The organism is Xanthobacter luteus (genome assembly GCF_040049235.1).
In the GTDB taxonomy this organism is placed as follows: domain Bacteria; phylum Pseudomonadota; class Alphaproteobacteria; order Rhizobiales; family Xanthobacteraceae; genus Xanthobacter.
Map to the genome: position 1 here is coordinate 1 of NZ_JBDZDO010000007.1, position 225,004 is coordinate 225,004.

209 protein-coding genes, 1 tRNA gene and 1 riboswitch are annotated in these 225,004 nt (G+C 70.3%); of the genes, 75 read left to right on the plus strand and 135 right to left on the minus strand.

What is annotated here, in order from left to right; all coding sequences use genetic code 11:
- The 35 genes from ABLE88_RS19420 to ABLE88_RS19590 form a co-directional block, all read right to left on the minus strand.
- Positions 1–127 (minus strand): GTP-binding protein (locus ABLE88_RS19420; RefSeq protein WP_250152467.1); only part of this gene is annotated, 127 nt, incomplete at its 3' end.
- Positions 128–207: 80 nt separating this feature from the next.
- On the minus strand, positions 208–2,283 hold the full coding sequence (gene fusA, locus ABLE88_RS19425; RefSeq protein ID WP_348833380.1) for an elongation factor G: 2,076 nt from the start codon (positions 2,281–2,283) through the stop codon (positions 208–210).
- Between the two features lie 20 nt (positions 2,284–2,303).
- Positions 2,304–2,774 carry a 30S ribosomal protein S7 gene (gene rpsG / locus ABLE88_RS19430; protein WP_348833382.1) on the minus strand — a complete coding sequence of 157 codons (471 nt, stop codon included), beginning with the start codon at positions 2,772–2,774 and terminating at the stop codon, positions 2,304–2,306.
- An 11-nt stretch (positions 2,775–2,785) separates the two neighbouring features.
- Positions 2,786–3,157, minus strand: coding sequence for a 30S ribosomal protein S12 (gene rpsL, locus ABLE88_RS19435; RefSeq protein WP_012113697.1), 372 nt, complete (start codon positions 3,155–3,157; stop codon positions 2,786–2,788).
- A 513-nt stretch (positions 3,158–3,670) separates the two neighbouring features.
- Positions 3,671–3,988: a quaternary ammonium compound efflux SMR transporter SugE gene (sugE, locus tag ABLE88_RS19440; protein WP_348833383.1), complete on the minus strand. Its 318-nt coding sequence runs from the start codon at positions 3,986–3,988 to the stop codon at positions 3,671–3,673.
- A 117-nt stretch (positions 3,989–4,105) separates the two neighbouring features.
- Positions 4,106–4,975, minus strand: a complete 870-nt coding sequence (locus ABLE88_RS19445; protein ID WP_348833384.1) for a VOC family protein — start codon at positions 4,973–4,975, stop codon at positions 4,106–4,108.
- A gap of 358 nt (positions 4,976–5,333) precedes the next feature.
- Positions 5,334–6,962 carry a CTP synthase gene (pyrG, locus tag ABLE88_RS19450; RefSeq protein ID WP_348833385.1) on the minus strand — a complete coding sequence of 543 codons (1,629 nt, stop codon included), beginning with the start codon at positions 6,960–6,962 and terminating at the stop codon, positions 5,334–5,336.
- A gap of 111 nt (positions 6,963–7,073) precedes the next feature.
- The gene (gene secG, locus ABLE88_RS19455) at positions 7,074–7,511 is read right to left on the minus strand and encodes a preprotein translocase subunit SecG (RefSeq protein WP_348833386.1); all 438 of its coding nucleotides are present in this window, start codon (positions 7,509–7,511) and stop codon (positions 7,074–7,076) included.
- A gap of 124 nt (positions 7,512–7,635) precedes the next feature.
- Positions 7,636–8,403 (minus strand): hypothetical protein, encoded by a 768-nt coding sequence (locus ABLE88_RS19460; RefSeq protein WP_348833387.1) that lies wholly within the window; start codon positions 8,401–8,403, stop codon positions 7,636–7,638.
- Between the two features lie 256 nt (positions 8,404–8,659).
- A complete protein-coding gene (locus ABLE88_RS19465; RefSeq protein WP_348833388.1) occupies positions 8,660–10,807 on the minus strand; it encodes a sodium-translocating pyrophosphatase in 2,148 nt (715 codons plus the stop codon).
- A gap of 155 nt (positions 10,808–10,962) precedes the next feature.
- Entirely contained in the window at positions 10,963–11,715 is a 753-nt protein-coding gene (locus ABLE88_RS19470; RefSeq protein ID WP_348833389.1) for an ABC transporter ATP-binding protein, read from the minus strand.
- Positions 11,715–13,013 (minus strand): lipoprotein-releasing ABC transporter permease subunit, encoded by a 1,299-nt coding sequence (locus ABLE88_RS19475; RefSeq protein WP_348833390.1) that lies wholly within the window; start codon positions 13,011–13,013, stop codon positions 11,715–11,717. The genes ABLE88_RS19470 and ABLE88_RS19475 overlap by 1 nt, the downstream gene beginning before the upstream one ends.
- A complete protein-coding gene (gene proS, locus ABLE88_RS19480; protein ID WP_348833391.1) occupies positions 13,010–14,332 on the minus strand; it encodes a proline--tRNA ligase in 1,323 nt (440 codons plus the stop codon). Before proS ends, ABLE88_RS19475 begins: the two co-directional genes overlap by 4 nt.
- Before the next feature lie 531 nt (positions 14,333–14,863).
- A complete protein-coding gene (locus ABLE88_RS19485) occupies positions 14,864–15,136 on the minus strand; it encodes a DUF1467 family protein (protein WP_348833392.1) in 273 nt (90 codons plus the stop codon).
- A gap of 4 nt (positions 15,137–15,140) precedes the next feature.
- Entirely contained in the window at positions 15,141–15,545 is a 405-nt protein-coding gene (gene mce, locus ABLE88_RS19490; RefSeq protein WP_348833393.1) for a methylmalonyl-CoA epimerase, read from the minus strand.
- A 45-nt stretch (positions 15,546–15,590) separates the two neighbouring features.
- Positions 15,591–17,261, minus strand: coding sequence for a ribonuclease J (locus ABLE88_RS19495; protein WP_348833394.1), 1,671 nt, complete (start codon positions 17,259–17,261; stop codon positions 15,591–15,593).
- A 54-nt stretch (positions 17,262–17,315) separates the two neighbouring features.
- The gene (locus tag ABLE88_RS19500) at positions 17,316–18,083 is read right to left on the minus strand and encodes a biotin--[acetyl-CoA-carboxylase] ligase (RefSeq protein WP_348833395.1); all 768 of its coding nucleotides are present in this window, start codon (positions 18,081–18,083) and stop codon (positions 17,316–17,318) included.
- 4 nt (positions 18,084–18,087) lie between these two features.
- On the minus strand, positions 18,088–19,527 hold the full coding sequence (nuoN, locus tag ABLE88_RS19505; protein ID WP_348833396.1) for an NADH-quinone oxidoreductase subunit NuoN: 1,440 nt from the start codon (positions 19,525–19,527) through the stop codon (positions 18,088–18,090).
- A gap of 6 nt (positions 19,528–19,533) precedes the next feature.
- The gene (locus tag ABLE88_RS19510) at positions 19,534–21,045 is read right to left on the minus strand and encodes an NADH-quinone oxidoreductase subunit M (protein WP_348833397.1); all 1,512 of its coding nucleotides are present in this window, start codon (positions 21,043–21,045) and stop codon (positions 19,534–19,536) included.
- A gap of 4 nt (positions 21,046–21,049) precedes the next feature.
- Positions 21,050–22,975, minus strand: coding sequence for an NADH-quinone oxidoreductase subunit L (gene nuoL / locus ABLE88_RS19515; protein ID WP_348833398.1), 1,926 nt, complete (start codon positions 22,973–22,975; stop codon positions 21,050–21,052).
- Between the two features lie 4 nt (positions 22,976–22,979).
- Positions 22,980–23,288 (minus strand): NADH-quinone oxidoreductase subunit NuoK, encoded by a 309-nt coding sequence (nuoK, locus tag ABLE88_RS19520; protein ID WP_348833399.1) that lies wholly within the window; start codon positions 23,286–23,288, stop codon positions 22,980–22,982.
- Positions 23,289–23,298: 10 nt separating this feature from the next.
- Positions 23,299–23,925, minus strand: coding sequence for an NADH-quinone oxidoreductase subunit J (locus ABLE88_RS19525; protein WP_348833400.1), 627 nt, complete (start codon positions 23,923–23,925; stop codon positions 23,299–23,301).
- 175 nt (positions 23,926–24,100) lie between these two features.
- The gene (nuoI, locus tag ABLE88_RS19530; RefSeq protein ID WP_348833401.1) at positions 24,101–24,589 is read right to left on the minus strand and encodes an NADH-quinone oxidoreductase subunit NuoI; all 489 of its coding nucleotides are present in this window, start codon (positions 24,587–24,589) and stop codon (positions 24,101–24,103) included.
- A gap of 43 nt (positions 24,590–24,632) precedes the next feature.
- Positions 24,633–25,652 (minus strand): NADH-quinone oxidoreductase subunit NuoH, encoded by a 1,020-nt coding sequence (gene nuoH / locus ABLE88_RS19535; protein WP_348833402.1) that lies wholly within the window; start codon positions 25,650–25,652, stop codon positions 24,633–24,635.
- A gap of 93 nt (positions 25,653–25,745) precedes the next feature.
- A complete protein-coding gene (gene nuoG, locus ABLE88_RS19540) occupies positions 25,746–27,824 on the minus strand; it encodes an NADH-quinone oxidoreductase subunit NuoG (protein ID WP_348833403.1) in 2,079 nt (692 codons plus the stop codon).
- A gap of 4 nt (positions 27,825–27,828) precedes the next feature.
- On the minus strand, positions 27,829–28,122 hold the full coding sequence (locus tag ABLE88_RS19545) for a hypothetical protein (RefSeq protein ID WP_348833404.1): 294 nt from the start codon (positions 28,120–28,122) through the stop codon (positions 27,829–27,831).
- Positions 28,122–28,499, minus strand: a complete 378-nt coding sequence (locus ABLE88_RS19550) for a bleomycin resistance protein (RefSeq protein WP_348833405.1) — start codon at positions 28,497–28,499, stop codon at positions 28,122–28,124. The genes ABLE88_RS19545 and ABLE88_RS19550 overlap by 1 nt, the downstream gene beginning before the upstream one ends.
- A 9-nt stretch (positions 28,500–28,508) precedes the next feature.
- Complete coding sequence (nuoF, locus tag ABLE88_RS19555) at positions 28,509–29,810, minus strand: NADH-quinone oxidoreductase subunit NuoF (RefSeq protein WP_348833406.1); 1,302 nt, start codon at positions 29,808–29,810, stop codon at positions 28,509–28,511.
- Between the two features lie 5 nt (positions 29,811–29,815).
- Complete coding sequence (nuoE, locus tag ABLE88_RS19560) at positions 29,816–30,688, minus strand: NADH-quinone oxidoreductase subunit NuoE (protein WP_348833407.1); 873 nt, start codon at positions 30,686–30,688, stop codon at positions 29,816–29,818.
- A gap of 78 nt (positions 30,689–30,766) precedes the next feature.
- A complete protein-coding gene (locus tag ABLE88_RS19565) occupies positions 30,767–31,954 on the minus strand; it encodes an NADH-quinone oxidoreductase subunit D (protein ID WP_348833689.1) in 1,188 nt (395 codons plus the stop codon).
- Positions 31,955–31,986: 32 nt separating this feature from the next.
- Positions 31,987–32,610, minus strand: a complete 624-nt coding sequence (locus tag ABLE88_RS19570; protein WP_348833408.1) for an NADH-quinone oxidoreductase subunit C — start codon at positions 32,608–32,610, stop codon at positions 31,987–31,989.
- Between the two features lie 33 nt (positions 32,611–32,643).
- Complete coding sequence (locus ABLE88_RS19575; protein ID WP_348833409.1) at positions 32,644–33,228, minus strand: NuoB/complex I 20 kDa subunit family protein; 585 nt, start codon at positions 33,226–33,228, stop codon at positions 32,644–32,646.
- Positions 33,219–33,584 carry an NADH-quinone oxidoreductase subunit A gene (locus tag ABLE88_RS19580; protein ID WP_348833410.1) on the minus strand — a complete coding sequence of 122 codons (366 nt, stop codon included), beginning with the start codon at positions 33,582–33,584 and terminating at the stop codon, positions 33,219–33,221. The genes ABLE88_RS19575 and ABLE88_RS19580 overlap by 10 nt, the downstream gene beginning before the upstream one ends.
- A gap of 446 nt (positions 33,585–34,030) precedes the next feature.
- On the minus strand, positions 34,031–35,668 hold the full coding sequence (locus ABLE88_RS19585) for a DUF3300 domain-containing protein (protein ID WP_348833411.1): 1,638 nt from the start codon (positions 35,666–35,668) through the stop codon (positions 34,031–34,033).
- Between the two features lie 197 nt (positions 35,669–35,865).
- Positions 35,866–38,526: an ATP-binding protein gene (locus ABLE88_RS19590; RefSeq protein WP_348833412.1), complete on the minus strand. Its 2,661-nt coding sequence runs from the start codon at positions 38,524–38,526 to the stop codon at positions 35,866–35,868.
- Positions 38,527–38,708: 182 nt separating this feature from the next.
- On the opposite strand from ABLE88_RS19590, the gene ABLE88_RS19595 reads away from it, so the two are divergent.
- A complete protein-coding gene (locus ABLE88_RS19595; RefSeq protein WP_348833413.1) occupies positions 38,709–40,463 on the plus strand; it encodes a flagellar biosynthetic protein FliO in 1,755 nt (584 codons plus the stop codon).
- Between the two features lie 147 nt (positions 40,464–40,610).
- Here ABLE88_RS19595 and dksA read toward each other — a convergent pair whose 3' ends face one another.
- Positions 40,611–41,027 carry an RNA polymerase-binding protein DksA gene (gene dksA, locus ABLE88_RS19600; RefSeq protein WP_121625455.1) on the minus strand — a complete coding sequence of 139 codons (417 nt, stop codon included), beginning with the start codon at positions 41,025–41,027 and terminating at the stop codon, positions 40,611–40,613.
- A gap of 305 nt (positions 41,028–41,332) precedes the next feature.
- Here dksA and ABLE88_RS19605 point away from each other — a divergent pair, with 305 nt between their 5' ends.
- The 4 genes from ABLE88_RS19605 (at position 41,333) to ABLE88_RS19620 (ending at position 43,907) form a co-directional block, all read left to right on the plus strand.
- Positions 41,333–42,178 (plus strand): AAA family ATPase, encoded by an 846-nt coding sequence (locus ABLE88_RS19605; RefSeq protein WP_348833414.1) that lies wholly within the window; start codon positions 41,333–41,335, stop codon positions 42,176–42,178.
- A gap of 4 nt (positions 42,179–42,182) precedes the next feature.
- Entirely contained in the window at positions 42,183–42,593 is a 411-nt protein-coding gene (locus ABLE88_RS19610; protein WP_348833416.1) for a hypothetical protein, read from the plus strand.
- 85 nt (positions 42,594–42,678) lie between these two features.
- Positions 42,679–43,020 (plus strand): ArsR/SmtB family transcription factor, encoded by a 342-nt coding sequence (locus ABLE88_RS19615; RefSeq protein WP_348833417.1) that lies wholly within the window; start codon positions 42,679–42,681, stop codon positions 43,018–43,020.
- A complete protein-coding gene (locus ABLE88_RS19620) occupies positions 43,017–43,907 on the plus strand; it encodes an SRPBCC family protein (RefSeq protein ID WP_348833418.1) in 891 nt (296 codons plus the stop codon). The genes ABLE88_RS19615 and ABLE88_RS19620 overlap by 4 nt, the downstream gene beginning before the upstream one ends.
- An 11-nt stretch (positions 43,908–43,918) precedes the next feature.
- Here the strand turns inward: ABLE88_RS19620 and ABLE88_RS19625 are convergent, their stop codons facing one another.
- Together ABLE88_RS19625 and ABLE88_RS19630 are read right to left on the minus strand one after the other, a co-directional pair.
- Positions 43,919–44,773: a MipA/OmpV family protein gene (locus ABLE88_RS19625; protein ID WP_348833419.1), complete on the minus strand. Its 855-nt coding sequence runs from the start codon at positions 44,771–44,773 to the stop codon at positions 43,919–43,921.
- Between the two features lie 258 nt (positions 44,774–45,031).
- Positions 45,032–46,435 carry a hypothetical protein gene (locus tag ABLE88_RS19630; RefSeq protein ID WP_348833421.1) on the minus strand — a complete coding sequence of 468 codons (1,404 nt, stop codon included), beginning with the start codon at positions 46,433–46,435 and terminating at the stop codon, positions 45,032–45,034.
- Positions 46,436–46,616: 181 nt separating this feature from the next.
- Between ABLE88_RS19630 and ABLE88_RS19635 the strand changes: the two genes are divergently transcribed.
- Genes ABLE88_RS19635 through ABLE88_RS19645 form a run of 3 tightly spaced genes read left to right on the plus strand, consistent with a single transcriptional unit; the run spans position 46,617 to position 49,714 of the window.
- On the plus strand, positions 46,617–47,138 hold the full coding sequence (locus ABLE88_RS19635) for a SixA phosphatase family protein (RefSeq protein WP_348833422.1): 522 nt from the start codon (positions 46,617–46,619) through the stop codon (positions 47,136–47,138).
- A gap of 1 nt (position 47,139) precedes the next feature.
- Complete coding sequence (locus tag ABLE88_RS19640) at positions 47,140–48,591, plus strand: YcjX family GTP-binding protein (protein ID WP_348833423.1); 1,452 nt, start codon at positions 47,140–47,142, stop codon at positions 48,589–48,591.
- A gap of 58 nt (positions 48,592–48,649) precedes the next feature.
- The gene (locus tag ABLE88_RS19645) at positions 48,650–49,714 is read left to right on the plus strand and encodes a YcjF family protein (protein WP_348833424.1); all 1,065 of its coding nucleotides are present in this window, start codon (positions 48,650–48,652) and stop codon (positions 49,712–49,714) included.
- Here ABLE88_RS19645 and ABLE88_RS19650 read toward each other — a convergent pair.
- From ABLE88_RS19650 to ABLE88_RS19665, 4 genes are all read right to left on the minus strand, one after another.
- Positions 49,703–50,356 (minus strand): hypothetical protein, encoded by a 654-nt coding sequence (locus ABLE88_RS19650; protein ID WP_348833426.1) that lies wholly within the window; start codon positions 50,354–50,356, stop codon positions 49,703–49,705. The two genes, ABLE88_RS19645 and ABLE88_RS19650, sit on opposite strands and share 12 nt — an antisense overlap.
- A complete protein-coding gene (locus tag ABLE88_RS19655; RefSeq protein ID WP_348833427.1) occupies positions 50,353–51,525 on the minus strand; it encodes a vWA domain-containing protein in 1,173 nt (390 codons plus the stop codon). The genes ABLE88_RS19650 and ABLE88_RS19655 overlap by 4 nt, the downstream gene beginning before the upstream one ends.
- 331 nt (positions 51,526–51,856) lie before the next feature.
- Complete coding sequence (locus ABLE88_RS19660; protein WP_348833428.1) at positions 51,857–52,990, minus strand: polysaccharide biosynthesis/export family protein; 1,134 nt, start codon at positions 52,988–52,990, stop codon at positions 51,857–51,859.
- A 394-nt stretch (positions 52,991–53,384) separates the two neighbouring features.
- On the minus strand, positions 53,385–54,083 hold the full coding sequence (locus ABLE88_RS19665) for a metallophosphoesterase family protein (RefSeq protein ID WP_348833429.1): 699 nt from the start codon (positions 54,081–54,083) through the stop codon (positions 53,385–53,387).
- A 264-nt stretch (positions 54,084–54,347) separates the two neighbouring features.
- On the opposite strand from ABLE88_RS19665, the gene cbiB reads away from it, so the two are divergent.
- Complete coding sequence (cbiB, locus tag ABLE88_RS19670; protein ID WP_348833431.1) at positions 54,348–55,334, plus strand: adenosylcobinamide-phosphate synthase CbiB; 987 nt, start codon at positions 54,348–54,350, stop codon at positions 55,332–55,334.
- Between the two features lie 34 nt (positions 55,335–55,368).
- On the opposite strand, the gene ABLE88_RS19675 is transcribed toward cbiB, so the two are convergent.
- Genes ABLE88_RS19675 through ABLE88_RS19690 form a run of 4 tightly spaced genes read right to left on the minus strand, consistent with a single transcriptional unit; the run spans position 55,369 to position 58,662 of the window.
- Positions 55,369–56,808 (minus strand): cobyric acid synthase, encoded by a 1,440-nt coding sequence (locus tag ABLE88_RS19675; RefSeq protein WP_348833690.1) that lies wholly within the window; start codon positions 56,806–56,808, stop codon positions 55,369–55,371.
- Between the two features lie 21 nt (positions 56,809–56,829).
- Positions 56,830–57,468, minus strand: coding sequence for a cob(I)yrinic acid a,c-diamide adenosyltransferase (gene cobO, locus ABLE88_RS19680; protein WP_348833432.1), 639 nt, complete (start codon positions 57,466–57,468; stop codon positions 56,830–56,832).
- On the minus strand, positions 57,465–58,037 hold the full coding sequence (gene cobU / locus ABLE88_RS19685) for a bifunctional adenosylcobinamide kinase/adenosylcobinamide-phosphate guanylyltransferase (protein WP_510182921.1): 573 nt from the start codon (positions 58,035–58,037) through the stop codon (positions 57,465–57,467). The genes cobO and cobU overlap by 4 nt, the downstream gene beginning before the upstream one ends.
- A 1-nt stretch (position 58,038) precedes the next feature.
- Complete coding sequence (locus ABLE88_RS19690; protein WP_348833433.1) at positions 58,039–58,662, minus strand: HupE/UreJ family protein; 624 nt, start codon at positions 58,660–58,662, stop codon at positions 58,039–58,041.
- 50 nt (positions 58,663–58,712) lie between these two features.
- Positions 58,713–58,912, minus strand: a riboswitch (cobalamin riboswitch).
- Positions 58,913–59,038: 126 nt separating this feature from the next.
- Here ABLE88_RS19690 and argE point away from each other — a divergent pair.
- Positions 59,039–60,196 (plus strand): acetylornithine deacetylase, encoded by a 1,158-nt coding sequence (gene argE / locus ABLE88_RS19695; protein ID WP_348833435.1) that lies wholly within the window; start codon positions 59,039–59,041, stop codon positions 60,194–60,196.
- Positions 60,197–60,286: 90 nt separating this feature from the next.
- On the opposite strand, the gene rfaE1 is transcribed toward argE, so the two are convergent.
- The 6 genes from rfaE1 to ABLE88_RS19725 all read right to left on the minus strand — a co-directional run bounded on the left by rfaE1 (position 60,287) and on the right by ABLE88_RS19725 (position 66,672).
- A complete protein-coding gene (gene rfaE1, locus ABLE88_RS19700; protein WP_348833437.1) occupies positions 60,287–61,726 on the minus strand; it encodes a D-glycero-beta-D-manno-heptose-7-phosphate kinase in 1,440 nt (479 codons plus the stop codon).
- Positions 61,727–61,756: 30 nt separating this feature from the next.
- On the minus strand, positions 61,757–62,740 hold the full coding sequence (rfaD, locus tag ABLE88_RS19705) for an ADP-glyceromanno-heptose 6-epimerase (protein ID WP_348833692.1): 984 nt from the start codon (positions 62,738–62,740) through the stop codon (positions 61,757–61,759).
- Positions 62,741–63,116: 376 nt separating this feature from the next.
- Positions 63,117–64,136 carry a lipopolysaccharide heptosyltransferase I gene (waaC, locus tag ABLE88_RS19710; RefSeq protein ID WP_348833439.1) on the minus strand — a complete coding sequence of 340 codons (1,020 nt, stop codon included), beginning with the start codon at positions 64,134–64,136 and terminating at the stop codon, positions 63,117–63,119.
- Positions 64,133–65,155 carry a lipopolysaccharide heptosyltransferase II gene (waaF, locus tag ABLE88_RS19715; protein WP_348833441.1) on the minus strand — a complete coding sequence of 341 codons (1,023 nt, stop codon included), beginning with the start codon at positions 65,153–65,155 and terminating at the stop codon, positions 64,133–64,135. Before waaF ends, waaC begins: the two co-directional genes overlap by 4 nt.
- Positions 65,156–65,451: 296 nt before the next feature.
- Positions 65,452–65,925, minus strand: a complete 474-nt coding sequence (locus tag ABLE88_RS19720) for a phasin (protein ID WP_348833442.1) — start codon at positions 65,923–65,925, stop codon at positions 65,452–65,454.
- Positions 65,926–66,132: 207 nt separating this feature from the next.
- Complete coding sequence (locus ABLE88_RS19725; RefSeq protein WP_348833443.1) at positions 66,133–66,672, minus strand: phasin family protein; 540 nt, start codon at positions 66,670–66,672, stop codon at positions 66,133–66,135.
- 200 nt (positions 66,673–66,872) lie between these two features.
- Here ABLE88_RS19725 and ABLE88_RS19730 point away from each other — a divergent pair, with 200 nt between their 5' ends.
- From ABLE88_RS19730 to ABLE88_RS19755, 6 genes are all read left to right on the plus strand, one after another.
- Positions 66,873–69,332, plus strand: a complete 2,460-nt coding sequence (locus tag ABLE88_RS19730) for a PAS domain-containing protein (protein WP_348833444.1) — start codon at positions 66,873–66,875, stop codon at positions 69,330–69,332.
- Between the two features lie 284 nt (positions 69,333–69,616).
- Entirely contained in the window at positions 69,617–69,853 is a 237-nt protein-coding gene (locus ABLE88_RS19735) for a (2Fe-2S)-binding protein (RefSeq protein WP_348833445.1), read from the plus strand.
- A 106-nt stretch (positions 69,854–69,959) separates the two neighbouring features.
- Positions 69,960–70,442, plus strand: coding sequence for a bacterioferritin (gene bfr, locus ABLE88_RS19740; RefSeq protein WP_348833446.1), 483 nt, complete (start codon positions 69,960–69,962; stop codon positions 70,440–70,442).
- A gap of 266 nt (positions 70,443–70,708) precedes the next feature.
- The gene (locus ABLE88_RS19745; protein ID WP_348833447.1) at positions 70,709–71,770 is read left to right on the plus strand and encodes an extracellular solute-binding protein; all 1,062 of its coding nucleotides are present in this window, start codon (positions 70,709–70,711) and stop codon (positions 71,768–71,770) included.
- 11 nt (positions 71,771–71,781) lie between these two features.
- Positions 71,782–73,539, plus strand: coding sequence for an ABC transporter permease (locus tag ABLE88_RS19750; RefSeq protein ID WP_510182922.1), 1,758 nt, complete (start codon positions 71,782–71,784; stop codon positions 73,537–73,539).
- Positions 73,540–73,696: 157 nt separating this feature from the next.
- Positions 73,697–75,625, plus strand: coding sequence for an AsmA family protein (locus tag ABLE88_RS19755; protein ID WP_348833448.1), 1,929 nt, complete (start codon positions 73,697–73,699; stop codon positions 75,623–75,625).
- A 56-nt stretch (positions 75,626–75,681) separates the two neighbouring features.
- Here the strand turns inward: ABLE88_RS19755 and ABLE88_RS19760 are convergent, their stop codons facing one another.
- The 3 genes from ABLE88_RS19760 to thrC form a co-directional block, all read right to left on the minus strand.
- Entirely contained in the window at positions 75,682–76,308 is a 627-nt protein-coding gene (locus ABLE88_RS19760) for a GNAT family N-acetyltransferase (RefSeq protein WP_348833449.1), read from the minus strand.
- 413 nt (positions 76,309–76,721) lie between these two features.
- Entirely contained in the window at positions 76,722–77,984 is a 1,263-nt protein-coding gene (locus tag ABLE88_RS19765; RefSeq protein ID WP_348833450.1) for a M16 family metallopeptidase, read from the minus strand.
- Positions 77,981–79,393, minus strand: a complete 1,413-nt coding sequence (gene thrC, locus ABLE88_RS19770) for a threonine synthase (RefSeq protein WP_348833451.1) — start codon at positions 79,391–79,393, stop codon at positions 77,981–77,983. The genes ABLE88_RS19765 and thrC overlap by 4 nt, the downstream gene beginning before the upstream one ends.
- A 276-nt stretch (positions 79,394–79,669) precedes the next feature.
- Here thrC and purB point away from each other — a divergent pair, with 276 nt between their 5' ends.
- Positions 79,670–80,977 carry an adenylosuccinate lyase gene (gene purB / locus ABLE88_RS19775; RefSeq protein ID WP_348833453.1) on the plus strand — a complete coding sequence of 436 codons (1,308 nt, stop codon included), beginning with the start codon at positions 79,670–79,672 and terminating at the stop codon, positions 80,975–80,977.
- 66 nt (positions 80,978–81,043) lie between these two features.
- Here the strand turns inward: purB and ABLE88_RS19780 are convergent, their stop codons facing one another.
- The 11 genes from ABLE88_RS19780 to purC form a co-directional block, all read right to left on the minus strand.
- Positions 81,044–81,343 (minus strand): hypothetical protein, encoded by a 300-nt coding sequence (locus ABLE88_RS19780; protein ID WP_348833454.1) that lies wholly within the window; start codon positions 81,341–81,343, stop codon positions 81,044–81,046.
- Positions 81,336–81,674 (minus strand): Grx4 family monothiol glutaredoxin, encoded by a 339-nt coding sequence (grxD, locus tag ABLE88_RS19785; RefSeq protein ID WP_510182923.1) that lies wholly within the window; start codon positions 81,672–81,674, stop codon positions 81,336–81,338. Before grxD ends, ABLE88_RS19780 begins: the two co-directional genes overlap by 8 nt.
- 153 nt (positions 81,675–81,827) lie before the next feature.
- A complete protein-coding gene (locus ABLE88_RS19790; protein WP_348833455.1) occupies positions 81,828–82,298 on the minus strand; it encodes a RidA family protein in 471 nt (156 codons plus the stop codon).
- A 111-nt stretch (positions 82,299–82,409) separates the two neighbouring features.
- Positions 82,410–82,649 carry a BolA family protein gene (locus tag ABLE88_RS19795; RefSeq protein WP_121625167.1) on the minus strand — a complete coding sequence of 80 codons (240 nt, stop codon included), beginning with the start codon at positions 82,647–82,649 and terminating at the stop codon, positions 82,410–82,412.
- Between the two features lie 25 nt (positions 82,650–82,674).
- On the minus strand, positions 82,675–84,882 hold the full coding sequence (gene purL / locus ABLE88_RS19800; protein WP_348833696.1) for a phosphoribosylformylglycinamidine synthase subunit PurL: 2,208 nt from the start codon (positions 84,880–84,882) through the stop codon (positions 82,675–82,677).
- Positions 84,883–84,935: 53 nt separating this feature from the next.
- Positions 84,936–85,169 carry a BrnA antitoxin family protein gene (locus tag ABLE88_RS19805; RefSeq protein WP_348833457.1) on the minus strand — a complete coding sequence of 78 codons (234 nt, stop codon included), beginning with the start codon at positions 85,167–85,169 and terminating at the stop codon, positions 84,936–84,938.
- Between the two features lie 10 nt (positions 85,170–85,179).
- Complete coding sequence (locus tag ABLE88_RS19810) at positions 85,180–85,455, minus strand: BrnT family toxin (RefSeq protein ID WP_348833458.1); 276 nt, start codon at positions 85,453–85,455, stop codon at positions 85,180–85,182.
- Positions 85,456–85,492: 37 nt separating this feature from the next.
- Positions 85,493–86,191, minus strand: coding sequence for a phosphoribosylformylglycinamidine synthase subunit PurQ (gene purQ / locus ABLE88_RS19815; protein WP_348833459.1), 699 nt, complete (start codon positions 86,189–86,191; stop codon positions 85,493–85,495).
- Between the two features lie 6 nt (positions 86,192–86,197).
- The gene (locus ABLE88_RS19820; protein ID WP_348833461.1) at positions 86,198–86,326 is read right to left on the minus strand and encodes a hypothetical protein; all 129 of its coding nucleotides are present in this window, start codon (positions 86,324–86,326) and stop codon (positions 86,198–86,200) included.
- A 148-nt stretch (positions 86,327–86,474) separates the two neighbouring features.
- Complete coding sequence (gene purS / locus ABLE88_RS19825; protein ID WP_348833463.1) at positions 86,475–86,717, minus strand: phosphoribosylformylglycinamidine synthase subunit PurS; 243 nt, start codon at positions 86,715–86,717, stop codon at positions 86,475–86,477.
- Positions 86,718–86,876: 159 nt separating this feature from the next.
- A complete protein-coding gene (gene purC, locus ABLE88_RS19830; RefSeq protein WP_348833465.1) occupies positions 86,877–87,671 on the minus strand; it encodes a phosphoribosylaminoimidazolesuccinocarboxamide synthase in 795 nt (264 codons plus the stop codon).
- Between the two features lie 312 nt (positions 87,672–87,983).
- On the opposite strand from purC, the gene ABLE88_RS19835 reads away from it, so the two are divergent.
- A complete protein-coding gene (locus ABLE88_RS19835; protein WP_348833466.1) occupies positions 87,984–88,307 on the plus strand; it encodes a DUF1476 domain-containing protein in 324 nt (107 codons plus the stop codon).
- A gap of 130 nt (positions 88,308–88,437) precedes the next feature.
- Here the strand turns inward: ABLE88_RS19835 and rpsD are convergent, their stop codons facing one another.
- Entirely contained in the window at positions 88,438–89,055 is a 618-nt protein-coding gene (rpsD, locus tag ABLE88_RS19840) for a 30S ribosomal protein S4 (RefSeq protein ID WP_348833467.1), read from the minus strand.
- Positions 89,056–89,445: 390 nt separating this feature from the next.
- On the opposite strand from rpsD, the gene ABLE88_RS19845 reads away from it, so the two are divergent.
- Positions 89,446–90,156 carry a type 1 glutamine amidotransferase gene (locus ABLE88_RS19845; protein ID WP_348833468.1) on the plus strand — a complete coding sequence of 237 codons (711 nt, stop codon included), beginning with the start codon at positions 89,446–89,448 and terminating at the stop codon, positions 90,154–90,156.
- A gap of 93 nt (positions 90,157–90,249) precedes the next feature.
- Here ABLE88_RS19845 and ABLE88_RS19850 read toward each other — a convergent pair whose 3' ends face one another.
- The 3 genes from ABLE88_RS19850 to ABLE88_RS19860 all read right to left on the minus strand — a co-directional run bounded on the left by ABLE88_RS19850 (position 90,250) and on the right by ABLE88_RS19860 (position 92,841).
- Positions 90,250–91,545, minus strand: a complete 1,296-nt coding sequence (locus ABLE88_RS19850) for a lytic murein transglycosylase (protein ID WP_510182924.1) — start codon at positions 91,543–91,545, stop codon at positions 90,250–90,252.
- A 12-nt stretch (positions 91,546–91,557) separates the two neighbouring features.
- Positions 91,558–92,388, minus strand: a complete 831-nt coding sequence (gene murI / locus ABLE88_RS19855; RefSeq protein WP_348833698.1) for a glutamate racemase — start codon at positions 92,386–92,388, stop codon at positions 91,558–91,560.
- A 132-nt stretch (positions 92,389–92,520) separates the two neighbouring features.
- Positions 92,521–92,841, minus strand: coding sequence for a 2Fe-2S iron-sulfur cluster-binding protein (locus ABLE88_RS19860; RefSeq protein ID WP_348833469.1), 321 nt, complete (start codon positions 92,839–92,841; stop codon positions 92,521–92,523).
- A 300-nt stretch (positions 92,842–93,141) separates the two neighbouring features.
- Here ABLE88_RS19860 and ABLE88_RS19865 point away from each other — a divergent pair, with 300 nt between their 5' ends.
- Positions 93,142–97,404 carry an apolipoprotein A-IV repeat region-like domain-containing protein gene (locus tag ABLE88_RS19865; protein ID WP_348833470.1) on the plus strand — a complete coding sequence of 1,421 codons (4,263 nt, stop codon included), beginning with the start codon at positions 93,142–93,144 and terminating at the stop codon, positions 97,402–97,404.
- Between the two features lie 216 nt (positions 97,405–97,620).
- On the plus strand, positions 97,621–98,394 hold the full coding sequence (locus ABLE88_RS19870) for a hypothetical protein (RefSeq protein ID WP_348833471.1): 774 nt from the start codon (positions 97,621–97,623) through the stop codon (positions 98,392–98,394).
- Positions 98,395–98,746: 352 nt separating this feature from the next.
- Here ABLE88_RS19870 and ABLE88_RS19875 read toward each other — a convergent pair whose 3' ends face one another.
- The 4 genes from ABLE88_RS19875 to ABLE88_RS19890 are packed head-to-tail and all read right to left on the minus strand — an operon-like array spanning position 98,747 to position 102,274.
- Positions 98,747–99,367, minus strand: coding sequence for an ABC-type transport auxiliary lipoprotein family protein (locus ABLE88_RS19875; RefSeq protein ID WP_348833472.1), 621 nt, complete (start codon positions 99,365–99,367; stop codon positions 98,747–98,749).
- 7 nt (positions 99,368–99,374) lie between these two features.
- Positions 99,375–100,301 carry an MlaD family protein gene (locus ABLE88_RS19880; RefSeq protein ID WP_348833473.1) on the minus strand — a complete coding sequence of 309 codons (927 nt, stop codon included), beginning with the start codon at positions 100,299–100,301 and terminating at the stop codon, positions 99,375–99,377.
- A gap of 32 nt (positions 100,302–100,333) precedes the next feature.
- Positions 100,334–101,125: an ABC transporter ATP-binding protein gene (locus ABLE88_RS19885; RefSeq protein ID WP_348833474.1), complete on the minus strand. Its 792-nt coding sequence runs from the start codon at positions 101,123–101,125 to the stop codon at positions 100,334–100,336.
- An 18-nt stretch (positions 101,126–101,143) separates the two neighbouring features.
- A complete protein-coding gene (locus ABLE88_RS19890; RefSeq protein WP_348833475.1) occupies positions 101,144–102,274 on the minus strand; it encodes an ABC transporter permease in 1,131 nt (376 codons plus the stop codon).
- Positions 102,275–102,409: 135 nt separating this feature from the next.
- On the opposite strand from ABLE88_RS19890, the gene dgcA reads away from it, so the two are divergent.
- Positions 102,410–103,399 (plus strand): N-acetyl-D-Glu racemase DgcA, encoded by a 990-nt coding sequence (gene dgcA / locus ABLE88_RS19895; RefSeq protein ID WP_348833477.1) that lies wholly within the window; start codon positions 102,410–102,412, stop codon positions 103,397–103,399.
- Here the strand turns inward: dgcA and ABLE88_RS19900 are convergent.
- From ABLE88_RS19900 to ABLE88_RS19915, 4 genes are all read right to left on the minus strand, one after another.
- Positions 103,351–104,535, minus strand: a complete 1,185-nt coding sequence (locus tag ABLE88_RS19900; protein WP_348833478.1) for an MFS transporter — start codon at positions 104,533–104,535, stop codon at positions 103,351–103,353. The two genes, dgcA and ABLE88_RS19900, sit on opposite strands and share 49 nt — an antisense overlap.
- A 79-nt stretch (positions 104,536–104,614) precedes the next feature.
- Entirely contained in the window at positions 104,615–105,604 is a 990-nt protein-coding gene (locus tag ABLE88_RS19905) for a threonine ammonia-lyase (RefSeq protein WP_348833479.1), read from the minus strand.
- Positions 105,601–106,668 carry a glycosyltransferase family 4 protein gene (locus tag ABLE88_RS19910; protein ID WP_348833480.1) on the minus strand — a complete coding sequence of 356 codons (1,068 nt, stop codon included), beginning with the start codon at positions 106,666–106,668 and terminating at the stop codon, positions 105,601–105,603. The genes ABLE88_RS19905 and ABLE88_RS19910 overlap by 4 nt, the downstream gene beginning before the upstream one ends.
- Positions 106,668–107,477: a UDP-2,3-diacylglucosamine diphosphatase gene (locus tag ABLE88_RS19915; RefSeq protein WP_348833481.1), complete on the minus strand. Its 810-nt coding sequence runs from the start codon at positions 107,475–107,477 to the stop codon at positions 106,668–106,670. Before ABLE88_RS19915 ends, ABLE88_RS19910 begins: the two co-directional genes overlap by 1 nt.
- A gap of 481 nt (positions 107,478–107,958) precedes the next feature.
- Between ABLE88_RS19915 and ABLE88_RS19920 the strand changes: the two genes are divergently transcribed.
- Positions 107,959–108,807 (plus strand): fumarylacetoacetate hydrolase family protein, encoded by an 849-nt coding sequence (locus tag ABLE88_RS19920; protein ID WP_348833482.1) that lies wholly within the window; start codon positions 107,959–107,961, stop codon positions 108,805–108,807.
- Positions 108,808–108,839: 32 nt separating this feature from the next.
- Here the strand turns inward: ABLE88_RS19920 and ABLE88_RS19925 are convergent, their stop codons facing one another.
- The 3 genes from ABLE88_RS19925 to ABLE88_RS19935 form a co-directional block, all read right to left on the minus strand.
- Positions 108,840–109,958 carry a carboxylate-amine ligase gene (locus tag ABLE88_RS19925; protein ID WP_348833483.1) on the minus strand — a complete coding sequence of 373 codons (1,119 nt, stop codon included), beginning with the start codon at positions 109,956–109,958 and terminating at the stop codon, positions 108,840–108,842.
- 418 nt (positions 109,959–110,376) lie between these two features.
- Positions 110,377–111,123 carry a 16S rRNA (uracil(1498)-N(3))-methyltransferase gene (locus ABLE88_RS19930; protein WP_348833484.1) on the minus strand — a complete coding sequence of 249 codons (747 nt, stop codon included), beginning with the start codon at positions 111,121–111,123 and terminating at the stop codon, positions 110,377–110,379.
- A 245-nt stretch (positions 111,124–111,368) separates the two neighbouring features.
- Positions 111,369–111,824: a c-type cytochrome gene (locus tag ABLE88_RS19935; protein WP_348833485.1), complete on the minus strand. Its 456-nt coding sequence runs from the start codon at positions 111,822–111,824 to the stop codon at positions 111,369–111,371.
- Positions 111,825–112,001: 177 nt separating this feature from the next.
- On the opposite strand from ABLE88_RS19935, the gene ABLE88_RS19940 reads away from it, so the two are divergent.
- Genes ABLE88_RS19940 through ABLE88_RS19960 form a run of 5 tightly spaced genes read left to right on the plus strand, consistent with a single transcriptional unit; the run spans position 112,002 to position 115,891 of the window.
- On the plus strand, positions 112,002–112,613 hold the full coding sequence (locus tag ABLE88_RS19940) for an amino acid kinase family protein (RefSeq protein ID WP_348833699.1): 612 nt from the start codon (positions 112,002–112,004) through the stop codon (positions 112,611–112,613).
- Positions 112,613–113,164, plus strand: coding sequence for a flavoprotein (locus ABLE88_RS19945; RefSeq protein ID WP_348833486.1), 552 nt, complete (start codon positions 112,613–112,615; stop codon positions 113,162–113,164). Before ABLE88_RS19940 ends, ABLE88_RS19945 begins: the two co-directional genes overlap by 1 nt.
- A 5-nt stretch (positions 113,165–113,169) precedes the next feature.
- Positions 113,170–114,597 (plus strand): DUF6513 domain-containing protein, encoded by a 1,428-nt coding sequence (locus ABLE88_RS19950; RefSeq protein WP_348833487.1) that lies wholly within the window; start codon positions 113,170–113,172, stop codon positions 114,595–114,597.
- A complete protein-coding gene (locus ABLE88_RS19955) occupies positions 114,594–115,160 on the plus strand; it encodes a DUF447 domain-containing protein (RefSeq protein WP_348833488.1) in 567 nt (188 codons plus the stop codon). Before ABLE88_RS19950 ends, ABLE88_RS19955 begins: the two co-directional genes overlap by 4 nt.
- Complete coding sequence (locus ABLE88_RS19960; RefSeq protein WP_348833489.1) at positions 115,157–115,891, plus strand: (5-formylfuran-3-yl)methyl phosphate synthase; 735 nt, start codon at positions 115,157–115,159, stop codon at positions 115,889–115,891. Before ABLE88_RS19955 ends, ABLE88_RS19960 begins: the two co-directional genes overlap by 4 nt.
- Before the next feature lie 45 nt (positions 115,892–115,936).
- Here the strand turns inward: ABLE88_RS19960 and ABLE88_RS19965 are convergent, their stop codons facing one another.
- From ABLE88_RS19965 to mgtE, 5 genes are all read right to left on the minus strand, one after another.
- Complete coding sequence (locus ABLE88_RS19965) at positions 115,937–116,551, minus strand: DUF938 domain-containing protein (RefSeq protein ID WP_348833490.1); 615 nt, start codon at positions 116,549–116,551, stop codon at positions 115,937–115,939.
- A 238-nt stretch (positions 116,552–116,789) separates the two neighbouring features.
- Positions 116,790–117,170 (minus strand): 4a-hydroxytetrahydrobiopterin dehydratase, encoded by a 381-nt coding sequence (locus ABLE88_RS19970; protein ID WP_348833491.1) that lies wholly within the window; start codon positions 117,168–117,170, stop codon positions 116,790–116,792.
- 65 nt (positions 117,171–117,235) lie between these two features.
- Entirely contained in the window at positions 117,236–118,117 is an 882-nt protein-coding gene (gene folD, locus ABLE88_RS19975; protein ID WP_348833492.1) for a bifunctional methylenetetrahydrofolate dehydrogenase/methenyltetrahydrofolate cyclohydrolase FolD, read from the minus strand.
- A 197-nt stretch (positions 118,118–118,314) separates the two neighbouring features.
- Positions 118,315–120,369: a putative bifunctional diguanylate cyclase/phosphodiesterase gene (locus tag ABLE88_RS19980; protein ID WP_348833493.1), complete on the minus strand. Its 2,055-nt coding sequence runs from the start codon at positions 120,367–120,369 to the stop codon at positions 118,315–118,317.
- Between the two features lie 253 nt (positions 120,370–120,622).
- Entirely contained in the window at positions 120,623–122,035 is a 1,413-nt protein-coding gene (gene mgtE / locus ABLE88_RS19985; RefSeq protein WP_348833494.1) for a magnesium transporter, read from the minus strand.
- Positions 122,036–122,337: 302 nt separating this feature from the next.
- On the opposite strand from mgtE, the gene ABLE88_RS19990 reads away from it, so the two are divergent.
- Positions 122,338–123,162 (plus strand): polysaccharide deacetylase family protein, encoded by an 825-nt coding sequence (locus tag ABLE88_RS19990; RefSeq protein WP_348833495.1) that lies wholly within the window; start codon positions 122,338–122,340, stop codon positions 123,160–123,162.
- Positions 123,163–123,313: 151 nt separating this feature from the next.
- Here the strand turns inward: ABLE88_RS19990 and ABLE88_RS19995 are convergent.
- A tRNA-Leu gene (locus ABLE88_RS19995) sits at positions 123,314–123,398 on the minus strand.
- A gap of 197 nt (positions 123,399–123,595) precedes the next feature.
- Here ABLE88_RS19995 and lipB point away from each other — a divergent pair.
- Positions 123,596–124,363 (plus strand): lipoyl(octanoyl) transferase LipB, encoded by a 768-nt coding sequence (gene lipB, locus ABLE88_RS20000; RefSeq protein ID WP_348833496.1) that lies wholly within the window; start codon positions 123,596–123,598, stop codon positions 124,361–124,363.
- A gap of 95 nt (positions 124,364–124,458) precedes the next feature.
- On the opposite strand, the gene ABLE88_RS20005 is transcribed toward lipB, so the two are convergent.
- The 9 genes from ABLE88_RS20005 to ABLE88_RS20045 form a co-directional block, all read right to left on the minus strand.
- Entirely contained in the window at positions 124,459–125,685 is a 1,227-nt protein-coding gene (locus ABLE88_RS20005) for an ABC transporter substrate-binding protein (RefSeq protein WP_348833497.1), read from the minus strand.
- Between the two features lie 503 nt (positions 125,686–126,188).
- Complete coding sequence (gatB, locus tag ABLE88_RS20010) at positions 126,189–127,685, minus strand: Asp-tRNA(Asn)/Glu-tRNA(Gln) amidotransferase subunit GatB (protein WP_348833498.1); 1,497 nt, start codon at positions 127,683–127,685, stop codon at positions 126,189–126,191.
- Positions 127,686–127,804: 119 nt separating this feature from the next.
- Entirely contained in the window at positions 127,805–128,128 is a 324-nt protein-coding gene (locus ABLE88_RS20015) for a chorismate mutase (RefSeq protein WP_348833500.1), read from the minus strand.
- Entirely contained in the window at positions 128,116–129,600 is a 1,485-nt protein-coding gene (gene gatA / locus ABLE88_RS20020; protein ID WP_348833501.1) for an Asp-tRNA(Asn)/Glu-tRNA(Gln) amidotransferase subunit GatA, read from the minus strand. Before gatA ends, ABLE88_RS20015 begins: the two co-directional genes overlap by 13 nt.
- A complete protein-coding gene (gatC, locus tag ABLE88_RS20025) occupies positions 129,597–129,884 on the minus strand; it encodes an Asp-tRNA(Asn)/Glu-tRNA(Gln) amidotransferase subunit GatC (RefSeq protein ID WP_348833502.1) in 288 nt (95 codons plus the stop codon). Before gatC ends, gatA begins: the two co-directional genes overlap by 4 nt.
- Before the next feature lie 109 nt (positions 129,885–129,993).
- Positions 129,994–131,148 carry a tRNA guanosine(34) transglycosylase Tgt gene (tgt, locus tag ABLE88_RS20030; RefSeq protein ID WP_348833503.1) on the minus strand — a complete coding sequence of 385 codons (1,155 nt, stop codon included), beginning with the start codon at positions 131,146–131,148 and terminating at the stop codon, positions 129,994–129,996.
- On the minus strand, positions 131,145–132,236 hold the full coding sequence (gene queA, locus ABLE88_RS20035; RefSeq protein ID WP_348833504.1) for a tRNA preQ1(34) S-adenosylmethionine ribosyltransferase-isomerase QueA: 1,092 nt from the start codon (positions 132,234–132,236) through the stop codon (positions 131,145–131,147). The genes tgt and queA overlap by 4 nt, the downstream gene beginning before the upstream one ends.
- A gap of 13 nt (positions 132,237–132,249) precedes the next feature.
- Positions 132,250–132,852, minus strand: coding sequence for an exopolysaccharide biosynthesis protein (locus ABLE88_RS20040; protein ID WP_348833505.1), 603 nt, complete (start codon positions 132,850–132,852; stop codon positions 132,250–132,252).
- 356 nt (positions 132,853–133,208) lie between these two features.
- Positions 133,209–133,487 (minus strand): usg protein, encoded by a 279-nt coding sequence (locus ABLE88_RS20045; RefSeq protein WP_348833506.1) that lies wholly within the window; start codon positions 133,485–133,487, stop codon positions 133,209–133,211.
- Positions 133,488–133,860: 373 nt separating this feature from the next.
- Here ABLE88_RS20045 and groES point away from each other — a divergent pair, with 373 nt between their 5' ends.
- On the plus strand, positions 133,861–134,175 hold the full coding sequence (gene groES, locus ABLE88_RS20050; protein ID WP_348833507.1) for a co-chaperone GroES: 315 nt from the start codon (positions 133,861–133,863) through the stop codon (positions 134,173–134,175).
- Positions 134,176–134,309: 134 nt separating this feature from the next.
- The gene (groL, locus tag ABLE88_RS20055; RefSeq protein ID WP_348833508.1) at positions 134,310–135,941 is read left to right on the plus strand and encodes a chaperonin GroEL; all 1,632 of its coding nucleotides are present in this window, start codon (positions 134,310–134,312) and stop codon (positions 135,939–135,941) included.
- 419 nt (positions 135,942–136,360) lie between these two features.
- Here groL and tyrS read toward each other — a convergent pair whose 3' ends face one another.
- A complete protein-coding gene (gene tyrS / locus ABLE88_RS20060; RefSeq protein WP_348833509.1) occupies positions 136,361–137,611 on the minus strand; it encodes a tyrosine--tRNA ligase in 1,251 nt (416 codons plus the stop codon).
- Positions 137,612–137,723: 112 nt separating this feature from the next.
- Between tyrS and ABLE88_RS20065 the strand changes: the two genes are divergently transcribed.
- A complete protein-coding gene (locus ABLE88_RS20065; RefSeq protein ID WP_348833510.1) occupies positions 137,724–138,833 on the plus strand; it encodes an anhydro-N-acetylmuramic acid kinase in 1,110 nt (369 codons plus the stop codon).
- Positions 138,834–138,839: 6 nt separating this feature from the next.
- Here ABLE88_RS20065 and ABLE88_RS20070 read toward each other — a convergent pair whose 3' ends face one another.
- A complete protein-coding gene (locus tag ABLE88_RS20070; protein ID WP_348833511.1) occupies positions 138,840–139,208 on the minus strand; it encodes a DoxX family protein in 369 nt (122 codons plus the stop codon).
- Between the two features lie 251 nt (positions 139,209–139,459).
- On the opposite strand from ABLE88_RS20070, the gene ABLE88_RS20075 reads away from it, so the two are divergent.
- On the plus strand, positions 139,460–141,082 hold the full coding sequence (locus tag ABLE88_RS20075) for an APC family permease (protein ID WP_348833513.1): 1,623 nt from the start codon (positions 139,460–139,462) through the stop codon (positions 141,080–141,082).
- Positions 141,083–141,121: 39 nt separating this feature from the next.
- Here ABLE88_RS20075 and ABLE88_RS20080 read toward each other — a convergent pair whose 3' ends face one another.
- The 3 genes from ABLE88_RS20080 to ABLE88_RS20090 are packed head-to-tail and all read right to left on the minus strand — an operon-like array spanning position 141,122 to position 143,580.
- Positions 141,122–143,083, minus strand: a complete 1,962-nt coding sequence (locus tag ABLE88_RS20080) for an ABCB family ABC transporter ATP-binding protein/permease (protein WP_348833514.1) — start codon at positions 143,081–143,083, stop codon at positions 141,122–141,124.
- Between the two features lie 7 nt (positions 143,084–143,090).
- Positions 143,091–143,453, minus strand: coding sequence for an ArsR/SmtB family transcription factor (locus ABLE88_RS20085; protein ID WP_348833515.1), 363 nt, complete (start codon positions 143,451–143,453; stop codon positions 143,091–143,093).
- Positions 143,446–143,580, minus strand: coding sequence for a hypothetical protein (locus ABLE88_RS20090; protein WP_348833516.1), 135 nt, complete (start codon positions 143,578–143,580; stop codon positions 143,446–143,448). Before ABLE88_RS20090 ends, ABLE88_RS20085 begins: the two co-directional genes overlap by 8 nt.
- Between ABLE88_RS20090 and ABLE88_RS20095 the strand changes: the two genes are divergently transcribed.
- Entirely contained in the window at positions 143,579–144,187 is a 609-nt protein-coding gene (locus ABLE88_RS20095) for an LOG family protein (RefSeq protein ID WP_348833517.1), read from the plus strand. The genes ABLE88_RS20090 and ABLE88_RS20095 overlap by 2 nt on opposite strands.
- Positions 144,188–144,211: 24 nt before the next feature.
- On the opposite strand, the gene cimA is transcribed toward ABLE88_RS20095, so the two are convergent.
- The 3 genes from cimA to cysS form a co-directional block, all read right to left on the minus strand.
- A complete protein-coding gene (gene cimA, locus ABLE88_RS20100) occupies positions 144,212–145,807 on the minus strand; it encodes a citramalate synthase (RefSeq protein WP_348833700.1) in 1,596 nt (531 codons plus the stop codon).
- Between the two features lie 71 nt (positions 145,808–145,878).
- Entirely contained in the window at positions 145,879–146,385 is a 507-nt protein-coding gene (locus ABLE88_RS20105) for a GNAT family N-acetyltransferase (RefSeq protein WP_348833519.1), read from the minus strand.
- Positions 146,382–147,761, minus strand: coding sequence for a cysteine--tRNA ligase (gene cysS / locus ABLE88_RS20110; protein ID WP_348833520.1), 1,380 nt, complete (start codon positions 147,759–147,761; stop codon positions 146,382–146,384). Before cysS ends, ABLE88_RS20105 begins: the two co-directional genes overlap by 4 nt.
- 548 nt (positions 147,762–148,309) lie before the next feature.
- Between cysS and ABLE88_RS20115 the strand changes: the two genes are divergently transcribed.
- Positions 148,310–148,624 carry a hypothetical protein gene (locus ABLE88_RS20115; RefSeq protein WP_348833521.1) on the plus strand — a complete coding sequence of 105 codons (315 nt, stop codon included), beginning with the start codon at positions 148,310–148,312 and terminating at the stop codon, positions 148,622–148,624.
- A gap of 6 nt (positions 148,625–148,630) precedes the next feature.
- Here ABLE88_RS20115 and ABLE88_RS20120 read toward each other — a convergent pair whose 3' ends face one another.
- On the minus strand, positions 148,631–149,164 hold the full coding sequence (locus ABLE88_RS20120; protein WP_348833522.1) for a CreA family protein: 534 nt from the start codon (positions 149,162–149,164) through the stop codon (positions 148,631–148,633).
- Positions 149,165–149,362: 198 nt separating this feature from the next.
- Here ABLE88_RS20120 and ABLE88_RS20125 point away from each other — a divergent pair, with 198 nt between their 5' ends.
- The 6 genes from ABLE88_RS20125 to dprA all read left to right on the plus strand — a co-directional run bounded on the left by ABLE88_RS20125 (position 149,363) and on the right by dprA (position 156,158).
- Positions 149,363–150,457 (plus strand): TRAP transporter substrate-binding protein, encoded by a 1,095-nt coding sequence (locus ABLE88_RS20125; RefSeq protein WP_348833523.1) that lies wholly within the window; start codon positions 149,363–149,365, stop codon positions 150,455–150,457.
- 173 nt (positions 150,458–150,630) lie between these two features.
- Positions 150,631–151,800 carry a DUF2865 domain-containing protein gene (locus tag ABLE88_RS20130; RefSeq protein ID WP_348833524.1) on the plus strand — a complete coding sequence of 390 codons (1,170 nt, stop codon included), beginning with the start codon at positions 150,631–150,633 and terminating at the stop codon, positions 151,798–151,800.
- A 292-nt stretch (positions 151,801–152,092) separates the two neighbouring features.
- Positions 152,093–153,049 (plus strand): aspartate carbamoyltransferase catalytic subunit, encoded by a 957-nt coding sequence (locus ABLE88_RS20135; RefSeq protein WP_348833525.1) that lies wholly within the window; start codon positions 152,093–152,095, stop codon positions 153,047–153,049.
- The gene (locus ABLE88_RS20140) at positions 153,042–154,361 is read left to right on the plus strand and encodes a dihydroorotase (RefSeq protein WP_348833527.1); all 1,320 of its coding nucleotides are present in this window, start codon (positions 153,042–153,044) and stop codon (positions 154,359–154,361) included. Before ABLE88_RS20135 ends, ABLE88_RS20140 begins: the two co-directional genes overlap by 8 nt.
- A gap of 24 nt (positions 154,362–154,385) precedes the next feature.
- Positions 154,386–155,006 (plus strand): glycerol-3-phosphate 1-O-acyltransferase PlsY, encoded by a 621-nt coding sequence (gene plsY / locus ABLE88_RS20145; RefSeq protein WP_348833528.1) that lies wholly within the window; start codon positions 154,386–154,388, stop codon positions 155,004–155,006.
- 3 nt (positions 155,007–155,009) lie between these two features.
- Positions 155,010–156,158 (plus strand): DNA-processing protein DprA, encoded by a 1,149-nt coding sequence (dprA, locus tag ABLE88_RS20150; protein ID WP_348833529.1) that lies wholly within the window; start codon positions 155,010–155,012, stop codon positions 156,156–156,158.
- A 40-nt stretch (positions 156,159–156,198) separates the two neighbouring features.
- Here the strand turns inward: dprA and ABLE88_RS20155 are convergent, their stop codons facing one another.
- Positions 156,199–156,411, minus strand: coding sequence for a hypothetical protein (locus ABLE88_RS20155; protein ID WP_348833530.1), 213 nt, complete (start codon positions 156,409–156,411; stop codon positions 156,199–156,201).
- Between the two features lie 331 nt (positions 156,412–156,742).
- Between ABLE88_RS20155 and topA the strand changes: the two genes are divergently transcribed.
- Positions 156,743–159,424 (plus strand): type I DNA topoisomerase, encoded by a 2,682-nt coding sequence (topA, locus tag ABLE88_RS20160; protein WP_348833531.1) that lies wholly within the window; start codon positions 156,743–156,745, stop codon positions 159,422–159,424.
- Positions 159,425–159,492: 68 nt separating this feature from the next.
- Here topA and ABLE88_RS20165 read toward each other — a convergent pair whose 3' ends face one another.
- The 8 genes from ABLE88_RS20165 to ssb form a co-directional block, all read right to left on the minus strand.
- Complete coding sequence (locus ABLE88_RS20165) at positions 159,493–160,974, minus strand: MDR family MFS transporter (RefSeq protein ID WP_348833532.1); 1,482 nt, start codon at positions 160,972–160,974, stop codon at positions 159,493–159,495.
- Between the two features lie 275 nt (positions 160,975–161,249).
- On the minus strand, positions 161,250–161,705 hold the full coding sequence (locus tag ABLE88_RS20170) for a peptidylprolyl isomerase (RefSeq protein ID WP_348833533.1): 456 nt from the start codon (positions 161,703–161,705) through the stop codon (positions 161,250–161,252).
- Positions 161,706–161,827: 122 nt separating this feature from the next.
- Positions 161,828–162,400 carry a peptidylprolyl isomerase gene (locus tag ABLE88_RS20175; protein WP_348833534.1) on the minus strand — a complete coding sequence of 191 codons (573 nt, stop codon included), beginning with the start codon at positions 162,398–162,400 and terminating at the stop codon, positions 161,828–161,830.
- Between the two features lie 57 nt (positions 162,401–162,457).
- On the minus strand, positions 162,458–162,973 hold the full coding sequence (gene coaD, locus ABLE88_RS20180; RefSeq protein WP_348833536.1) for a pantetheine-phosphate adenylyltransferase: 516 nt from the start codon (positions 162,971–162,973) through the stop codon (positions 162,458–162,460).
- A 67-nt stretch (positions 162,974–163,040) separates the two neighbouring features.
- A complete protein-coding gene (locus ABLE88_RS20185) occupies positions 163,041–163,556 on the minus strand; it encodes a DUF1353 domain-containing protein (RefSeq protein WP_348833537.1) in 516 nt (171 codons plus the stop codon).
- A gap of 73 nt (positions 163,557–163,629) precedes the next feature.
- On the minus strand, positions 163,630–164,244 hold the full coding sequence (locus ABLE88_RS20190; RefSeq protein ID WP_348833538.1) for a LysE family translocator: 615 nt from the start codon (positions 164,242–164,244) through the stop codon (positions 163,630–163,632).
- Positions 164,241–166,988, minus strand: coding sequence for a DNA gyrase subunit A (gene gyrA / locus ABLE88_RS20195; protein WP_348833539.1), 2,748 nt, complete (start codon positions 166,986–166,988; stop codon positions 164,241–164,243). Before gyrA ends, ABLE88_RS20190 begins: the two co-directional genes overlap by 4 nt.
- A gap of 272 nt (positions 166,989–167,260) precedes the next feature.
- Positions 167,261–167,812, minus strand: a complete 552-nt coding sequence (gene ssb / locus ABLE88_RS20200; protein WP_348833540.1) for a single-stranded DNA-binding protein — start codon at positions 167,810–167,812, stop codon at positions 167,261–167,263.
- Positions 167,813–167,964: 152 nt separating this feature from the next.
- On the opposite strand from ssb, the gene ABLE88_RS20205 reads away from it, so the two are divergent.
- The gene (locus tag ABLE88_RS20205) at positions 167,965–168,216 is read left to right on the plus strand and encodes a hypothetical protein (RefSeq protein WP_348833541.1); all 252 of its coding nucleotides are present in this window, start codon (positions 167,965–167,967) and stop codon (positions 168,214–168,216) included.
- Between the two features lie 42 nt (positions 168,217–168,258).
- Positions 168,259–171,237 (plus strand): excinuclease ABC subunit UvrA, encoded by a 2,979-nt coding sequence (gene uvrA, locus ABLE88_RS20210; RefSeq protein WP_348833543.1) that lies wholly within the window; start codon positions 168,259–168,261, stop codon positions 171,235–171,237.
- Between the two features lie 69 nt (positions 171,238–171,306).
- Here uvrA and ABLE88_RS20215 read toward each other — a convergent pair whose 3' ends face one another.
- On the minus strand, positions 171,307–172,017 hold the full coding sequence (locus ABLE88_RS20215) for an FkbM family methyltransferase (RefSeq protein ID WP_348833544.1): 711 nt from the start codon (positions 172,015–172,017) through the stop codon (positions 171,307–171,309).
- 281 nt (positions 172,018–172,298) lie between these two features.
- On the opposite strand from ABLE88_RS20215, the gene ABLE88_RS20220 reads away from it, so the two are divergent.
- The 3 genes from ABLE88_RS20220 (at position 172,299) to ABLE88_RS20230 (ending at position 175,212) form a co-directional block, all read left to right on the plus strand.
- Positions 172,299–172,460, plus strand: a complete 162-nt coding sequence (locus ABLE88_RS20220; RefSeq protein ID WP_348833545.1) for a DUF1127 domain-containing protein — start codon at positions 172,299–172,301, stop codon at positions 172,458–172,460.
- 187 nt (positions 172,461–172,647) lie between these two features.
- On the plus strand, positions 172,648–174,093 hold the full coding sequence (gene trmFO / locus ABLE88_RS20225) for a methylenetetrahydrofolate--tRNA-(uracil(54)-C(5))-methyltransferase (FADH(2)-oxidizing) TrmFO (RefSeq protein WP_348833546.1): 1,446 nt from the start codon (positions 172,648–172,650) through the stop codon (positions 174,091–174,093).
- A 9-nt stretch (positions 174,094–174,102) separates the two neighbouring features.
- Complete coding sequence (locus ABLE88_RS20230; RefSeq protein ID WP_348833547.1) at positions 174,103–175,212, plus strand: serine/threonine protein kinase; 1,110 nt, start codon at positions 174,103–174,105, stop codon at positions 175,210–175,212.
- Between the two features lie 64 nt (positions 175,213–175,276).
- Here the strand turns inward: ABLE88_RS20230 and ABLE88_RS20235 are convergent, their stop codons facing one another.
- Positions 175,277–175,756, minus strand: a complete 480-nt coding sequence (locus ABLE88_RS20235) for a hypothetical protein (protein WP_348833548.1) — start codon at positions 175,754–175,756, stop codon at positions 175,277–175,279.
- A 370-nt stretch (positions 175,757–176,126) separates the two neighbouring features.
- Between ABLE88_RS20235 and ABLE88_RS20240 the strand changes: the two genes are divergently transcribed.
- The 3 genes from ABLE88_RS20240 to ABLE88_RS20250 all read left to right on the plus strand — a co-directional run bounded on the left by ABLE88_RS20240 (position 176,127) and on the right by ABLE88_RS20250 (position 181,050).
- Positions 176,127–177,380: an MgtC/SapB family protein gene (locus ABLE88_RS20240; RefSeq protein WP_348833549.1), complete on the plus strand. Its 1,254-nt coding sequence runs from the start codon at positions 176,127–176,129 to the stop codon at positions 177,378–177,380.
- 50 nt (positions 177,381–177,430) lie between these two features.
- Positions 177,431–179,239 (plus strand): single-stranded-DNA-specific exonuclease RecJ, encoded by a 1,809-nt coding sequence (gene recJ, locus ABLE88_RS20245; RefSeq protein ID WP_348833550.1) that lies wholly within the window; start codon positions 177,431–177,433, stop codon positions 179,237–179,239.
- A gap of 134 nt (positions 179,240–179,373) precedes the next feature.
- A complete protein-coding gene (locus ABLE88_RS20250; protein WP_348833551.1) occupies positions 179,374–181,050 on the plus strand; it encodes an OmpA family protein in 1,677 nt (558 codons plus the stop codon).
- 21 nt (positions 181,051–181,071) lie between these two features.
- Here ABLE88_RS20250 and ABLE88_RS20255 read toward each other — a convergent pair whose 3' ends face one another.
- The 9 genes from ABLE88_RS20255 to ABLE88_RS20295 form a co-directional block, all read right to left on the minus strand.
- Positions 181,072–181,584 (minus strand): hypothetical protein, encoded by a 513-nt coding sequence (locus ABLE88_RS20255; RefSeq protein ID WP_348833553.1) that lies wholly within the window; start codon positions 181,582–181,584, stop codon positions 181,072–181,074.
- On the minus strand, positions 181,568–182,497 hold the full coding sequence (locus ABLE88_RS20260) for a ParA family protein (protein WP_348833554.1): 930 nt from the start codon (positions 182,495–182,497) through the stop codon (positions 181,568–181,570). The genes ABLE88_RS20255 and ABLE88_RS20260 overlap by 17 nt, the downstream gene beginning before the upstream one ends.
- Complete coding sequence (locus ABLE88_RS20265) at positions 182,497–183,303, minus strand: hypothetical protein (protein ID WP_348833555.1); 807 nt, start codon at positions 183,301–183,303, stop codon at positions 182,497–182,499. Before ABLE88_RS20265 ends, ABLE88_RS20260 begins: the two co-directional genes overlap by 1 nt.
- Positions 183,304–183,416: 113 nt before the next feature.
- A complete protein-coding gene (locus tag ABLE88_RS20270; RefSeq protein WP_348833556.1) occupies positions 183,417–184,808 on the minus strand; it encodes a GntP family permease in 1,392 nt (463 codons plus the stop codon).
- Positions 184,809–185,120: 312 nt separating this feature from the next.
- Positions 185,121–185,984 carry a TPM domain-containing protein gene (locus ABLE88_RS20275; protein WP_510182925.1) on the minus strand — a complete coding sequence of 288 codons (864 nt, stop codon included), beginning with the start codon at positions 185,982–185,984 and terminating at the stop codon, positions 185,121–185,123.
- A 12-nt stretch (positions 185,985–185,996) separates the two neighbouring features.
- A complete protein-coding gene (locus tag ABLE88_RS20280; protein WP_348833557.1) occupies positions 185,997–186,611 on the minus strand; it encodes a LemA family protein in 615 nt (204 codons plus the stop codon).
- Between the two features lie 505 nt (positions 186,612–187,116).
- Positions 187,117–187,284, minus strand: coding sequence for a hypothetical protein (locus tag ABLE88_RS20285; RefSeq protein ID WP_348833558.1), 168 nt, complete (start codon positions 187,282–187,284; stop codon positions 187,117–187,119).
- A gap of 392 nt (positions 187,285–187,676) precedes the next feature.
- Positions 187,677–189,806: a DUF294 nucleotidyltransferase-like domain-containing protein gene (locus ABLE88_RS20290; RefSeq protein ID WP_348833559.1), complete on the minus strand. Its 2,130-nt coding sequence runs from the start codon at positions 189,804–189,806 to the stop codon at positions 187,677–187,679.
- 9 nt (positions 189,807–189,815) lie between these two features.
- Positions 189,816–190,442 carry a hypothetical protein gene (locus ABLE88_RS20295; RefSeq protein ID WP_348833560.1) on the minus strand — a complete coding sequence of 209 codons (627 nt, stop codon included), beginning with the start codon at positions 190,440–190,442 and terminating at the stop codon, positions 189,816–189,818.
- A gap of 276 nt (positions 190,443–190,718) precedes the next feature.
- Here ABLE88_RS20295 and ABLE88_RS20300 point away from each other — a divergent pair, with 276 nt between their 5' ends.
- The 5 genes from ABLE88_RS20300 (at position 190,719) to ABLE88_RS20320 (ending at position 194,404) form a co-directional block, all read left to right on the plus strand.
- Entirely contained in the window at positions 190,719–190,973 is a 255-nt protein-coding gene (locus ABLE88_RS20300; RefSeq protein ID WP_348833561.1) for a DUF4212 domain-containing protein, read from the plus strand.
- A gap of 10 nt (positions 190,974–190,983) precedes the next feature.
- Complete coding sequence (locus ABLE88_RS20305; RefSeq protein ID WP_348833562.1) at positions 190,984–192,948, plus strand: sodium:solute symporter family protein; 1,965 nt, start codon at positions 190,984–190,986, stop codon at positions 192,946–192,948.
- Positions 192,949–193,263: 315 nt separating this feature from the next.
- Positions 193,264–193,566 carry a hypothetical protein gene (locus ABLE88_RS20310; RefSeq protein ID WP_348833563.1) on the plus strand — a complete coding sequence of 101 codons (303 nt, stop codon included), beginning with the start codon at positions 193,264–193,266 and terminating at the stop codon, positions 193,564–193,566.
- Positions 193,563–193,889, plus strand: a complete 327-nt coding sequence (locus ABLE88_RS20315) for a hypothetical protein (RefSeq protein WP_348833564.1) — start codon at positions 193,563–193,565, stop codon at positions 193,887–193,889. The genes ABLE88_RS20310 and ABLE88_RS20315 overlap by 4 nt, the downstream gene beginning before the upstream one ends.
- Before the next feature lie 146 nt (positions 193,890–194,035).
- On the plus strand, positions 194,036–194,404 hold the full coding sequence (locus tag ABLE88_RS20320; RefSeq protein WP_348833565.1) for a hypothetical protein: 369 nt from the start codon (positions 194,036–194,038) through the stop codon (positions 194,402–194,404).
- A 5-nt stretch (positions 194,405–194,409) separates the two neighbouring features.
- Here the strand turns inward: ABLE88_RS20320 and ABLE88_RS20325 are convergent, their stop codons facing one another.
- Complete coding sequence (locus ABLE88_RS20325; RefSeq protein ID WP_348833566.1) at positions 194,410–195,021, minus strand: ParB-like protein; 612 nt, start codon at positions 195,019–195,021, stop codon at positions 194,410–194,412.
- Positions 195,022–195,089: 68 nt separating this feature from the next.
- Positions 195,090–196,532, minus strand: a complete 1,443-nt coding sequence (gene fumC / locus ABLE88_RS20330; protein ID WP_510182928.1) for a class II fumarate hydratase — start codon at positions 196,530–196,532, stop codon at positions 195,090–195,092.
- A 267-nt stretch (positions 196,533–196,799) separates the two neighbouring features.
- Between fumC and ABLE88_RS20335 the strand changes: the two genes are divergently transcribed.
- The 6 genes from ABLE88_RS20335 to ABLE88_RS20360 all read left to right on the plus strand — a co-directional run bounded on the left by ABLE88_RS20335 (position 196,800) and on the right by ABLE88_RS20360 (position 201,492).
- A complete protein-coding gene (locus ABLE88_RS20335) occupies positions 196,800–197,051 on the plus strand; it encodes a DUF4169 family protein (RefSeq protein WP_348833569.1) in 252 nt (83 codons plus the stop codon).
- Positions 197,032–197,310 carry a ribbon-helix-helix domain-containing protein gene (locus ABLE88_RS20340; RefSeq protein ID WP_348833570.1) on the plus strand — a complete coding sequence of 93 codons (279 nt, stop codon included), beginning with the start codon at positions 197,032–197,034 and terminating at the stop codon, positions 197,308–197,310. The genes ABLE88_RS20335 and ABLE88_RS20340 overlap by 20 nt, the downstream gene beginning before the upstream one ends.
- Before the next feature lie 208 nt (positions 197,311–197,518).
- Positions 197,519–198,652: an FtsH protease activity modulator HflK gene (gene hflK / locus ABLE88_RS20345; RefSeq protein ID WP_348833571.1), complete on the plus strand. Its 1,134-nt coding sequence runs from the start codon at positions 197,519–197,521 to the stop codon at positions 198,650–198,652.
- A complete protein-coding gene (gene hflC / locus ABLE88_RS20350; RefSeq protein ID WP_348833572.1) occupies positions 198,649–199,581 on the plus strand; it encodes a protease modulator HflC in 933 nt (310 codons plus the stop codon). Before hflK ends, hflC begins: the two co-directional genes overlap by 4 nt.
- 22 nt (positions 199,582–199,603) lie before the next feature.
- Positions 199,604–199,789 (plus strand): DUF2065 domain-containing protein, encoded by a 186-nt coding sequence (locus ABLE88_RS20355; RefSeq protein WP_348833573.1) that lies wholly within the window; start codon positions 199,604–199,606, stop codon positions 199,787–199,789.
- 230 nt (positions 199,790–200,019) lie between these two features.
- Positions 200,020–201,492, plus strand: coding sequence for a DegQ family serine endoprotease (locus ABLE88_RS20360; protein ID WP_348833574.1), 1,473 nt, complete (start codon positions 200,020–200,022; stop codon positions 201,490–201,492).
- Positions 201,493–201,538: 46 nt separating this feature from the next.
- Here the strand turns inward: ABLE88_RS20360 and ABLE88_RS20365 are convergent, their stop codons facing one another.
- A complete protein-coding gene (locus ABLE88_RS20365) occupies positions 201,539–202,669 on the minus strand; it encodes an acyl-CoA dehydrogenase family protein (RefSeq protein WP_348833575.1) in 1,131 nt (376 codons plus the stop codon).
- A 654-nt stretch (positions 202,670–203,323) separates the two neighbouring features.
- Here ABLE88_RS20365 and rnk point away from each other — a divergent pair.
- Positions 203,324–203,770, plus strand: a complete 447-nt coding sequence (gene rnk / locus ABLE88_RS20370; RefSeq protein WP_348833576.1) for a nucleoside diphosphate kinase regulator — start codon at positions 203,324–203,326, stop codon at positions 203,768–203,770.
- 48 nt (positions 203,771–203,818) lie between these two features.
- Here rnk and ABLE88_RS20375 read toward each other — a convergent pair whose 3' ends face one another.
- Complete coding sequence (locus ABLE88_RS20375; RefSeq protein WP_348833577.1) at positions 203,819–204,061, minus strand: hypothetical protein; 243 nt, start codon at positions 204,059–204,061, stop codon at positions 203,819–203,821.
- A gap of 354 nt (positions 204,062–204,415) precedes the next feature.
- The gene (locus ABLE88_RS20380) at positions 204,416–205,396 is read right to left on the minus strand and encodes a hydrogen peroxide-inducible genes activator (RefSeq protein WP_348833578.1); all 981 of its coding nucleotides are present in this window, start codon (positions 205,394–205,396) and stop codon (positions 204,416–204,418) included.
- 190 nt (positions 205,397–205,586) lie between these two features.
- Between ABLE88_RS20380 and katG the strand changes: the two genes are divergently transcribed.
- A complete protein-coding gene (gene katG, locus ABLE88_RS20385; RefSeq protein WP_348833579.1) occupies positions 205,587–207,764 on the plus strand; it encodes a catalase/peroxidase HPI in 2,178 nt (725 codons plus the stop codon).
- 88 nt (positions 207,765–207,852) lie between these two features.
- Here the strand turns inward: katG and ABLE88_RS20390 are convergent, their stop codons facing one another.
- The 3 genes from ABLE88_RS20390 to ABLE88_RS20400 all read right to left on the minus strand — a co-directional run bounded on the left by ABLE88_RS20390 (position 207,853) and on the right by ABLE88_RS20400 (position 210,982).
- A complete protein-coding gene (locus ABLE88_RS20390) occupies positions 207,853–209,718 on the minus strand; it encodes a DUF6044 family protein (protein ID WP_348833580.1) in 1,866 nt (621 codons plus the stop codon).
- Between the two features lie 80 nt (positions 209,719–209,798).
- Positions 209,799–210,266, minus strand: coding sequence for a GtrA family protein (locus ABLE88_RS20395; protein ID WP_348833581.1), 468 nt, complete (start codon positions 210,264–210,266; stop codon positions 209,799–209,801).
- Entirely contained in the window at positions 210,263–210,982 is a 720-nt protein-coding gene (locus tag ABLE88_RS20400) for a class I SAM-dependent methyltransferase (protein WP_348833582.1), read from the minus strand. The genes ABLE88_RS20395 and ABLE88_RS20400 overlap by 4 nt, the downstream gene beginning before the upstream one ends.
- 294 nt (positions 210,983–211,276) lie before the next feature.
- Here ABLE88_RS20400 and rfbG point away from each other — a divergent pair, with 294 nt between their 5' ends.
- The 9 genes from rfbG to rpmG all read left to right on the plus strand — a co-directional run bounded on the left by rfbG (position 211,277) and on the right by rpmG (position 220,782).
- On the plus strand, positions 211,277–212,377 hold the full coding sequence (gene rfbG / locus ABLE88_RS20405) for a CDP-glucose 4,6-dehydratase (protein ID WP_348833583.1): 1,101 nt from the start codon (positions 211,277–211,279) through the stop codon (positions 212,375–212,377).
- The gene (locus ABLE88_RS20410) at positions 212,370–213,287 is read left to right on the plus strand and encodes an NAD-dependent epimerase/dehydratase family protein (RefSeq protein WP_348833584.1); all 918 of its coding nucleotides are present in this window, start codon (positions 212,370–212,372) and stop codon (positions 213,285–213,287) included. Before rfbG ends, ABLE88_RS20410 begins: the two co-directional genes overlap by 8 nt.
- 18 nt (positions 213,288–213,305) lie before the next feature.
- Positions 213,306–214,310 (plus strand): glycosyltransferase family 2 protein, encoded by a 1,005-nt coding sequence (locus ABLE88_RS20415; RefSeq protein ID WP_348833585.1) that lies wholly within the window; start codon positions 213,306–213,308, stop codon positions 214,308–214,310.
- Positions 214,310–215,089: a glucose-1-phosphate cytidylyltransferase gene (gene rfbF / locus ABLE88_RS20420; RefSeq protein ID WP_348833702.1), complete on the plus strand. Its 780-nt coding sequence runs from the start codon at positions 214,310–214,312 to the stop codon at positions 215,087–215,089. The genes ABLE88_RS20415 and rfbF overlap by 1 nt, the downstream gene beginning before the upstream one ends.
- A 435-nt stretch (positions 215,090–215,524) precedes the next feature.
- Positions 215,525–217,906, plus strand: coding sequence for a ribonuclease R (gene rnr, locus ABLE88_RS20425; protein WP_348833704.1), 2,382 nt, complete (start codon positions 215,525–215,527; stop codon positions 217,904–217,906).
- Positions 217,907–217,923: 17 nt separating this feature from the next.
- On the plus strand, positions 217,924–218,436 hold the full coding sequence (locus tag ABLE88_RS20430; protein ID WP_348833586.1) for a DUF983 domain-containing protein: 513 nt from the start codon (positions 217,924–217,926) through the stop codon (positions 218,434–218,436).
- A complete protein-coding gene (locus ABLE88_RS20435; RefSeq protein ID WP_348833587.1) occupies positions 218,433–219,263 on the plus strand; it encodes an NUDIX hydrolase in 831 nt (276 codons plus the stop codon). The genes ABLE88_RS20430 and ABLE88_RS20435 overlap by 4 nt, the downstream gene beginning before the upstream one ends.
- A 43-nt stretch (positions 219,264–219,306) precedes the next feature.
- Complete coding sequence (locus tag ABLE88_RS20440) at positions 219,307–220,494, plus strand: MFS transporter (protein ID WP_510182926.1); 1,188 nt, start codon at positions 219,307–219,309, stop codon at positions 220,492–220,494.
- A 120-nt stretch (positions 220,495–220,614) separates the two neighbouring features.
- Positions 220,615–220,782: a 50S ribosomal protein L33 gene (rpmG, locus tag ABLE88_RS20445; protein WP_203192095.1), complete on the plus strand. Its 168-nt coding sequence runs from the start codon at positions 220,615–220,617 to the stop codon at positions 220,780–220,782.
- 751 nt (positions 220,783–221,533) lie between these two features.
- On the opposite strand, the gene ABLE88_RS20450 is transcribed toward rpmG, so the two are convergent.
- A complete protein-coding gene (locus ABLE88_RS20450; RefSeq protein ID WP_348833589.1) occupies positions 221,534–221,902 on the minus strand; it encodes a response regulator in 369 nt (122 codons plus the stop codon).
- 119 nt (positions 221,903–222,021) lie between these two features.
- Here ABLE88_RS20450 and ABLE88_RS20455 point away from each other — a divergent pair, with 119 nt between their 5' ends.
- Together ABLE88_RS20455 and ABLE88_RS20460 are read left to right on the plus strand one after the other, a co-directional pair.
- Entirely contained in the window at positions 222,022–222,357 is a 336-nt protein-coding gene (locus ABLE88_RS20455) for a DUF3572 domain-containing protein (RefSeq protein WP_348833590.1), read from the plus strand.
- Between the two features lie 7 nt (positions 222,358–222,364).
- Positions 222,365–223,657, plus strand: coding sequence for a DNA polymerase IV (locus ABLE88_RS20460; RefSeq protein WP_348833591.1), 1,293 nt, complete (start codon positions 222,365–222,367; stop codon positions 223,655–223,657).
- Between the two features lie 60 nt (positions 223,658–223,717).
- Here ABLE88_RS20460 and zigA read toward each other — a convergent pair whose 3' ends face one another.
- Positions 223,718–224,932, minus strand: coding sequence for a zinc metallochaperone GTPase ZigA (gene zigA / locus ABLE88_RS20465; protein WP_348833592.1), 1,215 nt, complete (start codon positions 224,930–224,932; stop codon positions 223,718–223,720).
- Positions 224,933–225,004 lie beyond the last annotated feature (72 nt).

Genomic DNA, 225,004 nt, shown 5'->3' on the forward strand with positions numbered 1-225,004 from the left:
TCGCCCCGCCGCTCTCCGCCAGCACCTTCGTGATCGCAGCCGTCAGCGAGGTCTTGCCATGGTCAACGTGACCAATGGTGCCGATGTTGCAGTGCGGCTTCGAACGGTTGAACTTCTCTTTGGCCATGGGACTCTCCGTTGGGTCTCTCTGGCGTGATCGGAAAGGGTGAAACGAGGTTCAGGCTAGGCGCCCGGCGACCGATGCCGTCAGGCGTACTTGGCCTGGACCTCCTGGGCGACGTTCGACGGCACCTGCTCGTAGTGGTCGAACTGCATGGTGAAGGTGGCGCGCCCCTGGCTGAAGGAGCGCAGCGTGTTGACGTAGCCGAACATGTTGGCGAGCGGCACCATCGCGTTGATGACGTTGGCGTTGCCGCGCATGTCCTGGCCCTGGATCTGGCCCCGGCGGGAGTTGAGGTCGCCGATCACCGAGCCGGTATAGTCCTCGGGGGTCACCACCTCGACCTTCATGATCGGCTCGAGCAGCACCGCATTGCCCTTCTGGAGGGCCTCACGGAACGCCGCGCGGGAGGCGATCTCGAAGGCGAGGGCGGACGAATCCACCTCGTGATAGGCGCCGTCGATGAGCTGCACCTTGACGTCCACCACCGGGAAGCCCGCCAGCACGCCGGCGCCGAGCACGCTCTCGAGGCCCTTCTGGACGCCCGGAATGTACTCCTTCGGCACCGCGCCGCCGACGATGGCGCTCTCGAACAGGAAGCCCTTGCCGGCCTCGTTGGGCTCGACGATGAACTTCACCCGCGCGAACTGGCCGGTGCCGCCGGTCTGCTTCTTGTGGGTGTAGTCCACTTCGGTCTTCTTGGTGATGGTCTCGCGATAGGCCACCTGGGGGGCGCCGATATTGGCGTCCACCTTGTAGGTGCGCTTCAGGATGTCGACCTTGATGTCGAGGTGCAGCTCGCCCATCCCCTTGAGGATGGTCTGGCCGCTCTCGAAGTCGGTCGACACGCGGAACGAGGGGTCCTCGGCCGCGAGCTTGGACAAAGCGATGCCGAGCTTCTCCTGGTCCGCCTTGGACTTGGGCTCGATGGCGATCTCGATGACCGGCTCGGGGAACTCCATCTTCTCGAGGATCACCGGCTTGTCGGTGGCGCACAGCGTGTCGCCGGTGCGCACATCCTTGAGGCCCGCCAGGGCGACGATGTCGCCGGCATAGGCTTCCTTGATGTCCTCGCGGTTGTTGGCGTGCATGAGCAGCATGCGGCCCACGCGCTCGCGCTTGTCGCGGGTGGAGTTCAGGAGACCCATGCCGGTCTCCATCACGCCCGAATAGACGCGGCAGAAGGTGATGGTGCCGACGAAGGGATCGTCCATGATCTTGAACGCGAGGACCGACAGGGGATCGGTGTCGGTCGGCTTGCGGTCGGTCTCTTCCTCGGTCTTGAAGTCGATGCCCTTGATGGCGCCGCGATCGACCGGCGACGGCAGATAGTCCACCACGGCGTCGAGCAGCGGCTGCACGCCCTTGTTCTTGAACGCGGAACCGCAGAACACGGGGTTGAACTTGCGGCCGATCACCGCCTTGCGGATCAGCGACTTCAGGGTCGCCTCGTCGGGCTCGGTGCCGTCCAGATACGCCGCCATGGCGTCGTCGTCGAGCTCGACGGCGGCTTCCACCAGCTTGTTGCGATACTCGGCGGCCTTGTCGGCGAGATCTGCGGGGATCTCCTCGTCATGGTACTTCGCGCCGAGGGCCTCATCCTCCCACACCACCGCCTTCATGCGGACGAGGTCGATGATGCCCTTGAAGTTGTTCTCGGAGCCGATCGGCAGCTGGCAGCACACGGGGTTGCCGGCCACGCGGTCGATGATCATCTCGACGCAGCGGTAAAAGTCGGCGCCGATCTTGTCCATCTTGTTGACGAACACGATGCGCGGCACGTTGTACTTGTCGGCCTGGCGCCACACGGTCTCGGTCTGCGGCTCCACGCCCTGGTTGCCGTCGAGCACGCACACGGCGCCGTCGAGCACGCGCAGCGAGCGCTCCACTTCGATGGTGAAGTCCACATGCCCGGGGGTGTCGATGATGTTCAGGCGCTTGCCGTGCCAGAACGCAGTCGTCGCGGCCGACGTGATGGTGATGCCGCGCTCCTGTTCCTGGGTCATCCAGTCCATGGTGGCGGCGCCATCATGCACTTCGCCGATCTTGTGGCTCTTGCCGGTGTAATAGAGGATCCGCTCCGTGGTCGTCGTCTTGCCCGCATCGATGTGGGCCATGATGCCGAAATTACGGTAGTCCTCGATCGGATGGCTGCGCGGCATGGCTCAGTCCTCGGTTCCGGTCACCAGCGATAATGCGAGAAGGCACGGTTGGCTTCCGCCATCCGGTGCGTGTCCTCGCGCTTCTTCACGGCGTTGCCGCGATTGTTGGCAGCGTCGAGCAGCTCGGCGGAAAGGCGCTCCACCATGGTCTTCTCGTTGCGCGCCCGAGCCGAGGCGATCAGCCAGCGGATCGCCAGGGTCTGGCGGCGCTCGGTGCGCACCTCGACCGGCACCTGGTAGGTGGCGCCACCCACGCGGCGGGAACGAACCTCCACCGCCGGCGCCACGTTCTCGAGCGCCTGGATGAACACGTCCACCGGATCGTGCTTGGCCTTGGTCTCGACCACGTCGAGGGCGCCGTAGACGATGCCTTCGGCGACCGACTTCTTGCCGTCGCGCATGACGGAATTCATGAAGCGCGACAGGATGGTGGAGCCATACTTGGCGTCCGGGATGACTTCGCGGCGCTCGGCCTTGTGACGACGGGACATCGCTCAGATCCTCACTTCGGCCGCTTCGCGCCGTACTTCGAACGGCGCTGCTTGCGGTTCTTGACGCCTTGCGTGTCGAGCACGCCGCGCAGGATGTGGTAGCGCACGCCGGGAAGGTCCTTCACGCGGCCGCCGCGGATCATCACCACGGAGTGCTCCTGAAGGTTGTGGCCCTCGCCGGGGATGTAGCCGATCACTTCGTAGCTGTTGGTGAGCCGCACCTTGGCGACCTTGCGAAGCGCCGAGTTCGGCTTCTTCGGGGTCGTGGTGTAGACACGCGTGCAGACGCCGCGCTTCTGGGGGCTCGCCTGCAGCGCCGGCGCCTTGTCGCGGGCCTTCTGCGCCTCGCGCGGCTTGCGGATCAGCTGGTTGATCGTCGGCATGTACGCCTTCGCCTCGTCCTGCTTGCGGCCTGAGCCGCTTCTTCTTCGGTTCGACGCCCCTTTCGGGCCGCCACGACGGCCGCCCGGAGGCGGCACTGAAAACGCTTCGGCACGGCGGAAGGCCGCCAGCCGCACCACGACGCAAAAGGCGCGGTCCGCCGCCGTAGAACGGGCGGACGCGCCTTGTCGCGACAGAGGATCACGGAGCGCTCACCCGGGGGTGGGCCGGCGCCGCGATCGTGCACCTGATGTTATCGCAGTGCTGTTCCTGGCAGCGTTTCGGCTCCCCTGGTCGGAGCCGTCCGTGCTTCGGGTCGAAGCAGGGAATAAGGAACCGACCGCTCAGACGCCGACCGCCTGCCGCGAAAGTGGGCTGCTTCTAACCGCAGAGTCGCTCTGCGTCAACCCTGCGATGGGCGCAACCCCAAAGAAAGCGCCATTTGGCGCCGCTTTCGGCCGCCGCGACCCCGCCGGCATGGGCGAACCGGCCCAAAGGACCGTTCCGGCCGGCGATCAGGGGGTCACCAGCTTCAGCCCCACGAGGCCCGCCGCGATCATGCCGATGGCGGCGAGCCGGGCGAGATCCGCCGATTCGGAGAAGAAGGCGATGCCCACCAGGGCCGTGCCCACGGTGCCGATCCCGGCCCACACCGCATAGGCGGTGCCGATCGGGATCGCTTTCAGCGAGAGGCTCAGCAGGAACAGGCTCACGGCGATGCTCGCGATCGTGATCGCGCTCGGCCAGAGCCGCGTGAAGCCGTCGGAATATTTCATGCCGATGGCCCAGCCCACTTCCAGGAGGCCGGCGATGAACAGATAGACCCAAGCCATGGGCATGGCGCTCCGCGGCAGGCCGTCCCGCCGGGTTCGAACGGACGGGCGCGGTCGTCCGCCCCCATCTCGCGTAAATAGTGTTGCCTGGGAGGAATGAAAACCCCTCCCCCGCCCTCACACGTCGCGCTCAAACACCAGGGCCGCCCCCAAGGCGGCGCGCGGCGGCACCACCACCATGCCCTCGATCGCCTCCTCCATCATGCGGCGGGCGGCGAGCGCGCGGCGCAGCTCCGGCGCGCCCGAGGTGGCGAAGCGCACGGCGGCGAGGCGCAGGCCCTCCCCGGCCGGCGCGGGCACGCCGTAGCGGTCGGTGTAGAGCGTGCGCGTCATGAGGTCGATCTGGCCGCGCGGGGTCTGGCCGACGAACCAGCCGTCCGAGGCGCGGTTCATCGACACCCCGCTCACGGTGTCGAGGAACGAGATGTGGTCGACCGGGCTGTCGGCCACCAGCACGATGCCGGCGAGCCCCGTCACCCCATTGGCGTGGCGCTGCAGGTCGTTGGACCAGAAGTTCTCGGGCTTGCGCTGGAGGCAGGTGAAGGCGCCGAAATCCGGCGCCGCGGGCGAGGCGGCGAAGGCGAGCGAGAAGGCGACCTCCACATCCTGCCCGTCGAAGCGGCGGGCCTTGCGGGAGAAGTCCACGAGGTCGAAGCCGCCGAAGCCGGCGGCGTCGAACTCGGCCTTGTCGGCGACCGGGTCGCGGCCCTCGAACACCGCCATGGTGAGCCCCTCCCCGTGGCGCTCGAGGAACGCCTTGTTGAAGGCGCCGAACGAGAAGCTCGACGGGGTCGCGGCCGGGATCTTCTCCGGCTCCACCACCTGGAGCAGCTCGATGAAGAAGCCCTCGGTCTGGACGATGCGGTTCTCGGTGCCGAAGGGGTGGCGATTGCGCCCGCCCACCGTGAATCCGAGCAGATCGTAGATCTCCCCCGCTGCATCGAGGTCACGGACGAGATGGACGACATGGTCGAGGCCACGACGCATGGGCAGGTCTCCCTCAGGGTGGGCCGGGCAGGCCGAATCCATCGGAAGACGGAGGGCCGGCGCGGGCTTTCACGGGTGGGACGGCCGAGGAAATCCCCTTGAGGGAAGCCCTCGCCCGGCCCCGGAAGTGCGCGTCGGCGCGAGCGGCACCTTAAGGGGTGCAGGCCCGGATTGGGACAAGAAAATGCGCCGGTTTCGCCGTCATTGGCGGCAATCCCCCGCCCGCGAGCGGAACCGGCTGCATTCTCAAAAGCCTAGGAAGATGATGCCGGCCCGCCCCGCGGCCTCCGGCGTGCCCGGCGCGGGGCGGTCGGCCGCAGCCGGGCACCGTTGCGCGCGGCACCGTCCGGCCGGCGGCTCACACCAGCCGGCTCTGCTCCATGGCCGCGCCGACGAAAGAGGCGAACAGCGGGTGCGGCTCGAACGGGCGCGACTTCAGCTCCGGATGGAACTGCACGCCGATGAACCAGGGGTGGTTGGAATATTCCACGATCTCCGGCAGCAGCCCGTCCGGCGACATGCCCGAAAATTTCAGGCCGTGCTGCTCCAGCCGCTCACGATAGGCGGTGTTCACCTCGTAGCGGTGGCGGTGGCGCTCGAAGATGTCGCGCCGGCCATAGACGCTCTCCACCCGGCTGCCGGGCTCAAGGTGCGCCGGATAGGCGCCGAGCCGCATGGTGCCGCCGAGGTCGCCGGCCGCGTTGCGTCGCTCCAGCTCGTTGCCGCGCATCCATTCGGTGAGCAGGCCCACCACCGGCTCGTTGGTGGCGCCGAACTCGGTGGAGTTCGCCGCCTCGATGCCGGCGAGGTTCCGCGCCGCCTCGATCACCGCCATCTGCATGCCGAAGCAGATGCCGAAATAGGGCACCGCCCGCTCGCGCGCGAACTGCGCCGCGCGGATCTTGCCCTCGGCGCCGCGCTGGCCGAAGCCGCCGGGCACCAGGATGCCGTGGACGTGCTCCAGGAACGGCGCCGGGTCCTCGCGCTCGAAGGTCTCGCTCTCGATCCAGTCGAGATTGACCTTCACCTTGTTGGCGATGCCGCCATGGGCCAAGGCCTCGATCAGCGACTTGTAGGCGTCCTTCAGGCCGGTGTACTTGCCGACGATGGCGATGGTGACCTCGCCCTCGGAATTGCGCACCCGGTCCTCGATGGTGTGCCAGCGCGACAGGTTCGGCGCCGGCGCCGGCTCGATGTGGAAGGCGGCCAGCACCTCCTTGTCAAGCCCCTCGGCATGGTAGGCGGAGGGCACGGCGTAGATGTTGTCCACGTCCCGCGCCTCGATCACCGCGCTCTCGCGCACATTGCAGAACAGCGAGAGCTTGCGGCGCTCCTCGCGCGGGATCTCCCGGTCGGTGCGGCAGAGCAGGATGTCGGGCTGGATGCCGATGGAGCGCAGCTCCTTCACCGAATGCTGGGTCGGCTTGGTCTTCAGCTCGCCGGCGGAGGGGATGTAGGGCAGGAGCGTCAGGTGGATGAAGATCGCGTGGCCGCGCGGCAGCTCGTTCTTGAGCTGGCGGGTGGCCTCGAAGAAGGGCAGGCCCTCGATGTCGCCCACCGTGCCGCCCACCTCGATCAGCACGAAGTCGAACCCCTCATTGCCCTCCAGGACGAAGTCCTTGATGGCGTTGGTGACGTGGGGGATCACCTGGATGGTGGCGCCGAGATAGTCGCCGCGCCGCTCCTTGGTCAGGATGTCCTGATAGATGCGGCCGGTGGTGATGTTGTCCTGCCGGGTCGCCGGATGGCCGGTGAACCGCTCGTAATGCCCGAGGTCGAGGTCGGTCTCCGCCCCGTCGTCGGTGACGAACACCTCGCCGTGCTGATACGGGCTCATGGTGCCCGGATCCACGTTGAGATAGGGGTCGAGCTTGCGCAGGCGGACCGTGTATCCGCGCGCCTGGAGCAGTGCCCCCAGCGCCGCGGAGGCGAGGCCCTTGCCGAGGGAGGACACGACGCCGCCGGTTATGAAGATGTAGCGCGCCATGGGCCCCGACCTTACCTCGTGCAAACGCGATTCGGCGAGGGCGAAGCCGCGACGGCCCCGCCTCGCCTGTGGAGAATGACGACCGCGCCCCTTCTCAGGGGCGCGACGAGGTCACTGGGACTGAGGGACCTGCGGACCCGAGGGCGCCGCCGGGGCCGCCGGAGCGGGCGCAGCTGGAGCCGGCGCCGAAGGCGCGCCGGGCGCCGCGGGCGCGCCGCCCTGCGGGCGAATCTGGTCGAGGATCGAGCCGCCGCTCTGCGGCACCTGCGGCCCCGTGGGCGCCGCCGAAGGCAGGATCGAGCGCGGCGCGCGATGCCAGCCGGCCGATATGGTCAGCGCCAGCGAGGTGATGAAGAACAGCACCGCAAGAATCGAGGTGGCCCGGGTGAGCACGTTGGCGGTGCCGCGGGCGGTGAAGAAGCCGCCGCCACCGCCGCCGCCCCCACCGCCGCCGATGCCCAGCCCGCCGCCCTCGGAACGCTGGATCAGCACCACGCCGATGAGCGCGAGCACCACCATCAGGTGAATGACAATCAGAACCGTCTGCATGGAATCCATCATGTTCGCGCCCGGCACGCCGGGTGCGTCGTCGGAGGGCGTGTTACACGATCCGGCTGCGGGATGGAAGGGTATCGGCGCCCGCACCCGCCCCGGCATCGGCGAACCCGGTCCCCTATTCGAGCACGACCGGCTCGATCGAATGCATGAGACGGGTCTTCAGATGCGGCGCGAAGGCCGGCAGCTCTTCCCGGGCATAGGCCTGCGCCGCGGCGCTGTGATCGAGCACGAGGATGGATTTGGGCGGGGGCTTGCGTTCGCTGAAGGCGTGCACCTCGGTCCCGAGATAGATCACCTCTCCGGCCTCCACCCGCACCGCCTGCTCGGGGGCGACCCTGGCGCCGCCATAGGGCAGCCGGACCCGGTGCGCCAACGTGCCGTCGTGGACCAGAATGATGTTGAGCTTGGCGGGTGAGCCGGCCGAGGCATAGCGGCCGGGCGGCACCACCGCGACCCCCCATCCCCGCTGGTCGAAACTGCCCGACTTGCGCAGGAGCACCACGCGCAGGCGGCCGGTATTGACCTCGCGCAGGGCATAGAAATAGGGGAAGGGGATGTCCTGCCCTTCGGGCAACTTGGCGTAGGCGCGCAGGATCACGAGCGCGCCGCCTTCGGCCTTGAGCCGCTCGGGCGTGACGCCGGTCAGCAGAGCGGGCCAGACTTCGTGCCAGAATTCAGGCTTTCGCTCGGCGATCGTCTTGAGCGCCGCGGCATAAGCGCGCTTTTGGATTTCGGGCGAGGTGTGATCCAGTTTCTCTCCGCCCGGCGGGCGGTCGAGCAGATCGTCCTCCTGCGCCTGTCCGGCGCTGGCCGCGAGGATGAGAACGAGGAGCGCGGCGACGAGGCGGCGCGCCATGGCGCTGAGCGGGCGGCGAATCTCCATGCGATCCATCATGTCCCCTCGCGGTTGAACCACGGCGGCGCGAGCGGACCCATATGACGCCGGGCGCGGCCATCGCCGCCGCCGCGACGATCTCGTCTCAGGGTCTTTGGCCAGCGACGCGCTGCGCCCCAGCGCCGCCGACGTGGCGGGCGCCGGCGGCGCGCGCCCCTCCCCCGCCCAAAAACGCGCTCGGGCGGCTCTGGAGCCGCCCGAGGGTAAAAGATGGAGGGGACGGCGCACGCCGCCCCGCCTCGCCTCAGCCGCCGTGCCCCAGCACCGCGAGGAGCAGAAGGGCGACGATGTTGGTGATCTTGATCATCGGGTTCACGGCGGGGCCCGCCGTGTCCTTGTAGGGATCGCCCACGGTGTCGCCGGTCACCGAGGCCTTGTGCGCCTCCGAGCCCTTCATGTGGCGCACGCCGTCCTTGTCCACGAAGCCGTCCTCGAACGACTTCTTGGCATTGTCCCAGGCGCCGCCGCCCGAGGTCATGGAGATGGCGACGAACAGGCCGGTGACGATCACGCCCAGCAGCATGGCCCCGAGCGCCGAGAAGGCGGCCGACTTGCCCGCCGCCCCGCCGCCCGCCACGAAATAGATGACGAAGTAGCAGACGATGGGCGAGAGCACCGGCAGCAGCGAGGGGACGATCATCTCCTTGATCGCCGCCTTGGTGAGCATGTCCACCGCGCGGGAATAGTCCGGCTTCTCGGTGCCGGCCATGATGCCCGGCTTCTCGCGGAACTGCCGGCGCACTTCCTCGACGATGGCGCCGGCCGCCCGGCCCACCGCCGTCATGCCCATGGCGCCGAACAGGTAGGGCAGAAGGCCGCCGAACAGCAGGCCCACCACCACATAGGGGTTCTCCAGCGAGAAGTTCGGCGCGACCCCGGCGAAATAGCTGCCGGGCGCCGCCTGGGCGACGAAGTATTTGAGGTCCTGGCTGTAGGCCGCGAACAGCACCAGGGCGCCGAGGCCGGCCGAACCGATGGCGTAGCCCTTGGTGACCGCCTTGGTGGTGTTGCCCACCGCGTCGAGCGCGTCGGTGGACTGGCGCACCTCCTTGGGCAGGCCGGCCATCTCGGCGATGCCGCCGGCATTGTCGGTCACCGGCCCGAAGGCGTCGAGCGCGACGATCATGCCGGCGACGCCGAGCATGGTGGTGGCGGCGATGGCGATGCCGAACAGGCCCGCCAGCCCGTAGGCCACGAGGATGCCGGCGATGATGACGATGGTGGGCATCGCGGTCGATTCGAGCGACACCGCGAGGCCCTGGATGATGTTGGTGCCGTGGCCGGTGACCGAGGCCTGGGCGATCGACACCACCGGACGATAGCCGGTGCCGGTATAGTATTCGGTGATCACGACGATGGCGCCCGTCACCACCAGGCCGACGAGGCCGCACAGGAACAGGCTGGTGCCCGTATAGGGCACGCCGGGGATGGTGCCGAAGCCCGGCAGCAGCCAGGTCACCAGCGCCAGCGCCACGACCGAGAAGCCCGCCGTCGCGATGAGGCCCTTATAGAGCGCGCCCATGATCGAGGAGGTCGGCCCCAGCCGCACGAAGAAGGTGCCGGCGATGGAGGTGAGGATGCACGCCCCGCCGATCGCCAGCGGATAGAGGATCATGGTCTCAAGCGCCATCGGCGTCGCCGCGAAGAAGATCGCCGCGAGCACCATGGTGGCGACCACCGTCACCGCATAGGTCTCGAACAGGTCGGCCGCCATGCCGGCGCAGTCGCCGACATTGTCGCCCACATTGTCGGCGATGGTGGCCGGGTTGCGTGGATCGTCCTCCGGGATCCCCGCCTCCACCTTGCCGACCAGGTCGCCGCCCACGTCGGCGCCCTTGGTGAAGATGCCGCCGCCGAGCCGGGCGAAGATGGAGATCAGCGAGGCGCCGAATCCGAGCGCCACCAGCGCGTCCACCACGGTGCGGGAATTGGGGGCGAAGCCGAGGCCCTTGGTGAGCACCGCGTAATAGACCGTGACGCCGAGCAGCGCGAGGCCGGCCACCAGCAGGCCGGTCACCGCGCCCGCCTTGAAGGCGAGGTCGAGGCCGCCGGCGAGCGATTTGGTCGCCGCCTGGGCGGTGCGCACGTTGGCGCGGACCGACACGTTCATGCCGATGAAGCCGGCGAGCGCCGAGAGCACGGCGCCGACCGCGAAGCCGACCGCCACCAGCCAGCCGAGGAAGATGCCGACCAGGATGAAGATGACCACGCCGACGACGCCGATGGTCGTGTATTGGCGCTTGAGATAGGCCTGCGCGCCCTCGGCGATGGCGGCGGCGATCTCCTGCATGCGCGCGGTGCCCGCATCGGCCGCCATGAGGGCCCGCACGGCCCATACGCCGTAGCCGACGGCCAGCAGGCCGCAGACGATAATCAATAGCAAAGCCAGCATTTTCCCACCTTTTGTTTCCAGCCTGTTCTTGTTGGGGCGGGAGTGTGATGGGTGGCGCGCGCGCGCGCAACGGCCTCGATCACTTTTCGACCAGATTGGAGCGATTGGACGCACGCCGCCCCTTGAAGGGCGGGGGCGCCCGCCCCCGCGGGGCTTCAGGCGAGCTCGACCACCCGGCCCTCGCGCAGGGTGACGCGGCGGTCCATGCGCGAGGCGAGCTCGAGATTGTGGGTGGCGATCAGCGCCGCCACCCCGGTGGCGCGCACCAGCTCGGTGAGCGCGCCGAAGACGTGGTCGGAGGTGCGCGGGTCGAGATTGCCGGTGGGCTCGTCCGCCAGCAGCAAACGCGGGGCGTTGGCGAGCGCGCGGGCGATGGCGACGCGCTGCTGCTCGCCGCCCGACAGTTCCGAGGGCCGGTGCGTGAGGCGCGGCCCGAGGCCCAGATAGGACAGAAGCTCGGTTGCCCGGGCGTCCGCCTTCGCCCGGGAGAAGCCGCGGATCATCTGCGGCATGGCGACGTTCTCGAGCGCCGTGAACTCGCTGAGCAGATGGTGGAACTGGTAGATGAAGCCGATGTTGAGGCGCCGCAGGCGGGTGCGCTCGCGGTCGGGAAGGCGCGCCGTGGAGGTGCCGGCGACGAACACCTCGCCCTCGTCGGAATGCTCCAGCAGGCCGGCGATGTGCAGCAACGTGGACTTGCCCGAGCCCGACGGCGCCACCAGCGCCACCGACTGGCCGTGCGCCACCTTCAGGTCCACCCCGCGCAGGATCTCCAGCGACTGGGCGCCCTGGACATAGCGCCGCTTGACGCCGGCGAGCACCAGCGCCGGCTCGCGCTTGGCGCCCCCGCCGGCCGCGCCGCCGGGCGCGGCGGGCTCCGGCCCGCTCGTGTCCACCGGCTTGTCCATCACTCGTACCTCAGGGCTTCCACCGGATCGAGCCGGGCGGCCCGCCAGGAGGGATAGAGCGTGGCGAGCAGCGACAGCACCAGCGCCATGACCACCACCGAGGTCGTCTCCCCAGGGTTCATCTGCGCCGGCAGGCGGCTCAGATAATAGAGCTCGGGCGAGAACAGCTCGGTGGCGGTGAGCCAGGAGATGAACTGGCGGATGCTCTCGATGTTGAGGCACACCACGACGCCGATGACGAAGCCGACGAGGGTGCCGACCACGCCGATGGCCGCCCCGGTGATCAGGAACACCCGCATCACCGCCCCCTGGGTCGCGCCCATGGTGCGCAGAATGGCGATGTCATGGCCCTTGTCCTTCACCAGCATGATGAGGCCGGAGACGATGTTGAGCGCCGCCACCAGCACGATCAGCGTCAGGATCAGGAACATCACGTTGCGCTCCACCTGGAGCGCGTTGAAGAAGGTGGCGTTGCGCCGCCGCCAGTCGACGAGATAGGCCGGGCGCTGCGCCGCCGCCTGGATGGCGCCGCGCAGCTCCTCCACGTCGTCGGGATCGTCGACATAGATCTCCACCGCGCTGACGTCGCCGTTGCGGTTGAAATAGGCCTGGGCCTCCGGCAGCGGCATGAACACGAACGCCGAATCGTATTCCGACATGCCGATCTCGAAGATCGCCGCCACCTTGTAGACCTTGATGCGCGGCGAGGTGCCCATGGGCGTCACCGCCCCGCGCGGCGCCACCAGCGTGATGTTGTCGCCGACCCGCAGGGACAGCTGGTCGGCGAGGCGCTTGCCGATGGCGAGGCCCTGGCCGCGGTCGAAGCCCTCCAGCGTGCCGCCGACGATGTGGCGCGACACCGAGGGCAGCCCGCGCAGGCTCTGCTCGGTCAGCCCGCGCACCAGCACGCCGGAGGCGCCGAACGGCGAGGAGGCGAGCGCCTGGCCCTCCACCAGCGGCACGGCGAGCCGCACGCCGTTGAGCTTGGCGATGCGCTCGGCGACGCCCTGATAGTCGGTGAGCGGGGATTCGAGCGGCTGCAGCAGCACGTGCCCGTTGAGGCCGAGGATCTTGGACAAAAGCTCCTGGCGGAAGCCGTTCATCACCGCCATGACGATGATCAGCGTCGCCACCCCGAGCACGATGCCGAGGAAGGAGAAGCCGGCGATGACCGAGATGAAGCCCTCCTTGCGCCGCGCCCGGAGATAGCGCAGCGAGAGCATCCATTCGAAGGGCGCGAACGGCCGCGTGCCGGTCGGCTCGTCCAGCCCAAGCGTCCCGGCCCGGCTCTCGCTCATGCCTTCAGCCTCTCCACCACGTCGGCCGGCGACAGCAGCTCGCGCGATCCGTCCACCCGGCGCTTCAGCTCGACCTTGCCTTCGGCGAGGCCCTTGGGTCCCACCAGCACCTGCCAGGGCAGGCCGATGAGGTCGGCGGTCGCGAACTTGGCGCCGGCGCGCTCGTCCGTGTCGTCGTAGAGAACCTCGTACCCCTTGCCGGTAAGCGTCGCGTAAAGCGCGGCGCAGGCGGCGTCGGTGGCGCTGTCCCCGGTCTTCAAATTGAGGATGCCCACGTCGAACGGGGCGACGGCGTCGGGCCACACGATGCCCGCCTCGTCATGGGAGGCCTCGATCATGGCCGCCACGAGGCGCGAGGGGCCGATGCCGTAGGAGCCCATGTGCAGCGTGTGCTCGGCGCCGTCCGGCCCCTGCACCTTGGCGCCGAACGGCGCGGAATATTTGGTGCCGAAATAGAAGATGTGACCCACCTCGATGCCGCGCGCCGCCATGCGCCGCGCCTCGGGAACCGCCGCGAACGCTGCCTCGTCGTGCTTCTCCGATGTGGCGGCATAAAGGCTGGTCCAGCGGTCGAAGATCGCCTGCAGGCCCGCCGCGTCGTCGAAGTCGAGGCTGGCGGGCGGCGGCGCCATGTCGAGATAGTCGCCGTGGCAGAACACCTCGCTCTCGCCGGTGGCGGCGAGGATGATGAATTCGTGGGAGAGGTTGCCGCCGATGGGGCCGGTGTCGGCCACCATGGGGATGGCCTTCAGCCCCATGCGCGCGAAGGTGCGCAGATAGGCGACGAACATCTTGTTGTAGGAGTGCCGCGCCCCCGCCTGGTCGAGGTCGAAGGAATAGGCGTCCTTCATCAGGAACTCGCGCGAGCGGTAGACGCCGAAGCGCGGGCGCACCTCGTCGCGGAACTTCCACTGGATGTGGTAGAGGTTCAGCGGCAGCGCCTTGTACGACTTCACATAAGCGCGCACGATCTCGGTGATCATCTCCTCGTTGGTCGGGCCGAAGAGCATGTCGCGCTCGTGGCGGTCCTTGATGCGCAGCATCTCCTTGCCGTAGTCGTCGTAGCGCCCGCTCTCGCGCCACAGGTCCGCCGACTGGATGGTGGGCATCAGCATCTCGATGGCGCCGGCCCGATTCTGCTCCTCGCGGATGATGTTGCACACCTTGTTCAGCACCCGATGGCCGAGCGGCAGCCAGGCATAGATCCCCGCCGCCTCCTGGCGGATCATGCCGGCGCGCAGCATCAGGCGGTGGGAGACGATCTCCGCCTCCTTGGGCACCTCGCGCAGGATGGGCAGGAAATAGCGGGAGAGGCGCATCGGTCGTCCCTGGCGTGCGAGGGGAAGGTGGGGCGGAGAGAAAGCGGAACCGGCTGCGAAACACAAGAGCGATGGCCGCTCCGCGTCACACCTTTCACGGCGTCCGTGCGGCACGGCGCCCCCGCGCGGCGTGCTCCGGGGGGCCGCACGGGCGCCATCCGCGCCCTCGGGACGCCTGCTGGGCGTGTCGTCGGTATCATTCTGTTGTATTGCAGCGCAGCGAACACTTATTGCGTTGCAAGGATGACAAGCGACAGATTCTTGTTCTAACGTGTCGCCGCACAAGAAAGGGGATCGTCACCGCTGCCTTTGGCCGGTGAAATTGGTCCAGGTCTCGGGAGGAATCGACAAAAATCGCCGACCGATGGCCACCTTGCGGGGGCGTAATACGGAATCGGCATCACGGATGGCCGCGGGCGCATCAAGAAGGCTGAAGTCTTTCGGACGTCATCAGGAGCCGTGGACGAAAAAAGGCGAGACCCTGGGGGTCTCGCCTTTGTTTTTTTGCGGTGCGGCTTATTCCGGCGCCGCTCAATAGCCCCTGGTGTCGAACGGCATGGGCAGGTCGTCGAGCGAGACCACGCCGCTGGTGAGCAGATAGATCAGCCCGCCGGTGATCAGCGCCGCCACGAGCGTGGTGGCGATCACCTTCTTCACCAGCAGCGGGCGCACCGGAGCGCCCGGGTCGGTGCCCGGCGTCACCTCCGCGCTCTCCGCCTGCGAGCGCACGCCCCAGGGCAGCACCGCGAACAGCGTCACCCACCAGACGATGAAATAGATGGCGAGGATGGTGAGGATGCTCACGGCCTCACGCCTGCTCCAGCTCGACCAGCGTGCCGTTGAAATCCTTGGGATGCAGGAACAGCACCGGCTTGCCGTGGGCGCCGATCTTCGGCTCGCCGGAGCCGAGCACGCGGGCGCCGTTGGCCTTCAGCTGGTCGCGCGCCTTGAGGATGTCGTCCACCTCGTAGCAGATGTGATGCACGCCGCCTTCGGGATTGCGCTCCAGGAACTTGGCGATGGGCGAATCCGCGCCGAGCGGCTCCAGGAACTCGATCTTGGTGTTGGGCAGGTGGACGAACACGGTGGTGACGCCGTGCTCGTGCTGGGCCACCGCCTCCGACACCTCGGCGCCCAGCGTGTCGCGATACAGGGCCGCGGCGGCGCCGAGATCGCGCACCGCGATGGCCACGTGGTTCAGCCGTCCGATCATTGGTCCCCTCCTCGCGCCCGCGCGGCGCCGCTCGTCAAGACGCCATCACACTTCCAGAACGTGGACGTGGCAAACCGGCTTTTTGCCCCACACCGCGTTCACCGCCGAGCGCACCGCCCGCTCCAGCGTCTCGGCGAGCGCCTCGGGATCGCGCCGGCGCGCCCGCGGCAGGCCGTCGAGGGTGGCGCTCACGGTGTCGAGCACGTGGTCGAGCATGTCGATGCCCCCCTCCCCGCGCTCGGGAATGCCGGTGATCTCCACCGAGGGGTCGCCGGCGATGCCGCCCTGGCGGTCCACCGCCACCGCCACCGAGACCGCGCCGGCGAAGGAGAGCTTGCGCCGCTCGGGAATGGAGCGCGCCGCCTCGGCCACCAGCAGGCGGCCGTCCTTGTAGAGCCGCCCGAACGGCACGTCGTCCACCCGCTCGGCTGGTCCGGGCGCGAGGCGCACCACGTGGCCGTCAAAGCAGGTGACCACCTCCGGCACGCCGAGGCGCTTGGCGAGCTTGGCATGCTCGTGCAGATGCAGCGCCTCGCCGTGCACCGGGATCGCCACCTGCGGGCGCACGAAGGCGTACATCTGCTCGAGCTCGCCGCGCCGCGGATGGCCCGAGACATGGACCAGGCCGTCGCGGTCGGTCATCACCTCGACACCCCGGCGCACCAGAGCGTTGATGATGTGGTTCACCACCTTCTCGTTGCCGGGTATGGTGCGCGACGAGAACACCACCAGGTCGCCGGGCGAGAGCGCGATCTCGGGATGGTCGTCGTCGGCGATGCGGCGCAGCGCGGCGCGCTGCTCGCCCTGGCTGCCGGTGAGGATCGCCACCACGTTGCTGCGCGGCAAATAGCCGAAGGCGTCGGCGCCGCGGAAGGCGGGCACGCCGTCGAGCAGGCCCTCCTCGCGCGCCACGCCGATGACGCGCTCCAGCGCGCGGCCCACCACCACCACCTCGCGCCCATTGGCGCGCGCCGCCTGGGCGATGGCGCGCACCCGCGCCACGTTGGAGGAGAAGGTGGTGAAGGCGACGCGGTGCTTCGCCTTGCCGACGATCTCGGTCAGCGAGGCCGCGACGTCCGCCTCGGAGGGCGAGACGCCGTCGCGGATGGCGTTGGTGGAATCGCAGATCAGCGCGCGCACGCCCTCGTCGCCCAGCGCCTTGAGGCGCGCGGTGTCGGTGGGCGGGCCCACCAGCGGGGTCGGGTCGAGCTTCCAGTCGCCGGTATGGACCACGAGGCCCACGCCGGTGCGGATCGCCAAAGCGTGGCTGTCGGGGATGGAGTGCGCCACCGGCACGAACTCCACCTGGAACGGCCCGATATCGACGGAGGCGCCCGAGCGCACCACCGTCACCGGCAGTGCCGACGGCGCGCCCGGCTCGCCTGAGCGCTTGGCCTCCAGCAGGCCGGCGGTGAAGCGGGTGGTGAAGATCGGGCATTTCAGGCGCGGCCACAGGTCGAGCACCGCGCCCACATGGTCCTCGTGGCCGTGGGTGAGGACGAGGCCGGCGATGTTCTTCTTCTCCGCCTCCAGGAAGCGGATGTCGGGCAGCACCAGGTCAACGCCCGGCGCCTCCGGCCCGGCGAAGCTCATGCCGAGGTCCACGATCAGCCAGGTGCGGGCGCGCCGCGGCCCGTAGCCGTAGAGGGCGAGATTCATGCCGATCTCGCCCACGCCGCCCAAAGGCGCGAATACCAACTCGTCGGGTTGTGCCATGTCGTCCGCCGTTTCCATCCCGCGGCGCCACCGACGCCGCCTTTCCGGCCACTGTCAGTCCGGCTTGATGAGGGAGACGTCGCCCGCCGTGATGATTTCCGCGACGCCGTCCTTGCGCCTCAGCATCAGGGCGCCGCGCGCGTCGATGTTCTCAAAACGGCCCACCACCTCGCGCTCGCCCACCTTGACGCTCACCTGGTCGCCCATGCCGAGGGCGTGCCGCATCCATTCGGCGCGGATCTCGGGGAAGCCCGCGCCCGCATTCCACTGGCTGATGCGGGCCGCCATGGCAATGTCGAGCGCCTCCAGCACCCGGTCGGGCGCCGCCGGCGCGCCGGCGGCCTGGAGGCTGGTGGCCGCATAAGCGAGCCCGTCGGGATGATGCAGGCAGTTGACGCCGAAGCCGATCACCGCCGCCGGGCGGCCATAGGCGTCCGCCCCGCCCTCCACCAGGATGCCGGCGAGCTTGGCGCGGTCGATCAGAAGGTCGTTGGGCCACTTCAGCTTGAGCCGCTCGGGGGCGATGTCGGGGGCGGCGCGCATCACCGCATCCCGCAGCCCGAGGCCGGCGACGAAGCAGAGCTGGGCGAGGTGCGCCGCCGGCGCCGGGTTCGGCAGCACCAGGGTCGCGAACAGGTTGCCGAGCTCCGAGGTCCAGGGCCGGCCGCGCCGGCCGCGCCCCTGGGTCTGCACGTCCGCCACCAGCCACACCGGCATGGTCTCGCCGCGCGCAAGGCGCGCGAGCCCCTCGGCGTTGGTGGAGCCGATCTCGGTGTAGCGGACGATGGGAACCGTGGAACCCTGGAATTCGTATGCGGCCATTCGATCAGAAGAGCGAGCGGGCGGCGGCCCCCGCCGCCTCGATGAGGGGAGCGGGATAGACGAAATAGAAGATGGTGAAAAGCCCGCTCGCCGCCAGCACCGCCTTCAGCTCCGACGGCATGGGGTCGAAGGCGTCCGCCGGCTCGTCGAAATACATCACCTTGACGATGCGCAGATAATAGAAGGCGCCCACCACCGAGGCGAGCACGCCGATCACCGCGAGGCCGTAGAGCCCGGCCTGGATCGCCGCCAGGAACACGTAGTATTTGGCGAGGAAGCCGGCGAGCGGCGGGATCCCGGCGAGCGAGAACATGAGCGCCGCCAGCATCAGCGCCATCAGCGGGTTGCGCGACGCGAGCCCGGCGAGGTCCTCCACCTGCTCCACCGCCTGCCCCTTGCGGCGCATGGCGAGCACGCAGGCGAACGAGCCGAGCGTCATGGCCACATAGATGGCCATGTAGACCAGCACGCCGCGCACCCCCTGCTCGGTGCCGGCGGCGAGGCCCACCAGCGCGAACCCCATGTGGCCGATGGAGGAATAAGCGAGCAGCCGCTTGATGTTGCGCTGGCCGATGGCGGCGAAGGCGCCGAGCACCATGGAGGCGATCGAGACGAAGGCGACGATCTGCTGCCACTGGTGGGTGACGTGCGGGAACGCCTCGATCACCACGCGCACGAAGATCGCCATGGCCGCCGCCTTCGGGGCGGTGGCGAAGAAGGCGGTGACCGGGGTGGGCGCGCCCTCATAGACGTCCGGAGTCCACATGTGGAACGGCACCGCCGAGACCTTGAAGCACAGGCCCGCCAGCAGGAAGACGAGGCCGAACACGAGGCCGATGGAGGGCTCCTTCACCACCGTGGCGATGACCGAGAAGTTCACCGATCCGGTGAAGCCGTAGATCAGCGAGGCGCCGTAGAGCAGCATGCCCGAGGACAGCGCGCCGAGGACGAAATATTTCAGGCCCGCCTCGGTGGAGCGCACCGAATCCCGGTTGATGGCGGCCACCACATAAAGCGAGAGGCTCATCAGCTCGAGGCCGAGATAAAGCGCGATCAGGTCGCCGGCGGACACCAGGATGCACATGCCGAGGGTGGCGAGCAGCACCAGCACCGCATATTCGAACTTCTGCTGCTTCTCCCGGTTCAGCCAGTCCACCGCCATGACCAGCGAGACCGCAGCGCCGGACAAGGCGAGGAACTTCATGAAGCGCGAATAGGTGTCGATCACCATCGCGCCGTTGAAGGCGACCACCTTGCCGCCGGGCGCCAGCAGCACCAGCAGCGCCGCCGCGGCGAGCACCGCGATGGCGAGGCCGGTGACGAGATTGGCCGCGCGCTCCCCGCGGAACGCGCCGATGAGGATCAGCGCGATGGCCGACACGGCGAGCACCAGTTCCGGCAGGACCGCGGCGAGGGGGGGCAGGAGCTGCGACATGAAGGTCATCCGGGCTCAGAAGGGAAGGAGCAGCGCGGTCTTCACCGCATCCGCCACCTGATCGGTGCGCGCGATCACCGTGTTCACGGCGCTCGCCGTCATGTCGAGGATCGGCGCCGGCCACACCCCGAACAGGATGGTGAGGACCACCAGCGGCGCCATGATCGTGATCTCGCGCGGCGAGAGGTCGAGCATGGATTTGAGCTGATCCTTCTCCAGCGGCCCGAAGATCACGCGCAGATAGAGCCACAGCGCATAGGCCGCCGAGAGGATCACGCCGGTGGCGGCGAAGAAGGCGATCCAGGTGTTGCGCTCGAACGCGGCGAGCAGGGTCAGGAACTCGCCGACGAAGCCCGAGGTGCCCGGCAGGCCCACATTGGCCATGGTGAACACCATGAAGGCGGTGGCGTAGAGCGGCATGCGGTGCACCAGGCCGCCATAGGCGGCGATCTGGCGGGTGTGCAGGCGGTCGTAGATCACCCCCACGCACAGGAACAGCGCGCCCGAGACGAAGCCGTGGGAGATCATCAGGAACATCGCGCCCTGAAGCCCGGCCTCGTTCATCGAGAAGATGCCCATGGTCACGAAGCCCATATGGGCGATGGACGAATAGGCGATCAGCTTCTTGATGTCCTCCTGAACCAGGGCCACCAGCGAGGTGTAGATGATCGCCACCACCGAGAGGGTGAACACCAGAGGCGCGAAAGTGTGGCTCGCCTCCGGGAACATGGGCAGCGAGAAGCGGATGAAGCCGTAGCCGCCCATCTTCAGGAGGATGCCGGCGAGGATCACCGAGCCGGCGGTGGGCGCCTCCACATGGGCGTCGGGCAGCCAGGTGTGCACCGGCCACATGGGCATCTTCACCGCGAACGAGGCGAAGAAGGCGAGCCAGAGCCAGATCTGCATGCCGGCCGGGAAGCCGTGCTTCATCAAAGTGGGCACGTCGGTGGTGCCGGCCTGCCAGAACATGGCCATGATGGCGAGCATCATCAGCACCGAGCCGGCGAGCGTGTAGAGGAAGAACTTGAACGCCGCATAGATGCGCCGCTGCCCGCCCCAGACGCCGATGATGAGGAACATCGGGATCAGGCCGCCCTCGAAGAAGAAGTAGAAGAGCACCAAATCGAGGGCGCAGAAGGTGCCGACCATCAGGGTCTCGAGCACCAGGAAGGCGATCATGTATTCCTTCACCCGCTTGTGCACGCTCTCCCACGAGGCGAGGATGCAGAACGGCATCAGGAAGGTGGTGAGGATCACGAACGGCAGCGAGATGCCGTCGACGCCCATGTGGTAGGCGGCGACCTCGCCGAGCCAGGCCTTCTTCTCCACGAACTGGAAGCCGGACGCCGCGGGGTCGAAGCCCGGCAGCAGCAGCAGCGAGACCACGAAGGTGACGAGCGTCGTCCACAGCGCCACCCAGCGGGCGTTGCGCGCGGTGACCTCGCTGTCGCCCCGGACCGCCAGGATGAACAGCGCCCCCACCAGCGGCAGGAAGGTGACGACGGAGAGGATGGGCCAACCGGTCATCGCGTCACACTCCGGCGAACATGAACCAGGTGATGAAGGCCGCGACGCCGATGAGCATCACGAAGGCGTAGTGGTAGAGGTAGCCCGACTGCAGGCGGACCACCCGGCCCGTCACGTCGATGACGCGCGCGGAGATGCCGTCCGGACCGAAGCCGTCGATGATGGTGCCGTCGCCCTGCTTCCACAAAAGCCGGCCGATCCAGAGCGCCGGCCGGACAAACAGGAAGTTGTACGCCTCGTCGAAGTACCACTTGTTGAGCAGAAAGCGATAGAGCGCATCTTGCGATTGGGCGAGCTGCACCGGCACCCGCGGGTCGAGGATGTAGAACCAGTAGGCGATCAGCGTGCCGATCACCATCATGAGCGTCGGCGCCCACACCGCCCAGGCGGGAATCTCGTGCATGGCGTGGAGGATGTGGTTCTCCGCCCCCATGAAGATGGAGCTGCGGAAGAAGTGCTCCACCCCATGGCCGACGAACACGCCGTAGAAGGCGTAGCCCGCGAAGATCGCGCCGAGCGACAGCACCGCCAGCGGGATGGTCATGCTCAGCGGGCTCTCGTGGGCGTGCTCGTAATGGTGGTGGTCGTGCGGCTTGCCGTGGAAGGTCAGGAAGATCAGGCGCCAGGAATAGAAGGCCGTGAGCGCCGCGGCGATCACCGTCATCCAGTAGCCATAGGTCCGGAAGGCGTTGTGGCTGGCATAGGAGGCCTCGATGATGGCGTCCTTGGAATAGTAGCCGGACAGGAACGGGAAGCCGGTGATGGCGAGCGTGCCGATGATCATCACCGCATAGGTGTAGGGGATCTTCTTCCGCAGGCCCCCCATGTGGCGCATGTCCTGCTCGTGGTGCATGGCGTGGATCACCGAGCCGGCGCCGAGGAACAACAGCGCCTTGAAGAAGGCGTGGGTGAGCAAATGGAACATGCCAATGGAATAGGCCCCCGCCCCCATGGCCACGAACATGTAGCCGAGCTGCGAGCAGGTGGAATAGGCGATCACCTTCTTGATGTCGTTCTGCACCAGGCCGACGGTGGCGGCGAAGAAGGCGGTGGTGGCGCCGATCAGCATCACCACGTCGAGCGCGGTGGGCGACAATTCGAAGATCGGCGACATGCGCGCCACCATGAACACGCCGGCGGTCACCATGGTGGCGGCGTGGATGAGGGCGGACACCGGGGTCGGGCCCTCCATGGCGTCGGGCAGCCAGGTGTGCAGCAGGAACTGGGCCGACTTGCCCATGGCGCCGACGAACAGCAGCAGCGCGATCACGGTGGGCGCGTCCCAGGCGTGGCCGAGGAAGGAGATGGTCTTGCCGGCGAGCGCGGGCGCCTGGGCGAAGATGGTCTCGAACGCCACCGAGCCGGTCATCACGAACAGCGCGAAGATGCCGAGCACGAAGCCGAAGTCGCCGATGCGGTTGACCACGAAGGCCTTCATGGCGGCGGCGTTGGCGGACGGCTTCTCGTACCAGAAGCCGATGAGCAGATAGGAGGCGAGGCCCACGCCCTCCCAGCCGAAGAACAGCTGCACCAGATTGTCCGCCGTCACCAGCATCAGCATGGCGAAGGTGAACAGCGAGAGATAGGCGAAGAAGCGCGGCCGGCTCGGGTCCTCGTGCATGTAGCCGATGGAATAAAGGTGCACCAGCGAGGACACGGTGGTGACCACGATCAGCATGATCGCCGTCATGGTGTCGATGCGCAGCGCCCAGTCGACCTTCAGGTCGCCCACATAGATCCAGCGCATCACCTGCACGCGCGCGTCGTGGCCGGAGAAGCCCACGTCGACGAAGGCGATCCAGGCCAGAAGGCAGGCGACGAACAAGAGCGCGGTGGTGACGATCTCGCTGGCGCGGGCGCCGATGGAGCGCCCGAACAGGCCGGCGATGAGGAAGCCGATGAGGGGGAGAAAGACGATCGCCTGATACATGGCCTCAGCCCTTCATGGCGTTGATGTCCTCGACGGCGATCGAACCGCGGTTGCGGTAGAACACCACGAGGATGGCGAGGCCGATGGCCGCCTCGGCCGCGGCGACCGTGAGCACCAGCAGCGCGAACACCTGGCCCGTCAGGTTGCCGAGGAAGGCGGAGAACGCGACCAGGTTGATGTTCACCGCAAGCAGGATGAGCTCGACCGACATCAGGATGACGATCACGTTCTTCCGATTGAGGAAGATGCCGAGCGTGCCCAGCGTGAACAGGATCGCCGCGACGGTGAGGTAGTGCGAGAGACCGATCTCCATTGCCGCCCCCTCAAAGGCCCTGGCCGGGGCGCACCTTGACCACCTCGATGGTGGTCTTGGCGGTGCGCTCCACCTGGGCGGAGATGCTCTGGCGCTTCACGCCCGCCTTGTGGCGCAGCGTCAGCACGATGGCGCCGATCATGGCGACGAGGAGCACGAAGCCCGCCGCCTGGAAGAAGTAGATGTAGTCCGTGTAGAGCACCTGGCCGAGGGCGCGCACGTTGCTCACCGCGGCGGCGCCCGGGGGCGGCACGTTCGCCGCCGCGCTCACCGCCTTGGCGACCCCGGGGCCAGTCACCCAGGCGCCCACCACCAGGATCAGCTCGGCGAGGAAGATGACGCCGACCACCAGGCCGACCGGCAGATATTGCAGGAAACCCTGGCGCAGCTCCACGAAGTCCACGTCGAGCATCATCACGACGAACAGGAACAGCACCGCCACCGCGCCCACATAGACCACCACCAGGATCAGCGCCAGGAATTCCGCCCCGATCAGGATGAACAGGCCCGCCGCATTGACGAAGGCGAGGATCAGGAACAGCACCGAGTGCACGGGATTGCGCGAGGAGATCACCATGAAGGCGGACGCAATCAGCACGAAGGCGAAGAGATAGAAGAACGCTGCCGCGACACTCATGCGCCGAGCCCCCCTGCCCGCGGCGCGCCCGCGCCGGTCATTGCCGGCGCCTTGCGGCGTCCGGTGGATCGATTGCCTTCACGCATCCCAAATGTCCACTGTCGCGATGCCGCGCGGACGCCCGGCACCAATCCCACCCCAAAGGCCGGCCTGCGGCCGGCCCGTCCTCGCGCGCTCAGCGGTACGGCGCATCGAGCGCGATGGCGCGCGCGATCTCGCGCTCCCACCGGTCGCCGTTCGCGAGCAGCTTTTCCTTGTCGTAATAGAGTTCCTCGCGGGTCTCGGTGGCGAACTCGAAGTTCGGCCCCTCGACGATGGCATCCACCGGGCACGCCTCCTGGCAGAAGCCGCAATAGATGCACTTCACCATGTCGATGTCGTAACGGGTGGTGCGGCGCGTGCCGTCGTTGCGGCGCGGGCCGGCCTCGATGGTGATGGCCTGGGCCGGGCAGATCGCCTCGCACAATTTGCACGCGATGCAGCGCTCCTCCCCGTTGGGATAGCGGCGCAGAGCGTGCTCGCCGCGGAAGCGCGGCGAGAGCGGCCCCTTCTCGAACGGGTAGTTCAGCGTCGCCTTCGGCTTGAAGAAATAGCGCATGGCGAGGAAGAAGCCCGAGACGATCTCGGTGAGGAAGATGGCGCGCGCGGCCTGATCGAGCTTCATGGGCGCTCTCCGGTACGGCGGTGCGGTTGGCGGTAAGGGCGGATCATCGCGGCGCCATCCCGGTAAAGTGCAGGACGCCGGCCACCACCACCACGGCGGCGAGCGAGATCGGCAGGAACACCTTCCAGCCGAGCCGCATCAGCTGGTCGTAGCGATAGCGCGGCACCATGGCCTTGGCCATGGCGAACAGGAAGAACATGAAGCACACCTTGAGCACGAACCACACCAGGCCCGGCACCCAGGTGAAGGGGGCGAACGGCAGCGGCGAGAGCCAGCCGCCGAGGAACAGGATGGTGGCCACCGCGCACATGGTCAGGATCGCCACGTACTCGCCCAGCATGAACAGCAGATAGGGCGTCGAGCCATATTCGGTCATGAAGCCGGCCACCAGCTCGCTCTCCGCCTCGACCAGGTCGAAGGGCGGCCGGTTGGTCTCCGCCAGCGCCGAGATGTAGAAGATCACGAACATGGGGAAGAGCGGCAGGAAATACCAGTTCAGCAGCCCCAGCTTGCCGTTCTGCGCTTCCACGATCGCCGACAGGTTCAGCGAGCCGGCGCACATCAGCACGGTGATGATGACGAAGCCGATGGAGACCTCGTAGGACACCATCTGCGCCGCCGAGCGCAGCGCGGCGAGGAACGGATACTTCGAGTTCGACGCCCAGCCGGCCATGATGATGCCGTACACGCCCAGCGACGAGATGGCGAAGATATAGAGCACGCCCACGTTCAAATCGGCGATCACCCAGCCGTCGGCGATCGGCACCACCGCCCAGGCGGCGAGCGCCAGCACGCAGGTCACCAAAGGGGCCAGCAGGAAGATGGTCTTGCTGGCGCCCGCCGGGATGGTGGGCTCCTTCAGCACGAACTTCAGAAGGTCGGCGAAGGATTGCAGCAGGCCGAACGGGCCCACCACGTTGGGTCCGCGCCGCAGCTGCACCGCCGCCCAGATCTTGCGGTCGGCCAACAGGATGTAGGCGATGAAGATCAGCAGCGCGACGAGCAGCGCAAGGCTCTGCCCGAGGATGATGAGCACCTGGATAAGGGTGTCCTGCCAGTTCATGTCCTTGATCCCGTGCTGCTATTCACCCCGGCATCGATCCCCCTCGCCCCGCCGGGGAAAGGGAATTGCGCATTCGCCATCGCGCCCATCGCCTTACTCCGCCGCCTCCGCGGCGGCCTCCAGCCTGAGGGCCGAGCATTCGGCCATGATGGCCGAGGCGCGGGCGATCGGGTTGGTGAGGTAGAAGTCCTCGATCGGCGAGGCGAACGCCGCTTTGTCCGTGGCGCCGCCCTTCTGCGCCAGGGCGGCGATTGCCGCCGGGTCCGCCGCCAGCGCCTCGTCCACATGGCCGAGATGGGGAAAAGCGCCCACCAGAAGCGCGCGCAGCGCCGTCAGGTTGTCGAACGGCAAGGTCTGCTTCAGCACCTCGGAGAGCGCGCGCAGGATCGCCCAGTCCTCGCGCGCCTCGCCGGGCGGGAAGGCGGCGCGGTTGGCGAACTGCACCCGGCCCTCGGTGTTCACATAGAGGCCGCTCTTTTCGGGATAGGCGGCGCCGGGCAGGATCACGTCCGCCCGGTGGGCACCGCGGTCGCCATGGGTGCCGAGATAGACCACGAACGCGCCGGGGGCGACCTCCACCTCGTCCGCGCCCATCAGGAACAGCACGTCGAGCGCGCCCGGCGCGCACATGGCCGCCGCGTCGAGACCGCCCTCCCCCGGCACCGCGCCGAGATCGAGCGCGCCGACCCGGGCGGCGGCGGTGTGGAGCACCGCGAAGCCGTTCCAGCCCTCCTTCACCGCGCCCACGGCGAGCGCCACCTTGGCGGCGAGCGAGAGAACGGCGGCGCCGTCCGGACGGGCGAGCGCGCCCTGGCCGACGATCACCATCGGCCGCTCGGCGGCGCGCAGCGTCTCGGCGAAGGTGCCCGCGCCGGCGAGGTCGGCGAGGCTGTCGGGGCCGGCGCCGAGATATTCATAGGAGTAGGTCAGCTCGGCCTGCGGGCCGACCACGCCCACCTTGAGCCCGCCCATGCGCCAGCGCTTGCGGATGCGGGCATTGATGACGCTCGCCTCGTGGCGCGGGTCGGTGCCCACCAGCAGGATCGCGTCGGCCGCCTCGATGCCGGCGATGCCGGGATTGAACACGTAGCTCGCCCGGCCCGCCGCCGGATCGAGCGCGGCGCCGTCCTGGCGGCAGTCGATGTTCTTCGAGCCGAGCTTGTCCAGGAGCGCCTTGAGGGCGAACACCTCCTCGACGCTGGCGAGGTCGCCGACGATGGCGCCCACCTTGGCCGGGGCCGCCGGCCTCACCTTGGCGGCGATGGCGGCGAAGGCCTCGCTCCAGGAGGCGGGGACCAGCCGGCCGTCCCGGCGCACATAGGGCCGGTCGAGGCGCTGCATCTTCAGGCCGTCCCACACGTAGCGGGTCTTGTCCGAGATCCACTCCTCGTTCACCCATTCGTTGGTGCGCGGCAGGATGCGCATCACCTCGCGGCCGCGGGTGTCGATGCGGATGTTGGAGCCGACCGCGTCCATCACGTCGATGGATTCGGTCTTCACCAGTTCCCACGGGCGGGCGTGGAAGGCGTAGGGCTTGTGGGTCAAGGCGCCGACCGGGCACAGGTCCGCCACGTTGCCCTGCAGCTCCGAGCGCATGGCGTGCTCGAGATAGGTGGTGATCTCCATGTCCTCGCCGCGGCCGATGGCGCCGAGATCGGAGACGCCCGCCACCTCGGTGGTGAAGCGCACGCAGCGGGTGCAGTGGATGCACCGGTTCATGGAGGTGCGCACCAGCGGGCCGATATATTTGTCCTCGACCGCGCGCTTGTTCTCGGCGAAGCGCGAGCTGTCGGCGCCGTAGGCCATGGCCTGGTCCTGGAGGTCGCACTCGCCGCCCTGGTCGCAGATCGGGCAGTCGAGCGGATGGTTGACCAGCAGGAACTCCATCACCCCTTCGCGCGCCTTCTTCACCATCGGGCTCTTGGTGAGCACCACCGGCGGCTCGCCGTTGGGGCCGGGGCGCAGGTCCTTCACCGCCATGGCGCAGGAGGCGGTGGGCTTGGGCGGGCCACCCTTCACTTCCACGAGGCACATGCGGCAATTGCCGGCGATCGACAGGCGCTCATGGAAGCAGAAGCGCGGAATCTCGACGCCCGCCGCCTCGCACGCCTGGAGCAGCGTGAACTCGGCGGGCACATCGACCTCGGTGCCGTCGACGATGATCTTGGCCATCCGCTCACTTCCCCGAACAACTTTCAACCAAAGCGACGGTCAAAACGACCACGCCCCAGATCGTCCCAATCAAGACCGGCGCGCGGCTCTTCTTGGTGTGGAATATCCACCCGAAGGCCGCGGCCAGCAGCGCGAAGGGCGGCATGACCAGCACCGCGGTGCGCCACGCCATCCTGTCATGAACCAGCCACCCGATCGCCCCGACGGTGAATGCGATGCCGCCGAAGGTCACCCCGATCCCCATGCGCTCCCAACGTTCCAGGCTCGGGCCCGGAGGCGGCGGCACATAGGGCTTCATCACGCCGCCCCGGGCTGCCAGCCGGGGATCGGAATGCCGAACCGCAGCAGGTTGCCTTCCGGGTCCCACACATAGAACTCGCGCATGCCCCACGCGCGGTCCTGGACCGCGGAAATCCGCCCGCCCTCCGCCGCGCCCGCCATGGTCGCGTGCAGGGCCTCGATGTCGTCCGCCCGGACATAGACCGAGGTCGCCTCGGCGATGGCCCGGTCGGCGCAGCGCCAGAAATGGATCTCGAACTGCCCGTCGCGGCCGATGATGGCGTAATCGTCCATCGTCCGCTTCACGACGAAGCCCAGCTTGTCCCGGTACCAGGCCGCGGCAGCCGAAGGATCGGCCGCCGGCAAAGTGGGGCAGAGCTGGGTGATGCGGGCCATGGCCACCCCCTACTCCGCCGCCACCGGCACCGGGTCCGGATGCGGGTTGGCCGCATACTGGTCGATGCGCGCTTCGATCACGGGGCGGAAGTGCCGGATCAGCCCCTGCACCGGCCACGCCGCAGCGTCGCCCAGGGCGCAGATGGTGTGGCCCTCGATCTGGGTGGTGACCTCCAGCAGCATGTCGATCTCGCGCTTCTGCGCGCGCCCCTCGGCCATGCGGCTGACCACGCGCCACATCCACCCCGTGCCCTCGCGGCAGGGGGTGCACTGGCCGCAGCTCTCATGCTTGAAGAAGGCGGAGATGCGGGCGATCGCCTTGATGATGTCGGTGGACTTGTCCATCACCAGCACGCCCGCCGTGCCGAAGGACGACTTGGCGGCGCGCGTGCCGTCGAAGTCCATGATCAGATCGGCGCACTGGTCCGCCGGGATCACCGGGCAGGAGGCGCCGCCGGGGATGATGCCGAGCAGATTGTCCCAGCCGCCGCGCACCCCGCCGCCATGCTTGTCCAGAAGCTCGCGGAACGGGATGCTCATGGCCTCCTCGATCACGCACGGCGTGTTCACGTGGCCGGCGAGGGAGAACAGCTTGGTGCCCACATTGTTGGGCCGGCCGATGGCGGCGAACCAGGCCGCGCCGCGGCGCAGGATGGTGGGCGCAACGGCGATGCTCTCCACGTTGTTGACCGTGGTCGGGCAGCCATAAAGACCCATATTGGCCGGGAACGGCGGCTTCAGGCGCGGCATGCCCTTCTTGCCCTCGAGGCTCTCCAGCAGCGCCGTCTCCTCGCCGCAGATATAGGCGCCGGCGCCGTGGTGGAGATAAAGGTCGAAGGGATAATCGTGGACGTTGTCCTTGCCGATCAGGCGCGCCGCATAGGCCTGGTCGATGGCCGCCTGCAGGCGCTTGCGCTCGAAGATGTATTCGCCGCGGATATAGATGTAGGCGGCGTGCGCGCCCATGGCGAAGGAGGCGATCAGGCAGCCCTCGATCAGCGTGTGCGGATCGTTGCGCATGATCTCCCGGTCCTTGCAGGTGCCGGGCTCGGATTCGTCCGCGTTGACCACGAGATAATGCGGCCGCCCGTCGGACTGCTTGGGCATGAAGGACCACTTCATGCCGGTGGAGAAGCCGGCGCCGCCGCGGCCGCGCAGGCCGGACGCCTTCATCTCGTTGATGATCCAGTCGCGCCCCTTCTCCAGGATCGCCTTGGTGCCGTCCCAGTTGCCGCGCGCCAGCGCGCCCTTCAGGCCGAAGTCGTGCAGGCCGTAGATGTTGGTGAAGATGCGGTCCTTGTCGGCGAGCATGGGCCTCACTCCTCCGGATCGCGCACGCCGGTGCCGGTCTTCACCGGCTCACGGTCGGAACCTGTGACGGACGGGCTGGACGCCTGGGCCTCGGCCGCCACCGCCTCGCGCTTGTCGCGGGTGTCGGCGCCGTCGGCCGCCTTCTCCTGCGCCGCCGCGGTGGCGCCGAGAGGATCCGCCGGGCTCGCTTCGGCCGCGCGCGCACGGCCGGCGGAGAGCAGGTCGGGCGTCTCTGTGCCGGTCGCATCGGCGCCGGGAACGGTGGTCGCGAAGGCGTAGAGCGCGGCGTCGGTGAGCACCCGCGCGCCGCCCTCGGGCTCGGCGCCGTGGCGGGAATTCTGCGGCCCCACCTTCACCGGACGGCCCGCGGCGAGATCGTCGAGGAGCTTCTCGAAGGTCTCCGGCGTCAGGTCCTCGTAATAATCGTCGTTGATCTGAACCATGGGCGCGTTGGTGCAGGCGCCGAGGCATTCCACCTCGAGCCAGGAAAAGGTGCCGTCGGCGGTGACCTGGCGCTCGTGGCCGATCTTCTTCTCGCAGACGCGCTTGATGTCTTCCGCGCCGCGCAGCATGCAGGGCGTGGTGCCGCACAGCTGGACGAAATACTTTCCCACCGGCGCGAGGTTGAACATGGTGTAGAAGGTGACGATCTCCAGCACGCGGATATGCCCCATGCCGAGCCGGTCCGCGACCGCGCGGATCGCCGGCTCGGGCAGCCAGCCGCCGGCCGCCTTCTGGGTCTCCCAGAGCAGCGGCACCACGGCGCTCGCCTGGCGCCCCTCGGGGTATTTGGCGATCAGCTGCGCGGCAATCTCCTCCAGCTCCGGCGTGAAGACGAAGCTGTCGGGCTGCTCGGCGGCGAGGCGGCGGACGGACATGTCAGGATCCCAGGCCGGCGATACGGGCATCGGCGCCGCGAAGGCGCCGGAGCGAAGGGCGGAGGCGGGCGGCGCCGGTCACCGGTCCACCTCTCCGAACACGATGTCGAGCGAGCCGAGGATCGCCGAGACGTCGGCCAGCATGTGGCCGCGGCACAGGAAATCCATGGCCTGCAGATGGGCGAAGCCGGGCGCGCGGATCTTGCAGCGATAGGGCTTGTTGGTGCCGTCGGAGACCAGATAGACGCCGAACTCGCCCTTGGGCGCCTCCACCGCGGCGTAGACATCGCCTTCCGGCACGTGGAAGCCCTCGGTGTAGAGCTTGAAGTGGTGGATCAGCGCCTCCATGGAGCGCTTCATCTCGGCGCGCTTGGGCGGCGTGATCTTGTGGTCGGTGGAGTGCACCGGACCGCCTTCCTTCAGCAGGCGCTCGACACACTGCTTCATGATCCTGGTGGACTGGCGCATCTCCTCCATGCGCACCAGGTAGCGGTCGTAGCAGTCGCCGTGGCGGCCCACCGGGATGTCGAAGTCGAGCTCGGAATAGCACTCATAGGGCTGCGCGCGCCTCAGGTCCCAGGCGGCGCCGGAGCCGCGCAGCACCGGCCCGGAAAAGCCCCAGGACAGGGCGTCATCGAGCGAGACGACGCCGATATCCACCGTGCGCTGCTTGAAGATGCGGTTGCCGGAGACGAGGCGGTCCAGATCGTCGACGAATGCCAGGAACGGGTCGCAGAAGGCGCCGATGTCCTCCACCAGCTGGCGCGGCAGGTCCTGGTGCACGCCGCCGGGGCGGAAATAGGCCGCATGCATGCGGCTGCCCGAGGCGCGCTCGTAGAAGATCATCAGCTTCTCGCGCTCCTCGAAGCCCCACAAAGGCGGGGTGAGCGCGCCCACGTCGAGGGCGAAGGTGGTGACGTTGAGCAGGTGCGAGAGCAGGCGGCCGATCTCGCAATACAGCACGCGGACGAGCTGCCCGCGCCGCGGCACCTCGAGCCCCAGGAGCTTCTCGGCCGCGAGGCAGAAGGCGTGCTCCTGGTTCATCGGCGCGCAATAATCGAGCCGGTCGAAATACGGCACCGCCTGGAGGTAGGTCTTGGTCTCGATCAGCTTCTCGGTGCCGCGGTGGAGCAGGCCGATATGCGGGTCGACGCGCTCGACCACCTCGCCGTCGAGCTCCAGCACGAGGCGCAGCACGCCGTGCGCCGCCGGGTGCTGCGGGCCGAAATTGATCTGGAAGTTGCGGACCTTGTCGGCCGGCTTCATGTCGTCGAGGGTCTGTGCCATGGCGTGCTCCCTCACCCGGCCTTAGGCGGCGTGGGCTGGGTCGCCTTCTCGTCGCCCGGCAGGACGTATTCGACGCCCTCCCACGGCGAGAGGAAGTCGAAGTTGCGGAACTCCTGCGGCAGGCGCACCGGCTCGTAAACCACGCGCTTCAGCTCGTCGTCGTAGCGCACCTCCACGAAGCCGGTGGTCGGGAAGTCCTTGCGCAGCGGGTGGCCGTCGAAGCCGTAGTCGGTGAGCAGGCGCCGCAACTCCGGATGGCCGGTGAACAGGATGCCGTAGAGGTCGTAAGCCTCGCGCTCGAACCAGTTGGCGCCCGGGAACACGCCGGTGATGGAGGGCACCGGCGTGTCCTCGTCGGTGGTGACCTTGAGGCGGATGCGCAGGTTCTGCTTCAGCGACAGCAGGTGGTAGACCACGTCGAAGCGCTTCTCGCGCGCCGGATAGTCCACGCCGCACACGTCGATGACGCACTGGAACAGGCAGGCGGTGTCGTCGCGCAGGAAGGTCGCGAGCGCCACGATCCGCCCCGGCTCCACCGCAAGGGTGAGCTCGCCGTGGGCGACCGTCGACGCGATCACCGCGCCCGGAACGGCGCCGGCGACGTGGGCCGCGAGGTCATTCAACGTCTCGTCCATCTCGACACGTCCCGTCCTGGACCGCATGGCGGCTCAGCGTTCGATGGTTCCGATGCGGCGGATCTTCTTCTGCAGCAGCAGGATGCCGTAGACCAGCGCCTCCGCCGTGGGCGGGCAGCCGGGCACGTAGATGTCCACCGGCACGACGCGGTCGCAGCCGCGCACCACCGCGTAGGAGAAGTGGTAGTAGCCGCCGCCATTGGCGCACGAGCCCATGGAGATGACGTAGCGCGGCTCCGGCATCTGGTCGTAGACCTTGCGCAGCGCGGGGGCCATCTTGTTGGTCAGCGTGCCGGCGACGATCATCACGTCCGACTGGCGCGGCGAGGCGCGCGGCGCGAAGCCGAAGCGCTCCACGTCGTAGCGCGGCATGGAGGCCTGCATCATCTCCACCGCGCAGCAGGCGAGGCCGAAAGTCATCCACATCAGCGAACCGGTGCGCGCCCAGGTGATGAGGTCATCCACCGTGGTGACGAGGAAGCCCTTGTCGGCGAGCTCGGCGCTGATCTCCCTGAAGAACGGATCGTCCGCGCCCACCGGGCGGCCGGTGGAGGGGTCGACGATGCCCTGATGGTCGGTCTCGACGTCGGGCACGGTGGCCGAAGGGGTCAGTCCCATTCCAGAGCTCCCTTGCGCCATTCATAGATGAAGCCGACGGTGAGCACGCCGAGGAACATCATCATCGACCAGAAGCCGAGGTCGCCCAGCCCGCCGAACGTCACCGCCCAGGGGAACAGGAAGGCGACCTCGAGGTCGAAGATGATGAACAAGATCGCCACCAGGTAGAACCGCACGTCGAAGGTCATGCGCGCGTCGTCGAAGGCGGGAAAGCCGCATTCGTAGGCGGAGAGCTTCTCGGGGTCCGGATTCTGATAGGCGACGATGAAGGGCGATACCAGCAAGGCAAGCCCAATCACCAGCGCGACGCCGATGAAGATGACCACCGGAAGGTAGTCCATGAGCAATGCGTTCATGTGCCCGCACCTCGGGGCGCGTGGGCGATCCGCTTGAAGCGTTACCGCGCCGGCCTCGGTTGGAGGAATTCGAAACGACGTGGGCAGGCTTATCGCAGCGCCAGATGGGAGGCAAGAGCGCGGTTCGGCCTAGAACCGGAAGCGGCCTCCGGGCCCTCGGCGCCGGCGGCGCCAGGCTTGCGACCCGGCTCCACCACCATCGTGCTGCGGCGCCGCAATCGCCGTGCACGGCACCCCGCTGCCGTCACCCGCGGGCGTCGGGGGCGGCCCGCGCCGAAGGCCCGGGGCGGCACTTGGGCCGCCCACAGGAAAATGGAGGGCGCCGCGTCACGCCCGGCGTCGGGGCGGTGCCGCGCAGCGCGCGCACCGTGCGACACAATGACAGCCGCCGGGCGCCGCGCCGCCGGGAAGGCGCGCCACGCCCGCCACCGACGCGGCCCGCCGCTTCAGCGCCGGCCGCGGACGCCACCGCCGCCGCGCATCACGGCCCCACCGCCGCCCCGGAATTGCGGCGTGGCGCGGAACTGCGCCCCACCCGCGCCGAACGATCGTCCCCGAAACTGCTGGCTCCGGAACTGCTGGTTCCGGAACTGCTGGGTCCGCAACTGCTGTCCCCGAAACTGCTGGTTCCGGAACTGCTGGTTCCGGAACTGCTGGCTCCGGAATTGCTGCGAGCGCAGCTGTTGGGAGCGGAACGGCTGCGTGCGCGATTGCTGCGAGCGGAACTGCTGGCTCCGCAGCTGCTGGGCGCGCAATTGAGTCGGCCCGCGCTTCAGCGCCGGATTGACCACCCCACCGGGCCGCAGGGCGCCGCCGGGAACCCGTCCGGGAAGCGCCGGCCTCACCCCGGGGGCCAGTGGGCCGCCGGGTCGCAGGCCGGGCGCGAAACCGGGCCGGCCTGGACCCCAGACGCCGCCGGGTCCGCCCGGACGGCCGGGGAGCGGCTTGCCCGGCAAAGGCTGCCAGGGCTTCAGGCCGCCACCGGGCCAGGGTCCGGGACGGGGCCCGGGCCAGGGTCCGGGGCCCGGCCACGGACCGGGGCCAGGCCAAGGCGGGCGCGGTCCGATCCACGGGCGCCAGCCGGGATAGCCCGGCCACACCGGCGGATAGACCCAGCCGTTCCACCAGTTCCATGAGCCCCACCAGGCATTGCCCACCACCACGGCGGTGCCGAAGGTCAGCAGCCCCAGCCCGGCGATCGTATAGATGTCGGTGTCATAATACGGCACGTACACCACGTTGGGATCGGCCGAGGTGATGTAGATGGTGTTGCGCCCGTTCTCGCTGCGGGTGGTGACGTTCTGGTGCTTGTTGGTCTTCAGGGCGCCGTTGGCCTCCGCCTTGGCGCGCAGCACCTGGATGGCGACGCTCACGTCCTCCGGCTGGTAGACGAAGGCGCTGCCGATGGCGGTCGTGGCGTCGAGATCCTCGTTGAGCTTGGCGATCACGGTGGGGAAGCGCGCCAGCGCCTTCACCGTCGGGTCCCAGCTCTGGCTGTCCACGCCGGAGAAGTTGCCCTTCTTCACCGCGGCCTTGTTGCGCTCCAGCCAGCGCTGCGCCTGCACCAGCTCGATCGGATAGACGGTGGCCGGCAGCATCTGCGCCAGCAGCGTGTCGGGATAGAGCGCATAGGGCGCCAGCAGCTGCTGAAGCTCGGTCTCCGAATAGGTCTGCTGCTGGCCGGCCGCGGCGGCGCCGGCCGCTGCCGGAGCCGCCCCGGGCGGCGCCTGGGTTGAACCCGCCGGCGCGGCCGGCGCTTGGGCAGCATCGGCCGGTGCGGGCGGCTGCGGAACCTGTGCCGGGACAGGCGGGGCCACCGGCGCGGCGTCGGCACCGGCCGGCGACGGCACGCCCGATGCGGCCGGGTTCGTCTGGGCAGGGGTCTGGTTGGCGGCGTCAGGCGCCGGAGCGGGCGGCGTCGGCGCCGTGGAGGCCGTCCCGGCGGGGACCGAATTGCCGGCCGCCGAGGCGGTGCCGGCGGGCGTCTGCGCCACCGCGGGATACACGCTGGAGGTCCACCCCAGAGCCAGCGCGACCGCAAGCCGGGACCAGGCCGCTGCCCCCCACCGCCCTTGCTGCTTCATGTTCGTCTCCATCGGGAGCGGCGCGAGCGCCTCGTGCCGTCCATGCGCTGCCCAAAGGAAGGCGCATGGAATATCGGCCATTTTCAGACTTGCGCCGGTCGCGCCGGCATAAAATGACATGCCTCAATCGCGCGCCGGCCTTGTGCCGCGGGACCGGCCTTGGTCGAGGGCGGCCGATGGGCCCGGCCGCCGCCCTCCTATGCCTTCAGGGCCTCGCCCACCGCCGCCACCAGCTGCTTCAGGGAGAACGGCTTGGGCAGGAAGGCGAAATGCTCCGACGGCGGCAGGTTGCGCGCGAACGCCTCCTCGGCATAGCCGGAGATGAAGATGATCTTCAGCCGCGGATCGCGCGCGCGCAGCTCCTTCAGCAAGGTCGGCCCGTCCATCTCGGGCATCACCACGTCGGAGACCACGAGGTCGAGCTTGCGCCCGCAGGTGTCCATCACCTCGAGCGCCTCCACCCCGCTCGCGGCGGTGAGGACGTCGTAGCCGCGGCCGATCAGAGCGCGGCTCGCGAAGGCGCGCACCGCGTCCTCATCCTCCACCAGCAGCACCGTGCCCTGGCCGGTGAGGTCGGCCGGCCGCGGCTCGGCGGCGGGCGCCGTCTCGTCCTCGGGGCCGCCCTCGTGGCGCGGCAGCAGCACCCGGAACGTGGTGCCCTGCCCCTCCACGCTGGAGGCGAGGATGGTGCCGCCGGTCTGCTGGACGATGCCGTAGACCGTGGCGAGCCCGAGCCCGGTGCCCTTGCCCACCTCCTTGGTGGAGAAGAACGGCTCGAAGATCTTGTCCATGATGTGCGGCGGGATGCCGGTGCCGGTGTCCTCCACCTCCACCAGCACGTAATCCCCGGCCGGCAGGTCACTGGCGCCGAAGGCGGCGACCGCCTCGGCCGGCACGTTGGCGGTGCGCAGCTTCAGGGTCCCGCCCTCGGGCATGGCGTCGCGCGCGTTCACGGCGAGGTTCACGATCACCTGCTCGAACTGGTTCACGTCCGCCTTCACCGGCCACAGGCCGCGCCCGTGCTCCACCTCGAGCGTGATGCGTCCGCCGAGCAGCCGGCGCAGCAGCTCGGAAATGTCGGCGATCACGTCGGTGAGCTCGATCACCTGCGGGCGCAGGGTCTGGCGCCGCGAGAAGGCGAGCAGCTGGCGCACCAGGCCCGCCGCCCGGTTGGCGTTCTGCTTGATCTGCATGATGTCCGGGAAGGACGGGTCGCTCGGACGGTGCTTGGCCAGCAGCAGGTCGCAATAGCCGATGATGGCGGTGAGCAGGTTGTTGAAGTCGTGCGCCACCCCGCCGGCGAGGTGGCCCACCGCCTGGAGCCGGTGGGACTGGGCGAACTGCGCCTCCAGCGCCTTCTGCTCGGTGGTGTCGATGGCGCACAGCGCGATCTCGCCGCCGCCGAGCGGGGCGGCATAGAGCCGGGCGCTGCGCCCGCTCTCGCCGCGGCGGACCACGTCGCACGGGGTGGTGCGGCCCGCTTGGGCGCCCTCCAGAAGGCCGGCCACGGCCGCGCCGTCGCTTTCCGCCACGAGGTCGGCAAGGCGCGCCTCCGGCGCCGCGCCGGAGCGGCCGAACAGCCGGTCGAAGGCAGCGTTGGCGGAGCGGATGCGCCCCGCTTGGTCCAGCAGCGCCATGGCCAGGGGCGCGTTGAGGAAGAAGCGGTCCTCGCCCCTGGCGCCGCTCTGCTCCTGGGCCGGCGCGCCCACCGCCGGGACCGGCGCCAGGCGGGCGACGCCGGGCAGGATCACCACCGTCGCCTCGCCCGCGGCGTCGGTGGGGCCGAGCGCGACCAGGCCCGGCAGCCGGCCCCCGTTCCGGGTGACCAGGGTCACGGGCAGGACCTCGGGCTCGGCCTCCTTGCGCGCGAGGCGCCCGCGCAGGGCCGCCACGTCGGCCGGCGCGAACACCTCCTCGATCGCCTTGCCGGCGGGCTCCCAGGCGGTGAGCCCGTAGCCCAGCATGCGGCAGAAGGCGGCGCTCGGCGTGCGCACCAGGCGCTGGGACAGCCGCGCGACGCCGGCCGGGGCCTGCTCCCAGGCCTCCACCAGGGCGTCGGCCCGTATCTCTTCGCGCACCGGCACCCGCGCCGAAACGGCCGGCAAGGCCGGCACCAGGGTCGCGGCCGAGGTGGCGGCCGAGGTGGCGGCCGAGGCCGCCGCGGCGCGCGGCGCGGCGGGAACCCTGGCCGGTGCCGCGGCCGGCGCCGCGGGCGCGGCCGGGGCCCCGGTGCGCGCCGGCCAGGACGGCGCCGGTGCGGGCGCCGCCGACGGCGCCGGCTCGGGCGGTAGGCGCAGGGTCCACAGCACGCGCCGATGGCCCTCCAGCGGATGGACCGAAACCTGGAGCCGGCGCGAGGGATCGGCCGCGTCGTAGGGGGTGGACTGCTGGTGCGTCCGCCCGTCGGCCACCGCGTTCAGCAGCTCGCTCGCCAGCGCCTGCGCGCCGGGGATGCGGCCGAGCAGGGCCTCCGGCAGCGGCAGTTCGCCCGCCCCGCTGTGGCTGAGGCGCCGATAGGCGGCGTTGGCCTCCACCACCGTGGAACCGCCGTCCACCACCGCCATGGCGTCGCCGGAAGCGGCGAGCGCCGCGGCGCCCAGGCGGTCGGCCCCGCGCGCCCGGCGCCCGAGCACCCGGCCGATGCCCGCCAGCGCCGCCAGGGCGCCCAGCACGGCGAACATGCCGGCCACCACCGGGGCGAGGCCGCCGCCGCGCATGTCGGAAAACGCCATGGTGGCGAGCAGGCCGCCCACCAGCGCCGCCAGCGCGAGGACGGCGAAGCCGCCCGGCCCCTGCGGCAGCAGTTGGCTGCCCGCGCGTGCCCTCGGGCGGATCGCCCGCCGCGTTCCATCAGCCATCACGGCCCCCTCCCGGCGCCCGGCGCAAGCTGGCTTTGCGCCTAGAGATTCGCGTCCGGTTTAAATCCTGCCATGATTATCAAGAAAACCTTAGGGCATGGGCGCGCAAGATCGCGCATTCCGGACCCACGGTCATCCGTCCGCCCTGACTCCCGTTCCCGCATGCAGCCAGCGGAGGCATGATGTTTCAGCAGATTTTCGGCACCCAGCTCGACTTTCCGGTCCGGCTCGGCGTAGCCCTCCTCGTGATCGCCGTGCTGCTCGGAGCGACGGTCATGCTCATGCGCGCCATCGGCGGGCGCCGCCTTGCGGTGGCCAGGGGCCGTTCCGGCCCGCGTCTGACGGTGGTCGACACGCTGGCTCTCGACGCCCGGCGCCGGCTGATGCTGGTGCGCCGCGACGAGGTCGAGCATCTGATCCTGGTGGGCGGCACCGCCGATCTGGTGGTGGAGGCCGACATCGACAAGCCGGCGGCGGGCCGCCAGCCGGCCCAGATCCGCGAGGCGGCCGCCGCCCAGGTCCAGGCCCAGCCCGGCCACCCGTTGCCGCGCGCCGCGCCGGCGCCCCGGCTCGCCGCGGCGCCCTCCCTCGACGGCCTGCCGCCGGCCGAGGAGCCCCGCGCGGTGCCGGAGCTCGCCGCCCGCGACGCCGACGCGGCGCCCGCCGCAGAGATCCGGCGCCCCATGCCGGCGCGCCGGCCGCTGCTGCGGCCCGACGGCACGCTGTCCGGTCGCCCTGCCGCGCCGGCCCCCGCCGCCCGTCCCAGCCTGCCGCGCGGCGCCCCGCCGGCCATCGGCCGCGGTCCGTCCGGTCCCGTGCCGGCCGAGCCCGCAGGCGATCGCGCCGCGCCGACGGAACGGCGTGCGGCGCTGGAGCGCCCGGTGATCGCGGGCGCCGCCGCCCCCGGCGAGGCGGACGCCGGCATCGCCGACGCGGCCGCGGCCGAGGCGCCGCACCCGGCCCGCGCGCCGGAGCCGGCGCAGCGGGGCGCGCCCGACATCGACGCGATCGCGCAGAATCTCGACCTCGCCCTCGCCGAAACCACGGACGAGACGGCGCCCCATCTCAGCCTCGCCGACCTGCTGGAGGAGGAGCCCGCGTCCGAAGCCGGGCCCGCCCCCGCCATCGGCGAGATCGACCTCGTCTCCGAGCTCGCGGCGGAGCTCGCCCTCGAGGTTCCGCAGACCAGGATCGCGTTCGGCGAGGCCGAGGCCGCCTCGCTTGCGGACGCCCCGGCGGAGGCCAACGACGCCAACGAGGCCGCCGCTGCCGCCGAGGCGCCCAAGGCCGCGCCCGCGGCGCCGGACGTCGAGCCGCGGGGGGCCGAGGCCCCCTCCCCGGCCGCCGTTCCGCCCGTCGCCCCCGCCGAGCGCCCGCGCGAGCGGCTGCGGGACATCCGCCCGGTCCTCGCGCCGGCGGGCGAGCGCCCCGAGCGGCCCCGGATCGAGCCGGCGGCGGCGCGGCTTGAGCCCTCGGCCCGTCCTGAGTTCGCGCCGCGCGCCCCCGCGGGGGCACCGGAGCCGGGCCTGCGCCCGCGCGAGTTCGCCTTGCGCCCCGGCGACGGTTCGGCGCGCCCGTCCCGCGAGGCGCCCCGCCTCGACGCCCCGCGCCGCGCCGCGCCCGAGCCGTCCGAGCGACCGCCGGCGCTCACCCGCCTGCGCGACCAGCCGCGGCGGGAGGGCGAGCTGCGCCGCGATCCCGAGCGCCGGCCCGACGATCTCGGCGCCCGGCCGGCCCCGCCGGCGATCGCGCCGCGCCGTTGGGAGGCTCCGGCCACCCCGCAGGCACCGCGCGCCGAGCTGGAGCCGCAGGTTGTGCCCCACGCCGCGCCGCGCGGCGAGAAGCCGGTGGAGCCGGTGCAGAGCCCCGCCAACGATCCGTTCAACGATCTCGACGCCGAGATGGCGAACCTGCTCGGCCGCAGCTCCGGCCGCTAGATCGGAACGACGCCCTGTCCCAGGGCTTGGACCCAGCGCCCCGGCCCGGGGCCGGGGCCGGGCGCGAAAAGACAAAGGCCGGCGTGGATGGCTCCACGCCGGCCTTTTCCCATTCTGCCGCACGCCGCGGGCCCGGGCGCCGCGGCGTCAGTCGTCGCGGTAGACGCGCTCGCGGCGCTCGTGGCGCTCCTGCGCTTCCACCGAAAGGGTGGCGATCGGACGCGCCTCGAGCCGCTTCAGGGCGATCGGCTCGCCGGTGTCCTCGCAATAGCCGTAGGTGCCGTCCTCGATGCGCAGGAGGGCGGCGTCGATCTTGGCGATGAGCTTGCGCTGGCGGTCGCGGGCGCGCAGCTCGATGGAGCGGTCGGTCTCCGAGGAGGCCCGATCCGCGAGGTCGGGATGGTTCTGGTTCTCGTCCTGAAGGTGCTGCAGGGTCTCGCGCGCCTCCTTGAGGATGTCGTCCTTCCAGCGCAACAGCTTCTGGCGGAAATATTCCCGCTGCCTGTCGTTCATGAAGGGCTCGTCCTCTCGGGGGCGATAGTCCTCGTCGATTTGGATCGACATCAGCCAAGTCCTCGATACAACGTCGCTGATCCCCGTGGCGCAGGCGCTCCCGGCGCCCCCACCCGAAGATGAGCGGCGCACGCAAGACCCCTACCCCATCAACGATCCGGAGCCGTCCGCCCCCTGCGGCGCACGCCGCGCGGGAACATCCGGGAACTCCAAGGTCGCCGCGCTTATATCGACGCCCGCCCGTCGCGACAACCGGTCTTCGAGCGCCATGCCGGCACAGCCGGGACTTGACGCCGCGCCGAAGGGTGCCGACCTTGCCGCAGCCGGAACGGCCGACGACGACGGGGATGAAGCACATGCGGTTCGAGGGAACGGGAAGCTACGTCGCCACCGACGACCTGAAGGTGGCGGTCAACGCGGCCATCGTCCTCGAACGGCCGCTGCTGGTGAAGGGCGAGCCGGGCACCGGCAAGACCGTGCTGGCGCAGGAGGTGGCGAAGGCGCTCGGCGCCGATCTCATCGAGTGGCACATCAAGTCCACCACCAAGGCGCAGCAGGGGCTCTACGAATACGATGCGGTGGCGCGCCTGCGCGACAGCCAGCTCGGCGACCCCAAGGTTCACGACATCGCCAACTACATCCGCAAGGGCAAGCTGTGGACCGCCTTCGCCGCCGACACCCGGCCGGTGCTGCTGATCGACGAGGTCGACAAGGCGGACATCGAGTTCCCCAACGACCTGCTGCAGGAGCTCGACCGCATGGAGTTCCACGTCTACGAGACCGGCGAGCAGGTCAAGGCGCGCCAGCGCCCCGTGGTGCTCATCACCTCCAACAACGAGAAGGAGCTGCCGGACGCGTTCCTGCGCCGCTGCTTCTTCCACTACATCCGCTTTCCCGACGCCGACACCATGCGCGCCATCGTCGACGTGCACTTCCCAGGCATCAAGCCGCGCCTGGTCTCGGAGGCGCTGCGCCTGTTCTACGATTTGCGCGAGGTGCCGGGGCTGAAGAAAAAGCCCTCCACCTCCGAGCTCATCGACTGGCTGAAGCTGCTGGTGGCGGAGGACGTGGACGCGCAGACGCTGCGCGAGAAGGACGTGCGCAAGGCAATCCCCCCGCTCGCCGGCGCCCTGCTCAAGAACGAGCAGGACGTGCACCTGTTCGAGCGCCTCGCTTTCCTCTCGCGGCGCGAGCAGCGCTGAGACCATGGACGCGACACAGATCCTGATCGCTCTGCTCGTGGTCGGCGTGCCGCTGGCGCTGTTCCTCAGCCTGCGCGGCGCGGGCAGGACCGCGCCCGGCGCCCAGGCCAAGCCGGAGGGCGGCAGGCCGGATCGCGCCACCCAGGATCGCGCCATCGACTACGGGCTCGGTCGGGAGGGATCACCGGCCCCCGCCGCATCCGCCGCGAACAGCGCGCCGGACACCGCCGACGCGGCGCGGGCGGCGGGCGCCGCGGCGGCGGCCGGCGGCGCCCTGATCCTCGCCACGGGTTATGCCGCCCACCGCCATTCCGGCGAGGCGGGCGGCGAGTCGCCCGACGTGGGCCACAGCGGCAGCGGCCCCGATTCCGGCGACGCCGGCGGCTCGGGCGACGGGGACGGCGGCGGCGAATAGCTCCCTGCGCCGCGCCGGAGACAAAACTTAGCGAACCAGCGAAGTATCCCTTGCAATGCCGCACGGCGCGCGTATCGTTAGCCACATGGCTAAGCATTATGCCGATCTGTCCCTGCTCTTCCACGCGCTGGCGGATCCGACCCGCCGGTCGATCCTGACGCGCCTCGCCGAAGGACCGGCGGCGGTGACGGATCTTGCCGGCCCCACGGGCCTGCGCCTGCCCACCGTGATGCGGCACCTGTCCGTTCTGGAGGAGGCCGGGCTGATCGCCACCGCCAAGGACGGGCGCGTGCGCACCTGCGCCATCCGCCCCGAGGCGCTGGAGCCGGCGCGCACATGGCTCGACGATCAGCGGGCGATCTGGGAGGCGCGGCTCGACCGGCTGGACGCCTTCGTGACGAACGTGATGAAGGGAGAAACAGGATGACCCCACAGCAGCAGCCCGGCCGCTTCGCCACGCTGACCTTCGCGCGCGACGTCGCCGCGCCGCTTTCGACCCTGTGGCAGGCCTGGACCGCTCCGGCCGCGCGGGCGGTGTGGGCCGCGCCCACCCCCTCGGTCACGGTGGCGTTCCTGGAGGCCGACACACGCGTGGGGGGCCGCGAGGTCTCGCTCTGCAAGGTGGCGGGCCAGCCGGACATGAGGTGCGAATGCGGCTGGCTCGCGCTTGAGCCCGCCGCGCGCAGCGTGAATTACGAGGTGGTCTCGGCCGCGGGCGTCACGCAATCGGCCGCGCTGGTGACAGCGGCTTTTTCAGGCGCCGGCGCAGGCAGCAGGCTGGTCGTGACCGTTCAGCTGTCCGCGCTGGCCGCCGAGATGGAGGACGGATACCGGCAAGGCTTCGACGCCGGACTGAGCAATCTCGCCGGCGCGGCCGAGCGGACCATGGTGCTGGAACGGGTGATAAAGGCCCCCCGATCCGCGGTCTGGGGCGCCTGGATGAACCCCCAGTCGCTGCCGCAATGGTGGGGGCCGGACGGCTTTTCCTGCCGCACGCAGCGGATCGACCTGCGGCAGGGCGGCGAATGGGTCTTCGACATGATCGCGCCCGACGGCACGGTCTTCCCGAACCATCATGTCTATGTGGAGGTCCGGCCCGAGGAGCGGATCGCTTACGGCCTGCTCTGGGGCGAGAACGGGCCGAAGCATGCCGACGCCTGGGCGGCGTTTGACGAGCAAGATGGGGGCACGAAGGTGACGCTGGGCATGGTGTTCAGCACCGCGGCCGAGTATCAGGCGGCAAAAGGCTTCGGCGCCGAGGAACTGGGCCAGCAGACCCTGGGCAAGCTGGAGCGCCGCGTCACGTCCGGCTGAACGTCACGCTCTCACCACCAAGACTTGCCGATGTTGAAGGTGTAGCTGACCGAGAGGCCGGCCATGAACTGGTTGGCGTCGCTGGTGAGCGGCGAGGAGGCCGCATCGCCCAGAAGCCGGCCGTAGCTGGCAAAGACGCCGGTCTCGAAGCCGTTGCGGAAATTGTAGGTGAGCTGCGCGGTCGCCCCGACGAGGTCGAAGCCGGAGCCGGGCGTGTAGACCGGCAGCGGGTTGCCGAGCGCGGTGGCCACCGCCGACTGGGCCGCCGAGACGCCGAAATAGGTCTCCATATAGCCCGAGCCGCCATAGGTGAGGCGCGGGCCGACGGCGAAGCGCCACTGGCCGTAGGGCAGGATCACGTCGGCGCCGAGCAGGCCGCGGATGCCCTCGAAGCCGCCGACGCCGTAGCGCAGCTCGGCGCGGGTGCGCAGCCAGTCGGTGACGTACCACTCGGCGAAGCCGCCCGCCTCGAGCGCCGGATCGACGTCGCCGAGGCCCAAAAGGCGCGAGGAATCGCTCGCGTCCCGCCCCCAGTCGATGCGCCCCACCGCGCCGACGCGGAAATTTCCGGTGTCGAACACCGCCAGCGAGGGATTGTCGTCGATGCTGCGGAAGACGTTCAGCTGGCTCGCCTTGCGGATGGAAAAGATGAGGCCGGGGCGGAAGGCGTAATTGTCGGCCCCGGGATAGCTCGGCTCCGCCGCGCCGGACACGCCGACGGTCATGTACCAGTCCTCGTTGACCGAGGGCGCCACCGGGGTCGGCGGCGGCGGCGAGAACAGGTCGGCCGCGGCCGCGCCGCCGCATGCCCCCGCGCCGAGCAGGGTGGCAAGCAAAAGCGGACGCAGCTTCAAGAACACGGCCATCGGGGAACCTCTGAAACAACCAGCGGCCATCCTGCAGCCGGGCGGATTTAAGAAATGCCAAGCGCGCGGCACACGCGCGCCGCGATCGCCCCGGCGCGGGCGCCGATGCAAGGAGAGGGTTAACCAACGGTTGGGTCAAGGCCGCCTGGCGGATAGCGCCGGGCATGTGGCAGATCGGCCACGCGCGGGCGACGGCGCGGCCGGCCAAGACTCACGCGCCGGGCTCTGCCGATGCGCGCGCGGCGCCGGCCGCTTGGGTCACGGACCGCGCCGGGGCGCGCCACGCCCGCCAGGACGGGGTGCCCCCGAGGGTTGGGGACGCCCCATGACCGCCGGCCGGTCGGCCTCGGCCCGGCGCCCCGGCCTCGGCTTCAGCGGGCGCGGTCCGCGGCCCTGCGCGCCCGCGCCTCTGCCCTCCGCCGGCGCCGCCGCGCGGGCGACGAGGCGCGCGCGCCAGAACGCCACGAAGTCCCGCAGCGGCGCCCAAGCGCGGCGCGGCTCCACGGCCAGGAACGGCTCCAGCAGCGCCAGCCGGTCGTCGCGCCCGGCCATCGCCTCCGCCACCAGCGCCGCGCAGAGCAGGTGCGCGGAGAGCGGCTGCAAACCCAGGCCGGCGATGGCGTAGACGCCCTTCTCGACGCGCCCCGCGAGCGGCATGCCGTGGGGCGCGGCGAGGATGCGCCAGCCGCGGCCCTCGGGCCGGCCGCCCAGCCGGTCGGGCAGAAGGCCGCGCGCATGGCGCGACAGGATGCGCGCCGCGCCCGAGGCGGTGCGCACCGGCAGCGCGGTCGGCACGGCGAGCACGAGGCCGGCCTCATCCACGTGATAGTCGATGCCGAAGCCGCCATATTCGCGCACCCGGCCGCCGAAGGCCGGCGGCGCGCCGGCGAGCGGCACCCGACCGGCGGCGAAATGGGTCGCCTTCAGCCCCGCCGCGAGGTGCGGGACCGCGGACCGCAGGATCTCGGTGCCGCACAGGATCACCTCGAACGCGCGGATGCGCACGCCCGGCGTGTCCACATATTTGCGCAGGCCCTTGAGATCGCAGGCGACCGGGCCGTCGGCGGCGATCTCCTGGATGCCCATGGAGCCGGCCGCCCGCGCCAGCGCCGCGGCCAGCGCGCCGGCCGGGATGCGCACCGCCGGAACGAGGCCGAGGGCGGCGACGAAATCGTCCGTGCCGAGCAGGCCGGCGAGGTCGCCCGCGCCCACCAGCCGCGCGGTGCCGGGGGCGATGCGCGCGAGCAGCGCCTGCTCCTCGGCGAGCCGCCCGGCGGCGGACGCGCGGGCCGCCAGCAGCGCCCCCTTGGGGCCGAATGGAACGCCCAACGCCGCGGCCAGATCGCGGCCCTGGACCGCCGCCTCCCGCGAGAGCGCCCACAGCGCCCCGGCATCGTCCTCGCCGACGCGGTCCACCAGCGCGCGCGCCGACATGGCGAAGCCGGGCGCCAGCACGTCGTCGAGCGGCAGAGCGGGGTCGGCGGCGGCGCCGAGGCGCACCACGTCGCGGCCTGCGCCGGCGAGCCGATGGGCGAGCGCCAGCGCGGCGAGGTCGGAGCCGACGACGCAGACCTCGCAGTCGATCACCCGGCGCCGATCCGCGCCGCGCGCGGCTGCGCCCGACGCTTGCGGGCCCTTGGGGCGTGGCAGAATGCTCGTCATGGGTCCCGTTTCCGGCTGGGAATATGGCCCGATTCGCTACCGGCTTGCCTCCCCATTGCGCATCTTGTGGGGCGCAGCTGTGGCGTTGCCATGACGGGCCGGGCCCGGGCGCGCGGCTTGCGCGGCGCCGCCCGCCGCCATAAGGGAGTGCAGCCGCCCTCCCCTGCCCCGGGAAAGCACCATGCGCCGCCTCATGCTGTTGCGCCACGCCAAGTCCGACTGGCCCGAGGGCGTCGCCGACCCGGAGCGCCCGCTGGGGCCGCGCGGGCGCGCCGACGCCCCCCGCATGGGCGCCTACATGGCGGCGGAGAACCTCATCGCCGACCGCGTCCTGGTCTCCCCCGCCCGGCGCACGCGCGAGACCTGGGAGCTGGTGGGCGCCGCCTTGCCGCAGGTGGTGGAGACGGCGAGCGAGCCGCGGCTCTACGAGGCGAGCGCCGCCCGCCTCGTGGCGGTGCTGCGCGAGCAGCCGCGCACGGCGCACGTGCTGATGCTGGTGGGGCACAATCCCGGCCTGCAGGACCTTGCGGACCTGCTGGTGGCGTCCGGGCCGCTGCGGCCGATCGAGCGCATGGCGGAGAAGTTCCCCACCGGGGCGCTCGCCGTCATCGATCTGCCGGTGGACGACTGGGCGCAGCTGGCGCCCGCCTCGGGGCGGCTCGACCGCTTCGTCAGCCCGCGCGCGCTCGCGCCGGACAAATAAGATGGCCGGCTGGAGCGAGGCCGTCGAAGACGCGCGCATCGCCTTGATGTCGCTCGCCGACCGCATGGAGGGGCTGACCAACCCCACTTTGCGGCTCGGCGTCACCGGCCTGTCGCGGGCGGGCAAGACCATCTTCACCACGGCGCTGATCCACGCCCTCACCAAAGGCGGGCGCCTGCCGGTGTTCGAGGCCTCCGGCCGCATCGCCCGCGCGGCGCTGGAGCCGCAGCCGGACGATGCGGTGGCGCGCTTTGCCTATGAGGATCATCTTGCCACCCTCGCTAAGGCGCGGGCCTGGCCCTCCTCCACCACGCGGGTGAGCGAGCTGCGCCTGCTGGTGCGCTATGCCAGCCCGCGCGGCGCCATGCGCACGCTCACCCTCGACCTCGTCGACTATCCCGGCGAGTGGCTGCTCGATCTGCCCCTGCTCGACATGGGCTTTTCCGATTTCGCGCGGCAGAGCCTGGAGCTCGCCCGCGCGCCCGCCCGCGCCGCGCTCGCCGGCCCGTTCCTCGCCGCGCTCGCCGCCACCGATCCCGCGCGGCCGGCGGACGAGGCCAAGGCGCGCGAGCTCGCCGGCCACTTCACCGCCTATCTCGCCGCCTGCCGCGCCGAGACCGTCGCCATGAGCCTGCTGCCGCCGGGGCGCTTCTTGATGCCGGGCGAGCTCGAGGGCTCGCCCGCCCTCACCTTCGCGCCGCTCGACCCGCGGCCCAAAGGGTTCCCCTCCGGCTCGCTCGGGGCGATGATGGAACGCCGCTTCGAGGCCTATAAGAGCGCCGTGGTGCGGCCCTTCTTCCGCAACCATTTCGCCAGGCTCGACCGGCAGATCGTGCTGGTGGACGCGCTCGCGGCGCTGAATGCCGGCCCGGCGGCGCTCGCCGACCTCGAGCGCGCGCTCGACGGCATCCTCGCCGCCTTTCGCACCGGGCGGAACAGCCTCGTCAGCGCCCTGTTCCGGCCGCGCATCGAGAAGGTGCTGTTCGCCGCCACCAAGGCCGATCACCTGCACCGCACCAGCCATGACCGGCTGGAGGCCATCCTCGCCCGCCTGGTGGAGCGCGCCCGCGGCCGGGCGAAGCAAGGCGGCGCCGCGCTCGACGTGGTGGCGCTCGCCGCCATCCGCGCCACGCGCGAGGCGCGGGTGACGCGCGGCGGCCACGAGCTGAGCGCCATCGTCGGCACCCCCGAGGCAGGCCAGGAGGCGGGCGGACACGTATTCGACGGCGAAGAGGAGGTGGCGGTGTTCCCCGGCGAGCTGCCGACCGATCCGGACGCGCTGTTCGATCCCTCGGGCGCCGGCTTCCGCGGGCTCGCCTCGGCCCATGCGGACGAAGCGGACTTCCGCTTCCTGCGCTTCCGCCCGCCGGCCGGCATTGGCGCCGACAAGCCCATTCCCCATATTCGCCTCGACCGGGCGCTCCAGTTTCTGCTGGGCGACCGGCTGGCGTGAGCCCGGCCAAACGATCGGCGCGGTCGGGCGCCGCGCCGCGGCAAGGATGAGGAAGCCCATGAGCGAGGACCACGGCGCCCGCGCCGGCACGGCGCCCAAGGCGTCCCACGGGGGACAGGCGGGGGGACAGAAACCGCACCGGCGCCACCGCCCGCAGGTGTTCCGGCTTGACGAGGCCGAGGTCACCCTCGCCCCCGAGCCGCTGGAGGCGGAGATCGCCGCGCTCGACGTGCCGCCGGAGGCGCGGCCGCGCCGGCGCAGCATCTCCTGGGCCGGCCTGTTCTGGTCGGCGGTCGGCGGGCTGGCGAGCCTCGGTCTCTATCTGGCGGTGAGCCGGCTGATCGAGGACCTGTTCGCCCGCGCCTCCTGGCTCGGCTATGCCGGCCTCGCTTTGGCCGCGCTGCTGGTGGTCGCGAGCCTCATCATCGTCGCCCGCGAGCTCGCCGGGCTGTCGCGCCTCGCCCGGCTCGACGACATCCGCGCCCGCGCCGCCGCCGCGACGCAGGCGGACGACCTGCCCATGGCCGAGCGGGTGGCCCGCGACATGCTGCGCCTCGCGGCCGAGAAGCCCACTTTGGCCCGCGCCCGCGCCGAATTGGAGGGCCATCTCGGCGGCATCATCGACGGCGCGGACCTGGTGCGGCTCACCGAGCGCTCGCTGCTGCCCGGGCTCGATTCGCGCGCGCGGCAGATGGTGTCGGACGCGGCCCGCAACGTCTCGGTGGTCACCGCGGTCTCGCCGCGGGCGCTGGTGGACCTCGCCTTCGTGCTGTTCACCGCGGTGCGCCTGGTGCGCGCGCTGGCGCTGCTCTATGGCGGGCGGCCCGGCGCCCTCGGCATGGTCCGGCTCGCCGGGCACGTGGTCGGCCATCTCGCCATCACCGGCGGCATGGCGGCGGGCGACACGCTGGTGCAGCAGATCGTCGGCCAGGGGCTGGCCGCGCGGCTGTCCGCCCGGCTCGGCGAAGGGGTGGTGAACGGCCTGCTCACCGCCCGGCTCGGCCTTGCCGCCATCGCCGTGACCCGGCCCATGCCGTTCGTGGCGCTGCCCGCCCCGCGCCTCGCCGATGTCGCCACCGGGCTGGTGCGCAAGGCCGAGGAGGAGGCTGCCTCAGCCCGGTAGCAGGCGCTCGGGCACCGCGCGCGGGCGATAGCGCACCGGGCGGTTGCGGACGATCATCTCCACCGTCGGCCAGGCGACGAAGGCCGAGAGCACGGCGAGGAACGCCGCGAAGCTCCATTGCCGGTCGACCAGCGCGATGCCGAAGATGGCCACCAGCCCGGCGAGCGTCGCAAAGCCCAGCACCGCCACCAGCCACCAGCGCAGCGTCGCGAACCCGCCGCGATAGGTGACGCCCGGCTGGCCGCGGAAGCCGCCCGCGGTCTCGAGATCGGCCAGACGCTCATGGAGCGCGCGCACGAAGGCGGCGTATTCCGGCCCCTGGTCGCGCACGCCGGTGAGCGAGACGCGGGAGACCGAGCCGAGCTTGAGCTTCTCCCCGCCCCAGGTGCGCAGCTCGGTCTCGAAGCTCGAATGGGCGAATTTCGCCGGATGGAAGCGCAGCCGCACCCCCGCCACGTCGCGCAGCGAGAGCCGGCCCTCCCGCGCCCCGACGGCGTACGAGATCGCGTCGCCCGAAAGCGTCGCCCGCGTGCCGGCGCCGCCGAGGCGCGGCTGGTAGGCGTAGCTCGCGTCCTTGCCCCACCAGACACGTTCGGCGGCCTGCGCCGGGGTCGGGCGATCGGTGCGGATGTCCGCGCTCACGTCAGCTCCCGCATGGCGGCGTCGAGGCCCGCGACGGTGAGGGGATACATGCGGCTCTCCATGATGTGGCGCACGAGGCGGATGGATTCGGTGTAGCCCCAATGGGCCTCGGGAACGGGATTGAGCCACACCGCCTTGGGATAGGTGGAGAGCAGCCGGCCGAGCCAGGCCTTGCCGGGCTCGGCGTTGGCATGCTCCACCGAGCCGTTGGCCATGGTGATCTCGTAGGGGCTCATGGAGGCGTCGCCGACGAAGATCAGCTTGTAGTCGGCGCCATAGGTGTGGAGCACCTCGTGCAGCGGCGTGCGCTCGGAGGCGCGGCGGCGATTGTCGCGCCACACCGATTCGTAGACGCAATTGTGGAAGTAATAGTGCTCGAGGTGCTTGAATTCGGTGCGCGCGGCCGAGAACAGTTCCTCGCACTGGGCGATGTGCCAGTCCATGGAGCCGCCCACGTCGAGGAACAGCAGCACCTTCACCGCGTTGCGCCGCTCGGGGCGCAGGCGCACGTCGAGATAGCCCTGGCGCGCGGTCTCGCGGATGGTGCCGTCGAGGTCCAGTTCCTCGGCGGCGCCGATGCGGGCGAATTTGCGCAGGCGGCGCAGCGCGACCTTGATGTTGCGGGTGCCGAGCTCCACCTCGCCGTCGAGGTCGCGGAACTCGCGCTTGTCCCAGACCTTCACGGCGCGGAAGTTGCGGTTGCCGTCCTGGCCGATGCGCACGCCCTCGGGATTGTAGCCATAGGCGCCGAACGGCGAGGTGCCGGCGGTGCCGATCCATTTCGAGCCGCCCTGGTGGCGCCCCTTCTGCTCCTCCAGGCGCTTCTTGAGGGTCTCCAGCAGCTTGTCGAGCCCGCCCAGGGCCTCGATCTGGCGCTTCTCCTCCTCGGTCAAATGCTTCTCGGCGAGCTTCCTCAGCCAGTCCTCGGGGATCGCCTGGCCCTCCTCGCCGAGCGCCGCCTCGAGGCCCTTGAAGCATTGGCCGAACACGCGGTCGAAGCGGTCGAGGTGGCGCTCGTCCTTCACCAGACAGGCGCGGGCGAGGAAATAGAAGGCCTCCACCTGGCGCTCGGCGAGGTCGGCGTCCATCGCTTCCATGAGGGTGAGATATTCACGCACCGAGACCGGCACGCCGGCGGACTTCAGGGCCTCGAAGAAGGCGATGAACATGAGCGGGCGTCCTCGGCGCGCAGGTCCGGCCCAAGGGCGGGGACGAAATACCGCTCATCTTGCCACGGGCGGGCGCGCCGGCTCAATGCCCCGCGGCGAGAGGGCCGATCACGAGGCGGGCGCCGGCGGACCACCGATCGGGCCTCGCCCGGCGCCGGAGCACGCGCAGCACCGTGGCCGGGCAGCACCGTGGGAGCAGCACCGTGGCCGAGCAGCACGGCGCGGTGCGAGACCGCGCCCAGGAGCCCCGCGTCCCGGCCATCCGCGCCGGGCGCCGTGACCCGGCCCGGAGCGGGCGCGCGTTGCGCGACCCCAGAACCGGGACCGGGCGTCAATCCTCGAACAGGATCTGGTGGCTGTTCGTGACTTCGGTGACCGTCGCCGCGGTGAGCGCCACGATGTTGAGGAACTTGGCGAAATCGACGGCACCCGCATTGGCGACGTAGAGAATGTCCTTGTCGCGCATGTAGACCTTCGAGGACAGCAGGAAGCCGGACGGATCGCCGAGATTCACCGTGTAGATGGTGGGGACCTTGCTGTTGTTGGGGGGCACGTCCCGCAAGTCGACGCCCATGCGCCCCAGCGTGTCGCGGGCCTCCATGCGGAACAGGAACACCGACTGGGGATCGGCCTGCTGGTCCACGAGGCCGCCGGCCTTGGCGATCGCCGCACTGAGGGTGACGGTGTCGTCGCCGAACGCGAATTCGCCCTGGGTGCCCGAGGCGCCGAACGCCAGGAACTTGCGCGAGCGGGAATAGACGTAGATCACGTCGCCCGGCTGGAGGTAGACGTTGTTGGCCGGCTCGCGGATCAGCCGGTTGAAGCTGATGGAGCCCTCGCGCCCGTTGCGCTGCAGCGTCACGAAGGTGTCGTAGCCCTTGTTCAACAGCGAACCGGCCTGACCGACGGCGTCCAGAACCCGCTCGCCGGTGGAGCGCAGGGGGAATTTGAGCGAGCCGCTGGTCTCGCCGATCACCGTCACCCACGACGAGCGCTGCTCGTACACGGTGACCACGGCCTGGGGCTCGATGGCGCGGTTGCGCAGCCGCTCGACGATCTCGGCCTCGATCTGCGCCGGCTCGCGCCCGACCGCCCGGATGAGCCCGGCATAGGGCACCGAGATGTTGCCGTTGTTGTCCACCGTCTGCCGGGGGATGTCGACGAAGTTACCGGCGCGGGACGCCGCCTCGGCGGGGATGAACAGGCCGCCCGAGGAGGCTTCGAAGATGCTGATCGCGATCACGTCGCCCATGCCGACCTTCACCCGGGGCGCGGGCTTCTGGTCGTTGCGGAAGGTGCCGATCAGCCCTTCGCGATCGAGCGAGGCGAGCACGCGCACCGCGTCGACGTTCATCGGCACGAGCTTGTACTTGAAGCCGTCCGTGTCTTTCTGGTTGCCGTGGATCTCGGCGGTATAGGGACCCGAGGCCGGAAGAAAGTTGCATGCGGCGAGCATGCCGAGCATAGCCGCGCTCGCCGCCGCGCCGGCACATGCTCGCAATACATCCCGAATGTCGGCCACGGGTCACCCCCTCTGTCGCACGCCAAAGCTAGTATCACGGGTGCCCGAAACTGAACATCTACCGAGGGTTTTCAGGCATCGCCGACCCGCGATTGGCGGCTAGCTGTGCCTGGAATGCCACAGACCGACGCAATTGGGAGTGCCATGGTGCCTCCCCTCTTCCGCGCCGGGCGCCGCTCGGCGGAAAATCTGCCCGCACGGATCGAGAATCGGCCGGAATCAGTCGATCAGCGGCGATTCTTTGCCGCAGAACCATCCCGCCGCCCAAGCGACGCGGGTCCGCGAGTCGCGGATAGGTTGCGCGGCGCGCGAGCCACCAGCCGTGCGCGCGGCCGGTTCAGGTGGAGATGAGGAACCGGTCGACCCCTTCCAGCACCAGGCAGGTCAGGTGCCCGGTGGCATAGGCGCCGGTGTCGATGTTGATCCGGTTGCTGAGCACTTCGGGGCTGGAGATCGGCGTGTGGCCGTGCACCACCAGGTGACCGAAGGAATGGGGATAGTCGAGGAACTCCCTGCGGATCCACAGCAGGTCGTTGCGCTCCTGCGCCGCGAGGCTCAGTCCGGGCCGCAGGCCGGCATGGACGAACAGATAGTCGCCGCACACGTAGGAGGTCTCGAGCTGGGTCAGGAACGCGACGTGGTCGGCCCGCATGCCGGTGCGCCATTCGTTCCAGAGCTGGGACTGGTCGAGGGTGCCGGAGGGCCGCACGTAGGAGAACACGGTCTCCAGGCCGCCGACGCGCAGCCAGTCCGCGAACGCCTCCTGCGAGGTGAGCGCCTGGAGCATGATGTCCTCATGGTTGCCCGTGAGGCATACGGCGTTGCGGGTGCGCATGCGTTCCATCAGCGCATCGATCACGCTGGCGGACTGCGGCCCGCGGTCCACGTAGTCGCCCAGATAGACCTCGATGCACTGGGGTCCGGGATGGAGCTCGGCATCCTCGTCGATGGCTTCGTGCAGCGTCGTCAGCAGATCGAGGCGGCCATGGATGTCGCCTACGGCATAGACCCGCAGATTGTCAGGAATCGTGGGCACGGTCGGATCTCGAAACGGCTCGGCCAGATGGCCGTTGCGGGCTTTCAAGAGAGACATTACCGCCATGCCGCGCTCCCCGGGCCACGAAAATTCATGGGCCGCCTAGAGCAATGGTAACATTGAATCCACGCGCGGCGTCAATGAATTGTTGCATCGCACCATACATAAGCGGCGTTAGGCGGTATTTCCCTCGGGGTCTCACGGCTGTGTGATGCCGACCGCCTGTTTCGCCGCAATCGGTGGTGCTGTCCAGGGGGGAAGGGCATGGCATTCGAGATCGCGGCGCTCGCCATGGTGATCGAGGCGCTGGTGGGATATCCGGCCGGCCTGGTGCGGCGCATCGGTCATCCGGTGGTGTGGATCGGGCGCCTCATCGCTCTGCTCGACCGCGGCCTCAACCGCGAAAGCCTGCCGGCCGAGCGGCGGCGCACCCGGGGCATCCTCGCCATCGGCCTCGTCATCGCGGCGGCGGCGCTGCCGGCGCTGCTGCTGGAGCTGACCTTCGCCGATTCCGCCCTCGGCCTGCTGATCCTCGCGCTCCTGGGCAGCACGCTGATCGCCCAGCGCTCGCTGCACTGGCACGTGGAGCAGGTGGCCGAGGCGCTGGAGCGCGGCGACAGCGCGGGCGCAGGCCTGGAGCAGGCGCGCCAGGCGGTCGGCCAGATCGTCGGACGCGATCCCAACACGCTGGACGCCCACGGCGTGGCCCGCGCCGCCATCGAGAGCCTCGCCGAGAACTTCTCCGACGGCGTGGTCGCCCCGGTGATCTGGATGGCCGTGGGCGGACTGCCCGGCGCGGCCGCCTACAAGGCGGTGAACACCGCCGACAGCATGATCGGCCACCTGACGCCGCGCCATTCCGACTTCGGCCGTGCGGCGGCGCGGCTGGACGATTTCGTCAACCTGCCGGCCTCGCGCCTCGCCGGCTGGCTGCTGATCGCCGCCGCCGCGCTGATGCCCGGCGCCTCGGCGGGCGGGGCTCTCAAAGCCATGCGGCGCGACGCGGCGCGCCACCGCTCGCCCAATGCCGGCTGGCCGGAGGCCGCCATGGCCGGCGCCCTGGGGCTGAAGCTGAACGGCCCGAAGGTCTATGGCGGCGTGCCGACCCAGGACGCCTTCATGGGCGACGGCCGCCGCGAGGCCACCAGCGCGGACCTGCGGCGCGCGCTCTCGCTCTATCGGCGTGCCGACGGGCTGCTCATCGGCCTGATCCTGCTCGGCGCCATCGTCCAGACGCTGCTGTTCAGCTGAGGGCCGGCGCGGCGGCGCAGGCGCGACCGGCGCCCTAGCGGGCGGCAGCAAGCAGCGCGTCGAGGTCGAGATGGGCGCCAAGGTGGGCGGCGAGCGCATCCAGCGTCGCGTCCACGCGCGCCTCGAAGCCCTCCCCGCCCGCGCTCGCGCCGAGCCCCTCGAGGAAAGCGGCGCGGAAGGCATCGGCGGCGAACAGGCCGTGCACATAGGTGCCGGCGATGCGCCCGTCCGGCGAGACCGCCCCCTCCGCCGCCCCGTCGGCGAGCCGGGCGAAGGGACGTTCCGCGTCGGCGCCGGTGGTCACGCCCATGTGCATCTCATAGCCGTGGAACGGCCCGCCCAAAGCCTCGCCGTTCACCTCCACGAGGCGCTTTTCACCCGAGAGCACCGTGTGGACGTCCAGCAGGCCGAGGCCGCGGGCGATGCGCGCCTCGCCCTCCACGCCCTCGGGATCGGCGATGGTGCGCCCCAGCATCTGGTAGCCGCCGCACAGGCCCAGCACCCGCCCGCCGCGCCGGGCGAAGGCGAGGATGTCGTGATGGAGCCCGCCCGCCTTCAGCGCCGCGAGATCGGCGAGGGTGGATTTCGAGCCCAGCAGCACCACGAGATCCGCCTCCGGAGGCAGGCTCTCGTGCGGGCGCAGGCGGCGCACGGCGATGTCGGGCTCGGCATCGAGCGGATCGAGGTCGTCGAAATTGGACACGTTCGGCAGGATCGGCACGCACACGAGCCGCCGCGCGGCGGCCTTGCGCGGCGGCGGCGCGGCGAGCGCCAGCGCGTCCTCGGCCGGCAGCCGCACGGCGTCGGCAAAGTGCGGCACGAGGCCGAAGGCGGGCCAGCCGGTGAGCTGCGCGATGCGCGCCATGCCGTCGGCGAACAGCGCAGGATCGCCGCGGAACTTGTTGACGATGAAGCCGCAGACCAATGCCGCGTCGGCCGCATCGATCACCGCTTTGGTGCCGACGAGGCTGGCGATCACCCCGCCCCGGTCGATGTCGCCGATCAGCACCACCGGCACGTCCGCCGCCCGGGCGAAGCCCATATTGGCGATGTCGTTGGCGCGCAGGTTCACCTCGGAGGCGCTGCCCGCGCCCTCCACCAGGACCAGGTCCGCCTCGGCCTTCAGCCGCGCGAAGCTCGCCAGCACCGCGGGCAGAAGCTGCGCCTTCAGCCCCTGATAAGCGGCGGCCTTGGCGGTGGCGCGCACCCGGCCCTGCACCACGATCTGGGCGCCGGTCTCGCCTTGCGGCTTCAACAGCACCGGGTTCATGTGCACCGAGGGCGGAACCCGCGCCGCGCGCGCCTGCAGCGCCTGGGCGCGGCCGATCTCGCCGCCGTCGGCGGTGACGGCGGCGTTGTTGGACATGTTCTGCGGCTTGAACGGGCGCACGCTCAGGCCCCGGTGCGCGAACGCGCGCGCCAGCCCCGCCACCAGCAGCGACTTGCCGACGTCCGAGCCGGTGCCCTGGAACATGAGCGCGCGCGCGGCCACGGGCTAGAACTCGATGCCGGGCTGCGCCTTCACCCCGGCGGCGAAATGGTGCTTCACGAGGCCCATCTCGGTGACGAGGTCGGCCGCCGCGATCATCTCCGGCTTGGCGTTGCGCCCGGTGACCACCACGTGGAGGCCGCTCCGGCGCGCGGCGAGCGCGGCGAGCACCTCGCCAAGGTCGAGATAGTCGTAGCGCAGCGCGATGTTGAGCTCGTCGAGGATGACGAGCCCGATGCCCGGGTCCGCCATCAGCTCCTTCGCCTTGGCGAAGGCGCGGGCGGCGGCGGCCTTGTCGCGGGCGAGATCCTGGGTCTCCCAGGTGAAGCCCTCGCCCATGGTGTGCCAGGCGACACGGTCGCCGAAGGCGGCGAACGCCGTTTGCTCGCCCGTGGACCAGGCGCCCTTGATGAACTGCACCACCCCCACGCGCCCGCCGCGCCCGAGCGTGCGCAAAGCGAGGCCGAAGGCGGCCGTGCTCTTGCCCTTTCCGGGGCCGGTATGCACCAGGAGCAGCCCCTTCTCCACGGTCTTGCCGGCCACCTCGGCGTCCTGCACGGCCTTGCGTTTTTCCATCTTGGCGCGGTGGCGCGCCGCCTCGGCGTCGGTAAGCGGGCCGGCGGGATCGGGGATGAGATCGCTCATGGGGCGCCTCCCGGCGTCTTGAGGTCGAGCGGCAGGCCGGCCACCACCAGCGTCACCCGGCCGGCGATGCCGGCGATGCGCTGGTTGAGCCGCCCGGCGGCGTCGCGGAAGCGGCGCGCGAGCGCGTTGTCCGGCACGATGCCGAAGCCCACCTCGTTGGCGACGCAGACCGTCAGCCCGGCCCGCCCGGCGAGGGCGGCAAGCAGCCGGTCCGCCTGCGCCTCAAGGTCGTGGTCCGCCAGCAGATGATTGGTGAGCCAGAGCGTGAGGCAGTCCACCAGCGCCGGCCGGCCCGGCGGCAGGCCGGCGAGCGCGCCGGCAAGCTCCAGCGGCGCGTCGACGGTCTGCCACCCCGCGTCCCGGCGGTCGCGATGGAGCGCGATGCGCGCCGCCATCTCGCCGTCGCGCGCCTGGGCGGTGGCGACATAGGTCCAGGGACCCGGTTCGGCCTCCACCAGCGCCTCGGCGAACCGGCTCTTGCCGGAGCGCGCCCCGCCGAGGACCAGGACGAGGCCGCCGGCGGCCGCGGCCGCCGGCGCGTCTTGGCGCAAGCCCGAGGGGGCGGCCACGTCAGCCCGGGATGATCTGTCCGGCGAGCGCGGCGATGCCGACGCCGGCCACGGCGGCACCGGCGAGGCGCGCATTGAGCGACACCGGCGCCTGCTTCACCGAACGGGTGGCGTAGGCGACGCCGACGGCGATCACGCTCTGAATGATCACCAGGCCGGCCAGATAGGCGAGGAGCGGGGTCTGCTCGGCACCGAAGATCGATTCGCCGTAGGCATAGCCGTGGAACAGGCCGGCGATGGCGAACAGAGCGGCCCAGGCGCCGACGGGCACGGCGGCGGCGCGCGCCAGCAGCACGCCCAGAAGCAGCACCGAGGCCGCCACCACCAGTTCGGAGCCCGGCACCGACACGCCCATCACATGGATGGCGACGCCCAGCGCCGAGGCGGCGACGAACAGCACCGGCAGCGCGAGGTTCAGCCCGAACGCGCCCACCACCACGCCGATGCCGACGATGAAGGCGAGGTGATCAATCCCGATCACCGGATGGCCGAGGCCGGAGAGCAGGCCCTGCATGACATTGGACGGCATCTCGCCACCCATCATGTGGTGGGCGTGGGCCGGCGCCGCGGCGAGCAGCGCGAGGCCTGTGGACGCAACGGCGGAAACGGTACGGCGCTTCGACATTTGACCTCCTTGGCCCTCCCACCGAGGGCGCCTTGGACGAGCCCGCGCGCGGGCGATTTGAGGTGGCGGCAGGTCTCCTGGCTCGCGGATCGCCGCCCGCCCCGCGCCTTCCCGGATCGCTCCAGTGGCTCTTGCGGGGGGACTATCCGCCGACAGTTGCGGGGGCAGCTGCGGCATTGGGCTCGACGCCCGCACCGCATTCCCTCTCTCGGCCCGCCGCGAAGCGGGCACCGACACCGCCGCGACTATAGGGACCGCAGCAGGGGCGCGGCAACCGGAGGGTTCGGAAATCGCGCGCGATTTTTGTGCGCCGCCGCACGCGCGGCCGGCCCGTGCCGGCTATAGTCACCGGCCAGAGGCATTCCCGGAGGACGCGATGCCGGCCCCCCTCACCCGCCATTGGCTCGCCCGCCTGGTGGCCTTCGACACCACGAGCCGCAACCCGAACCTGGCGCTGGTGGCCGACGTGGAGGCGTTCCTCGCGGCCAACGGCGTCGCGTTCGTGCGGGTGGAGGATCAGGCCCAGGGCAAAGCGAGCCTGATCGCCACGCTCGGCCCGCGGCAGGAGGCGGGCATCATCCTCTCCGGCCACACCGACACCGTGCCCGTGGACGGCCAGGACTGGACCTCCGACCCGTTCGTCCTCGCCGCGCGCGACGGCCGGCTCTATGGCCGCGGCGCCTGCGACATGAAGGGCTTCCTCGCGGTCTGCCTCGGCCTGCTGCCGGAGATGGCGGCCCGGCCGCTCAAGAAGCCGATCCACCTCGCCTTCTCCTATGACGAGGAGCTCGGCTGCCTCGGCGTGCGCCCGCTCATCGCCCGGTTCCTGGCCGAGGGGCTGAAGGCCGAGGGCTGCATCGTCGGCGAGCCGACTTCGATGGCGGTGGTGACCGCCCACAAGGCCAAGCGCTCCCTGCGTACCATCGTGCGCGGGCGCTCGGGCCATTCCTCCCGCGCGCCGGAGCTGGCGAACGCGGTGGAGGCGGCGGCGCTGATCGCGGCGGCGGTGCACCGGCTCGGCGCCCGGCTCGCCAAGGACGGCCCGCGCGATGGGCTCTACGACGTGCCGTTCTCCACCGCCCATGTGGGCATCCTGAAGGGCGGCACGGCGCTCAACATCGTGCCCGACCACGCGGTGCTCGAATGGGAGGTGCGCGCGCTGCCCGAGGAGGACGTCGACGCCTATGTGCGCGAGATCGAGGATTATGCCCGCGCCGAGGTGCTGCCGGCGCTGAAGGCGCGGGCGCGCGAGGCGGAGATCGTGTTCGAGCTGAAGGCGGCGTTTCCGGGCCTCGCCACCGATCCGGGCGCGCCCATCGCCGTGCTGGCCAAGGCCTGGGCCGGGCGCAACGACCATTGCAAGGTCGCCTACGGCACCGAGGCGGGGCTGTTCGCCGAGATGGGCGGCATCCCCACCATCGTCTGCGGGCCGGGCTCCATCGCCCAGGCGCACCAGGCCGACGAATATGTGGAGGATCGCCAGCTCGCCGCCTGCGAGGCCTTCGTGCGGAAGGTGATCGCCCACTGCGCGTGAGGCCGCGACGCCTCCCGGACGCCACCTCCCCCTTGCGGGCAGGGGTGGGGGTGTCCCCACCGCCCGCGCCATCCGCGCGGCTCCCCGACCCTATCCCTTCGCCTTGGCCACCAGCGCCGAGGTGGAGCGGCCCTCCACCAGCGGCACCAGCGCGACGCGCCCGCCATGGGCCTTCACCACGTCGGCGCCCACCACCTCATCCTCGCGATAGTCGGCGCCCTTCACCAGCACGTCCGGCCTCAGCGTCTCGATGAGGCGCAGCGGCGTGTCCTCGTCGAACAGCACCACCAGATCCACGCAGCGCAGCGCGCCCATGACGCGGGCGCGCGCCGCCTCGTCCTGCACCGGGCGGCCCTCGCCCTTCAGGCGCTTCACCGAGGCGTCGGTGTTGAGCGCCACCACGAGGCGGTCGCCTTCCCGCGCCGCCGCCTCCAGCAGCGCGACGTGGCCGGGATGCAGGAGGTCGAAGCAGCCATTGGTGAACACCACCCGCGCGCCCGCCGCGCGCCATTCGGCGATGACGCGCGCCGCATCGTGCGCCGAAAGCAGCGCGCCGGGCGCCATGCCGGGCGTGCCCGCCTCCTCCAGCGCCGCGAGCAGCTCGGCGCGGGTGACCACCGCGGTGCCGAGCTTGCCCACCGCCACCGCGGCGGCGGCATTGGCGAGGTGGACGCTGGCTTCCAGCGGCTGGCCCGCCGCCAGCGACACCGCCAGAGCGGCGAGCGCCGTGTCGCCGGCGCCGGAGACGTCGAACACCTCGCGCGCCTTGGCCGGCACGTGCAGCACCTGGCCGCCGCGGCGCCACAGCGTCATGCCCTTCTCGGCGCGGGTCACCAGCACGTCGCCGCCGAACTGGGCCGAGGCGGCTTCGGCGGCGCGCGCCGCCTCCGCGTCGGTGGCGTCGGGCAGGCCGGTGGCGGTGGCGAGCTCGCTGCGGTTGGGGGTGACGAGGCTGGCGCCGCGATAGGCCTCGAAGGTGCGCCGCTTGGGATCGACCACCACCGGCACGCCGGCCGCCTGCGCGGCGGCGATGGCGGCGGCGATGACGGTGTCGCTGAGCAGGCCCTTGGCATAGTCGGAGAGCACCAGGACGCGGGCGCCGCGCACCGCCTCGGCCACCGCCGCCAGCAGCGCCTCCAGCAGGCCGGCCTCGGGCGGGGCGATGGTCTCGGCGTCGATGCGCACGATCTGCTGGCGCCCGCTCATGACGCGGGTCTTGGTGATGGTCGGCCGGCCGGCGTCGCGCACCATCAGATCGAGGGCGACGCCGGGATGGGCGGCGAGCGCGGCGCACAGCAGGTCCGCCTCCCGGTCCCGTCCGACGAGGCCCACCAGCCGCACCCGCGCGCCCAAGGCGGCGGCGTTGGCGGCGACGTTGGCGGCGCCGCCGGGCACGATGCGCTCATGGCCGTGTACCAGCACCGGCACCGGCGCCTCGGGCGAGATGCGCGAGACCGAGCCGGTGATGTAGCGGTCCACCATCACGTCGCCGATCACGGCGATGGGGCCGGGCGCGCCGTCAGGCACCATGGCGGATCGTCCCCTGCTTGGCGCGCCGCATCAGACGGCCTCGTTGCGGCGCGAGAGGTGGCCGTTCACGTAGGACGCGACGCCCTCCTCCAGCGAGGTGAAGGGCGCGCTGTAGCCGGCCGCGCGCAGCTTTCCCATGTCGGCCTGGGTAAAATACTGGTAGGCGCCGCGCAGGTGCTGCGGCATGTCCACATAGGCGATGCGCGGCGCCGTGCCGAGCGCCGCGAACACCGCGGTGGCGAGGTCGGCGAAGCTGCGCGCCTGCCCCGTGCCGACATTGAAGATGCCGCTGACCTGCGGGTTCTCCAGCAGCCACTGCACCACCGCCACGCAGTCGCGCACATGGATGAAGTCGCGCAGCTGGCCGCCGTCGCCATAGGCCGGATGGTGCGACTTGAAGAGCGTCACCGCCTCCCCCGCCGCTGCGGCGGGATAGATCTTGTGCACCACCGAGCGCATGTCGCCCTTGTGGGCCTCGCCGGGGCCATAGACGTTGAAGAAGCGAAGCCCCGCATATTGCGGCGGGCGCGGCCGGCCGGCGCGCACGTCGGCCATGATCCGGCGGTCCACGAACAGCTTGGACCAGCCATAGGGATTGAGCGGGGCGAGGCGCGCCAGCGCGCCGGCATCGTCCGCGTCGGCAAAGCCCGAGGAGCCGTCGCCATAGGTGGCGCCGGAGGAGGCGAAGACGAAGGGCAGGCGCTTTGCCGCGCACAGCGCCCACAAATCCAGCGTCGCGCGGATGTTGCGGGCGACGATCTTGTCCGCGTCGCGCTCGGTGGTGGCGGAGATGGCGCCCATGTGGACGATGCCGGCGAGCAGCCCGCCCGCGCGCGCGACGAAGCCCTCCACGGCCTCGGGCCGGATCACGTCCTCGAGCGGGATATCGGCGATGTTGCGCCATTTCGGCCCGTCCTCGAGCCAGTCGGCGACCACCACCCGGCGGCCGTCCGCGGCCAAGGCGCGGGCGATGTTGGAGCCGATGAAGCCCGCCCCGCCGGTCACCAGCATCAGATCGCGGCCGGGGCCGCGCGAAAGCGTCATGTGGCTCAGCACCCTCGCAATGGACCGCCGGTGTGCCACGCCGCCTCCCCGCTTGTCCATAAGCCGGCGCCGGAAGGTGTTGTCTCACGCCGACATCGGCCGCGCCGGACCGGGGGCGGCGCACGGCGCAGGGCACAGCGAAAGGGGCGCGGGCTCCCCTCCCCCTTGTGGGGAGGGGCGAGGGGGTGGGGGTCGCGCCGCCGGGAGCACACCGCGCGCCTGCTTCGGAAGCCTTGCGCCACCCCCTCCCCTGCCCCTCCCCACAAGGGGGAGGGGATGCGCGTCCGAACGCGCGGGCGGCCAAGGCATGAGCCGGACGGGGACTCGCCGTGCAGCAGGACGTGGCTCAGCGCGGGCCGGACAGCGCCGTCAGGGCGCGCCAGACGGCGGCGGCCTCGAAATCGGCGAGGCAAGGCGGACCCGCGACGGTTTCCGGCGCGATGCGGCAGCGGGCCTTCTCGCACGGCGCGCAGTCGCGCCGCGATTTCAGCTCGGCGACCCGCGCGCCGACGAGGCCGGTGAGGCGCGGATCGGTGGGGCCGTAGAGCCCGATCGTGGGCACGCCGAAGGCGGCGGCCAGATGGCCGAGCCCGGTGTCGACGCTCACCACCCCGGCGGACGAGGCGATCAGCGGAATGAGCGTCTCCAGCGGCTGCGGCGGCAGCGGCTCCACCGCCGGGCGGCCCTCGGCGATGGCGCGCGCCCGCGCCTCCTCGGCCGCGCCCTGGGTGAACACCAGGGCATGCATCCCGGCCTTCTCGGCCTCCGCGGCGAGCGCGCGCCAGCCGGCGACGGTCCAGGTCTTGGTGGGCCAGGTGGTGCCGTGGAGGAAGACCAGATGCGGCGCGTCGCCCTGCGGCAGCGGGTCCGGCCTGAGGCCGGTGTCCAGCGGACGGCCCTCCAGCCCATAGCCGAGCGCGGCGGCGAACAGCTTGCGGATGCGCTCGGCCATGTGCTCCACTTCGGGCACATGGTGGCGGACGTGATAGGCAAGGGCGGCGAGCCCCTCGCGCGCGCTCGCGCCGTCGAATCCGTGGCGCCGGCCGTGCGCGAGGAGGGCGACGAGCGCGCTCTTCACCAGGCCCTGGGCGTCGATCACCACGTCGTAGCGCCGGCCGGCGAGCGCGCGGCGGGCGGCCGCCGCCTCGCCGCTGCCGAGCGCGGCCAGCGGGCGCTTCTTCAGCCGCCGCAGCGGCACCGGAATGACCTCGCGCACCGCGGGGTGCAGCCGGGCGATGGGCGCGAACGCCTCCTCCACCGCCCAGTCCACCCGCAGGCCGGGCACCGCGGCCATGGCGTCGGTGAGGGCGGGAAAGGCGTGGACCACGTCGCCGAGCGAGGACAGCTTGACGAGGAGCACCCTCATCGGGCGATGCGCTCGGCCGCGTCGAACACCTCGCGGGCGTCGATGCCTTCGAGGCAGGCGAGCGTGCCGAGCGGGCACTCGCGCTTCATGCACGGCCGGCAGGGCAAGGGCCGCGAGATCACCCGCGCGCCCGGCGCGGTGGGCGGCGTCATCTTCTCGGACGAGGAGCCGAACACCGCCACCACCCGACGGTCGAGGGCGCTCGCCACGTGCATCAGGCCGGAATCGTTGGTCACCACCACGCTGGCGGCGGCCAGCACCGCCGCCGCCTCCATGAGGGTGGTGCGGCCGGTGAGATCCTCGATGCCCGGCGCGGCGGCGGCGATCACGGCGCCGGCGGGGGCCTCCTTGGCCGAGCCGACCACCCGCACGTGCCAGCCGGCGGCCGCCGCGCGGGCCGCCAGCGACGCGAACTTCTCGGCCGGCCAGCGTTTGGACGGGCCGTATTCGGCCCCCGGGCACAGCGCCAGCACCGGCCCCGGGCCGGGCAGCGGGAACTTGCCGGCCGCCAGGTCCGCCATGCCGTCGGGCAGATAGAGGCGCGGGCGCGGCGCCGGCGCGGCCGGCGCCGCCTCGGGCAGGCCGAGCGCCACGAAGCGGTCGATGGTGCGCGCGCTCTTGCGGTCCCGGTCGGCGCGCGCGTCGGTGAGCAGCGGCGAGCGCAGCTCGGCCTTGTAGCCGACGCGCTCGGGAATGCCGGCGGCGAAGGGAATGATGGCGGCCTTGAAGGCGCGCGGCAGGATGATGGCCTTGGAATAGCCCTCCTCCCGCAGCGCGCGGCCGGCGCGCCAGCGGGCCAGGAGGCCGAGCTCGCCATGGCCGAGGCCGAGCGGGATGGTGCGGCGCACGCCGCGGATCATGCGGGCGATGGGCAGCGCGGCGGGCGGTGCGATCACGTCCACCGGGCGTCCCGGATCGCGCAGGCGCAGCACCTCGACCAGGCTCGCGGCCATGACCATGTCGCCCACCCAGGCGGGACCGACGAGAAGCAGCGGCGAGACGGAACCGATGGCGCGCATGTCTTGATCGCCGGGGAGCACCCGGCCTGGAGGAATGAAAGAGCCGTCCATCGCCCGCCCCGGGAGCGCCGCGCGGACCCCTGTTCCGACCCTCGGTGCCGTCCCCGTCGCGGGCGCCATGGCGGCCCGAGCGGCCCGCGAGGCGGGCCGAACGGAACCTGCGCCAGGAGAGCCGGCCGCGTCAAGGGCGCGCCGGCGATGGGGCGCCGGAATGCAAACGCCGGCGCGGGGGCACGCGCCGGCGGTGGAATGGGGAGCCGCGCGCCCTGCGGCGCGCGCAGCCGCCGGGGCCGCGATCAGGCGGCGGGGCGGATGGTCTTCTCGACCGAGGCCTTCATGGGCTCGGTGGAATCCGCGGCCACCTTCTGGGCCAGGGCGGAGAGGTCCTTCGCCTGGCTGGAGACGGTCTCGAACTGCTTGCGCGCGTGGCTGGTGGAAATCTCCACCGCCTCGGCCAGGGTCTTCGAGGCGAGCAGCGCGTTGAAATAGTCGAACGACGAGTTCACGTTGGTCTGCAGCGCCTCGAGCATCTTCACGTTGAACGCGGCGACACCCTTGCTGGCGGTGGTGCAGGTGTCCTCGAAGGCGGCGTTCACCTGCTCGGCCGAAGACTTCATCTTGTCGTAATTGTCGCGGCAGGTGGCGAGGCCCTTTTCGGCGATCTCGCGCACCGCGGGGGGCACCTCGAAGGCAGGCATGCCATTGGCGGAAAAGGCCTTCTTGGCCGCTTCCAACTGGTCCTGATAGGCCTTGATGAAGGTGTCGTTCATAGCATCCTCGGGTCGCTCGGGGGGCGGCTTTGGGAGGACGGGGGCGCATGCGGAACGGGCCCCGCTGGCGACCGTCCGGCAACGCGAAAGGCTCCACGCGACACGGTTCCAGGCGCTGGCCCTGACCCCACGTTGTTATAGCCGAGGGCACCGTGCGGCGCAAAATCATTTTTGCGCCGCACAACAAATAGGTAGTCTGAAACCGCGTCAGCCCGGCCGGTTGGGGTCGATGGCCTGGTCGGTCGCGGTCTTGGCGTCGCGCATGGCGGTCTCGCCCATCACCTTGAGATCCTGGGCCGCGGCCTGGGCGTTCTGGGCGGCGGTGGCGCTCAGCGTCTTGACGCGCTCGGCGAGGGCGCGGGCGTGCTCGTCGAGGGTGCGCACGGTGCTCTCGCCCAGCGCCTTGGCCTCGGCGCCGAGGCTTTTCGCCTGCTCGGCCACCGCCTGCATCTGGCTGGAGAGGAACTCGGCCTGCAGGCTCATCATCTCCTGCGGGCTCTTGGCGGTCACCAGCTTGTGCAGGAAGTCAAAGCTCGCCGCGACGTTGGCCTCCATCAGGCCGATGGTCTTCTGACGCAGATCCTTCATCGAGGTGCGCATCTCCTCGAACCGCCCCTCGCCGTCGCCCACCGCGTCGCGCGCACTCTTGAACAGGGTCTCGAAGGCCTGGCGCGCCTGGGCCACGTTCTTCTCCGCGATGGCGCGCATCTCCGCGGGCAACTCCAGGTCGGGACCGATCTTCGTCATGGGCGTCACTCCTCGGGTTGGGGCCTGCGGCCGGCGGCCGCGCACCCACACGATCTTAGTATGCCCGGCCCTGTCCTCGGCAATATGAAAGAGGTCAAATTCCGACGATTGCCGCGGCGTTAATCATTGCGCGCCACTATAGCCGGCCAAGCGAATCTGGCGCCCGGGCGATTGTCGAAGGTATTCGCGGACAACACGGAATGACGGAGACGAAATCACGTCCCCTTGACCTGTCCGGGCCGCGCCCGGACGCGCGCGCCGCGCGCGCGCCTGCCGCCTTCCTCGTGGACGCGCAGGGCGAGCGGGTGCTCGAGGCGAACCCGGCGGCGGTCCAGCTCGGGCTCGCGCCCGGCGCCGGCGTGCCGCCCGCGCTCGCCCCGCTGCTGCGCGCGCTGGCGCGCGGCGGCCAGCGCCGGGCGGGCGCCGGGCCGGGGCGGCCCGACGCCACCCTGGCGCGCCTGCGTCCGCCCGCGGCGCGCGGCGCCCTCACCTTCCGCGTCGCCCGCACCGGCGGCGGCTTCGTGGTGACCGGCCTCGACGGCGCCGCCCCGCCGCCGCCCGCCCCCCGTCCCGAGCCGGCCCCGGTGAGCGCCGACGCGGCGCCGCTGCGCTTCACCTTCCAGGCCGACGCGGCGGGACGCATCCTCGCGGTCTCGGAGGCGCTCGCCGACGCCCTCGGCCCCATGGCCGGGCGCCTGATCGGCGCGACCTTCGGCGAGCTCGAGGCGCAGGATCTCGCGCGCGGCGGCGCGACCGCCGCGGCGGCGCTCGCGCGCGGCGCGAGCTTCACCGGCGCGCGCGTCGTCGTCGCCGGCGACCCGCCGCTGGAGCTGGAGCTGGGCGCCGCGCCGATCCTCGGCCCCAGCCTCGCGCGCGGCGAGATGCGCGGCTTCGGCCTCGCGCGCCGCCGCCCCCGCCTGCATCTGCCGCCGCCCGAGGCGCCGGCGCCCGACCCCGCGCGCGTCAAGGTCGTGCCGCTGCGCGGAGCGGCCGCGCTCACGCCCACCGAGCGCTCGGCCTTCCAGGAGATCGCCCGCACCCTTGCCGCCGCGGTGGAGGACTGGCCCAGGGGCGAGGAGCGCCCGGCCGCGCCGGCCGCCGACCCGCTCCGGGCCGGCGCCATCGAGCCGGGACCCGAGGCGCCGGGCGCCGGCGCGGCGGCCGAGGCGCTGCTCGACCGGCTGCCGGTGGCGCTGCTGGTGGAGCAGGACGGCGCCGCCATCCATGCCAACCGCACGTTCCTGAAATGGAGCGGCCATGCCGATCTTGCGGCGTTCCGGGCCGCCGGCGGCCTCGCCGCCGCCCTCGAGCGCGGCGCCGACGGCGCGCTGCGCCTCGTCACCGCCACCGCCGACCGGGTGCCGGTGGAGGTGCGCCTCCTGGCGGCCCCCTATGACGGCCGCAACGCGCTGGTCTATGTGGCGCGCCGGATCGATGCCGAGGCGCCGGCGGCGGACGCGCGCGCCGAGGCGCTGAGCCAAGCCCGGCGCGAGGCGCTCGACCTCGTGCCCTGGCCGGTGCTGCTGCTCGAGGAGGACGGCCTGGTGCTGTTCGCCAACGCCGCCGCGCGGCGCCTGCTGGCGCGGACCGCGCGCGAACTGGTGGGCGCGCCCTTCCTGCCCCTGATCGCCCCCGCCGACCGAAACGCCGCGGCGCAGGCGCTCGGCGCCGCTTTGGCGGCGGAGGGGGACGCCACCACGGTGATCGACCTTCAGATCCGCGCCGGCGCGGACGATCTCGTCCCGGCGCGCGGCGCCCTGGCGCGGGGCGGGCACGAGGACCGGCTGGTCTGCGTGGTGCTGGCGCCGCGCCCTGCGGAAACGGCGGCCCAAAGTCCCGCGGCCGGTCGCGCCGAAAGTCCCGCCGAAGCTCCTGCCGGCACGCCCGCCGCGACGGCGCCGGCGCCGGACCCGCATGACGCCCCTGCCCCGCCGGCGGTGCCGGCCGAAGCGCCGGATCCCCGTCCGGCCCGGCTCGCCGCTTTGGCGCGGCTGGTGCGCGCACGCCTCGGGCCGGCGCTCGAAACCCTGCTGCCCGGCGACGCCGCCGCCCGGGAAGCCCCCGCCGTCGGCCTCGACGGGCGCACCCGCGCGGCGCTCACGGCGCTGCGCGGCGACCTCGATGATCTCTGCGGCCTCGCCGAAGCCGAGCCGGCGCCCGCCGCGTCGTGCGATCTCGCGGCGCTGGCGCGGGACGCGCTGGCGCTGCTTGAGCCTTCCGCCCGTCGGCGCGGGGTGCGGCTGCGCGCCGAATTGCCGCCGGCCGACCCGCCGTCCGCGGCGGTGGCGGCCGACGGGCCGCGCCTCGCCCGGCTGCTGCGGCTGATGCTGGAGGATGCGCTCGCCGCGAGCCCGCAGGGCGCGAGCATCGCCCTCGCCGTCCTGCCGGCGCCCGACGATCCCGGCGCGCTGGTGCTCGAGATCGCCGATGGCGGGGCGCCGGTCGACGAGGTGGACTGGGCGCGCGCGCTCGATCCGCTGACGCCGGCCCGCACGGCGGACCCGATGCCCCGGAGGCCGGGCGGTCCGCTGCGCCTCGCCCGCCTCGCCCACGAGGCCGAGGCGCTGGGGGGCACATTCGGCCTGCGGCGTGGCCTGGCCGCGGGCGTGGTGGCGCACCTGCGCCTGCCCCGCGCGGCAATCGGGCCGGCCGCGCCCTAGCCGGTGATGGACGGCGCGCGCCCGGCGCCGCCCCCCGCCTTTGGATCGCCGCCCGTCCCAGGCCGCGCTGGCCTTGAGGCCAGCGGCCTCCGGCAAGGCAAAGCACCCGCCCGCCGCCAGAATGGAATTGCTTAAAAGTAGAAGCCGCCGCTCTTTTCAAGGCGGGGCGCGACCACCATGTCGCATTTCTACGGAGTTGACGCCAAGCCTGCCGCTCTGCGAACTTGATGCAAGTAGAATGGCCTTTTTGGAATTGCTCTAAGCAAGCTGATCTGGATCAAACCATGATCGTATGTTCGTGCAACGTCTTTTCAGACCATCAGGTCCGCGATGCCTGCGCCAATTTCGGCGGCGTGCGGACACCCGGCGAGATCTATCGCTGCCTCGGCTGCTCCCCCCAATGTGGGCGCTGCGCGCGCACCATCCGCGCGATCCTGGACCAGGTGCAGGCGCATTCCTGCGCCAGCTGCGCCGAGGAATGCCCCGTCGCCTCCCTGGCCGGCCTGGTCGCCGCGGAATAGCAAACGCGACGATCTGGCGGTTCCAGGGCGTTGCACGCACCTTAGAGTTTATCTAAAAGTAATTCGAGACAACGAAAGCCGCGGTCGTCGGCAGCAGGAGTGAGCCATGAAGGGTGATCCGAAGGTCATCGAATATCTCAACCGGGGATTGCGCTCGGAGCTCACCGCCATCAATCAGTACTGGCTGCATTACCGCATGCTGGACAATTGGGGCTACAAGGCGCTGGCCAAGAAGTGGCGCGCCGAATCCATCGAAGAGATGGTGCACGCCGACAAGTTCACCGACCGCATCCTGTTCCTCGACGGCTTCCCGAACATGCAGGTGCTGGACCCGCTGCGCATCGGCCAGGACGTGAAGGAAATCCTCGAGGCCGACCTCGCCGCCGAGCTCGATGCCCGCGCGCTCTACCAGGAGGCGGCCACCTACTGCCACTCGGTGAAGGACTATCCGAGCCGCGATCTGTTCGAGGAGCTGATGGCGGACGAGGAAGGCCACATCGACTTCCTGGAGACCCAGCTCGACCTCGTCTCCAAGCTCGGCCTGCAGCTCTACGCGCAGCACCATATCGGCGAGCTCGACGAGGACTGACCGGCGCCCAGCGCCCGATTCGCGACCCCGGCCCGGCCCTCCAGCCGGGCCTTTTTTGTGCCCGCGCCCCCGCCGGGAACCGCTCAAAAGATCACCAGTTGGAATGATCCTAATTTAGATCGTCTCAAAGGTATTTCTTGGATGAACTCTAATGTTCTTGACTCGCATCTTTGTTTATTGACGCTGCGTTATCGAGAAGGCTAGCGGAACCTAGGCGATTGATCCGCCGGACACTGACTGACGAGCAGTGCTGCCTAGAGGACGCCATGACCCATCTGATTTCCGCGCGTGCCGCGCGTCTTGCCCCCTGCGTTTTTGCAACCGCGCTTCTTGCCACCGCCGGTCTCGCCGGCGCCGCCGCGCCGGCTGGAGCCCAGCAGGTGGTGAACGTCTACACCACCCGCGAGCCCGGTCTCGCCGCGCCGCTGTTCGAAGCCTTCACCAGGGCCACCGGCATCGAGGTGAGGAGCGTCTTCATCAAGGACGGCCTCGCCGAGCGCGTGAAGGCCGAGGGCGCGAGCTCGCCCGCCGACGTCCTCATGACGGTGGACGTGGGCAATCTGCTCGACGTGGTGGACGCCGGCGTGACCCAGCCGGTGGACAGCGCCGCGCTGAAGGCGGCGATCCCAGCCAACCTGCGCGATCCGGACGGCAACTGGTTCTCGCTCTCGCTGCGCGCGCGCCTGGTCTATACCGCCAAGGACCAGGTGAAGCTCGACGCCATCACCTATGAGAGCCTCGCCGACCCCAAGTGGAAGGGCAAGGTCTGCATCCGCTCGGGCCAGCACCCCTACAACGTGGCGCTGGCCGCCGCCTACATCGTCCATCACGGCGAGGCGAAGACCGAGGACTGGCTGCGCGGCCTGAAGGCCAACCTCGCCAGGAAGCCCGCCGGCGGCGACCGCGAGGGCGCGCGCGACATCCTCGGCGGCATCTGCGATCTGGCGCTGGGCAATTCCTATTATGTCGGCCTGATGCGCTCCGGCAAGGGCGGCGCCGAGCAGCAGAAGTGGGGCGACGGCATCGGCGTTCTGCTGCCCATCTTCGAGGGCGGCGGCACCCATGTGAACGTGTCCGGCGCGGCGGTGGCCAAGAACGCCCCGCACAAGGACGCCGCCATCACGTTCCTGGAATTCGCGGTGTCCCCGGCCATGCAGTCGGTCTACGCCAAGATGAACTACGAGTATCCGGTGATCACCGGCGCCGAGACCGACCCGATCATCGCCGGCCTCGGCCCGCTGAAGGTCGATCCCATCTCGCTGGTCGCCATCGCCAAGGCGCGCAAGGCCGCGAGCGCGCTGATCGACAAGGTCGGCTTCAACAACTGAGGCCGACACGCGTGACCCAGCCCCTGGTCCAGCCCGCGGCCCACGCCGCGCTGCCGGCGCGCCGCCGCTCCGGACGCCTCCTGCCCGCCATCGGGCGGGAGGCGGCGTCGGTCTGGGTGTGGGGCGCGGCCGCGGTGGCGCTCGCGGTGCTGCTGCCGCTGGCGGCGCTCGCCGCCATCGCCGCCGAGGGATCGGGCGACCTGTGGCCCCATCTTCTCGCCCACGTGCTGCCGAGCGCCCTGACGCAGACCTTCCTGCTGCTCGTCGGCGTCGGCACGCTCTCCTGCCTCATCGCCCTGCCCTGCGCCTGGCTGGTGGCGCGCTGCGACTTCCCCGGCCGCGGCCTGTTCGAATGGGCGCTGCTGATGCCGCTCGCCGTGCCGGGCTACATCGTCGCTTATTCCTATCTCGACGTGCTGCACCCGCTCGGGCCGGTGCAGGAGGCGCTGAGGGCGCTGCTCGGCATCGCCTCGCCGCGCGACTTCCGGCTGCCCGACGTGCGCTCGCTCGGCGGCTGTGTGTTCGTGCTCTCGTGCGTGCTCTACCCGTACGTCTATCTCTCGGCGCGGGCGAGCTTCCTGGTGCAGTCGGCCGCCGCGCTGGAGGTGGCGCGCACGCTCGGCGCCAGCCCGGCCAGAGCGTTCCTCAAGGTGGGCCTGCCGCTCGCCCGGCCCGCCGTGGTGGCGGGCCTGACCCTGGTGCTGCTGGAGACCCTGGGCGACATCGGCGCCTCCGAATTCCTCGGCTTGCGCACTTTGACGGTCTCCATCTACACCACCTGGGTCAACCGCTCGAACCTGCCCGGCGCGGCGCAGATCGCCCTCGTCATGCTCGCCCTCGTGCTGGCGCTGATCCTCGCCGAGCGGGCGGCGCGCGCGGCGCGCCGCTTCGTCGCCAGCGGCACCGCGCGGCCGGCGCCGCCGGCGCGGCTGTCCGGCCTGGCCGGCGCCGCGGCCGCCGGGCTGTGCGCCGTGCCGGTGGTGCTCGGCTTCGCCGTGCCGGTGCTCCACCTTGGCGTCGCCGCCGCCCGCCGGGTGGCCGAGGCCGGCCTGTCCGCCACCTTGCCCGGCGAGGCGGCGACCACCGCCGTCATCGCTTTCGCCGCCACGCTGCTGACGCTGGGCGCCGGGCTGGTGGTGGCGCTCGCTTACCGGCTCGCCCCCTCGCGTCTGTCGGGCGCCATCGCCCGGCTGGCGGGCCTCGGCTATGCGGTGCCGGGCACGGTGCTCGCCATCGGCCTGCTGAGCCCGCTCGCCGGCTTCGACAATGCGGTCGACGCCGCCATGCGCCAGACCTTCGGCCTCTCCACCGGCCTCCTGATCTCGGGCTCAGGGGCGGCGCTGGTGCTGGCGCTCGCCATCCGCTTCCTGGCCATCCCGGTGGGCGGCATCGAGGCCGGCTTCGCCAAGCTCTCGCCGCATCTCGACATGGCGGCGCGCAGCCTCGGCTCGAGCCGCGGCGCGACCGTGGCGCGCATCCACCTGCCGCTGCTGCGCCCGGCGCTCCTGACCGCCGCTTTGCTGGTGTTCGTGGACGCCATGAAGGAGCTGCCGGCGACCCTGCTGCTGCGCCCGCTCGGCCTCGAGACGCTGGCCACCCACGTCTATGCCGAGGCGGCGCGCGGCACCTACGAGGACGGCGCGCTCGCCGCCCTCGTGATCGTGATGGTGGGGCTCGGCCCGGTGATCCTCCTGGCGCGCCTGTCCGCCGCCGCCGCCCGCGCCGCGGGCTCGGCCCGCTCCGCCCCGGCGCGCTCGCCCGGATCGTGAGCACGGCCGCCCCTTGGGCGGTCTTCCAAGCCATGAAAGGGACACAGAGGGGAGGAATCGTGCCGCCGCCGTCCGATGTCCCGGAGCGGCCCTCCGCCGCCCCCGGCCCACGCGCCGCCCGCGACGCACGACCCGTTCTGATCGATCGAAAGAGGCGATGCTGAAACTCGGCCGGCCCACGCGACGAACTCTTCTCATCACCCTCGCGGCCTGCTGCGGAACGGCGGCCGTGGTCCTGGTCGCCGCGGTCGCGCTGCCGCTGGTGATCCCGTCGGACGAGCTGCGCCGCGCCGCCAGCCAGGCCATCACCGGCACCACGGGCCAGAAGGTGCGCATGTCGGGCGATCCGGTGCTGCGCCTGCTGCCCTATCCGCGCCTCAGCCTCGGCAAGGCCGAATTCCCGCTGCCGCAGGGCCAGTCGCTGGACGCCGAGAGCGTCGACGCGCGGCTCCAGCTCTGGCCGCTGCTGTTCGGCCAGGTGGAGGTGGCGGACGTCACCCTCAACCGGCCGACGCTGGTCCTCACCGGGCGCAGCGCGGTGCCCGCAGCCGCGCTCGCACCGCTGCTCGGCGACAAGGACCTTCCCGAATTGCGCATCCTGCGCGGCACCATCGCTCTGCGCGACGACGACGGGCTGACGCGCGAGCTCGTGAACAACATCTCGGGCAGCCTCGACCGCATCCTGGAGGGCAAGGGTATCGCCGTCGCCCTCGACTTCGACTGGCGCGACAAGTCGGTCTCCACCAAGCTGCTGATGGAGGACACGCCGGCCTTCATGGCCGGCCGGCCGACCGCCACCCGCGTGGCGGTCTCGGCGCGCGCCGCCCGCGTCAGCTTCCGCGGCGAGACCGCGCTGCTGCGCGAGAGCCTCGCCGCCGAGGGCAATCTCAGCGTCCAGGCCAGCGGCCTGCGCGAGGTCTTGGCCTGGCTCGGCATCGCCGCGCCGACCTCCGGCGGCTTCGGCGAGTTCGGCCTCAGCGGCCGGCTGAAGACCGACGGCCCGCAGATCGACCTCACCAATGCGGTGCTGGACCTCGACGGCAACCGCTCGGAAGGCGCGCTGCTGGTCAAGCTCACGGGCGAGCGCCCGCTGATCCAGGGCACGCTCGCGGCCGAGAGCCTCGATCTGTCGCCCTATGGCCGCCTGCGCTTCACCTCGCCCGACGGGCGCGAATGGGACCGGCGCACCATCGACCTCACGGCGCTGGAGCGGTTCGACCTCGATCTGCGCCTGTCGGCCGCGGCGGTGACGGCGGAGAATACCCGCCTCACCACCCTCGCCGCCAGCGCCGTGCTGACCGGCGGCCGGCTTGCCCTCACGGTCGGCCAGGCCCGCGTCTGGGGCGGGCGCATCCGCGCCTCCGCCGTGCTGGCGCCGCGCCCCGCCACCCTGGCCGCGGACCGGTCCGGCGCGGTGGTCCGCATCGAGGCCGACTGCGCCGACGTCGCGCTCGAGCCGGCGCTGGACGACATCGCCGGCTTCCGGCGGCTGGAGGGGACCGGCGACATCGCGCTCAGCCTGGAGGGCACGGGCCGCAGCATCCAGGACATCGCCCAGGGCATTTCCGGCGCCTTCTCGCTCACCGGCGCCGACGGCGCGCTGGTGGGGTTCGACGTGGTGCAGGTGCTCCACCGCATCGAGCGCCGCCCGCTCTCCGGCGGCGGCGACCCGCGCGGCGGCCGCACCCAGTTCGCCACCCTCGACGGCAAGATCACCCTCAAGGACGGCAAAGCCGACGTCGAGGCCGTGAGCTTCGAGGGCAAAAGGGTGCGCCTGACGCTGGCCGGCACCGCCGCCGTCGGCGCGCGGGACCTGGACCTCAAGGGCACCGCCGCTCTGGTCGCCCCGGCGGCCCAGGGCGCCGGGGACCAGCCGCCGCTCGACCTGCCCTTCATCGTCCAGGGTCCCTGGGACAGCCCGCTGGTGATCGCCGATCCGCAGAGCCTGCTGCAGCGCTCCGGCGCCGCCCAGCCGCTGATCGAGGCGGTGCGCAGCCGCGCCGGCGCCGCCGCGGTACGCGACATCATCGAGAGCCTCTCGCGCACGCCGGGCGCGCTGCCGGCCGCCAACACCCCGGCCAACTGAGCCGCCCGCCGGGATCGGCCCAGCGGCCGCCCCGCCGCCGGCCGGGCCGTACAGGCCTATTGGGCCGCCCGCGACGGCGCCTCGCGCACGGCGCCGGAGGCGATGGGATCGCGCCGCAGCCGCGCGAACAGCAGGTGGTCCTCCCACACGCCGTTGATGCACAGATACTCGCGCGAATAGCCCTCGCGCACGAAGCCGCAGCGCTCCAGCAGGCGCACGGAGGGCGCGTTGGTGGGCATGCAGGCGGCCTCGATGCGCCGCAGCTGGAGGTGCTCGTGGGCCACCGGCAGGAGCGCAGCCAGGGCCGCCCGCATGTGGCCTTTGCCCGCGAACGGCTCGCCCATCCAGTAGCCGAGGCTCGCCGCCTGGCACACGCCGCGCCGCACGTTGGACAAGGTGAGCCCGCCGAGCAGCGCGTCGTCGCCGCTGCGGAACACGAACATGGGATAGGCCTGGTCGGAGAGCATGTCGCGGGCATAGCGGCGCAGCCGCCGGGCATAGGCGCCCCGGGTGAGGTCGTCCGCCGGCCAGAGCGGCTCCCAGGGCGTGAGGAAGGCCCGGCTGCGCGCCCTCAGGTCGCGCCATTGGGCGAAATCCGCGGTCTGCGGCACACGCAGATAGACCCCCTCCCCCGCGATCGCGGGCAAGGGATCGGTGGAAAAGAGCGCGGTCAGCGGCCACATGCGCGCGCTCCCGCCGGTCCTGCGGCGGCGCCGCCGCAGGCCGATCCGCATGCCGGCCGCCCACCGCCGGCGCGCGCGAGGAAAGACGGGGCGCCCGGTGCCCGCCGGATCGGGGAAACGAGACCATCCGGCGCATCCCCGCGCTGCGCCGGGACGCCATTCAGATCCAAGGACGAAACGCCGTCCGCCATGCTCGCCCGGCCTCCGATGGGAGACCGCCTCCTCGACCCGCCCGCGCCGCGTCCGCCCGAAACGATGGCGAAGGCCCGGTCCATTGCCCGGGCGCGATCCCATCGGATCGCGCCGTCCGACGCCTCCATCCCGCCGGCGCGCCGCCCTGCGGCCTGGCGCGGAGCGGCGGTGGCGCCGCACAAGGTGACCCGCCCCTGGCGATTCACCGGGGCGGACCCACCCTACCCCGCCAGACGTTCCACGATCCGCGCGGCCGGTTCAAGGCCCGCGCCGGGACCGATGGCCGCAAGCGTCGGCCGCGCGCCCTGGATCAGCCGTCGCGCCGCCGCGCGCACCTTGGCGACGTCCACCGCATCCACCTTGGCGACGATCTCCTCCACCGGGATCACGCGCCCGAAGCCGAGCATCTGGCGCGCGAGCTGGTCCGCCCGCGCGCCCGAGCCCTCGAGCGCGGCAAGCAGGCCCACCTTCATCTGCGCCTTGGCGCGCGCCACCTCCTCCGCGGTCACGGTGTCCCCGGTCTCGAGGATCTGGTCGATCACCGCGGCGGTGAGCTCGCTGACGTCGCCCTCGTCGGTGCCGGCATAGACGCCGAACAGCCCGGTGTCGGCATAGCTCCAGTGGAACGCATAGATGGCGTAGCACAGGCCGCGCTCCTCGCGCACGTCCTGGAACAGGCGCGAGGACATGCCGCCGCCCAGCACGTTCGAGAGCACCTGCACGGCGTGATACTCCTCGTCCTTGAAGGAGCAGCCCTCGATGCCGATCAGCAGGTGCACCTGCTCCAGCTCGCGCGGGGCGAGATGGATGCCTCCGGCATAGCTGGCCGGCATCTGCACCGCCGGCTGATCGCCGGAGATCGAGGCGAGGCGCGCGCCGGCCTCGGCGACGAGGTGCTCGTGGTCCACCGCGCCCGCCGCCGCCACCACCATGCGCGGCCCGCGATAGTGGCGCAGCAGATAGGTGGCGAGCTGGCCGCGGCTGAACGCGCGCACGGTCTGCGGCGTGCCGAGGATCGAGCGGCCCACCGCCTGTTCGGGGAAGGCGCGCTCCTGGAAATGGTCGAACACCAGGTCGTCGGGGGTGTCGAGCACCGCGCCGATCTCCTGGACGATGACGTTCTTCTCCCGTTCCAGCTCGTCGGCGGCGAACGCCGGCTCGGTGAGGATGTCGGCGAGGATGTCGACGCCGAGGCCGACGTCCTCCCCCAGCACCCGCACATTGTAGGAGGTCTGCTCCACCGAGGTGGCGGCGTTGATGTCGCCGCCCACCTGCTCGATCTCCTCGGCGATGCGGCGGGCGGTGCGGCGCTTCGTGCCCTTGAAGGCCATGTGCTCCAGGAGATGGGAGATGCCGTGCTCGTCCTGCGCCTCGTCGCGGGCGCCGGCGCCCACCCAGATGCCGAGCGATGCGGTGCCCAGATGGGGCATGTCGTCGGAGACGACGGTGATGCCGTTCGGCAGCGTCGAGACCTTCACGCTCATGCGGCGGCGCCCGCGCCCATGCGGGCGGTGCGGGAGATGAAGGCCTCCACGGCGGACAGATCGTTGGGCAGCACGGTGACGTGCTCCTTGCGGGTCATGAGTTCGGCCATGTGGGGCGGGAGCGCCGGGCGGATGCCGGTCGCCGCCTGCACCGCGTCGGGAAACTTGGCGGGATGGGCGGTGGAGAGCACCACCTGCGGCACCGCGGCGGAATGCTCCACCTTGTCGGCCACCGCGAGGGCGACCGCCGTGTGGGGATCGGCCAGATAGCCGGCTTCGGCGAAATAGCGGGCGATGGTGGCGGCGGTCTCCGGCTCGTCGGCGCGGCCGGCGGTGAAGTCGGCGGCGATCGCCGCCTGCGCCGCGCGCGGCAGGCTGAAGGCGCCGGACTGGGCGAGCGAGGCCATCAGCTGGCGCAGGGTCGGCGCGTCGCGCTCCAGCGCCTCGAACAGCACCCGCTCGAAATTGGACGAAACCTGGATGTCCATCGACGGCGAGGAGGAGGGCTTCACCCCCTTCACCTCGTAGCGGCCGGTTTCCAGCGTGCGCGCCAGGATGTCGTTGACGTTGGTGGCGATCGACAGGCCGGCGATGGGCAGGCCCATCTTCTTGGCCACCCAGCCGGCGAGGATGTCGCCGAAATTGCCGGTGGGCACCACGAACGTCACCGCCCGGTGCGGCGCCCCGAGCGCCGCGGCGGCATAGAAATAATAGACCACCTGGGCGACGATGCGGGCCCAGTTGATGGAGTTCACGCCGGCGAGCGCGAGCCGGTCGCGGAAGGCGTGGTGGTTGAACATGGCCTTCACCATGGCCTGGCAATCGTCGAACGTGCCCTCGACCGCGATGGCGTGCACGTTGGCCGAGGCGACCGTGGTCATCTGGCGCCGCTGCACCTCGGAGACCCGCTTGTGCGGGTAGAGGATGAACACGTCCACCGCGTCCGAATGGCGGAACGCCTCGATGGCGGCGCTGCCGGTGTCGCCCGAGGTGGCACCGACGATGGTCGCCCGCGATCCCCGGCTGGCGAGCACGTGGTCCATCATCCGCGCGAGCAGCTGCATCGCCACGTCCTTGAACGCCAGGGTCGGCCCGTGAAACAGCTCCAGCACGAAGCGGTTGGGCGCCACCTGCACCAGCGGCGCCACCGCCGGATGGCGGAACGCGGCGTAGGCGTCGTCGATCATCAGGTCGAGCGCCCGGCGCGGGATCGAATCCGCCACGAACGGCGTGATCACCGCCTTGGCCACCTCCGCATAGGGCTTGCCGGCGAGCGCGGCGATCTCGGCTTTCGAAAGCGTCGGCCAGGTCTCGGGCACATAGAGCCCGCCGTCGCGGGCGAGGCCGGCGAGCAGGGCGTCGGAGAAGGACAAGACGGGGGCCTCGCCCCGGGTGGACACGTAACGCAAAGGGCCCTCTGAATCTGGCATGCCGGTGGGTACGCCGCGCCAGACTAGACGCATAGGGCGCCCGGCGAAAGCGGGCACGGGCTTCGGCGGCATCGCGGGGGCGCGGCGGCGCCATCCTGTCGTACCTCAAGCGGGCGCGGCGGGCCCGGCCGGCTGCGCCGGCGCGCGAAACCGCGCGAAGGAGGCGGCGAACAGGCGGACCTTGCCGCGCCGCTACTCACGGCGGCCGCGATCTGCTAGATCGCCCGCTTGACTGTGGAAGGAACCGACACCCCCATGATCCCCCGCTACAGCCGCCCGGAAATGGCCGCCATCTGGACCCCGGAGCAGCGCTTCCGCATCTGGTTCGAGATCGAAGCCCACGCCGCCGACGCCATGGCCGAGCTCGGCATCGTCCCCAAGGCGGCGGCCGCCAAGATCTGGGAGCTGGGCGGTCCGGCCGCGTTCGACATCGACCGCATCGACGCCATCGAGCGTGAGGTCAAGCACGACGTCATCGCCTTCCTCACCCATCTCGCCGAGTTCGTCGGCCCCGACGCCCGCTTCGTGCACCAGGGCATGACCTCGTCCGACGTGCTGGACACCTGCCTCTCGGTGCAGCTCAAGCGCGCCGCCGACCTTTTGATCGCCGACCTCGACAAGCTGCTGGAGGTGCTGGAACGGCGCGCCTTCGAGCACAAGATGACGCCGACCGTCGGCCGCTCCCACGGCATCCATGCCGAGCCCACCACCTTCGGCGTCAAGCTCGCCATCGCCGCGGCCGAGTTCCAGCGCAACCGCGCCCGCCTCGTCGCCGCGCGCGAGGAGATCGCCACCTGCGCCATATCGGGCGCGGTCGGCACCTTCGCCCACGTCGACCCCCGCGTGGAGGCGCACGTGGCCGCCAAGATGGGGCTCAAGGTGGAGACCGTCTCCACCCAGGTGATCCCGCGCGACCGCCACGCCATGTTCTTCGCCACCCTCGGCGTCGTCGCCGCCTCGGTGGAGCGGCTCGCCACCGAGGTGCGCCACCTGCAGCGTACGGAAGTGCTCGAGGCGGAGGAGTATTTCTCGCCCGAGCAGAAGGGCTCCTCGGCCATGCCGCACAAGCGCAACCCGGTGCTGACCGAGAACCTCACCGGCCTCGCCCGCATGGTCCGCGCCTATGTGACCCCGGCGCTGGAGAACGTGGCGCTGTGGCACGAGCGCGACATCTCCCACTCCTCGGTGGAGCGCATGATCGGCCCCGACGCCACGGTGACGCTGGACTTCGCCCTCGCCCGGCTGACCGGCGTCATGGACAAGCTCGTGGTCCATGCCGACAACATGCAGAAGAACATGGACAAGCTCGGGGGCCTCATCCACTCCCAGCGGGTATTGCTGGCGCTGACCCAGAAGGGGGCGAGCCGCGAGGACAGCTATCGCCTGGTCCAGCGCAACGCCATGAAGGTCTGGCGCGGCGAAGGCGACTTCCGCAGCTTCCTCCTGGGCGACCCGGACGTGCGCAAATACCTCTCGGAAGAGGACATCAACGAGAAGTTCGACCTCGGCTACCACTTGAAGCACGTGGATACCATCTTCAAGCGGGTGTTCGGTCACGCCTGAGCGCCGGCGCGGGAATAAAAAAGGCCCGCCGGAGCGGGCCTTTTTCTTGATCAAAACGGGATCGGCTCAGCGCGCCACCACGGCGCCGACGAGGATCGCCAGCGGCGGCAGCCAGACCATGGCGAGCGCCAGATCGCGCCGCCCGCGCCGCCACATGAGGAGGCCGAACAGCGGCGAGAGCAGGCACACCGCAAGGCTCATGCCCCAGCCCGCCACCGCGGACGCCTCGCCCCGCGCCCCCTCCGGTCCGCCGAAGACGAAGCCGGAAATGGCGATCAGCAGCACCACCAATCCGGCGTCGGCCAGCAGCCCAAGCACTATCGCGACTTTGAGCGCCAGTGTCGGCGCCGGGGATGCCTCAGCCAACGGCACGATCCCCGGGGACCACGCCCTTCTCCTCCAGGAACGGGACCAGCTCGCCGGCCTGGAACATCTCGCGGATGATGTCGCAGCCGCCCACGAACTCGCCCTTCACGTAGAGCTGCGGGATGGTCGGCCAGTTGGCGTATTCCTTGATGCCCTGGCGCAGTTCGTCCGACTGGAGCACGTTGATGCCCTTGAAGGGCACGCCCACGTGGTCGAGGATCTGCACCACCTGGCCCGAGAAGCCGCACTGCGGGAACTGGGGGGTGCCCTTCATGAAGAGCACCACGTCGGAGCTCTTGACTTCCTGGTCGATGAAATCGTGCGCGCTCATGATCTCGCTTCCGAAAATTCGGGGCCGCCGGGCGGCAACCTTCGGTGTAAAGATCGGCCGCCCGGGGGGAAAGTGCAAGATGGCGCCGTTCCTGCCGCCCGGACCCCGGGCTGCCGAAAATATCAGCAGCGCTTCAGCTCCTGAGCCCCGGCGCTACTTCTTCGGCGGCGCGTAGAAGGTGCCCTCCACTTCAACGATGTCATCCTGGTTGAGGCGATCCACCTCGATGATGGTGCGCGGCGGGTAAGGCGGCTTGCCCCACAATTCCTCCTGCACCTTGTTCACGATGGGACGGTAGCGAAACATGTCGGTGACGTAGACCACGAGCCGGGTCGCATCCTGCAACGTCGCCCCGCCCGATTCGGCGATCGTCTTCATGTTCAGGAAGGCCTGGCGCACGCGCGCCTCATCGCCGGCAACGAGTTGGTTGGTGGCGGGATCGATGCCGCGCATGCCGGCCACGAACACGAAATCGCCAGCCTTTGTGCCGAGATTCCAGGTGCCCGTCGGCTTGATGGCGCCCGGCGGCGAAAGCGTCACCACCCCATTGGGCGACTGGGCTGCGGCGGCACCCGATGCGAGGGTTGCGATCAGGGCGAAGGCAAGGAAGCGCGCGGAACCCATGGATGTTTCCTTCGGCTGGTGAACGAACGGCCAGCCGAGGGTCGATCAGTGCAGGAGCGCGGTCACGTCCAAATTGAATGCAGGAGCGCCGCCGATCTGCCTGCGCACAGGTCAGGGCGTCTCCGGCACGCTGGTCTGCAGCGCCAGAGCGTGCAGCACCCCGCCCATATTGCCCTTCAGCGCCGCATAGACCATCTGGTGCTGCTGCACCCGGCTCTTGCCGCGGAATGCCTCCGAGACGATGCGGGCGGCATAGTGGTCGCCGTCCCCGGCGAGGTCCTCGATCACCACGGTGGCGTCGGGGAGCGCCTCCTTGATGAGCTGCTCGATCTCTCGCGGGTGCATCGGCATGGCGGCGTCCTCGAATGGTCCGGCCTCAGGAGGCGCCCATATAGATGGGGAGCCAGGTCTCGTGCCGGTCGCGCAGGGATTCGACGATGATGGCCCGGTCGTCGGGGATTGCAAGCTTGTCGCCGCCGGTCTTGCCGATCTTGGCGAGCGGCACCCCCAACGCCTCCGCCTTGCGCGCGACCTCCGCGGTCTGGCCGCTTGGCACGGTAACCAGATAGCGCGCCTGGTCCTCGCCGAACCACCAGGCGAGGGCGTCCATGCCCGCCGGCGGCGCCTCGAGGGAGGCGCCGATGCGGCCGGCCATGGCCATCTCGGCGAGCGCCACCAGCAGGCCGCCGTCGGAGATGTCGTGCACGGCGGTGGCGATGCCCTCCTGGATCAGCGCGCGCACGAAGTCGCCGTTGCGCTTTTCCGCGACCAGATCGACCGGCGGCGGCGCCCCGTCCTCGCGCTCGCAGATGGCGGCCAGGAACTTGCTGGCGCCGAGCCACCCCTGGGTCTTGCCGATCAGCAGGATCGGCTCGCCGGCGCCCTTGAAGCCGAGCGTCGCGGTCTTGGCGAGATCCTCGATCAGGCCCACGCCGCCGATGGTCGGGGTGGGCAGGATCGCCTGCCCGTTGGTCTCGTTGTAAAGGCTGACATTGCCCGACACGACCGGGAAATCGAGCGCCTCGCAGGCCGCGCCGATGCCTTTCACGCAGCCCACGAACTGGCCCATGATCTCGGGCTTCTCGGGGTTGCCGAAGTTCAGATTGTCGGTGACCGCGATCGGCGTCGCGCCGACCGCCGTCAGGTTGCGCCAGGCTTCCGCCACCGCCTGCTTGCCGCCCTCGAAGGGGTCGGCCTCGCAATAGCGCGGCGTGACGTCGGTGGTGAAGGCGAGCGCCTTGGGGCCGTCCTCCACCCGCACCACGCCGGCGTCGCCGCCCGGGCGCTGCACGGTATTGCCGAGGATCAGGTGGTCGTACTGCTCCCAAACCCAGCGCTTGGAGCACAGGTCCGGCGAGGCGATGAGCCGCTCCAGCGCATCCGACACCGAGGCGGAGCTGCGCACGTCCGCGGGTCCGATCACCGGCCGCGGCTGCGGCTCCTGATAGGGCCGGCGATATTCGGGGGCCTCGTCGCCGAGCTCCTTGATGGGCAGGTCCGCCTCCACCAGCCCCTTGTGCTTCACCACGAAGCGCAACGTGTCGGTGGTGTGGCCGACGATGGCGAAGTCGAGCCCCCACTTCTTGAAGATCGCCTCGGCCTCGGCCTCCTTGCCGTCGGCGATGACCATGAGCATGCGCTCCTGGCTCTCCGAGAGCATCATCTCGTAGGCGCTCATGCCGGTCTCGCGGCACGGCACCTTGTCGAGGTCGAGCTCGACGCCGAGATTGCCCTTGGCGCCCATCTCCACCGCCGAGCAGGTGAGGCCGGCGGCGCCCATGTCCTGGATCGCCACCACGCAGCCCGCCTTCATGATCTCGAGGCAGGCTTCGAGCAGCAGCTTCTCGGCGAACGGGTCGCCCACCTGCACCGTGGGGCGCTTCTCCTCGGCGTCGGCGCCGAATTCGTTGGACGCCATGGTGGCGCCGTGGATGCCGTCGCGCCCGGTCTTGGAGCCGAGATAGACGATGGCGCGCCCGACCCCGGTCGCCGCCGCGTAGAAGATCTCGTCGGTCTTGGCGAGGCCCACCGCCATGGCGTTGACGAGGATGTTGCCGTTGTAGCGCTTGTGGAAGCCCACCGAGCCGCCCACGGTGGGCACGCCGAAGGAATTGCCGTAGCCGCCGACGCCGGCCACCACGCCCGCCAGCAGGCGGCGGGTCTTGGGATGGTGGCAGTCGCCGAAGCGCAGGAAGTCGAGCGCCGCGATCGGCCGCGCGCCCATGGTGAACACGTCGCGCAGGATACCGCCGACCCCGGTCGCCGCGCCCTGATAGGGCTCGATGAAGGAGGGGTGGTTGTGGCTCTCCATCTTGAACACCACGGCGAGGCCGTCGCCGATGTCCACCACGCCGGCATTCTCGCCCGGCCCCTGGATCACCCGCTTGCCCTTGGTGGGCAGCGTGCGCAGCCAGACCTTCGACGACTTGTAGGAGCAGTGCTCGTTCCACATGGCCGAGACGATGCCGAGCTCGGTGATCGACGGCTCGCGCCCGATCAGCTTGACGAAGTGCTCGTATTCCTCGGGCTTCAGGCCGTGCTCGGCCACGAGCTCCGGAGTGATGCGGGGCGTATTGGGGATCAGGTTCACGATGTTCGTTTCCCGGCCGTGTCGCTGCGGTGAGGCATCACGAGGCCTCACTTGGCGCGATGGGCGTCATAATAAGCGCGCAGGATGGCATTCATGCGCGTGAGATGGCCCTTTCCCTGGGCCTTGAACCAGTCGAGCACGTCGCTGTCCACCCGGAGGTGGACCGAGGTCTTGCCGGGCGCCTCGGGGAACACCACGCGGGCGTTCTCCCAGAAGCTGTCGGGCAATTCGTAGGTGGGCGCGTCGGGGGCGGTCGGAAACAGCTCTCCGGCCTGCTCCATGCGCTCGATCTCATCCAGGGAAGCGCTCCTGATACGCGGCCCGGGCGCGCGCTCCTGCCCTCCAGGCCGTGATGAGACGGATTCTTTGGCCGCGGTGCGTGAAGGTGACGACGAAGGACTCGCCGCCCGCTTCACCGATCGCGATGTAGCGATCTTCTCCATAGTCCCTCCGGCGATCCGCCTCGACGAGGACGCGCCCGCGAAAGATGCGCGCTGCCCGCACGAGATCGATGCCTCTCTCGCGGAAAACCCGGGCCCGCTTCGCCTCGTCCCACTCGAACTCCATAGGTACACATACGTGTACACATTTTCAAGCCGAAGGGTCACGCCGCCCTGAGGGCGCCGGCGAGGCTCTCGAACAGGCCGCGCCCGTCGGTCGGGCCGATCTCCGGCTCGATATAGTTCTCGGGGTGGGGCATCATGCCGAGCACGTTGAACTTCTCGGAATAGATGCCGGCGATGCCGTTGATCGCGCCGTTGGGCCCGTCGGTCTCGTCGATCTGGCCGTCGCGGCGCGCATAGCGGAAGGCGACGCGGCCGTCGTGCTCCAACCGGGCGATGGTGGCCTCGTCGGCGGTGTAGTTGCCCTCGCCGTGGGCGACCGGGATGCGGATCAGGTCGCCCTTGCGATAGGCCTTGGTGAACGGCGTGTCCGCGCGCTCGACGCGCAGCAGCACCTCCCGGCAGACGAAGCGCAGGCGCGCGTTGCGCACCAGCACGCCCGGCAGCAGCCCCGCCTCGCACAGGATCTGGAAGCCGTTGCAGATGCCGAGCACCAGCCCGCCCTTGGCGGCGTGGGCGCGCACCGCGTCCATGATGTTGGCGCGCGCCGCGATGGCGCCACAGCGCAGATAGTCGCCGTAGGAGAAGCCGCCGGGCAGCACCACGAGGTCGGTGCCCTGGGGCAGTTCGTGGTCGGCATGCCAGACCACCTGCGGCTTGGCGCCGCCGACGAGCTTGAGCGCCCGCACGGCGTCCTGCTCGCGGTTGGAGCCGGGGAAGAGGATGACGGCTGGTTTCATGGTCTCTCAGTGGGCGGCGGCGGGGTCGAGCCGGCGTTCGAGGCGATCGAGGTGCGCGGCGTGCCGCGCGAGGATTGCGTAGATATTGTTCACGTCCTGCGGGATGGCGTGCATGGGGCTGCGCTGGGCGATCATCTCTTCGCGGGCCTGCGCCTGTCCCTCGCGCGGAAGGGAGGCCCCCGCTGGATCGACTTCAGAACCTCATAAAGAAGCTCGTTCGTGACCTCGGCCATCGCACCCTCTCGGCGGCCCTGCCGAGGCCACATGGCGCAATGATATCACATCACTCCGCGAACTCGACCTTGTAGGTCTCGATCACGGTGTTGGCGAGAAGCTTGTCGCAGGCCTCCTTCAGGGCGCCCTCGGCGGAAGCGCGGTCGTTGCCCGCCAGCTCCACGTCGAACACCTTGCCCTGCCGCACACTCTGCACGCCGGCGACGCCGAGGGAGCGCAGGGCGCCCTCGATGGCCTTGCCCTGCGGGTCGAGCACCGCCGACTTCAGGGTGACGATCACTCGGGCCTTCATGGAAACCTCGCCTTCATGGCACCTGCCGCTCGCGGCCAATCCCACGGAATGCTGCAATGCAAAACGGGGGCCTCGCCGGCCCCCGTGCTGATCGAACTACGGGCCGTCGCGGCTTCGGCCTAGCACTTTTCAGGTGCGCGGCTCAACCTTCGCGGCATCCTACTTGACGAGCACCGGGCCCTTGCCCGGGGTCGGATCGTTCTCCATCAGGATGCCGAGCCGGCGCGCCACCTCGCTATAGGCCTCCACGAGGCCGCCCATGTCGCGGCGGAAGCGGTCCTTGTCCATCTTGTCGTTGGACTTCATGTCCCAGAGCCGGCACGAATCGGGGCTGATCTCGTCCGCCACCACGATCCGCATCATGTCGTTCTCCCACAGGCGGCCGCACTCCATCTTGAAGTCGACGAGACGGATGCCGACACCGAGGAAGAGGCCGGAGAGGAAGTCGTTGACGCGGATCGCCAGCGCGATGATGTCGTCGATCTCCTGGGTGGTGGCCCAGCCGAAGGCGGTGATGTGCTCTTCCGAGACCAGCGGATCGTTCAGCGCGTCGTTCTTGTAATAGAACTCGATGATCGAGCGCGGCAACGGGGTTCCCTCCTCGATGCCGAGGCGGGTGGAGAGCGAGCCGGCGGCCACGTTGCGGATCACGATTTCGAGGGGAATGATCTCCACCTCGCGGATCAGCTGCTCGCGCATGTTCATGCGGCGGATGAAGTGGGTCGGCACGCCGATGTCGTTCAACCGGGAGAAGATGTACTCCGAGATCCGGTTGTTGAGCACGCCCTTGCCGTCGATGACCTCGTGCTTCTTGGCGTTGAAGGCCGTGGCATCGTCCTTGAAGTGCTGGATCAGGGTGCCGGGCTCGGGGCCTTCATAGAGGACCTTCGCCTTGCCTTCGTAGATTCGGCGGCGGCGGCTCATGGGAGTATACCGTGACTTGAGGAAATCCATTGTTGCCAAGGCTCCGTTCGGGTGACGTTCCTCGGCGGGGCGTGGAAGGCTGACGCGCACCACACCCCGCTGGACACTAGCCGATCGCGCGCCGCGATACAACGCGGCCGCTCGGCCCGCGCTTCGGCACAGCCCGGCGGCGGATGCCGGCGCCCGGCGCGGCCGCGGCGGGGCGGCGCCGTCGGCTTGCGGCATGCCGCAGCGTCTTCGCCCGTTGATCTCGGCCGTGCCCCGCACTATGCAGGAGCCGCCGCGCCGCGTGCGCCGCACGAGCCGAATTCAGGTCACGCAAACGTCAGGAAGAGGACTGCCATGACCACGTTCGACAAGCGCGAGGAAGGTTTCGAGAAGCGCTTCGCGATGGACGAGGAGTCCCGCTTCAAGGCGCTCGCCCGACGCAACAAGAAGCTCGGCCTGTGGGCCGCCGAGAAGCTCGGCCTCGCCGGCGAGGCGGCCGACGCCTACGCCAAGGAGGTCGTGGTCGTCGACCTCGAGGAAGCCGGCGACGACGACGTGTTCCGCAAGCTGCGCGCCGATTTCGACGCCAAGGGCGTCGACGTCTCCGACCACCAGATCCGCCGCAACATGGACGAGTTCCTCGCCGCCGCCGTGGCCGAGGTGAAGTCCGCCGGCTGAGGCTTGCGGTCGGCCGCGCGGCGCCGGTCGCGGCGCCGGTCGCGCCGCTCCTGGCCGCTGCCCTGTGGCCGGACAACGAAAAAGGCCGCCCTGAACGGGCGGCCTTCTCGATTCCAGGATGGCGAACCGGTCAGCGCGAGTAGTACTCGACCACCAGGTTCGGCTCCATCTGCACCGGATAAGGCACCTCGTTCAGCTCCGGGATGCGGGCGAACTTGGCGGCCAGCTTGTGGGTGTCGAGCTCGATATAGTCCGGCACGTCGCGCTCGGCGAGCTGCTGGGCCTCGAGCACCAGGAGCATCTGGCGGGAGGCTTCCTTCACCTCCACCACGTCGCCCACCTTCACGAGGTAAGACGGGATGTTCACGCGCTTGCCGTTCACCTTCACGTGGCCGTGGGAGACGAACTGGCGGGCGGCGAAGATGGTGGGCACGAACTTGGCGCGGTAGACCACCGCGTCGAGCCGGCGCTCCAGGAGGCCGATCAGGTTGGCGCCGGTGTCGCCCTTCAGGCGCGCGGCCTCCACATAGACCTTGTGGAACTGCTTCTCGCCGATCGAGCCGTAATAGCCCTTGAGCTTCTGCTTGGCGCGCAGCTGCACGCCGAAGTCGGAGAGCTTGCCCTTGCGGCGCTGGCCATGCTGGCCGGGGCCGTATTCGCGGCGGTTCACGGGGCTCTTCGGGCGGCCCCAGATATTCTCACCCATGCGGCGGTCGATCTTGTGCTTGGCCGCAATGCGCTTGCTCATGTAACGCGGATCCTTGATGTTCTTCAGTGGGTTTGGATCGCGCCCCTCCTCTGCGGACCGGGATCAGGGCCGTGCGGCCCGTCCCCGTCCCGCCGACAGGCTCGCCTGGCGCGCTGCCATGCGTAGCCACGGGTGCGTGAAACGCCGAACGGGCCGATGGCGGCCCGCAAGGTGGGCGGCTTGATAGTCGCCCCTTGGCCCAAAGTCAATTCCGAAGCCTTATCCGGCAAGAAAGCCGGTGCCGAGACCCCTGCCCGCTTGCGGCAGGCAGCTGCGAACTTCTATTGTTGATTAAATAAATTGATCGAAGAGAAAACCTCTTGCGGGTCACTGCCGCGCTGCGGCAAGATCCCGGCCAGCCTTACCACCCCCTGACATCTGGAGCACGCCTTGCGGGTCCTCGTCTTCCAGCACGTCGCCGCCGAGCATCCCGGCAGCTTCCGCGACCTCATGCGCGCCGACGGCGTGATCTGGGACGCGGTGGAGCTGGACGAAGGCGCGGCGATCCCGCCCCTCGACGGCTATGCCGCGCTCATGGTGTTCGGCGGCCCCATGGACGTGTGGCAGGAGCAGGAGCACCCCTGGCTGGCGGCGGAGAAGCAGGCGATCCGCCAATGGATCGCCTCCGGCCGCCCCTATCTCGGGGTCTGCCTCGGCCACCAGCTGCTCGCCGATGCGCTCGGCGGCAAGGTGGGCCTGATGGCGAAGCCCGAAGTGGGCGTGACCGAGGTGAGCCTGACGCCCGAGGGGCGCGCCTCGCCGCTGTTCCAGGGGCTGGGCGAGACCTTCCCGACGCTGCAATGGCACGGGGCCGCGGTGCTGGAGCTACCGGACGGCGCCAAGACCTTGGCGCAGAACGCCCATTGCCCGATCCAGGCGCTCCAGGTGGGGGCCCGCGCCTTCGGCATCCAGTACCATGTGGAGCTGACCGAGGCGACGGTGCCGGAATGGGGCGCGATCACCGAATATCGCTGCGCGCTGGAAGCCATCACCGGCCCGGACGGCCAGAAGGTGCTGGAGGCCGCGACACGGGAGAAGATGCCGGTGTTCCGCGCGGCCGCCGGCACGCTCTACCGGAACTTCCGGGCCACCTGGGGATGAGATGCAAGGCGCGGACAGGGCTCCGCGCGGTCTCCCGGTGCCTCGCCGCGCGCGCGTCGGGCCGGCGCTTGACGGCCGGGTCGGACGATCGGCTCAAATGCCCTTGCGCAACGTGTTGAGAACCAGAAGGCCGGCATAGCCGTCGGCCGGCGCGATGCCGGCTTTCTCCTGGAAGGCGCGCACCGCCCGCATGGTGACGGTGCCGACGCGGCCATCGGTGCCGCCGGTGTCGAAGCCGAGCGCGGTCAGGCGGCGCTGGATCTCCTGGATTTCCGCCAGGGTCAGCGCCCGCTCCCCGCCGGGCCAGGGGGTGCGGAAGGTCTCATAGCCCATCACCCGGTCGCCCAGATGCACCACGGCGAGGGCATAATTGGACGACGGGTTGTAGGAGCGCACGGCGTAGAAGTTCGGCAGCAGCAGCAGCGCCGGCCCGCCGGGGCCGCCGGGCAGCCACAGGCGCGCCGGGTCCGACAGGCCGGCGATGGACTGGCCGTCGATGGAGGCAAGCCCCATGTCGCCCCATTCGCTCAGCGCGCGCCGGGTCTTGTTGTCCGCCAGATTGGTGTTGAAGCCCGCCGGCAGGCGCGCCTCGAAGCCCCAGGGCTCGCCGCGCCGGTACTTGCCGCGCTTCACCAGATAATTGGCGGTGCCGGCCAGCGCGTCGTCGGGCGGGCCGAACGGCGAGATTCGGCCATCGCCATCATAGTCGACGCCCATGTTCAACCACACCTCGGGCATCCATTGGGTGTGCCCCATGGCGCCCGCCCAGGAGCCGTTCATCTGCGTCGGCGCGCCCCAGCCACGCTGGACGATCACCAGGGCATTGAGCAGTTCGGTCTCCCAGTATTTGCGCCGGCGCGGCTCGCCCCAGGCGAGCGCCGCGAGGCTCGGGAAGACCGGGGGCATGGCATTCACGTTGGAGAGAATGTCGCCATAGGCGCTTTCCATGCCCCAGTAGCCGAGCATGATGGAGCGCTCGACGCCGAAGTCGCGCTCGATGCGATCGAACAGGCTGGAATATTCCTTGAGCCGCTGGCGGCCGCGCTCGATGCGCCAGTCGGAGACGCGGCGGTTGAGATACTGCCAGACCTCCTCGGTGAATTCCGGCTGCGCCCGGTCTTGGGCATAGACCCGGGTGTCGGGCTTCAGGCCGTCGAACACCTGGTCGTAGACGTCGTCGGAGATGCCGCGCTCCTTGGCGCGGCCGCGGAAGCGCCGCACCCAGGCGTCGAACGGCTGGGACGCCGACTGGGCATGGGCCGGCGACGGCGCCAGCGCGGACGGCATCGCCCCTGCGCAGAGGCCGGCGCCCATCAGGCCGAGGGTGAAGGCGCGCCGGCTCGGCGCGAGGGCGGCGCGGGACGCAGGATGCGATGGGTGGTGCGCCATGGCTTCCCCGTTTCAGCTGACCAGGACCGGCGGCGTCGCCAGGAGGTCCGGCGCCGCGACGGGACGGGCGATGATGGCGCCGATCCGGCCCGGCTCCAGCGGCCGGCCGGTGGAGACGAGGCGCACCGGCTCGGGCTCCGCCAAGTCCTGCGGCGCCGGACCGATGAGCGAGACCACCCGGCGGGCGATCGCCGGCGCCGGGTCGATCCACGCCACCGGCCAAAGGGCGAGGCGCGCCAGCCGGTCGGCGATCAGCGGATAGTGGGTGCAGGCGAGCACCACCGTGTCGGTGGCGCGTCCGCCTTGGGAGACGAAGCAGGGCGCGATCTCGGCGGCGATCTCGCCGTCGTCGACGCTCTGCCCCGACAGCACCGCCTCGGCGAGCGCCGCGAGGCGCGGGCTCGGCACGAGGTCGACGGTGCAGCCGTCGGCGAAGGCGCGCACCAGTTCGGACGTGTAGTCGCGCCGCACCGTCCCGGGCGTGGCGAGAATGCTCACGCGGCGCGAGCGGGAGGCGGCGCAGGCCGGCTTCACCGCCGGCACCGTGCCGACGAAGGGCATGGCATGGCGCGCGCGCAGGCTCGGCAGCGCGGCGGTGGAGGCGGTGTTGCAGGCGATCACCACCAGATCGGGACGGACGGCGTCGATCAGCAGGTCCATCACCTCGCCCACGCGCGCCACCAAGGCATGCTCGGACAGGTCGCCATAAGGAAATCCGGCGTCGTCGGCCGCGTAGACGAAGCTGGCGTCCGGCCGGGCGCGCGCGATCTCGCGGAACACGGACAGCCCGCCCAGCCCGGAATCGAAGACGAGGATGGTCGGCGGCTTCGCGGGGCCGGGCATCACGGCAAGAGGTCTCTCGGCAAGGTCAGTGACGGTCGCCATAGCTTATCCTAACCGGCCCCGGCGAGAATGTGACGCCGTACCGGTAAAGGAACCCTGACCGCTGCCCCCGGGGAGAGGCGTTCCGCCCGCTCAGCCCTGGCGTTCCGGCAGGCGCAGCACCAGGCCGTCGAGCGCCGCGGTGAGCTTGATCTGGCACGAGAGCCGCGAATTGGGCGCGACCTCCGAGGCGAAATCGAGCATGTCCTCCTCCATCGGCGAGGGCTCGCCCACCTTCGCGCGCCAGGCCTCGTCCACATAGACGTGGCAGGTGGCGCAGGCGCAGGCGCCGCCGCATTCGGCGTCGATGCCCGGCACGCCGTTGCGCACTGCCGCCTCCATGGCGGTGGAGCCCTCCTGGGCCTCCACCTGGTGGGCCGTTCCGCTGAATTCGACGAATGTGATGGCGACCATGCCTAGCCCTGTGCCTGCCTGCGGGGCGCCGCGCTCGGGGGCGCTGGCGCGGCCGCGGTGGGAAAGAGCGCCCTATAGCCGCCCGCGCCGGCCCGCGCCAGTGCTCGCGCCGGCCCGTTAACGATATCTTCATATTCGTGGCGGGGCCGGTTCAATCCCCACCGAGGTGCGGCTAAGATAAGGCATGGTAAACCAATTTCCGCGTCCTCCGGCTCGCTGGGGACGAACGGGACCGGACATCGGCGGCGGGGCGGAAAATAGTATGCCCGTACCCCTCACGGCGGCAGAGGCGACAGCGACATGAAGAACCCCAAGAAGATCCAGGATCCGACGGAGGCGGCGCTCTCGGCGATCCAGGAGGCTCTGACGCTGGAGTTGGACGCGGCCGAGCAGCCGTCCGGGCACGCGGAACACAGCCAGCCCGAGCCGCCGCAGGCGATCGAGCGGCGGAGCGAGCCGGTGGCCATGGAGCGCCCCGCGGAGCGCCCCGACCGCGCCTCGGAACGCCCCTTGGAGCGTGCCGGTCCGCCCGGCCGGGATGGCCGTCCCCGTCGCCTCGTGCGCGGCGACGAGGCCGCGCGCGGCGAGCCCCGCCCCGAGCCGACGGACGGCCGGCCCGATCCGCGCCGGCCGGAGAGCCGCCAGGGTCCGGGACGCCCCCGCCTCGACGTGGCCGAGCGCCGTGCCGCCAACGACGACCGCCAGACGGTCGGCCAGCTGGTGAGCCAGCTTCAGCGTCGGTCCTCGGCGACGCCCTATTGGTGGGCCGGCGGCGCCTCGCTCGCCTGGATCGCCCTCGGCGCGGCCTTCGCCCTGGTCTATCACCGCGGGCTGATGGCGAGCTCGGGCGGCGTGCAGTCGCTGGGCACCTCGCCGGCGCTGCTCGCCATCTTCGCCAGCATCCTCCTGCCGCCCATCGCCTTCTTCGCCATGGCGAGCGTCATCCGCCGCTCGCGCGATCTCCAGGGCATCGCCCGCTCCATGACCGAGGTGGCGCTGCGCCTCGCCCAGCCGGAGGCCATCGCCACGGAGTCCGTGGTCACGGTCGGCCAGGCGGTGCGGCGCGAGGTTGCCGCCATGGGCGACGGCATCGAGCGCGCGGTGGCCCGCGCCACCGAGCTCGAGACCATGGTGCGCGCCGAGGTGTCCATCCTGGAGCGCGCCTACGAGCAGAACGAGGTCCGCATCCGCGGCCTGATCGAGGAGCTGCAGTCCGAGCGCCTGAGCATCAAGGAGCAGACCGAGCACCTGCGCGAGAACATCGCCGCCGCCGAGTCGGTTCTCTCGAACGAGGTCAAGGACGTGGCGGAGCGCATCAACTCCACCATGATGGAGGCCACCGAGCGCGTCACCGACATCCTCGGCCAGAAGGGCGAGCACATCACCGCCGCCCTCGCCCGCGTGGGCGACAACATGATCGACAGCCTGACCGCCAAGGGCAGCGAGCTGATCGACCGCCTGCAGATCACCGGCACCGACATCCGCCAGGATCTCGGCCAGTCCGGCGACGACCTGATCCGCCTGCTCAAGGAGCGCACCGACGACGTCGCCAACAACCTGCTCGGCACCACCACCGACGTGGCGGCGCTGATCTCCACCTGGGGCGATGACGTCAACGCCAATATCGACCGCCTCAAGCTCGGCATCTCCGACACCCTCAACGACCACACCGCCCGCCTCGCCGACGACATCAACGAGCGGGTGGCGGACGTGAACGCGACCATGCGCGAGGTGGGCGAGACCCTGGTGCTCGACTTCTCCAACCGCGGCGGCGACATGGTGCGCAAGCTCGCGGAGACCGGCGAGCGCGTGGCCGAGACGCTGGCGGTCAACGGCTCCGACCTCGCCGACCGCATCGAGACCACCGGCAACCGCATCTACGAGGCGGTGGCGGTGCGCGGCGAGTCGCTCCAGCAGCGCCTCCAGGACACCGGCGAGAAGATCGCCGCCTCGCTCGACCGCTCGGGCAGCCAGGTAACCTCGGCGCTGATGGAGAAGGGCGACGAGATCGCGAGCTCGCTCACCAATGCGGGCACCGACATGACCGAGCGCCTGTCGCTCGTCGCCGGCGAGGTGACGAAGGCGATCGGCGCGCGCGGCTCCAAGGTGACGGACGCCTTCCGCGAGACCGCCGACATGCTGGTGGCCACCATCGGCAACAAGGGCGACGCCATCAAGGAGATGCTCACCTCGCGCCTGAAGGCGATGGAGGAGACCATCACGGTGCGCGGCAACGAGCTCGCCGACCGCATCCACCACGACGGCTCGAACCTCGCCCGCGCCATGCAGGAGGGCATCAAGAGCTTCGACACCACGGTGCGCGTCCACGCCCCCGAGCTGGTCGACCAGATCACCCACCGGGTGAACTCGGTGAACGAGAATCTGCGCGTGGCCGTGTCCACCCTCGACGAGCGGCTGTCCACCACCACCTCCACGGTGGCGAGCACCATGGACCAGCGCATCGCCCGCATCGAGCAGACCCTGGACCAGCGCGCCCAGAGCCTCACCGAGACGCTCGCCACCCGCACGGTGACGTTCTCGCGCACCATTTCCGACGGCACGCGCGGCGCCACCGAGGCGGTGGACAAGTCGCTGGAGCAGCTGGAGACCTTCTTCGCCACGCGCGGCAAGGCGCTGGGCGAGGTGCTCATGGACCGCGCCGAGAGCGTGCACCGCTCCATCGGCAGCCGCGCCCAGGAGATCGCCTCGGTGCTGGACGGCCGCGTCAACCGCATCGAGGAGCTGGTGCTCGGCCGCCTCGAGGGGGTCGCGACCTCCATCGAGGTGCGCGGCACCGCCATGGCGGACGTGCTGACCACGCGCATCGAGGGCGTCACCACCCAGTTGCGCGGCGAGGCCGTGCAGGTGGAACGCTCGCTGTCGCAGCTCTCCGAAAATGTGGGCCAGTCGCTCACCACCCACGCCGAGAAGGTGGCCGAGGCGCTCGGCACCCGGCTCACCGAGATTGCGCACCTGATCGACGACAAGAACGGCACCTTCCTGCTGGCGCTGGAGCGCACCAGCCAGCGCGCCGTCGCCGAGATCACCGCCACCAACACGGCGCTCAAGGGCGACGTCCAGTCCATCATCGAGCGCCTGGGCGAGGCCAACTCCACGTTCCAGAACGCGATGTCGAGCGCGGTCGGCAATCTCGGCCACTTCTCGACCACCTTCTCGAAGCAGGTGGAGGCGTTCAACACCACCGTGTCCGGCATCGGCCAGGCCGCCGAGCTCACCGCCTCGCGCTTCGACGGCCAGGTGCGCTCGCTGAAGGAGCTCTCCCAGGGCGCCCTGTCCGAGATCGCCGGCCTCACCGACCGCTTCGAGCAGCAGAGCCGCTTCATGGCCGAGGCGTCCCAGGCGCTCGGATCGACCCACGACCGCATCGACGCCACCCTCAATGCCCGCCGCTCGGCCATCGAGGAGGTGTCCACCACCATCGCCCGGCGCATCGCCGACATCGACGGCCGCCTGCAGAATTTCCACACCATGCTGGAGGAGACCTTCCGCAACGCCCAGGAGCGCGCGCGCCAGATCACCGGCCTGGTGTCGGAATCGGCCAGCGGCTCGGCGCGCAGCATCGAGACCCAGTTCGAGCTGGTGCGCGAGAGCGCCGAGGCGGAGCGCGAGCGTACCTCCGCCGCCTTGCGCGAGGTCTATAGCGGGGCGCTGGCCGACGTGAACCGCCTGTTCGCCGAGAGCGGCGGGCGCTTCACCGCGGTCGCCGCCGACCTGAAGAAGGCCGCGGAGGACGTCCAGCAGGCGATCGAGCTCGCCCGCGAGGAGATGAAGCGCGGCATCCTCGAGCTGCCCTCCGAGACCGAGGCGAGCGCCGCGACCATGCGCCGCGCCGTGTCCGAGCAGATCAAGGCTTTGGCCGAGCTCAACGAGATCGTCGCCCGCCAGGGCCAGGCGCTCGACGTGGTGGAGCAGGATGCGCGCAACGCGGTCCAGGGCATCGCCCGCAGCACCGCCGCCCGGGACGCCGTGGCCCGCCCGCGCGACGCCGAGCCGGCACGCCGCCCGGCCGCGCCCGCGCGCCGGCCGGAAGGCCCGGACCGTACGGCCCAGCGCCCCGCCGCGCGCGGCGAGGAAACCGAGGGGCGCGAAGGCTGGCTCAACGAGCTGCTGGTCCGCGCCACCGACGACCTCGACGCGGACACGGGGCCGGCCCAGCGCCCCGGCGCCGCCCGCGGCCAGCGCCCCGAGCGCGGCGCCCCGTCCATGAGTTCCCTCGACGGCCTGTCGGCGGACATCGCCCGGATGGTGGACCACCGGGCGGCCGCCGAGGCCTGGGAGCGCCAGCAGCGCGGCGAGCGCGGCTCGTTCACGCGCCGGCTGTACACCGCCCAGGGGCAGCAGACCTTCGAGGAGCTGCGCCGCAAATATCGCGCCGACGCCGAGTTCCGCGGCGCGGTCGACCGCTATGTGAGCGAGTTCGAGCGCGTGCTCGATCAGGTGTCCGAGGACGACCGGGGCCTGGTGCTCACCAAGACCTACCTGACCTCCGACACCGGCAAGGTCTACACCATGCTCGCCCACCTCTCGGGCCGGCTGGACTGACGGGGCGCCCGCCTCGACCCGCTCCGCGCGGTCCCGCCGGCACGGCTGCCGTGCGGGACGTGCGAAGCGGGCGGCCCGGCGGGATACCGGGCCCGAAGCGCCGCGGGCCGGGACCTGCGGATGTTGACTTTTTCAGCCGCCTCGTCTGTGGTCTGACGCTACCGCCGGGCGCGCCGGCGGTCCCCTCATGTCCGGCCCAGCGGGAGCCCCGCCCACATGAAAACCTATATCTGCGCCGCCTATGCCGGCGGTCAGGGTAAGACGACCCTCGCCCAGATGGTCTATTCCGCGCTCCGCAAGCGCGAGCTCGCCTACAAGCTCGTCGCCGCCGACTTCACCGACGGCACGGGCCATTCCAAGATCGGCAAGTTCTTCCCCTCCCGCGTGCTGGAGCTGGGCATCGGCTCCTCCCTCGCCTCCAGCAAGACCGAGAACGACGCCAACGCGCCGCTGCGCTACTGGGACCGCTTCGGGGGCCTGCTGCTCACCGGCGGGGCGGTGCTGGACATGGGCGCCAACGTGGTGCCGCAGCTGGTGCAGTGGGCGCACCACAGGCGCGTCGCCTACATCATGCAGCAGCGCAATTCGCCCGAGATCGACCTGCTGGTGATCACCAAGCCCGAGACCCATTCCATCGAGAACGTCGCGACCTTGATCGAGGACGTGGTGGTGGGCGGGGCGCTGCCGGTGGCCAACCTGATCATCGTGCAGAACGAGGTGGGCGGAACCTTCGAGGGCCAACCCATGGCCCGCATCCAGAAGGCGGCGTCGGGGCGCAACCTGCATTTCATCACCATCCCGCGCTGCTCCTCGGAGCTCTGGCCGCACCTCGAGCGCACCTTCACGCCGGTGGAGGAGGCGCTCTCGGCCACCGAGACCGAGCTGGCCGAGAAGTTCGGCATCGAGATCTGGTCCGCTTATGCCGGCCTGATGGACCTGCGCACCTGGACCGAAGAGGTCTACGCCCAGCTCGCCAAGGTGGGCATCTGAGGCAGCGCGGCGCCGGCCCGCCGCGCGCCGCGTCCCCGCGTCCGGCCAAGGGCGCGGGGGCCTTGGTCTGAAACGCCGGGCGATTCGCGCCATCGCGGAACGGTGGCGCAGATCCCCTTCGCCCTTCGGGGAGGAGCTTACCCCCGTCCCGGCCCGCGGCAGCGGCGCGGCAGGAGAGCCGCGGCCCGGCGCCAGGAATGCGCGCAGCGAGCGACGGCCGAGGCGCAGAGCGGAAAAATCCGGCGGAGCCGCTGTCTTGGCCGCCTTTGCGCCTTCGCGTCCCCGTGCGTCGGCCCCGGCGCGCACTTCCACGCCGCTTCGTGGCGCTCCAGGCGTGCGGGGCGCGCCCCGCTCAGAAGCGGCGCGAGGCCCAGCGCACCAGCGCCACCAGCACCTGGTCGGTGGCCTGGTCGAGGGCCTGGGTCGCCGCCTCGCCCGACGTGCCGGCGGACGGCACCCGGGCCTTGAACACCTCCGCGGCCAGGATCCGGCCGGACTGGTTGCCGATCAGCTTGGCGGAGAGCTCGACCACCGCCATGGGCCCCTCGGGCGTGATGCGCAGGCCGAAGACGCGGATGTCGGTGACGAGCTGGTAGTCGGCATTCACCCCGTCGCCCGGGCGCGCCACGCGGCGCAGCTTGCTGCCGTTCTCGAACGCCTGGATGGTGCGCGCCTGGAGCAGCGCCGGCAGGCGGTCGCTCCACTGGGCGTCGCCCAGATAGGCCACCTGCCCCCCGCCCGGCTCCACCACGATCTTGTCGGTGTCGAGCACCGCGAGCGCGGTCGGCACCACCACCACCAATTGGCCGCTGCCGCCGCCGGCGGCCTGGAAATTGCCCGGCGCGGTCAGGTTGTAGGTGGGCAACGGCGTCGCGCCGCAGGCGGCAAGGCCGAGAGCGAGCAGGCCCGCGAGTGCGAGGCGGGCCACGCGCACCGTGCGGCCGGTGGGTCTCGTCAACGTAAGCAAAGTCATGCGCCGCTCACCGCCTGTACTGTGGAACGGCGCCGCTGCCGCCGCCATAGAGGAGCCGCTGGGGATTGCGCTCCAGGCTCTTCAGCACGCGGTCGATCTCGGCGAGGGTGCGCCGGCCGTCGGTGGCGAGCGCCTCGTACTGGCGCAGCCCCGGGCCGGTGAAGCGGCTGATCTCCTGGGTGAGCAGCGCCGTGCGCTGGTCCAGATTGTCGGCGAGCCGGCGCACCGAGGTGGCCGCGTCGGTGGCCTGGACCAGCAGGCCGTCCTTGTCCTCGGTGGCGCGCTGGAGGTTCACCACCACTGTGTCCACCTTGCCGGCGATGTCGTTGAGCTGCTTGGACAAAGCGTTGGCCTGCTCGATCAGGCTCGCCACGTCCCCGGACTTCTCCGCCAGCATCTTGGAGAAGGCGTCGACGCTGGCGATGATGGAGCGGACCTGCTCGATATTGATGGCGTCGATCACCGTCTCGATCTTCCTGATCGCGCCCTGGGCGGTGTTGATGAGCCCGCTCATGCCGGCGCCGCCGTCGGCGATGATGAGCGGATAGCCGTCCTTGGCGATGGGCAGAGGCGGGGCATCGGGCCGGCCGCCGCGGATGGAGACGGCGACGATGCCGGTCAGACCCTGGGATTCAAGGCCGGCGCGGGCGTCGGCGAGCACCGGCACGTCATTGCGGATGCCGACCCGCACCTTCACCTGGCCCGGTTGGCCGGGCACCAGGTCGAGGAACGTCACCTGGCCCACGGGGATACCGTTGAACAGCACCGAATTGCCCTGCCGCAGGCCGGCGACCGAACCATCGAAGATGATCTCGTACTGCTTGCGGGCGATGGAATCCTGGGGCCCGGCGAACCAATATACGAAGCCGAACGCTGCCGTGATGACGGCCAGCGTGAAGGCTCCGATTGTCGTGTAGTTCGCACGCGTCTCCATGTAGTCCCTTCCGCCCGCCCCGCTCCCGTGACCTATCCGTGCGCCTGCTGCACCGCCCGCGCCCGCGCCCGTGTGCCGTGGAAATACTGCTTCAGCCAGGGATGCGTGGCGGCCATCATGGTCTCGATGGTGCCCGCGGCGATCACCTTGCCCTCGGCCAGCGCCGCGATGCGGTCGCAGACCGTGTGCAGGCTGTCGAGATCGTGCGTTACCATGAAAACCGTCAGGCCCAAAGTCTGCTGCAGGGTGCGGATGAGTTCGTCAAAGTCGCCCGCGCCGATGGGATCGAGACCCGAAGTGGGTTCATCCAAAAAGAGAATTTCCGGATCGAGCGCGAGCGAGCGGGCCAGCGCCGCGCGCTTGATCATGCCGCCGGAAAGTTCAGATGGAAGCTTTTCAGCCACATCGCATTTAAGGCCAACCATTTCGATCTTGGTATAGGCGATCTCGTCCAGGAGACGCTGCGAGAGATGCAGGCTCTCTCGCAGAGGAAACTGAATGTTCTGCCGGACCGTCAGCGACGAGAACAGCGCCCCCTGCTGGAACAGCACGCCCCATCGCCGCTCCAAAGCGGAGCGCTGGGCCTCGTTGAGGTCGTCGAGGTTTTCGCCGAATACCTCCACGGTGCCGGAGATCTTGGGCACCAGGCCGAGAATGGTGCGCGTGAGCACCGACTTGCCGCCGCCGGAGGTGCCGACGAAGCCGAGGATCTCGCCGCGATAGACGTCGAGATTGAGGTGGTTGAGGATGATCTTCTCGCCGAAGCCCACGACCAGGTCGCGCACCTTGATGATGGCATCCTTCACCGGGGCCTGATCGTCCATGCGCGCGTCCATGCCGCCTCACATGTCGATCGCGGCGAAGAACATGGCGAACACGCCGTCCATCACGATCACGAGGAAGATCGCCTTCACCACGGACGCGGTGGTGTGCTCGCCGAGGGATTCCGCGCTGCCGCCCACCCGCATGCCCTCCATGCAGGCGACGAGGCCGATGGTGGCGGCCATGAAGGGGGCCTTGTACATGCCGACCTTGAACTGGTCGAGGTCGATGGCCTGCTTGAGCCGGTCGAGGAACACGTCGGGCGCGATGCCGCCATAGCCCCACGAGACCAGCCCGGCGCCGAAGATCGCCGCCATGGAGCCGATGAAGGTGAGCAGCGGCAAGGCGATGATGAGCGCCAGCATGCGCGGCACCACCAGCACCTCGATGGGGTCGAACCCCATCACCCGGAGCGCGTCGATCTCCTCGCGCATGCGCATCGAACCGAGCTCGGCGGTATAGGCCGAGCCGGAGCGGCCGGCGATCATGATGGCGACGATGAGCACGCCGAGCTCGCGCAGCACCAGCACGCCCACCATGTCCACCACGTAGATGTCGGCGCCGAAGCGGCGGAAGTTGAAGATGCCCTGCTGCGCCAGGATGCAGCCGATGAGGAAGGTGATGAGCAGGATGATGGGCACCGCGCGGAAGCCGACCCGGTCCAGTTGGTTCACCATGGAGGTGAAGCGGAAGGTGTGGGGCCGCAGCGCCACGCGCCCCGTGGCGGCCACCGTGGCGCCGACGAAGTTGAGCAGTTCCAGGGCATCGTGGCCGATATGAACCACTTCGCGGCCGAGCCGCTCCAGCAGCCCGTCGTGCCGGCGGATCGGCGGCGGCGGTTCGTGGCCGGTGCGCTCGATCTCCTTCATGAGCACGGCGTAGCGCGGCGACAGGCCGACCACGCGCGGCTCGACGCCGGACTTGGTCCAGGTGCGCTTCAGGCGCTCCAGCAACAGGGCGCCGAAGGTGTCCATGCGCTCGACGCCGGCGAGGTCGATCTCGACCATGCCCTTGGGCGCGCGGTGCGCATGTACCGTCTGATCCACGGCAAACTCGAGGTCGTCCGCGTGATCGAAGGTCCACGCGCCGCGGCCGGCCACCGTGAGGCGATCGTCCTGGCTGCGCACCGAGATCAGACTGGCATTGGGCAAGTAGCCACTCCCAAGGTCGCCTCGCGCTTGAGCAAGCCCCCGTCCTTAGCACATACTCGGCTCGCTGCGCCGCGTCGAGACGCGCGGCGACGATCGCTTCCCTCCCCGGCCGCGCAAGGCCCGGAAATCGCCCATATGATTAACACCCGAGCGAAGCTCCGCGTGCGCGTCGAGCGCTTCCCCATCCGCGGCAGCTTCACCATCGCACGCGGCTCGAAGACCGAGGCCGTGGTGGTGGTGGCCGAGGTCGCCGCCGCGGGCCATGTGGGGCGCGGGGAATGCGTGCCCTATGCCCGCTACGGGGAGAGCGTGGACGGCGTTGCCGCGCGCATCGCCGGGCTCGAAGGGGAGATCGCGGCCGGCCTCGACCGCGCCCGGCTCCAGGAGCGCCTGCCCGCGGGCGCGGCGCGCAACGCGCTCGACTGCGCGCTGTGGGACCTCGAGGCCAAGACCACCGGCCGCCCGGTCCACGCTTTGCTCGGCCTTCCCGCGCCGGAGCCGCGCCTCACCTGCTACACGCTGAGCCTCGACGCGCCCGAGGCCATGGCCCGCGCCGCCGCGGCCGCCGGGCGCCCACTGCTCAAGCTGAAGCTCGGCGCGCCGGGCGATGCCGAGCGCCTCGCCGCCATCCGCGCCGCCGTGCCGCAGGCGCGCCTCGTGGTGGACGCCAACGAGGGCTGGAGCGCCGAAGTCCTGCCGCGGATGATGGCCGCGTGCGCGCAGGCGCGGGTCGAGCTGATCGAGCAGCCGCTGCCCGCGGCCGACGACGGCGCTCTCGCCTCGATCCCCCGCCCCGTGCCGGTCTGCGCCGACGAGAGCGTGCACGACCGCGCCGGCCTCGCCGCCTTGCGGGACCGCTACGACGCCATCAACATCAAGCTCGACAAGGCCGGCGGGCTCACCGAGGCGCTGGCGCTGGCGGACGCCGCGGAGCGGCAGGGCTTCTTCCTCATGGTGGGGTGCATGCTGGCGACCTCGCTCGCCATGGCGCCGGCCATGCTGGTGGCGCAGCGGGCGCGCATCGTCGACCTCGACGGCCCGCTGCTGCTCGCCCATGACCGCGAGCCGGGGCTGCGCTACGAGGGCGCCCTCGCCTTCCCGCCCGCCCCCGAATTGTGGGGCTGAACGCGCGCGGCGAACGCCACCAGCGCGCCGAGGAGGCCGAGCCCGGCGGACATCAGGAAGGCGAGCGGCCCGAACGCTGCCCAGAGCGGCCCGGCGGCAAGGCTCGCGCCCGACATGGCGAGGCTGACCGCCCAGGAGGCGAGCGCCTGCCCCGAGCCGGACCGGTGCTCGCCCACCGTGCGGGCGATGAGCTCCACCATGCCGAGATAGGTGGCGCCGAAGGTGAGCCCGTGCAGCAGCTGGAGGGCGAACAGCGCCGCCTGCGGCGGGTCGAAGGCGAGCGCGCCGAACCGGGCCACCGCGGCGACGCCGCCCGCGGCGATCAGCAGATGCGGGCCGCACCGGTTCATCAGCACGGTGCCCCAGCGGAACACGAAGATCTCCGCGATCACCCCCAGGGCCCACAGGAGGCCGATGGTGGTGGTGGCAAGGCCGGCCTCGCGCCAGTGCACCGAGCCGAACACGTAGAGGACGCAGTGGCTCGCCTGCACCAGCGCCACCGCGACGATGGCAGCGACGAGGCGCCAGGGCACCCCCGAGACGCCGGCCAGCCCGGGAGCCGGCGCCGGAGCCGGCGCCAACGGCGGCAGGCGGGCGCTCGCCGCCAGATAGATCAGCTGGCCGGCGAGCATCATCAGCACGATGCCGCCACTGCCCGTGGCGCCGATCACCGCACCGCCCGCCAGATTGGCGACGATGAAGGACGCCGAGCCCCATTGCCGGGCGCGCCCATAGTCCGCCCGCCCCGCCCGGGCGAGGCGGGTGGCGTAGGAATCGAGCAAGGCGAAGCTCGGGTTCCAGAACAGCGCCGTGGCGCCGAGCACGAGGGCGATCAGCAGGAAATCCCGGCTCAGCGCCAGCAGCACCATGCCCGCGCAGGTGGCGAGCGCCAGCGTCACCAGCACCGCTTTGGGCCGGCCGAGGCGGTCCGAGAGGAAGCCGATGAGCGGGGTCGCGAACAGGCGCGCCACCAAGGGCGCGGCGACGACGACGCCGATCTCCTGCGGCGTCAGCCCGCGCTGCGTGAGCCAGAGCGGCAGGAACGGCAATTGGATGCCCACCGCCAGATAGAAGGCGGCATAGGCCGCGCCGATGGCGACCACGTCGGCGCGGGAGCGCCCGCTGTGCGCGGTCAAGTCCGGGCGCCGGCGCGCGACCGGCGCAAAGGCAAAGCGGCGGTCGGCGCGGCGGACAGGGCGGCCCCCATGGCGCGCGTCAGCCTTCGAGGCAGGCGATGAAGGTCTCGCGGTCCACATTGCCGCCGGAGAGCACCACGACCACGAGGTCGCCGGGAGCGCCGAGGCGGCCCTCCAGCAGCGCCGCGAGCGCCACCGCGCCGCCGGGCTCCACCACCAGCTTCAGCTCCTGGAAGGCGAACGCCACCGCCCGCGCCACTTCCCGGTCGCTGGCCGAGGCGGCGTGGCCCACCAGGGGGCGGGTGATCTCGAAGGTGATGCGCCCCGGCATGGGGGCGAGCAGCGCATCGCAGAACGAGCCGGTGGCGGCGACGTTGCGCTCGCGCCTTCCCGAGCCGAAGGAGCGGGCATGGTCATCGAAGCCCGCCGGCTCGCAGGCCACCACCGTGGCGCCGGGGGCGCGCGCCTTGACCGCGAGGGCCATGCCGGCGATCAGCCCGCCGCCGGAGGTGTTGGCCGCCACCACGTCCGGCGCGAGGCCGAGGGCGGCGAGGTCCTCCATGATCTCGCGGCCCACCGTGCCCTGCCCGGCGATCACGTCCGGATCGTCATAGGGCGGCACCAGGGTCGCGCCGCGTTCGGCGGCGATGGCGGCGGCGATGGCGTCGCGGTCCTCGCCGGCGCGGTCGTAGCCCACCACCTGCGCGCCCAGCGCCAGGGTGCGCGCGCGCTTCAGGGCCGGCGCGTCGTGCGGCATGACGATCACCGCCGGCATGCCCAGCAGCCGGGCCGCCGCCGCCACGCCCTGGGCGTGATTGCCGGAGGAGCAGGCGACCACCCCCGCCGGGCGCGCGCCCTCCGGGATCTGGACCATGCGGTTGTAGGCGCCGCGGAACTTGAAGGAGCCGGTGCGCTGGAGCGTCTCCGGCTTCAGGAACACGCGCCGGCCGGTGGTCTCGCACAGGACCGGAGAGGCGAGCAGCGGCGTGCGCACCGCCACGCCTTTCAGGCGCAGGGCGGCGGCATCGACGTCGGCGGCGGTGGGAAGGGCGGGTATCGGGGCGTTCATGCCCCGGAAACTACCCGAGCGCGGCGCCGGAGGCGATAGCGCCGGGCGATGGGGCCGATATCGTGGGCGATCAGCACGTTGTCGAGGAACTGCCGGGCGCTCTCGCGCCACGAATGGCGCAAGGCGAAGCGGCGCGCCGCGTCCTTGGAGAGTTCCAGCGCCTTGAGGCAGCCTACGCGCAGGTCCTCGTCCAGCACGCCCACGGGCTCGGTGGCGTCCGCCAGCACGTCCTTCGGCCCGGTGACGGGATAGGCGGCCACCGGCAGCCCGCTCGCCAGCGCCTCCAGCAGCACGATGCCGAACGTGTCGGTGCGCGAGGGGAAGCAGAACACGTCGCTGGCGGCATAGACCTGCGCCAGGTCCTCGCCCTCCTTGGGACCGAGGAAATGGGTCTCGGGGAAGCGCTGCCGCAGGCTCGCCAGCGCCGGGCCGCCGCCCACCACCACCTTGGAGCCGGGCAGGTCGAGGCCGAGGAAGGCCTCGATGTTCTTCTCCACCGCCACGCGGCCGACGAATAGGAAGATCGGGCGCGGCAAATTGAGCGTCGCCTCGGGCCGCGGGCGGAACAGATCCGCGTCCACGCCGCGCGACCAGCGCATGAGGCGCTTGAAGCCGCGCGCCTCGAGATCGCGCTCCAGCGTCGCCGTGGAGACCATGACGCCGCCGCCCGCATTGTGGAACGAGCGCAGCCAGGCGTAAGTGAGCCGCTCCGGCACCGGCGCGCGGGCGGAGAGATATTCGGGAAATTTGGTGTGGTAGGAGGTGGTGAAGGTGCGCCGCGAGGCGATGCAGGCGCGCCGCACCAGGATGCCGATGGGCCCCTCGGTGGCGATGTGCACGAAGTCCGGCCGCACCTTCTCGATGCGGCGCATGATCATGCGCGGGGTGGCGAGCGCGAGGCGGATCTCGTTGTAGGATGGCAGCGGCACGGTCCTGAACCCCTGGGGGGTCAGGAACTCCATCTCGGCACCGAGGTTCTCGGCCTCGGCGGCGGTGTGCTCCAGCGAGCGCACCACGCCGTTGATCTGCGGATGCCACGCATCGGTGGCGACGAGGACGCGCATCAGGCGGCGGCGCGAGCCCCCTCGACCACGTCGTCGGAACCCTCCTGCACGGCCTCGGGCCGGCGGGTCCAGCGGATGATCTCCATGCGGCCGTCATCGTGCTCGGCGACCGCGGTGCAGCTCTCCACCCAGTCGCCGCAGTTGATGTAGCGCACGCCGAACTGATCGTGGATGGCGGCGTGGTGGATGTGACCGCAGATCACCCCGTCCACGTTGTGGCGCTTCGCCTCCTCGGCCACCGCCTCCTCGAACTTGCCGATATAGTTCACGGCGTTCTTCACCTTGAGCTTGGCCCACTGGCTCAGCGACCAGTAGGTCAGCCCGAGCCTGCGGCGCGCGAGGTTCACGTAGGTGTTCACCCCGAGCGCGGCAGTGTAGGCCCAGTCTCCCAGGAAGGCGAGCCACTTGGCGTGGCGGACCACGACGTCGAACACGTCGCCGTGGATAACGAGGTAGCGCTTGCCGTCCGCCGCCTCGTGGATGATGGTTTCCACCACGTCGATGCCGCCGAAATGGGTGCCGTAATAGTCGCGCAGGAACTCGTCGTGGTTGCCCGGCAGATAGACCATGCGCGCGCCCTTGCGGCCCTTGCGCAGCAGCTTCTGAACCACGTCGTTGTGCTTCTGCGGCCAGTACCAGGACACCCGCAGCCGCCAGCCGTCGACGATGTCGCCCACCAGATAGACCGTATCGGCGTCGTGATACTTCAGGAAGTCGAGCAGCAGCTCCGCCTGGCACCCCTTGGTGCCGAGATGGACGTCCGAGATGAAAAGGGCGCGGTAGCGGCGCGCTTCGGGATTGTCGCTCACGCTTTGGCTCCCCCGCAATTGGCCTCGCCGATGCTGGCCTCGCCCGGATACCTGCCCGTGAAAGCAGCGCCTGGACTTAGCCGGAGTCGTGTATCTATTTTATGACGAGGCTGGGGAAGATGAAAGGCAAAAGTGCCCAAGCGCTACGCTTGCCTAGACAATCAGCAGTATATGCAGAACTCCTTCGAAGGCGGCTAATATTCGTCGCCCGTTCCATTCGCGTTTTTCTGCAAGGCGGCAAAGGATCATGGCGCCGGCGCCGGCGCCTGCGGCGATGCACAACAACGGTGGCCCGCGAAGGACTTGCCGCCGCCCGCGCGGCGGCGGCCGCGACCGGGCTGTGGCGCCCGCCGCCGCAGGCACGGAATTCTCGGCGCGCCATTGACCGGGGCGCGTGAACGCGCCAGCGTGTCGCGCCTTCGGGGCATCTCCACATCCCACCGCCCCCGCGGCATCAAGTCCAATCCCAGGGAGTTCACCGATGAAGCTTGTCCGCTTCGGCGCCAAAGGTCAGGAGAAGCCGGGTCTAATCGATTTGAGCGGACAGGTCCGCGACCTGTCCGGGATCATCCCGGACCTCGCCGGCGACGCCCTCCTGCCGGAGAGCCTCGCCCGCGTCGCCGCCCTCGATCCGGCCGCCCTGCCCCTCGCCCCCGCCGGCGCGCGCCTCGGCTCCTGTGTCGCCCGCCCGGGCAATTTCGTCGCGGTGGGCCTCAATTTCGCGGACCATGCGGCCGAGACCGGAAATCCCATTCCCGAGGAGCCGGTGCTCTTCAACAAAGCCCCCAATTGCATCGCCGGCCCGAACGACGACGTGATGATCCCCAAGGGCTCGCTCAAGCTCGACTGGGAGGTGGAGTTCGCCTTCGTCATCGGCAAGCGCGCGCGCTACGTTGAGGAGCAGGACGCGCTCGCCCACGTCGCCGGCTATTGCATCTGCAACGACGTCTCCGAGCGCCACTTCCAGATCGAGCGTTCCGGCCAGTGGACCAAGGGCAAGGGCTGCGAGACCTTCGGCCCGCTGGGTCCCTGGCTGGTGACGCCGGACGAGCTCGCCGACACCGCGGACCTTGCCATGTGGCTCGAGGTGAACGGTGAGACGATGCAGAACGGCTCCACCAAGACCATGATCTTCCGGGTGCCGTTCCTGGTGCATTACATCAGCCAGTTCATGGTGCTCGATCCCGGCGACGTGGTGACCACTGGCACCCCGCCCGGCGTCGGCCTCGGCATGAAGCCGCCGCGTTTCCTGAAGGCGGGCGACGAGATGCGCCTCGGCATCGCCGGCCTCGGCGAGCAGCGCCAGAGGGTCGTGCCGTTCACGCAGTGACCGTGGTCGGGAGGAGGCCGCGGCCTCCTCCCTCACTGCACGGTGGCATGGGCGAGCCAGGCCTGGACCGCCTTGAGCGCCTCGCCCCGGTTGCCGGTGCGGTGCTGGGCCTCCTGGAATACCGCGAGCTGGACGTCGGCGCTGGTGCCCGCCTCGGCGATGGTGCGCGCGTGCAGCAGCGCATCGAGGCAGCCGAGCGCCTCGGCATCTTCCGCCACCAGGTTTACCAGCCCCTCCACCGCATCGCGCACCGACAGCGCGCGGCGCTGGGCGAGGTCGACGAACGAGCCGTGGACGCCGTAGCGCTGGGCGCGCCATTTGTTCTCGTCGGCGATGGCCCGGTCCACCGCGCCCACCTCGCGGTTGTGGTGCGGGTTGCGCACCAGGAAGCGCGCCAGCGCGCGATAGAGCGCGGCGATGGCAACCGAATCCTCCAGGCGCGTGCAGCTGTCGGGCGCCCGCAGTTCGAGCGTCGGCAGCTTGCGCGAGGGCCGGATGGTCCACCACAGATAGCTCGAATCGGCGATCGCCCGCGCATCCACCAGCGCCTCCACATAGCGCTCATAATCGGCGTTGCTCTCGAACATGTGCGGCAGGCCGGTGCGCGGCAGCTCGTCATAGGCGGCGAGGCGATAACCCATGAGGCCGGTCTGCCGCGACTGCCAGAACGGCGAGGAGGTGGAAAGCGCCACGAAGTGCGGGATGTAGGGCACCATGCGGCGCATGACGTCCACCCGCTGGTCGGGATCGGGCAGCTCCACGTGCACATGCAGCCCGCACACCATGTTGCGCTCGCCGATCATCTTCAGATCGTTCATCATCCCGTCGTAGCGGTTGGACTGGGTCTGGCGGCCGCCCTCCCATGTGGCGGTGGGATGGGTGCCCGAGGCGATCAGGCCCAGCCCGTGCTCCGCCGCCACCTTCGCGGCAGCGTGCCGCAACTGGCGCAGCTCGACCAGGGCGCTGCCGGTGCCGGTGGCGGGATGGGTGGCGATCTCCAGCTGGGACTGGAGCAGTTCGACGCTGACCTGCTCGCCCAGCACCCCCCGAAGTTCCTCGAACATGCCGGCAGGCATGCGGCGCGCGGCCGATTTGGTCTGCGCGTCGACGACGAAGAACTCCTCCTCGATGCCGAATCGGTAGTGCGACATCGCTCCTTCTCCTGTGCGCGGGAGCCGGGCCCGCGGGAAATGCGGGTCCGGGAGGTTTGCACCGCGGCACAGCGCCGGGGCGGCGCCTGCCGAGGGGCCGAAGGCCCGGTGTTTCGCGGAAGCGGTCTCGACGGACCCGCGCCTGGAGCGAGCAACGCCGATCCGGACACTAGGTTTCGCACACACTGGCGTCAATTCGGACAAAAATTTGACGTCCGCGTCGGCGTCTAACCGACTGCAACGCTTTCAATAACTTACCGCATCGCAAGATGCGCGGCGCCCGCCGACGGGCCGGCCGCGAAGAAAAACAAAAAGAATACAAGATCTTCTTTGGAACAATTCCGTGAAAGGCGCATTGAAACGTGCTTGCGCGCATTTAATGCGCCTGATTGCACCCCGCGCGATCGCGCCCTTTATCTCATGCGTGCGCCGGGATGTGGCGTCCGCGCACCGCTTCCACCAGCGCCAAAGCGGCGACGGCGGCGGTGTCGGCCCTCAGGATGCGCGGGCCCAGCGACAGGATCACCGCGCGCGGCGCAAGCAGGGCCCGCTCGTCCGGCGCGAAGCCGCCCTCCGGGCCGATCAGCACGCTCACCGCCGCGCCGGGGCGCGTGCGCAGCGGCGCCAGCGCATCGGCGACCGGCGCCGCCTCGTCGCAGAACACCAGCAGGCGGTCCTGCGGCAAGTCGGCGAGCCAGCGCGCCAGCGGCACCGGCTCGCGCACCTCGGGGATGGAGAGGATGCCGCACTGCTCCGCCGCCTCGACGGCGTTGGCGCGCATGCGCTCGCCATTGACGCGCGTCACCTGGGTGTGGCGGGTGACCACCGGGCTCAGGATCCCGGCGCCCATCTCGACCGCCTTCTGGACCATGTAGTCGAGGCGCGCGTGCTTTAAGGGGGCGAAGGCATACTCGACCTCGCCCGGCGCGGTCTGAGGCCGGGTCGCGGCCTCCACTTCCAGCGTCACGTCGCGCTTGCCGCCGGCGGTGCGGCGGGCGCGCCATTCCCCGTCCCGGCCGTTGAACAGGAGGATGGTCTCTCCCACCGCGAGGCGGATGACGTTGGACACGTAGTGGGCCTGCTCGGCGGGCATGCGCACGAGCGCGCCGGCGGCGAGGTCGGCGTCGACGAACAGGCGCTGGGAACGGAAATCGTGTTCGGGCATCGGGCATCCTCGGCTCGCGCGCGAGGCTGTCCCGCACGCCGCCTCGATGCAAGCCCGCCGCGCGCGGAGCCGAGGGCCGGCGGGCCCGGCGGGCGAACGCACCGGAGGCGGTGCCCCCGAGGGAGGCACCGCCCTGAAGGCCCCAAAGGCGCCTTCATTCGCCTGACCGGCGCAAGGCGATCAACTGACACATTTCGCCGCGGACGCCACCCTCCGTTTAGGGTAAGGGGGTGCCATTCCGTTCACTACTTCTTGTTGCCCTCGAGATCGAACTGGGCGAGGTAGGCGATGAGGTCGGCCCGCTCGGCCTCGTTCTTGATCCCCGCGAAGGCCATTTTTCCCTTCGGCGCCAGCGACTTGGGATTTGTGAGATAGGCGTTGAGGGTGGCATCGTCCCAGACCTTGCCGGCGGCGGCGCCGTCCTTGATGTCCTGGGAATAGGCGTAGCCCTCGAAGTGCGCCCATTTGGCGCCGACGATGCCGTTCAGCGGCGGGCCGACCTTGGCCTTGGCGCCCGGACCGATGGCGTGGCAGGCCAGGCACTTCTTGAAGGCAGTCTCGCCCTTCGCCACGTCGGGCGCACGCGCCTCCGCGGCGGCGGGCGCGGCGGCGGCAGGAGCGGAGTCGCTCTTCGGCGCCTCCTGGGCGAGCGCTGTGCCCGTGACGGCGATGGCGGCGAGCGTGGCCAGAAGCAGACGCATTCCTCGTTTCCTCTCTTGGCGCGGCGGGCGTTCTATGACCCTTCCCATTGCGGTTCGATCGCCAGAATGTGCGAACGCGGTCCGATGGGGAAGAGCCGGCGCGCGGGCGCGCGGTGCCGACAGGCGCGACCGCTTAGCATGGTTCCAGACTGACCAAGGATGCGACCTGTGAGCCCGATGCGCTCCCCTCCCGTCATCGTGAAACTGGGCGGCAGCCTCCTGTCGGGACCGCCGCCACGCCCGTTGCTGCAACGGCTTGCCCGGCAACGGGGGGCGATTCTGGTACCCGGTGGTGGAAGTTTTGCCGACGCGGTCCGCGACGCTCAGCCGCGCCTGGGACTCTCCGAGGGTGCCTGCCACGCCATGGCGATCCTCGCCATGGAGCAGACCGCTTACGCGTTGGCAGACCTCTGCCCTGCCCTCGCCCGTTGCCACAGCCAAGCGGATCTCGCCGCGCCGCGATCCGGCGCGGCGCTCTGGTTCCCCGCGGCGATGCTGCTTGGCGCGGCGGACATCCCGGCGAGCTGGGACGTGACCTCCGACAGCCTCGCCCTTTGGCTTGCCGCCAGGCTCGGCGCCCGCCGGCTGGTGCTGGTGAAGGCGCCGGGCGCCGCCGTTCCGCGGGCGCCGGCGGTCGCCGACCTTGCGACGCTGGCGCAAGCAGGGCTCGTCGACCGCGCATTTCCGCAGATGGCACGCGGCTTTGCGGGCACTATTGTCCTGGTGAACGCGGACGATTCCGCGCGGCTCGAAGCGGCGCTCGGCTCCGGCGCCGAAATGGACCCTTGATGACCGACCCCTCCTTCGCCCCGCGCTGGGCCTGGGCCCTGTCCGGCTCCGGCCATTTCTTCACCGAGTGCCTCGAGATCATCGGCGGCCTCGGCGCGGTGGACCTGTTCGTCTCCGCCGCCGCCGAGGAGGTGCTGCGCATGTACAAGCAGAAGCTGCCCGAGGGCACGGGCCTCTTCCGCGACCGCACCGCCTCCGCCGCGCCCGTGGGCCGCTTCTATGAGGGCCGCTACCACACCCTGGTGGTGGCGCCCGCCTCCTCCAACACCGTGGCGAAGGCGGTGCTGGGCATCTCCGACACTTTGGTCACCAACTGCTTCGCCCAGGCCGGCAAGTGCCGGGTGCCGGCCATCGTCTTCGCCTGCGACACCGCGCCGGAGATGCTCTCCATGGCGCCGGGGGGACTGGTGAAGGTCTTCCCCCGCCGCATCGACCTGGAGCACACGGAAAAGCTCAGGACGTTCGAGGCCACCACGGTGGCCGATTCCCTCGTGGACCTCGAAGCCGCCGTCGCCCGCCGCAAGGCGGAGCTGGCGCAGACCCCGGCGTGATGGAGATGGCGCAGCGCGTGGTCCTCCTCACCGGCTCGCTCGCCGAGCCGCGCCTCGCGCGCATCGCCGACGCCATCGCCGACGCCGCGCTCCAGCCGGTGGTGGTCAATATCGGCGTCAAGGTGGCGGCGCTGATGACGACGCAGATCGTCGAGCGCCGCCTGGCGCTGCCGGCCGGCACCGACCGGGTGCTGATGCCGGGCCGCTTCCGGGGCGACCTCGACCGGCTCGCGGCGCGCTTCGGCGTGCCGTTCGAGCGCGGCCCGGAGGAGGCGGCCGACATCCCCGGCTTCTTCGGCCGCGGCGGCAAGGCACCGGACCTCTCGCGCCAGGAGGTGGCGATCTTCGCCGAGATCGTCGACGCGCCGCGCCTGCCCGTCGCCGAGATCCTCGCCCGCGCCCTCGCGCTTGCCGCCGACGGCGCCGACGTGATCGACCTCGGCGCGCTGCCGGACGCGCCGTTCCCGCACCTCGAAGAGGCCATCGCCGCGCTCAAGGGAACGGGGCTGAAGGTCAGCGTCGACAGCTTCTCGCCCGAGGACCTCGTCCGCGCCAACCAAGCCGGCGCCGACTACCTGCTCAGCCTCGACGAGACCACCCTCGACGTGCTTGAGGCGGGTCCGGCGGTGCCGGTGCTGGTGCCGGCCGAGCCGGGCGACCTCGCCTCGCTGGTGCGCGCGGTGGACGCCTGCGCCGCCATGGGCCGCGCCTGCCTCGCCGACCCGATCCTCGATCCCATCCATTTCGGCTTCACCGCCGCGCTGCTGCGCTATGCGGAGCTGCGCCGCCTGAAGCCCGACATCCCCATCCTCATGGGCATCGGCAACGTCACCGAGCTCACCGACGCCGACACCACCGGCGTCAACGCCATCCTCATGGGCATCATCTCCGAGCTGCGCCTCAATGCCGTCCTGGCGGTGCAGGTGAGCCCCCATTGCCGCACGGCGGTGAAGGAGTTCGACCGGGCCCGGCGCGAGTTCTTCGCCGCGCGCGAGGCCGGCGCCCTGCCCCAGGGCTTCGGCGGCGGGCTGATGGCGCTGCGCGACCGCGCGCCCGTCACCACCACCGCGAGCGAGGTGGCGCGCCTCGCCGCCGCGGTGCACGACAAGGCCTTCCGCATCGAGGTGAGCGAACGCGGCATCCACGCTTACAACCGCGACGGCCACCATGTGGGCGAGGACCCGTTCGCGTTGTTCCCGCATTTGCAGGTGGAAGGCGACGGGGCGCACGCTTTCTATCTCGGGGTCGAGACCGCGCGGGCGGAGATCGCCTACCGGCTCGGCAAGAGGTATGCGCAGGACGCCCCGCTCGCCTGGGGGGTGGCCGCCACCACCGGATCGGGCGCCGAGACCGCCCACCGATTGACTTTCGACGAGGCGGGACCGACCCTTCCCGAGCGCAAGCAAAGCAACGCGGAGGACGGCACCGAGTGATCCGCGAGACCATCGTCACCACGCTCTCGCCCGCCGGCGAGCCGCACGTGGCGCCCATGGGGGCGAGCGTGGTGGAGGGCGGCTACCTGCTGCAGCCGTTCCGGCCCTCGCGCACCCTCGACAATCTGCTTGCGGCGCAAGCGGGGGTCGTGAACCTCACGGACGACGCGCGCATCTTCGCCGGCTGCATCACCGGCCGCCATCGCTCCTGGCCCACCGTGCCCACGCGCCACATTGCCGGCGCGCGGCTGGAAGCGGTGCTCGCCCACGAGGAGTTCGTGGTGACGCGGATCGAGGAGGACACGGTGCGGCCGCGCTTCTTCTGCCGGGTGGTGCACCGGGAGAGCCACGGACCGTTCCTCGGCCTCAACCGCGCCGTGGCGGCGGTGATCGAGGGCTCGATCCTGGTCTCGCGCCTGCATCTGCTCGACCCGGAGCGGGTGGATCGCGAGATGAACTATCTCTCCGTGGTGGTGGACAAGACCGCCGGCCCGGCCGAGCGGGAGGCCTGGGACTGGCTGTGCGAGACGGTCGCCGACCACCGCGCGCGGGCGGCCTCGTGAGCCGTTCTTTAGCGCAGGCGGCGCCGGGCCTGCTGGCGAGCGTCGCGACCCTTACCGAGATGGCGCAGGCGATCGCCGGCGGCGCCGACATCGTCGACCTGAAGGACCCCGCCCGGGGCGCGCTCGGCGCCTGGCGGACGGCCGACCTCGCCGCCGCCGTGGTTCGCTGGCGCGCCTTGCCGCCCGGCGCGCCGCCGCTCAGCGCCACGGTGGGCGACCAGCCGCTGGAGCCGGGCGCGCTCGCGGCGGCGGCGGCGCGGGTGGCGGCCACCGGCGTGCCGCTGGTGAAGATCGGCTTCGCCCTCGGCCCCGAGACCGGCGCCGAGGCGCTCGCCGCCTGCCTGGCGGCGCTGGCCCCGCTGGCGCGCGCGCACCGGCTGGTCGGCGTCCTGTTCGCGGACCTGCGGCCCGATCTCGCGCTGGTGCCGCGCTTCGCGCAGGCGGGCTTTGCCGGGATCATGCTCGACACCGCGGACAAGACGGCGGGCAGCCTGCGCCGGCATCTCGACGACCGCGCGCTCGCCGGCTTCCTGTCCGCCGCCCGCGCCCACGGGCTGATGAGCGGCCTCGCCGGATCGCTGACGCGCGCCGATGCGGCCCCGCTCGCGGCGCTCGGCCCGCACTATCTGGGCTTTCGCGGCGCCCTGTGCGCCACCGGCCGCACCGGCGCGCTCGATCCGGCGCGCCTTGCCGCCGTGCGCGCCGCGCTGCGGCGCGCGGCCGCCGCCTGAGGCTCAGGCGGAGAGGCTCAGGCGGAGTGGCTCAGGCGGAGTGGCTCAGGCTGACTTGCGGAACACCACCGTGAGGTTGTTGGCCGGCATCTCCACCACGCGCTCCAGCGCGAGGCCGTGCTTTTCCGCCGCCGCCGCCACGTCCTTGAGGCGCCGCAGGCCCCAGGCGGGATCGCGCCGGCGCAGGCTCTCGTCGAAGGCCCGGTTGCCCGGCGCGGTCTCGACCCCGTCGCGCAGATACGGCCCGTAGAGCACCAGCGGCCCGCCCACGGGCAGGCGCGCGCCGGCCCCGGCCATCAGGCCGAGCGTCGAGGGCCAGGGCGAGATGTGGATCATGTTGATGCACACGATGGCGGCCGCCGGCCCCACCGGCCAGTCGGCGACGGCGGCATCGAGGGCGAGCGGCGCGCGGACATTGGCGAGCCCCTCCGCCGCCACATGGGCCGCGACCGAGGCGCGCGCCTCCGCCGCGGGATCGCTGGGCTGGAAGGCGAGGTGCGGCAGATGCCGCGCGAAATGGGTCACGTGCTCGCCCGAGCCGCTGGCGATCTCCAGCACCAGCCCGGCGGGCGGCAGGACGGCCGCGAGCACGTCGAGGATCGGGTCCCGATTGCGCAGAGCGGAGGGGGCGGACAGGCGGGCATCGGACGAAATGGACACGGCGGCGGCATCTCCATCGGGCGGCGCACCATAGACCAAAGCCGCGCGCCGGCACGCCCCGACGTTAACCGTTGGCGCGCCGGTCGGAGGCGCATGGCTTCCTGCTCAGCCCAATCGCCGGACCGCTCCCGATGCCCCTGTCCGACCTCTTCTCCCCTCTCGGCGAATGGCTGCGCTTCGTGTCAACCGCGTCGCGCTGCGCGCGGCAGGTGCGCGCGGTTTCTCCTGCGCCGATTCCTCACTCATATTTCACATAGGCGAACCGCAAATCCCCCTGCGGCGTGCCTTCCAGCGCCCCGCCTGGCTCCAGGCCGGGCTGCCACTGCACCACCTCCTCGATCTTCTTCGCCAAGGCGAAGTCGCGCTCCGTAATTCCCTTGGCGTCGTGCGACATGAGCCGCACCTCGACCCAGGCATAGGAGGCGGTGAGGTCGGGGTGGTGCCAGGCCGCCTCGGCGAGGTGGCCGACCGCGTTGATGACCATCAGCGTGCCCTTCCAGCTGCTGGTCTTATAGGTGCGGCGGATCCAGCCGTCCTCGTAGCGCCAGCGGGGCAGCTCGGCGCCAAGGCGCGCGGTGATCTCCTCCGGCGTGAAGGTGTGCTTGCGGTCGACGGCCATGGCGTCCTCCCTCCGATGCGCGGGAAACGCGGCCGCGGCCGTGTCCGTTCCCCGGGATGCCGGCCTCAGGCGATGCCGGCCTGGCGCTTCGCCGCGGTGAGCGTGTTGGCCAGCAGGCAGGCGATGGTCATGGGGCCGACGCCGCCCGGCACCGGCGTGATCAGACCGGCAATTCCTTGAGCCTCCGCGAAGGCGACGTCGCCCACGAGGCGCGTCTTGCCGTCGTCCTTGGGCACGCGGTTGATGCCCACGTCGATCACCGTGGCGCCGGGCTTGATCCAGTCGCCCTTGATCATCTGCGGCCGGCCCACGGCGGCGATCAGGATGTCCGCCTGGCGGCATTCGCCGGGCAGGTCGCGGGTGCGCGAATGGGCGATGGTCACCGTGCAGTCCTCCTTCAGGAGCAGCTGCGCCACCGGCTTGCCGACGATGTTGGAGCGCCCCACCACCACCGCCTTCAGGCCGGCGAGGCTGCCGAGATGGTGCTTCAGCAGCATCACGCAGCCGAGCGGCGTGCACGGCACCAGCGCATCGAGCCCCACCGCCAGGCGGCCGGCATTGATGACGTGGAAGCCGTCCACGTCCTTCTCGGGGTCGATGGCGGCCAGCACCTTCATGGCGTCGATCTGCGCCGGTAGCGGCAGCTGCACCAGGATGCCGTTGACCGCCGGATCGGCATTGAGCGTGGCGACCAGCGCCAGCAGGTCCTCCTCGGGGGTGTCGGCGGGCAGCTTGTGCTCGAAGGAGGCCATGCCGGCCTCCACCGTCTGCGCCGCCTTGTTGCGCACATAGACCTCGCTCGCCGGATCGGCGCCCACCAGAACCACCGCGAGGCCGGGTCTGATGTCATGGCTTGCGGCGAGGGTCGCCACCTCGGCGCCGATGCGCGCCCGCAGCTCCGCGGCGAAGGCCTTTCCATCGATGAGCTTGGTCTCGATCACGCGCATCACCCTTCCTGCGGACACGCGAAGGGCGTGCCGTCCGTGCCGGCCCGTCTTGCGCCAGCCGCCCCGGCAAACGCAACCGCCGAAGCACGGGCCATGCGGATCCGCGGCAAAATTCTCTTACTGAGATAGAAATTTTCTTTCAAGGAATGAGGCCGCGCCGGGCCATCTGCACGGCGGGCCGTTGCGCGGCCCGCCGTTCATTTGGGCGCCCCCTCTCCGCCGCCGCGCTGGGCGCGCTGGCTGTCGGCGTCCGCCTGGCGCTTCAGCAGCGCCGCCGCGGCGGCGACCGGCAAGGGCGGGGAGAACAGATAACCCTGCGCCTGGTGGGCGCCGAAGGCGCGCAGGAAGCGCAGCTGCTCGCGCGTCTCCACCCCCTCGGCGGTCAGCGTAATGCCGAGCGAGCGGCCGAGCCGGACCACATATTCCACGATCGAGGCGGCGTCGCGCTGCACCCCGAGATTGAGGATGAAGGACTTGTCGATCTTGATCTTGGTGATGGGAAAGCGCCGCACATGCACCAGCGAGGCATGGCCGGTGCCGAAATCGTCGAGCGCGAGGCGCACCCCCATCCCACGCAGCCGCGCGAGCGCCTCCTGGCCCTCGGTGCTGGCGTCCAGGATCGCGCTCTCGGTGATCTCGATCTCCAGCCGGTGCGGGTCGAATCCGGTCTGGCGCAGGGTGGCGATGATGTTGTCCACCATCCCAGCATGGCGCATGTTGAGCGGCGACATGTTGACCGAGATGGTGACGCCCGGCAGTTCCCTGGCCTGCTCGCAGGCCGAGCGCAGGACGTAGGCGTCCAGCCGGCTGATGAGGCGCGAGCCCTCGGCCACCGGGATGAACGCGCCGGGCAGGATCCGCCCGCGGGTCGGATGGTCCCAGCGCACCAGCGCCTCGAAGCCGACGATGCGCTCGCTCTCCACGTCCACCTGCGGCTGGAACACCAGCTTCAGCTCGCCCTTGTCGAGCGCCGCGGCAAGCTCGGCCTCGGTCCGCCGGCGCTCCAGGCGCTCGCGCTCGAAACGCGACTCGAACAGGCGGAAGGTGCCGCGCCCCTCGATCTTGGCGCGATAGAGCGCCACGTCGGCGAGGCTCAGCAGCTCGCCGGCGGTGCGCGCATCGTGCGGCGCCCGCGCCGCGCCCATGGAGGCGCTGATGGCGAGCTCGTTCCCGGCCACGCTGATGGGGATGTCCAGCACCCCGAAGAGCGACGCCACCAGGCTCGCCAGTTCCGCCTCCTCCCGATAGAGGACGAACAGCACGAACTCGTCGCCGCCGAAGCGCGCCGCAAGGCCGCGCTCGCCCACGCAGCCCCGCAGGCGGCGGGCCACCACGGCCAGGAGCTCGTCGCCGCCGGCATGGCCCATGCTGTCGTTGATCTCCTTGAAGCCATCGAGATCGACGAACAGCAAGGCGATGAGGCTCGCCGAATCGCGCGCCGCGAGCGCGGCCTCGAGCTCGGTGATGAAATGCCCGCGGTTGGCGAGGCCCGTGAGGCCATCGCGCTGCGCCAGCTGGCGCGCCCGCGCCTCGCTGATGGCGAGGTCCGCGGCGGTGCGGCGGGCCCGGATCATGAGGCCCAGAAAGACAAGGCACAGCACCACCGCCGCGAGCGCGATCACCGGCGCGGTCGCCGCCAGCAGCCCGGGGGCCGGGTCGGGATCCGCGTCGCTCCAGACAAAGCTCGCGCGCGGCCCCTCCGCAAGGTTGGTCACGGAGACCGCGTTCTCCGCCGCGCCGGGTCCGCTCCGCGCCAGGCGCACGGGCGGAAGATCCAGCGCGCCGAACACCTCGGCGAGGAAAGCGTCGTCCACCACGTCGACGCTGACGATGGTCAAGGGCCGCCGCGTCGCCGCGCCGTCGTCGGGCATCGCGAGGGGACGGGTCGCGACCAGGCCCGCCTCGCCGTCGGTGACCGCGAGGCCGGAGGTCGGAACCTCCCGCCATGGTCCCGCCCGATCGAGGACGGGGTGGACCCAGCGCAGCGCATCGGCGACGTCGCGGCGTCCGTATTCGGAGGCGTAGAGGACGCGGCCGTCGGCGTCGAGCACATAGGTCATCTCGAAGCCGAACTGCTCCTTGAGCGCCTTGCCGAGCCGCTCGTGGAGCGCGTCGAGACCGATCTGGCCGCCCTGCAGGGCGCGCGCGATCTCGGCCTCGCGGGCTCTCGTCATCCCGCCGAGCACGTGGTCCATGTGCTCCCGACGGGCGGCCAGGGCGGCGAACACCGCATGCCGCTCGCGCGCACGCACACGCTCATCATTACGTTGGGTTGCAAGCAAGAGCGCCACGACGACACCCCCCAGCAGGACGAGGAGGGCAAGCAATCCCGTGAGCGCGAGGGCACGGGAATCTACTCCTGATCGACGCGGTATGGCCGCCCCCAACTGCCGGTACAGGGCCAGAACCCGAGACAGGCTCGCACGAGCCGGCCGGCGCACGTCGAAATTTGTCCGACATTCTGGAGGGCTACGCAAGCTTGAGCGGTACTGGGGGCAAAATTTTTCAGGTAAGCGAAAACCACCAAGTGGCGAGGCCGAGAAAGGCGGAAAAGCCCACCGCATCGGTCACCATGGTGACGAAAACGCCCGAGGCCACGGCGGGATCGAGCTTCAGCCGCGCGATCGCGATGGGAATCAGGATGCCGAACAATCCGGCCGCCAGCATGTTCAGCACCAGCGCCGAGGAGATCACCGCGCCGAGCTGGACGCTGGAGAACCAGAAGGCCGCGATGGCGCCGAGCAGGGTCGCGAGGAGGAGGCCGTTGAGCAGCCCCACCAGCACCTCGCGCGAGATCACGCGCCGCGCGTTGTGGCTGCCGAGGTCCTTGGTGGCCAGCGCCCGCACCGCGACCGTCATGGTTTGGTTGCCGGCATTGCCACCCATGGAGGCGACGATCGGCATCAGCACCGCAAGCGCCACCATCTTCTCGATGGTGGTCTCGAACAGGCCGATGATGGAGGCGGAGATGAAAGCGGTGCCGAGGTTCACCACCAGCCACGGCAGGCGGCTCTTGGCGATGTAGCCCACCGTGTCGGACAGTTCCTCGTCGCTGCCGACGCCGGCGAGGGCGCGCAAATCCTCGTCCGCCTCCTCCTGGATCACGTCCACCACGTCGTCGATGGTGACCACGCCCACCAGGCGTCCGGCGTCGTCCACCACCGGGGCGGAGACGAGGTTGTAGTGCTCGAACATGCGGGCCACCTCCTCCTGGTCCTCGGAGGCCTTCACCACGTGGAGCTGCTCCTTCTTCACCGCCGTCATCAGCACCGGGCGCTTGGCGCGCAGCAGCCGGTCGAGCGCCACGGCGCCGATGAGCCGGTAGCCCGGATCCACCACGAACACCTCGTAGAAGGTGTCCGGCAGGTCGGCGGTCTCGCGCAGATAGTCGATGGTGCGCCCGACGGTCCAGAACGGCGGCACGGCGATGAACTCGGTCTGCATGCGCCGGCCGGCGCTCTCCTCGGGATAGTCGAGGGAGCGCAGCAGCGCGACCCGCTCGGGCGCCGGAAGATGCTCGAGAATCGCCGCCTTGTGGTCCTCGTCCAGGTCCTCGAGGATGTAGACCGCGTCGTCGGATTCGAGCTCGGCGATGCCGCGCGCGGCGATGCGCGGAGAGATGGCGTGCAGGATCTGCACGCGCACCGTCTCGTCGAGCTCGGTCAGCGCGGTGAAGTCGAAAGCCGGTCCCAGAAGCTCGATCAGGCGGCGCCGCTCGTCGGCGTCGAGCGCCTCCAGGAGATCGCCCATGTCGGCTTCGTGGAGCCCGACCGTGAGCGCCTTCAGGCGCTCCACGTCCCGGCTCTGCAGCGCCGCCTCGACCGCGTTGCGGAATGCCTCGGAGATCGCGCCGCCCTCCTCGCGCACGGCGAGGGCCTCCTCGGCGCGCGGGTCCATGGTGTCTTGATCCTCGCGCATGGGACCTCCGGCGGAACGGGTGCGACGTGAAACCGGGATTGGAGGCGCTGCCTGCCGCCGCGGACCAGGCGAAGAATCGCCATTTTCCCGCGTGCCGGTCGGCACCCCCGAGCCATTGATCCCTTCTGCCTGGAATCGCAAGGCTAAACGGCGCGATTCCCCACCCCGGCGCGGCTCTTTCGCCGGGCGTTGCGGCGCTGCGACACCGCGTGCGCGCCCGCGCGTCCGCCTCCCCTCCCCGCCCGGCCGGCACTGTGGGACAATGGAGCAGCCGCACCGGCGGCGGGATGGAGATGCGGACCATGGCGGACAGGCCAGCGAAGCGCCGGCGCAGTGCGATGCGCGGCCGGCTCACGACGGGCGCGGCGGCGCTCCTGCTCGCGCTCGGCGCCGCCGGGCCGCTGCGCGCCGCCGACTGCCCGGGACGGCCCGATGCCATCGGCACCGCGCGGGTGATGGAGATCGACCCGACCGGCCTGCGCGTCGGCACCAAGTCGTTCCCGCGCACGCTGGCGCTGGCGCCGCGCGAGGTGGTGCTCACCTTCGACGACGGGCCCTGGCCAGCGACTACCGCCGCCATCCTCGACGCCCTGAAGGCGGAGTGCGTCAAGGCCACCTTCTTCCTCATCGGCCAGAATGCGCGGCTGCGGCCGGAACTGGTGAAGCGCACCCTCGCGGAGGGGCACACGGTGGCGCATCATTCCATGACCCACCCCGCGGCGACGCTGGCGAAGATCCCGTTCGAGGCGGCGATCCGGGAGATCGAGCAGGGCATCGCTGCGGACGAGAAGGCCGCCTATGGCGCCGCCGGCGCCGCGCCACACGTGCCGTTCTTCCGCTTTCCAGGCTTCGCCTCGACGCCCGAACTGCTGGACTATCTGGACCGGAAGGGCATCGGCGTGTTCGGCGCCGACCTGTGGGCGAGCGATTGGAACGTCCAGGCGCCGCAGGCGCAGCTCGACCTCGTGCTCAAGCGGCTCGACGCGGCGGGCGGCGGCATCGTGCTGTTCCACGACACGAAAGCGCAGACCGTCGCCATGATCCCCGCTTTCCTCAAGGCGCTCGCGGCGCACGGCTACACCGTGGTGCACATCGTGCCGAAGCCGCGGCCGGGGGCGAACGGATGATGATGCCGCCCGAGGCCAAGCGGGATGCGGGACGACAAGGGTCCCGGGCCGCGCGGATGGGCCGAAAAGCAAAAAGGCGGCCTCGGGGCCGCCTCGCGTGCTCGCGCGGATCCGGCCGCACGCCCCGGCAGGGATTTCCTGCCTCCATCTCTGGTGCGGACGAGAGGACTCGAACCTCCACGGGTCTCCCCACTAGCACCTCAAGCTAGCGCGTCTACCAATTCCGCCACGACCGCAGTCAGGGATGGCTCCGGGACAGCGCCCCTAAAGGGGCCGGCCGCCGCCGGGGGCCATCGTCTAACAGATCGATACCGGCGCCACAAGAGGCGATCCGCGGCGCTCCCGTGCGCGCGGAGCGGCGCCCGAGGAGGCCACGGACGGGGCGCCCGCGCCTGCCCTTTACCAGCCGCGCGGATGGGATAAGCATGGCGCCATGATCTCCCGCGCCAGCAGCCCAGAGACGGGCACGCAAGCCCGCGCCCCCGGCGCCGCCAGTCACCCGGTCCCGCGCGACCGCCTGATCGCCAGCTTCCGCCCACGGGAGGCCGCAGCGCCCCCGGTGGCGTGGGCGGTGAGCAAGCGCCTGGTCCCGTTCGAGGCCGCCGCCGCCGCCATGGAGGCGCGCGCCGCCGCCATCGCCGAAGGCAGCGCCGAGGAATGCGTCTGGCTGCTGGAGCATCCCCCGCTCTACACCGCCGGCACCAGCGCCCGCCCCGAGGATCTGGTGGAGGCGCGCTTTCCGGTGTTCCAGACCGGGCGCGGCGGCCAGTTCACCTATCACGGGCCGGGCCAGCGGGTGGCCTATGTGATGCTGGATCTCAAGCGCCGGGACCCGGACGTGCGGCGCTATGTGAGCGCGCTGGAAGCGTGGATCATCGCCACGCTGTCGGCCTTCAACGTCACCGGCGAGCGGCGCGAGGACCGGGTCGGCGTGTGGGTGCCGCGCTTTTCCGGCGAGGACAAGATCGCCGCCATCGGCATCCGCGTGCGCCGCTGGGTGACCTTCCACGGCATCTCGCTGAACGTGGAGCCGGATTTGTCCCACTTCTCCGGCATCGTGCCCTGCGGCGTGCGCGAGCACGGCGTGACCAGCCTCGCCGACCTCGGCCTGCCGGTGAGCATGGCCGAGGTGGACGCGGTGCTGAAGGTGGCGTTCGAGGAGGTGTTCGGGCCGACCGCGCCGGGCGCGGCGCCTGCCTGACGGAGGGCGACCGAGGCGGGCCCGCCGGCCGGATCGCGGGGCGACCCGGCCGGGCGGGCCAGCGGCCGGGTGGGCAGCATGCCCCCCGGCAGGCCTCAGTTCTTCTTCACCAGCGGGCAGACGCTCTGGGAGAGCGGGCGGAAGGCATCGTCGCCGCGGATGGTGGCGAGCTGCTTGTAATAGTCCCAGGGCCGCTTGCTCTCCTTCGGCGCCTTCACCTGGAAGAGATAGAGATCGTGGATCAGCAGGCCGTCCTCGCGCACGTAGGCGTTGCGGGCGAACACGTCGTCGATGGGCATTTTCTTGAGCGTTGCCATCACGCTCTCGGCGTTGTCGGTGCCGGCTTTCTCGATCGCCTTCAGATAGTTGAGCACCACCGAATAGTTCGCCGCGTGGGTCATGGTGGGCATGCGGCCCGTGCGCTTGAAGAAGCGCTCGCCGAAGGCGCGGGTGCGGTCGTCCATGTCCCAGTAGAAGTCCGATTCCAGCACCAGGCCCTGCACCTTCTCAAGGCCGATGGAGTGCACGTCGGAGAGGAACACCAGCAGGCCGGTGATGCGCTGCTTGCCGGACACGGTGAGGCCGAAGTCGGAGGCCGACTTCACCGCATTCACCATGTCGCCGCCGGCATTGGCGAAGGCGACGATCTCGGCGCCCGAGGTCTGGCCGGCGAGCACGAACGAGGAGAAGTCCGGGGTCCCCACGGGATGGAACACCTTGCCCACCACCTTGCCGCCGGACTCGTTCAGCACGTCGGTCAGATCGCGCGCGAAGGAATGGCCGAGGGCGTAGTCCGCGGCGACGATGAACCAGGTCTTGCCGCCCTGGGAGAGGATGCCCTTGGCGGTGCTGCGCGCCATGGCGTAGGTGTCGCTGCGCCACTGCACCGAATAGGGCGTGCATTTGGCACCGTTCAGCTCGGCGGTGGCGCCGTTGCTGATGAGGGCGATGCGCTTGCGCTCATTGGCGACGAAGGTCACGGCCAGCGAGCTGGCCGAGCCCACCACGTCGGCGATGGCGTCGACCTTCTCCGAATCGTACCAGCGGCGCGCGACGGAGGAGGCGATGTCCGGCTTGTTCTGATGGTCGGCGTAGACGATCTCCACCGGCTTGCCGAGCACCTTGCCGCCGTAGTCCTCCACGGCCATCTTCGCCGCTTCCACGGAGCCGGTGCCGGACACGTCGGAATAAAGACCCGACATGTCGCCCAGGACCCCGATCTTCACCACGTCGTCGGAGATGCCCGCGGGCGCGGGCTGGGCCCAGGCGGCGCCCGCGGCGGCGCTGAGCAGCGCGCCGAGAAGGATGGCCGGCGTCTTCATCGTTTCCTCCAGGTCTATTCTTGATACTGCTGTTGTTGAAACGTCGAACTCTGTTGTTCTTGGAGTTTTCGGCGCCCGGGCTGGCAGCGCCGTCAGTGATTTCGTCCCCGGCCCGGCCTTCCAGGCAGTGCGCGCGCGCCGGCCCGGCGTTCGAAGGCGGGGCATCGCTGCCATCGTGAAACGGGCCGCGCCGATCCACCGGCCCGCGCCGGTTCCCGGCAAGAGCGCCCTCAACGTATGCGCGTCATATTGTACGACAAACGAATTTTGCTGCTGACCTCATGAGCGATTTTGATGAGGTGCGCGGGCGTTGCGGCGTGCCGCAAGGCACGCTCGGCCCGGCGCGGATGCGCCGGGCGAAAGGCCGCGCGTGCAGGCGCGGTCCGCTTCAGGGACAAGACACCGGACGCAAACTATGGCCGGCCGGGGCGCCGGCGGCGACGACCGCCTCCGCGGCGCACGCCGGAATTGCGGCCCTTCCGGGCGAGGCCGGACGACGCCCCTCAGATCCCCAGCTTCGCCTTCAGGATCTCGTTGAGCGCCTGGGGATTGGCCTTGCCGCCGGAGGCCTTCATGGCCTGGCCGACGAACCAGCCCAGCATGGTGGGCTTGGCCAGAACTTGGGCCACCTTGTCGGGATTGGCGGCGATGATCTCGTCCACCACCTTCTCGATGGCCCCGGTATCGGTCACCTGCCTCATGCCGCGCGCCTCCACCAGATCGCGCGGATCGCCCTCATACTTCTCGCCCAGAATGATGCCCATCACGTCCTTGGCGATCTTGCCGGAGATGGTGCCGTCGGCGATGAGGTCGACGATCCCGGCCACCTGCGCCGCCGAGACCGGGGTCTGGGCGATGGAGACGCCCGCCGTGTTCGCGTAGGCGGCGATGTCGCCCATGATCCAGTTGGCCACCAGCTTGGCGTTGCGCGCGACGCCGCCGGACTTCACCGCGGTCTCGAAATAGTCCGCCGTCTCCTTCTCCGCCACCAGGACGCTCGCGTCGTAGGGGGAGAGGCCGTACGCGGCGATGAAGCGCGCCTTCTTCTCGTCCGGCAGCTCGGGCAGATGCTGTTTCAGCTCCGCCACGAAGTCCTCCTTGAGCACCAGCGGCAAGAGGTCCGGATCGGGGAAATAGCGGTAGTCGTGCGCCTCTTCCTTCGAGCGCATGGAGCGCGTCTCGCCCTTGTTCGGGTCGAACAGGCGCGTTTCCTGGTCGATGGCGCCGCCATCCTCCAGGATCTCGATCTGGCGCCGCGCCTCCACCTCGATGGCCTGGCCGATGAAGCGGATGGAATTGACGTTCTTGATCTCGCACCTGGTGCCGAGCGGCGCACCCGGCCGGCGCACGGAGACGTTCACGTCGGCGCGCAGATTGCCCTTCTCCATGTCGCCGTCGCAGGTGCCGAGATAGCGCAGGATGGTGCGCAGCTTGGTGACGTAGGCCTTCGCCTCGTCCGAGGAGCGCAGGTCCGGGCGCGAGACGATCTCCATCAGCGCGACGCCGGAGCGGTTGAGGTCCACGAAGGAGAGATTGGGCGACAGATCGTGGATCGACTTGCCCGCGTCCTGCTCCAGGTGCAGCCGCTCGATGCCCACCGTGATGCTCTCGCCGTCGGCGAGGTCCACCACCACGAAGCCCTCGCCGACGATGGGGCTCTTGTACTGGCTGATCTGATAGCCCTGCGGCAGGTCGGGATAGAAGTAGTTCTTCCGGTCGAAGGTGGAGGCGAGGTTGATCTCAGCCTTCAGCCCGAGGCCGGTGCGCACCGCCTGGGCGACGCATTCCTTGTTGATGACCGGCAGCATGCCCGGCATCGCCGCATCCACCAGCGAGACATGGTCGTTGGGCGGCCCGCCGAAGGCGGTGGAGGCACCGGAGAACAGCTTGGCGTTGGAGGAGACCTGGGCGTGCACCTCCATGCCGATCACCACCTCCCAGTCGCCGGTGGCGCCGGCAATGAGCTTCTTGGCTTCCGCGGGGCGGGTATGGAGGGTCATGGTCGTCCTGCCGTGATCGAAGGGGCGCGCGCCGCGCGCCAAATTGGGCTCACCTAACCCCTGCCGGAGCGCTCTGGCAACTCGGAGCGTTGCCGCGGAAGGTCCGCGGGCGGCGCCCCTCAGGCGCCCTTGCCCAGATGCGCGTTCTCGTAGTCGATGGTCTGGGCGATGAGGGTGCGCCACAGCGCCCCGGCGATGCCGGGGGGCAGGCCCTTGTCGGCGGCGAGCGCCTCCACCTGCGCCACCACCTCTTCCACCCGGTCGGGCAGCAGCGCGGGAATGCCGTTCGCCTGCTTGATCTTCACCACCTCCTCGACCACCGCGATGCGCTCGGCCAGCAGGTCCACCATGCGCGCGTCGATGCCGTCGATGGCGCGCCGCGCCGCGGCGAGGGCCGCCGGCACCGGCCCGCTTTGGCCGACGGCGCCGCTCACTTGCGCCACCACAGCTTCTCCACCGGGAAGCGGCCGGCCGCCTCCTCGATCACCTCGGCGAGGGAGAACAGCGTCTCCTCCTCGAACGGGCGGCCGATGAGCTGGAGGCCGAGCGGCAGCCCGTCCGCCGACAGGCCGGCGGGCACCGAGATGCCGGGCAGCCCGGCCATGTTCACGGTCACGGTGAAGACGTCGTTGAGATACATCTCCACCGGGTCCGCCTTCACCTTCTCGCCGATGCCGAAGGCGGGCGAGGGCGTGGCGGGGGTCAAAACCGCGTCCACCCCTTGCGCGAACACGTGGTCGAAGTCGCTCTTGATGAGCGATCGCACCCGCTGGGCGCGCAGGTAATAGGCGTCGTAATAGCCGGCCGAGAGCACGTAGGTGCCGATCATGACGCGCCGACGCACCTCCGGTCCGAAGCCGGCGGCGCGGGTGTTCTCGTACATCTCCACCACGTCGCGGCCGGGCACGCGCAGGCCGTAGCGCACGCCGTCATAGCGCGCGAGGTTGGAGGAGGCCTCCGCCGGCGCGACGATGTAATAGGCCGGCAGCGCATATTTGGTGTGCGGCAGGGAGATGTCGACGATCTCGGCGCCGGCATCCTTCAGCCAGGCCGCGCCGTCGTTCCAGAGCGTGTCGATCTCGTCGGCCATGCCGTCCACGCGGTATTCGCGCGGGATGCCGATGCGCTTGCCCTTGATGGAGGCGCCCACCGCCTCCTCATAGTCCGGCACCGGCCGGTTCACGCAGGTGGAATCCTTCGGGTCGTAGCCGGCCATGGAGCGCAGCAGCAGCGCCACGTCGTTCACCGTGCGGCCGAACGGGCCGGCCTGGTCGAGCGAGGAGGCGAACGCCACGATGCCCCAGCGCGAGCAGCGCCCGTAGGTGGGCTTGATGCCCACCGTGCCGGTGAAGGCCGCCGGCTGGCGGATCGAGCCGCCGGTGTCGGTGCCGGTCGCGCCGGCGCATAGGAACGCCGCCACCGCCGCCGCCGAGCCGCCGGAGGAACCGCCGGGCACGATCGGCGTCTCGTCGCCGTCGCGGCGCCAGGGGGAGACCACGGGGCCGAACGCGGAGGTCTCGTTGGACGAGCCCATGGCGAACTCGTCATTGTTGAGCTTGCCGAGCAGCACCGCGCCATCGCGCCACAGATTGGCGGTGACGCTGGATTCGTATTGCGGCACGAAGCCGTCGAGGATCCTGGAGCAGGCGGTGGTGCGCACGCCCCGGGTGCAGAACATGTCCTTGATGCCGAGCGGGATGCCCTCCAGATGCCCGGTATCGCCGGAGGCGATGCGCGCGTCGCTCTCCTTCGCCATGTCGAGGGCGATCTCCGGCGTCTCGAGCACGTAGGCGTTGAGCGCCCGCGCCTCGTCCATGGCCCGCAGATAGGCCTCGGTGAGCTCGACCGCGGTGAACTCGCCCGTGGCGAGGCCCTCCCGCGCCTGGGTCAGGGTCAGCTGGGTGAGCTTGGTCATTCCACCACCTTCGGCACGGTGAAGAAGCCGCCCTCGGCCTCGGGGGCATTGGCCAGCACCTTGTCCGGACAGTGGCCGTCGGTCACCACGTCCTCGCGCATGGGCAGGTCCACGGGAACCACGCTGGTCAGCGGATCGACGCCGGAGACATCAAGATCCGCGAGCTGCTCCACGAATTCGAGGATGGCGTTGAGCTCCTGGCTCAGAGGGTCGAGTTCGTCCTCGCGGACCGCGATGCGCGCAAGATGCGCCACGCGGCGGACGGTCGCCTGATCGACGGACATGCTGTGCTCCCGAAAGCCGACCTGCGCTATAGCAAGGGGGGGTTCCAGGATGCAATGGCGGGTGTGGTTCGGGATCCGCTGCCGCAGGGCGGCGGGGCGCGCCCTGCCCTCACCCCACGGGCGGCAGGTCCCCCCGCGCCCAGCCGTCCTTGGTCTCGGCGAGGTAGTCGCCAAAGCGCCCGGCGGCGATGGCGGCGCGGGCGCCGGCCATGAGCTGTTCGTAATAGTGGATGTTGGCCCAGGAGATCAGCATCGCCCCCAGCATCTCCTCGCAGCGCACGAGATGGTGCAGGTAGGCGCGCGAATAGTCGCGCAGCGCCGGGCAGCCGCTCTCTTCGTCCAACGGGCGCGGGTCCTCGGCGTGGCGGGCGTTCTTCAGGTTGATGCGGCCGAAGCGGGTGAAGGCGAGGGCGTGGCGGCCCGAGCGGGTCGGCATCACGCAGTCGAACATGTCGATGCCGCGCCCGATCGCCTCGAGGAGATCGTCCGGCGTGCCCACCCCCATGAGGTAGCGCGGCTTTTGTGCCGGCAGATGGGGCTCGACCGTCTCGATCATGGCCAGCATCACGGCCTGCGGCTCGCCCACCGCGAGACCGCCCACCGCATAGCCAGAAAATTCCATGTCGGCCAGTGCCTTGGCCGATTCGACGCGGAGCGCGGGCACGGCGCCGCCCTGGACGATGCCGAACAGCGCGCGGCCCTTCGGCTGGCTCTCGAACGCGCGCTTCGAGCGCTCCGCCCAGCGCAGAGACAGGCGCATGGCGCGCTCCGCCTCGGCGTCCTCGCAGGGCAGGCGGACGCATTCGTCGAGCTGCATCTGGATGTCGGCGCCGAGCAGGCCCTGGATCGCGATGGAGCGCTCGGGCGTCATCTCGTAGGGCGTGCCGTCCACATGGGAGCGGAAGGTCACGCTAGTCTCGGTCACCTTCCGCAATGAGGACAGGCTCATCACCTGGAAGCCGCCCGAGTCGGTGAGGATCGGACCATCCCAGCCCATGAAGCGGTGCAGGCCGCCGAGCTTGGCCACCCGCTCGGCGCCCGGGCGCAGCATGAGATGGTAGGTGTTGGCGAGCACGATGTCGGCGCCCGCCTGCCGCACCTGATCGAAATAGAGCCCCTTCACCGTCGCCGCCGTCCCCACCGGCATGAAGGCAGGGGTGCGGATGTCCCCGCGCGGCGTCGCGATGACGCCGGTGCGGGCGGCGCCGCAGGTGGCGGCGAGCGTGAAGGCGAAAGTGTCGGCGGCGGACGGGGCACAGGTCATGCGCCGCCTTCTGGCAGAAGCAGGCAAGCATCGCCATAGGAATAGAAGCGGTAGCCTTCCGCGATGGCATGGGCATAGGCCCGCTTCTGCGTCTCGTGGCCGACCAGCGCCGCCACCAGCATCACCAGGGTCGAGCGCGGCAGATGGAAATTGGTGAGCATGCCGTCGACCGCCTTGAAGCGGTAGCCGGGGGTGATGAAGATGTCGGTCTCCCCCACGAACGGGCGGATGATCCCGTCCGCGCCCGCCGCGCTCTCGATCAGCCGGGTGGAGGTCGACCCCACGGTGAGGATGCGCCCGCCCCCGGCCTTCACCGCATTCAGCGCGTCGGCGGTGGCGCGCGTCACCTCGCCCCATTCGGCGTGCATGCGGTGGTCGCTCGTGTCCTCCGCCTTCACCGGCAGGAAGGTGCCCGGCCCCACATGGAGCGTCACCGTATGCCGCCCGGCCCCGGCCGCCGCGATGCGGGCCAACAGATCGGGCGTGAAGTGCAGGCTCGCGGTGGGCGCGGCCACCGAGCCGGACACCCGGGCGAACAGGGTCTGGTAGTCCTCCCGGTCGCGCGCGTCCTCGTGCCGGCGGGCGGCGATGTAAGGCGGGATCGGCATGTGCCCGATCTGGTCGAGCGCCTCATCGAGCGCCGGGCCGGAAAAATCGAAGGCGAGGTCGACGGCGCCGTCCTCCCCCTTGCCCGCCACCGTGGCGTCCAGCGTGCCCAGGAGACAGGTCGCCCCCGCCTCCCCGCCGAAGCGGATGCGGTCACCCGCGCTCAGGCGCTTGCCGGGCCGGGCGAAGGCGCGCCAGAGCGCCGGGCCGAGGCGCTTCACCAAATTCGCCTCGACGCGCACCGCCGCCCCGCCGGCGCGCTCCCGCACCCCTTCGAGCGCGGCGGGGATGACCCGGGTGTCGTTCACCACCAGCGCATCGCCCGGCTTGAGGAAGCCCGGCAAATCGCGCACGCCCCGGTCCTGGAGCTCGGGCGATGCCCCCGGACGCACCACCAGCATGCGCGCCGCGTCGCGCGGCGCGGCGGGACGCAGCGCGATGCGCTCTTCGGGAAGCTCGAAATCAAAGGCGTCGACGCGCATGGGAAGAGGCGGCTCAGAAGATGGCGATGGCGCCTTGATAGATGAGCCAGCTCATCGCCGCAGTGGCCATCAGGCCGAGAACGGTCGCCACGAAGCCGAGGATGATGACGAGGCCGTCCCGCTCCACCAGGCCGAGGCCGAACACGCAGACGGCGATGCCCGGTGGCAGATTGCCGAAGAACGGGATGGGCAGGAGCAGGACGATGCCGAGCAGCACCACCGTCGCGCCCACGGCGCGACGCGCGGTGGGGCCGGCGAACTGCTCGTAGCGGGGCCGGCTGATCCGCTCGAACCGCTCGATATAGGGGCGCGACCGGGTGACGATGGTCTCCAGCAGAGCGCGGGAGAAGGTGCGCCGGGCGATCTTCTCGGGCAGCCACAATTCCTGCCGGCCCAAAGCCAGCTGCGCGCCGATGAGCGCGAGGATGATGCCGAGGATCACCGGCAGCCCCGGCGGCGCGGGGATGCAATTGGGAATGCCGAAGATCAGGAACAGGATGCCGAAGGCGCGGTTGCGCAGGGCGTTCACGAGATCGCCGATGGCCACCTGGTCCTCGGTATGGGCGGCGAGGACGGCGGCGAGCAGCTCGGACGTTCTGGGCGTGCGGTGGTCCAAGGCGACCTTTCCTCCTGATCGCCCATCCATAGCATCGAGAAAGCGGCGGCGTCAGGGCATGATCGCGGTCGCGGCGATCGGAACGGCGTGGCGCGGCCCTGCCGGCGGCCCCGATTCCCCGGCGCGACGGCGCGAAAGACCTTCCGGGAAAGGGATTGGCGCCGAGACCGCGGCGCAAAAACAGCGCGGCTCAGGGCCGGCCCGCGCCGCAACGGTCGGCGCGGATGCGGAGCGGGGGCGGAAGCGGCATGCGCGTGAACCCCCGCAGACGCGCATGCCAGCCTGCCGCCCGCGGTCAAGCTAGCGCATCCCCTGTTCCTTTGGGAGAGCCAACGCCCCAAGAGAGAATCAAATCCTCAATGGAGCAGGAACATACCGTCAACGGGCGTCAGCTCCGCCGGCTTGATCAGCCCGCAATGCGCCACCCGGACGGAATGCAGCCGCCCCTCGATCTCCTTCTGCCAGAAGGCGAGGAAGCGGTTGAGTTCCGGAAAGGCGGGGCACAGGTCGTATTCCTGCCATACGAAGCTCTGCAGCAGCCGGGGATGGTCGGGAAGGCGATAGAGGATCTCGGCCGTGGCGAGGCCGTAGCCCTCGATCTGACGAACAAAGTCGCGCGACACCGAAGAGACCATGTCCTGAAACCTCCTCTGCCTGAGCCGGCCCTGCGCCGGAAATGCATTGTCGGCTTCAAAGTTTCCCGCCGCCAAGGCTAAAATTTGGTTTCCTTAAGCAAAAACAATGGACTAGCAGCGATGAAGCGGGACTGCTGACAGCGGCGCCCCCAATGCCGCCGCAAAGCGATGGCAGGTGCGCGGCTTCGGGCCGGATGAGAAAAGCCGAGAGGCGGCAAGGATTTCCCGCCGCTGGCACTCACTTTATGAGAGTGCTAATTTTTTTGCGCCACCCCCTTGAAGCCGGCGCAGGCCGCCCTTAGATCGCGGCCGGAGCCGGACGACATCGCGTCCGGCGCCCCGAAAAATGGCATTCCAACCGGAGGTTTCCCCGATGGGTTTCCGTCCCCTGCACGATCGCGTGGTGGTCAAGCGCATCGACGCCGAAGAGAAGACCGCCGGCGGCATCATCATCCCCGACACCGCCAAGGAGAAGCCCCAGCAGGGCGAGGTGGTGGCGGTCGGTCCCGGCGCCCGCAACGAGAAGGGCGACCTGGTGGCGCTCGACGTGAAGGCGGGTGATCGCGTGCTGTTCGGCAAGTGGTCCGGCACCGAGGTCAAGATCGACGGCCAGGACCTGCTCATCATGAAGGAGAGCGACATCCTCGGCATCGTCGAGGAAAGCGCCTCCGCCAAGAAGGCCGCCTGAGGCCTTCAAAGGCCAGGACGAAGGCCCTGGGGCCTTCGCAGGCAATGCGGAAGGCCGCGCCGGTCCAGCCTCGAAGGCGAGACGGCCGGTCCTCCGAGAAGTCCATTTCGTCCCAAGCTGAAGGAGCAAGGCACATGGCTGCCAAGGACGTGAAATTCTCCGTGGACGCGCGCGACAAGGTTCTGCGCGGCGTCGACATCCTCGCCAATGCGGTGAAGGTGACCCTCGGCCCCAAGGGCCGCAACGTCGTCATCGAGAAGAGCTTCGGCGCCCCCCGCATCACCAAGGACGGTGTGACGGTGGCCAAGGAGATCGAGCTCGAGGACAAGTTCGAAAACCTCGGCGCCCAGCTGGTGCGCGAGGTGGCCTCCAAGACCAACGACCTCGCCGGCGACGGCACCACCACCGCCACCGTGCTGGCCCAGGCCATCGTCCGCGAGGGCGCCAAGGCGGTGGCGGCCGGCATGAACCCGATGGACCTCAAGCGCGGCATCGACCTCGCGGTGGACGCCATCGTCAAGGATCTCGCCGCCAACTCCAAGAAGGTGACCTCCAACGAGGAGATCGCCCAGGTCGGCACCATTTCCGCCAACGGCGACGCCGAGGTCGGCAAGTTCCTCGCCGAGGCCATGAAGAAGGTCGGCAATGAGGGCGTGATCACGGTGGAGGAGGCGAAGTCCTTCGAGACCGAGCTCGACGTGGTCGAGGGCATGCAGTTCGACCGCGGCTATCTCTCGCCCTATTTCGTCACCAACGCCGAGAAGATGCGCGTCGAGTTCGAGGACCCCTACATCCTCATCCACGAGAAGAAGCTCTCCGGCCTCCAGGAGCTGCTGCCCGTGCTCGAGGCGGTGGTCCAGTCGTCGAAGCCGCTCGTGATCATCGCCGAGGACGTGGAGGGCGAAGCCCTCGCCACTCTCGTGGTGAACAAGCTGCGCGGCGGCCTGAAGGTGGCGGCCGTGAAGGCTCCGGGCTTCGGCGACCGCCGCAAGGCCATGCTGCAGGACATCGCCATCCTGACCGGCGGTCAGGCGATCTCCGAGGACCTCGGCATCAAGCTCGAGAACGTCAACCTCTCCATGCTCGGCCGCGCCAAGAAGGTGGTGATCGAGAAGGAGAACACCACGATTGTGGACGGCGCCGGCGAGAAGGCCGACATCACCGCCCGCATCCAGCAGATCAAGGCGCAGATCGAGGAGACCACCTCGGACTATGACCGCGAGAAGCTGCAGGAGCGCCTCGCCAAGCTCGCCGGCGGCGTGGCCGTAGTGCGCGTCGGCGGCGCCACCGAGGTCGAGGTGAAGGAGAAGAAGGATCGCGTGGACGACGCGCTCCACGCGACCCGCGCCGCGGTGGAGGAAGGCGTGCTGCCCGGCGGCGGCGTCGCGCTCCTGCGCTCGGTGAAGGTGCTGGAAGGCATCAAGGTCGACAATCCCGACCAGCGCACCGGCATCGAGATCGTCCGCAAGGCGGTCCAGGCCCCGGCGCGTCAGATCGCCCAGAACGCCGGCGACGACGGCTCCGTGGTGGTGGGCAAGATCCTCGAGAGCAAGGACTACACCTTCGGCTACAACGCCCAGACGGGCGAATATGTGGACATGGTGAAGACCGGCATCATCGACCCCACCAAGGTGGTGCGCACCGCGCTCCAGGACGCGGCCTCCGTGTCCGGCCTGCTCATCACCACCGAGGCGCTGATCGCCGAGCTGCCGAAGAAGAACGCCCCCGCAGCCCCGGCCATGCCGGGCGGCGGCATGGACTTCTGAGGTCGGGCAACGTCTGGCGCCGCCCGGCTCTCATGAGGACCGCAAGCCGGCAACAGCCGGCTTGCGCGGGCGGCGGCATGGACTTCTGAGGTCGCGCAACGTCTGGCGCCGCCCGGCTCTCATGAGGACCGCAAGCCGGCAACAGCCGGCTTGCGCGGGCGGCGGCATGGACTTCTGAGGTCGGGCAACGTCTGGCGCCGCCCGGCGCATACAGAGGGTGGGCGGCAGATAAGAAAGAGGCGGCCGGAACATCGTTCCGGCCGCCTTTTCATTTGGGCACACTCTTCCACCGGACGCGGCTCCCCTCCCCCCTTGCGGCGAGGGTGAAGCGGCGGCCGGGGCCTGTGGCAGCAGGAATCCGCGGCCGCGCAGAGACCCCTACCCTGCCCCTCCCCACAAGGGGGAGGGGAAACCCCAACTCACTCCGGCTTCAGCAGCACGTGCTTCTTCTTGCCGAGCGAGAGCTTGATGACGCCCTCGGGGGTGAGGCTGCCCAGCGAGAGCGATGCCTTCTCGTCGGTCACCGCGGCGTCGTTCACCCTAAGGCCGCCGCCCTTGATCTGGCGGCGCGCCTCGCTGGTGGAGGCCACGAGGCCCGCGTCCACGAAGGCGTTGGCGACCGCCAGGCCGGCCTCCAGCTTGGCGTGCGCCACGTTGACGGTTGGCAGGTCCACCGCCAGCGCGCCTTCCTCGAAGGTCGTGCGGGCGGTCTCCTTCGCCCTTTCGGCGGCCTCGCGGCCGTGCAGCAGCGCGGTCGCCTCGGTGGCGAGCACCTCTTTGGCGAGGTTGATCTCCTGGCCCTGAAGCGCGGCAAGGCGAGCGATCTCGCCGAGCGGCAGCTCGGTGAAAAGCTTCAGGAAGCGCTCCACATCCGCGTCGCCGGTATTGCGCCAGTACTGCCAATACTCATACGGCGACAGCAGATCGGCATCGAGCCACACGGCGGCGCCGGCGGTCTTGCCCATCTTGGCGCCGGACGAGGTGGTGAGCAAAGGCGTCGTCAGCGCGAACAGCTCGGCGCCGCGCATGCGCCGGCCCAATTCCATGCCGTTGACGATGTTGCCCCACTGGTCCGAGCCGCCCATCTGCAGGATGCAGCCGTGGCGCTTGTTGAGCTCCACGAAGTCGTAGGCCTGCAGAATCATGTAGTTGAATTCGAGGAAGGTGAGCGGCTGCTCGCGCTCCAGGCGCAGCTTCACCGAATCGAAGGTGAGCATGCGGTTGATGGTGAAGTGGGGCCCCACCTCGCGCAGCAGCGGGATGTATTTCAGCTCGTCGAGCCAGACCGCGTTATTCTCCATCACCGCCCCGGCGCCAAAATCCAGGAACCGCGCGAACACCCTGCGGATGGAGGCGATGTTGTGGTCGATCTGCTGGTCGCTCAGCATCTTGCGCGCCTCGTCCTTGCCGGACGGGTCGCCGATCTTGGTGGTGCCGCCGCCCATGAGCGCGATCGGCCGGTGGCCGGTGCGCTGCAGGGTGCGCAGCATCATGATGGAGAGCAGATGGCCCGCATGCAGGCTCGATGCGGTGGCGTCAAAGCCGATATAAGCGGTGATGGGACCTTCCGCCGCCTTGGCGTCGAGGCGCTCGAGGTCCGAGCACTGGTGGATGTAGCCGCGCTCGGAGAGCGTGTTGAGGAAGTCGGAGCGGAAGGCGGGGCTGGTCATGGCAATTCTGTCGGTCTGGCGGAAAGCGGACGGGCGGAAGGAGCGGGGTGTATCAGGTCCGCGCCCGGTTTGCGACCGGGGGCGGCGGCGGAGGGGGAGGCGGGAAAGACGCATGCATGCCATCGGGCTCATGAGCGGCACCTCCATGGACGGGGTGGACGTGGCGCTGGTCCAGACCGACGGCGAGGCGGTCTTCTGGCGCGGCCCGGCGCTCACCTTCCCGTTCTGCTCCGCGACCCGCGCGCTCCTCGCCGGCGCGGTCGAGGATGCGCGCGGCGTCAATGCCCGCACCGACCGGCCGGGCCGGCTCGCCGCGGCGGAGGCGCGCATCACCGAACTCAATGCCCAGGCGGTGGAGGCGCTGATCGCCAGCCTGCGGCTCGCGCCTTCCGACATCGCCGTGGTGGGCTTCCACGGCCAGACCGTGATCCACCGCCCCGACGCCCGGCTGACGGTGCAGCTCGGCCTCGGCGAACGCCTGGCCAGGCGGCTCGGCATCCCGGTGGTGGCCGACATGCGGGCGGCGGACGTGGCGGCGGGCGGCCAGGGCGCGCCGCTGGTGCCGGTCTATCATCGCGCGCTGGCGGCCGGCCTCGATGGCCCGCGCCCGCTGGCGGTGCTGAATGTGGGCGGCGTCGCCAACGTCACCTTCCTCGACGGCGAGGCCGACCCCGTCGCTTGCGACACCGGGCCGGGCAACGCGCTGCTCGACGACTTCCTCTTTGCCCGCGCCGGCCTCGCCTTCGACGATTGCGGCGCCATCGCCCGGCGCGGCACGGCGGACGAAGCGGCGCTCGCGCGGGTGCTGGCCCATCCCTTCTTCGCCGCGCCGCCGCCCAAGTCACTGGACCGAAACGAATTTCGCGAGGTCGCCAAGGCCCGGCTCGGGCTCGATGGCCTCAGCCTGGAGGACGGCGCCGCGACGCTTACCGCGCTCACCGCCGCGAGCGTCGCCGCCGTCGTCCCGTTGCTCCCGGCCACGCCGAGGCGCTGGATCGTCGCCGGCGGCGGGGCGCGCAACGGGACGCTGCTGGCGCTGCTGGAGCGGCAGCTCGGCGTCCCGGTGATGACGGCGGACGCGGTCGGCTGGTCGGTGGACGCGCTGGAGGCGGAGGCCTTCGCCTTCCTGGCGGTGCGCGCGCTGAGGGGGCTGCCTTTGACCTTCCCCGCCACCACCGGCTGCCCCGCACCCCTGACCGGCGGCGTCGTGTTCCGCCCCTGAAGGGCCTCAGGCGGTGGCGGCGGCGAGCACGAGCCCGCCGAGGATGGCGAGGTTGGACTGGATCTGCCGGACCTTGCCGTCGCGCTCGGGCCCGCTGGAATTCCAGAAGTCGAGCATCAGCACGCTGGCGATCACCGTGAAGCCGGCCAGGCCCAGGGCAGCGGGCACGACGAGGATGCCGGCCATGAGGCAGGCGGCGGCCAGCACCTGGAAGACGCTGGCCGCCGCGAGGAGAAGGCGCGCGTGCCGGATGCCGTTCGCCTCCATCATCTTCGCCACCTGATCGAAGATGAAGGCGTGGTGGATGCCGCCGATCAGGAACAGGCTGCCCAGCAGCACCCGGCCGGCGACCACGCCCCAGCCTGCGAGATCCAAGGCTCCCTCCATCCCCATCCCCTCCCCGGCGCTTCGGGGCGCAATCCTTAGCGCCAAGCTGGCGCCCGTCCAATGGCATCGGGAGCCGTCGGCGGATCGAGGCGCGGCCGGTACCGCCCGCCGAAGGCGGCCTCACCCGGCGGCGCACGCGGGGGAAAATACACTATGACACCGCAAACTTAGACGAAAGTTGATGCACGGCGCCGCCGCGCCTCCTAGGGTAGGCTGACGGTGGCGCGTCGGGGGCACCCATGGGCAAGTTGCACCGCGAGATCGGCCTCATCGGTCTCACCTTCGTCGCCGTCAGCGGCATCATCGGCTCGGGCTGGCTGTTCGCGCCCCTCCTCGCGGCCCAGCATGCCGGGCCTGCGGCGCTTGTCGCCTGGGTGCTCGGCGGCATCGCCATGCTGCTTCTGGCGCTCACCTTCGCGGAGATTTCCGCCATGCTGCCGGTGGCCGGCGGCATCGCCCGCGTCCCCCAGTTCAGCCACGGCAACGTGGTCTCCATGGCCATGGGGTGGAGCGGCTGGGTGGGCTATTCCACCACCGCGCCCATCGAGGTGGAGGCCATGCTGCGCTATCTGGCGCCGCATCTGGACTGGCTCTACACGGCGCCGGGCAGCGGCGTCCTCTCCTGGGGCGGCGTCGGGCTCGCCGGCTGCCTGCTCGCGCTGTTCACCGTGATCAACGCTTTCGGCGTGAAGTTCTTCGCCTATGTGAACACCACCATCACCTGGGCCAAGCTCGCCATCCCGATGCTGGTGATCGCCTTGTTCGTCGCCTCGCGCTTCGAGACCGCGAACTTCACGGCGCAGGGCGGGTTCGCCCCCATGGGCCTTGCCGGCATCCTCGGCGCCATCTCCTCGGGTGGCGTGGTCTTCTCTTATATCGGCTTCCGCCACGCCATCGACATGGCGGGGGAAGTGAAGAATCCCGGCCGCACCATCCCGCTAGCGCTGGTCCTGTCGGTGCTCATCTGCCTCCTGATCTATGGCGGGCTGCAGTTCGCCTTCACCGGCGCGCTTCGCCCCGCCGACCTCGCCAACGGTTGGGGCGCGCTCGCCCTGCCCGGCGATCTCGGCCCGCTCAGCGCGATCGCCGCCGCCCTGGGCCTGCTCTGGCTGGTCAGCCTGCTCAATTTCGGCGCGGTGATCGGCCCCTTCGGCGGCGGCCTCGTGGCGGTCGGCTCGAACGCCCGCCTCGCCTTCGCTCTGGCCGAGAACGGCTTCTTCCCCAAGGTCTTCGCCACCATCTCCGCGCGCGGCGTGCCGCTCGCGGCGCTGCTGCTCAACCTCGCATTCGCGGTGCTCGCCTTCGTGCTGCTGCCGTTCGACGAGGTGGTGCAGCTCAACTCGGCGGCGATCATCCTGTCGTTCGCGGTGGGGCCGGTGGCGGTGGTGGCGCTGCGCTCGCTTCTGCCCGAGGCGCACCGGCCGCTGCGCATCCCCGGCGTCTTCTGGGTGGCGCTCGCGGCCTTCGTAGTGGCCACCCTCATCATCTATTGGAGCGGCTGGAACACGGTGTGGCGCCTCGGCATCTGCCTCGCGATCGGGCTCGCGCTGTTCCTGGTCAATGCCCGTGCCCGCATGACGCGCGACCTCGACGTGGCGGAGGCGCTGTGGCTCGTGCCCTATCTCCTGGGCATCGCCATCGTGTCCTATCTCGGCGCCTTCGGCGGGCGCGGGCTCATTCCGTTCGGGGTCGACATGGCGATCCTGGCGCTGCTCGCCGCGCTGGTGTTCGTCTATGCGCTGAAGTCGCGCCTGCCGCGGGACAAGTTCGACCGCTACATGCTGGAGGAGCAGGTGATGGAGCAGCTCTCCGCCGACGCGCCCATCGACCCGCTCGCGACCTCGGGCCAGGTGCACGTCTGAGCGGCCCGCACCGCGGCGCGCGCCCCCATTGCGGCGCGCTCACGCCGGGCTCGGCGCGTCCTCCCTGAGATCCGGGGCGACATCGCGGGGCAAATCGTGGCCGCGGCTGACGGCGACGAATTCCTCCTCGGCCGCGCGCACCTTCTCGCGCGCGCTCTCCGCCTCCCGCTGGCGGTTCCACAGGGCGGCATAAAGACCGCCGCGTGCCAGCAGCTGGGCATGGCTGCCGCGCTCGGCCACCTGGCCCTCGGCCAGCACCAGGATCTCGTCCGCCCCCACCACGGTGGACAGCCGGTGGGCGATCACCAACGTGGTGCGCCCTTCCGAGACCCGGTCGAGCGCATCCTGGATCTCCTTCTCCGTATGGCTGTCGAGCGCGCTCGTCGCCTCGTCCAGCACCAATATGGGCGGGGCCTTCAGGATGGTGCGGGCGATGGCGACGCGCTGCTTCTCGCCGCCCGAGAGCTTGAGGCCGCGCTCGCCCACCTCGGTCTTGTAGCCCTGGGGCGCGGCGCGGATGAAGCCGTCGATCTGGGCGAGGCGCGCGGCCTCCTCCACCTCGGCGTCGCCGGCGTCGGGGCGGCCGTAGCGGATGTTGTAGGCGATGGTGTCGTTGAACAGCACGGTGTCCTGGGGGACCATGCCGATGGCCGCCCTCAGGCTGTCCTGCGTCACCGTCCGGATGTCCTGCCCGTCGATGGTTATGCGCCCGCCGGAGACATCGTAGAAGCGGAACAGCAGGCGCGAGAGCGTCGACTTGCCCGCCCCCGAGGGGCCGACGATGGCCACCGTGCGCCCAGCCGGCACCTCGAAGGAGATGCCCTTGAGGATCGGCCGGTCGCCCTCATAGGAGAAGTGCACGTCCTCGAAGCGCACCGCGCCGCCGGAGACGACGAGATCGGGCGCCCCCGGCGCATCCTTGATCTCGGGGTCGCGGGCGAGCACGGCGAACATGGCCTCGATGTCCACCATGGCCTGCTTGATCTCGCGATAGATCATGCCGAGGAAGTTCAACGGCACGTAGAACTGGATCATCAGGGCGTTGACCATGACGAACGAGCCGACGCTCTGGCGCCCGGCGCGGATGTCGAGCACGCACAGCGCCATCAGCGCCGTGAGGCCCAGGGTGAAGATCAGCGCCTGCCCGGCATTGAGCCAGGCGAGCGAGGTGAAGGTGTTCACCGTCGCCTTCTCGTAGCGCGCCACCGAACGGTCGTAGCGGGCCGCCTCCCACCTTTCGGCGCCGAAATACTTCACCGTCTCGTAATTGAGCAGGCTGTCCACCGCCTTGGAGGAGGCATCCGTGTCGCTGTCGTTCATCTCGCGGCGGATGGCGATGCGCCATTCGCTCGCTTTGTAGGTGAAGGCGGTATAGAGCGCGACCGTCACCGCCACCACCGCCGCATAGCGCCAATCGAAGGCGAAGTAGAGCACGCCCAGCACCATCGCCAGCTCGACGAGGGTGGGGGCGAGCTGGAGCATCAGCATGCGCACGATGGTCTCGATGCCGTCGCGCGCCCGCTCCAGGACCCGCGTCAGCCCGCCGGTCTTGCGCTCCAGATGGAAGCGCAGCGAGAGCTGGTGCATGTGGCGGAAGGTGACCATGGCGAGCTTGCGCACCGCATGCAGCGCCACCCGCGCGAACAGGCCGTCGCGCAATTGGGTGATGCCGGCCATGGTGATGCGGGCCAAACCGTAGGCCAGCGTCAGCAGGATCGGCGCGCCGAGGATATAGGCGATGGTCGCGCCATCCCCCTGCCCGTCCGCCTCGGCGGCGAGCGCATCGGTGGCCCATTTGAAGACGAACGGCACCACCATGGTGGCGCCCTTGGCGGCGAACAGCAGCACGAAGGTGACGAGGACGCGGCGCTTCAGGTCCGGCCGGTCGGCGGGCCACAGATAGGGCCACAGCGCGCGCACCGTGGCGGCGAGCCCCAGACCGGGGACCGGGGCCGGCGCGCGCGGCGCTGGCGAAACGGGGGGGGTCGGGGTCGGGGACATGATGTTCCTAGTTGCCCTCCCCGCCGTCGGCGGGCGCGAGGAGCAGACGGTCGAGAAAGCCATCGAGCGCGGCTTTCAGGCGGCGCACCTCCTCGAGGTCGATCTGGTAGCGGGTGCGCGGGCCGTCGGGCCGGGCCGCCACCAGGCCGGCGGCGACCAGGACCTTGAGATGCTCGGACACGGTGGACTGGGCGAGCGGCAGCGCGCGCACCACGTCGCCGCACGGGCAGCATTGGCGCCGCGCCAGCGTGCGCAAGGCCGCGAGCCGCGCCGGGTGGCCGAGGGCGCGCAGGCCGGCGGCGAGGCGCTCGGCCTCCGCGTCCGACAGCGGCGCGGGACAGGCCGGGTGGGCCTGGGTGAGATCATCCATCGTCCATCGCCGATAGCCGATGAAACGTGCTTTTTGATGGCGGCTGAAACAATTGGCGGCGCGTCACGATTTCGTCGCGGCGGGTGCGGATGGTGGCGGCACAACGATTCGTGTCTAATCTGGCCATGGCACATATCCAAAGCGTCTGCGTCTATTGCGGATCCTCCGCCGGCTCCGAGCCGCTGTTCGCCGAGGAGGCGCGCCGGTTCGGCCAGCTCCTGGCGCAGCACGAGGTGCGCCTCGTCTATGGCGGCGGCGGCATCGGCCTCATGGGCGAGGTGGCGAGCGCCGCCGCGCTGGCGGGCGGCACGGTCACCGGCATCATCCCCGGCTTCCTGGTGCGGCGGGAGCGCGCCTTCGCCCATGACGCCGAGATGCTGGTGGTGGGCGACATGCACGAGCGCAAGCGGCTCATGTTCGAGCGCGCCGATGCGTTCGTCGCTCTGCCGGGCGGGGTCGGCACCCTGGAGGAATTGGTGGAGCAGCTCACCTGGGCCCAGCTCGGCCAGCATCGCAAGCCGATCCTCATCGCCAACATCGCCGGCTTCTGGGACCCGTTCCTGAAGCTGCTCGACCACATGCGCGCCACCGGCTTCATCCGCCAGGAGATCGCGGTCGACGTGCTGGTGGCCGAGAGCGTGGACGAGATCCTGCCCATGCTCCAGGCCGCCGCCGCGCGGGTACCTGACGACACCTTGCGCCACGGCGCCGAGGCGCTGACGGAGAAGATGTGAGGGCGGCGCGGCCCCGATCGCGCCTTAAGGCCGGGCGCCTTCCTTCAGCAGCTTCCAGGTGATGGAATCGATCAGCGCCTGGAACGAGGCGTCGATGATGTTGGGCGACACGCCCACCGTGGTCCAGCGGTCGCCGGTCTCGTCCACGCTCTCGATCAGCACGCGGGTGATCGCCTCGGTGCCGCCGTCGAGGATGCGCACCCGGTAGTCGGTGAGCTTGAGGCCGCCGATCAGCGGCTGGTACTTGCCGAGATCCTTGCGCAGCGCCACGTCGAGCGCGTTCACTGGGCCGTTGCCCTCGGCGGCGGAGATCAGCACCTCGCCATCCACCTCCACCTTCACGATCGCCTCGGCGACGGTGGTCATCTCGCCCTTGGCGTTGAAGCGCCGCTCCACCTTCACGCTGAAGCGCTCGACGGTGAAAAAGTCCGGCACCGAGCCCAGCATGCGCTTGGCCAGCAAGGCGAAGGAGGCGTCCGCCGCCTCATAGGCATAGCCGAGGGCCTCGCGGCTCTTCACCTCGTCGAGCAGGCGAGCGACGCGCGGGTCGCCCTTGTCGACCGGGACGCCGAGGCGCTCCAGCTCGGACAGCACGTTGGAGCGGCCCGCCTGGTCGGACACCATCACCCGGCGGCGGTTGCCCACCAGTTCCGGCGGCACGTGCTCGTAGGTGGCGGGGTCTTTGAGGATCGCCGAGGCATGGATGCCGGCCTTGGTGGCGAACGCGCTGTCGCCCACATAGGGCGCGTGGCGGTTCGGCGCCCGGTTCAGCATCTCGTCGAGGGTGCGCGAGACCTGGGCGAGATGGGCGAGGCGGGCGCGGTCGACGCCGATCTCGAAGCGGTCGGCAAAGTCCGCCTTCAGCAGCAAGGTCGGGATGAGCGAGACGAGATTGGCATTGCCGCAGCGCTCGCCGAGGCCATTCAGCGTGCCCTGGATCTGGCGCGCGCCGGCGCGCACGGCGGCGAGCGAGTTCGCCACCGCCTGCTCGGTGTCGTTATGGGCGTGGATGCCCACATGGTCGCCGGGCACCACCTCGGTCACCTGGCCGATGATCGCCTCCACCTCATGGGGCAGCGTGCCGCCATTGGTGTCGCACAGCACCACCCAGCGCGCGCCGGCCTCATAAGCGGTGCGGGCGCAGGCGAGGGCGAAGTCCGGATCCTCCTTGTAGCCGTCGAAGAAGTGCTCGCAATCCACCAGCGCCTCGCGCCCGGCCGCGATCGCGGCCTTCACGCTCTCGTCGATCGAGGCGAGGTTGTCCTCCTTGGAGCATTCGAGCGCCACCCGCACCTGGTAGGCGGAGGCCTTGGCGACGAAGCAGATGTCGTCCGCCTTGGCGTCGATGAGGGCGGCGACGCCGGGATCGTTGGCCGCCGAACGTCCGGGCCGCTTGGTCATGCCGAAGGCGGTGACGCGGGCCTTGGCCGGGTGGCGTTCCGCGAACAGCTGGGTGTCGGTGGGGTTGGCGCCGGGATAGCCGGCCTCGATGTAGTCCACCCCGAGGCCGTCGAGCAGGCCCATCACCTTCAGCTTGTCGGCGACGGTGAAGTCCACCCCGTTGGTCTGCGCGCCGTCGCGCAGCGTGGTGTCGAAGAGATAGAGGCGTTCCTTGGCCATGGGGTCTTGCTCTTTCTGACCCTGGTCGCCGGAGTCGGTGCCGGCCGCGAGGTCGTGGCGTTCGTCCAACATTATCTGCCCTCCCCCAGCGTCTTCTTCATGCTGGTGTTGCCGAGCCAGGTGTCGGCGCGGGGCACCATGTTGCGGCGCTGGGCCTCGTAGCCGCGGTGCTGGAAGAAGCCGAGCGCGGTGTCGCTGGCGTCCACCGTCAGGGCCCGCTTGCCCCGCGCCTTGGCGAGCGCCTCCACGGCGCCGGCGAGCGCGGCGCCGACGCCGGTGCCGGCGGCATCCGGGCGCACATAGAGGAACTCGATGTGCTCGTCGCCCTTGAGGGAGACGAAGCCCACCGGCTCCCCCTCGCTCAGCGCCACCACGGTGAGCAGGCCGGCGAGGCGCGCGGCGAACGCGTCCTCGTCGTCGGCGGCGGCGATCCACGCCTCCTGCTGCTCCTCGTCATAATCCTCGCCGGTGAGCTCGGCGATGGCGGCGCGGAACAAGGCGGCGAGCACCGGGCCGTCGGCCGCAAGCATGGGCCGCAGGGCGATCTTGGCAGGGTCCTTCCCGGCAGCTCCGCTCATCGCGCGATCTCCCAGCTGGTGGTGCCGTCCTTGTTGTCCATGAGCACGATGCCGCCCGCCGCCAGCTCCTCCCGGATCTGGTCGGCGCGCTTGAAGTCCTTGGCCTTGCGGGCGGCGAGGCGCTCGGCGATGAGGCCCTCGATCACCTGCTCGTCCACGGCAATGGCCGCCTTCGCCCGGGCGCGCCACCCGGTTTCGGTGTCGGAAAGCAGGCCGAGAAGGTTGCCCGCGCCCTTGAACAGCATCGCCGAGCCCGCGTCGGTCTCCGCCACCTCGGCAAGCTGGTGCAGGTGGGCGATGGCGGCGGGCGTGTTGAGGTCGTCGCCGAGACGCTCTGCGATCTCGCTCTCGAACGGATTGGAAGGCCCCGTCTCGGCCGCCCCGTCGCCCACCACGCGATACCATTTGTCCAGGGTCTTGGCCGCAAGGCCCAGGCCCTGGCGGGTCCAGTTGATGGGCTGGCGGTAGTGGGTGGAAAGCATGGCGAGGCGCAGCACCTCGCCCGGCCATTCGCCGAGCAGCTCGCGGATGGTGACGAAGTTGCCGAGCGACTTCGACATCTTCTCGCCTTCCAGCATCAGGAAGCCGTTGTGCATCCACACCTGCGCCATCACGCCGGTGTGGAAGGCGCAGCGCGACTGGGCGATCTCGTTCTCGTGGTGCGGGAAGACGAGGTCGATGCCGCCGCCATGGATATCGAAGGTCTCGCCCAGATGCTTCCACGACATGGCCGAGCACTCGATGTGCCAGCCCGGCCGCCCGGGGGTGGCGATGCCGCACGGCGAGGGCCAGCCGGGGGCGCCCGCAAAGCTCGGCTTCCACAGCACGAAGTCCATGGCGTCGCGCTTGTAGGGGGCGACGTCGACGCGCGCGCCGGCGATCATCTCGTCCAGCGGGCGGCGCGAGAGCTGGCCGTAATCGGGCATGGAGGGCACGGAGAACAGCACGTGCTCCTCGGCCACATAGGCATGGCCCGAGGCGACCAGGCGCTCGATGAGGGCGTGCATCTCGGCGATGTGCTCGGTGGCGCGCGGCTCGACGCTGGGCCGAAGGCAGCCGAGCGCCGCCACGTCCTCACGGAACCAGGCATAGGTCTCCTCCGTCAGATCGCGGATGGAGATGCCGCGCTCTGCAGCCCGGGCGTTGATCTTGTCGTCCACGTCGGTGATGTTGCGCACATAGGTCACGGCGCTCTCGCCATAGAGCCGGCGCAGCAGCCGGAACAGCACGTCGAACACGATGACCGGGCGCGCATTGCCGATATGCGCATGGTCGTAGACGGTCGGACCGCACACATACATGCGCACCCGCGCCGGATCGATCGGGCGGAACGGGTCCTTCGACCGCGTCAAAGTGTTGTAGAGCCTAAGCTCCATGGATCGCTCCGCTCCGCGTTTCGGCGCGTGCTCGCGCCTACCGCCGGCCGGGCGTCCTGATCCTCAAGGCATCAAGGAGATGAGCAAGGGACGGCCACGGCCAGCGAGAGGGCTAGCCGCAAATAATCGGCAGAAGGATGCCGACGCTGGTGAAAGGACCTTGCATGGCGCGGGACAATGGTTCGGCGCGGCCTGATCGTCAAGGGTTTTCATCGCTCCGACGGCGCCGCGCCGGGTGGCCGCAAAGGGTGTGGGAGCGCGGAACGGCAGCACCCGCCGGGCGGCTTTCCGGCCCGCGACCGGTTGACCCGCGGCAAGGGGCGCGCCGGGGCGCCCGCCACGACCCGTGCCGGGCGGCGGGCGCGATCCGGTGCGCCCGCAGCCCAAGCGCGGTCACACAGGCGATGTCACTCACCGGCGATGTCTCTCAGGCGATGTCACACGAACGATGCCACACAATGGCTGGAATCGGCGCGCCAGCGTGGCGCCGCTCTTCGGAACGATCCAGACCCGCCGGCCAGAACCGCCAAAAGGCCAAGACCCCGCCCATGCCGTTGTCCCGCCTCCTCGCCCTCGTCCTCGTTGCCGTCCTCGGCGCCACGATCCCGGCCCGCGCCGACACGCGCATCTTCCTGATCGACAGTTCGGACGGCTACCGGGTGGACGCCTGCCTTGCCACCGGCGCGCCCTGCGGCGAGCGCATCGCCACCGCCTGGTGCCGCGCCCACGATTTCGACCATGCCATCGATTTCGGCCAGGTGGCCAACGACGCCATGACGCCGATTTCTTCGGGCTCGTTCACGGGCGCCGCCTGCCACGGCCCGCTCTGCCCGCCGGTGGTGGCGATCACCTGCTCGCGGTAGGACCCCTCACCATCCCTTGGTGAGGAAGTCGGCGCATTTCGGCACCTCGCCCTGCCCACCCCACGGCATGATGGGAACGCTGGAGGTCGAATTCTTCGGGCTGCCGTCGATCAGCTTGTCGGAATAGACCAGGTAGACCAGGACGTTGCGCTTGGCGTCGCAGCCCCGCACGATCTGCATCTTCTTGAAGAAGAACGACCGGCTCTCGCGGAACACGACGTCGCCCTGCTCGAACTTGGCCTTGAAGGCGATGGGGCCGATCTGCCGGCAGGCGAGCGAGATGTCCGAGGTCTGCTCGGCCACGCCGAACATGCCGGAGACGCCGCCTTTCTCGGGCGTCGTGTAGTGGCAGGCGACCCCGTCCACCACCGGATCGTCGATGCCGTAGACCGCGAGCTTGTCGTCGGGGGTCAGGAACTTCCACACCGTCGACTTCCTGAAGATGAGGTTCGGCTCCTGGGCCGGCGCCGGCGCCGCCGCGGCGAGCAGGAGGCCGGCGGCGACCGCGGCACGGCAGGCCAGGCTTGAAATCCGCGTCATCGTCTCACCCTCGCTCCCCTGGTCCGAAGCCCGCCCGCGCGCGGACCCGATCGGCGCCGGATATGGGGTTGCGGCGGCCAAAGGGGAAGATGCCCGCGCGCGGGGCGATTGACGGCGCGCGCGCGCCGTGACACCGGTCCCGCCACAAGCGCCGCCGGCGAACGGCGGCCGACCCAAGGTCGCTTCAGGAGAGACGCCATGGTCCCCTCGCGCCGCGCCTTCGTGGGCGCCTCCGCCGCCACCCTCGCCACCGGCGGCCTCGCCGCGCCGGCGATCGCCCAGTCCCAGCCGCAGGTGAAGTGGCGCCTCACCTCCTCGTTCCCGCGCTCGCTGGACACCATCTACGGCACCGCCCAGACCTTCGCGCGCTTCGTCGCCGAGGCCACCGACGGCCAGTTCCAGATCCAGACCTTCCCGGCGGGCGAGATCGTGCCCGGCCTCCAGGCGCTCGATTCGGTCTCCACGGGCGCGGTCGACTGCGCCCAGACCGCCACCTATTTCTATTCCGGCAAGGACCCGACGCTGGCCTTCGGCACCGGCGTGCCGTTCGGCTTCAACTCGCGCCAGCAGCATTCCTGGTGGTTCTTCGGCGGCGGCGAGCAGATCATCAACGGCGTGCTCGCCAAGTACAACGTCACCTCCATTCCCATGGGCAATTCGGGGTGCCAGATGGGCGGCTTCTTCCGCAAGGAGCTGAACGACGTGGCCGACCTCAAGGGCCTGAAGTTCCGCATCGGCGGCATCGGCGGCCAGGTGCTGGCGAAGCTCGGCGTGGTGCCGCAGCAGATCGCCCCCGGCGACGTGTTCCCGGCGCTGGAGCGCGGCTCCATCGACGCCGCCGAGTTCGTCGGCCCCTATGACGACGAGAAGCTCGGCCTCGTGAAGGTGGCGAAATACTACTACTATCCCGGCTGGTGGGAGGGCGGCGCCATGCTGCACCTCGTGGTCAACGCCCAGAAGTGGGAGGCGCTGCCCAAGCACTACCAGGCCATCGTGCGCAACGCCGCCGAGGCCGCCAACAATTGGATGCTGGCGAAATACGATTCGGTGAACCCGCCGGCGCTGCGCCGGCTGGTGCAGCAGGGGGTGGAATTGCGCCCGTTCCCGGCGCCGATCATGGAGGCCGGCTACAAGGCGGCGCAGGAGCTCTATGGCGAGCTCGCCGCCTCCAATGCCCCGTTCAAGCAGGCGCTCGATTCCATGAACGCCATCCGCGCCGACCAGTTGGTGTGGTGGCAGATCGCCGAATACGCCTTCGACGGCTTCAACATCCGCACGCGCGGCAAGACCTGACGGCGCGACGAGCTGATCGGGCGGCCGCCGGGGCAATCGCATGCCCCTTCGCGGGCTGTGCAATTCCATAGTTTGGTCACCATTGGGCAAGGCCGCCGCGCTATAGATTAAGATCGTGCGCCGCACCGTCGGCCGCGGGCGGCGGGGGCCGGCGGATAAAAGAGACTTCGGACATGGGCTCAGCGGGGAAGGTGGTGGTTCGGCTCGGGGCCCTGGCGCGCGGCGCGGGCCTTGCTCTGCTGCTGGCGAGCGGGGCGGTGGCACCGGCGCTGGCGCAGAACCCGATCTGCCCGCAGCTCGAGGCCCAGCTGGGCGCGCTCGACCGGGGGGTCGGTGCCCGCGCCCAGCAGCAGAACCAGGCGGCGCGCATCCGCTCCGACCTCGACCGCCTCACCAGCCAGGCCAACGGCATGGGCTGCGACGCGCCTCGCGGCTTCCTGATCTTCCAGGGCCCGCCGCGCCCGCCCCAGTGCGACCAGATCTCGGACCAGATCTCGCGCCTGCGCTCGGCGCTCGCCGCGGCCGAGCGCTCCGGCGGCGACGACCAGGGCCAGCGCCGCGCGCTCATCATCGCCCTCGCCCAGAACAATTGCGGCCCGCAATACGCCGCCGCCGTGCGCCAGGTGCCGCAGCAGCCGCAGCGCCCGCGCAACTTCTTCGAGGCGCTGTTCGGCGGACCGATCCAGTCGGGCGAAACCTCGCCCGACCTCGAGGTGCTGCCGCTCGAGCCGGCCCGGCCGTCGAGCTACAAGACCGTGTGCGTGCGCACCTGCGACGGCTTCTTCTTCCCGATGGCGAACTATTCCTCGCCCGGCCGCTTCGCCCAGGACGAGGCGCTGTGCAAGCGCCTGTGCCCCGCCGCCGAGACCCAGCTGTTCACCATACCCGGCGACGACATCCGCAACGCCACCAACGTCGCCGGCGTGTCCTACATGTCGATGCCCAACGCCCTGCGCTACCGCAAGGAGCTGGTCCCGTCCTGCACCTGCCGCGCGCCCGGCCAGTCATGGGCGCAGGCGCTGTCCGGCCTCGAGGACAAGACCACGCTGCGCAAGGGCGACATCATCGTGACCGAGGAGCAGGCGCGCGAGATGTCGCAGCCGCGCTTCAGCGACGGCAAGACCCGGGGCGGCGCCCCGGCTCCCGCCGCCCCGGCGGAAGCCCAGCCGGGCGCGCCCTCGCTTGCGGCCACCGCCTCGGCGCCGCTGGCGCCGGCGTCCGAGCAGCCCGGCCAGCGCCAGGTGCGGGTAATCCCGCTGCCGCCGTCCCAACCGGTGCAGCCGAAGCCGACCGCCGCCGAATCCGCCGAGATCGGCGCCAAGTCGGTGCCGCTGCAGCAATAGCGCGAGCTCCCCGGCCGAGCGACGGCGCAGCCGGAGCGCCGCGCCGGGCCCAGCGCGAAGCTCCTGCGCCGCAGCCGATGCCCGGACACAGCGCCTGCGGCGCAAGATGCCGCCTGCGGCGACCTTCTTGCGCTGGGTCCCGGCTCTCCCTGCGCCGACGCTCCGGTCCGCCGAGACACGAGGGCGGGTCCCGCTGGCGGCCGCGCGGCATCTCGCGCCCTGCGCCGTCCACCGGTGCGCGCGCCCGCGGCCTTGCTACCAGGGCGCCATGGGGCTATGGCTCCGGCCTGCCATGACGTCCGCCCCGTTCTCCTCCGCCTTCACCCTCTCGGGCCGCGACCTGCTCGGCATCGAGGGGCTGTCCGCCCCGGAGATCGTCGGCCTGCTCGACCTCGCCGAGGAGTTCATCCTCCTCAACCGGCAGATCGAGAAGAAGCGTTCGACGCTGCGCGGGCGCACCCAGATCAACCTCTTCTTCGAGGCCTCCACCCGCACCCAGTCCTCGTTCGAGATCGCCGGCAAGCGGCTCGGCGCGGACGTGATGAACATGTCGGTCTCCGCCTCCTCGGTGAAGAAGGGCGAGACGCTGATCGACACCGCCATCACCCTCAACGCCATGAACCCGGACATCTTGGTGGTGCGCCACCATGCCTCCGGCGCGGTCGCGCTGCTCGCCCGCAAGGTCGATTGCTGCGTGGTGAACGCCGGCGACGGCGCCCACGAGCACCCGACCCAGGCGCTGCTCGACGCCCTCACCATCCGCCGCAACAAGGGCCGCATCGAAGGGCTCACCGTCGCCATCTGCGGCGACGTGCTGCATTCGCGCGTGGCGCGCTCCAACATGCTGCTGCTCGGCGCGCTGGGCGCCCGGGTGAAGGTCGTGGCGCCCTCCACGCTGCTGCCGGCGGGGATCGAGAATTTCGGCGTCGAGGTCCACCGCACCATGGCGAGCGGGCTCCAGGGCGCGGACATCGTCATGATGCTGCGCCTGCAGCGCGAGCGCATGACCGGCTCCTTCATCCCCTCGGTGAAGGAGTATTTCCACTTCTTCGGCCTCGACGAGCAGAAGCTGAGATACGCCAAGCCGGACGCGCTGGTGATGCATCCCGGCCCCATGAACCGGGGCGTGGAGATCGATTCCGGCGTCGCCGACGGCCCGCAATCCCTGATCCGCGAACAGGTGGAGATGGGCGTCGCCGTGCGCATGGCGGTGCTCGACGCCCTCGCCCGGAAGCTGCCCAATGCGTGACCCCGCGCGCCACGCCAATGGCGACCCCCGCCCGCTGCTGCTCGCCAATGCCCGGGTGGTGGACCCCTCGCGCGGCGCCGACTTCCACGGCGACGTCTTCCTCGCCGACGGGCTGGTGAAGGACGCCGCCTTCGGCATCGCCGCCGCCGGCACGCCGGACGGCGCCGAGGTGGTGGACTGCAAGGGCGCGGTGGTCGCGCCGGGCCTCGTCGACATGCGCGCGTTCGCCGGCGAACCCGGCGCGGAACCGCGCGAGACCCTGGCGAGCGCCTCGCTCGCCGCCGCGGCGGGCGGCGTGACCACCCTCATCTGCCAGCCCGACACCGATCCGGTGGTGGACGAGCCGGCCATCGTCGACTTCATCCTGCGCCGCGCCCGCGACACCGCGGTGGTGCGCGTGCACCCCATGGCCGCCATCACCAAGGGCCTCTCCGGCGAGGAGATGACCGAGATCGGCCTGCTGAAGGCGGCCGGGGCGGTCGCCTTCACGGACGGCCACAAATCGGTGGCGAGCGCGCAGGTGCTGCGCCGCGCGCTGACCTATGGGCGCGACTTCGACGCTTTGATCGTCCACCACACCGAGGACGCCACCATGTCCGGCGGCGCCATGAACCAAGGCGAGTTCGCCTCGCGCCTCGGTCTCTCGGGCATTCCCAAGGCGGCCGAGACCATCGTCCTGGAGCGCGACGTGCGGCTCGTGGGCGAGGCGCGCGCGCGCTATCACGCGGCAGCGGTGACCTGCGCGGATTCGCTCGCGGTGCTGGCGCGCGCCAAGGAGGCCGGGCTGCCGGTGACCGCCTCCGCCTCCATCAACCATCTGACCTTCAACGAGCTCGACATCGGCTCCTACCGCACCTTCTTCAAAGTGCGCCCGCCGCTGCGCGCCGAGGAGGACCGCAAGGCGCTGATCCGCGCGCTGGCGAGCGGGCTGATCGACGTGGTGGTCTCCGACCATCTGCCCCAGGACGTGGAGGGCAAGCGCCTGCCGTTCTCGGAGGCGGAGCCGGGCGCGCTCGGCCTCGAGACCCTGCTCGCCGCCGCCTTGCGCCTCGTCCATGCGGACGAGGTGGACCTCGTGAACCTGCTCCACGCGCTCTCCACCCGTCCGGCGCAGATCCTCGGCCTCAAGGGCGGCACGCTGAAGAGCGGCGCGCCCGCCGACGTGATCGTGTTCGATCCCCACCTGGCCTATGTGCTCGACAAGGCGGACCTGAAGTCGCGCTCGCGCAACACGCCGTTCGATGAAGCGCGGCTCGACGGACGGGTGCTGCGTACCATCGTTGCCGGGCAGACCGTCTACGAATACGTTTGAGCGTCCTTCCACATTCGGATGCCCATGCTGTCCTCGTCGCTATCCTGGTCCCTGCCCGCGGCGCCGACGCTGCTCGCCCTCGCCATCGGCTATCTGCTCGGCTCGATCCCGTTCGGGCTGCTGCTGACCCGGCTCGGCGGGACGCGCGACATCCGCACCATCGGCTCGGGCAATATCGGCGCCACCAACGTCCTGCGCACCGGGCGCAAGGACCTTGCCGCGCTCACGCTCCTGGGCGACGCGCTGAAGGGCACGGCGGCGGTGCTGGCCGCCGGTCACCTGTTCGGCGCCGACGGCGCGCTGGCGGCGGGCCTTGCCGCCTTCCTCGGCCACGTCTTCCCGGTCTGGCTCGGCTTCCGCGGCGGCAAGGGGGTGGCGACCTTCCTCGGCGTCACGCTGGCGCTCGCCTGGCCGGCGGCGCTGGTCTTCGCCGCCGTCTGGCTCTTGGTGGCGTGGCTGTCGCGCTATTCCTCGCTCGCCGCGCTCGCCGCCGCCCTCGCCACCCCGCTCGCGGCGCTGGGCTTCGGCGAGACGCGCGCCGCGCTGCTGCTCGCCGTTCTGGCCATGGTCCTCTGGGCCAAGCACCACGAGAACATCGCGCGGCTTCTCGCCGGAACCGAAGGCAAGATCGGCGCGAAGGGCTGATCCATGGCTCCCCGCGGCGCGCCCCCCTCCCCGCCGCCGCCGGATGCCGGTCGTGATTTGCTTTCCCCCGAACAGCGGCTCGACTGGCTGCGGCTGATCCGCGCCGAGAATGTCGGCCCGCGCACCTTCCGCGTGCTCATCAACCAGTTCGGCGGCGCCGCGGCGGCGCTTCAGGCGCTGCCCGGCCTCGCCCGGCGCGGCGGGCGCCTGATGCCGCCGAAGGTGCCGAGCCGCGCCGAGGCGCAGGCGGAGATGGAGGGCCTCGCGCGCCTCGGCGCGCGCCTCGTGGCGCTGGGCGAAGGCGACTATCCCGCCACCCTGCGGGCGCTGGACGACGCCCCGCCGCTGCTCGCCGTCAGGGGACGGGGCGAAATCCTGCGCCTGCCGAAGGTCGCCATCGTCGGCGCGCGCAACGCCTCGGGCGCCGGGCGCAGCTTCGCCGCCCGCCTCGCGCGCGACCTCGGCGCGGCCGGCTGGGTGGTGGTGTCGGGCCTGGCCCGCGGCATCGACGCCGCCGCCCACGAGGCGAGCCTCGATGCCGGCACGGTCGGCGTGTTCGCGGGCGGGCTGGCGCGCCCCTACCCGCCGGAAAATCTCGACCTGATCGAGACCATCGCCGAGCGCGGCGCGCTGGTCTCCGAGATGCCGCTCGCCTGGGAGCCGCGGGCGCGGGACTTCCCGCGCCGCAACCGTCTGGTCTCGGGCCTTGCCTTGGGCGTGGTGGTGGTGGAGGCGGCGGAGCGCTCCGGCTCGCTCATCACCGCCCGGCTCGCCGGCGAGCAGGGGCGCGAGGTGTTCGCGGTGCCCGGCTCGCCGCTCGATCCGCGGGCGGGCGGCACCAACCGCCTGCTGAAGCAGGGCGCGACGCTGGTCACCGAGGCGGCGGACGTTGTCGGCGTGCTGGCGCCGATGCTCGGCCGCCAGGCGACCGACCAGGACCTCGCCGCGCCGGCCCCCGCGGCGCCGCCGCCGGCGCCGGACGACGACGTGCGCGCCCGCATCCTGGAGCTGCTTTCCCCGGTGCCGATGCCGGTGGACGAGATCATCCGCCTGTCGGGGGCGGGCGCCGCCGAGGTGCAGATCGTGCTCCTGGAGCTGGAGCTCGCGGGCCGGCTCGAGCGGCCCGGCACCGGCCGCGTGGCGCTGAGATAGGCCGCCGGCCGCGCGCCCACCGTCCTGCGCCCGCGGGCGATCAGGGCTGGCGCGGGCGCCGGGTCACCGCCTCGCCGGGGCTCTGCGAGAGCACCACGTTGCGCGCCTCGAGGCGCGCCATGTCCAGCAGATAGGCGAGCGTCGTCAGGTTGTGGCCGCGCGAGAGGCGCGCCAGCTCCGCGGCGAGCGCCTCCACATATGCCGCCACGTCCCGCGATGCGGGCGCGCCCTGAGAGGACGGGATGTCCGCCATGAATCGGTCCTGAGATCCGTGAGGTGAGCGAGCCGTTGTTACCCTCATAAAGGGAACCATGGACAAATAAACTTACTCAGGGTTGTATTGCGCGCCCCTTGGCCTGCCCGGCCCGATCACGGCGTGCGATTTGACACGGCGCGCTCCGCTGCCCATGTTGCGGCCACCTCCGCTCGCGGCTGCCGCACGGGGCGGCCGTGCCAGCGGCCCGCCCTCGGAAGGACGCGGCGGGGCTAGGCGGGGGCGGGAGGAACCATCGGCGCGGGTCCGCAAGGGCTGTCGCGGCGCACCGGTTCTTATTCCCGGGCTCATGGAAAGACACGGGACACCCATGCAGGTCGTCATCGTCGAATCGCCTGCGAAGGCGAAGACGATCAACAAATATCTCGGCCCCGGCTACGAGGTCATCGCCTCCTACGGACACGTGCGCGACCTTCCTTCCAAGGACGGCTCGGTGGATCCGGAGCAGGACTTCCGCATGCTCTGGGAGGTCGATCCCAAGGCGCAGAAGCGGCTCAACGAGATCGCCAGCGCGGTCAAGGGCGCCGACGCCCTGATCCTCGCCACCGACCCGGACCGCGAGGGCGAGGCGATCTCCTGGCACGTGCTGGAGGTGCTGCGGCACAAGAAGGCGCTCAAGGACCAGAAGGTCGAGCGCGTGGTGTTCAACGCCATCACCAAGCAGGCGGTGCTGGACGCCATGAAGGCGCCGCGCGCCATCGACGTGGCGCTGGTGGATGCCTATCTGGCGCGCCGGGCGCTCGATTATCTGGTGGGATTCACGCTCTCGCCGGTGCTGTGGCGCAAGCTGCCGGGCGCCCGCTCGGCCGGGCGGGTGCAGTCGGTGGCGCTGCGCCTCGTGTGCGACCGCGAGCGCGAGATCGAGACCTTCGTCGCCCGCGAGTACTGGTCCATCGTCGCCCGCCTCGCGACACCGCGGCACGAGGAGTTCGAGGCGCGGCTCGCCGGTGCCGACGGCAAGAAGATCACCCGCCTCTCGGTGGGCACGGCGGAGGAGGCGAAGGCCTTCCGCGCGGCGCTGGAGAGCGCCGCCTTCCGCGTGCGTTCGGTTGAGGCCAAGCCGCTCAAGCGGCACCCGCAGCCGCCTTTCACCACCTCCACCCTGCAGCAGGAGGCGAGCCGCAAGCTCGGCCTCGCCCCGGCCCGCACCATGCAGATCGCCCAGCGCCTCTATGAGGGCGTGGACGTGGGCGGCGAGACGGTCGGCCTCATCACCTACATGCGCACCGACGGCGTCGACATGGCGCCGGAGGCGGTGGCCGCCACCCGCAGCGCCATCGCCAAGCAGTTCGGCCCGAAATACCTGCCCGGCGTGCCGCGCAAATACACCACCAAGGCCAAGAACGCGCAGGAGGCCCACGAGGCCATCCGCCCGACCGATCCCGCGCGCCATCCCCGCGAGGCGGCGCGCCATCTCGATGGCGAACAGGCCAAGCTCTACGAGCTGATCTGGACCCGCACGGTGGCGAGCCAGATGGAATCCGCCGAGCTGGAGCGCACCACCGCCGACATCGAGGCGAAAGCCGGCGCCCGCGTGCTCGACCTCACCGCCACCGGCACGGTGGTGAAGTTCGACGGCTTCCTCACCCTCTATCGCGAGGGCAAGGACGACGAGGACGACGACGAGGAGAGCCGCCGCCTGCCCGCCATGAATGCCGGCGAGCCGCTCGACAAGCGCGAGATCACCACCACCCAGCACTTCACCGAGCCGCCGCCGCGCTATTCGGAGGCTTCGCTCGTCAAGCGCATGGAAGAGCTCGGCATCGGCCGGCCCTCCACCTATGCCGCCGTGCTCGCGGTGCTGCGCGACCGCGAATATGTGAAGCTCGAGAAGAAGCGCCTCGTGCCCGAGGACAAGGGCCGGCTCGTCACCGCGTTCCTGGAGAGCTTCTTCAAGCGCTACGTGGAATACGACTTCACCGCCGACCTCGAAGAGAAGCTCGACGAGGTGTCCGCCGCCGAGCTCGACTGGAAGGAGGTGCTGCGCGCCTTCTGGCAGGACTTCTCCGCCGCCGTCGAGGCCACCAAGGACCTGCGCGTCTCCCAGGTGCTCGACGCGCTCGACGAGATGCTCACCGCGCACATCTTCCCGCCCAAGGAGGACGGCACCGACCCGCGTCTGTGCCCGACCTGCGGCACCGGGCGGCTGTCTTTGAAGATGGGCAAGTTCGGCGCCTTCATCGGCTGCTCCAACTATCCCGACTGCCGCCACACCCGCCCGCTCACCGGCGGCGAGAACGCGCCCGAGGGCGACGGCAAGCGCCTGATCGGCCTCGACCCGGAGAGCGGCGAGGAGGTCACCGTGCGCTCCGGTCGCTTCGGCACCTATCTCCAGCTGGGCGAGGGCAAGGACGGGGAGAAGCCCAGGCGCTCCTCCCTGCCCAAGGGCCTCGCGGCCGCGGACGTGGACCTGGAGACCGCGCTCAAGCTGCTCGCGCTGCCGCGCGAGGTGGGCAAGCATCCCGACGACGGCGAGCCGATCCTGGCCGGCATCGGCCGCTACGGGCCCTACGTCCAGCACGGGCGCACCTACGCCAATCTCGAAGACGCGGACGACGTGCTCGCCGTCGGCCTCAACCGCGCGGTGGCGCTGATCGCCGACAAGACCTCGCGCGGGCGCGGCGGACGCGGCGCGGCCGCGCCCGGCCGCACGCTCGGCGACCATCCCACCCATGGCGGCGCCATCACCGTGCGTCCCGGCCGGTTCGGGCCTTATGTGAACCACGGCAAGGTCAACGCCACCTTGCCCAAGTCGACCGACCCGGAGGCGCTCACCTTGGCCGAGGCGGTGGCGCTGATCGACGCCAAGGCCGCATCGAGCCCGGCGAAGCCGGCGCGCGGCGGGCGCAAGGCGCCGGCAAAGGCGAGCGCCGATGCGGACGGCGCTCCGAAGCAGGCCGCCAAGAAGGCTGCGCCGAAGAAGACCACGACCAAGAAGGCCGGAGCCAAGAAGGCGTCGGCCAGGAAGCCCGGCGCCAAGGCCGCCGAGTGACGGCCGCCGCGTGACCGCGGTTCGATGAGGGCGCCGCGCCCGGAGCGCCGGGGCGAGGCCGCCGCCGGCTATTCGCCGATGCCGGCCGCTTCCTCCGCCGCCGCGCGCACGCTGGTGCGCAGGGGCCGCTCCTCCATGGCGACGAGGAAGCCGAGCCCGGCGAGAAGGACCAGCGCCGCGGTGCCGAACACGTAGGCAAAGCCGCCGGTGAGCGCGTCCGCCGAGGCGTGGCGCGCCAACTCCCCCACGTCGTGGCCCGCGGCGCTGCCGGCAAAGCCCAGCAGCACCGCGCCGAGCACCGCCACCACCATCGCCCCGCCCAGCTGGCGGAAGAAGTTCATGAGGCCGGTGGCGGTGCCCATGCGATGCGGCACCACCGCGTTCTGGATCGAGATGGTGGTCATGGGCAGCACGGTGCCGATGCCCATGCCGACCACCGCCAGCCCCGCCACCAGCAGCGGCAGCGGCAGCGGCAGCGGCACCGGCGACAGCGCGAAGGCGGCCAGCAGCAGCGCCGACACGGCATTGCCGATCACCCCCGGCCGCTTGTAGTGGGTCAGGCGCGCCAGAAGCCGGCCCGAGGTCACCGCGCCGCAGACGATGCCGCCCATGAGCGGGATCAGCGCGAGCCCGGACTGGCTGGCGCTGAGCCCCCGCACGGTCTCGAAATAGAGCGGCACGAAGATCGAGAGACCGACCATGGTGCCGGCCGCCGCGAACGCGGCGGGAATGGCCCGGCCCACCACCGGGTCGGTGAGCATGTCGAGCGAGATGAAGGGCTCGGGCGCGGTGCGGATGCGCCAGACGAACAGCCCGGCCAGCACGAGGCTCGCGGCGATCAGGCCGACGATCTGCGGCGAGCCCCAGGCGAAGCGCACCCCGCCCCAATTGAGCGCCAGCAGAAGCGCCAGCGCGGCGAACGCCATCAAGGCGGCGCCCGGGCCGTCGAGGTCGTGGCGCCGATCGTGGCGCGGCAGGCGGCGCAGGGTGCGGTCGGTCATGAGATAGGCCGCCGCCCCCATGGGCAGGTTGATCCAGAAGATCAGCGTCCAGTCCAGATGCTGGGCGAAGAAGCCGCCCAGCACTGGCCCGAGGATGCTGGCGGCGGCGAACACGGCGGCGATCTGCGCCTGGTAGCGCGGCCGCTCGCGCGGCGCCACCACGTCGGCGATGATGGTCTGGGCGAGCGAGATCAGCCCGCCGCCGCCGAGCCCCTGCACCGCGCGGGCGAGGATCAGCATCAGCAGGTTGGGCGCCAGCGCGCAGGCGAGCGAGGCGAGCGAGAACACCGCCACCGAGATCAGCAGCATCACCCGCCGCCCGCGGATGTCCGACAGCTTGCCGTAGAGCGGCGTCGCCACCGTCGCGGCCAGAAGATAGGCGGTGACCACCCAGGGCAGGTTGGCGAAGTCGTTGAACTGCGCGCCGATGGTGGGCAGCGCCGTGGCGACGATGGTCTGATCGAGCGCGCCGAGGAACATCGCCAGCATGATGCCGAGGATGATGCGGCGCACCTGCGGATGGGTGAGCTCGGATGGCGGATGCTTCACGGGCGGGCTCTCGGCTCCCGGCGCTCGGCGTTCGGCACGTGCACGCGCGTCCCGGGACAGGGTGCGGACTGCCGGAGATAGGCCGAAACGCGCGCAGGAACAACGCCCTGCGGCGGGCGGCCGGCGCTCGAGCCATGCGACCGGCGCGGCCCGGGGCACCGCCAGGGGACCCGCGCGGCGTCCCGCGGGACCGCGCGGCCCCTTGAAAAAGCGAAAGGGGCGCTCGCGCGCCCCTCAAGGTTTCCGTCGAAGGGCGCGCGCGGCGCCCGCTCGGCTCACGCCTGCGTGACGAGCTTGGCCGAGACGATCTTGTCGGGGTCCTTCACCGGCTCGCCGCGCTTGATCTGGTCGACATTCTCCATGCCGGCGAGCACCTCGCCCCACACCGTGTACTGGCCATTGAGGAACGGGGCGTCGGCGAAGCAGATGAAGAACTGGCTGTCGCCGGAATCGGGATTCTGGGCCCGCGCCATGGAGACCGTGCCGCGCTTGTGGAGCGTCTTGTTGAACTCCTGGGTCAGCTTCTTGCCGGAGCCGCCCATGCCGGTGCCGGTGGGATCGCCGGTCTGGGCCATGAAGCCCTCGATCACCCGGTGGAACGGCACGCCGTCATAAAAGCCGGTGGAGACCAGCTCCTTGATGCGCGCCACGTGGCCGGGCGCGACCTCGGGCAGGAACTTGATGGTCACCGGTCCCTTGGTGGTCTCCAGAAGCAGCACTTCCTCGCTCATGTCCTGTCCTTTCCTTGCCGGAGGCGGGCGCCGCGCGCCCCCTCCCCTGCGGCCGGCCCTGCGGCGCGGCCATGGCCTTCTCGCGCGCGGGGCGCTGCGCCCCGCCGCATCGCGCTGGCGCCTTACTTGGGCTTGGCGTCCGCCGCCACCGTCATCTTCACGATCTTGTCGGGATTGCTCACCGTGCCGCCCTGACCGGTGCCCTTCTTGATCTTGTCCACGAACTCCATGCCCGACACCACCTCGCCCACCACGGTGTACTTGCCGTTCAGGCTCGGCGTCTCGTCGAACATGATGAAGAACTGGGAATCGGCGCTGTCGGGCGAGGAGGACCGCGCCATGCCGACGACGCCGCGCTTGAACGGCTGGTTGGAGAATTCCGCCGGCAGCTTCACCCCGGAGCCGCCCGTGCCGGTGCCGGTGGGATCGCCGGTCTGTGCCATGAAGCCGGGGATCACCCGGTGGAACGGCACGCCGTTATAGAAGTTCGCGCGGGTCAATTCCTTCAGACGCGCGGCATGCTTGGGCGCGAGGTCGGGGCGCAGCCTGATCACCACGCGGCCATAGGCCGTGTCGAGATAGAGCGTGTTTTCGAGATCGGGCTTGCCCTGGGCGGCGGCAGGCAGTGCCGTGGCCAGCGCCAGAGTGAGGGCGACCGCCAGAGCGGCGCCGAGGCGGCCGAGAACGCTTCGCATGAACAACTCCTCTCAAGAGCCTTCCGGAATCCGGAGAGGCGGATGGCGGATCGCGCTCTAGCGCGGGAACTTGTCCTTCAGCCGCGCCAGCACCGCTGGCGGCACGAAGGGGGCGACGTCCCCGCCCATGGAGGCGATCTGCCTGACGAGCGTGGCGGTGATGGGGCGCACGCGCGGCGAGGCCGGCAGGAACACGGTCTGGATGTCCGGCGCCAGGGTGCCGTTCATGCCCGCCATCTGCATCTCGTAGTCGAGGTCGGTGCCGTCCCTGAGGCCGCGGATGAGCAGGCTCGCCCCGACCCGCTGCGCCGCAGTGACGATGAGGTTGTCGAAGGTGATGGCCTCGAGGCGCGCATTTTCCTCGGCGGCGATGGGGGCGCAGACCTCCTCCAGCATGGCGAGGCGCTCGGAAGGCGTGAAGAGCGGCGCCTTGCCCGGATGCACGCCCACCGCCAGCACCAGGCGATCGGCGAGCCGGCAGGCCGAGCGCACCACGTCCAGATGGCCGTTGGTCAGCGGATCGAACGAGCCGCCATAGATGGCGGTGCGGAGGGTGTGGTTGGGCGCGCTCATGGCGAACCGTTAGCGGCGGCCGGCGGCGGACGCAACGCGGCGATCGCGGAAATCCGGGACCGCGGCATCAATGCCCCCAGGATCGGCACCCGCCGACGCGCACCGCGGCCCAGATGATGTTGCGCCGCAGCCAGCCCACGCCCCGATTCTCCAGCGCGTCGCGCAGGATCCAGTCCGCCTCGGCGCGGCTGTAGGGTGTCGCGCGCGTGTGCGAGGATGGCTGGTTCCAAATGATGCCCGTCCCGCGGGTCCGGTAGAGATAATCGTGGACCACCGCCGCCTTCACCCAGGGGCCGTCGGGCGGGATGAGCATCCAGGCGAGGCGCGGCACGGAGGTGAGGTCGGTGACCGAGCCCTTGCGCACCGTGATGACGTCGTCGCCGTTGCTGGGCCGATAGGACAGGTCGTCGCGCAGCGCCCACAGGCTGCGGCCATTGCGGATCGAGGGCGCATACTTGTTGTCGAGCAGGACCAGAACGAGCTTGCCGCCGAAGCGGTTGACCCAGCCCGGCGGGGCTCCCGGCAAGGAGGCGCCGAGCGGAATCTGCTGCATAGCCTGGTCGAGAAGCTCGAACTGCGCCATGTCCCCGCCCCCTGCCCAAGCCGGTCCCGCGGGCAGCCAGTCTAGCGCGCGGCCGATGCGGCGAGAACCGGTTTCAGCGCCGGCCCGCCGCCAGCAGGATGGCGGCGCCACCCACGAGGATGCCGGCGGAGACCCGGTCGGCGAGGCGGGTGAACCGCCCCTTCAGCGCGCTGCGGGCGCGGTCCGCCACCACCGCCCACAGAGTGTCGGAGGCGAGCGCGATGGCCGCGAACACCGCCGCCAGCAGCGCGATCTGCGGCACCGGGTGCTGCACGTCGGTGACGAACTGGGGCAGGAAGGCGGCGTGGAACAGCAGCGTCTTGGGATTGGCGAAGGCCACCGCCAGGCCGCGCCCGAAGGCGGCGCGCGCCGAGGGCGCCGGCACGTCCGCGCCTTCCCCGGCATGGCGCCACTGCTGCACGGCGAGGAAGATCAGATAGGCGGCGCCGGCATAGCGCACCAGGTCGAAATGGCGCGAAAACGCCTCCACCACATAAGCGAGGCCCGCCGCCACCAGCGCCAGCTGGACGATGACGCCCACATTCACGCCCATGGCGGTGAGGATGCCCGCGCGCCGGCCGTGCTTGAGGCTGGTGCCGACGATGAGCGCCACGTTGGGCCCCGGCGTCGCGGCGAGCGCCAGCGAGGCCAGCACGAAGATCAGCAGGCTCTCGGCCGAGATGATCACGCCGCGCCTCCCTCGCCCCCGGCCTCGCCGGCGTCCTCGCCCACGGCCTCCGAACCGTCGTCGCTGATGTGCTCGACCGAGACCACGCGCTCGCCCTCGGCGGTGTCGAAGACGATGACGCCCTGGCTGCCGCGGCCGACGATGCGGATGCCCTCCACCGGGCAGCGGATCAGCTGGCCGCCGTCGGTCACCAGCATGATCTGATCCTGGTCCTTGACCGGGAAGGAGGCGACGAGGCGGCCGTTGCGCTCGTTTACCGCCATGGCGACGATGCCCTTGCCGCCGCGCCCGGTAACCCGGTATTCGTAGGACGAGGTGCGCTTGCCGTAGCCGTTCTCGGACACGGTGAGGATGAACTGCTCGGCCGCGCTCATGTCGCTGTACTTCTGGCCGAGCGGCGTGTCGCCGACCGCGCCCTCCTCCGCCTCAAGCTCGCCCGGCTCCTGGCCCTCGCCGCGCACCGCGCGGCTCATCTTGATGTAAGCGAGGCGCTCGTCGGCGCTCGCCTCCACATGGTTGATGATGGCCATGGAGATGATGCGGTCGCCGTCCTCCAGCCGGATGCCGCGCACGCCCACGCTGTCGCGCCCCTTGAACACCCGCACCTCGGTGACCGGGAAGCGGATGCAGGCACCCGCCGCGGTGGTGAGCAGCACGTCCTCGTCCTCGCTGCACAAGGCCACGTCGGCGATCGCCTCGCCCTCGACGAGTTTCATGGCGATCTTGCCGTTGCGGTTCACCTGGGCGAAGTCAGCAAGCGCGTTGCGCCGCACGGTGCCGCCGGTGGTGGCGAACATGATCTGGCGGCGCCCATTCTCCGCCTCGTCCTCGGGCAGCAGCACCACCGAGGTGATGCGCTCGTCCTGCTCCAGCGGCAGGATGTTCACCAGCGCCTTGCCACGCGCCTGGGGCGCCGCCAGCGGCAGACGCCAGACCTTCAATTTGTAGACCTGCCCCTTGGACGAGAAGAACAGCACCGGGGCGTGGGTGGAGGCCACAAACAGCCGGGTGACGAAATCCTCCTCGCGCGTCTGCATGGCCGAGCGGCCCTTGCCGCCGCGCCGCTGCGCGCGGTACGCCGACAGCGGCACCCGCTTGACGTAGCCGGCATGGGAGACGGTGACCACCATCTCCTCGCGCTGGATCAGGTCCTCGTCCTCGAGGTCGCCGAAGCCCTCGACGATCTCGGTGCGCCGCGGCGTGCCGAACTCGGTCTTGATGGCGATGAGCTCGTCGCGGATGATCGCCCGCATGCGCGGCCGCGAGGCGAGGATCTCGAGATAGTCGGCGATCTCGGTCGCGAGCTTGTCCAATTCCTCGGCGATCTCGTCCCGGCCGAGCGCGGTGAGGCGCTGGAGCCGCAGGTCGAGGATCGCCCGCGCCTGCACTTCCGACAGGCGATAGGTCCCCTCCGCGCTCAGCGCGTGGCGCGGATCGGCGATCAGGGCGATCAGCGGCGCCATGTCCTTAGCCGGCCAATCACGCTCCATGAGGGAGTCGCGGGCGCTCGCCGGATCCGGCGCCGTGCGGATCAGCCGGATCACTTCGTCGATGTTGGCGACGGCGATGGCGAGACCGACCAGCACATGGGCGCGGTCACGGGCCTTCTTGAGCAGGAATTTGGTTCGCCGGCTTACCACCTCCTCGCGGAAGGCGATGAAGGCGGTGAGGATATCGTGCAGCGCCAGCACGCCGGGCCGCCCGCCGGACAGCGCCACCATGTTCACGCCGAACGAGGTCTGCAGCAGCGTCTGGCGGTAGAGGTTGTTGAGCACCACGTCCGCCTGGGCGTCGCGCTTGATCTCGAACACCACGCGCATGCCGTCCCGGTCGCTCTCGTCGCGGATCTCGGAGATGCCGTCGAGACGCTTCTCCCGCACCAGCTCAGCCACCTTCTCCACCATGGTGGCCTTGTTCACCTGGTAGGGGATATCGGTGATGACGATCGCTTCGCGATCCTTGCGCAGGCTCTCGATGGTGGCGCGGGCGCGCATCAGCACCGAGCCGCGGCCGGTCAGATAGGCCTGGCGGATGCCCGTGCGGCCCAGGATGAGGCCGCCGGTGGGGAAGTCCGGCCCCGGCAGGATGTCAAGCAGCGCCTCCGGCTCCAGCGCCGGGTCGTCGAGCAGCGCGATGGTGACGTCGATCACCTCGCCGAGATTGTGGGGCGGGATGTTGGTGGCCATGCCGACGGCGATGCCGCCGGCGCCGTTCACGAGGATGTTGGGAAACTTGGCCGGGAGGACGCCGGGCTCCCGCTCGGTGTTGTCGTAATTTTCCTGGTAGTCGACGGTATCCTTGTCGAGGTCGTCGAGCAGCGAGCCTGTCACCTTCTCGAGGCGGACCTCGGTGTAGCGCATGGCTGCCGGGGCATCGCCGTCCACCGAGCCGAAATTGCCCTGCCCGTCCACCAGCGGCAGCCGCATGGCGAAGGTCTGCGCCATGCGCACCAGCGCGTCATAGACCGACTGGTCGCCGTGGGGATGGTATTTACCGATCACGTCGCCGACCACGCGGGCCGACTTGCGGTACTGCTTGTTCCACTCGTACCCGTTCTCGTGCATGGAGAACAGGATCCGGCGGTGCACCGGCTTCAGCCCGTCGCGCACGTCCGGCAGCGCGCGGGAGACGATCACGCTCATGGCGTAATCGAGATAGGACCGCGACAGCTCGTCCGTGATGGATACGGGCCTGATGTCGGACGGCAGCTCGCCGCCGCTCTTCGGCGTCTCGGGATCGGCCAAAAGGGAGCACTCGCTTCAATTCGTAAGGTGCCGGACTTCTAGCCGATTCATCGTCCGAACGCCAGCGAAACAGCGCTGGAATCGCTCCATTTTTTCGTTGAATTACATGGACTTACAAACAGCCAACCCGGCCCTGACCGGCAATCTTGACCCTTTTGCGTCAAAGTGCCCCCAAAATCGCCCGCGCCATGCCGGCGACGGCCCGCGCGCACGCCGGCCCGGGGCGCCCTTGGCCGCCCGACCTGCGGTCCGGCTTGCGCGCGCCCCTGCGCTCAGAAGGGGATCTCGTCGTCCAGATCGCTGCTCGCCGGACGCCCGCCGCCCGCGCCGCCGCCGGACCCGCCGCCCGACGGACCGGAGCGCCGCCCACCGCCGCCGCCGAAGCCGCCCCCGCCGCCACCCATGGGGCCCGACGAACCGAAATCGGAGCCGCCGCTATAGTCGTCCGACCCCGCGCCGGCGCCGCCGCCCTCGCCGCGCCCGTCGAGCAGGGTCAACTCGCCGCGATACGGGCGCAGCACCACCTCGGTGGTGTAGACGTCGCGCCCGTCCTTCTCGTACTTGCGCGTCTCCAGCTGGCCTTCAATGTAGACCTTGGAGCCCTTCTTGAGGAACCGCTCTGCCACGCCGATCAGGTTCTCGTTATAGATCGAGATCTGGTGCCACTCGGTCCGCTCCTTGCGCTCGCCCGAGGCCTTGTCGCGCCAGCTCTCCGAGGTGGCGATGCGCAGGTTGCAGACCCGGCCGCCGCTCTGGAACGCGCGCACCTCGGGGTCGCGGCCCAGGTTGCCGATCAGGATCACCTTGTTGACGCTGCCGGCCATCGGCGGGCCTCCCTGTCTCGCGAAAATCTCGCGCGCACCCTGCCCCCGCGCGGCGGCCCGCGCGAGCCAAAATACGCCGCTGTCCACCGCTCCGCGCACCGCAACCCGCTTCGGCAAGGGCCGAGGGCGCGCAGAGGCGCGATGTTCTTGTTGTGTTCTATCGCCTCTCCGGCGTTCACGCAACCCCCTCCGCAGCGGCACGCTCGTCAGATTTTGGCTGGAGCGGCGGCAAAGTTCCTGATATGTTCCCTACCGCATTGCACACCGGCCATTACATTCGAGCCATGACCATGCGCGCGTTCGAACCTTCCGGCGTCATCCACCCTGCCGCCTCGGCCGTATCCGCCGCGATCCGTGCCGGCGCCTGCGGCGACCGCGCCTTGCCGACGCCGCCGCTGCGCTGATCCCCGCCCCTTCTTTCGGCCCCCGGGCCGCTCCGGACGTTCATGAAGAGCAAGACATCCCCCGCGCGGGACGAGCCCGCCGCCAGTCCCGCCCGCCGCGATGCGCGCACCCTGTCCATCAGGGGGGCGCGCGAGCACAATCTGAAGAATGTGGATCTCGACATCCCGCGCGACAGTCTGGTGGTGTTCACCGGCCTCTCCGGCTCCGGCAAGAGCTCGCTCGCCTTCGACACCATCTATGCCGAGGGCCAGCGCCGCTATGTGGAGAGCCTCTCCGCCTATGCGCGCCAGTTCCTGGAGATGATGCAGAAGCCGGACGTGGACCAGATCGACGGCCTCTCGCCCGCCATCTCCATCGAGCAGAAGACCACCTCCAAGAACCCCCGATCCACGGTCGGCACCGTCACCGAGATCTACGACTACATGCGCCTGATGTGGGCGCGCACGGGGGTGCCCTACTCGCCCGCCACCGGCCTGCCGATCGAGAGCCAGACGGTCTCGCAGATGGTGGACCGCACGCTGGCGCTGCCGGAGGGCACGCGGCTCTACATCCTGGCGCCCGTGGTGCGCGGGCGCAAAGGGGAGTTCCGCAAGGAGCTCGCCGACTGGATGAAGAAGGGCTTCCAGCGGGTCAAGGTCAACGGCGCTTTCCACGAGATCGCCGATGCCCCCGCGCTCGACAAGAAGTTCAAGCACGACATCGACGTGGTGGTGGACCGCATCGTCGTGCGCGCCGACCTCTCCGCCCGCCTCGCCGACAGCTTCGAGACCGCCCTCGCCCTCGCCGACGGCATCGCGGTGGCCGAGTATGCCGACGAGAAGGATGAGCAGGGCGCGCCGCGCCGCATCATGTTCTCCGAGAAGTTCGCCTGCCCGGTCTCCGGCTTCACCATCGCAGAGATCGAGCCGCGCCTGTTCTCGTTCAACAACCCGTTCGGCGCCTGCCCGGCCTGCGACGGCCTCGGCGTCGAGCAGACCATCGATCCCGAGCTGGTGGTGCCGGACAAGGCGCGCTCGCTGAAGCACGGCGCCATCGCCCCCTGGGCGAAGTCCACCTCGCCTTATTACGGGCAGACCCTGGACGCGCTGGCCAAGCATTACGGCTTCAAACTCACCGTGCCGTGGGCCGACCTGCCGGAGAAGGCCAAGGACGTCATCCTCTACGGTTCCAAGGGCGAGAAGATCGCCTTCGCCTATGACGACGGCCTGCGCGCCTACGAGACGCACAAGACGTTCGAGGGCGTGGTGGTGAACCTCGACCGGCGCTGGAAGGAGACCGAAAGCGATTGGGCACGGGAGGAGATCTCGAAATACTTCTCCACCGTGCCCTGCGCCGTCTGCACCGGTTATCGGCTGAAGCCGGAGGCGCTGGCGGTGAAGGTGGCGGGCCGGCACATCGGCGAGGTGGGCACCCTTTCGGTGAAGGCGGCCGCCCGCTGGTTCGAGGACCTGCCGGCGCAGCTCACCGACAAGCAGAACGAGATCGCCGGGCGCATCCTGAAGGAGATCCGCGAGCGGCTGCGGTTCCTGCTGGACGTGGGGCTCGAATATCTCACCCTCGCCCGCGCCTCCGGGACGCTGTCCGGCGGCGAGAGCCAGCGCATCCGCCTTGCCTCGCAGATCGGTTCCGGCCTCACCGGCGTGCTCTACGTGCTGGACGAGCCCTCCATCGGCCTGCACCAGCGCGACAACGAACGCCTGCTGGTGACGCTGAAGCACCTGCGCGACCTCGGCAACACGGTGATCGTGGTGGAGCACGACGAGGACGCGATCCTCGCCGCCGACTATGTGGTAGACGTGGGACCGGGCGCCGGCATCCATGGCGGGCAGATCGTCGCCCAGGGCACGCCGGCGCAGATCCTCGCCAATCCGAAGTCGCTCACCGGGCAATATCTCACCGGCGCGCTTTCGGTGGGCGTGCCGGCGCGGCGCAAGCCCAACCCGCGGCGCATGCTGAAGCTCTCGGGCGCGCGGGGCAACAATCTGAAGGACGTCACGGCGGAGATCCCGCTCGGCCTGTTCACCTGCATCACCGGGGTCTCGGGCGGCGGCAAGTCGACCCTGCTCGTCGACACGCTCTACAAGGCGGTGGCGCGGCGCCTCAACGGCGCGAGCGAGGCCCCAGCCCCGTTCGACAAGCTCGAGGGCCTGGAGCACCTCGACAAGGTGATCGACATCGACCAGTCGCCCATCGGCCGCACGCCCCGCTCGAACCCCGCCACCTATACGGGGGCCTTCACGCCGATCCGGGACTGGTTCGCCGGCCTGCCGGAGGCCAAGGCGCGCGGCTACGGCCCCGGGCGCTTCTCCTTCAACGTGAAGGGCGGGCGCTGCGAGGCCTGCCAGGGCGACGGAGTCATCAAGATCGAGATGCACTTCCTGCCCGACGTCTACGTCACCTGCGACGTGTGCAAGGGCAAGCGCTACAATCGCGAGACGCTGGAGGTGATGTTCAAGAACAAGTCCATCGCCGACGTGCTGGACATGACGGTGGAGGAAGGCGCTGCCTTCTTCAAGGCGGTGCCGTCGGTGCGCGAGAAGCTGGAGACGCTCCACCGCGTGGGCCTCGACTACATCAAGGTGGGCCAGCAGGCGACCACGCTCTCCGGCGGCGAAGCTCAGCGCGTGAAGCTCTCCAAGGAGCTGTCGAAGCGCGCCACCGGCCGCACGCTCTATATCCTCGACGAGCCCACCACGGGCCTGCACTTCCACGACGTGAAGAAGCTCTTGGAGGTGCTCCACGAACTGGTGGACCAGGGCAATACCGTGGTCGTGATCGAGCACAATCTCGAGGTCATCAAGACCGCCGACTGGGTCCTGGACCTCGGCCCGGAAGGCGGCGACGGGGGCGGCGAGATCGTCGCCGCCGGCCCGCCGGAGGCGGTGGCCAAAGAGAAGCGCTCGCACACCGGGCGCTTCCTGGCCGAGGTTCTGGCGCGCCGGCCGATGGCGATGGCGCCCCCGGCCGAGGGGGCGGCGGCGCCGGCGCGCCGCTCGGCCCGCCGCCGCGCCGCGGAATAGGCGCGATCCCTCGGAGCCCCGGGCGGCCGATCGCTTGCGGCCGGACGCCTTCCTGCCGTGCGCGGCGGCTCAGGGCGCGACCGAGCGCTCGCTGAACTTCGACCGTGTCCGGCGCATCAGGCGGCCCGGACCGTAGGTCCACATGAGCTCGAAGCGTCCGCGCGCGCTCAGACGGATGCCCGCGTCGTGGGGCACGAACCAGCTATTGTGCCCGGTTCGGCGCACCAGGCGGTAGCGGTTGCGCGCCATCACCCGGCGCGTCTCGGCGAACCGCTCCCGATCATCGATCAGGATCAGCTTCGGCCGATGGCGGGCAAAGTCGAAGCCGCGCAGCACGTCGGGCTCGGACCCTTCCACGTCGATGCTGAGGAAATCCACGCGCTCGATTCCCGCATCTTTCAGAACTTGGTCGAGGGTCAGACACTTGACGTCGACGACCGAGCCGGGTTCCGCATTCCGTTCGTGGAAGCGAAGGCTGCTGAGGCCGCGGCGCGAGAGCAGACGCGCGAACCCCCCCGCCACTTCCGGTCCCGCGCACGCCACCTCGAACACGGGGGCGCGCCGCGACTTTCGCAGATGTTCAGCCTGGCTCGGCTCGGGCTCGATCAGCACGCCCTGCCAGCCGACGATTTCCAAATGATAGGTCTGGCTCTGAAACACGGGGTCGAACGCCCCGACCTCGACGAAGATGCCGTCCCGGCTGTCGAAAAACAGCGACACCAGGTTCCGCTCCACCTCTGCGGTGAATACCGCCTGATCGAGCTTACGCGCAACCACCATAGCCAACCCCCCCAGATCGGTGATCCGAAGATCGTACCTCCAACGTCACCATAACACCTCCAAGAAAACACGCCAAAGTGTTCGAACTTGGTCGGACCGGGTTTATTATCATACCGTTTTGTAACCGTCTGTTGCTCCCACCTGGCGATTTTTGGCCGCATCTGCGGTCTTTGCATTGCTGCAATGCAGCACCCCCTCTTCTCGTGTGGTGTCAGGCTCATTAGCTTCCGGCCGGACTGCGGAGCTCGGTTCAGTGAGCATCCGCAATATTGGAGGCATCGATGATCATTTGGGGTTTCCTGGCGCGCAGGTTGCGTGAATGGCGGTTGTACCGCCTAACGGTTGCCGAACTGTCCGAGCTCGACGACCGCTCGCTCGCCGACATCAACGTCAGTCGCAGCGATATCCACTCGGTCGCCCGGCGCGCCGCCATCGGCGCCTGAGCAGTGCACCTGCGCCGCCCGGCGGCCCGGCGGTCGGAATATCCGGGCCGGCGGCCTGGCCTTCGGGCGCCGGGGCGCGCAGCGCGGCCTCCGGCCATATTCGCTTGCTGCCGCCACCCCTGCTGTGGCACAGAGCCCTCCCTTCGCGGCGTCCGGCAAGCGGGCGTCCGAGCGGGAGAACCGATCCTTGAGCGCAGCCCCGCGGCCCGATGAGACGCAGCAGCCCCAGCAGGCGCCGGTCCACGTGATCGGCGGCGGCCTCGCCGGCAGCGAGGCGGCATGGCAGGTGGCGCGCGCGGGGGTGCCGGTGGTGCTGCACGAGATGCGTCCGCTGCGCACCACGGAAGCCCACCTCACCGACGGCCTCGCCGAGCTGGTGTGCTCCAATTCCTTCCGCTCGGACGATGCCGCCACCAATGCGGTGGGCGTGCTGCACGCCGAGATGCGACGCGCCGGGTCGCTCATCCTCGCCTGCGCCGACGCCAACCAGGTGCCCGCTGGCGGCGCGCTGGCGGTGGACCGCCTTGGCTTCTCCCAGGCGGTGGGCGCCGCGCTCGAAGCCCATCCTTTGGTCGAGATCCGCCGCGCGGAGGTCGCCGGCCTGCCGCCGGACGACTGGGACAGTGTGATCGTCGCCACCGGCCCGCTCACCTCGCCGGCACTGGCCGAAGCCGTGCGCGCCGTGACCGGCGAGGCCGCGCTCGCCTTCTTCGACGCCATCGCGCCGATCGTGCACTTCGACAGCATCGACCTCGGCAAGGCCTGGTTCCAGTCGCGCTACGACAAGCCCGGGCCGGGCGGCACCGGCGCGGACTATATCAACTGCCCGCTGGACGAGGCGCAGTACCACGCCTTCGTGGACGCCCTGATCGCCGGCGAGAAGGCGCCGCTGCGCGACTTCGAGGCCAAGACGCCCTATTTCGACGGCTGCCTGCCGATCGAGGTGATGGCTGAGCGCGGCCGCGAGACCTTGCGCTTCGGCCCCATGAAGCCGGTGGGCCTCACCAATCCCCACGCCCCCGACGTCAAGCCCTATGCGGTGGTCCAGCTGCGCCAGGACAACAAGCTCGGCACGCTCTACAACATGGTGGGATTCCAGACCAAATTGCGCCACGGCGAGCAGGTGCGCATCTTCCGCTCCATCCCCGGCCTCGAGGGCGCGGAATTTGCCCGCCTCGGCGGGCTCCACCGCAACACCTACCTCAATTCGCCCCGGCTGCTGGACCCGACCCTTCGGCTCAAGGCTTTGCCGCGGCTGCGCTTTGCCGGGCAGATCACGGGCTGCGAGGGCTATGTGGAAAGCGCCGCCGTGGGCCTCATGGCCGGGCGCTTCGCCGCCGCCGAGCGGCACGGCGCGGCGCCGTCCCTGCCGCCGGTCACCAGCGCCCACGGGGCCTTGCTGGCGCATATTACGGGCGGGCATCTGGAGGCGCCGGAGGGCGAGGGGCCGCGCGCCTTCCAGCCCATGAACGTGAATTTCGGCCTGTTCCCGCCCCTCGCCGAGGCGCCGAAATCCAGCGATGGCAAGCGTTTGCGGGGAACCGAAAAGACCCTGGCGAAAAAGCGGGCGCTCAGCGCCCGGGCGCTGGCGGATTTCGCCCGCTGGCTCGACACGGCCGGAAAGGCCGCTTAGAAAAGCCCGATGCCGCGCCGCGAAAATCCAGACGTCGCAATCGAGTACGGGGCCGATCCGGGGGCCTTCCGGGTCGACACGGTGCTCAAGCGCGACGTGTTCTCCACCGTCGAGCGCGGCACCTATGTGACGCGCGACGGGCGGGAACTTGCGGCTGTTCGCCGTCGATGGGACGCGGTTTCGCTCTGGCTCGCGCCGCTCGCCGCGCGGCTCGCCGCATTCGAGCGCGCGGCGCTGGAAAAGGTCACCCGCACCGGCGTCACCACCCCCCTCATTGCGGTGGGCGCGCGCTTCCTGGTGCGCGGCTGGATCGAGGGCGTCCCGCTCCACATCGCCCGGCCCGCGGGCGACCGCCACTTCTTCCACTCCGCCCGCGCGGCGCTGCGCCAGCTGCACCGCGCCGGCTACGTCCACAACGACCTCGCCAAGCAGCAGAACTGGCTGCGCGGGGCGGACGGCGAGGCCTGGCTCATGGACTTCCAGCTGGCGCTGCCCATCAGCCGGCGCTGGAAGCTCGGCCGGGTGCTCGCCTACGAGGACCTGCGCCACCTTTTGAAGCACAAGCGCACCTATTGCCCGCAGGACCTCACGGCGCGCGAGCGCCGGATGCTGGCCACCAAGAGCGTCATCACCCGTGTGTGGATGGCCACCGGCAAGAAGCTCTACCGCTTCGTCACCCGCCGGCTCATGTCATATTCCGATACCGAGGGCCGTGGGCCGCGGGTGACGCAGGTGGGCCCGCGCATCGCCGCGGCGCTGGCCGGCCACCCCGCGGTCGCGGCGGTGCACATGGCGGACTTCCAGACGCTCGGCGGCAAGGTGGGGCTCTATGCCTTCGTCGCGCCGGCGGCGGGGGCCGAGCTCTCGGTCGAGGCGCTGCGCGCGCATCTCGACGCGGCTTTGCCCGAGCGGCCCCATCTCGACCATGTCCAGCTCGTGCCGCGCCTGCCGCTCGGGCCGGACGGGGCGGTGCGCGACGATCTGCTGCTGCTGGTGGCGCGCAACCAGATCGAGATGGTGGAGACCCTCTCCGGCACCGAGGAGGTGCGCGCCCTCATGGCCGACATCGCCCGCGCCCGCCTCAATCTGACGGACCGCATCACCCGCGCGGCGGCGTGAGGGGGCGGGAGGAGGAGGGAGGAGAAGGGCCGTAAATGGCAACTTTTCTCGAAAGCTCCTGCGCTTAACCAATATTTCCAAAAATAATCTTGGCCAAGAACAAATATATCAAGCAAATAGACACAAACCCAACCAGCATAAGTAATATGATAAGATTTTGCTGTTTTATAATTTTAACAGCTGAATCATGATTTTTTACGCCAAGGCGCATCCATCGATTAATGTGAGATTGCCCAAATTGGCCTATGGTGAAAAAGAAAATAACAGAGCATTTATCGTCCCATTCATCGAAATTTTTTCTTGCTACTCTGAGAGAGATTTTCAATATATAATATATGTATACTACCACTGTTGCTGTTGCAAATATGCCAAATACCAGGCGCACAATATCTTCTGTCATAATCCATTCCCCTCGCGATCGATTTCGAACCGACACGCGATCAACCTTCGCTGCCCCCTCCTGATCTCCGCCGTCACCGCCATCCCCGCCGCGATCGGCCGGACCCCCTGCCCGGTCCCGATCCCCCGTCTCCTGCACGGACATGCGCGCCACATAGGCCCGCCGACGCGCCCGACGGTCCGCGCCATCCTCGGCCGCATTCCCCTTCACGCTACCATCGGTGGTGCCACCCCGTAAGAGCCATCGCCGCCCGCGCCAGCCCCTTTAGGACCCGCGCAGCCCTCCCGCGCCGTGGATGCTCCGGTCAAGCCGGAGCATGACGCGCCTGGGAGGGCGCCCCGGAGCGCGAACTGGCGGGCCTCCGGCCTGTCCGACGTCGCCCGTCCCGTTTGGCCGAACACCGGCACGCCGGCGCCCCCGGGCAAGCGCCTGCGCCGCGCCCCTGTCCCCCCGCCGGCAACAGAACCGCCGTGAAATGCTATGCTGCCCGCCCTTCACCCCGGCGGGAGCGCTTATGCCCGACCTCATCTTCGGCCTCGCCACCGCGCTCGCCATCGGCCTCGTGGTGGGCGTCGAGCGCGGCTGGCGCGAGCGGCGGGCGCCGGCGGGCAGCCGCACCGCGGGGGTGCGCACCTTCGCGCTGTGCGGCCTGCTCGGCGGGGTCGCCGCCGCTCTGTCCCGCGTCCTGGAGAGCCCGGCGCTCCTGCTGGTGGCGATGGCCGCCTACACCGCCGTGTTCGCCGCGTTCAAGTACCGCGAGATGGCGCAGGAGGACGATTACAGCATCACCTCGGTCATCGCCGCCATGCTGGTGTTCGCGCTCGGCGCGCTCGCCGTGGCCGGCGAGCCCCAGGCGGCGGGCGCCGCCGCCATCGCCGCCACCGGCATCCTCGCCGGGCGCGAGGTGCTGCACCGCCTGGTGCGCAACCTCACCTGGCCGGAGCTGCGCTCGGCCTTGGTGCTGCTCGCCATGACGGTCATCGTGCTGCCGCTGCTGCCGGACGAGACCGTCGACCCGTTCGACAGCATCAATCCGCGCCAGATCTGGACCTTCATGGTGCTCACCGCCACCATCTCCTTCGCCGGCTACCTGGCGGTGAAGGCGGCGGGGACGCAGAAGGGCATCCTCATCAGCGCGCTCGCCGGGGCGCTGGTGTCCTCCACCGCCGTCACGCTCGCCTTCGCCCGCCGCGCGACGGCCGGCGAGCCGGCCGGCCTGCTGGCGGGCGGCGCGTCGCTCGCCGCCATGGTGTCGGTACTGCGGGTGATGGTGATCTGCGCCATCGTCCAGCCGGGCCTGCTGCCGACGCTGGTGCCGCCGGCGATCGCGGGCGCCGCCGCCTTCGGCGCCGCCGGCCTGTTCCTGATGCGCCGGCACGAGGCGGACACCGGCGAAGTCGAGGCGCCGGGCAACCCGTTCGACATCGGCCCGCTCGCCGCCTTCGCCGGGCTGTTCGCGCTGGTCTCGGCGGTGAGCGGCGTGCTGCTGAAGGTGGTGGGGCCGAGCAGCATCTATGCGGTCAACGCGGTGGCCGGCATCGTCGACGTGGACGTGCCCTCGCTGAACGCCGCGCGCCTCGCCGGCTCCGGCCTGACCATGGAAAGCGCGGCGCTCGCCATCCTCATCGCGCTCGGCATGAACGCGCTCGGCCGGGTGGGCTTCGCCGCCGCCGCCGGAACCGCGCCGTTCAGCCTCAGGCTGCTCGCCGCCAGCGCCGCGGCCGTGGCGGCGGCGGGAGCGGTGTTCCTCGCCCTCGCGGCCGGCTGAAAGCAAGCGCCGCCCTCGACGGCGGGCGACGCCTCTGTCTTGATGGCCCGGTGACCATTGCGCTGACGAATCGCCCCTTCCTCGATGTCGCCGCCTCCGCCACAGGCCGCGCCTGGCGCGACCGGCTGGACGTGCGCACCTCCCAGCTCGCCCTCGCCATGGCCCAGCGGCTCGGCATCGGCGACCTGCTGGCGCGGGTTCTGGCCGGGCGCGGGGTCAGCCTGGAGGGCGCCGAGGCCCATCTCGATCCCACCATACGCGGCCTGCTGCCGGACCCCGACACCCTCACCGACATGGGCGCGGCGGTGGCGCGGCTGGTGCGCGCGGTGGCCAAGGGCGAGCAGGTGGCCGTGTTCGGCGACTATGACGTCGACGGCGCCTGCGCCACCGCGCTCCTGGTGAGCGTGCTGCGCGCCGCCGGGCTCGACCCTTTGTTCCACATCCCCGACCGCATCTTCGAGGGCTACGGGCCCAATGCCGGCGCCATCGCGCAATTGGCCGAAAAGGGCGTGACGCTGCTGGTGACGGTGGATTGCGGCACCACCTCCGCCGCCGCCCTCGACGCGGCCAAGGGGATGGGCCTGGACACGGTGGTGATCGACCACCACCAGGCCGGCGAGGCGCTGCCCGCGGCGGCGGCGATCGTCAACCCGAACCGGGAGGACGACCTCTCCGGCCTCGGCCATCTGTGCGCGGCGGGCCTGGTCTTCGTCACCTGCGTCGGCCTCATCCGGGCGCTGCGCCAGGCGGGGCATTTTTCCACCGCGCGCCCGGCGCCGGACCTCTTGATGGCGCTCGACCTCGTGGCGCTCGCCACGGTGGCCGACGTGGTGCCGCTCATCGGCCTCAACCGCGCCTTCGTCACCAAGGGGCTGATCGCGCTCAAGCGGCGCGAGCGCGTCGGCCTCACCGCGCTGATGGACGCCGCCCGGCTCGACGGGCCGCCGCGCCCGTTCCATCTCGGCTTCCTGCTGGGCCCGCGCATCAATGCCGGCGGGCGCATCGGCGACGCGGCGCTCGGCACCCGGCTGCTGCTCACCGACGATCCCATGGAGGCGAAGGCCATCGCCGCCGAATTGGACCGGCTCAACACCGAGCGCCAGGAGGTGGAGCGCGCCATCCTCGCCACCGCCGAGGCGGAGGCGGACGCGGCCATGGGCCTCGGCGGCGACGGCGCCTGCGTCATCGTCACCGGCGACGGCTGGCATCCCGGCGTGGTGGGCCTGGTGGCGGCGCGCCTGAAGGAGCGATTCCAGCGCCCCGCCTTCGCCATCGCCTTCAATGGCGAGACCGGCACCGGCTCCGGCCGCTCGCTGCCCGGCGTCGACCTCGGCCGCGCGGTGCGCGAGGCGGTGGAGCTGGGGCTGCTGGTGAAGGGCGGCGGCCACGCCATGGCGGCCGGCCTCACGGTGGCGCGCGGCAAGCTCGGCGCGCTGCGCGCCCATCTGGAAAACCGGCTCGCCGCCGACGTCGCCCGCGCCCGGGCGGAGGGCGCGCTCACCCTCGACGGCGCGCTCACCGCCGGCTCGGCGACCCCGTCCCTGGTGGAGGCGATCGCCCGCGCCGGACCGTTCGGCGCCGGCAATCCCGAGCCGGTGTTCGCCTTCCCGGCGCACCGCGTGACCTATGCGGAGACGTTCGGGGCGGGCCATGTGCGCGCGCGCATCACGGCGGCAGGCGGCGAGAGCCTGCGCGCTACTGCCTTCCGCTGCGCCGAGGAGCCGCTCGGCCGGGCGCTGCTCGCCGCGCGCGGGCGGCCCATGCACGTGGCCGGCAGCCTCGATCTCGACACCTGGCAGGGCGAGACCCGCGTCGCCCTGCGCCTGAAGGACATCGCCGATCCCGTCCGCGGCCCTTGACGGAGCCGCGCCGCCTGGCTCAATCGAAAACGGGTCCCACAAGCGCGGACGTCACATGGCGGTCGCCGCGCCCTGGGCATGGATCGGCGTCCGGCGCAAGGCTGGGGCTCCGGCCGGGATTGGGGGGAGGTTCCATGTTCGCGACGGTTTTGGCTGAGATCGCCCAGAAATTCGGCCTCGCGCCGCAGCAGGCGGAGGCGGTGGTGCGCGCCGTGCTCGCCTTCGTCGCCGGGCCGGCCCACGGGGTCGCCGGCGCCGTCGCGGCGCTGAAGGGCGCGGGCCTGGCCGGGGAGCCCTCCGGCTGGAGCGGCGACCATGCCGTGAGCCTCGATGCCGCCAAGCTCACCCCGCTGCTCGGCGCGGGGGCGGTGAAGGCGCTCGCCGCCGACCTCCACGCCAGCGAGGCGCAGGCCGCCGGCATGCTCGGCTTCGCCTTGCCGCGCGTGGTCGGCCTCCTTGGCGCCAAGGGCGCAGGCGCCGGCCTGCCGGCGGAGGCGGAACGCTTCCTCAAGGGCGAGGCGCTGCCGGCGGGCCTGCCCGCCGACCACCTGGTGCGCTCGCCGCTGGGCGACTGGCTGCTGCGCGGCGCGATCTTCGCCGCCGCGCTCGCGCTCTTGTGGTGGCTGACCGGACCGCCCGGCGCCAATGCGCCCGTCATCGGCGGCACGGGAGCGCCCGCCGCCGCCGCGCCCGCCGCGCCTGCGGGAGGCCACGGCGCCGCCGCCGGCCATGCCCCGGCCGCCCAGCCCCACGCCGCGGCGCCGGCCGCTCCCCCGGCGCCGGTGGCCCAGGCTCCGGCTTCTCCGGTGCCGGCCGCGCCCGCCCAGGCCGCGCCGGCCTCCCCCGCCGCGCCGGCGGCTCAAGCACCAGCTGCTGCTCCTGCTCCTGCCCCTGCCCCCGCGCCCCAAGCCGCTGCCCCTGCCCCCGCGCCCCAGGCGGCGGCGCCCGCCGCCGCCTCCGCGCCCCAAGCCGCGGCCCCCGCCGCGGCGGCTCCGGCCGCGCCCGCCGTCAACCCGACGGCCGCCCCGCTTGCGGCCCCCGCCGACGCCGCGCGCCTGCGGCTGCGCGAGGTGCGCGGCGCGCTGGTCTATAGCGGCCGGGTGCCGGACGCGGCCACCGCCGATGCGATCAAGAGCGCGCTCGCCGGCGCGTTCGGCGCCGACCAGGTGCGCGGCGACCTCACCCTCGATCCGAACCTCGCCGCGCCCGACTGGGTCGGCAAGCTGCCCCAGCTCCTGGCGGCGCTGAAGGGCGCCGGCTTCAACCTCGCCATCGAGGGGGCGCGGCTCGATCTGAAGGCGCTCGCCCCGAGCCTCGACCGCGACCAGATCGCCGCGACGCTCGCCGGCCTGCTGCCCGGCCTGACCGTCGCGCTGCCCGACACCGGCGGCCAGAGGCTCGGCGCGGACGCCGCGCTCTCCGCCTTCGAGCAGCTCCAGGCGGGCTACAAGGCCGGCGACGTGCTGGGCACCCTCAACGCCGTGGCGATCGAGTTCGACACCGGCAGCGCCAAGGTCTCGGACGCGAGCCGCGCCGTCCTGCTGAAGGCGGCGGCCCTCATCAAGGCGCTGCCCGGCGGCGCCCAGGTGGCGATCGAGGGCTATACCGACAATGTGGGCGACGACGCCGTGAACGAGGCTTTGTCCCAGCAGCGCGCCGAGGCGGTGAAGGCGATCATGGTGGAGGCCGGGCTCGACCCGGCGGACGTGAGCGCCACCGGCTTCGGCGCGGCCAACCCCATCGCCGCCAACGACACCCCCGAGGGCCGCTCCAGGAACCGCCGCATCACCTATGAGGTGCGCAGGAACTGAAGGGCAGCGGCGGCGCGCGGGTCAGCGGCGCCGTCCGCGGGACGAGGCCGCCGCCTTGGGCTCCGCAGGGCTGGCGCCGGCGGCGCGCCGGCCACCGCCGGCCGGCGCCGGCGGCGGCGTGCCGGGCAGATGGGATTCGGCGAAGGCGCTCGTCTGCTCCATGAGGCCCTTGGCGGGCGCCTTGCGGGCGGCGCGCTTTGGCGCCGGTGTCTCCGGCTCCATCTCGCCCGACGCCAGTTTGACCAGATGCGCGCGCAGCGAAGCGGGCTCGATGGACGGCGCCCGCACCTTGTCGAGCGCCTTGACGAGTGCCGCAACTTCCTTGTCGTTCAGCACGTCCGCCATGTGGACGGTCGCCTCGCGACCGATGGCCGACGCGACCGCCCGCAGCATGCCCACGCCCTTGCACTTTTTCACCTGCTTCACGAGCAGCTTCTGAACCATGGTGGCAATATCGGCCTTCAAGTCTGGAAATGCGGCCGGATGGCCGGCGATCGCCACCAGCACGCCCTGGCTGTCAAGATGCGTCGGCATGAAGCATCATCTCCGGTTGGGAATTCAGTTCTTTCATGATCTCGGCGGTGAGCTCTTCGAGAAGAACGCTGTTTGCGGCCCCGTATTTGCCCAGATAGGTCGCGCCGACCTTCTCGGAACAGATGCTGCCAAGCGTCGTATTGGCCTGCGGTATGATCGTTTTCAGCAGGCGATAGGGTGGATTGCGGCGGCTGCTGTCAATTTCCATGGCATCGAGCTTTTCCTGGTGCTGCCTGATGCGCTGGCGCCGGGTTGCCAAGACGCGCGGCAGGCGCTTCGGCCGGGGCAGGCTGGAGCCCGCGGCAAGGGTGCCATGCCAGATCGAGCGGCAAAACGCGGACAGACCCAAGGTCGACAGCGAATCGGGAATCGTCGGGACGATGACAAGATCGACCGAGCGGATGGCCGCCTCGTTCAGTGGCGAAACACCGGGCGCACAGTCAAACAACACGATGTCATACGCGGCCTGCAATGCGGGCAGTTCTTTTTCGATTCTCCGGAAGATCTGGCCCTCGATCGCGTTCAGCCCGTAGCCCTTCTCCGTCAGTGCGACAATGAGTTCGCGCTCGATCAGCCTCAAGGACGGATCGGATGCAATCAAGGAGATGTCGAGCAGGGTGCCCCCGCGGGTCGTGTCGCTCACCCCGCCGCGCACGAAGGAACTCAGTGCGCGCCGCCTGCGGTTGACCAGCGTGTCCTCCAGATAGGCCCCGATGGTGCGATCCTCACGGATCAGGACGCTCAGCAGATCATTGCCCGCCAGGCAGAAGGACACGTTCGCCTGCGCGTCGAGATCGATCACCAACACCCTGCTGCCCCTGGCGGCGAATGCGTCCGCCAGCATGACAACGGTTGTGGTCTTGCCGACGCCCCCCTTCATGTTCGCGACCGCGATCGTGCGCCCTTGCGTCATCAATTGTCCCTCCCCAGGGCTCGCGCCAGCAATGCGCGGTTCTCAAACGTGAGGCGGCTTTCAAGAAAACCATCGACCACCTTGGGCGAGGTGGACTTGCGCTGCGGCTCAAGGCGCACCTCGAACCCGCCCCGGCCGTCGGCTTGGGTCGCAAGGATGAGGCCGATGCCATGCTCGTCGCACTGCGCTTCCACCTCGGGAAGGCGCGCGCGGGCCCGGGAGTCCAAAGGCAGATGCCAGACGAGGTGGCCGAAATGGGTGAAACGGGTCTGCGCCAGCGCCTCATGCACGGCCAGCACCGAGCCGCCATTCTCCGCCTTCAGCTCGAAGGAATGAACGTCGACCTGGAGGCCTGGCAGAAACTGAAACCGCATCACGCTGACCAGCGTGAAGTCGGGCCGCATCCACTGCCCGGAGACCGGGCCGATGCGCGATATGTCCTGCACGATCGTGACGGACCCGGACGGCAGGTCCATGTCGCGCGTGAACGCCCCCGCCAGGAACTGCCCCAGGGCCGGCATCAGATGCGCCTCTGATACGGCCTCCGCAGCGGCCGACGCGGTGCCGGTGCCCTCGCCCGCGGGCGCCGCGAGCAGGAACAGTTTTCCCCCCTGGCCCCGCTCGCGCCCCACGCGCCCCTGCCGCAGCAGGGTGTCGCGCGCCGTGAAATAGTCCTCCGAGGACAGCACATAACCGAGCCGCCGCGAGACCATGGCGCGCATGATCCGGTTCAGCACCGGCGTGCCGTCCGCGGGAAGCAGATCGAGGATCTGCTCTAAGACCTTATCCTGCGCTGCCCCAGCCAATGCCCGAACCCGTCGTTTCCCGCTTGAACTCAAGCCGTGTTCCGACGGGAAATCAACTCAAACAGGTGAAACGGGCGCCTGCAATCTATTTGCCGGCAAATGGCACCTGCCCCTCAATACAACCCGGTGAGATAATAAAAGCCGATCACGAAGAACACCGCCGCGGTCTTCACCAGGGTGATGGCGAAGATGTCGCCGTAGGACTGGCGGTGGGTCAGCCCGGTCACCGCCAGCAGCGTGATGACGGCGCCGTTATGGGGCAACGTGTCCATGCCGCCGGAGGCCATGGAGGCGATGCGGTGCATCACCTCCAGCGGGATGCCGGCGGCCTGGGCATTGGCGATGAACTGGTTCGCCATGGCGCCGAGCGCGATCGACAATCCGCCCGAGGCCGAGCCGGTCACGCCCGCGAGCGTGGTCACCGTGATGGCCTCGTTGATCAGCGGGTTCGGGATCGCCGCGAGCGCGCTCTTGATGACGAGGAAGCCGGGCAGCGCCGCGATCACCGCGCCGAAGCCGTATTCCGAGGCCGTGTTGAGGCCCGCGAGCAGGGCGCCGGAGACCGCGTCCTTGGAGCCGCCGGCGAACTTTCCGGCGATCGCGCGGAAGCCGAACGCCAGCACCGCGAGGATGCCGAGCAGCAGCGCCGCCTGCACCGCCCAGATGGCGGCCCACACATTGGTGGGGATGGCCACCGCATGGTCGCCCGGCACCAGGCTCGCCGACGCGGTCTCGCCGAACCAGCCGGGAATGAGCTGGGCGAACACCAGATTGGCGAGGCCCACCACCACCAGCGGCAGCAGCGCGATCAGGGGCGACACCGTGGGAACGCTGTCGTCCAGCGTCACCTCGTTGAGGTGGCCGGTGCCGTAGCCCTCGCCCGCTTTGCGCGCCTGGCGGCGGCGGAATTCGAGATAGGACAGGCCCGCGGCCAGGATGAAGGCGGTGCCGACGAGGCCGAGGATCGGCGCGGCATAGGCGGTGGTGTGGAAGAAGGTGGTGGGGATGATGTTCTGGATCTGCGGCGTGCCCGGCAGCGTGTCCATGGTGAAGGAGAACGCGCCCAGCGCCACCACCGCGGGCAGCAGCCGCTTGGGGATGCCCACCTGGCGGAACATCTCGGCGCCGAACGGATAGACCGCGAACACCACCACGAACAGCGACACGCCGCCATAGGTGAGCAGCGCGCCGACTAGGACGATGGAGATGATGGCGCGCCCCGGCCCCAGCAGCGTGACGACGGACGCGACGATGGAGCGCGAGAAGCCGGAGAGCTCGATCAGTTTGCCGAACACCGCGCCGAGCAGGAAGACGGGGAAGTAGAGCTTGATGAAGCCCACCATCTTTTCCATGAACAGGCCGGAGAAGATGACGGGCACCGCGCCGGGATCGGTGACCAGCACCGCGCCCAGCGCCGCCACCGGGGCGAACAGGATCACGCTGAAGCCGCGATAGGCGACGAACATCAGGAAGCAGAGCGCGGCGAGGCAGACGAGGAAGCTCATCGCGGAGATCCTTGGCTGGTGCGGGGCTCGCGCCCCGGGGATGGCGGACGGCGCCGGAAACGGGGTCCGGACGCGGGGCGGCGGGACGCCCGAGGCGGGATCATCGGTGGGATGGTTGACGGCGGGAACGGTCGGCGAACGCTGATCGGGTGAGCCTGCCTCGCAATGTGAGACGGGCGCGCCGCCCGGTCTTGCCGCGACGCAGGCCGATCGCGCCAACTCTAGCGCGATCGCCCGACGGTTGCGCGACACCTGCCGGCCGCTCCGCAGCGCCGGGCGGACCCGCGGGCGCGGCGGAGGCGGCGGCGGCGCCTACCAGCCCCCCGAGGCGCCGCCGCCGCCGGACGAGCCGCCCCCACCCCCCGACCAGCCGCCGCCGCTGCCGCTGCCGCTGGACCAGCCGCCGGAGCCGCTGTTCCAGTCCCAGGTGCTGATCGGCCCGCCCGCCATGGCGTCGCGGCCCCGGCGCCCGCGGGCCGCCGGGCCGCCCGGCCCGCCGCCGCGCGTCGCGCGCCAGAAGATGTAGCCCCAGAAGGCGAGCATCACGAGCAGCAGGAAGAGGTTCTCGACATCCTCCTCGCTCCAGTCGGGCTCGGCCGCGCGCCGGGCGCGCACGCGCGCCTCCTCGGGGTCGAGATTGAGGATCTCCAGGATCGCGTCGGCGCCCTTGACGATGCCGCCCGCCATGTCGCCGGCCTTGAAGGCGGGGACGATGGCGTTGCGGATGATGGCCGAGGCCACGGCGTCGGTGAGGATGCCCTCGAGCCCGTAGCCCGCCTCGATGCGCACCTTGCGCTCATTGGGGGCGACCAGCAGCAGCACGCCGTTGTTCTTCTTCTCCTGGCCGAGCCTCCAGGCGCGGAACAGGCGGTTGGCATAGTCCTCGATGGAGGTGTCCTGGAGCGAGGGGACGGTCGCCACCACGAACTGGTCGGTGGCCTTCTCCTCCTGCGCGGCGAGCTTGGCGTCGAGCGCCGCGCGGGTCGCCGGATCGAGCACGCGGGCGGCGTCCACCACCCGCCCGGTGAGCGGCGGGAAGGTCAGCTCGGCCCGCGCCGGCGCCGCGCCGGCGACCAGCAGCGCCGCGAGCAGCGGCATGGCGAGCGCCCGCAAGACGCGCGCCTGGACACCGCGTGTCTGGACGACGGGCGCCCGCGGGCGGCGCGCCAGGGCCATGGCCGCCGCCTCCTACTTGCCGAAATTGACCTTCGGCACCTGCATCTGCTGCTCGGCGATGGTGAAGGTCTCCATGGGCTTGTAGGAGCGGTAGAGGGTCGAGGCCCACAGGATGCCGGGGAAGGTCTTCAGCTCGGTGTTGTAGACCCGGACCGCCTCGATATAGTCGCGCCGCGCCACCGCGATGCGGTTCTCGGTGCCCTCGATCTGCGATTGGAGCGCCAGGAAGTTCTGGTTGGACTTCAGGTCCGGATAGGCCTCCGAGACCGCGATCAGCCGGCCGAGGGCGCTCGAGAGCCCCGCCTGCGCGTCCTGGAACTGCTTGAACTGCTCGGGATTGGTGATGGTGGAGGCGTCCACCCGGATCGAGGTCGCCTTGGCGCGGGCCTCGACCACCGAGGTGAGCACGTCCTTCTCCTGGGCCGCGTAGCCCTTCACCGTCTCCACCAGATTGGGGATCAGGTCGGAGCGGCGCTGGTACTGGTTGAGCACCTCGCTCCAGGCCGCCTTGGCCTTCTCCTCGTTGGTGGGGATGACGTTGACCCCGCATCCCGAAAGCACCAGCGCGGCCAGCACCGCGAGGAGAGGCGCCCTGAAGCGGCCGAGCGACTGGACGAGCGCAGACATGCCTTCTTCTCCCGAATCCGCGGCACCGCCGCGCCGATGGCGCGCCTTATAGCACGCTGCCCGCGGCATTGCGCGGCCCGGCAAAGCCGCAGGGCGGCCGGACGCGACGAGGTCGCGGACCTCCGAACACCCCGCGGCCGAGGCCGCGGACGGGCGCGATGCCATCTCCTCAGCTCCAAATTCCGATGGTAGCGTGAAGGGGAATGCAGCCGAGGATGGCGGGGATCGCCAGGGGCAGCAGCCGACCTATGTGGCGCGCGTGTCCGTGCGGGAGACGGGGATCGAGACGAAGCTAAGGGTTCCGGCCGATCGAGGCGGGGATGGCGGTGACGGCGGAGATCAAGACAAGGCAGCGGCGGCTGATCGAGTATCTACTCTCGCCGATCCTGAGGTATCGGCATGAGGCGGGGAGGGAGAGATAGCGCCACTTTTTATTTGCGGTCTATTTTAACGCGACGAGCACACTACATGCCGGCGCTCAACGAATAAGGCCTAAATAAATGATTCAAAAAATACTTACAACGATTACCCATTCGCCGCTTTCAATTGCGAAGGCAATATCAGGTATATTACTTTTTAATTCTTCTATTTTATTTTTTACAGTTTTCTTAACATCTGGGTTCAATGTCATATCAATTGCGCTTTTAGTTCTATGTTTATGCTCATTTTTCACATTTATATTTATGACAAATAATTACATAACAATAAGAATAAAGTTTATTTCATATATACCAATATTTATATTGATGTACACAAATTATTCTCTTGCAAACAAGAATAACATTAATATTGTTGAGTACTTTTTTTCATTTGAATGGATGTTTATGCTCGCTGCACTTATAACAATAGAAGTATATTTTTTCAGAAAATTAAAGTTACTATAAGTAATACGATACCTATACAAAGCGTTAGATCGCAAACATAAACATTGAGGGTGAGCTATGTCGGAAAAGATTTAATCTGGGCATGTGCCTTCTTTGCCGTCACGCAGGTCCAGCCCCTGCCCCAGCCGCGCCGCCACCGGGCGCAGACGCGCCCCAAGGCCCGCCCCGCACACCGCCCGCCTCACGCCATGAGCAAAGTGTGGAGCACCTCGGGCGCGCCGGCGGCGACCTTGAAGGCCTCCTTCAGATCGGCGCGGCGGTGGGCGTCGAGCCGGCGCGGGTCCACCTTGTTGGAGGCGGGAAGGCCCACCGCCAGGTCCTCCAGCTGCTGGTCGAGCACGGCGGAGAGCAGCACGCCATGCGCCTGCGCCATGGCTTCGAGGTCCGCGCTCGCGCCGATTCCCTTCGCGCGCAGCCCGTCGAGCCGCGCGCGGGTCGAGCGCGCCTCGATGCCGTGGGCGATGGCCAGCACGCGGGCCGTGCAGACGATGGGGAACAGGCCGTGGGCCTTCGCGTCCACTCGCCCGTTCTCGGTGCGCAGGCCGCCCATGAGGGTGAGCGCCGAGCGCACCGGCCCGCCGGCATCGGCCAATTGCTTGAGGAAGGCATACTGCCCCGCCGCCGCGCCATAGGCGTCCGCGGCGAGCCGGTCGGCGATGGCGCCGACCCCGCAGGCGGGGGCGAGATCGAAGAAGATGTCCACGCTCAGCAGGTCGTCGGGCCGTGAGCGCGAGATCCAGGCGGCGACCCGCGCCTGCCAGGTGGCGGCGTCGCCGCGCCACTGGGGCGAGCGGGCCATGACGTTGCCCGGGCAATAGGGCACGCCCACCTCGTGCAGCAGGTCCGCGAGGCGGGCGCCGAAGCGGGCGAACCAGGCGTCGGCCCCCGCCGCCGGCTCGGCCCAGACCACCGCATTGTCCTGGTCCATGGCGAGCAGGCTCTCGCCGCGCCCCGCCGAGCCCAGCACCAGCACCGCATAGGGGGCGGGCGGCGGCCCTTCCGCCGCCTCCGCCAGGGCCGCGGCGCGGGCGGTGAGCGCGGCCAGCTCGCTGGAGATCACCGCCGCCACGTCGCGCGCCGAAACGCCGTCGGCCGTGAGCGCGCGCGCCACCGCCGGCAGCCGCGCCCAGGCGCGGGCGAGCTCGCCGGCGTCCGCGCCGCCGACCAAAGCGTCGTCGAGGGCGAAGGTGTCGGCGGCGCGCGAGCGCAACAGGTCGCGCACCGAGAGCGCGCCGCAGACCACGCCGTTCCGGTCGGTCACCGCCAGGTGGCGCGACTTCAGGCGCTGCATGCGCCCGGCGGCGCGGTAGAGGAAGGCGTCGTCGGGCACCGCCAGCAGCGGATAAGAGGCGAAATCCCCCACCGGGCGCGCCAGGCAGTCCGCTCCCGGCGCCGTTCCCTGCCCCGTCCCCTGCCCCGCCACCGCCCGCAGCGCGTCGCGCTCGGTGAAGATGCCGGCATCCTCGAGCCGAAGCGGCCCCTCCCCGCCCTTCAGCCGCACGAACAGCGAGCCCACCTGGCGGCGCACCATCTCGCCCATCGCCGCGCCCAGCGGCAGCGCCGCCGGCACCACCAGCGGCGGGCTCATGAGATCGCCCACCCGGTGGCGATAGAGGCTGGTGTCGATGCGCGCCAGCGCCCGGTCCGCCCGCGCCTCGGCGAGCGGCACCGTCGGGTCGGCATAGCCGGCACGAAAATGGGCGTCGAGCACCTCGGTGAGCTGGCGGCACGCCGCCTCGGCCTCGGCCAAGGTGCGGATGCCGCCCTCGCGCAGGCGCGGCACCAGCGCGCCGAACACGCGCCCGGCGGTCTCGGCGTCGCCCAAGGCGGTGTGGCGCGGGCCCGCCTCCACCTCGAGGAAGGCGGCGAGCGCGTCGAGCGAGAAGGCGGCAAGGTCGGGGCGCACCAGCTGCGCCAGCAGGCGCACGTCGAGCCGGCGCGGCGGCTTGAAGGCGATGCCGGCGGCGGCGCATTCGCGCGTCAGGATGGCGAGGTCGTAGCCGAGCGTGTGGCCGATCAGCACCCGGCCGTCCAGGAGCGGGGCGACGGCGGCCCAGGCGGCGGAAAAGTCGCCGACCCCGGCCAAGGCCGCGGCGTCGATGCCGTGGATGCGGGTCGCCGCCGCGGGCACCGGCACGCCCGGATCGGTGCGCACCGACAGGCCGCCGGCCGCGTCCGGCGCGGCGCCGCGCCCGGGCAGCACGCCGATTTCCAGCACCCGCGCGGTCTTGGGATCGAGGCCGGTGGTCTCGGTGTCGAGCGCGAGCCAGTCGAGGCCGACGAGGGGGGTCGCATCCAGCACCTCGGCCATGGCGCCCCGCTACGCGTCGACGGGCGCCGGCGCGACGACGAGGGCGGCGAGGCGCTCGGGGGAGACGCGCTTCTCCAGCTCCGCGTGCATGGCGCAGAGGTTGGAGCGCAGATGATTGCGCACCACCTCCGAATCACCCTCGCGGCGGTTCTCGTGGATCGGCATGTTGGCGAACACCCGCTCCCAATAAGCGAGCGGCATGTCCTTCACCGGCTTCGGCGCCCGGCCCGAGAGGCGCTCCAGCGTCTCGACCATTTCGGCGCGGGCGGCGGCCCAGGTCGCCGGCTCCAGCTCCTGGGCGTGCGTATGCCGGTCCATGGCCTCGGCGGCGACCTGGGCGACGCCCTGGGCGCTGCGCACCGGATCGGCGCCGCCGGCGCGCACGAAGGCGTCGAGCATCTCGCCCACCAGAGTGAGGCCGACGGGATAAAGCGTCCACCGCGAGACGGCGACCGCCTGGCGGAACGGCTCCTCCTTGAGCAGGGAGGTGAAGAACGGCCCCGACCGGGCGCGCGCATAGTCCATGATGGACTTCTGCACGAGGAAGGCGGCGCGGCTCTCGACGAAGTCCACGAGCCCCGCGCGATCGGTGATCGGGGCCGGGCCGCGCAGGAAGGAGAGGGCGTGAGAGAGCATGGACCACTCTAACCTAGCGGCAGCGCCCATGTCATTGCGCGCCGCAGCAGGACGGCGCCGGGCGCGCGAAAAAATACCTCCGCCTACGACGAAGGTCGAATACGGTCGTCTTCCCTTGGGTGATAGGTTTGCTTTGATCCGAAATCTTTAAAAATGCCACGGATCGGCACGAGGGAACGCCACCCGTCTGTCAGCCGTATTGCGGGTTCGCGTTGCCCTTTTGAGAAATGGGTCCAAGGACCCGCGGGAAACGCACTCCAAGGGAGGCTGGCGGTCATGCAAACACCCGACGACACCTATTGGCCACGCACGCGCACGCTGATGTTCACGATGCTCGGGCTGTGGTTCTTTTTTTCCTTCTTCATCAACTTCTTCGTCACGGCGCTGAACAAGATCGTGATCTTGGGCTTTCCGCTGGGCTTCTACATGGCCGCCCAGGGATCGTTGATCGCCTTCGTGGTGATGCTGTTCTGGTTCGCGAAAGCCCAGGACAAGATCGACCGCGAGTGCGGCGTCGCGGAAGACGAGTGAGGAGGGCGGCATGTCTGCGGAAACCAGCACTGCCTCCAAGGGGGGCGACTTCGTATCCAATCTCGGCAAGGTCTACGCCATCTACACGGGCGGCTTCCTCGCCTTCGTGATCCTGCTGGCGATCCTCGAGCAGATGGGTGTTCCCAACCGGATCATCGGCTATCTGTTCGTGTTCTTCACGCTGGCGGTCTACGCGCTGATCGGCGTCATGTCCCGCACCATGCAGGTGTCGGAATATTATGTCGCCGGGCGGCGCGTCCCGGCGATCTACAACGGCATGGCCACCGGCGCCGACTGGATGTCGGCGGCGTCCTTCATCGGCATGGCGGGCTCGCTCTATCTGCTCGGCTATGACGGCCTCGCCTTCGTTCTGGGCTGGACCGGCGGCTACGTGCTGGTGGCGATCCTGGTGGCGCCCTTCCTGCGCAAGTTCGGCGCCTATACCGTGCCCGACTTCATGTCGGCGCGGTTCGGCGGCAACCTCGCCCGGTTCCTCGCCATCATCGTGCTCCTGTGCTGCTCCTTCACCTATGTGGTGGCGCAGATCTATGGCACCGGCATCATCGCCTCGCGCTTCCTCGGCATGAGCTTCGAGGTGGCGGTGTATGTGGGCCTCGCGGGCATCCTCGTGTGCTCCATGCTCGGCGGCATGCGCGCGGTGACCTGGACCCAGGTGGCGCAGTACATCGTGCTGATCGTCGCCTATCTGACGCCGGTGGTGATCCTGTCGGCCCAGAAGTTCGGCCTGCCGATCCCGCAGCTCACCTACGGCATGGCGCTGCAGGAGATCGGCAACCTCGAGCAGTCCATGCGCGCGAGCGGGCTCGCCCCCGCCAACATGAAGGAGCACGTGGCCGCGTTCACGAGCTACAGCCCCCTCAACTTCTTCGCGCTGATCCTGTGCCTCATGGTGGGCACCGCCTCCCTCCCCCACGTGCTGATGCGCTACTTCACCACCCCCTCGGTGCGTGAGGCGCGCAACTCGGTGGCGTGGTCGCTGCTGTTCATCTTCCTCCTCTACTTCACGGCGCCGGCCTATGCGGCGTTCTCGAAGCTCGAGGTGTATCAGAACGTCATCGGCCAGCCGCTCGCGAACCTGCCGAACTGGATCTTCACCTACGGCAAGCTCGAGCTCGTGAAGGTGTGTGGCGCCAACGCCGTCGACGTGCAGTCGATCATCGCCGCCTGCGGCAAGATCGCCGGCCAGGGCGGCATGCTGCGGCTCCAGGACCTCGCCATCAACACGGACACCATCGTGATCTCGACCCCCGAGATCGCCGGCCTGCCGTACGTGATCGCGGGCCTGGTGGCGGCGGGCGGCCTCGCCGCGGCGCTCTCCACCGCCGACGGCCTGCTTTTGGCCATCGCCAACGCGCTCAGCCACGACATCTACTACAAGATGATCGATCCGAACGCGCCCACGGCGCGCCGGCTCACGGTGGCCCGCGGCCTGCTTCTGGTGGTGGCGGTGCTCGCCGCCTTCACCGCCTCGACCAAGCCCGCCGACATCCTCGCCATGGTGTCCTGGGCCTTCTCGCTGGCGGCGGCGGGCAACTTCCCGGCATTGGTGCTCGGGGTGTGGTGGAAACGCGCCAATTCCTACGGCGCGGTGGCGGGCATGATCGCCGGCTTCGGCATCACCCTGTTCTACCTGGTGGTGTCGCGCTACTACCCGGCGCTCGGTGCGTCCAGCTTCGGCATGACCGCACTGCTCAACCCGATCACCGGCGCGCCGGTGGTCGACATCGCCAAGGCCCTCGCCGATCCGGCGACGGCGGACGTGGTGCTCGCCTCCAAGGTGGGCTGGTTCAACATCAACAACATCTCCTCGGCCATGTTCGGCATGCCGGTGGGATTTGCGGTGATGATCATCGTCAGCCTCATGACCCCTGCCCCCTCGCGGCAGATGCAGCAGATGGTGGAAGAGATCCGCCGTCCGCGCGGCGGGACGATGATGCAGGAGAAGACCGCCTGACGGTCGTGCTCCACGCAACCGGGAGGGCGGGGCCGCGCGGCCCCGCCCTTTCCTTTGATGCGCGGTCCCCGGCGCCCTTTGGCCGCCATTCCGCGCCCCCCGGACAGATCGACCGTCCGCCGCGCCGCGGGGCCGGGTTCGACCGTCCCTCGGCAAGAACGCATCGATCGTCCGAGCCCGAGCCTTCGGGCGGGCGCGCCCGCCCCGCGAATTCCCCTTCCACCGCCGGTGCCACTGGGGCACCCTTCTTCCCGCCGCCCGGCGCCACCGGCACCGCGCGGAGCGCAATCCGCGCCATGACGGAGACCTGACCCGATGTCGGCCAGCTGGGCCTATCATCTGCCCAACTTCGCGCTCGCGGCGCTCATGTACACCTTGGTCGGGCGTCTGCTGCTGTCGCTGATCTTCGCGCCAACCTCCACCAACTACATCTATCGCGCCTTCGTGCGCCTCACCGACCCGGTGATCGGCGCGGCGCGCCTCGTGACGCCGCAGATCGCGCCGACGCTGGTGGCGGGCGTGTTCGCCTTCATCTGGCTCCTGATCCTGCGCGTGATGCTGCTCGCCGCCTTCGCCCTTTCGGGCGCCCTGCCCGTAGCCGGGGGCGGCGCATCATGAGCGCCCCGGTCCAGCCCTACATCTTCGCCATCCTCGCCATCGCCGCGGTCAACGGCATCTTCTCGCCGTTCGTGCTGCCGGTGGCGATCCTGGTGGCGCCGTTCCTGCCGGCCTTCTTCGCGCAGAGCGTGGCGGTGCTGTTCTTCGCCACCTCGCTTTTGGTCTCCACCGGCACCATCATGCTGGCGGGCGTGCCGGCGGCGCTCTACGAGCGGCTCTCCGGCACCAAGGCCACCACCGAGGTCTCGCTGTGGATCTGGCTGGCCGGCACCGCCCTTCTCTCGATACCGGCAGTGACGCGCTTCTTCGAAGTGGGTTTCTGATTCGCCCGCGGCGGCGCCCTCCGGCGCCGCGGAAACGCCGGAATCGTCCGCCCTCCTGTCGCTTCCGCCTGCGGATGCGGCCCATCGCCTCGCGCCTGCTGGCACGATCCATGCTTGTCGATGGGTGCCGTCCCAGGGAGTGGCAGATGGAAGAAATCCGGCGCCTGGCATTCGAATCGGTCGCGCGCGCGTGCGCCTTCACCTTCCTCGCGGTCGTCTGCATGATGATCGGGCTGAGCTACGCGCCGGGCCAGTCGTTCCGGGTCGGCGGCATCGCCACCTTGCTGCTGTGCGCGACGCTGCTGCAGCGGGCCGGCACCGCGCTGGCGCGCGACCACAAGCGCACCGAGGTCTGGCTCTATCTCGACAAGTCCGCGCGGCCGCACGAGCCGGCGGCGCGGCGCCTGGTGGGCGAGGCGCTGCGCGAGGCCTACCTCACCTTCGCGCGCCACACCGCCGCCTGCGCCGCCGCCCTGTTGTCCGGGTCGCTGCTGCTCGACCTCCTCGCCGCCTGAGGGCCTCAGTCGGCACCGAGATAGCCGGGCAGGTCCTGCGCCTCGTCCAGACGGGCGAGCTTGACCGCCAGCTCCTCGGCGAGGTCGAGGTCGGTCTCCAGCAGCCGGGTCGACATGAAGGAGCGGAAGTAGTTGCCCCACATGAATTCCTGGAACGGCGTGTCCTCGTTGGAATAGGCCTTGCCGCGCACGCCGCGGGCGAGCGTGCGCCAGGGATTGTCGGTGAGCGCCTCGACCCCGTCCGGGATCTTCACGCACGGCCGGCGGTTGCCCTCCATGTCGATGGGCCAGCAATATTGCGCCGCCTCCATCTTCCGCCAGAACGGCCCGAGCTCCAGCGACGACCAGTCCGCCAGCCGCGCGCCCAGATAGGCCCAGTCGTGGTCGATGCGCAGCAGCGCCCGGCACAGATGGTGGTGGTCCACCATATAGAGCCGGCCCTTCGGACCGATCACGTGGGGCACCGGGCGGGCCTTGAGCAGCGCCTTGAGGTCGGCTTTGGAAAGGCCATCCATCTGCCGGGCGCGCCGCTTCACCTCGGACAGGCCGAGGGTCAATTGGGTGGGATGGAGCGCGGCGATGTCGATGCGCCCGTTCTTGTCGTCGTCGTCCGCCACCGTGTCCCCTCCCCGTTGCCCGAAGGGGCGGCGCGCGCGGGCGTCGCCCCTTCGCTCGCAGCGCCGTTTCAGCCCGGCGAGATCATGTTCTCGGGGCGCACCACGGCGTCGAACTCCTCGTTCGTCACGTAGCCGCCGCCCACCGCCTCCTCGCGCAAGGTGGTGCCGTTCTTATGGGCAGTCTTGGCGATCTTGGCGGCATTGTCGTAGCCGATCTTCGGGGCGAGCGCGGTGACGAGCATGAGCGAGCGCTCGAGCGCCGCCTTGATGTTGTCCTCGCGCGGCGCGATGCCGACCACGCAATTGTCGGTGAAGCTCACCGCCGCGTCCGCCATCAGCCGCACCGACTGGAGGAAATTGTACGCCATCACCGGGTTGTAGACGTTGAGCTCGAAATGCCCCTGGCTGCCGGCGAACGAGAGCGCGGCATTGTTGCCGAAGATCTGCACGCAGACCTGGGTCAACGCCTCGCACTGGGTGGGGTTCACCTTGCCCGGCATGATCGAGGAGCCGGGCTCGTTCTCCGGCAGCGACAATTCGCCGAGCCCCGAGCGCGGGCCCGAGCCCAGGAGGCGGATGTCGTTGGCGATCTTGAACAACGAGGCCGCCACCGTGTTGATGGCGCCGTGCGAGAACACCATGGCGTCGTGCGCCGCGAGCGCCTCGAACTTGTTGGGCGCCGAGGTGAAGGGCAGGCCGGTGAGCGCGGCGATCTTGGCCGCCACCTGCTCGGCGAAGCCCACCGGCGCATTCAGCCCGGTGCCGACCGCGGTGCCGCCCTGGGCGAGCTCCATCAGGCCCGGCAGCGTCATTTCGATGCGCTTGATGCCGTTCTCCACCTGCTGCGCGTAGCCGGAGAATTCCTGGCCGAGCGTCAGCGGCGTGGCGTCCTGGGTGTGGGTGCGGCCGATCTTGATGATGTGGGCCCACGCCTCGGCCTTCGCCTTCAGCGCCGCATGGAGGTGGCGCAGCGCCGGCAGCAGACGGTGCGCGATCTCCTCGGCGCAGGCGATGTGCATGGCGGTGGGATAGGTGTCGTTGGACGACTGGCTCATATTGACGTGGTCGTTGGGATGCACCGGCTTCTTGGAGCCCATCACCCCGCCCAGCATCTCGATGGCGCGGTTCGAGATCACTTCGTTGGCATTCATGTTGGACTGGGTGCCCGAGCCGGTCTGCCACACCGCCAGGGGAAAGTGGGCGTCGAGCTTGCCGTCGATCACCTCCTGCGCGGCGGCGACGATGGCGTCGGCGAGCTTGGCGTCGAGCCGGCCGAGGTCGCGGTTCACCTCCGCCGCGGCGCGCTTGACGATGCCGAGCGCGCGCACCACCGGCAGCGGCTGCTTCTCCCAGCCGATCTTGAAATTGCCGAGCGAGCGCTGGGCCTGGGCGCCCCAATAGCGATCCGAGGCCACCTCGATGGGGCCAAACGTGTCGGTCTCGGTGCGGGTTGTCATGCAATAGCCCTTCTTCGATGTGATCCTACCGCGCGACGCGCCGCGCGCGGGCATCCTCATAGCGCAAACGCCGGCGGCGCACGAACCACAACCGCCGCCTCGCGCGCCGCGGGCGGGCGCAAGAGGGGGACGAGAGCGAAACAGTCGCACCCCGGAAACACCTGTGATTTCACCTTTGTCTAACTCAAAATTCTTCCGAAGAGGTAGCGGGCGGAGGCGTTAAGCAAAGATTTTGACCATATCTTTCAACGCTCTGAGCTATAAGCTCAGTGCAGGAGGAATGGATGGTCCCAAGCCGGCGTTCGTCCGTAATGTAGTGTGGTGGCCGACCTTTCGGGGGAGGGGCGGGCCGAAGTTTTGAGGTTAAGTTTGGGCAACCTTGTCAATCTTCATCGGGAACGCAAGGCGCGCGCCCGCAAGAAGGAAGCAGTGGCCGCCGAGGAGAACCGGATTCGGTTCGGACGTGCCAAGGCGGAGCGCACCGCATCGCGCGACACAATCGAGCGGACGCGGAAATTCCTTGACGGACATGCCCTGACCGAGAGGGACGAAAATGAAAAGCCCCGTGGTTAAGAGATCCATTGTGATTGCCGGCCACAAGACCAGCGTCAGCTTGGAGGATGCGTTCTGGGAAGCGTTGAAGGAAATCGCGACCAGCCGCCGCCTCACCTTGTCCGACCTCGTCGCGTCCATCGATTCGTCCCGCACGCAGGGCAACTTGTCCTCCGCCATCCGCCTGTTCGTGCTAGACCACTACCGAGGCGCGGCCGGCAGCGCGCCCGGCCACGGCACCGGTGATCGCACGGGTGCGGCACCTACTTCCGTTGCGTAAGCGAAGCAGCGACCTTATCTGATATGCCTGCCGGGGCGGACGCCGCGTTGAAAGGTGGCGTCCGCTTTCCTATAACCGCACGGCTTGGCGCGCATGCCGGGGGACGTTCTTCCCTGGGTGCTGGCCTTTTTCGCCCGGTGGCGGCGCGGGGGCAGGACACGCAGTGACGCGGGGCGCCGTTTGGCGGCACCGCCGACGGGAGACGCGGATGTCGTGGAAGAATCAGAGTGGCGGCCCCTGGGGTAGCGGGCCGCGCGGTCCCTGGGGCTCGGGGCCGTCGTCATCGGGACCGACGCCGCCGGACATCGAGGACCTCATCCGCCGCAGCCAGGATCGCCTGCGCACCCTGATGCCCGGTTCGCTCGGCGGCAAGGGCATCATCCTCATCGTGGCGCTGCTGGTGGGCGGCTGGCTGCTGTCCGGCTTCTACCGGGTGCAGCCCGACGAGCAGGGCGTGGTGCTGCGCTTCGGCAAGTACGTCTACACGACCCAGCCGGGCCTCAATTATCACTGGCCCTACCCGATCGAGAGCGTGCTCACCCCCAAGGTGACCACCATCAACACCATCTCGGTCGGCATGCGCATGGGCGAGGACGCCCGCCGCGGCACCGCCGTGATGCGCGACGTGCCCGAGGAGAGCCTGATGCTCACCGGCGACGAGAACATCGTCGACGTGGACTTCTCGGTGTTCTGGCGCATCGCCAACGCCGAGCAGTATCTGTTCAACGTGCAGAACCCCGAGGGCACCATCAAGGCGGTGGCCGAGAGCGCCATGCGCGAGGTCATCGGCCGCACCAACATCCAGCCCATCCTCACCGGCGCGCGCCAGGGCATCGAGACCGGGGTGCAGGACCTGATGCAGCGCACCCTCGATTCCTACAAGGCCGGCGTCCAGATCACCCAGGTGCAGATGCAGAAGGTCGACCCGCCGAGCCAGGTCATCGACGCCTTCCGCGACGTGCAGGCGGCCCGCGCCGACGCCGAACGCGCCCAGAACGAGGCCCAGACCTACGCCAACCGGGTGCTGCCCGAGGCGCGCGGCGAGGCGGCGCGCATCGACAACGCCGCCCAGGCCTATCGCGAGCGCACCGTGGTGGAGGCCCGCGGCCAGGCGGCGCGCTTTCTCAAGGTGTTCGACGAGTACCAGAAGGCGAAGGACGTGACGCGCGAGCGCATGTATCTCGAAACCATGGAGCGCGTGCTCGGCGCCGTCGACAAGGTGCTGGTGGATCCGGGCGCGACCTCGTCCCAGGGCCAGGGCGTGGTGCCCGTGCTGCCCCTTGCCGACACGTTCCGACGACCGCCCGCGCAGGGCACCCAGCCGCAGGGAGGCACGCGATGAGAAACCCCGTCATCGGAGGGGTGCTCGCCGTCCTCGGCGTCGTCATCCTCCTCGCCGTCTATTCGTCGGCCTTCGTCGTCTACCAGACCCAGCAGGCTTTGGTGCTGCGCCTCGGCGAGCCGCTCGAGCCCATCACCCGCCCGGGCCTGCACTGGAAGGTGCCGTTCATCGACAGCGTGGTCTATCTGGACAACCGGATCCTCGACCTCGAGAACCCCTCCCAGGAGGTGATCGCCTCCGACCAGAAGCGCCTCGTGGTGGACGCGTTCGCGCGTTATCGCATCACCAATCCGCTGCGCTTCTACCAGTCGGTCGGCACGGTGCAGGGCGCGAACCAGCGCCTGTCCACGGTGCTCAACTCGTCGCTGCGCCGCGTTTTGGGCGAGAACGCCTTCATCACCGTGGTGCGCGACGAGCGCGAGAGCCTCATGCACCAGATCGGCGAGCAGGTGAACCGCGAGGCCCGCAACTTCGGCATCGACGTGGTGGACGTGCGCATCCGCCGCGCCGATCTGCCCGAGGCCAACAGCCAGGCGGTGTTCCAGCGCATGCAGACCGAGCGCCAGCGGGAGGCGGCCGAGATCCGCGCCCAGGGCAACGAGGCGGCGCAGCGCACCCGGGCCCGGGCCGAGCGCGAGGCGACCATCGTCGTCGCCGAGGCCACCTCCAAGGGCGAGCAGCTGCGCGGCGAAGGCGACGGTGAACGCAACCGCATCTTCGCCGACGCCTTCGGCCGCGATCCGGACTTCTTCGCCTTCTACCGCTCCATGCAGGCCTATGAGGCGAGCATGAAGGCGGGCGACACGCGGATGCTGATGAGCCCCGATTCGTCCTTCTTCCGCTATTTCCGCGACCCGGCGGGCGCCGCCTCGCCAGCGCCGGCCCCGGCCCGCCCCGCGCCCATTCCGGCGCCCGCGGCGGCGAACTGACGCGGTCCGATCCGGGGGCGGCATGACGGACTTTCTTGCCGCCCTTGGATTGATGCTGGCGTTCGAAGGGCTCGTCCTCGCCGCCTTCCCGGCGGCGTGGCGCCGCGCCATGGAGGCGGTGCTCGCCGCCCCGGCGGGCCCGATGCGCGTCACCGGCCTCGCCGTGGGCGCGCTCGGCGTGCTCCTGGTGTATCTGGTGCGCGCGTGAGGCGGTGCGCCCCCAAGGCCTGGCGGTAGCGGCGGTGGCGGTGGCGGTGGCGACGTTTTTGCGATCGTGATCGCCGGCCGGCGCCGCCGGTCGCGCTTTGGCCTCAAAGCTCCCCAAACCTCGGGCGCAGGGCGCGTTCTCACGCGCCTGTTTGCGCGCCGGACACGCTTTGGCCTTGCGCCCGGCAGGGCTTAGGGCGCAGCCTCCGATCGACGCCTTCGAGGAGAGCCATGTCCGCCCATCCCGTCCGCCGCCGCCCGCTCGCCATCGCTCTCGCGCTCGCCACGCTCCTCGCCTTGCCCGGCGCGCACATCGCCCGCGCGGCGCCCGGCAAGGGCCCCGATTCCGTCGCCGACGTCGCCGCCCGCGTCATGGACGCGGTGGTGAACATCTCCACCGCGCAGACCGTGTCCGGCGCGCGCGGCGTGCAGGTGCCCCAATTGCCGCCCGGCTCACCGTTCGAGGACTTCTTCGACGAGTTCTTCAAGCGCCGGCAGGACGACGACGACCAGAACCGCTCGCGTCGCGTCTCCTCGCTCGGCTCCGGCTTCGTCATCACCCCGTCCGGCTACATCGTCACCAACAACCACGTGATCGCCGACGCGGACGAGATCTACGCCAACTTCAACGACGGCTCCAAGCTGAAGGCGGAGCTGATCGGCCGCGACTCCAAGACCGACCTCGCTCTGCTCAAGGTGGAGCCGCCGAAGCCGCTCACTGCCGTCAAGTTCGGCAATTCCGACGTGCTGCGGGTGGGCGACTGGGTGATGGCGATCGGCAATCCGTTCGGCCTCGGCGGCACGCTCACGGTGGGCGTGGTCTCGGCCCGCAACCGCGACATCAATTCCGGCCCCTACGACAATTTCATCCAGACCGACGCCGCCATCAACCGCGGCAATTCGGGCGGCCCGCTGTTCAACATGGAGGGCGAGGTGGTGGGCATCAACACCGCCATCATCTCCCCCTCGGGGGGCTCCATCGGCATCGGCTTCTCGGTGCCCTCCGCCACCGCCCAGCCCATCATCGCCCAGCTCGAGCAGTTCAAGGAGGTGCGGCGCGGCTGGATCGGCGTGCGCATCCAGTCGGTCACCGACGACCTCGCCGAGAGCCTCGGCATCGGCAAGGCGCGCGGCGCGCTGGTGGGCGTCATCACCGAGAACAGCCCGGCGGCGCGCGCCGGCCTCAAGGCGGGCGACGTGATCGTCAGCTTCGACGGCCGGGAGGTGAAGGAGGTGCGCGACCTCACGCGCGTGGTGGCCGACACCATGGTCGACCGCGAGGTGGACGTGGTGGTGATCCGCAACGGCAAGGAGGAGACCCTGCGCCTCAAGGTCGCCCGCATGCCGGAGGAGGACAAGCCGGACACCGACCAGCCCAAGACCTCCGATAGCCAGAAGGTGCAGCCCAAGCGCGCCCTCGGCATGGATCTTTCGCCGATCACCGAGGAGCTGCGCCGGCGCTACCGCATCAAGTCGGAGATCACCGGCGCGGTGATCACCAACGTGGACCGCGGCACGCCGGCCGACGACAAGGGCCTGAAGGCCGGGCAGGTCATCGTCCAGGTGGGCCAGGAGGCGATCGCCAGCCCCGCGGACGTGGAGAAGCAGCTCGCCGAGCTGCGCAAGCAGGGCAAGAAATCGGCCCTGCTGCTGATCTCCGACGGCGACGGCCAGCAGCAGTTCATCACCTTGCCGCTGAACTGAGCGGACCGGCCCGGGCGGCGCGCGCCGCCCGGCGTTTTCCCAGCGCCTATCCGGCGGCGAGCGCGCGGCTGATGACCATGCGCTGCACGTCGCTGGTGCCCTCGTAGATCTGGCAGATGCGCGCGTCGCGATAGAGCCGCTCCATGGGGAAGTCGGCGAGGTAGCCGTAGCCGCCGAAGGTCTGGAGCGCCTGCGAGCACACCCGCTCCACCATTTCCGAGGCGAACAGCTTCGCCATGGAGGATTCCTTGTGGAACGGCCGGCCGGCGTCGCACAGCCGCGCGGCGTGGTAGGTCAGCTGCCGGGCCGCCTCCAGCTCGGTCGCCATGGAGGCGAGGCGGAAGCCCACCGCCTGATGATCGATGATCGGCTGGCCGAACGAGCGGCGCTCCTTGGCATAGGCCACCGCCGCATCGAGCGCGGCCTGGGCGATGCCCACCGCCTGGGCAGCGATGCCGAGCCGGCTCTTGGCCAAAGCGGCGAGCAGGATCTTGTAGCCCTTCCCCGGCGCGCCGAGCACGTGCTCCTCGCCGAGTTCCATGTCTTCCAGGATCAGCTGCGCGGTGCCCGAGGAGCGGATGCCGAGCTTCTCCTCCCTCCGCCCGACGCCGAAGCCCGGGGTGTCGGTCGGAACGATGAAGCAGGTGAGCCCGTTCGGCCCGAGAGCGGGGTCGGTGCTCGCCAGCAGGATCACCAGGTCGGCATGGGCGCCGGCGGTGATGAACTGCTTGGCGCCGTTGAGCACGTAGCCCGAGCCCCGGCGCTCGGCGCGGGTGCGCACGTCGGCGGCGTTCGAGCCCGCCTGAGGCTCGGTGATGGCCACCGCCCCCAGCTTCTCGCCGGTGGCGAGCGGGCGCAGGAACATCTCCTTCTGCGCCTGGGTGCCGTGCTGGGAGATCGGCATGCAGGCGAGCGAATTGTGGGTGGACATGACCACGGCGACCGAGGCATCGGCCGCGGCGAGCGCCTCCACCGCCAGGGTCAGGGCGAGATAGCTCGCCCCTGCCCCGCCCCAGTCCGGCGGCACGGTGACGGCGAGCATGCCGAGCGCCCCGAGCGCCCTGAGCTCGGCGGCGGGAAAGCGCGAGGTGCGGTCCCGCTCCGCCGCTCCGGGTGCCAGCTCGGCCTGCGCGAACCGGCGCGCGGTGTCGCGGATCATCTCCTCGTCCGGGGTCATGGACGTCCTCTCCTTCTCGTTGTTGCTTGTTGTCCTTGTCGCCCAGGGGTGCCGGGCGGCGGCACGACCGCGGGCGGCGCAGCGGCGAGGCCGGGGGGCCGCGACCGGCTGCCGGGCGAAATCGCGCCCCGGCCCGCCCCGGGGGGAGCGCCGGTCAGGCGCGAGGGCGGCGCACGGCGCGGGAGCCCCATCGCGGGCGTGGCATGCCCCCGGCCCGCACCCGACGCGACGGCAAGCCGCTCCCCGCACGAGCCCCCACCCCTTTCCCACCGGGCATCGGCGCGCCGGCTTCCGCCTTCTTGTGGGGGTGCAGCCTTCCATTGCGAATTTTGGTCGTCAATAACGAAAATAGGAGCTGCCGGCGGAGACACGCCGATCCCCGCCCCTCGCCGATCCGGGGCCGCCCCTTGACATAACGTCAAGCGGCCGCTTCAGTCCGGGCCATGACCTTCGCCGCGCGCCATCGCCGCCCCTGCCCCGTCGCAGGAAACTGACCCCGCGCTCGGCCCTTGCGCCCCGGGCGCCGGGGTAGCCTTCGCCCGTCGCCGCCTGGCCGGCGGGCCGCCATGGCGCAACTCACCCCATTCCATTGGCAGTGCCCCCCCCCTGGGGCCGTGCGCCGCCGCCCCGTGGCGCGCAAATGCGAGATCCCCCATGACCAGAACCACCGGATCGGGCCGCCGGCCCGCCCTCGTGCTCGGCCGCGAGGACCATGAACGCCTCACCGGGCTGGCGAGCGCCGCCCTCGACCGCTTTCCCGACGTGGCCGAAGAGCTGCTCGGCGAGCTCGAGCGGGCGCGCCTCGTCGCCGCGTCGCGCCTGCCCTCCTCGGCGGTGCGCATGGGCTCGCGGGTGACCTACGCCGCCGCCGGCGTCGCGCGCACGGTGACGCTGGTCTATCCGCGGGACGCCGACATCGCCGCCGGGCGGATCTCGGTCCTGACCCCCATCGGCACCGCGCTGATCGGGCTGTCGCAGGGCCAGTCCATCGCCTGGACCGCCCGCGACGGGCGGCGCCAGACGCTCACCGTGGTCTCCGTCGAGCCGCCCGCCGGGCATGGGCAGACCGGCCGCCCGGACGCTCCGTTCCGCACCGCGTGACGGCGCCTGGCCATCCGCCGGATCAAGCGGCGGCGGATGGCCGCGGGCCTACGGGCCGACCGCGTCCTTCACGCATTTGGTGGTGAAGCTGGTCTTTGCGGCGCCGGAGAGCTTCTTGTCGGCCGCCTGGGTGTCGCAGCTGGCCTGCGCATCCTTCTGGCACTTGGTGAGGAAGCTGGTCCGCGCGGCGCCGGCGAGCTTCTTCGCGTCCGCCGAGGCGGTGCAGCTGTCGGCGAGCGCGCCGGTGGCGGCGAGCGAGACGAGCGCGAACGCGAGCACGAGCGACTTCATTCTTGTTCTCCCGTCGGCCCCACGACCGGCCACGATCCCGACAGACGGCACGGGACCATCGTGGGGCAGGTGTTGCGCCGAGACGATCGCCGTGACGGGCTGCGATCCCGCATTCCTCGGGACTGGGACCTGCCCATGTGAATCGCTTCGGACGAATCATTATGGGCAGCGAATCCGTCTCCGTTCAACGGTTGGAGCCAGAGCAGGGCAAACCGGATCGGCCCGCTCCGCCCGCCCCCTCGCCTCCCATGGAGGCGCACGATCGACGGAACGAAGCACCAGACCGTCGTCCAAGACTTGCTGCAGCGCGTCGGCGCCAAGCCCGCCATCGATCGGCACAAGGCCGATCCGGAACTAGGAAGCGGGCGGGTCCACGCGCGCAGGCCCGGCATCCGCGTCGATCTGCCGGGGAAAGCGCTGCAGCGCGGCCATCGGCGGCCGGTCGCGGCCCTGCCCCGCCGCGCGCACGATGTCGGCGATGTGCTCGAACTGGCCGGCCAGCGGGTTGGTCTTGCGCCACACCATGCCGATGGTACGCGAGGGCCGCGGCGCGGCGAGGCGCGCCACCGCGACCGCCGCCGAGCGGGTCTCGATCGGCACCGCCATCTGCGGGATCAGCGTCACGCCGATGCCCGCCCCCACCATCTGCACCAGCGTGGTCAGCGAGCTGCCCTCCATCAGATCGCGCGGCACGCTGGATGCGAGGTTGCAGAACGACAGCGCCTGCGCGCGGAAGCAATGGCCCTCCTCCAGCAGCAGCAGCCGCATCTCGCGCAGCACCTCCGGCTTGGGCACCGGCTTGTCCGCGTCCTCGAGCGGGCGCACCAGGACGAACTCCTCGTCGAACAGCGGATATTCGTTCAGGGCCGGCTCGGAGACCGGCAGCGCGACGATGGCGGTGTCGAGCCTTCCCTCCACCAGATCCTCCACCAGGCGCTGGGTCACCGCCTCGCGCGGGCGCAGATCAAGGCCCGGAAAGCGCTCGCCGACGCGCTGGATCACCCGCGGCAGCAGATAGGGCGCGACCGTCGGGATCACGCCGATGCGCAGCCGGCCCGCCAGAGGCGTGTGGGAGGAGCGCGCGAGATCGTCGAGCTCGTCCACCGCGCGCAGGATGTCGCGCACCCGCAGCGCGAATTCCTCGCCGAGGCCGGTGAGGCGGATCTGGCGCATGCCGCGCTCCACCAGCGGCGCCCCCAGGGTGTCTTCCAGCTCCTTGATCTGGAGGGACAAGGCCGGCTGGGAGATGGCGCAGGCCGCGGCGGCGCGCCCGAAATGACCATGCTGCGCCAGCGCATCGAAATAGCGAAGCTGCTTCATGGAGATGCCAATCATAAGCTGAACATATCGGGACGATTAGAAAATGCAAATTTTCATTATCAAAACTCTGGACTAGAACTCCACGGTTGAGCGCAGGGCGCGCAGCCCGGGCGTCCCGCTCCGCCGCCGTCGGCATGATCGCGGAGCGGGGCGGCGCCGGCGGCGCTGCGGATTGCGGATTTTTGGTTCATCTTGGGAGGTCGCAATGGGTGGAACCGACACGAAACCGGCCGGCAAATGCCCGGTCATGCACGGCGCGAACACCGAAGCCCGGATGTCCAACACGGACTGGTGGCCGAACGCGCTGAACCTCGACATCCTCCACCAGCACGACACGAAGACCGACCCCATGGGCAAGGACTTCGACTATCGCGAAGCGGTCAAGACGCTCGATTTCGCGGCGCTCAAGGCGGACATGACCGCGCTCATGACGCAGAGCCAGGACTGGTGGCCGGCGGACTGGGGCCACTATGGCGGACTGATGATCCGCATGTCCTGGCACGCGGCCGGCTCGTACCGCATCGCCGACGGCCGCGGCGGCGGCGGCACCGGCAACCAGCGCTTCGCCCCGCTCAATTCCTGGCCGGACAATGTGAGCCTCGACAAGGCCCGGCGCCTTCTGTGGCCGATCAAGAAGAAGTACGGCAACAAGGTCAGCTGGGCCGACCTCATCGTGCTGGCCGGCACCATCGCCTATGAATCCATGGGCCTGAAGACCTTCGGCTTCGGCTTCGGCCGCCCGGACATCTGGCATCCCGAGAAGGACACCTATTGGGGCGCCGAGAAGCAGTGGCTCGCCCCCTCCGACGCGCGCTACGAGAACGTCGACGATCCCAAGACCATGGAGAACCCGCTCGCCGCCGTGCAGATGGGCCTCATCTACGTCAATCCGGAAGGCGTCAACGGCAAGCCGGACCCGATGAAGACCGCCGCCCAGGTGCGCGAGACCTTCGCCCGCATGGCGATGAACGACGAGGAGACCGCCGCGCTCACCGCCGGCGGCCACACCGTGGGCAAGACCCACGGCAATGGCGACGCCGCCGCTCTCGGTCCCGATCCCGAGGCAGCCGACGTGGTCGAGCAGGGGCTCGGCTGGGCCAATCCCAGCCAGCACGGTCTCGCCAGCCGGGCCGTGACCTCGGGCCTCGAAGGGGCGTGGACCACGCATCCGACCACCTTCGACATGGGCTTCTTCGACATGCTGTTCGGCCACGACTGGGAGCTGCGCAAGAGCCCAGCGGGGGCCTGGCAGTGGGAGCCGGTCCACATCAAGGAAGAGGACAAGCCGGTCGACGCCAGCGACCCCTCGATCCGCCACAACCCGATGATGACCGACGCCGACATGGCGATGAAGGTGGACCCGGTCTACAACGCCATCTGCCGCAAGTTCATGGCGGACCCGGCCTATTTCCAGGACACCTTCGCCCGCGCCTGGTTCAAGCTGACCCATCGCGACATGGGCCCGAAGGTGCGCTATGTGGGCCCGGACGTGCCGAAGGAAGACCTGATCTGGCAGGATCCGGTGCCGGCCGGCCGCACCGACTATGACGTGGTCGCGGTCAAGGCGAAGATCATCACCAGCGGCCTTTCCACCGCCGAGATGATCGCCACCGCCTGGGACAGCGCCCGCACCTTCCGCGGCTCCGACATGCGCGGCGGCGCCAACGGCGCGCGCATCCGCCTCGCGCCGCAGAAGGACTGGGTCGGCAACGAGCCGGCCCGCCTCGCCAAGGTGCTCGCCGTCCTGGAGCCCATCGCCGCCGAGATCGGGGCGAGCCTCGCCGACGTGATCGTGCTCGCCGGCAATGTGGGCGTCGAGCAGGCGGCCAAGGCCGCCGGCGTCGACGTCACGGTGCCGTTCGCCCCGGGCCGGGGCGATGCCACGGACGCGCAGACCGACGCGGATTCCTTCGCCCCGCTGGAGCCGATCCATGACGGCTACCGCAACTGGCTGAAGCAGGACTACGTGGTCAGCGCCGAGGAGCTGATGCTCGACCGCACCCAGCTCATGGGCCTCACCGCCAACGAGATGACGGTCCTGGTCGGCGGCCTGCGCGTGCTCGGCGCCAATTACGGCGGCTCCAAGCATGGCGTGTTCACCGACCGGGAAGGCGCGCTGACCACCGACTTCTTCGTCAACCTGACCGACATGGCCAACGCCTGGAAGGCGGCCGAAGGCGGCGTCTACGAGGTCCGCGACCGCAAGACCGACGCGCTCAAGTGGACCGCGACCCGCATCGACCTCGTGTTCGGCTCGAACGCGGTGCTGCGCGCTTACGCCGAGGTCTACGCCCAGGACGACAACAAGGAGAAGTTCGTGAAGGACTTCGTCGCCGCCTGGACGAAGGTGATGAACGCCGACCGCTTCGACCTGAAGCCGTGAGCCTTCCACCCCCCGGCCGCGCGGCGCGGCCGGGGGGTGGATCCCGTTCCGCGCCTACCGCAACTCTGCGCCGCGCCCGCCCTTCGACCTACCGCCCTGCGGCGGCCGGAGGGCCGAGCCGGTAGACATAGAAGCGCCAGGAGGCCCCCGCACCCTGCGCGACGCCGAGTTTCGTCAGGCCCAGCTGGCCCGCATTGGCGATGGACGAGACCGAGATCAGCGCGTCGATATGCAGCGCGGCGAGAGCCGCCGCGTCATAGTCGAGGGTGATGGAGGCCGGCGCACGGTCGGCGAGGCAGCTTGACTTGCACCCCTTGCCGCCCTTGTACAGCTCGGCCGAATAGAGATAGACGCGGTTGCCCCACTCGCCAAAATAGCGCGCCAGCGCCCTGTCTTTCGTTAGCTCCGCGCGGATCACGTCGTGCACCCGCGCGTGGTTGGACAATGGCACCAGCTGGAAGTAGCCGTCGGTGGTCTGGAACCCGTTGAGGTTGGCGATGAAAGGATCGGCGCCGACGGTCGCCAGCCGGGTCTCGCCGCGCGGTCGTCCGATCAGCTGCTCCACCGCGTCAAAAATCTGCGGCGCATAATACTCATCATAGGTCACTCCGATGCGATCTTCCGCATAGAGCTTGCGCAAGCCCGCCGTCACCAGGGACGGCACGCCCGTCAGCGTGCCGTGCCGCGCCTCCGAGGCGAGCCGCGCCAGCAGACGCGAGCCGGGATCGCTCAGCAGCAGCAGGACGAGGATTTGCGGCAGCACGAGAAACGCCGCGACGGCCGCCGCCGGGATGCGGGTGTTGCGGGCGAGCAGGGCGGCGAGCCGCACCACCGCGAGGCCGAAGGCGAGATAATAGAACGGCGGAGCAAGCCACAGCCAGCGCCTGAAATCAAACTCGTGCACCACCGACGGAATGGGCAGCACGCGCTGGAGCAGATAGGGCAGGACCGCGAGCAGGCCGAGCGCCAGAATGCCGACAAGGCACGCCGTGATGGGATGGCGCGCCACCGTCCCGCCGCCTCGCGCGGGCGTCCCGCGTGCCGCCGGCAGCCATTCGGTCGCGGCGCCCGCGAGCGCCACGAGCACAGCCCAGGGCGCCACGGCGGGATTGGCGTGGAACACCCCGGTGAAAAACGTCCGCAGGACGCCGCGGAGAGCAGGCGCCGGCGAAACATCGCGCACAGCGCGCAGCGATCGCTGCGTCTCGAACGCGCCGGTGAGCTTGAGGGCGAAGAGACCATAGTCGGAGACAACGTATCCGGCGGCGAGCACGATGCCGGCGAGCAGGAGCCGCACCCCCGCCACCCATCGCGCCCGCGCGAACAGGACGAGGGCCGCCAGCCCGACCAGCGCGATCGCGAACACGCCTACGAGCGCCAGCGAGCTCGCGAACGGGAACACGGCGATGTAGGCGAAATCCACCGGCGAGGCCGTGCGCCGGGCGATGGCGATGAGCGCGACGGCGAGCATCGGCAAGCCGATGACGCTCAGGAATGCGCCCGGCATGTAGTTGAACAGGCTGAAGCATGTGGCGGCCACGACGGCGATGGCGACGCGGTCGTCGCGGGTGGCGAACAGCTCGTGCGCCACCAGCCGGTACATTCCCCAAAAGCCGATCGCGCGGGCGATGATCTCGGCCACCACCGTCACCCAGTACGGCGGCAGAACGAGATAGAGCAGGCTCTGCGCCGAAAACTGGGCGCCGAGGCCCACGCGCGGCACGCCGGTGTCGAACACCGTCGGCACCTGACTGCTCCAGGACGCGAACAGCATGCCCGTGCGCGCCAGGATCACATTCCAGGCGTGGAAGGAATCGAGATAGTCCCAGGGATGGACCAGCGAGCCGCTGCCGAGCACGATCTTGGGCAGCAGCAGAAGTGCCAGGGCGACACCCCAGGCCGAAAGCGCCACGATCAACAGCGGGCGCTGCGAGAACGGTCGCGTCTGCGGCATCGAACGAATTCCCCCAAACCCATTGCCCAGCATCAGCCGGCTCGTGCCATCCGCCGCCACGCCACGGGGCGACGCCTCGCTCACCGCAATTCTACACCGTCCCCGCCCTGCCCCGGCGGATTGGAAGGCGCGCCGCGCCGGTGGGAGATGAAGATGAGGAAATGCATGGCGAGGAAGCTGGTGACCGGCATCAGCACTACGCCAAGGAGCAGGCCGATCCAGTAGCCGAGGTCACCGAGCGGCTCGGTGACGTAGACGGCGAGCAGCACCACCGCGACGTTGACCACCTGCAGCAGCGCGAACCGCACCACCTGCCCGCCCCACTGGCCGTCGTCGCGGAACGTCACCCGCTTGTGGCCGAGGAAGGAGACCGGGATCGCCACGACGTAGGCCAGGAAGGAGGCGACGAACTTCTCGCACCCGAACGCGCGGTGCAGCACCGCCGCGACGATCAGATAGGTGAGGCTCGCGGCCGCCCCAACGAGCACAAATCGGGCCGCGCGGAACAGCGGCGACGAGCTACGCCAGGCCTCGCCCAGACGCGTCATCCCGCCGCCCGCGCCGTCATCTCGTGCTGGGCTCCGAACGGCAGGCCTGCGAACAGCTTGTCGAGGCGGGCGATGGTCGGCGAGACGGGCGGAAGGGTGAAGATGCTGCGGCTGCGCACGTCCTTGAAGCCCGCCCCCTCCATCAGCTTGCGCAGAGTGCCCGGCGACAACAGCACCGCGTCCTCGTCGAACTCGCAGCGCGAGACCACAAGCCGCGTCAAAGGGTTGTAAGGATTGTGCTCGAATACCACGGCAAGGCCTCCCGGCCGCAGCATCCGATGCATCTCCGCCGCGAAAGCGGGCCAGTTCTCCGGCGGCACGTGGTGGATCACGCAGGCGGCGAAGATCAGGTCGAAGGTCCCGCTCTCGTAGGGCGCGACCGAGCCGTCATAGACCGCATAGGTGCATGCAGGATTGGCGGCCCGCGCGAGGTCGATGCTGGAGGCCGAGACGTCGAGGCCGTGCAGCGCGCGGAAGGCGCCATCGAGATGGCGGTGAAACGTGCCAACACCGCAGCCGAGGTCGAGCACGGTGAGCTTCGCCGGGTCGCCGAGTTCGGCCCGCGCCAGCTCTATCAGTCGGTCGGCCTTGGCCTTGGCGAAGCGATCGACGTCGAGGCCCGAGAAGGCCATAGCACTGTTGATTTCCTTGGCATAAGCGGCGCTGACATCGTCGAAAGTCGCGGCTACGGTATCCGATTTGGCCTGCCCGCTCACCCTGCCCTCCCCGCCGATACCACGCCCTGCCGACACCAGCCGACTGCCGCCATCACGCTCACGTCCAAACCATCCACGGCGCGCGTGACAAAACAAATCGCGGCGGATGCCTCAACGTTGTGACGGCAAACACCTTCAATTGACAGAATTCGAGATGACCGATTCATGACGACTGCACGACCAAGCGGAGCCATGACCCCGGAAACGACTCGAAACGCCGGCCGCAGAAGCAAATAAGTCTTTTCCGCGTTGCAGCATAGTGCTATTTGGCTGGACTCGCAAGGGGAGGCGCCGATGGCGGCATTCGAGGGCGACCTGCGTGGCGCGCGCATACTCGTCACCGGGCATTCCGGCTTTACCGGAGGGTGGGCGAGCCTCTGGCTTTCGCGGATCGGCGCCGAGGTGCACGGCCTGTCCTTGCCCCCCGAGACCACCCCGAGCCTGTTCGCCGCCGCCGGTGTCGAAGCCGCCTGCGCCTCCAGCACCTTTGCCGACATCCGCGAGGCCGAGGCGGTGCGCGCGGTGTTCGCGCGCGTGCGCCCGGACCTGGTGCTGCACCTCGCCGCCCAGCCGCTGGTGCGCCGCTCCTACCGCCTGCCGATCGAGACCTATGCCGCCAACCTCATGGGCACGGTGCACGTGCTCGAGGCCGCCCGCCACCAGGCGCAGGTGAAGGGCGCGGTGTGCATCACCACCGACAAGGTCTACGCCAACCGCGAGAGCGACTACGCCTACCACGAGGGCGACCGGCTCGGCGGCCACGATCCCTACAGCGCCTCCAAGGCGTGCGCCGAGATCGCCATCGAAAGCTATCGCAGCTCCCTGCCCTCCTGGGGCCAGGCCATGCTGATCGCCAGCGCGCGCGGCGGCAACATCATCGGCGGCGGCGACTGGTCGGAGGACCGGCTGGTCCCCGACTTCGCCCGCGCCGCCGCCAAGAACGAGGCGCTGGTGATCCGCAATCCGAAGGCGGTGCGCCCCTGGCAGCACGTGCTCTGCCTGTGCCACGGCTATCTGACGCTGCTCGCCGAGATCACCCGCGGCAATCCGGCGGTCTCCGACGCCTGGAACTTCGGCCCCGACCGCGCCGACTGCGTGAGCGTGGAGGAGATGCTGAAGCGCATGGCCCAGCACTGGTCGTCGCTCCAGGTGGAGGTGGTGCCCTCGATCCAGCACGAGGCCAAACTGCTGATGCTCGACAGCGCCAAAGCGCGGTCTCAGATCGGCTGGCAGCCGGCCTGGACGCTGCAGGAGACGCTCGCTGCGACCGCCGGCTGGTACCGCGGCTATTGCGAGGATCCCGCCTCGGCCCGCGCCATCACCATCGGCCAGACCGACGCCTATCGCGCCCGCATCGCCGCCCCGGTCGAGGCCACCGGTGCGGCGCATGCCTGAGAGTGTCCTGATCGCGGGCGCATCCGGCCAGCTCGGGCCGGCGGTGGCGCGCGCCTTCGCGGAGGCCGGATGGCGCGTCCACACGCTCCAGCGCCGCTTGGGCGCGCCGGCCGGCGCCGACGCGATCGTGCTGCCACAGGACTGGACCGCCGCGGCGCTCGCCGCCGCCGCCGGGGGCCTCACGGTCGACGTGGTGGTCAATCTCGTCGGCGCCGGCGTCGACCCCGGCACGCGCCAGCCGGAGCGGCTCGAGGCGGTGAATGTCGACCTTGCCGAGCGCCTCGCCGGGTTCGCCGGCGGCCTCGGCGCGCGCGCCTTCGTCAATCTCGGCAGCGGCTCCGAATACCTGCCCTCCGAGGCCTCGGCGCTCGACGAGGCGGCCGCCGAGAACGCCGCGGAGGCCTATGCCCGCACCAAGGCGGAGGGCGGGCGCCGCGCGCTCGCCACCTGCGCGCGCCTCGGCATCGTCGGCGCCCATGTGCGGCTGTTCGGCATGTATGGCGAGAGCGAGCGCGGCCACCGCCTGCTGCCCACCATCGTGCGCGCCCACCGGGAAGGCGGCCGCGCCAAGCTGTCCGCCGGCTTCCAGGTGCGCGACTGGCTCTACGAGCGCGATGTCGGCGAAGCGACGGCGCGGCTCGCCGGGGCGCTGGTCGCCGGGAGCGCGCCCTCGGGGGTGTACAATCTCGGCGCCGGCGCCGGCAACACGGTGCGCCGCTTCGCCCAGCTCGCGGCGGAGCTGCTGGGCGGCGCGCCCGATCTGCTGGAGTTCGGCGCCGTCGGCCTGCGGGACGGCGAGGGCAACCGCCTCGTCGCCGACATTTCAAAGCTGCGCGCGGCGACCGGCTGGATGCCGCGCGACGACCTGCGCTCCGGCCTCGCGCGCGCGATCGCGCAGATGCAGACCTGAACCACCGGGAACGGATCCATGAGCACGCGCAAGCTGATTACGTTCTGCATTCCCGTCTACAACGAATCCGAGAACGTCGATCGCCTGATCTCCCGGCTCCAGAGCACCGCCGCCGCGCTCGCGGAGCGGTACGATTTCGAGTTCCTGTTCACGGACAACTGCTCCGAGGACGACACGGCCGAAAAGCTGAAGGCGGCCGCGACGCGTGAGCCGCGCATCCGCCTGATCCGCCTGTCGCGCAATTTCGGCTTCCAGAAGTCGATCCTCACCAATTACCTGAACGCCCGCGGCGACGCGCTGATCCAGCTCGACGCCGACCTCCAGGACCCGCCGGAGATGGCGGCCGACTTCCTCGCCTTGTGGGAGCGCGGCTACAAGGTGGTCTACGGCATCCGGCGCAAGCGCCTGGAGAGCCGGCTCATGCAGCGCATCCGCAAGGCGGGCTATGCCTTCATCAGCAACCTCTCCGACGAGCCGATCCCGCTCGACGCCGGCGATTTCCGGCTCATCGACCGGGTGATCGTCGAGGCGCTCCAGGAATACAATGACTATGCCCCCTATCTGCGCGGCGCCATCGCCACGCTCGGCTATCCGCAGGTGGGCATCGAGTATGACCGCGCCCAGCGCGAGGCCGGCAAGAGCAATTTCGGCATCCGCGAGGTGATCAAGCTCGGCATGGACGGGCTGTTCAGCACCTCGATGGTGCCTCTGCGCCTCGCCACTTGGGTCGGCGTCATCGCGCTGGTGGTCAGCGTGCTGGCGATCCCGGTCTACATCATCGCGCGCTACGCCAACCCAAGTTTCCCGGCAGGTTTCGCGAGCATCTACATCTTCATCCTGATCTCCATGGGCGTGAACGCGCTGCTGCTCGGCGTGTTCGGCGAGTATATCGGGCGCATCTTCCGCAACACGCGCGGCGGCCCCATCACCATTATCCAGGAGCGGTTCGACGGCAGCTCCGACCAAGTCCCGCCGCGGCCCGCGCGGGTCGAGGCGCTTTCTTCAGAAGAACGGGGGTCATGATGAAGGCAGTCATTCTGGCGGGCGGCTTCGGCACGCGCCTCGCCGAAGAAACCCAGCTCAAGCCCAAGCCGATGATCGAGATCGGCGGCCGGCCGCTGCTGTGGCACATCATGAAGCTCTACAGCTTTCACGGCGTGACTGACTTCGTCATCTGCCTCGGCTACAAGGCCGAGGTCATCAAGGAATATTTCTGCAACTATTACATGCACTCCTCGGACCTCTCGGTCGACCTCTCCGACGGGTCCGTGAAGGTGCTGGAGACGGTGGCCGAGCCCTGGAAGGTCACGCTGGTGGATACCGGCCTCAATTCCATGACCGGCGGACGCATCCGCCGCGTGCGCAAGCATATCGGCGAGGCGCCCTTCTGCCTGACCTATGGCGACGGCGTCGCCGACATCGACATCGCCCGCCTGATCGCCCACCACACGGCGTCGGGCCTCAAGGCGACGGTGACGGCGGTGCAGCCGCCCGGCCGCTTCGGCGTGCTGCAGTTCGACGGCGCCGGCGACAAGATCACCGCCTTCACCGAGAAGCCGCGCGACGAGATCGGCTGGATCAATGGCGGCTTCTTCGTGCTGGAGCCCTCGGTCATCGACCTGATTGACAGCGACGCCAGCGTGTGGGAGCAGGCGCCGATGCAAACGCTGGCGAACACCGGCGAGCTTTCGGCGTTCAAGCACACCGGCTTCTGGCAGGCCTGCGACACGCTGCGGGACAAGCAGCAGCTCGAATCGCTCTGGGCCGGGGGCGACGCTCCCTGGTGCGTCTGGAACCGCTAGCGCCAGACAACGTGGCTGGACCAGCTGGCGCGCCGCCATCGGCACGCCAGTCTCCGGCGGAGCGCAAGACGTTGCCCGCGCGGCGCGAGATCGAGGATCCGCGGGCACCGGCGCAGGCCTTGGCCGCGCCATGCGGGCATGCGATCCCATATGTGCGATGCTGTGTTTCGGTTCGCTGGAGCCGGAGCTGCCCGTGGTGAGTCGCCATGGGCGCTCCAAGGTGCTTCCATCCGGCCGGGTCGCCCTCTAGCGTTCGCCAAACGGATCCGATCCTTGCCCAAGCCTCCCACCAAGCCTCCCGCCAAGCGCCCCGCGAAGGGCACCACCCGCCCGGACAAGCCGCGCGCTGGCCGGACGCGGGCGGCGCGCAAAGACGCCGCCGCCGGGCACGCCCGTGCCGAGGCGCTGGTGATCGCGCCGCGCGCCACCGGCGCCATGCCCTCGAAGCAGGAGGTGCTGGCCTTCATCGCCTCCCAGGGCGGCAAGGTGGGCAAGCGTGAGATCGCCCGCGCCTTCGGCCTCGACGCCGCCCAGAAGGTGGAGCTGAAGGGCCTGCTGCGGGATCTGGCCGACGCGGGCACGGTGGAGCGCCAGCGCCGCCGGCTCCACGTGCCCGGCGCCCTGCCCGGCGTCGTGCTCGCCGACATCGTCGCCCGCGACGCCGACGGCGAGCTGGTGGCGGTGCCGGTGGAATGGGACGGCGAGGCCCATGGCGAGGCGCCGCGCATCCTGGTCCTGCCCCAGCGGCAGAATTATCGCGGCGCCCGCTCCGGCGGCGCCCCGCGCGGCGCGGCGGCGGGCCTGTCCGACCGGGTGCTGCTGCGCATCTCGGACCCGGGCGACAGCGAGACGCCGGCCACCGGGCGCGTCATCAAGGTGCTGGAGAAGGCGCGCCGGCAGCAGCTCGGCATCTTCCGCGCCGCCCCGCACGGCGGCGGGCGCATCATCCCGATCGACAAGAAGGCGCTCGGACGCGAATTGCAGGTGCCGCCCGGCGCCGAGCAGGATGCCGAGGACGGCGACCTCGTGGCGGTGGAGCTGACCCGCAGCCGCGTGTTCGGCCTGCCCACGGCGCGGGTGAAGGAGCGGCTCGGCTCGCTCAAGTCCGAGAAGGCGGTGAGCCTCATCGCCATCCACGCCCACGGCATCCCCAACGCCTTCCCCGACGCGGTGATGAAGGAGGCCGAGGCGGCGCCCAAGGCGAGCCTGCGCGGCCGCGAGGATTGGCGCGACCTTCAGCTCGTCACCATCGACCCGGCCGACGCCAAGGACCATGACGACGCGGTCCATGCGGTTGTCGACGACGACGTGGACAATGAAGGCGGCTTCGTCGTCACGGTCGCCATCGCCGACGTCTCAGCCTATGTGCGCCCCGGCGCGCCGCTCGACCGCGAGGCGCTGCTGCGCGGCAATTCGGTCTATTTCCCCGACCGCGTCGTGCCCATGCTGCCCGAGCGCATCTCCAACGATCTGTGCTCCCTGCGCCCGCTCGAGGACCGCCCGGCGCTCGCGGTGCGCATGGTGATCGGCCGCGACGGGCGCAAGCGCGCCCACAGCTTCCACCGCATCATGATGCGCTCGGCGGCCAAGCTCGCTTACGCCCAGGCCCAGGATGCCGTCGAGGGCCGCACCGACGCCGTCACCGAGCCGATCGTCGGCGCCGTGCTCGCCCCGCTCTATGCCGCCTATGCCTGCGTGAAGGCGGCGCGGGACGAGCGCCAGCCGCTCGACCTCGATCTGCCGGAGCGCAAGATCCTGCTCAAGGAGGACGGCACGGTGGACAAGGTGGTGGTGCCGCGCCGGCTCGACGCGCACCGCCTGATCGAGGAGTTCATGATCCTCGCCAACGTCGCCGCCGCCGAGACCCTGGAGGAGCGGCGCACGCCGCTGATCTACCGGGTCCACGACGCGCCCTCGCTGGAGAAGGTCTCCGCGCTCAGGGACTTCCTGAAGACCATCGACATCGCCTTGCCGAAGGCCGAGCAGGTGCGCCCCGCCCAGTTCAACCGCATCCTCGCCCAGGTGGTGGGCACCGAGGTCGCGCCGCTGGTGAACCAGGTGATCCTGCGCAGCCAGTCCCAGGCCGAGTATGCCTCGGAAAATTACGGCCATTTCGGCCTCAATCTGCGCCGCTACGCGCATTTCACCTCGCCGATCCGGCGCTATGCCGATCTGATCGTCCACCGCGCTCTGGTGCGCGCCCTCGGGCTCGGCCGCGACGGCCTGCCGGAGGACGCCACCGCCGAGACGCTCGCTGAGGTGGCCGCCGCCATCTCCGTCACCGAGCGGCGCGCCATGGCGGCCGAGCGCGAGACCGTGGACCGGCTGATCGCCCATCATCTGGCCGACCGGATCGGCGCCACCTTCACCGGCCGCGTCACCGGCGCCACCCGGGCGGGACTATTCGTCGCGCTCGACGACACCGGGGCCGACGGCTTCGTCCCCGCCGCCACCCTCGGGGCCGACTATTACCGCTTCGACGAGACGCGCCAGGCGCTGGTGGGCGAACGCACCGGCGAGATGCACCGCATCGGCGACCGGGTGGAGGTCAAGCTGGTGGAGGCGGCGCCGGTGGCCGGCGCGCTCCGATTTGAGCTTCTGAGCGAAGGGACCTATGTAGGACGGTCGCAGGGCCGCGCGCGCGGGCTCAAGTCCCTGCCGGCCAAGGGCGCATCGCGCGCGGCATTCGCAGCCGGGACGGGGCGCGGCAAGGCCGGCAAGGGATCCGGCAACACCCCCGGCCGGGGGACCGACGACGGTTCCGGCGCGGGGCGGAGCAAGCCGCGCGGCAAGGCGCCCCCCAAAGGGCGCAGATGAAAGGATCGGCCGCGGCCATGAGCATGACAGTCACCACCCGGCGCGCCGCCCTGGGGGAGGACAGCGCGGTCGCGGATCCCGCGCTGCCCCCGGCGCAACCGCCGGCGCCGCGCTCGGTGCCGCAGGCGCTGCTGCGCGGCGCCATGGGATGCTGCCCGGCCTGCGGCGCCCGCGGCCTGTTCCCGCGCTATCTCAAGGTGACCCCGGCCTGCGCCGCGTGCGGCGAGGAGCTCTACCACCACCGCGCGGACGATGCCCCGCCTTACGCCACCATCCTGGTGGTGGGCCATGTGGTGGTGCCGCTGATGGTGCTGGTGGAGGAGATGTTCCGGCCGCCGCTCGGCGTCCACCTGGCGCTCTGGCTGCCGCTGACGCTGGTGATGTGCCTCGCGCTGCTGCCGCTTTTGAAGGGCATGCTGGTGAACCTGCAATGGGCGCTGCGCATGCACGGCTTCGACCGCACCAGCGACGAATGGGAGCCGATGCCGGCCGATGCCGCCGCGCGCCGGGAGGCTGCGGCGCGTCCATGAGCGGCAGCAAGAGACAGGCGGCGCAGGGGGCGCCGACCGCGGGCGGCAGCCCGCAGGCGGCGGTCGCGGCCGACGGCGCGGCGAGCGCCCCCGGGGCGGAGGTCCTGGTGAAGCTGAACGCCGCCGAGCGGCGCATGGACTGGCCCAATTGCCGGCCCAAGGACGCGGCGACCATCATCCTGCTCGACCGCAAGGGCAAGACGCCGCGCATGCTCATGGGCCTGCGCCACGGCGGCCACCGTTTCCTGCCCAACCTCTACGTCTTCCCCGGCGGCCGGCTGGAGGCCGCCGACGCGCGCATGCCGGTGCGCGGCGTGGTGGACGCGGAGAGCCAGCGCCGGCTGATGGAGCGCGTGCAGCGCCCCACCTTCGCCCGCGCGCGCGGTCTTGCCGCCGCGGCGATCCGCGAGCTTTACGAGGAGACCGGCCTGCTGCTCGGCACCCGCGACCTCGGCGCGCCCAAGGCGCCGTCCCAGGACTGGGACACCTTCGAGCGCGAGGGCGTGTTCCCGAACCTCGAGGCGCTGACCTATGTCGCCCGCGCCATCACCCCGCCGCGCCGGCCCAAGCGCTTCGACACCCGCTTCTTCTGCGCCGACGCCGACGCAGTGTGCGGCGAGGTGCCCGGCATCGTCGGTCCCGACGCCGAGCTCACCGAGCTGCGCTGGCTCTCGTTCCGCGAGACCGAATCCATCGAGCTGCCCGCCATCACCCGCGCGATTTTGTGGGAGATCGAGACCCGCATCGCGGCCGGCTTCGCGCCGCGCCTGCCGGTGCCGTTCTTTTTCTGGCGCGGCGGGCGCTTCCAGCGCGAATACATGCCCTGATCGTGCCCGCCTTGCCCCTTCCCGCCTCGGTCTCCCCGTTCTGATGCACGCACCCGCCGGGCCGCACGCCCCCATGAGCCAGAGCAGCCGCACGGCCTCCATCACCGCCGCCATCTCGGCCATCACGGTGGTCGGGGTCGGCATCTCCCTGTCGATCCCGCTCTTGGCGCTGGAGCTGGAATCGCGCGGCATCTCGCGCACCCTCATCGGCGTCAACACGGCGGTGGCGGGCGTCGCCACCATCGTCACCGCGCCGTTCGTGCCGCTGCTGGTGCGCAAGCTCGGCGTGCGCGCGCTGCTCACGCTCGCCATCGCGGCGAGCGCCCTGAGCCTGATCGGCTTCAAGGCGGCCGGCTCGTTTCTGCTCTGGTTCCCGCTGCGCTTCGTCTTCGGCGCGGCGCTCTGCGTGCTGTTCGCGGTCAGCGAGTTCTGGATCAACGCGGTCGCCCCGCCGCACCGGCGCGGGCTGGTGATGGGCATCTACGCCACCGCGCTCTCGATGGGCGCGGCGCTCGGGCCCGCCATCCTCAGCCTGCTCGGCGCCTCCGGCTGGGAGCCCTATGTCGCCGGCGCCGTGGTGCTGCTCGCCGGCGCCATCCCGATCGTGCTGGCGAACGGCATGACGCCGCGCATCCACGACGACGACCATCACGGCGTCATCGCCTTCCTGCGCCACTCGCCCACCGCGCTGCTGGCGGCGCTGGTGTTCGGCGCCATCGAGACCGCGGTGATGAGCTTCCTGCCGCTCTACGGCCTGCGGCTCGGGCTCGGCGAGGGGCAGGCCTCGCTGCTGCTCACCGTGGCGGTGCTCGGCAACGTCGCGTTCCAGATTCCCCTCGGCCTCGTCAGCGACAGGGTGGACCGGCGCCTGCTGCTGCTCGCCTGCGCTTTGGTGGGCACCGTCGGCGCGCTGATGCTGCCGCTGATGCGGGTGGACGGCGCCGGCTTCCTGGTCACGGTGTTCGTCGCCACCGGGGTGGTGGGCTCGCTCTATACCGTGGGCCTGGCCCATCTCGGCGCGCGCTTCCACGGGGCGAATCTCGCCGCCGCCAATGCGGCGTTCGTGATGCTCTATTCGGTGGGGCTGATCGCCGGCCCGCCGGCGGTGGGGCTGGGCATGGACTTCGCCGACCCCTACGGCTTCGCCTACGTGATCGCCGCGACGCTGGGCGCCTATGCGCTGATGGTGGCGAGCCGCCTCGCCTTCAAGCGTCCGGCCGCCGGGCCTTGACATCGCCCGCTTCCTGAGCGAGTTTCCGCGCCCACGAGCCGCCTCATGGGCAGCGCGACTGCCGAGCTTTTCTCGTTCGCGACGCATCGCGCGCTGAAAGCGGCACCCAGGGATCAAGACATGGCCAAGGCTGCAACCATCAAGATCAAGCTCCTGTCCAGCGCGGACACGGGCGTGTTCTACGTGACCAAGAAGAACTCGCGCACCAAGACCGACAAGCTCGTGCTCAAGAAGTACGATCCGGTGGCGCGCAAGCACGTGGAATTCCGCGAGACCAAGATCAAGTGAGTCCGGCCGGCGCCTTGGCGCCGTGGGTTCGCCGTCACGCTTCGTGACTGACAGGGCGCCGCAAGGCGCCCTTTTCCTTTCGGGCCGCGCGCGTTGCGGCGCGCCCCGGACGCGGGGCTCATTCGCCGGGATTGAGCCTGCCGGCTTCGCGCTCGTTGAGGCGCATGGCGGCATACCCCATCGCCACGACGGCGACCGGCAGCACCACATAAGCGAAGATCCAAAGCCCGGTCATCGAAGGCTCCTGAGGGTTCTCCTCGCCATAGAGTGTAGCAAACTTGCGGCTGCCAACCAAAGCAAGGCCCCGAAGGCGATCCAGCCGCCCGCTGCCGCGCCCAGCCCATAGAGCGCCGCCGCGCTCGGACCCAGAACCCCCACGGTGAGACAGGCGGTGGAGGCGCGGTCGAGCGCGTTGGCGGTGAGCTTGGTCTGCTCGTTATGGACGAGGCTCATTGCGGGAAGCTGTGGCGAGGGGGTGGATGGCCGGTGGGGAGCGGACGGGGAGGCCTCCCGAAGACGCTCACCCACCGGCCAAACCCCACGGACCCAGGAGATGCGGCGGACCTGAGCACTCCGCAGGGTATCTCGCGCGCCGGCGCGGCGCCGGCCCGCATGAGGGTCAAGGGCGATAGCGCCGCGCGGAGCCAACCTCTGCGCGCGTCCGTCTGCCCCCGACCTTCAGGAGACCTCAACAGTAGCGCAATAAGGGGCGCAGGAAAAGCAGCCGATTCGCCCCCCGACGCGGCGCGCCCTAGCCGCCGGCATACTGGCGCACGGTGGACAGGAACTGCACCACCGAGATCGGCTTCGACAGATAGGCCTCGCAGCCGCCCGCGCGGATGCGCTCCTCGTCGCCCTTCATGGCGAAGGCGGTCACCGCCACCACCGGAATGGCGCGCAGCTCGGGGTCCGCCTTCAGCTTGCGGGTGACGTCGAGCCCGGAAATCTCCGGCAATTGGATGTCCATGATGATGAGGTCCGGCCGGTGGGCGCGGGCGAGCTCCACCGCCTCGACCCCCGAGCGGGTCTCCACCGTGCGGTAGCCGTGCGCCTCGAGAAGGTCGTGGAAGAGCTTCATGTTGAGCTCGTTGTCCTCGACGATCATCACCGTCTTCGCCATCGCGCCTCGTCCCCCGCCGCGTCCCCCTGCCGAATTCCGGCCTCTTCTGCCCGCTTCGCAGCACCGCGCGGACGTGGTGGAATGGCCACAGCTAGACCCCATTCCTTGCGGAAGAGCAAATGGCACTCAAGGACACATCGAACGCGGCGCCGAAAGGCCTCATGGCGCAGCGCGCCGCCGCCGAGGAGGTTGCCGCCGCCGCCCTCGGCTTCATCGCCGGCGACGGCGAACGCTTGGTGCGCTTCCTGAGCGAGACCGGCCTCACCCCCGCCAATCTGCGGCAGGCGGCGGGGCGGCGCGACTTCGGCGCCGGCGTGCTGGCCTTCCTGATCGCCGACGAGAGCCTGCTGCTGGCCTTCGCCGCCCAGCAGCAGCTCGATCCGCGGCACGTCGTGGGCGCCCACGACATCCTCGCCCCGCCCGTCGACCCGGACGCCACCGTCCGGCGCACCTGAGGACGCCGTGAGCGCCGCCGTGCCGGGCTTCTGCCGCGACTGCCTCAGCGAGGCAGGCGAGGGGCCGCGCTGCGCCGCCTGCGGCAGCCCGCGCCTCGTGCGCCATGCGGAGATCCACCGGCTCACGGTGGCGCACGTGGACTGCGACGCCTTCTTCGCCGCGGTGGAGAAGCGCGACGACCCCTCCCTCGCCCACCTGCCGCTGATCATCGGCGGCGGCAAGCGCGGGGTGGTGTCCACCTGCTGCTACATCGCCCGCATCAGCGGCGTGCGCTCGGCCATGCCCATGTTCAAGGCCAAGGCGCTGTGCCCCGAAGCGGTGATCTTGAAGCCGAACATGGAGAAATACCGCACCGCCGGCCGGCAGGTGCGCGCGCTGATGCAGGCGCTGACCCCGCTGGTGGAGCCGCTCTCCATCGACGAGGCGTTCCTCGACCTCGCGGGCACCGAGGCGCTGCACAAAGCGAGCCCGGCGCTCACCCTCGCCCGCTTCGCGCTGGAGGTGGAGCGGCAGGTGGGCATCACCGTCTCGGTCGGGCTCGCGGCCAACAAGTTCCTGGCCAAGATCGCCTCCGACCTCGACAAGCCGCGCGGCTTCTCGGTGCTGGGCATGGCGGAGGCGGCGCAATTCCTCGCGCCGCGCCCGGTCACCTTCATCTGGGGCGTGGGGGCCGCCTTCGGCGCCAAGCTCGCCAAGGACGGGTTTTCGACCATCGCCGATCTGCAGCGTGCGGCGTCCTCCGACCTGGCGCGCCGCTACGGCGCGGAGGGCCTGCGGCTCTCGCGCCTCGCCTTCGGCATCGACACCCGCACCGTCGACCCGGACCGGGAGGCGAAAAGCGTCTCGGCCGAGACCACCTTCGATGCCGACATCGCCGCGCTGCGGCCGCTCGAGCAGGCGCTCTACGGCCTTGCCGAGGAGGTGAGCGCAAGGCTCAAGAAATCCGCGCTGTCCGGCCGGACGGTGACGCTGAAGCTGAAGACCGCCGACTTTCGCCTGCGCACCCGCGCGCGCACGCTGGAGAGCCACACCATGCTCGCCGGCCGCATCTATGCCGCCGCCCATGACATGCTGGCGAAGGAGGCGGACGGCACGCGCTTCCGCCTGATCGGCGTCGGCGTCTCCGACCTCGGCGCCGCCGCGGACGCCGACCCCTCCGACCTGGTGGACACGAGCGCCGCCCGCATGAAGGCGGCGGAGGGCGCCATGGACCGGCTGAAGGAGAAGTTCGGCCGCGACGCGGTGACCCGCGGCATCCTCATGGACGCGGACGTCCGGAGCCGGCGCAAGGGGCGCTGACACGGGGGCGCTGACACGGGGGCGCTGATCGCCGGCGCCCCCTGCCCTCCTTCCCCCGGCTCAGGCCGGCACCGCCTCCCAGGCCGGGAACGGGTCGGGCAAATGCTTCAGCTTCTCGGCGTCGAAGCGCAGCGGATCGGCCGGGCCGACGAGGCACGCATCGAGCGCGGCGCGCATGGCCGCCTCGTCGAGCCCCATGCCGATGAACACCAGCTCCTGCCGCCGGTCGCCGTAGCCCGGCACCCAGTGGGCGCGCAGCCAGGAGCGCCAGTCGGGCTGGGTCGGCCAATGCTCCTGCGGCACGCTCGCCCACCAGCGGCCGATGGTGCCGGTCTGGCAGATGGCGCCGGCAAGGCTCATCTCCCCCACGCGCTGGGGCCGCGTGGCGAGCCAGAACAGGCCCTTGGCGCGCACCAGCCCGGGCCAGGTGCGCGCCAGGAAGGCGTTGAAGCGCTCGGGATGGAGCGGCCGCCGGGCGCGGTAGACGAAGCTTCCGACGCCGTATTCCTGCGTCTCCGGCACATGGTCCTTGAAGCCGTTCAGCTCCTTGAACCACAGCGGATGGGTGCTGGCGCGCGCGAAGTCGAAGCGGCCGGTGCCGAGCACCTCCTTCAGCGGCACGCGGGCATAGTCGGTCTCGATCAGGCGGGCATCGGGATTGAGCGCCTTCACCACGCCGCGCACCAGCGCGCGCTTGTCGGCGTCGACGCCGGAGATCTTGTTGAGCACGATCACGTCGGCGAACTCGATCTGGTCGGTGAGCAGATCCACCAGCGTGCGCCCATCCTCCTCCCCCGCGGTCGCGCCGCGATCGCGCAGGAAGTCCCGGGAGCTAAAATCCTTCAGCAGGTTGGCCGCGTCCACCACGGTCACCATGGTGTCGAGGCGAGCGACGTCGGAGAGCGAGCGGCCATCCTCGTCGCGGAAGTCGAAGGTGGCGGCCACCGGCAGCGGCTCGGCGATGCCGGTGGATTCGATCAGCAGATGGTCGAACCGGCCCTCGGCCGCGAGGCGGCGCACCTCGGTGAGCAGATCGTCGCGCAGGGTGCAGCAGATGCAGCCATTGGTCATCTCCACCAGCTTCTCCTGGGTGTGGGAGAGGTTGGCGCCGCCCGCGCGCACCAGCTCGGCGTCGATGTTCACCTCGCTCATGTCGTTGACGATCACCGCCACCTTCAGCCCCGCGCGGTTGGCGAGGACGTGGTTGAGCAGGGTGGTCTTTCCCGATCCGAGGAAGCCGGACAGGACGGTCACCGGCAGGCGGGCTTCAGGCATGGATTGCGTGCTCCGTTTGGGCCCGGCCCGGGAGGAACCGCACGCCTCCGGGCGGTTCGGGCCATCAAATGA

Coding starts and splice junctions, on each gene's coding strand:
- fusA (WP_348833380.1), bottom strand. CDS start 2,283: ATGCCGCGCAGCCATCCGATCGAGGACTACCGTAATTTCGGCATCATG.
- rpsG (WP_348833382.1), bottom strand. CDS start 2,774: ATGTCCCGTCGTCACAAGGCCGAGCGCCGCGAAGTCATCCCGGACGCC.
- rpsL (WP_012113697.1), bottom strand. CDS start 3,157: ATGCCGACGATCAACCAGCTGATCCGCAAGCCGCGCGAGGCGCAGAAG.
- sugE (WP_348833383.1), bottom strand. CDS start 3,988: ATGGCTTGGGTCTATCTGTTCATCGCCGGCCTCCTGGAAGTGGGCTGG.
- ABLE88_RS19445 (WP_348833384.1), bottom strand. CDS start 4,975: ATGCGTCGTGGCCTCGACCATGTCGTCCATCTCGTCCGTGACCTCGAT.
- pyrG (WP_348833385.1), bottom strand. CDS start 6,962: ATGGCGCGCTACATCTTCATAACCGGCGGCGTCGTGTCCTCCCTCGGC.
- secG (WP_348833386.1), bottom strand. CDS start 7,511: ATGCAGACGGTTCTGATTGTCATTCACCTGATGGTGGTGCTCGCGCTC.
- ABLE88_RS19460 (WP_348833387.1), bottom strand. CDS start 8,403: ATGGAGATTCGCCGCCCGCTCAGCGCCATGGCGCGCCGCCTCGTCGCC.
- ABLE88_RS19465 (WP_348833388.1), bottom strand. CDS start 10,807: ATGCTGGCTTTGCTATTGATTATCGTCTGCGGCCTGCTGGCCGTCGGC.
- ABLE88_RS19470 (WP_348833389.1), bottom strand. CDS start 11,715: ATGGACAAGCCGGTGGACACGAGCGGGCCGGAGCCCGCCGCGCCCGGC.
- ABLE88_RS19475 (WP_348833390.1), bottom strand. CDS start 13,013: ATGAGCGAGAGCCGGGCCGGGACGCTTGGGCTGGACGAGCCGACCGGC.
- proS (WP_348833391.1), bottom strand. CDS start 14,332: ATGCGCCTCTCCCGCTATTTCCTGCCCATCCTGCGCGAGGTGCCCAAG.
- mce (WP_348833393.1), bottom strand. CDS start 15,545: ATGATCGGACGGCTGAACCACGTGGCCATCGCGGTGCGCGATCTCGGC.
- ABLE88_RS19495 (WP_348833394.1), bottom strand. CDS start 17,261: ATGGCACAACCCGACGAGTTGGTATTCGCGCCTTTGGGCGGCGTGGGC.
- ABLE88_RS19500 (WP_348833395.1), bottom strand. CDS start 18,083: ATGGCCGCATACGAATTCCAGGGTTCCACGGTTCCCATCGTCCGCTAC.
- nuoN (WP_348833396.1), bottom strand. CDS start 19,527: ATGACCTTCATGTCGCAGCTCCTGCCCCCCCTCGCCGCGGTCCTGCCG.
- ABLE88_RS19510 (WP_348833397.1), bottom strand. CDS start 21,045: ATGACCGGTTGGCCCATCCTCTCCGTCGTCACCTTCCTGCCGCTGGTG.
- nuoL (WP_348833398.1), bottom strand. CDS start 22,975: ATGTATCAGGCGATCGTCTTTCTCCCCCTCATCGGCTTCCTCATCGCC.
- nuoK (WP_348833399.1), bottom strand. CDS start 23,288: ATGGAGATCGGTCTCTCGCACTACCTCACCGTCGCGGCGATCCTGTTC.
- ABLE88_RS19525 (WP_348833400.1), bottom strand. CDS start 23,925: ATGAGTGTCGCGGCAGCGTTCTTCTATCTCTTCGCCTTCGTGCTGATT.
- nuoI (WP_348833401.1), bottom strand. CDS start 24,589: ATGAAGCTCGATCAGGCCGCGCGCGCCATCTTCCTCACCGAGATCGTC.
- nuoH (WP_348833402.1), bottom strand. CDS start 25,652: ATGAACTGGCAGGACACCCTTATCCAGGTGCTCATCATCCTCGGGCAG.
- nuoG (WP_348833403.1), bottom strand. CDS start 27,824: ATGGCCAAGATCATCGTCGACGGCACCGAGGTCGATGTGCCCGCCGAG.
- ABLE88_RS19545 (WP_348833404.1), bottom strand. CDS start 28,122: ATGAAGCCCTATGTGCCGCCGCCTCCGGGCCCGAGCCTGGAACGTTGG.
- ABLE88_RS19550 (WP_348833405.1), bottom strand. CDS start 28,499: ATGGCCCGCATCACCCAGCTCTGCCCCACTTTGCCGGCGGCCGATCCT.
- nuoF (WP_348833406.1), bottom strand. CDS start 29,810: ATGCTCGCCGACAAGGACCGCATCTTCACCAACATCTACGGCCTGCAC.
- nuoE (WP_348833407.1), bottom strand. CDS start 30,688: ATGTCCGTCCGCCGCCTCGCCGCCGAGCAGCCCGACAGCTTCGTCTTC.
- ABLE88_RS19565 (WP_348833689.1), bottom strand. CDS start 31,954: ATGAAGCCGGCCGACAAGGTCCGCAACTTCCAGATCAATTTCGGCCCG.
- ABLE88_RS19570 (WP_348833408.1), bottom strand. CDS start 32,610: ATGGACGAGACGTTGAATGACCTCGCGGCCCACGTCGCCGGCGCCGTT.
- ABLE88_RS19575 (WP_348833409.1), bottom strand. CDS start 33,228: ATGGGACTGACCCCTTCGGCCACCGTGCCCGACGTCGAGACCGACCAT.
- ABLE88_RS19580 (WP_348833410.1), bottom strand. CDS start 33,584: ATGAACGCATTGCTCATGGACTACCTTCCGGTGGTCATCTTCATCGGC.
- ABLE88_RS19585 (WP_348833411.1), bottom strand. CDS start 35,668: ATGAAGCAGCAAGGGCGGTGGGGGGCAGCGGCCTGGTCCCGGCTTGCG.
- ABLE88_RS19590 (WP_348833412.1), bottom strand. CDS start 38,526: ATGGCTGATGGAACGCGGCGGGCGATCCGCCCGAGGGCACGCGCGGGC.
- ABLE88_RS19595 (WP_348833413.1), top strand. CDS start 38,709: ATGTTTCAGCAGATTTTCGGCACCCAGCTCGACTTTCCGGTCCGGCTC.
- dksA (WP_121625455.1), bottom strand. CDS start 41,027: ATGTCGATCCAAATCGACGAGGACTATCGCCCCCGAGAGGACGAGCCC.
- ABLE88_RS19605 (WP_348833414.1), top strand. CDS start 41,333: ATGCGGTTCGAGGGAACGGGAAGCTACGTCGCCACCGACGACCTGAAG.
- ABLE88_RS19610 (WP_348833416.1), top strand. CDS start 42,183: ATGGACGCGACACAGATCCTGATCGCTCTGCTCGTGGTCGGCGTGCCG.
- ABLE88_RS19615 (WP_348833417.1), top strand. CDS start 42,679: ATGGCTAAGCATTATGCCGATCTGTCCCTGCTCTTCCACGCGCTGGCG.
- ABLE88_RS19620 (WP_348833418.1), top strand. CDS start 43,017: ATGACCCCACAGCAGCAGCCCGGCCGCTTCGCCACGCTGACCTTCGCG.
- ABLE88_RS19625 (WP_348833419.1), bottom strand. CDS start 44,773: ATGGCCGTGTTCTTGAAGCTGCGTCCGCTTTTGCTTGCCACCCTGCTC.
- ABLE88_RS19630 (WP_348833421.1), bottom strand. CDS start 46,435: ATGACGAGCATTCTGCCACGCCCCAAGGGCCCGCAAGCGTCGGGCGCA.
- ABLE88_RS19635 (WP_348833422.1), top strand. CDS start 46,617: ATGCGCCGCCTCATGCTGTTGCGCCACGCCAAGTCCGACTGGCCCGAG.
- ABLE88_RS19640 (WP_348833423.1), top strand. CDS start 47,140: ATGGCCGGCTGGAGCGAGGCCGTCGAAGACGCGCGCATCGCCTTGATG.
- ABLE88_RS19645 (WP_348833424.1), top strand. CDS start 48,650: ATGAGCGAGGACCACGGCGCCCGCGCCGGCACGGCGCCCAAGGCGTCC.
- ABLE88_RS19655 (WP_348833427.1), bottom strand. CDS start 51,525: ATGTTCATCGCCTTCTTCGAGGCCCTGAAGTCCGCCGGCGTGCCGGTC.
- ABLE88_RS19660 (WP_348833428.1), bottom strand. CDS start 52,990: ATGCTCGGCATGCTCGCCGCATGCAACTTTCTTCCGGCCTCGGGTCCC.
- cbiB (WP_348833431.1), top strand. CDS start 54,348: ATGGCATTCGAGATCGCGGCGCTCGCCATGGTGATCGAGGCGCTGGTG.
- ABLE88_RS19675 (WP_348833690.1), bottom strand. CDS start 56,808: ATGTTCCAGGGCACCGGCTCGGACGTCGGCAAGTCGCTGCTGGTGGCG.
- cobO (WP_348833432.1), bottom strand. CDS start 57,468: ATGAGCGATCTCATCCCCGATCCCGCCGGCCCGCTTACCGACGCCGAG.
- ABLE88_RS19690 (WP_348833433.1), bottom strand. CDS start 58,662: ATGTCGAAGCGCCGTACCGTTTCCGCCGTTGCGTCCACAGGCCTCGCG.
- argE (WP_348833435.1), top strand. CDS start 59,039: ATGCCGGCCCCCCTCACCCGCCATTGGCTCGCCCGCCTGGTGGCCTTC.
- rfaE1 (WP_348833437.1), bottom strand. CDS start 61,726: ATGGTGCCTGACGGCGCGCCCGGCCCCATCGCCGTGATCGGCGACGTG.
- waaC (WP_348833439.1), bottom strand. CDS start 64,136: ATGAGGGTGCTCCTCGTCAAGCTGTCCTCGCTCGGCGACGTGGTCCAC.
- waaF (WP_348833441.1), bottom strand. CDS start 65,155: ATGCGCGCCATCGGTTCCGTCTCGCCGCTGCTTCTCGTCGGTCCCGCC.
- ABLE88_RS19720 (WP_348833442.1), bottom strand. CDS start 65,925: ATGAACGACACCTTCATCAAGGCCTATCAGGACCAGTTGGAAGCGGCC.
- ABLE88_RS19725 (WP_348833443.1), bottom strand. CDS start 66,672: ATGACGAAGATCGGTCCCGACCTGGAGTTGCCCGCGGAGATGCGCGCC.
- ABLE88_RS19730 (WP_348833444.1), top strand. CDS start 66,873: ATGACGGAGACGAAATCACGTCCCCTTGACCTGTCCGGGCCGCGCCCG.
- ABLE88_RS19735 (WP_348833445.1), top strand. CDS start 69,617: ATGATCGTATGTTCGTGCAACGTCTTTTCAGACCATCAGGTCCGCGAT.
- bfr (WP_348833446.1), top strand. CDS start 69,960: ATGAAGGGTGATCCGAAGGTCATCGAATATCTCAACCGGGGATTGCGC.
- ABLE88_RS19745 (WP_348833447.1), top strand. CDS start 70,709: ATGACCCATCTGATTTCCGCGCGTGCCGCGCGTCTTGCCCCCTGCGTT.
- ABLE88_RS19755 (WP_348833448.1), top strand. CDS start 73,697: ATGCTGAAACTCGGCCGGCCCACGCGACGAACTCTTCTCATCACCCTC.
- ABLE88_RS19760 (WP_348833449.1), bottom strand. CDS start 76,308: ATGTGGCCGCTGACCGCGCTCTTTTCCACCGATCCCTTGCCCGCGATC.
- ABLE88_RS19765 (WP_348833450.1), bottom strand. CDS start 77,984: ATGAGCGTGAAGGTCTCGACGCTGCCGAACGGCATCACCGTCGTCTCC.
- purB (WP_348833453.1), top strand. CDS start 79,670: ATGATCCCCCGCTACAGCCGCCCGGAAATGGCCGCCATCTGGACCCCG.
- grxD (WP_510182923.1), bottom strand. CDS start 81,674: ATGAGCGCGCACGATTTCATCGACCAGGAAGTCAAGAGCTCCGACGTG.
- ABLE88_RS19790 (WP_348833455.1), bottom strand. CDS start 82,298: ATGGGTTCCGCGCGCTTCCTTGCCTTCGCCCTGATCGCAACCCTCGCA.
- ABLE88_RS19795 (WP_121625167.1), bottom strand. CDS start 82,649: ATGCCGATGCACCCGCGAGAGATCGAGCAGCTCATCAAGGAGGCGCTC.
- ABLE88_RS19805 (WP_348833457.1), bottom strand. CDS start 85,169: ATGGAGCAGGCCGGAGAGCTGTTTCCGACCGCCCCCGACGCGCCCACC.
- ABLE88_RS19810 (WP_348833458.1), bottom strand. CDS start 85,455: ATGGAGTTCGAGTGGGACGAGGCGAAGCGGGCCCGGGTTTTCCGCGAG.
- purQ (WP_348833459.1), bottom strand. CDS start 86,191: ATGAAACCAGCCGTCATCCTCTTCCCCGGCTCCAACCGCGAGCAGGAC.
- ABLE88_RS19820 (WP_348833461.1), bottom strand. CDS start 86,326: ATGATCGCCCAGCGCAGCCCCATGCACGCCATCCCGCAGGACGTGAAC.
- purS (WP_348833463.1), bottom strand. CDS start 86,717: ATGAAGGCCCGAGTGATCGTCACCCTGAAGTCGGCGGTGCTCGACCCG.
- purC (WP_348833465.1), bottom strand. CDS start 87,671: ATGGATTTCCTCAAGTCACGGTATACTCCCATGAGCCGCCGCCGCCGA.
- ABLE88_RS19835 (WP_348833466.1), top strand. CDS start 87,984: ATGACCACGTTCGACAAGCGCGAGGAAGGTTTCGAGAAGCGCTTCGCG.
- rpsD (WP_348833467.1), bottom strand. CDS start 89,055: ATGAGCAAGCGCATTGCGGCCAAGCACAAGATCGACCGCCGCATGGGT.
- ABLE88_RS19850 (WP_510182924.1), bottom strand. CDS start 91,545: ATGGCGCACCACCCATCGCATCCTGCGTCCCGCGCCGCCCTCGCGCCG.
- murI (WP_348833698.1), bottom strand. CDS start 92,388: ATGCCCGGCCCCGCGAAGCCGCCGACCATCCTCGTCTTCGATTCCGGG.
- ABLE88_RS19860 (WP_348833469.1), bottom strand. CDS start 92,841: ATGGTCGCCATCACATTCGTCGAATTCAGCGGAACGGCCCACCAGGTG.
- ABLE88_RS19865 (WP_348833470.1), top strand. CDS start 93,142: ATGAAGAACCCCAAGAAGATCCAGGATCCGACGGAGGCGGCGCTCTCG.
- ABLE88_RS19870 (WP_348833471.1), top strand. CDS start 97,621: ATGAAAACCTATATCTGCGCCGCCTATGCCGGCGGTCAGGGTAAGACG.
- ABLE88_RS19875 (WP_348833472.1), bottom strand. CDS start 99,367: ATGACTTTGCTTACGTTGACGAGACCCACCGGCCGCACGGTGCGCGTG.
- ABLE88_RS19880 (WP_348833473.1), bottom strand. CDS start 100,301: ATGGAGACGCGTGCGAACTACACGACAATCGGAGCCTTCACGCTGGCC.
- ABLE88_RS19885 (WP_348833474.1), bottom strand. CDS start 101,125: ATGGACGATCAGGCCCCGGTGAAGGATGCCATCATCAAGGTGCGCGAC.
- dgcA (WP_348833477.1), top strand. CDS start 102,410: ATGATTAACACCCGAGCGAAGCTCCGCGTGCGCGTCGAGCGCTTCCCC.
- ABLE88_RS19905 (WP_348833479.1), bottom strand. CDS start 105,604: ATGAACGCCCCGATACCCGCCCTTCCCACCGCCGCCGACGTCGATGCC.
- ABLE88_RS19910 (WP_348833480.1), bottom strand. CDS start 106,668: ATGCGCGTCCTCGTCGCCACCGATGCGTGGCATCCGCAGATCAACGGC.
- ABLE88_RS19920 (WP_348833482.1), top strand. CDS start 107,959: ATGAAGCTTGTCCGCTTCGGCGCCAAAGGTCAGGAGAAGCCGGGTCTA.
- ABLE88_RS19925 (WP_348833483.1), bottom strand. CDS start 109,958: ATGTCGCACTACCGATTCGGCATCGAGGAGGAGTTCTTCGTCGTCGAC.
- ABLE88_RS19930 (WP_348833484.1), bottom strand. CDS start 111,123: ATGCCCGAACACGATTTCCGTTCCCAGCGCCTGTTCGTCGACGCCGAC.
- ABLE88_RS19935 (WP_348833485.1), bottom strand. CDS start 111,824: ATGCGTCTGCTTCTGGCCACGCTCGCCGCCATCGCCGTCACGGGCACA.
- ABLE88_RS19940 (WP_348833699.1), top strand. CDS start 112,002: ATGCGCTCCCCTCCCGTCATCGTGAAACTGGGCGGCAGCCTCCTGTCG.
- ABLE88_RS19945 (WP_348833486.1), top strand. CDS start 112,613: ATGACCGACCCCTCCTTCGCCCCGCGCTGGGCCTGGGCCCTGTCCGGC.
- ABLE88_RS19950 (WP_348833487.1), top strand. CDS start 113,170: ATGGCGCAGCGCGTGGTCCTCCTCACCGGCTCGCTCGCCGAGCCGCGC.
- ABLE88_RS19970 (WP_348833491.1), bottom strand. CDS start 117,170: ATGGCCGTCGACCGCAAGCACACCTTCACGCCGGAGGAGATCACCGCG.
- folD (WP_348833492.1), bottom strand. CDS start 118,117: ATGCGCGTGATCGAGACCAAGCTCATCGATGGAAAGGCCTTCGCCGCG.
- mgtE (WP_348833494.1), bottom strand. CDS start 122,035: ATGCGCGAGGATCAAGACACCATGGACCCGCGCGCCGAGGAGGCCCTC.
- ABLE88_RS19990 (WP_348833495.1), top strand. CDS start 122,338: ATGGCGGACAGGCCAGCGAAGCGCCGGCGCAGTGCGATGCGCGGCCGG.
- lipB (WP_348833496.1), top strand. CDS start 123,596: ATGATCTCCCGCGCCAGCAGCCCAGAGACGGGCACGCAAGCCCGCGCC.
- ABLE88_RS20005 (WP_348833497.1), bottom strand. CDS start 125,685: ATGAAGACGCCGGCCATCCTTCTCGGCGCGCTGCTCAGCGCCGCCGCG.
- gatB (WP_348833498.1), bottom strand. CDS start 127,685: ATGACCCTCCATACCCGCCCCGCGGAAGCCAAGAAGCTCATTGCCGGC.
- gatA (WP_348833501.1), bottom strand. CDS start 129,600: ATGACCAAGCTCACCCAGCTGACCCTGACCCAGGCGCGGGAGGGCCTC.
- gatC (WP_348833502.1), bottom strand. CDS start 129,884: ATGTCCGTCGATCAGGCGACCGTCCGCCGCGTGGCGCATCTTGCGCGC.
- tgt (WP_348833503.1), bottom strand. CDS start 131,148: ATGACCTGTGCCCCGTCCGCCGCCGACACTTTCGCCTTCACGCTCGCC.
- queA (WP_348833504.1), bottom strand. CDS start 132,236: ATGCGCGTCGACGCCTTTGATTTCGAGCTTCCCGAAGAGCGCATCGCG.
- ABLE88_RS20045 (WP_348833506.1), bottom strand. CDS start 133,487: ATGGTCTCTTCGGTGTCGCGCGACTTTGTTCGTCAGATCGAGGGCTAC.
- groES (WP_348833507.1), top strand. CDS start 133,861: ATGGGTTTCCGTCCCCTGCACGATCGCGTGGTGGTCAAGCGCATCGAC.
- groL (WP_348833508.1), top strand. CDS start 134,310: ATGGCTGCCAAGGACGTGAAATTCTCCGTGGACGCGCGCGACAAGGTT.
- tyrS (WP_348833509.1), bottom strand. CDS start 137,611: ATGACCAGCCCCGCCTTCCGCTCCGACTTCCTCAACACGCTCTCCGAG.
- ABLE88_RS20065 (WP_348833510.1), top strand. CDS start 137,724: ATGCATGCCATCGGGCTCATGAGCGGCACCTCCATGGACGGGGTGGAC.
- ABLE88_RS20075 (WP_348833513.1), top strand. CDS start 139,460: ATGGGCAAGTTGCACCGCGAGATCGGCCTCATCGGTCTCACCTTCGTC.
- ABLE88_RS20080 (WP_348833514.1), bottom strand. CDS start 143,083: ATGTCCCCGACCCCGACCCCCCCCGTTTCGCCAGCGCCGCGCGCGCCG.
- ABLE88_RS20085 (WP_348833515.1), bottom strand. CDS start 143,453: ATGGATGATCTCACCCAGGCCCACCCGGCCTGTCCCGCGCCGCTGTCG.
- ABLE88_RS20095 (WP_348833517.1), top strand. CDS start 143,579: ATGGCACATATCCAAAGCGTCTGCGTCTATTGCGGATCCTCCGCCGGC.
- ABLE88_RS20090 (WP_348833516.1), bottom strand. CDS start 143,580: ATGGCCAGATTAGACACGAATCGTTGTGCCGCCACCATCCGCACCCGC.
- cimA (WP_348833700.1), bottom strand. CDS start 145,807: ATGGCCAAGGAACGCCTCTATCTCTTCGACACCACGCTGCGCGACGGC.
- ABLE88_RS20105 (WP_348833519.1), bottom strand. CDS start 146,385: ATGAGCGGAGCTGCCGGGAAGGACCCTGCCAAGATCGCCCTGCGGCCC.
- cysS (WP_348833520.1), bottom strand. CDS start 147,761: ATGGAGCTTAGGCTCTACAACACTTTGACGCGGTCGAAGGACCCGTTC.
- ABLE88_RS20115 (WP_348833521.1), top strand. CDS start 148,310: ATGCCGTTGTCCCGCCTCCTCGCCCTCGTCCTCGTTGCCGTCCTCGGC.
- ABLE88_RS20120 (WP_348833522.1), bottom strand. CDS start 149,164: ATGACGCGGATTTCAAGCCTGGCCTGCCGTGCCGCGGTCGCCGCCGGC.
- ABLE88_RS20125 (WP_348833523.1), top strand. CDS start 149,363: ATGGTCCCCTCGCGCCGCGCCTTCGTGGGCGCCTCCGCCGCCACCCTC.
- ABLE88_RS20130 (WP_348833524.1), top strand. CDS start 150,631: ATGGGCTCAGCGGGGAAGGTGGTGGTTCGGCTCGGGGCCCTGGCGCGC.
- ABLE88_RS20135 (WP_348833525.1), top strand. CDS start 152,093: ATGACGTCCGCCCCGTTCTCCTCCGCCTTCACCCTCTCGGGCCGCGAC.
- ABLE88_RS20140 (WP_348833527.1), top strand. CDS start 153,042: ATGCGTGACCCCGCGCGCCACGCCAATGGCGACCCCCGCCCGCTGCTG.
- plsY (WP_348833528.1), top strand. CDS start 154,386: ATGCTGTCCTCGTCGCTATCCTGGTCCCTGCCCGCGGCGCCGACGCTG.
- dprA (WP_348833529.1), top strand. CDS start 155,010: ATGGCTCCCCGCGGCGCGCCCCCCTCCCCGCCGCCGCCGGATGCCGGT.
- ABLE88_RS20155 (WP_348833530.1), bottom strand. CDS start 156,411: ATGGCGGACATCCCGTCCTCTCAGGGCGCGCCCGCATCGCGGGACGTG.
- topA (WP_348833531.1), top strand. CDS start 156,743: ATGCAGGTCGTCATCGTCGAATCGCCTGCGAAGGCGAAGACGATCAAC.
- ABLE88_RS20170 (WP_348833533.1), bottom strand. CDS start 161,705: ATGAGCGAGGAAGTGCTGCTTCTGGAGACCACCAAGGGACCGGTGACC.
- ABLE88_RS20175 (WP_348833534.1), bottom strand. CDS start 162,400: ATGCGAAGCGTTCTCGGCCGCCTCGGCGCCGCTCTGGCGGTCGCCCTC.
- coaD (WP_348833536.1), bottom strand. CDS start 162,973: ATGAGCGCGCCCAACCACACCCTCCGCACCGCCATCTATGGCGGCTCG.
- ABLE88_RS20185 (WP_348833537.1), bottom strand. CDS start 163,556: ATGGCGCAGTTCGAGCTTCTCGACCAGGCTATGCAGCAGATTCCGCTC.
- ssb (WP_348833540.1), bottom strand. CDS start 167,812: ATGGCCGGCAGCGTCAACAAGGTGATCCTGATCGGCAACCTGGGCCGC.
- uvrA (WP_348833543.1), top strand. CDS start 168,259: ATGAAGAGCAAGACATCCCCCGCGCGGGACGAGCCCGCCGCCAGTCCC.
- ABLE88_RS20215 (WP_348833544.1), bottom strand. CDS start 172,017: ATGGTGGTTGCGCGTAAGCTCGATCAGGCGGTATTCACCGCAGAGGTG.
- ABLE88_RS20220 (WP_348833545.1), top strand. CDS start 172,299: ATGATCATTTGGGGTTTCCTGGCGCGCAGGTTGCGTGAATGGCGGTTG.
- ABLE88_RS20230 (WP_348833547.1), top strand. CDS start 174,103: ATGCCGCGCCGCGAAAATCCAGACGTCGCAATCGAGTACGGGGCCGAT.
- ABLE88_RS20235 (WP_348833548.1), bottom strand. CDS start 175,756: ATGTCCGTGCAGGAGACGGGGGATCGGGACCGGGCAGGGGGTCCGGCC.
- ABLE88_RS20240 (WP_348833549.1), top strand. CDS start 176,127: ATGCCCGACCTCATCTTCGGCCTCGCCACCGCGCTCGCCATCGGCCTC.
- ABLE88_RS20250 (WP_348833551.1), top strand. CDS start 179,374: ATGTTCGCGACGGTTTTGGCTGAGATCGCCCAGAAATTCGGCCTCGCG.
- ABLE88_RS20255 (WP_348833553.1), bottom strand. CDS start 181,584: ATGCCGACGCATCTTGACAGCCAGGGCGTGCTGGTGGCGATCGCCGGC.
- ABLE88_RS20260 (WP_348833554.1), bottom strand. CDS start 182,497: ATGACGCAAGGGCGCACGATCGCGGTCGCGAACATGAAGGGGGGCGTC.
- ABLE88_RS20270 (WP_348833556.1), bottom strand. CDS start 184,808: ATGAGCTTCCTCGTCTGCCTCGCCGCGCTCTGCTTCCTGATGTTCGTC.
- ABLE88_RS20275 (WP_510182925.1), bottom strand. CDS start 185,984: ATGGCCCTGGCGCGCCGCCCGCGGGCGCCCGTCGTCCAGACACGCGGT.
- ABLE88_RS20280 (WP_348833557.1), bottom strand. CDS start 186,611: ATGTCTGCGCTCGTCCAGTCGCTCGGCCGCTTCAGGGCGCCTCTCCTC.
- ABLE88_RS20290 (WP_348833559.1), bottom strand. CDS start 189,806: ATGGCCGAGGTGCTGGATGCGACCCCCCTCGTCGGCCTCGACTGGCTC.
- ABLE88_RS20295 (WP_348833560.1), bottom strand. CDS start 190,442: ATGCTCTCTCACGCCCTCTCCTTCCTGCGCGGCCCGGCCCCGATCACC.
- ABLE88_RS20300 (WP_348833561.1), top strand. CDS start 190,719: ATGCAAACACCCGACGACACCTATTGGCCACGCACGCGCACGCTGATG.
- ABLE88_RS20305 (WP_348833562.1), top strand. CDS start 190,984: ATGTCTGCGGAAACCAGCACTGCCTCCAAGGGGGGCGACTTCGTATCC.
- ABLE88_RS20310 (WP_348833563.1), top strand. CDS start 193,264: ATGTCGGCCAGCTGGGCCTATCATCTGCCCAACTTCGCGCTCGCGGCG.
- ABLE88_RS20315 (WP_348833564.1), top strand. CDS start 193,563: ATGAGCGCCCCGGTCCAGCCCTACATCTTCGCCATCCTCGCCATCGCC.
- ABLE88_RS20320 (WP_348833565.1), top strand. CDS start 194,036: ATGGAAGAAATCCGGCGCCTGGCATTCGAATCGGTCGCGCGCGCGTGC.
- fumC (WP_510182928.1), bottom strand. CDS start 196,532: ATGCCCGCGCGCGGCGCGTCGCGCGGTAGGATCACATCGAAGAAGGGC.
- ABLE88_RS20340 (WP_348833570.1), top strand. CDS start 197,032: ATGAAAAGCCCCGTGGTTAAGAGATCCATTGTGATTGCCGGCCACAAG.
- hflK (WP_348833571.1), top strand. CDS start 197,519: ATGTCGTGGAAGAATCAGAGTGGCGGCCCCTGGGGTAGCGGGCCGCGC.
- hflC (WP_348833572.1), top strand. CDS start 198,649: ATGAGAAACCCCGTCATCGGAGGGGTGCTCGCCGTCCTCGGCGTCGTC.
- ABLE88_RS20355 (WP_348833573.1), top strand. CDS start 199,604: ATGACGGACTTTCTTGCCGCCCTTGGATTGATGCTGGCGTTCGAAGGG.
- ABLE88_RS20360 (WP_348833574.1), top strand. CDS start 200,020: ATGTCCGCCCATCCCGTCCGCCGCCGCCCGCTCGCCATCGCTCTCGCG.
- ABLE88_RS20365 (WP_348833575.1), bottom strand. CDS start 202,669: ATGACCCCGGACGAGGAGATGATCCGCGACACCGCGCGCCGGTTCGCG.
- rnk (WP_348833576.1), top strand. CDS start 203,324: ATGACCAGAACCACCGGATCGGGCCGCCGGCCCGCCCTCGTGCTCGGC.
- ABLE88_RS20375 (WP_348833577.1), bottom strand. CDS start 204,061: ATGAAGTCGCTCGTGCTCGCGTTCGCGCTCGTCTCGCTCGCCGCCACC.
- ABLE88_RS20380 (WP_348833578.1), bottom strand. CDS start 205,396: ATGATTGGCATCTCCATGAAGCAGCTTCGCTATTTCGATGCGCTGGCG.
- katG (WP_348833579.1), top strand. CDS start 205,587: ATGGGTGGAACCGACACGAAACCGGCCGGCAAATGCCCGGTCATGCAC.
- ABLE88_RS20390 (WP_348833580.1), bottom strand. CDS start 209,718: ATGCCGCAGACGCGACCGTTCTCGCAGCGCCCGCTGTTGATCGTGGCG.
- ABLE88_RS20395 (WP_348833581.1), bottom strand. CDS start 210,266: ATGACGCGTCTGGGCGAGGCCTGGCGTAGCTCGTCGCCGCTGTTCCGC.
- rfbG (WP_348833583.1), top strand. CDS start 211,277: ATGGCGGCATTCGAGGGCGACCTGCGTGGCGCGCGCATACTCGTCACC.
- ABLE88_RS20410 (WP_348833584.1), top strand. CDS start 212,370: ATGCCTGAGAGTGTCCTGATCGCGGGCGCATCCGGCCAGCTCGGGCCG.
- ABLE88_RS20415 (WP_348833585.1), top strand. CDS start 213,306: ATGAGCACGCGCAAGCTGATTACGTTCTGCATTCCCGTCTACAACGAA.
- rfbF (WP_348833702.1), top strand. CDS start 214,310: ATGAAGGCAGTCATTCTGGCGGGCGGCTTCGGCACGCGCCTCGCCGAA.
- rnr (WP_348833704.1), top strand. CDS start 215,525: ATGCCCTCGAAGCAGGAGGTGCTGGCCTTCATCGCCTCCCAGGGCGGC.
- ABLE88_RS20430 (WP_348833586.1), top strand. CDS start 217,924: ATGAGCATGACAGTCACCACCCGGCGCGCCGCCCTGGGGGAGGACAGC.
- ABLE88_RS20435 (WP_348833587.1), top strand. CDS start 218,433: ATGAGCGGCAGCAAGAGACAGGCGGCGCAGGGGGCGCCGACCGCGGGC.
- ABLE88_RS20440 (WP_510182926.1), top strand. CDS start 219,307: ATGCACGCACCCGCCGGGCCGCACGCCCCCATGAGCCAGAGCAGCCGC.
- rpmG (WP_203192095.1), top strand. CDS start 220,615: ATGGCCAAGGCTGCAACCATCAAGATCAAGCTCCTGTCCAGCGCGGAC.
- ABLE88_RS20450 (WP_348833589.1), bottom strand. CDS start 221,902: ATGGCGAAGACGGTGATGATCGTCGAGGACAACGAGCTCAACATGAAG.
- ABLE88_RS20455 (WP_348833590.1), top strand. CDS start 222,022: ATGGCACTCAAGGACACATCGAACGCGGCGCCGAAAGGCCTCATGGCG.
- zigA (WP_348833592.1), bottom strand. CDS start 224,932: ATGCCTGAAGCCCGCCTGCCGGTGACCGTCCTGTCCGGCTTCCTCGGA.